Raw genomic sequence first — 230686 nt, 5'->3', positions numbered from 1 at the left:
GTCATCCGGAAGTAGCGGGCGTAGACGTCGGTGGCGATGTAGCCGAGCGGATGGCCGACGTGCAGACCCTCACCCGAGGGGTAGGGGAACATGTCCTGCACGAACATCTTGTCCTCGGGCACGGACGAGCCGTCCGCAGGGGCCAGCGAGCCGACCGGGTTGGGCACGTTGAAGGTGCCCCAGTTCTGCCAGTTGTCCTGCCAGGTCGCCTCGATCCGCCCCGCGAGCTCGGCCGTGTAGCGGTGCCGCGGCACATCGGTGTCGGCGTCAGCGGTCTCCGCGGTCGGCGATTCGGTCACGCAGACAGGGTATAAGGACGCTGATCGGCCCTGCCGACCCGGCAAGCGGCTGTGACCTGGCTCCCACACGTGCCCGAGTGTGACGGTTGCCCCCGGCCCCGCAACAGCTTGATATCGGTTGCGTTGCAGAGCGGTCAGAGGTTGGTTCCAGCTGTGTTCCGGCCCTACCCTCCGGTCTTCGCCTGCGGATACAGTCGGCCCTCTGACAAGGGGTTTGAACAGGCCCAACACTGTCGAAAAGGACATCTGCGATGATCACGAACGCCCGTAATTGGCGGGTACTTGTAGGTGGTGTGGCAGCCGGGACGGCAGCCGTGCTCGGGTTTGCCGGCGCTAACGCCTCGGCCGAACCGGTCCTCCCCGTCCAGCCGGCACCCGCCACCGTCACCCAAACCGTCACCGTCGCCCCGCAGGCCGCATCGGTGGTACCTACGCCCGCCACGGCGGCACCGCTCGAAGTACCCACCACCGTTGCCGCCCCTGCCGCGGTCGCCGCGCCGGAGACCCTCGTACCGGCCACCTCCGGCACCCTCGCCGACTTCTTCAAGGAGAAGGGCGTGGTGATGGAGCCGCAGAAGGCCAGCGGCTTCACCGCACTCAACATCGTGCTGCCGATGCCGCGCGGCTGGAGCGTGGTGCCCGACCCGAACGTTCCCGACGCGTTCACCGTCCTGGCCGACCGCGTCGGCGGCGACGGGCTCTACACCTCCAACGCCCAGCTCAAGGTCTACAAGCTCGTCGGCGAGTTCGATCCGAAAGAGGCGATCACCCACGGCTACGTAGACAGCCAGCAGCTGTTCGCCTGGCAGTCGACCGACGCGTCGCTGGCCGATTTCGGCGGTTTCCCGTCCTCGATCATCGAGGGCACCTACCGCGAGAACGACCTGACGCTGAACACCTCCCGGCGCAACCTGATCGCGCAGTCCGGCGCCGACCGCTACCTGGTCTCGCTGTACGTGACGACCTCGGCCAGCCAGGTCGTGGCCACCGCGGACGCCACCGACGCGATCGTCAACGGCTTCCGGGTGACCTCCCCGACCGCGACGCCGGCCACCCCGGCGGCACCTGCCGCAGCCGATCCTGCGGCCGCCGCATCGGCGGTCGCGGCGCCGAGCACCGCACGCCCCCGGCCAGCCAGGTCGTGGCCCCCGCGGACGCCCCCGACGCGATCGTCACCGGCTTCCGGGTGACCTCCCCGACCGCGACGCCGGCCACCCCGGCGGCACCTGCCGCAGCCGATCCTGCGGCCGCCGCATCGGCGGTCGCGGCGCCGAGCACCGCGCCGGCGGCGGCCCCGTTGACCAACACCGCGGCCACCGCGACCGTGACTGCCACTGTCACCGTTCCGGCGGATCCGACGCAGCAGCGCTGACCCCCGCCTCGTACAGTGGCTCCATGCTGATTGCCGGCGTGGTGTGCCTGATCCTGGCCGTTCTGGTCGGTGGTTCGGGCCTGTGGACGATGAACCGTCCGGCCACTGACCTCACCTCCGAGGTGATGCGAGCGGTGGCTCCGACGCAGCTGGCGGCCGCGCTGATGCTGGCCGCCGGTGGCATCACGGCGCTGGCCGCACCCACCACCACCGGGCTGGTCGTCCTGGTCGTCTGCGTCCTGGGTGCTCTCGGGACCGTCGGCGCCGGCTCGTGGCAGGGTGCCCGCTACGCCGCCCGCCGGGAAGCCACCGCGACGGGATGCGCGGGCAGCTGCACCAGCTGCGTGCGGACCTGCCAGTAATCCATTGATGCGGGGCGCGCTGTCGCGGATACCCGTCGACACGTTCCTTGTGCTGCTGGTCGCCGTCGTCGCACTGGCGACCGTACTGCCCGCCCGCGGAACGGCAGCCGATGTGCTGTCCGTGGCGACCAAGGCCGCGATCGCACTGCTGTTCGTGCTGTACGGCGCGCGGCTGTCACCCCAGCAGGCCTGGCACGGCATCCGGCAGTGGAAGTTGCACCTGCTGGTGTTGGCCACCACCTTCGTGGTGTTCCCGCTGCTCGGCCTGGCGGCCAAAGTCTTGGTGCCCACGGTGCTGACCACCGACCTCTACACGGGCCTGCTGTTCCTGTGCCTGGTGCCTTCGACCGTGCAGTCCTCGATCGCGTTCACCTCGATCGCCCGCGGTCACGTCTCGGCCGCGATCGTCAGTGCGTCGCTGTCGAACATCCTCGGGGTGGTCCTGACGCCGCTGCTGGTGGTCGCGCTGATGCCGTTGAGCGGGGCGCCGCACGTCGACGGCTCGGCGATCGGGGACATCGTGCTGCAGCTGTTGCTGCCGTTCGCCGTCGGGCAGCTGCTGCGGCCGTGGCTGGCGCCCTGGGTGACCCGGCACTCCGCGCTGACCAGTGCGGTGGACCGCGGCTCGATCCTGCTGATCGTCTACGCCGCGTTCTCGGTGGGGATGACCGAGCACATCTGGAGCAGTGTGCAGCCCTGGCGGGTGGTGGCCGTCGCCGTGCTCAGCGCCGTGTTGCTGGCGGTGGTGCTGGGCATCACGGTGCTCACCGGAAAGCTGGCCCGACTGGACCGCGGCGACGCGATCGTATTGATGTTCTGCGGGTCCAAGAAGAGCCTGGCCTCCGGCCTGCCGATGGCCCTGGTCCTGTTCCCGGCGTCCAGCGTGGGCCTGATCATGTTGCCGCTCATGCTGTTTCACCAGATCCAGCTCTTCGTCTGCGCGGTGATCGCCAGCAGGCTGGCGCGCAGTGCGCCGGACTAGTTGCGGCTCACGTCGATGGGGTGGGTCGCCAGCAGCGACAGCGGCAGCGGCTGACGGCGCAGCACCCGGCCCCACAGATCGACCTTCGGTTCGACGAGAACATCAGAAGGCAAGGCGGACAACACGATCCAGTCGTCGCGTTCGATCTCGCCCTCGAGCTGGCCGATGGTCCAGCCGGAGTAGCCGGCGAAGATGCGCACGCCTTCCACAGCGGGCTCGATCAGCTCGGGGTCGGCATCGAGATCCACCATCACCATCCGGCCGGCGATATGGCGCAGACCGGGCATGCCCTGCGGATCGGTGCCGACGCGCAGGGTGCCCAGGCACAGCGCGGCATCGCGTTTCACCGGGCCGCCGATGAACATCGTCTTGGGTTTGGTGGCCAGCTTGGCCCACTGCGGCAGGACGTTGTAGACCGCGGTCTCGCTGGGCCGGTTGAGCACCACCCCGAGGGTGCCGCCGTCGTTGTGCTCGACGACGTAGATGACACTGCGCCGGAACGTCGGCTCCATCAGATCGGTGTTGGCCAACAGCAGAGTTCCCGCCCGCACACGGTTGGCTGCGGGCGCGACGAAGTCCTCGGGATCCTCCGGCTGTGCCACCCCACCATCATGGCATCACCATGCTGTCGAGGTGGTGAACAGGCAGAGCCCTGACAGAGATTTGTACTGTTGGACGGATGGTCGACGCCCGTGCACCCGGCTCGCTGTGGCGTGCGGTGCGCGGCATGCCCGAGTTCTGGCGCCTGCTCGAGCTCCGCACGGCAAGCCAGTTCGCCGACGGTCTCTTTCAGGCCGGGCTGGCCGGCGGACTGCTGTTCAACCCGGAACGCGCCGCTGACCCGTGGGCGGTGGCGGGGGCGTTCGCCGTGCTGTTCCTGCCGTATTCGATCGTCGGCCCGTTCGCGGGAGCCCTGCTGGACCGCTGGGATCGCCGCGCGGTACTGGTCGGCGCGAACGCCGGCCGGCTGCTGCTGGTGATCGCCGTCGGTGTGGTGCTGGCCGCCGGTGCCACCGACCTGGTCGTGCTGTGCGGGGCGCTGATCGTCAACGGCTTCAGCCGGTTCGTGACCTCCGGACTGTCCGCAGCACTGCCCCACGTCGTCCCCCGCGATCAGGTGGTGACGATGAACTCGGTGGCCACCGCCACCGGCGCCACAGCGACTTTCCTCGGCGCCAACTTCATGCTGGTGCCGCGCTGGATCTTCGGTGCCGGCGATACCGGCGCGGCGACGATCATCTTCCTGGTCGCCATCCCCGTCGCGGTGGCCCTGATGCTGTCGCTGCGGTTCCCTTCGCACGAGCTGGGCCCCGACGAGACCGAGCGGGCCGTGCACGGTTCGGCGTTCTACGCCGTGGCCACCGGCTGGATCTACGGGGCGCGCACCGTGCTGAGCACCCCGACCGTGGCGGCCACCCTGTCCGGACTGGCCAGCCACCGCATGGTGTTCGGCATCAACTCACTGCTGGTGCTGGTGATCGTCCGGCACAGCGACACCCCCGCCGTCACCGGCCTGGGACTGGGCACCGCCGTCATCTTCGTCGCCGCCACCGGGCTCGGCTCCTTCCTCGCCAACGTGCTGACCCCCTCGGCGGTGCGACGCTGGGGCCGCTACGCGACGGCCAACGCCGCCCTGCTCAGTGCGTCCGTCATCCAACTGGCCGGGGCCACCCTGGAATTGGTGGTCATGGTGGTGTGCGGTTTCTTCCTCGGCCTGGCCGGTCAGGTGGTCAAGCTCTGCGCCGACACCGCGATGCAGATCGACGTCGACGACGCCCTGCGCGGGCATGTGTTCGCCGTGCAGGATTCGCTGTTCTGGGTGTCGTTCATCCTCGCCACGACGGTATCGGCGGCGGTGATCCCGGCCGACGGGCACGCACCGCTGCTGGCGCTGGTCGGCTCGCTGATCTATCTGGTCGGCCTCGCTGCGCACGCGGCCATCGGCCGACGCGGAACCGCCACGCTCTAGGCTGACGCCCATGGCCGATGCGGGTCCGATCATCGACGATCTCCGTGCCGAGAGCGACGCGCTCGACGCGCTGGTCGCACCGCTGCCCGCCGTCGAATGGGCGCAGCCCACCCCGGCCGCCGGATGGACGATCGCCCACCAGATCGCGCACCTGTGGTGGACCGACATCGCGGCGCTGACGTCGATCACCGACGAGGCGGGTTTCGCTGAGATGCTGGCCGCCGCGAACAAGGACCCGCTCGGGTTCGTCGACAAGGCCACCGAGGAACTCACCGCGGCCACCGCACCCGACGAGCTGCTGGCACGCTGGCGCGAGACCAGGCCGCGGCTGCACGAGGAACTGCGCGATGTGCCCGACGGCCGCAAGCTGAGGTGGTTCGGGCCGCCGATGAGTGCGCCGTCGATGGCCACGGCACGGCTCATGGAGACGTGGGCCCATGGTCTGGACGTGGCCGACGCGCTCGGCGTCGAGGTGGTCGCGACACCGCGGCTGAAGTCGATCGCCCACCTCGGGGTGCGCACCCGGGACTTCGCCTTCACCGTGCACGGATTGACCCCGCCGACCGAACCGTTCCGGGTGGAGCTGACCGCCCCCGGTGGCCAGCTGTGGGAGTGGGGACCCGCGGACGCCGCCCAGCGGGTGACCGGCTCGGCCCTGGATTTCTGCCTGCTGGTGACCCAGCGGCGGCCGCGCGGCGAGCTCGACGTCACGGCGCACGGGGCCGATGCACAGACCTGGCTGACGATCGCGCAGGCCTTCGCCGGGCCGCCCGGAAGCGGCCGCTAGAGCGGGCTGGCGTCATCGGCGGCACCGTCCGCGTCGGCGTCGATGAGCGCCACGTTCCAGCGGCCGTCGCCGTCGGTGTCCACCCACCCGGTGCCGGCGCCGCCGAGTGCCCGGTCGGCCAGGCCGTCCCGGTCGACGTCGAGTAGCCGCTCGGGTTGCCCGTCGCCGTCGATATCGGCGGGGCCGCCGATGTGGTCGACGCCGTCGAGACCGAACCACCGCAGCGGGCCGGGCGGGCCGGTGGCCGTCACCGTCCAGGTGCCCGACCCGTCGTCGGTGTACTGGCTTTCCGGCGTGCCGTCATCGTCGAGGTCGAGGACGGCGTGATCGGCCAGATCGTCTCCGTCGAGATCGGCCAACGCATCGTCGAAGAGGCCGTCGCCGTCGAAATCTATTCGGACAGCGTCGAATTCACCATCACCGTCGATGTCGAGATCCGGCGCGCCGCTGTACATCGCCGCCGTCCCGTCTCCGGGACCCAAGCAATACTCCACACCGGTTAGACGGTGGGCGTGTCCTTCGCGTTCCACCACGCCAGCAGTTCGGCGGTGGCTTCCTCGGGGCTGAGCGGGCCGCGATCCAGCCGCAGCTCCTTGAGGAAGTTCCAGGCCTCACCGACCTGCGGACCCGCCGGGATGCCCAGCAGCTGCATGATCGCGTTGCCATCCAGGTCTGGCCGGACCTTCGCCAGATCCTCCTTGGCCGCCAACTCGGCGATCCGCTCCTCGAGGTCGTCGTAGTTGGCCTGCAGCCTGGCCGCCCGGCGCTTGTTGCGGGTGGTGCAGTCGGCGCGAACCAGCTTGTGCAGCTTGGGCAGCAGCGGGCCGGCGTCGGCGACGTAGCGGCGCACTGCCGAGTCCGTCCACTTGCCGTCGCCGTAGCCGTGGAACCGCAGATGCAGGTAGACCAGCTGGGACACGTCGTCAACCATCTGCTTGGAGTACTTCAGCGCCCGCATTCGCTTGCGGACCATCTTGGCGCCGACCACCTCGTGGTGGTGGAAGCTCACCCCGCCGTCCGACTCGTGCTTGCGGGTGGCCGGCTTGCCGATGTCGTGCAGCAGCGCCGCCCAGCGCAGCACCAGGTCCGGTTCGCCGGGCTCTTCGAGTGCGATCGCCTGCCGCAGCACGGTCAGCGAATGCTGGTAGACGTCCTTGTGCTGGTGGTGTTCGTCGATGGCCATCTGCATGCCGCCGATCTCGGGCAGCACCACATCACCCATCCCGGTCTGCACCATCAGATCGATCCCGGCCAGCGGGTCGGCACCCAGCAGCATCTTGTCCAGTTCGACGGCCACCCGTTCGACGGTGATACGTCCCAGCTGGGGCGCCATGTCCACGATGGCCTCGCGGACCCGGTCGGCGACGTCGAACTGCAGTTGGGAGACGAACCGGGCGGCGCGCAGCATGCGCAGCGGGTCGTCACCGAAGGACACGGCGGGCTCGGCGGGGGTGTCGAGAATACGGCGGCTCAGCGCGCCCAATCCGCCGAGCGGGTCGATGAAGTCACCGGGGCCGTCCGCGGTGATCCGGACCGCCATCGCGTTGACGGTGAAATCGCGGCGGACCAGATCGTCTTCCAGGCTGTCGCCGTAGCGCACCTGCGGGTTGCGGGACACCTGGTCGTAGCTGTCGGCGCGGAAGGTGGTGATCTCCAGCCGCTGACCGGACTTGCCGACACCGACGGTGCCGAACTCGATACCGGTGTCCCACAGCGCGTCGGCCCACGACCGCACCAGACGCTGCACCTCGTCGGGCCGCGCGCTGGTGGTGAAGTCCAGGTCGTTGGTCAGCCGGCCCAGGATCGCGTCGCGCACGCTGCCGCCGACAAGGTAGAGCTCGTGTCCGGCGGTGCTGAACAGCGCACCCAGCTCACGCAGCAGCTCGCCCTGCTCGTTGAGCGCGACGAGGGCGCGGGCGAGGAGCTCGACGTCCTGGGAGGGGTGGGACACGTCGGGTCAGCCTAATCGTGTCCGGCGAGTGCGGGCGGGGCGGCCATCGCGTGCCAGCTACTATCGCTTGGGTGTCGGACGGCGAACAGGCCAAACCACGACGGCGCCGAGGTCGGCGTCGCGGCCGTCGCGCTGCCGGTCCGCCACAGCACATCGCGGCCGACAACAGCGCGCCGCAACCCGGCACCGAACCCTCCCCCGCCACCCAGGCTGACGTCGCAAAACCCCGGCCCGGCAAAGCCAACCGCCCACGCCCCGACCGACGCCGCAACCCGGCACCGAACCCTCCCCCGCCACCCAGGCTGACGTCGCAAAACCCCGGCCCGGCAAAGCCAACCGCCCACGCCCCGACCGACGGGCCCCGGTGCGTCTGCGCACCGTGCACGAGACATCGGCGGGCGGGCTGGTCATCGACGGGATCGACGGCCCGCGGGAAGCTCAGGTCGCCGCGCTGATCGGGCGGATGGACCGGCGCGGGCGGATGCTGTGGTCGCTGCCGAAGGGCCACATCGAGCAGGGTGAGACCGCCGAGCAGACCGCGATCCGCGAAGTGGCCGAGGAGACCGGGATCCAGGGCGACGTGCTGGCCGCGCTCGGCAGTATCGACTACTGGTTCGTCACCGAAGGCCGCCGCGTGCACAAGACCGTGCACCACTATCTGTTGCGGTTCTCCGGTGGGGAACTGTGCGATGAGGACGTCGAGGTGACCGAGGTCGCCTGGGTGCCACTCGACGAACTGCCGCGCCGGCTGGCCTACGCCGACGAACGCCGGCTTGCCGAGGTCGCCGGTGAGCTGATCGAACTCCTGCAGTCCGACGGGCCGGCCGCACTGCCGCCGCTGCCCCGGATGGCGCCGCGGCGGCGCCCCCAGACGCATTCGCACACCCGCAACCGTCGTTCCGACGAGGCCGGGCCGCGCCAGTCCGGCCCGCGGACGAACGGCTGCGGTCCGGGGACGTGAGCATGCCCGCCCGGGTGGCCGGCGTGCTGCGGCTGCTGGCGGCGCTGGTGGTGCTCGCCCTTGTCGTCCTGCCCCACGCCGTCGCCCCGTCCGCCGCGGGCGAGCCCGGCTCGACACCGTTTCTGCGGGTCCGTATCGACACCGTGACACCGGACCTGGTGACCACCACCAGCGAGCCGAGTTTCACCGTCACCGGAACCATCACCAATGTCGGCGACCGCCCGGTGCGCGATGTCGTCGCCCGCCTCGAGCACGCCGCCGCGGTCACCTCGTCGTCGGCGCTGCGCACCAGCCTGGACGGCAGCACCGACCAGTACCAGCCCGTCGGCGAATTCACCACCGTCGCCCCGGAGATCCAGCGCGGCCAGGCCGTCGGGTTCACCTTCACCTACCCGATCCGCGGCGGGCAGGTGCCGACGCTGGGCATCGACCAACCCGGGGTGTACCCGCTGCTGGTCAACGTCAATGGCACCCCCGACTTCGGTGAGCCGGCCCGCCTCGACGACGCCCGCTTCCTGCTGCCGGTGCTCGGCGTACCACCCGACCCGGCTACCGCCGGCGGTGACGCGCTGGCCGATGTCGTCCCACCCGACACCACCAAACCCGTTGCGGTGACGATGCTCTGGCCGCTGGCCGACAAGCCGCGGCTGGCGCCCGGCGTCCCGGGCGGCACCACCCCGGTGCGATTGATGAACGACGATCTGGCGGTGTCGCTGGCCGCGGGCGGCCGGCTCGACACCCTGCTGACGGCCGCCGAATTCGCCACCAGCCCGGCGGTCGATCCCGACGGGCAGACCGGCCGGGCGCTGTGCCTGGCCGTCGATCCCGACCTACTCGTGACGGTCAACGCGATGACCGCCGGCTACGTGGTGGCCGACGCCCCCGACGGGCTGGGTACTGCATCGCACCCCGGCACCGGGCAGCCCGCCGCGGTGGCGTGGCTGGACAAACTGCGCGGGCTGGCCAAGCGGATGTGTGTGACGGCCACCCCGTATGCGCAGGCCGACCTCGCCGCGCTCAAGCGGGTGGGCGACACCGGTCTGCAGGCAGCAGCCACCACGAACGCCGGTGACATCGTCGACCAGATCCTCGGGGTCACCTCGACCCGCGGCGCCACCGTCCTCGGGGACGGCCCGCTGACCGCCCCGGCGGTCGACCTCCTCAACGGTCAGGGACCGACCGTGGCGATCGCCGCGGCCACCATCACCGCGCAGGATTCCGCCACCGGTGAGCCGATGATCGCCGACGTCGCCGCGCAGCGGCTCTCCCCACAGGTGGTGGTGGCACCGTTCGACCCCGCCGTCGGCGCCGCACTGGCCGGGGTGGGCACCGATCCGGACCTGCCGACCTACGTCGACTCCTCGCTGTCGGTTCCGCTCGACCACGATTCGACAGTGGCACGCCGCCAGGACGCCCTCGCCTCGATGCTGTGGCGGGCGCTGCAGCCGTCCGCCGAACCGCGCACCCAGATCCTGCTGCCGCCGCTGAAGTGGAGTCCGCAACCCGACGACGCCCAGGCGATGCTGACCGCCCTGGCCACCACCATCCGGTCCGGGCTGGCGATCCCCCGCCCGCTGCCGGCGGTGATCAGTGAGTCCGCCGGGCTACCGCCCGCCGAGAACCCCGCCCCGGTCGCCTCCGACGACACCCGGGGCCGGTTCGACGACGACGTGGTCTCCACCATCGCCGGTCAGGTCGGCCGGTTGTGGGGCCTGACGGCGTCCTTGACCACGGACCCGCGCACCGGACTGACCGGCCCGCAGTACACCGCCCCGCTGCGCGAGGACATGCTGCGCGCGCTGAGCCAGACCGAGCCGCCGCAGACCCGCAACGATCTGGCCCGTCAGCGGCTGGCCGTGGTGGGCCGGACCATCGACGACTTCTTCCGCGCCGTCACCATCGTCAACCCGGGCGGGTCCTACACCCTGGCCACCGAGCACAGCCCGCTACCACTGGCGGTGCGCAACGATCTGGCGGTGCCGATCCGGGTACGGCTGCAGGTCGACGCCCCGCCGGGGATGACCGTCACCGATATCGGGGAACAGGAGGTGCCGCCCGGCTACCTGCCGCTGCGCATCCCGATCGAGGTGCACTTCACCCAGCGGGTTGCCGTGGACGTCACACTGCGCACCCCGGACGGCCTGGCCCTCGGTGAGCCGGTCCGGTTGTCGGTGCACTCCAACGCCTACGGCAAGGTGCTGTTCGCCATCACGCTGGCCGGTGGCGCGGTGCTGGCCCTGCTCGTCGGCCGCCGGCTCTACCACCGGTTCCGCGGCCAGCCCGACCCCGCCGACCTCGACCGGCCCCGCCGGCCCAGCACTCCGGGCGCAGACGCATGACGCCGCCGTCGCGCAAGCCGGTCCCCTACGTCTCGCCCGGCCCGGGCACCCGCGCGGTACGCGCCGAGTTGTCCGACGCCGCCGTGGTGTCGCGGTCATGGGGGATGGCCTTCGCCACCCTGATCAGCCGGATCACCGGGTTCATCCGGATCGTGCTGCTGGCGGCCATCCTCGGCGCCGCCCTCTCCAGTGCGTTCACGGTGGCCAACCAGCTGCCGAACCTGATTGCGGCGCTGGTCCTCGAGGCCACCTTCACCGCAATCTTCGTGCCGGTGCTGGCCCGCGCCGAGCGCGACGATCCCGACGGCGGCGAAGCGTTTGTGCGACGGCTGGTCACGCTGGCCACCACGCTGCTGCTGGTGGCCACGATCATCTCGGTGGCCGCCGCCCCGCTGCTGGTGCGGTTGATGCTCGGTCGCGATCCGCAGGTCAACCAGCCGCTGACCACCGCGTTCGCCTATCTCCTTCTGCCGCAGGTGATCTTCTACGGATTGTCCTCGGTGTTCATGGCAATCCTGAACAACCGCAACGTGTTTGGGCCACCTGCCTGGGCGCCGGTGGTGAACAACGTGGTGGCCATCGCCACACTCGGGTTGTACCTGATCGTGCCGGGGCCGCTGTCGGTGGACCCGGTCGAGATGGGCAACGCCAAGCTGCTGGTGCTCGGTGTCGGCACCACGCTCGGGGTGTTCGCACAGACCGCGGTGCTGCTGGTCGCGATCCGTGCCGAACGGATCAGCCTGCGCCCGCTGTGGGGTATCGACGATCGGCTCAAGAAGTTCGGCACCATGGCGGCCGCCATGGTGCTCTACGTCCTGATCAGTCAGGTCGGCCTGGTGGTGGGCAACCAGATCGCCAGTACCGCAGCGGCATCCGGGCCGGCGATCTACAACTACACCTGGCTGGTGCTGATGCTGCCGTTCGGCATGATCGGCGTGACGGTGCTGACCGTGGTGATGCCCCGGTTGAGCCGCAATGCGGCGGCCGACGACATTCCCGCCGTGCTCGCCGACCTGTCGCTGGCCACCCGGCTGACCATGGTCACGCTGATCCCGATCGTCGCGTTCATGACCGTCGGCGGACCGGCGATGGGCAGCGCGCTGTTCGCCTACGGCAAGTTCGGTGAGGTCGACGCGAACTACCTCGGCATGGCGATCACGCTGTCGTCGTTTACGCTCATCCCCTACGCGCTGGTGCTGCTGCAGCTGCGGGTCTTCTACGCCCGCGAGCAGCCGTGGACACCGATCCTGATCATCGTGGTGATCACCGCGGTCAAGATCGCCGCCTCGCTGGTGGCACCACACCTGACCGACGACCGCGAACTGGTGGCCGGCTACCTGGGTGCAGCCAACGGGCTTGGTTTTGTGGCCGGTGCCGCACTGGGTTACGTGCTGCTGCGCCGGTCGCTGAACCCGCCGCGCGGCAGGCTGCTGGACCTTGAGGTCATTCGCACGATCCTGGTCACCACCGCCGCCTCGCTGCTGGCCGGGATGGTCGGCTATGTCGTGGACCGACTGCTCGGGCTGCAGGCCCTGACCGTGCACGGCGGCGGTGCAGGCTCGCTGCTGCGCCTGGCCGTGCTCGGCGTGATCATGCTGCCGATCGTGGCGGCCGTCATGATCGCCGCCCGGGTGCCCGACGCGGTCGCCGGCTGGGCGGCGGTCAAGCGCCGGATCACCCGGACCCCACCGGTAGCCGCGACTCCAACGGCAACCGTGGACCCGGCCCCCGCGAATCCCCACGTCACGTACCCTGAGCACAGCAATTCGTCAGGAGCGGGCCGCGCCCCCCTCCGGTACGAAACTCCGGCACCGGTTGCCGGAGCAGGGACGGGGAAAGGACCGATGGTGAGCGACGAACCTTCGGGCACGCCTCCCACCGGTACTCCGGGTGATGCCACCACGAAGATTCCGCGTCAGGCCGCCGACGATTTCCAGCCCGATGTCCCCTCGGACATCCAGGTCGGCACCGTCGCGCCGACGGTCGGGCCCAAGCCGCCGAACGCCGACTTCGCCGGTGATCCCAGCCGCGAACCGATCGCGTTCGACGCCCCCCGCGAGCCCGCGATGGAGCCCTCCGGCGTCGACGACGACACCCCGCTGATTCCTGGCGCGAGCGTCGCCGGCGGACGCTACCGCCTGCTGGTGTCCCACGGCGGCCCGCCCGGGCTGCAGTTCTGGCAGGCCCTGGACACCGCGCTGGACCGTCAGGTGGCGCTGACGTTCGTCGACCCCGACCGGACCCTGCCGCCCGAACAGGTGCAGGAGATCCTGGCGCGCACCCTCAAGCTCAGCCGCATCGAGCGGGCCGGCGTGGCCCGCGTGCTCGACGTGGCTAACACCGGTTCGGGCGGGCTGGTCGTCGCGGAGTGGATCCGCGGCGGCTCCCTCAAAGAGGTCGCCGACACCTCACCGTCCCCCATCGGCGGAGCGCGGGCCGTGCAGTCCCTGGCCGCGGCCGCCGGTGCCGCCCACGAAGCCGGGGTGGCGCTGTCCATCGACCACCCCAGCCGGGTGCGGGTCAGCATCGAGGGCGACGTCGCGCTGGCATTCCCCGCGACGATGCCCGGTGCCACCCCGGAGGACGACATCCGCGGCATCGGTGCGGCGTTGTATGCACTGCTCGTCGACCGGTGGCCGCTGCCGGAATCCGGCACCCCCAGTGGTCTGGCTCCGGCCGAGACCGACCCCGCCGGTGAAGCGCTCGAGCCGCGCGCGATCGACCGGGACATCCCGTTCCAGATCTCCGCGGCGGCTGCCCGCTCGGTCCAGGTGGGCGGCGGAATCCGCAGTGCACCAACGCTTTTGAATCTGCTGCAGCAGGCCACCGCGGTGGCTGACCGCACCGAGCTCATCGAACCGGTCGGCGGCCCCACCACGGCGGCCCGCCCGGACACCGAAGACGACGCCGAGGCCGCGGCGCGGCGCAAGCGCAACCTGCTCATCGGGGTGGGTATCGGCGCCGGTGTGCTGGTGATCGCCCTGATCGTGCTGGCCTCGGTGCTCAGCAGCATCTTCGGTGACGTCGGCGGCGGCCTCAAGGGTGATCAGCTCGGCCTGAACCCGTCGACGTCGGAGAGCGCCACCGCCTCGGGTGACGCCGTGAAGTCCATCAAGGCGACGGTGTTCTCGCCGGCCGGTGGCGCCGACAACCCTGACAAGGCCGGGCTGGCACTGACCGGTGGTCCCGGTTCAGGCTGGGCCACCGACACCTACACCGACCCGGTGCCGTTCCCGAACTTCAAGAACGGCGTCGGCCTGCTGCTGCAACTGCCGGAGCCGACGAAGGTCGCCAGCGTGTCGCTGACCGTGCCCAGCACCGGGACCCAGGTGCAGATCCGCTCGGCCTCGACCGCCAACCCGGCCAGCCTGGACGACACCACCGTGCTCGTCCCGGCCACGACGTTGAAGACCGGTTCCAACACCATCGAGGTCAACGCCTCCTCGCCCACCTCGTACCTGCTGGTGTGGATTTCCACGATGGGCACCACCAACGGCGAGAACCGCACCGAGATCTCCCAGCTGAGCGTGAAGGCCGCTTCCTAACAGGGGTGAAGTGCACCGCCGGCCGGGCGGCCATACCGTCCGGCCGTGACCAGCTTTCCCCGCACCGACGCCGACCTGCTGGCCGCCCACGTCGCCGGTGATCGCTACGCCTTCGCCGAGCTGGTCGGCCGCCACCACCCTCGGCTGTACCGGTTGGCCCGCTCGACGACACGCTGTGCCGAAGACGCCGACGACGCCCTGCAGGATGCGCTGCTGGCCGCCCACCGCGGGGCGGCGTCGTTCCGGCACGACGCTGCCGTCGGCAGCTGGTTGCACCGCATCGTCGTCAACGCCTGCCTGGACCGGATGCGCCGGATTCGGCCGACCGCTGTGGCCAGCGACGAGGTGTGCGGGTCGGTCGGGGATCGCACCGGACAGGTCGACACCGCGATCACTGTGCGCCGGGCGCTGATGCGACTACCGACGGAGCAGCGTGCGGCGGTGCTGGCCGTCGACATGCAGGGCTACTCGGTGGCCGACGCCGCCGCGCTGCTCGGGGTCGCCGAGGGCACCGTCAAGAGCCGATGCGCCCGGGCCCGGGCCCGGCTGGCGGTTCTGCTCGAACCCTGAGACGGCACACTGGTCGGGTGGAGCCCGATCACGCCGACGCCGCGCACACCGTGGCTCCCGGCGACGGCTCAGCCCGCCCGGCCGCCCACGCGGCCCGGCCGACCGGGCAGTACCGCCGGCTGGTGGCCGCAGTGATCGGCGCGGCCGCCGTGCTGGCCGCCGCCGGGGTCGGCACGACCGCGCTGCTACGCTCGGATGACACCGCTCCCAGTGCCCTGACGAGTGCGAACATGATCACCGTCACCCCGACGGTGCCGCTGACGTCACGCGACCTGGTAGCCTTGGTCGGCCGCAGCCCCGACTTCGGGCCGCTAGCCGACGAGAGCAAACGGGCATCCTGTCTGACCGGCCTCGGTTACCCCAGCACGCAGCAGATTCTGGGGGCTGAACCCTTGCAGATCGACGGCAAGCCAACGATTCTGCTGGTGCTGCCCGGCGACCGCCCCGAGGAGCTGGTGGCACTGGCCGTGGCACCGACATGCAGTTCGGTGACCACCGGGCTGGTCGCCGACACGACCGTGCGCCGCCCATAGTTCACGCCCGGGAACACCCCGGCCTACCCTGTTGTTTGACCAGGTGCCCTGGACGTCCCGACGCGCAGGCCACCCCGCCCGCGACGACCGGGACCGGAGCAGAAAGGCTGGAATGACCGCCACCCCTACCGTGCATGACGTCATCGTCATCGGATCAGGCCCCGCTGGCTACACCGCAGCGATCTACACCGCGCGCGCCCAGCTCAAGCCCTTGGTCTTCGAAGGGACCTCCTTCGGCGGCGCACTGATGACCACCACCGAGGTGGAGAACTTCCCCGGCTTCCGGGCCGGGATCACCGGTCCGGAACTGATGGACGAGATGCGGGAGCAGGCCCTGCGCTTCGGCGCCGACCTCCGGATGGAGGACGTCGAGGCGGTGTCCCTGGACGGCCCGATCAAGGAGGTCGTGACCTCCGACGGTGAGAAGCACCTCGCCCGCGCCGTCATCCTGGCGATGGGCGCCGCCGCCCGCTACCTGGGTGTGCCCGGCGAGCAGGAGCTGCTCGGCCGCGGCGTGAGCGCCTGCGCCACCTGTGACGGCTTCTTCTTCAAGGACCAGGACATCGCCGTGATCGGCGGCGGCGACTCGGCCATGGAAGAGGCCACCTTCCTCACCCGTTTCGCGCGCAGCGTCACCCTGGTGCATCGTCGCGACGAATTCCGGGCATCCAAGATCATGCTGGAGCGCGCCCGGGAGAACGAGAAGATCACCTTCCTGACCAACACCGCCGTACTGGCCGTCGAAGGTGACACCACCGTCAGCGGCCTGAAGGTCCGCAACGTCATCACCGGCGAGGAGTCCACCCTGCCGGTGACCGGCGTGTTCGTCGCCATCGGCCACGATCCGCGTTCGGAACTGGTACGCGACGCCGTCGACGTCGACCCGGAGGGCTACGTCCTGGTTCAGGGCCGCACCACCGCCACCACGCTGGACGGCGTCTTCGCCGCCGGCGACCTGGTGGACCGCACCTACCGCCAGGCCATCACCGCCGCCGGGAGCGGCTGTTCGGCCGCGATCGACGCCGAACGCTGGCTGGCCGAGGCACACGAATCCAGTAGCACCGACACGATGATTGGGGCACAACGATGAGCGACGACCACAACACCGTCACCGTCTCCGACGACTCGTTCGCCGAGGATGTGCTGAGCAGCAGTACGCCTGTGCTGGTTGACTTTTGGGCCACCTGGTGCGGACCGTGCCGGATGGTCGCCCCGGTCCTCGAGGAGATCGCCACCGAGAAGGCGGGGTCGCTGACCGTCGCCAAGCTCGACGTCGACGCCAACCCGGCGACCGCGCGCGACTTCCAGGTGGTCTCGATTCCGACCCTGATCCTGTTCAAGGACGGCGAGCCGGTGAAGCGGATCGTCGGGGCCAAGGGCAAGGCTGCCCTGCTCCGGGAGATCGCCGACCTCGTGTAGGTCGAGACGAATCTGTTACGGGCGGCCTCGCCTGCCGTTTTCCGAATTGGACCCGGCTTCTGCGAGAATGCTGCTTAGCCTGATCTGCAATTGTCAGCGCGCTGATGCTGACCACGGTGACCGAAGGGCCGCGGTATGTCGAGTCTGGACCACGGCGCCGGAGACGATGCCTCCTGGCACCGTGCCGGCCCGGGTGACGTGCTGCGCCGCGGAGACCGCAATACCGCGGTCGTCGAGATCAGAGCTGCCCTCGCCGCCCTGGGACTGCTGGAAAACCCGGACGAGAACCTCACCACCGGACGGCACGTTGCCGCCGACCTCTTCGACGCCGATCTCGATGACGCAGTACGCGCGTTTCAGCAGCGTCGGGGTCTGATCGTCGACGGCATCGTCGGCGAGGCCACCTACCGGGCGCTCAAAGAGGCCTCCTACCGCCTCGGCGCCCGCACCCTGCTGCACCAGTTCGGTGCGCCGATGTACGGCGACGACGTGGCGACTCTGCAGTCCCGGCTGCAGGACCTCGGCTTCTACACCGCGCTGGTCGACGGCTACTTCGGTTTGCAGACCCACAACGCGCTGATGTCGTATCAGCGCGAGTACGGACTGTCCGCCGACGGCATCTGCGGCCCAGAAACGTTGCGCTCCTTGTACTTTCTCGGTTCCCGCGTCACGGGTGGTTCGCTGCACGCGATCCGCGAGGAGGAACTGGTCCGCCGGTCCGGGCCGCGCCTGTCGGGCAAGCGGATCATCATCGATCCGGGCCGCGGCGGCAGTGACCACGGGCTGATCACCAACGGTCCGGATGGGCCGATCAGCGAAGCAGACATCTTGTGGGACTTGGCAAGTCGGCTCGAAGGCCGGATGACCGCCATCGGGATGGACACCTTCCTGTCCCGGCCGGCCAACCATAGCCCGTCGGATGGTGAGCGCGCCGCGACCGCCAACACGGTGGGCGCCGATCTGATGATCAGCCTGCGGTGTGAGACCCAGGCCAGCCCGTCGCCCAATGGCGTGGCGTCGTTCTACTTCGGCAGCTCACACGGCTCGGTATCGACGATCGGCCGCAACCTCGCCGACTTCATTCAGCGAGAAGTGGTGGCGCGCACCGGCTTACGTGATTGCCGTACCCACGGGCGCACCTGGGATCTGCTGCGGCTGACCCGGATGCCGACCGTGCAGGTCGACGTCGGCTACATCACCAATCCGCGCGACCGGGGCATGCTGGTCACCCCGCAGACCCGCGATTCCATCGCCGAAGGCATCCTGGCCGCAGTGAAGCGGCTGTATCTGCTCGGCAAGAACGACCGGCCGACGGGTACCTTCACCTTCGCCGAACTACTCGCCCACGAGCGCGCCGTCGAGCAGGCCCGCCCGGCCCTCTAAGGCACCTGGCTTCGCACCTCGGCGCCGGCTCCCACCGGCTGCTGCAGCTGCGCACTCTCGAGGAGTTGCTTGAGCGCGGCTTCCACCTCGGCCTTCCACCCCAGACCCTTGTCGAGTTCCAGGCGCAGCCGCGGAAAGTAGCGGTGCGGCGAGACGACGGTGAACCCCGCGTCGATCAAGAGGTCGGCCGGCATCATGCACTGCTCGAATGAACAGTCCCCCAACGCCTCGACCGCGGCGCGCAGTTCGGGCTCAATGACGTCGGGGTCGAGCTCAAGCAACTCGGCGGCATCGGTGGTGCGGCCGAATGCTTCCAGGGCGCGCACACCGCGGCGCACCAGTTCACTGACCACCTGACTGATCAACGAGTGCGGCAACTCCTCGGCCTGTCCCGGCTCGGTACCCAGGGAGGTGAGCAGTACGGCGTCGGCGCTCACCGGCCCGGTCGGGAAGCGCTGCGCACGGGGCACCGCTCGCGGGGGGGCGTAGAGGATGTAACCGAGGCAGGGTTCGTCGTCCTCGGACTCGGCTCCCTCGGCAGGCGCCTTCGCTGCGACCTGACCGCAGGATCCCCACTCGAGCATGACCATCGACAGCCACGCTTCCTTCTCGAACTCCGGATCGGGAAGGTAGTCACCGCCTTGGACGGCGGCCGGATCGACTTCCCAGAACACACAGCGGCGGGCGTGCTTGGGAAGCTGCTCGAAACCGTCGAGTCGCAGCGGCTTGATGCGAACGGTCACTGGACTCCCCGGCTCTCACGCGGCGTCGTGACGCACGACGGCCCTTCCAGAATAGGAGAGACGGGCCGACCGCGGCCAGTGCTGGGCTGGCAACTTTCGGCGGCCACATACGGCAGCGAAAAGTTTTGCAGCACTGTTGATTTCCCCTGTCGGTCGTGGCTCTAGCGAAGGCTAGGAAGTGTTGGTGTCACTGTGACGTAACTGCCCGGTGTCGTCGTACCTGGATTTTCAGCCTGCAGAGGGGTCCATCATCCCGACAATGCGCTGCAAGTCCTCCACCGAGCCGAACTCGACGACGATCTTGCCCTTGCGCTTGCCGAGGCTCACCGTGACCCGGGTATCGAAGGTGCCCGACAGCCGTTCGGCAACATCCTGCAACCCCGGCATCTGAATCGGCTTGCGCCGCGGCGCCGGCGGCGTCTTGGTGTCGGCCCGGTTGGCCAAAGTGACAGCCTCCTCGGTGGCCCGCACCGAGAGACCCTCGGCCACGATGCGCGCGGCCAGCTCCTCCTGCGCTTCCGGACCGGCCTCCAGCGCCAGCAGTGCCCGGGCATGGCCGGCCGAGAGCACCCCGGCAGCCACCCGGCGCTGGACCGCGATCGGCAGCCGGAGCAGACGGATCATGTTGCTGATGACGGGTCGTGAGCGACCGATGCGAGCCGCAAGTTCGTCGTGGGTGACGTCGAACTCTTCCAGCAGTTGCTGATACGCGGCCGCCTCTTCCAAGGGGTTGAGCTGTGCCCGGTGGATGTTCTCCAGCAGAGCGTCGCGCAGGAGGTTGTCCTCGGCAGTCTCGCGCACGATCGCCGGGATAGTCGTCAGGCCAACCTCTTGGGCTGCGCGCCAGCGCCGCTCCCCCATCACCAATTGGTAGCGCGGTGCTGACCCGGGCTCCGTGCGCGGCACCTCGCGGACCACGATCGGCTGCATCAAACCGAACTCACGAATGGAGTGGACGAGTTCGGCCAGAGCCTCCTCGTCGAACACCTGGCGCGGCTGGCGCGGGTTGGGCTCGATGGTCGACGGATCGATCTCGCGGTACACCGCACCGACGTTGTCGGTGTCGGCCACGGTGGGTGCGGACCCGAACACCGCGTCGGCTGCCGCATCTCCCATCCGTGGACCGCCGTCAGCAGGGCTGGTCGGGATCAGGGATGCCAATCCGCGGCCGAGGCCGCCCTTGCGCCGCGACGGCTGCGTCATGCCTGTGCCTCCACTGATGTGTCGGTGCCCCGGGTCGCGAGTTCTCGACTGGCATCGAGATAGCTCATGGCGCCCCGTGAACCGGGATCGTAATCAATGATCGTCATGCTGTAGCCCGGGGCCTCCGAGACCTTGACGCTACGCGGGATGACGGTCCGCAGGACCTTGTCTCCGAAAAATCGACGGACCTCACTGGCCACCTGGTCGGCCAGTTTGGTGCGGCCGTCGTACATGGTCAGCACGACGGTGGACACCCGGAGTTTCGGGTTCAGATGAGCGCGCACCATCTCGATGTTGTTCATCAGCTGTGACACGCCTTCGAGGGCGTAGTACTCGCACTGGATCGGGATCAGCACCTCGGGTGCGGCAACCAGAGCGTTGATCGTCAGCAGGCCCAGCGACGGCGGGCAATCGATGAAGACGTAGTCGAAGTCGGAGTCGTCCAGGGCGGCCAGCGCGGTGCGCAGGCGGTTCTCCCGGGCGACCATGCTGACGAGTTCGATCTCAGCGCCGGCCAGGTCGATGGTGGCCGGTACGCAGAACAGCCGGTCGCTGTGCGGACTCTGCCGGATCGCGGCCTGCAACGGGATCTCCCCGAGGAGTACCTCGTAGGACGACGGCGTCCCGGATCGGCGCTCGGCGATACCGAGCGCCGTGCTCGCATTGCCCTGCGGATCGAGATCGATGACGAGTGTCTTCAACCCCTGGACAGCGAGCGCGGCGGCAAGATTGACCGCCGTCGTCGTCTTACCGACTCCGCCCTTCTGGTTGGCGACCGTGAAGACGCGGCGGCGCTTGGGTCGCGGAAGTCGGCCTGCTGCGGTGTGCAGCACCTTCATCGCACGCTCTGCCGCGGCGCCAATCGGGGTATCGAACTCGTCGCCCGGTTTCCATGTTTCACGTGAAACATTTCCCGGACGCTCGTTCGGGGGCACTGTCATCGCCTTCTTCTCTCCGCCGCTCGCGTCGGCCGCTTTCGGTCCGGTGTCCGCTCCCCCCGCACCGCGATCACCACGGTGACGGGCGGACTCGAATAGCTCACGCCACATCTCACCACCCTGACATCAGTTGCGCCTAACGACGCCATCGCACGCTCGGCCTCGAGCACTTCCTCCTCGGCCCGCTCCCCCTTCATCGCCATCATCTGGCCACCGGGACGCAGTAGCGGGAAGCTCCAACGGATCAACTTGTCGAGCGATGCCACCGCACGGGACACCACGACATCGGCCCCGCCGACGGTCGCGCGCACGCCCGGCTCCTCGGCGCGGCCGCGGACCACCTCGGTGGCGAGACCGAGCTCGGAGACCACTTCGCTGAGGAACTCGGTGCGCCGCAGCATCGGCTCGATCAACGCGACCCGAAGGTCGGGCCGCGCGATCGCAATGGGAAGACCCGGTAGGCCGGCCCCGCTGCCGATATCGGCGACGCGGGCATCCGGCTCGATCAGTTCAGCGACAGCAGCGCTATTGAGGATGTGGCGGTCCCAGATCCGGTCGACCTCCCGAGGACCGATCAGACCGCGCTCCACACCCGGGCCGGTGAGAAGATTCGCGTACCGCTCTGCGAGGTTCAGCCGGAGACCGAAGACCTCCGCGGCCGCGGCCGGGGGCGGCGGAGCGCCCGTATGTTTCACGTGAAACATCCTCCCGTTCGCCGGGCCCGGCGATGAACTACATCGATGTAACTTCAGTCCTTCAGCACGACGACGCGGCGCGACGGCTCGACGCCCTCGCTCTCGCTGTGCACGCCATCCACCGCCGCCACGGCATCGTGGACGATCTTGCGCTCGAACGGCGTCATCGGCGCAAGCTCCTCGCGGCCGCCGTTCTCCGCCACCCGGCGGGCAACCTTGTCGCCCAGAGCGGTCAGCTCTTCGCGGCGACGCCGGCGCCAGTTGGCGATGTCGAGCATCAGGCGGCTGCGCTCACCGGTCTTCTGGTGCACCGCGAGCCGGGTCAGTTCCTGCAAAGCATCGAGGACCTCGCCCTTGCGGCCGACGAGCTTGCTCAGGTCGTCGCCACCGTCGATGCTCACCACGGCACGGTTGCCTTCAACATCCAGATCGATGTCACCGTCGAAGTCGAGCAGGTCCAGCAGCTCCTCGAGATAGTCGCCGGCGATCTCGCCTTCGGCGACCAAGCGCTCTTCCAGATCCTCGGACTTCGTCGCGCGGGCTTCGGCCTCGGGGGCTTCGGTCAGCTCAGTGGTGTCTGCTTCCGTCATGTCTCTCTCCCTCTTTCGCCGGAATTGAATCCGGTCAACGTCTCTTCTTCTTGGGCCGCGCACCGGGCCGTGGCGTGGAGCCTGGCTTGGTCGCGGCGTCGGTGTCCGTGTCGCCGTCAGTCACCTCGGCCTCGGCGGGCACGGAGTCCTCCGTCTCGCCGCTGGTGCCGCTGGTGCCATTGGTCGTCGCGGCGCCACCCTTCTTGGGCTTGGTGGGCTTGGCGCCGGGCGCCGGAGCGTTGGCCGCGCGCCGCGCCAGAGCCTCTTCCTTCTTGGCCTCTTCTTCTTTCTCGATCCGGCCGAAGACGTAGTGCTGCTGGCCGAAGGTCCAGATGTTGTTGGACACCCAGTAGATGATGATGGCGATCGGCAGGAACGGACCGCCGACGACGACGCCCAGCGGGAAGACGTAGAGCGCGAGCTTGTTCATCATCGCGGTCTGCGGGTTGGCGGCGGCTTCCGGACTCTGGCGGGCCACCGAGGCGCGACTGTTGAAGTAGGTCGCGATGCCCGCAGCGATCATCAGCGGGATACCGACGGCGATCACCGCCGCGCGGTTGAATTCGGTGAAGGCTTCCAGACCGTGCTGCTGGATCATGGTCGCGCCCAGCGGCGCACCGAACAGGTTGGCGTCCAGGAAGTGGCTGACGTCGGTCGCACTGAAGACGTAGTTGGGCAGACTGCGGTTCTCTTCCACCGACAGACCCAGCCGGCCGATGCCGGTCTGGGTGCGGTTGAAGGACATCAGCACGTGATACAGACCGAGGAACACCGGGATCTGCGCGAGCATCGGCAGGCAGCCGAGGATCGGGTTGAAGCCGTGCTCGCGCTGCAGCTTCTGCATCTCCAGCGCCATCCGCTGGCGGTCCTTGCCGTACTTCTTCTGCAGTGCCTTGATCTGGGGCTGCAATTCCTGCATCTGGCGGGTGGTGCGGATCTGGCGGACGAACGGCTTGTAGAGCAGCGCGCGCAGGGTGAACACGAGGAACATCACCGACAGCGCCCAGGCGAAGAAGTTGGTGGGGCCCAGGATGAAGGCGAACAGCTTGTACCAGAGCCACATGATCCCGGAGACCGGGTAGTAGACGAAGTCGAGGCTGAACCAATTAAACATGTGTGCTCCTGGCTTCGTGTTCCACGCAGGTGTGGGCCGGCTGCGGTTGCCGCTCGGGGATTGGATCCCATCCTCCCCGATGCCAGGGACCACACTTCCCCAGCCGGATGACGGTCAGCCAACTGCCCTTGACCAACCCATACTCAGTAAGGGCATCAACGGCGTACTGGCTACAGGTCGGGGTGAACCGGCAGGTCGGTAACCGCAACGGCGAGATGGTGTGCCGGTACAACTCGATGAGGAAGATCAGGCCGCGCACCGGGACCGCCCTGAGGCGGGTAAGCGAGCTCTGCGTGCTCACCGGTTCTTCTCCATCAGTTTGTTTGTGCGCTGAAGTCCGCTGCGCAACTGCTGCTCGAGACGAGCCGAAATCGCGGTCCGGCTGCTGGGCAGGGCGCGGATGACGAGCCGATCGCCAGGATGCAGTTCCGGGATCACGGTGCGCGCCACATGACGGAGGCGACGGGACACTCGATGACGCTGCACCGCGGAGCCCACTGACTTCGAAACCACCAGACCGATCCGAGGTCCGCCGTCGTCGTCCCGACGTGCGTGCACGACAAGATCCGGCTGCACCGCTCGCACCCCGTGCTTGACCGTGGCGCTGAACTCCGCAGACCGTGTCATCCGGAACTGAGCCGGGAGCACGCCGCGTGATCCTGTGGATCAGGCAGTCAGTGAACGACGACCCTTGCGGCGCCGGCCGGACACGATGGCGCGCCCGGCGCGAGTGCGCATGCGCAGCCGGAAACCATGAACGCGCGCCCGGCGCCGGTTGTTCGGCTGGAAGGTCCGCTTGCCCTTGGCCACGGCTGTCTCTCCTCGTTACGTATGGCGGTCGCTGCCCGGGAAACACACCCTTCGTGTACCCGGACGAACGCGACAGCCGTTGATAAGCTCTGGTCTCGCTCGAAACCGGCGCGGTACCGATTACTCGGTCGCAGCCGTATCGCCAACGTTCGGGCGACTGTTCGAGGGTACTGACGTCATTTCGTCTGGTCAAACCGCCTTGTCAGTACCGCCTCCCGACGCACAGATTTACTGGCGTCACAACTGTCACGCGAGAGCGACCTGGGTCACAATCAGCGTGATCGTAATGTTGCAGAACGGTTGGCACCCGCCGGGAAAACTGTTAGCTTCTGCCAGAGCCGTTTCAGATTCGAAGCGGCAGTGGGAGTTACAACCGGGAGGGGACGTCGGTCGGAGTCCAGACAACACTGATTGACCGGATTACCCGCCGACCCGATACCTTCCGCCGATATGCTGCGAGGCGAGGACGACTGTCCTGTCCACACCTGTGGATAACTATGTGGACAGTTTGTCGTCGTCTCGTTTATTTGTTGCCCGACCTCGGACCAGGGGGATCTGTCGTTGACCGATGATCCCGGTTCTGCATTCGCCACCGTGTGGAGTTCCGTCGTCGCCGAACTCAACGGCGACGGCGAGCGTGACGGTCATGGCACGAACGGTTCGGGCCCGGATTCTCCCCTGACTCCGCAACAAAGAGCCTGGTTGAAGCTCGTTCAGCCGCTGACCATCGTCGAGGGCTTCGCGTTGTTGTCGGTGCCGAGCAGCTTTGTCCAGAACGAGATCGAGCGTCATCTGCGCACCCAGATCGTCGAGGCCTTGAGCCGCCGGCTGGGCCAGCGGGTCGAACTCGGCGTTCGGATCGCTCCCCCGGCCGAAGACCAGGACGACGACGTCATTCCGCCGGATCCGATGGCGGCGGAGTCCGATCTGGACGAGGTCGACGAGGATCGCGAGGCCCTGGCCAGTGCCCACGAGACGTGGCCGACCTACTTCACCGAACGTCCGCGCAGCAACACCTCGGCGGACACTCCGGGGACAAGTCTCAACCGCCGGTACACCTTTGACACTTTCGTCATCGGCGCATCGAATCGGTTCGCTCACGCTGCCGCTCTGGCGATTGCTGAGGCGCCTGCCCGGGCCTACAACCCGTTGTTCATCTGGGGTGAGTCAGGTCTGGGCAAAACCCACCTGTTGCACGCCGCCGGTAACTACGCCCAACGGCTGTTCCCCGGCATGCGGGTGAAGTACGTCTCCACCGAAGAGTTCACTAACGACTTCATCAACTCACTGCGCGACGACCGCAAGGTCGCCTTCAAGCGCAGCTATCGCGACATCGACGTCCTGCTCGTCGACGACATCCAGTTCATCGAGGGCAAGGAAGGTATCCAGGAGGAGTTCTTCCATACCTTCAACACCCTGCACAACGCGAACAAGCAGATCGTCATCTCCTCGGACCGGCCGCCCAAACAGCTGGCCACCCTCGAGGACCGGCTGCGGACACGGTTCGAGTGGGGCCTGATCACCGATGTGCAGCCGCCGGAGTTGGAAACCCGGATCGCCATCCTGCGCAAGAAAGCGCAGATGGAACGTCTCGACGTTCCCGATGACGTCCTGGAACTGATCGCCAGCAGTATCGAGCGCAACATCCGTGAACTCGAAGGTGCGTTGATCCGGGTGACGGCGTTCGCCTCACTCAACCGCACCCCGATCGACAAGGCGCTGGCAGAGATCGTTCTGCGTGATCTCATCGCCGATGCCGCCGGCAGCATGCAGATCAGCGCCGCGACCATCATGGCGGCCACCGCCGAGTACTTCGACACCACGGTCGAGGAGCTTCGCGGCCCCGGCAAGACCCGCGCCCTGGCGCAATCGCGTCAGATCGCCATGTACTTATGCCGGGAGCTGACCGACCTGTCGCTGCCCAAGATCGGGCAGGCGTTCGGCCGCGACCACACCACAGTGATGTACGCGCAGAAGAAGATCCTCAACGAGATGGCGTACCGCCGCGAGGTCTTCGACACGGTGAAGGAACTCACCACTCGGATCCGCCAGCGCTCCAAGCGCTGAAAATCCCTGTCATTCCGTCGTTGCGGCCAAAAAACTTTGGACGCAGCCGTCACAGTCGTCACATCTGCTCTTGTGCACACCGCTGTGGACAACATCGGGTAACAACCGCGCCGAACCGGGGATGGTGATGAACAACCCCGCGACTTCCACATCGGGCCGGCCCGGCGCCCCCAGCCATCCACAATCCATCCACACCGCCGAATCACATCCGAGCAGGCGTTGGGCTCCTCGATCCACACGATGCACAGCCCCTATTACTGTTGCCGATATCTCTTCTGAGATTTCTCCTTGAAAGAAGGGGCTGGGGAAGATCGCATGCACAGCCGCCGCGAGGTGACTCACAGCGGTTTTGTCACCGTGATCGATTAGCTTTCAAGATGGCGTCCGACGCTCTACGGTTGTTCTTCTGACTGCCGTTCCGCGGCTGTCGCTCACAGATCACGCTCGCCTGGCGCCGTCGGCGCTGGGTGTGCGCTGGTCGGGGTTGTTGGGCAGATGAAGGGACACTATGGACGTGGCGACGACGACGGTTGGCTCCGACTTGAAGTTCCGCCTGGTGCGGGAAGACTTCGCCGAGGCGGTGGCCTGGGTTGCTCGTAACCTGCCGACGCGGCCGACGGTTCCGGTCCTGGCCGGTGTGCTGCTGACCGGCACCGAGGACGGGCTCACCATCTCCGGATTCGATTACGAAGTCTCCGCCGAGGTGCGTGTTCCGGCTGAAATCGCTTCTCCCGGAAGCGTTTTGGTATCCGGCAGGCTGCTGTCTGACATCACCAAGTCGTTGCCGGCCAAGCCGGTTGACGTCACCGTCGAAGGCACCCGGGTGTCACTGACCTGCGGCAGCGCACGATTCTCGCTGCCGACCATGGCCGTCGAGGACTACCCGGCCCTACCCGCGCTGCCCGAGGAAACCGGTGTGATCTCCGCCGACGTGTTCGGTGAAGCCATCGGCCAGGTCGCCGTCGCGGCCGGTAAGGACGACACCCTGCCGATGCTGACCGGCATCCGGGTGGAGATTTCCGGTGAGACAGTCGTTTTGGCTGCCACCGACCGGTTCCGGCTCGCGGTGCGTGAGCTCACCTGGTCGACATCCTCGCCCAGCCTGGAGGCCGCGGTCCTGGTCCCGGCCAAGACGCTGGCCGAAGCGGCCAAAGCGGGAACCTCCGGTTCGGAAGTTCACCTGGCGCTCGGCGCCGGATCGTCGGTCGGCAAGGAAGGTCTGCTCGGCATCCGCAGCGCCGGCAAGCGCAGCACCACCCGCCTGCTCGATGCCGAGTTCCCCAAGTTCCGTCAGCTGCTGCCCAGCGAGCACACCGCCATCGCGTCGATCGGTGTGGCCGAACTCACCGATGCCATCAAGCGTGTGGCGCTGGTGGCCGACCGCGGCGCTCAGGTGCGGATGGAATTCAGCGATGGAGTGCTGCATCTGTCGGCGGGTGCCGACGATGTCGGTCGCGCCGAGGAGGATTTGCCGGTGGAATTCGCCGGTGAGCCGCTGACGATCGCCTTCAACCCCACCTATCTGACCGACGGGCTCGGCTCGCTGCATTCCGATCGTGTGACATTCGGTTTCACCACACCCAGCCGACCTGCCGTGCTGCGGCCGGCGGGCGATGATGAGCACCTGGATGGCAACGGACCGTTCCCCGCCATTCAGACGGACTACGTATATCTGTTGATGCCGGTGCGCCTGCCCGGCTGACCGCGGCGAGGAAAGAGGCACACATGCAGTTGGGTTTGGTCGGGCTCGGCAAAATGGGCTTCAACATGCGCCAGCGTCTGCGTGACGGTGGGCATGAGGTCATCGGATACGACCCACGCCCCGAAGTCAGCGATGTGCCCAGCCTCGCGGCACTGGCCGAGGCGCTGACCGCGCCGCGCGTCGTGTGGGTGATGGTCCCCTCTGGCCCCATCACCGATGAGACCATCACGTCACTGGCCGAGGTATTGAGCCCCGGTGACCTGGTGGTCGACGGCGGTAACTCGCGCTACACCGAAGACGGCCCGCATGCGGAACTCCTTGGGAAAAAAGGAATTTCGTTCGTCGACGCGGGTGTCTCCGGTGGTGTGTGGGGGTTGACCGAGGGTTATGGCCTGATGGTGGGTGGCAGTGACGAGGATGTGGCCCGGGTGATGCCGATCTTCGACACGCTGCGTCCGGAAGGCCCCCTGGCCGACGGTTTCGTACATGCCGGCCCGGTCGGCGCAGGCCACTACGCCAAGATGGTGCACAACGGTATCGAGTACGGCTTGATGATGGCCTACGCCGAGGGGTACGAACTGCTGGCCGCCGAGCCGCTGATCAAAGACACCCAAGCGGTCATCCAGGCCTGGACCAACGGCACCGTCGTTCGGTCCTGGCTCCAGCAGCTGCTGGCCAAGGCTCTCAAAGAAGATCCGAATTTCGTCGATATCTCCGGCTACACCGAGGATTCCGGTGAGGGCCGGTGGACCGTCGAGGAAGCGATTCATCACCGGGTGCCGATGCCGGTGATCGCGGCGTCGCTGTTCGCCCGCTTCGCGTCTCGCCAGGACGACTCCCCCACGATGAAGGCAGTGTCCGCACTGCGCAACCAGTTCGGCGGCCACGCTGTCAAACGGGTTCCGCTGTCGGGCTAGCACCACGATGTTCGTTCGGCACCTGACGTTGCGCGACTTCCGGTCGTGGGCACACGTCGACCTGGAATTGACTCCGGGCCGCACGGTGTTCGTCGGGTCCAACGGCTTCGGCAAGACGAATCTTGTTGAGGCACTGTGGTATTGCGCAACCCTCGGATCACATCGGGTGGCCACCGACGCACCGCTGATCCGGGCCGGTGCCGAGCGCGCGGTGGTCTCGACAATCGTCGTCAACGAGGGCCGTGAACTGGCGGTCGATATCGAGATCGCGGCGGGTCGCGCCAACAAGGCGCGGCTGAACCGGTCACCGGTGCGCAGTACCCGTGAGGTGCTGGGTGCGGTGCGCGCGGTGCTGTTCGCCCCCGAGGACCTGGCGCTGGTTCGTGGCGATCCGGGTGAACGCCGGCGCTACCTCGACGAACTCGCCGCAGTGCGTCGTCCCCGCATCGCCGGGATCCGCGCCGACTACGACAAAGTGCTCAAGCAGCGCACTGCACTACTGAAATCCGCTGCGGGAGCACGGTTCCGGGGCGACCGCAGTGTGCTGGACACCCTCGATGTCTGGGACGGTCACCTGGCTGCGCACGGCGCGGAGCTGATGGCGGCGCGCATCGAGCTGATCAATCTGCTGGCGCCCGAAGTGGAGAAGGCCTACCAATTGCTGGCACCGGCGTCGCGACCGGCGTCGATCAGCTACCGCAGTAGCGTCGAGCTGTCCGGTGACGACGGCGAGGACCGCGAGTTCCTGGAGGCCGCGCTGCTGGCCGGGCTGGCCCGGCGCCGTGATGCCGAACTGGAACGCGGGATGTGTTTGGTCGGCCCGCACCGCGACGATCTGGAGTTGCGCCTAGGTGACCAGCCGGCCAAGGGTTTCGCCAGCCACGGTGAATCCTGGTCGATGGCATTGGCGTTGCGGTTGGCCGCCTACGAACTGCTCCGGACCGAAGGCAGTGAACCGGTACTGATCCTGGACGACGTCTTTGCCGAACTGGACAACGCCCGCCGTCGCGCGCTGGCCGGGGTGGCCGCCAATGCCGAGCAGGTGCTGGTGACCGCCGCCGTCGGCGAGGACATCCCCGAGGACTGGGATGCCCGCCGGATCGGGATCTCCCTGATCGACGGCGACAACGGCCGGATGTCGGAGGTGGTGTCGTGAGCGATCCCGACGACGAGTCCGAGGCCGTCGGCCCACCGGAGCACCTCAGTGGGCTGGCCGGGATGGATCTGGTGCGGCGCGCTCTGGAAGAGGCGCGCGGCGCTGCGCGCAGTCAGGGTAAAGAGGTGGGTCGCGGGGGACGGTCCCCGTCGCGCCGTCGCGCGACTCCCCGGACTGGAAACCGGCGCAGCTGGTCGGGGCCGGGCCCGGACAAACGGGATCCGCAACTGCTGGGTGCCGCAACCCGCGATCTCGCCAAGAGCCGCGGCTGGTCGCCGCGGGTCGCCGAAGGCGCGGTGTTCGCCCAGTGGGCCACCGTCGTCGGCGAACAGATTGCCGAGCACGCGCAGCCCACCGCATTGCGGGAGGGCGTCCTCAGTGTTTCCGCGGAATCCACGGCCTGGGCCACCCAGCTGCGGATGGTTCAGGCGCAACTGCTGGCCAAGATCGCCGCGGCCGTCGGCGACGGGGTGGTGACCAGCCTGAAAATCACCGGTCCGGTCGCCCCGTCGTGGCGAAAGGGCCCGCTGCACATCTCCGGGCGGGGCCCCCGCGACACGTACGGGTGACGTTCCCTACCACAGTCGGCTGACAGCCGCTTGGAGATGACCGACTGGCGTGTCAAGCGTCATCACGTATGCCGATCCGAGAAATTCCGCGCACGGCGCAACTAGGTGTGCAGAAACGCCGCTACAGAATCAGTGCGGTCAGCCCTTGACGGTAGACTGAGTCAAGACCTGCGCGCGGTGTGCCGATCGCGCGCGTGCGAACCCCAAGGAGAGCGTTCCGCTAGTGGCTGCCAACGAACAGTACGGTGCCGAATCCATCAAAGTCCTCGAAGGGCTCGAGGCGGTCCGCAAGCGACCGGGTATGTATATCGGCTCGACCGGCGAACGAGGCCTGCACCATCTGGTCTGGGAGGTCGTGGACAACTCGGTCGACGAGGCCATGGCCGGTTTCGCGACCAAGGTCGACGTCCGCCTCCTCGCCGACGGAAGCGTTCAGGTCAGCGATGACGGCCGCGGTATCCCGGTCGCCATGCACTCCACCGGTGCCCCCACCATCGACGTCGTCATGACCGTGCTGCACGCCGGCGGCAAGTTCGAAGAGGGCGCCTACCAGGTCTCCGGCGGTCTGCACGGCGTCGGCGTCTCGGTGGTCAACGCCCTGTCCACCCGGCTCGAGGCCGACGTGTGCACCGACGGCTACGAGTGGTTCCAGACCTACGACAAGTCGGTGCCGGGCACGCTGCGCCAGGGCGAGAAGACCAAGAAGACCGGCACCACCATCCGGTTCTGGGCCGACCCGGACATCTTCGAAACCACCACCTACGACTTCGAGACCATCGCCCGCCGGCTGCAGGAGATGGCGTTCCTGAACAAGGGCCTGACCATCGAACTCACCGACGAGCGGGTTACCGCCGACGAGGTGGTCGACGAGGTGGTCAGCGACACCGCCGAGGCACCGAAATCCGCTGAGGAGAAGGCGGCTGAGCAGGCCGCCGCCCCGCAGAAGGTCAAACACCGGGTGTTCCACTACCCCGGCGGTCTCGTCGATTTCGTCAAGCACATCAACCGCACCAAGCAGCCGATCCAGCCGAGCGTCATCGACTTCGACGGCAAGGGTGAGGGCCACGAGGTCGAGATCGCGATGCAGTGGAACGCCGGCTACTCCGAGTCGGTGCACACCTTCGCCAACACCATCAACACCCATGAGGGCGGCACCCACGAAGAGGGCTTCCGTGCGGCGCTGACCACCGTGGTGAACAAGTACGCCAAGGACAAGAAGCTCCTCAAGGAGAAGGACGCCAACCTCACCGGTGACGATATCCGCGAGGGGTTGGCGGCGGTGATCTCGGTGAAGGTGTCCCAGCCGCAGTTCGAGGGTCAGACCAAGACCAAGCTCGGCAACACCGAGGTCAAGTCGTTCGTACAGCGCATCTGCAACGAGCAACTGACGCACTGGTTCGAGGCCAACCCGACCGAAGCCAAGACGGTCGTCAACAAGGCGGTGTCCTCCGCCCAGGCCCGCATCGCCGCCCGCAAGGCGCGAGAGTTGGTGCGGCGCAAGAGCGCAACCGATATCGGTGGTCTGCCCGGCAAGCTGGCCGACTGCCGCTCCACCGATCCGAGCAAATCCGAACTGTATGTGGTGGAGGGCGACTCGGCGGGTGGCTCCGCCAAGAGTGGTCGCGACTCGATGTTCCAGGCGATTCTGCCGCTGCGCGGCAAGATCATCAACGTCGAGAAGGCCCGAATCGACCGGGTGCTGAAGAACACTGAAGTCCAGGCCATCATCACCGCGCTGGGCACCGGCATCCACGACGAGTTCGACATCGAGAAGCTGCGCTACCACAAGATCGTGCTCATGGCCGACGCAGACGTTGACGGACAACACATTTCGACGCTGCTGCTGACCCTGCTGTTCCGCTTCATGAAGCCGCTGATCGAGGCCGGCCACGTGTTCCTGGCCCAGCCGCCGCTCTACAAGCTGAAGTGGCAGCGCTCCGAGCATGAGTTCGCCTATTCCGACCGTGAGCGCGACGGCCTGCTCGAGGCAGGACGCAAGGCGGGCAAGAAGATCAACACCGACGACGGCATCCAGCGCTACAAGGGTCTGGGCGAGATGAACGCCAAGGAACTGTGGGAGACCACGATGGACCCGTCGGTCCGGGTGCTGCGCCAGGTCACCCTCGATGATGCCGCGGCCGCCGACGAACTGTTCTCCATCCTGATGGGCGAGGACGTCGAGGCACGCCGCAGCTTCATCACCCGCAACGCCAAAGACGTTCGCTTCCTGGATGTTTAACCCCCGTATAGGGACAGAAGGATCACATGACTGACACCACGTTGCCGCCGGGCGACGCCGCCGGAGACCGCATCGAACCGGTCGACATCCAGCAGGAGATGCAGCGCAGCTACATCGACTACGCGATGAGCGTGATCGTCGGGCGTGCGCTGCCGGAGGTCCGCGACGGTCTCAAGCCGGTGCACCGCCGCGTCCTGTACGCGATGTACGACTCCGGGTTCCGCCCGGATCGCAGCCACGCGAAATCCGCACGCTCCGTTGCCGAAACGATGGGTAACTACCACCCGCACGGTGACGCCTCGATTTACGACACCCTGGTCCGAATGGCCCAGCCGTGGTCACTGCGCTACCCGCTGGTCGACGGCCAGGGCAACTTCGGCTCGCCGGGTAACGACCCGCCAGCCGCCATGCGGTACACCGAAGCGCGGCTGACCCCGCTCGCGATGGAGATGCTGCGTGAAATCGACGAGGAGACAGTCGATTTCATCCCGAACTACGACGGCCGGGTGCAGGAGCCGACGGTTCTGCCGAGCCGGTTCCCCAACCTGCTGGCCAACGGCTCCGGCGGTATCGCCGTCGGTATGGCCACCAACATTCCGCCGCACAACCTGCGCGAGCTGGCCGAGGCCGTCTACTGGTGCCTGGAGAACCACGACGCCGACGAGGAAGTCACCCTCGAGGCGGTCATGGAGCGGGTCAAGGGCCCGGACTTCCCCACTTCCGGACTCATCGTCGGCAACCAGGGCATCCAGGATGCCTACCGGACCGGGCGCGGCTCGATCCGGATGCGCGGCGTCGTCGAGATCGAAGAGGACGCTCGCGGGCGCACCGGCATCGTCATCACCGAGCTGCCCTACCAGGTCAACCACGACAACTTCATCACCTCGATCGCCGAACAGGTCCGCGACGGCAAGCTCGCCGGCATCTCCAACATCGAGGACCAGTCCAGTGACCGGGTCGGTCTGCGCATCGTCGTGGAGATCAAGCGCGACGCCGTGGCCAAGGTCGTGCTGAACAACCTCTACAAGCACACCCAGCTGCAGACCAGCTTCGGCGCCAACATGCTCTCGATCGTCGACGGGGTGCCGCGCACGCTGCGCATCGACCAGATGATCCGCTACTACGTCAACCACCAGTTGGACGTCATCGTCCGGCGCACCACCTACCGGTTGCGTAAAGCCAATGAGCGGGCCCACATCCTGCGCGGTCTGGTCAAGGCGCTGGATGCCCTCGACGAGGTCATCGCCCTGATCCGGGCCTCGCAGACCGTCGACATCGCCCGTGCCGGCCTGATCGAGTTGCTCGACATCGATGAGATCCAGGCCCAGGCCATCCTCGACATGCAGCTGCGCCGGCTCGCCGCCCTGGAACGTCAGCGGATCATCGACGACCTGGCCAAGATCGAAGCCGAGATCGCCGACCTCGAGGACATCCTGGCCAAGCCGGAGCGCCAGCGCGCCATCGTGCGCGACGAGCTCAAGGAGATCGTCGACAAGCACGGCGATGACCGGCGCACCCGGATCGTCGCCGCCGACGGCGAGGTGTCCGACGAGGACCTGATCGCCCGCGAGGACGTGGTCGTCACGATCACCGAGACCGGGTATGCCAAGCGCACCAAGACCGACCTCTATCGCAGCCAGAAGCGCGGCGGTAAGGGCGTGCAGGGCGCGGCGCTCAAGCAGGACGACATCGTGCGGCACTTCTTCGTGTGCTCGACGCATGACTGGATCCTGTTCTTCACCACGCAGGGCCGGGTGTACCGGGCCAAGGCCTACGACCTGCCCGAGGCACAGCGCAATGCGCGCGGCCAGCACGTGGCCAACCTGCTGGCGTTCCAGCCCGAGGAGCGCATCGCCCAGGTCATCCAGATCAAGAGCTACGCGGATGCCCCGTACCTGGTGCTGGCCACCCGCAATGGCCTGGTGAAGAAGTCCAAGCTGGAGGACTTCGACTCCAACCGTTCCGGCGGCATCGTCGCGATCAACCTGCGCGACGGCGATGAACTGGTCGGCGCGGTGCTGTGCTCGGCCGAAGAGGACCTGCTGCTGGTCAGCGCCAACGGCCAGTCGATCCGGTTCTCGGCCACCGACGAGGCACTGCGGCCGATGGGCCGGGCCACCTCCGGTGTGCAGGGCATGCGGTTCAACGAAGACGACAAGCTGCTGTCACTCAACGTGGTCCGGGAAGGCACCTACCTGCTCGTCGCGACGGCCGGCGGCTACGCCAAGCGCACCGCGATCGAGGAGTACACGGCGCAGGGCCGTGGCGGTAAGGGCATCCTGACGATCCAGTACGACCGGCGCCGCGGCAGCCTCGTCGGCGCACTGGTGGTCGACGAGGACAGCGAGGTCTTCGCCATCACCTCCGGCGGCGGTGTCATCCGCACCGCAGCCAAGCAGGTCCGCAAGGCCGGGCGCCAGACCAAGGGCGTTCGCTTGATGAACCTGGGCGAGGGCGACACACTATTAGCCATTGCCCGCAATGCCGAGGAGCAGGAGGACCAGGACGACACGGCCGACACGGCCGTGGCCCCTGAGACCGAATCCGAGCACGAGACCGACGCGACGTAGCGTGGCGGGGGGCAATACGTGAGGAGCTGGTGGTGAGCGCACCCAACGAGCCGGGTCAGCCCGGACCGGGGGACAACCCGGGCAACGGGAACGGCTCGGCAGACCGGGCGGTGCCCCGGTCGGCGCCGGGCCAGGGCGGCGGGACGGCCGACGTGCCGCCGTGGCAGCGCGGTGCGACCAGGGCCCGCCAGGGTGCGGCCCCGCAACGTCCCGTCGAGGGTGGTCCGCGCCCCGAGCCGCGTCCGGCACCGCCGGCCGGCGCGCCCAGCATCGAGGACCGGGTGACGCGCTTCATCACCGGCACCGCGGCGCCCGACCTGTCCACCATGGGCGGCCCGCCGCCGCCGCGGCCCGAGCCGCGTCCTGAGGCGGAGGCCCCCGCGGTCCGGCCGGAGCCGCCGGCGCCGCGGCCGGAGACGCGCGCCGAGCGCACCGAGGTGGCCCGTCCGGAGGCCTACGGCAGTGAGCTGCCGGACCTGTCCGGCCCGCCGCCCAAGCCGGTTCCGGTCCGTAAGCCCGAGCGGCCCGCCGAGCCGGCCCAGGCTGCGAAGGCGCCGAGCCCGATGCAGCGAATTCAGGTGGCGGCCAACCGTTCTCGCGGTCCGGTGCGCGCCAGTATGCAGATCCGGCACATCGACCCGTGGAGCGCACTGAAGGTATCGCTGCTGTTGTCGGTTGCGTTGTTCTTCGTGTGGATGATCGCCGTGGCGTTCCTCTACCTGGTGCTCGGTGGCATGGGTGTGTGGAGCAAGCTCAATAGCAATGTCGGCGATCTGCTGACCGCCACCAGCGGCGGCGGCGGCGAGCTGGTGTCCAGCGGCACAATCTTCGGCGGTGCCGCGCTGATCGGTTTGGTGAACATCGTGCTGCTGACAGCGATGGCCACCGTCGGTGCATTCATCTACAACCTGAGCACCGACATCGTCGGCGGTATCGAAGTCACCCTGGCGGATCGGGACTAGCCGCGCTCTGCTGCGTCGCGAGCCCCACGCGGTTTGGGTGCAGTGCCGGTGGTGGGGTAATCTCGTCGCTCGGTCGTATGTGAATACGGGCCTATAGCTCAGGCGGTTAGAGCGCTTCGCTGATAACGAAGAGGTCGGAGGTTCGAGTCCTCCTAGGCCCACGATGTCCTGGTCAACGGGAAGGGCGTCCGTGCGGATTGCAGTACTGCTGGCGGTGCTGGTGACGGGCGCGGTGCTGATCCGCAAGCGCCGTGGCGAGATCTGGCACACCCTCGACGACCGTGACTGACCCGGGGCCTTAGCTCAGTTGGTAGAGCGCTGCCTTTGCAAGGCAGATGTCAGGAGTTCGAATCTCCTAGGCTCCACAAATCACACAGTGCCCATGCCGGTGACGGCGTGGATGAACTGATCGACCGCATCCGTGTACGCGCCCTTGGTGCCGAGGCTCTTGTTGATCTGCCCGTGTGACAGGTTCTCCGGCAACAGCGTGACGTCGGTGCCCAGCGCGCGCGCCGCGTCGGCGAACGTCGAGGCCTCATCGCAGGAATGCCGCCGCTGCGTCGAACACACCAGCAGGATCGGTTCGGTCGCCTGATGCAGCGCCGCCAGCGGTGACATGGCCTCCCAATACGCGGGATCGTCGCCGAAGGCGCGGGTGTAGAGCGGCAGCCGGTTGTTCTGCATGAGCGTCACCAGGTCCAGCGCCCCCGAGTCCAGGGAGATGGTGCCCTTCCACGGCTGCAGGTCGGGGTAGCGGTCACTCTGGGCCGACACCAGTGCCGCCAGGTGAGCGCCTGCCGAATGTCCCATCACCACCACGTTGGTCGGATCCCCACCCCACTCGGTGGCGTGGGCCTGGACGTAGGTGATGGCTGCCGCGACCGAATCCGCCTGCACGTCAGGCTTGTTGGCCGGGAGCATCGGATAGTTGATCGAGACGAAGACGTAGCCCTGCGGCAGGTAGTGGTTCACCTTGTTCTGCACGACGCCCAGGTGCGACTTGTCACCGATGGCCCACCCGCCGCCGTGCACCATGACGATCACGGGGGCATCTGCGGCCTGCGGCGGTGCGTACACGTCCAGCTTCTGCGCCGGATCCGAACCGTAGGCGACATCGGTGTACTTCGTGGCGTTCACTCGTGTACCGACCGGAATCTGCTGGGACACCCAGGTCACCAGATCGTTGAGCAGAGAACGCACCGTCACCCGGGACGCCGACGCGCTTGCGGTGGCCGACCGGACCGCGGTGGACGAGGCTGGGGCGGCCACAAGCGCACGGGCCGGACGGGCGGTGGACCGCGTCGCCGATGCTGCCCGGGGGCCGGCAGACGACGGCGCAGTGCGCGCCGAGTGTGCGGTGGTCTTCGGCCCGGCCCCCGTGCCGGTATCGGTGTCCGCCGAAGCAATAGCGGAGCCGGTCATGGCGGAAAGCCCGAGCACCGCGACGCCAGCCGCGGTGCCAATCCAATAGTGCACACCCATGCGATCACTCCCCGTACCCTTCGACATCCGCTGTGTGCCCCATAGAATGCCTGCTCGCCGGCGCCGCGGCGGCCATTTCGCCCGCTACGCGCGTCCTTCTCCCGGCAAATAGGTGACCTTGTACCCCTCCCCCGACGTGTCGCGCTGCATAGCCTGAAACCTGGCGACTGACGGAGTCGTCACATACGAGCGGGGGGCTCGATGCTGTCGGCGGACAACGTTCTCAAGCCGGTCCGTTCCGTCGGCGGCTTCTACGCGATGGCCCTCGACACGCTGGTCGCAGTGTTCAAGCCCCCGTTCGCCTGGCGTGAATTCTTTCTGCAGACCTGGTTCATCGCCCGCGTCGCCCTCGTCCCAACCCTGCTGCTGGCCATCCCCTTCACCGTGCTTGTGGTCTTCACCCTCAATGTGCTGCTGCACGAGTTCGGCGCGGCCGACTTCTCCGGCACCGGTGCGGCCAGCGCATCGGTCACCGAGATCGGGCCCATCGTGACCGTCCTCGTCGTCGCCGGCACCGGTGCCACCGCCATGTGCGCCGACCTCGGCGCCCGCACCATCCGCGACGAACTCGACGCCCTACGGGTCATGGGTGTCGACCCGATCCATCGCCTCGTCGTGCCCCGGGTGCTGGCCGCCACCCTGGTTGCCGTCTCGCTGGTATCCCTGGTGACGTTTGTCGGTCTGGGCGGGTCGTTCGCCTTCGCGGTATTCGTTCAGCACGTCACCCCGGGTGCTTTCGCTGCCGGGCTCACGCTGTTCACCGGGCTGCCGGACATCATCCTCGGCCTGGTGAAAGGAGCCCTGTTCGGCACCGCTGCCGCGCTGATCGCCTGCTATAAGGGCATGTCGGTGCGCCGCGGGCCGCAAGGTGTCGGCAACGCCGTCAACGAAACCGTCGTCTACTCCTTTGTCGCGCTGTTCGTCATCAACGTCGTCGCCACGGCCGTCTACTACACGAGCGCCCGATGACCACCGCGCTCGGCGCCGTCGCCCACGGCTGGAACCGGATCGGCAGCCAACTCAAGTTCAATGCCCGGTCCATCCGAGAGATGGGCATCGCCGTCACCCGCTACCGCACGGAGATCATGCGCCTGATCGCCCAAATGAGTTTGGGTACAGGTGCTTTGGCGCTCATCGGGGGCACGGTCGCGGTCGTCGGCTTCATGACCCTGACGACGGGTGCGGTCGTCGCTGTCCAGGGCTACAACGAACTGTCGGGGATCGGCGTGGAGGCGATGACCGGGTTCATCTCGGCCTACGTCAACGTCCGCATCATCTCCCCGGCGGTCGCGGGGATCGGGCTGGCGGCGACCATCGGGGCGGGCGCCACCGCACAGTTGGGTGCGATGCGGATCGCCGACGAGATCGACGCACTCGAGGTGATGGCCGTGCGCTCGGTGGCCTACCTGGTGTCCACCCGCGTGATTGCCGGTGTCACGGTGGTGATTCCGTTGTACTGCGTGGCGATGGTGTGCGCATTTCTGGCTGCGCGGTTCGGCACCACCGGCTTCTACGGCCAGAGCACGGGCGTCTACGACCACTACTTCAACACGTTCCTGAACTCGACCGACCTGCTCTGGTCGTTCTTCACCGTGGTGCTGATGGGCATCGCGGTCATGCTGGTGCACACCTACTACGGCTATACCGCCACCGGCGGGCCCGCGGGAGTCGGTGAGGCCGTGGGTCATTCGGTGCGGACCTCGCTGATCGTGCTGACCCTGCTGCTGTTGGCGATCGCACTGTCCATCTACGGGCAGTCCGGCAACTTCCACCTGTCCGGATAGCCCGATGACCGACGAGCGCGAAGAGGGTCTGCACCCGGGATGGTGGACATTGATGTTCGTCATCGCCACCGCGGCGGTGATCGCCGCGACGACCACCTTGTTCTCCGGCTCCCTGCGGACTTATGCACCGGTGACGCTGACTGCGGATCGGGCCGGTCTGGTGATGGACCGCGGAGCGAAGGTCAAGTTGCGTGGTGTGCAGATCGGCCGGGTGGCCGACGTCCGCGCCGACGGCACCCGGGTACAGCTGACCCTGGATATCGAACCCGACCAGATGCACTTCCTTCCGGTGAACGTGGGCGCCAAGATTCGAGCCGGAACCTTGTTCAGCGCCAAGTTCGTCGAACTCGTCTACCCCGCCGATCCCAGCCCGCAGCGACTGGCGGCCGGCGATGTCATCGACACCGACAACGTCAGCACCGAGATCAACACCTTGTTCCGCGACCTGTCCGACATCCTCAAGCAGGTCGACCCAGCCAAGTTGCAGGCGGTGCTGGCCGCTCTGGGACAGGGCCTGGGCGGCCACGGCGAGCTGATCGGGCAGACCATCACCGACGCCGACACCGTCCTTGCCGAGGTGAACAAACGCGCCGACACGTTGCGCGCCGATGGGCAGGCCGTGCGGGCGATCAGCGATGCGTATCGCGTTGCCGCACCGCGGATCCTGACCGCACTCGCCGCCGCCACCACCTCCAGTCGCAGCGTCGCCGACAACGCCGCGACGCTCGATAACCTGTTGACCTCCGTCGTCGGCCTCGCCGACGGTGGCATCGAGTTGCTCGCAATGAGCCAGCCGAACATCACCGCAGCGGTCGGCCTGTTCGAGTCGACAGCCCGGTTGTTGGCCGCCTACACCCCGACCTTCACCTGCACCCTGGTGGGCGCCAAGATCGCCCTCGACAAGGGCTACCTCGACGCCACCGGCGGCGCCAACGGTAAGTCTCTGATCCTCGACAGCGCGCTGCTGTTCGGCCCGGACGCCTACCGCTATCCACAGAATCTCCCGGTGATCGGCGCCAAGGGCGGCCCCGGCGGCAGCCCGGGCTGCGGTTCCCTTCCCGACGTCGCCGCGAATTGGCCGGTGCGCCAGCTGATCACGAACACCGGCTGGGGAACCGGCCTCGATATCCGGCCCAATCCGGGCATCGGGTTCCCCGGCTACGCCAACTACTTCCCGGTCACCCGCGGCGTACCTGAACCGCCGAGCGTCCGCTATCCGGGCGGGCCCGCGCCCGGGCCGATCCCCTACCCGGGTGCTCCGCCGTACGGCGCCGCGCTCTACGCACCGGACGGCACGCCACTGTGGCCGGGTCTTCCGCCGGCACCGCCACCCGGTGCCGCCCGCGAGCCGGGCCCTCCCCCGCCGGGCCCGGAGCCGCGCTCTACGCACCGGACGGCACGCCACTGTGGCCGGGTCTTCCGCCGGCACCGCCACCCGGTGCCGCCCGCGAGCCGGGCCCTCCCCCGCCGGGCTCGGAGCCCTTCGTCGTGCCGGCGCCCGCACAATCACAGCCCACCCCGACTCCACCGTTGCCCGACGCGGCAACACCGGCACCGTAGCGAGGCTGACCGTGAAAGAGAATGTGGGCGGGGCGATCTGGCGCGTTGGTGTGTTTCTCACGATTTGCGCGCTGGGGCTGATGGCCATGCTGGCGATCTTCGCCCAACTGCGCTTCGCCGCCGAAAAGGTCTACACCGCAGAGTTCCACACCGTATCCGGGCTGGAGCGTGGCAACTTCGTCAGGATCGCCGGCGTCGAGGTCGGCAAGGTCAAGGACATCAGAATCCGGGACGACGGCGTGGCTTTGGTCGACTTCGGCACCGATGAGACCGTCATCCTGACCGAGGGCAGCAGGGCGGTGATCCGGTTCCGCAACCTGATCGGCGAGCGCTACCTGGCCCTGGAGGAAGGAGCGGGCGGCACCCGTCCGCTTCAACCTGGCGCCACCATCCCCTTGCAGCGCACCGCACCGGCACTCGATCTCGACGCCCTACTCGGCGGCTTCCGCCCACTGTTCCACGCGCTGGATCCCCAACAGGTCAATGCACTCTCAGGCCAACTGGTCGAGGCTCTTCAGGGCGAAGGCTCGACGATCACCACGTTCCTGACCCAGACCGCAGCGCTCACCAACACACTGGCTGACCGGGATGAGCTCGTCGGCAACGTCATCACCAACCTCGAGACCGTTGCCGGCACCCTGGGCAGCCAGAGTAACCAGTTCGCTAACACCGTCGACTCACTGGCATCCGCGCTGGCGACCCTAGCCGACCGCAGGCAGACCCTGCGCAACGGCCTCGCCTACGCCAACGAAGCAGCCGCATCCGTCGCCGACCTGCTGGGTCAGGGCCGCGCTCCGCTGGCCACGATCGTCAATGAGGCGGACCGCACGGCTGCGGCGGTCCTCGCCGACCGGGACTACTTCGATCGTTTCCTCGACACCCTGCCCGACGCCTACCGGATGATCAACCGCCAGGGACTCTACGGGGACTTCTTCAGCTTCTATCTGTGCGACCTCATCCTCAAGATGAATGGAAAAGGCGGACAGCCGGTTTACGTCAAGATCGCGGGCCAGGACACCGGGAGGTGCACGCCGCGATGAAGACCTTCGCCGAACGCAATCCCATCACCGTCGCGGTGGTAGGCATCGTGGCTACCGTCGCGGTTGTCCTCGGTGCGCTCAACTACGGCAAGTTGCCGTTCGTCAACTCCAACCGGCACTACTCGGCCTACTTCGCCGAAGCGGGTGGACTGCTCACCGGTGCTGCCGTGCGCGTCTCGGGCTACGAGTCGGGCAAGGTCGACAGCATCGACCTGGACGGCGCGCGGGTGCGGGTGACCTTCGAGGTCGACAAGAACATCCGGCTCGGGGCGGACACCGAAGCGGCAATCAAGACGAAAAGCATTCTCGGCGCCAAGATCCTCGAACTGACTCCACGCGGCCAGGGATCGCTGTCCGGTCCCATCCCGCTGGAACGCACGACCTCGCCCTATCAACTCCCCGATGCCCTCGGTGACCTGACCACCACCATCAGCGGGTTGGACACCACGCGGCTGGCCGACTCCTGGAAGACCCTGGCCGACGAGTTCGCCCAGACTCCAACAGCTCTCGACGCTGCACTGCAGGGGGTGTCCCGCTTCGTTGCGACCGTGGACGGCCGCGACACCCAACTGCGTCAACTCCTCACCGACGCCCACTCGCTGACGACGGTGCTTGCCGAGCGCAGCGACACCATCGTCACGATGCTCACCGACAGCAACGCACTACTCACCGACCTGCGCACCCAAAGCGATGCCCTCGACCACATCGCCGGCACCATTGCCGCGCTGAGCCGGCAGATCAAAGCCGTCATCGCCGAGAACCGCCAGACTCTGCGACCCGCCCTCGACAAGCTCAACCAGGTCCTGTCGATCCTCGAGGTACGCAGGGACCGGATTGCCCTCGCCATCAAGGGTTTCAACCAGTACGCCCTGTCCCTGGGCGAGTCGATGGCAGCAGGCCCGTTCTTCAAGTTCTACATCGCCAACCTGCTCCCCGGCCAGTTCATCCAACCCTTCGTCGACGCCGCGTTCTCCGACCTCGGAGTGGATCCCACCGTCCTGACGCCCGACCGGCTTACCGACCCGCAGGCCGGGCAGCCCGGCACCCCACCGCTACCCGTACCGTTCCCCCGCACCGGCCAGGGCGGGGAGCCGCGGCTGACTCTGCCCGACGCCATCACCGGGAACCCCGGTGATCCGCGCTACCCCTACCGGGAACCCGAGCCCGTTCCACCACTCGGTGGTCCGCCGCCGGGGCCGCCAGCCATCGACGAAGGTGACCGATGATCACGCGCACCTGGGCTCGCACCGGCCTGGCCGGCATCCTCGCGCTGCTGGTGATGGCCGCCGGCATCCTCCTCGTCCACACTGCAGACACTTCCCATCGGCGAACGGTCGTCGGCTACTTCGCCAACAGCAACGGCATTTTCGTCGGTGACGAGGTGCGCATCCTCGGTGTCCCGGTCGGCAAGATCGACCGCATTGAACCCCAACCGGACCGGGTGAAGATCACCTTCTGGTTCGACGGACAGCATCCGGTCCCCGCTGACGCCAAGGCGGTGATTCTCTCCCCGGCCATCGTCACCGCCCGCGTCATTCAGCTGACCCCCGCCTACACCGGCGGGCCACAGATGCTCAGCGGAGCGGTGATTCCACGGGAGCGCACCGCGGTCCCGGTGGAATGGGACGACCTGCGCACCCAGCTCGAGCGCATCAGTGAGCTCCTGCGACCAGATCAGCCCGACGGGACCAGCGCGCTGGGTTCTGTCGTGCATACCGCCGCCGAGGCGCTGCGCGGGCAGGGACCGACGCTCAGGACAACCATCCTCAAACTCTCCCAGGCGATGTCGATCCTCGGTGACCACAGTGACGACCTGTTCGGCACCGTGGCGAACCTCTCTCTCGTGGTGTCGGCGTTGAAGGACAGCGGTGATGCGATGCGCCAACTCAACACCAACCTCGCTGCCGCTACCGACCTGCTCACCAACGATCCCGACGAAGTGGGCGACGCTGTCGTCGCACTGGATGCTGTCGTCGGTGATATCCGCACGTTCGTGTCCGACAACCGTGACGCGCTGGGCACCACCGCCGACAGCCTCGCCTCGGTGTCAACGACGTTGACCGCCAGCCTGGATGACATCAAGCAAGCCCTGCATGTCGCACCCAACGCGCTGCAGAACCTCATGAACACCTATCAGCCGGCACAGGCCACCATGGGCGGTGCCTACGCGTTCAACAACTTCGCCGACCCGATCACGTTCCTGTGCGGGGCCATTCAAGCCGCGTCGCGGCTGGGCGCTGACCAGTCGGCCAAGTTGTGTGTCCAGTATCTGGCGCCCATCGTCAAGAACCGGCAGTACAACTTCCCGCCGCTGAGCGAGAACCTCATCGTCGGTGCCGCAGCGCGGCCCAACGAGGTGACCTACAGCGAGGACTGGATGCGACCCGACTACGTTCCCCCGCAACCGACCGACCCGGCCACCGGCTTACCCGGCATGATGCTGCCCGCGGAGCAGACGCCATGACGGCCCGTCGGCCGGTGCTCGCCGGCGCACTGACAGTGGTGATCGCCGTCGTCCCGGCCTGCGGATGGCGTGGCCTGAACTCGCTGCCGCTGCCAGGTACTGCCGGGCGCGGCCCGGGCGCGTTCACCATTCAGGCGCAACTGCCGGATGTGCGCACCATCGAACCGAATTCGCGGGTCCAGGTGGGTGATGTCACCGTCGGCACGGTCACCAGGATCGAGCGGCAGGGCTGGCATGCCCTTCTCACCATGAGCATCGACGGTGACGTGTCGCTGCCCGGCAACGCGACGGCCACCGTCGGCCAAAGTGGTCTGCTCGGCTCGCTGCACGTCGAACTGGCACCACCGACCGGGGTGGCCCCGCAAGGCCGATTGCAGGCCGGGGCGGTGATCCCGCTGTCGTCGGCGAGCACCTATCCGTCCAGCGAGCAGGTCCTGGCCGCGGTGTCGTTATTGCTCAACGGCGGTGGGATCGGTCAGGTCCAGGACATCACCCAGTCGTTGAGCACGGCCCTTGCAGGCCGCGAACAGGATCTACGCAATCTGATCACACAGCTCGACACGTTCACCCGCATCGCCAACGAGCAGTCCGCCGACATCATCGCCACCGCCGAGAGCCTCAATGCACTGGCCGGCCAGTTCGCCGACCAGAAGCCGGTATTGGACAAAGCAGTGCACACCATCCCCGACGCGCTGCGGGTGATTGACGAGCAACGCGACGTGCTCGTTGACGCGCTCGACCAGATGGGCAAATTCAGTGCCCTGGTCGCCGACTCCACCCGGCAGACCAAGGACGGACTTCTGGCCGAATTGCGCGAGCTCGGGCCGGTTCTGGAAGCTTTGGCCAATGCCGGACCCGCCTTGACGCGAGCGCTGGGACTGTTCGCCACCTACCCCTTCCCCACCGACACCATCGGCACCTGGCAGCGCGGCGACTTCGCGAACCTGACCGCGGTCATCGACCTGACGCTGAGCCGGCTGGATGCCTCATTCCTGACCGGCACCAGGTGGGAGGGCAACCTGACCGAACTCGAGATGCAGTGGGGACGCACCATCGGTCAGCTGCCGAGCCCCTACACCGCAGGCAATCCCCTGGTGGCGCCGTATCACTGGGACCAGGGGCGCTGATATGCCGCCTCTGAGCCTGCGCATCCGAATTCAGCTGGTGCTGTTCGCCATCGTCACCGCGATCTTCGCCGCGGCGATGGTCTTCGGGTACATCAGACTCCCGGCCATGTTCGGCATCGGCCGCTACCAGGTCACGGTCGAGCTGCCGCGCTCGGCAGGCATCTATCCCGGTGGCAACGTGACCTACCGCGGCGCCGAGGTCGGCCGGATCAGCGATGTCCGTCTGACCGATACCGGGGTGGCGGCCGTGTTGTCGCTGAGATCAGGCATCGACATACCCTCGGACCTCGACGCCCAGGTGCACAGTCAGTCCGCGGTGGGTGAGCAGTACATCGCGTTGCTGCCGCGCCGCGACTCGGCTCCGCTGAGCAACGGTGATGTGGTTCCCGTCGATCGCACCACGGTCCCACCGGATTTCGACTCAGTGCTTGACGCCGTCAACACTGGCCTCAAGGCGATTCCGCACGACGATCTCAAGACGGTCGTCGACGAGTCCTACATCGCCGTCGGTGGCCTGGGCCCGGAACTCTCCCGGATCGTCACCGGCAGCGGCGAACTCGCTGCTGGGGCGCGCAAGAATCTGGACCCCTTGCTCACCCTGATCGACCAGTCCCCACCGATTCTCAACGCCCAGATAGACTCCGCTCCCGCGATCCAGGCCTGGACCGACCACCTGGCCACCATCAGCACGCAGCTTGCTGACAACGATGGTGCCGTGCGGGACCTGCTGATCCAAGGTGGTCCCGCCCTGCAGCAGGCGCGGCTGCTGCTCGATCGGGTGCGCCCCACCGTCCCGGTCATCGCCGCGAACCTCGCCAGTGTGGCGCAGGTGACGGTCACCTATCAGCCGGCCCTCGAACAGCTGCTGGTGCTGCTCCCGCAGGCCGCGGCGACCGCCCAAGCCATCGGGCTGGCCAACCGTGACACCCAGCAGCCCTATCGCGGGGTCTACCTCAGTCTGAACCTGAGTCTCAACCAGCCACCGCCGTGCACGACCGGTTTCCTTCCCGCACAACAACAGCGGGCCGCCGCGGTCGAGGACTACCCAGACCGCCCGGCGGGAGACCTGTACTGCCGGGTGCCGCAGGACTCGCCGCTGGAGGTGCGGGGTGCGCGCAACATCCCGTGTCTGACCCGCCCGGGAAAGCGGGCACCGACGGTCGCGATGTGCGAGAGCGACGAGACCTATGTGCCGCTCAACGACGGCTACAACTGGAAAGGCGACCCTAACGCGACGCTGTCCGGACAGCCGGTGCCACAGCCGCCGATCGCCGCGGCCGAATACGACCCGGCGACCGGCACCTACCTCGGACCCGACGGTCGGCAGTACACCCGAAACGATCTTGCGGGCTCAGCGCCCCACGACCTGGAGTCGATATTGCTGCCGGGCAACTGATCTCAGCACTCCACCACGTTGAGGGCCAGCCCTCCGAGCGCGGTCTCCTTGTACTTGTCGGCCATGTCGGCCCCGGTGTCGCGCATCGTCTTGATCGCGGTGTCGAGGCTGACGAAGTGGGTGCCGTCGCCGTGCAGCGCCATCCGGGCGGCGGTGATCGCCTTGACCGCGGCCACCGCGTTGCGTTCGATGCACGGAATCTGCACCAGACCACCGACTGGGTCGCACGTCAAACCCAGGTTGTGCTCGATACCGATCTCGGCGGCGTTCTCCACCTGAGCCGGGGTGCCACCGAGCACCGCCGTCAGCCCGGCCGCCGCCATCGAGCACGCCGAGCCGACCTCGCCCTGGCAGCCCACCTCGGCCCCCGAGATCGACGCGTTGGCCTTGAACAGCACACCGATCGCGGCCGCGGTCAGCAGGAAGTCGACCACCCCGTCGTCCGACGCGCCTGGCACGAAGCGCGAATAGTAGTGCAGCACAGCGGGAATCACCCCGGCCGCGCCGTTGGTGGGAGCGGTCACCACCCGTCCGCCCGCAGCGTTCTCCTCGTTGACCGCCAGCGCGTACACCGTCGTCCAATCCAGCGCGTACAGCGGATCATCGGGCTTGGCCTCGAGCTGAGCCGCCAGCTGCTCGGCCCGGCGTTTGACCTTCAAGCCGCCCGGCAGCACGCCACTGTGCGCCAGCCCGGCGCTCACGCAGTCGCGCATCGCCGTCCAGATCCGCAGGACACCGCCACGCAGATCGTTGTGCCGGCCCAGGGCGCGTTCGTTGTCGGCCATCAGCTCCGCGATCGTGCATCCGTGGCCTACGGCCAGCGCCACCAATTCCCTGGCGGTGGTGAACGGATAGGGCACGTCGGCGTCACCGGCTACCGGCGCAACCGCCTCGTCCTCGTCGAGAACCGCCCCGCCACCGATCGAGAAATAGATCCGCCGCTCGAGGACCGCGCCGTCGGCACCGAAGGCCTCGAACGTCATCCCGTTGGAGTGAAAGTCCAAGCGGTCCAACCGAAGTGCGATGTCGGAGTCCACATCGAAGTCAATCGTCCGGCCGCCACCGAGGGCTAGCCGGCCGGTGCTGCGCACCGCATCCACCCGGTCGGCAACCTCCGTGGGATCGACGGTCTCCGGGTCAGCACCGCCGAGGCCGAGCACGATCGCGCCGATGGTTCCGTGTCCGGTGCCGGTGGCCCCGAGTGATCCGTACAGCTGCACCCGGATCCGGTCCACCGCACCGAGCAGGCTCCGCTCAGCCAGCCGGCGGGTGAAGCGGGCGGCGGCACGCATCGGCCCCACAGTGTGGGAACTCGACGGGCCGATCCCGATGGAGAAGAGGTCGAAGACGCTGACGGCCACGCGTGCCCGCTACGGCTTCGGGGCGACCTCGACGCTGGGCGGCAGCGCGGACGGCTCGGGCTGCATCGAGCGCCGCACAATGCTGAACGCCACCGCCCCGCCGACCACCGTCGCCAGGCCCAGACCGCCGAACACCAGCAGACGCCGCCGGCGGCGGTGCGGCGCGGTGCGTGCTTCCTGCAGAGCGGCGGGGGGCGCCCTCGCCGCTGGGCGGCAGCGCGGACGGCTCGGGCTGCAGCGAGCGCCGCACAATGCTGAACGCCACCGCCCCGCCGACCACCGTCGCCAGGCCCAGACCGCCGAACACCAGCAGACGCCGCCGGCGGCGGTGCGGCGCGGTGCGTGCTTCCTGCAGAGCGGCGGGCAACTCGGCGACCACCTGCTTCACGGCGGCCGCCTCCTGAGCCAACTGCTCGCGCGCGGCGCGGGTGTTGCGGTAGCGACGCCGGATGCCGGCGGCGGCCGACTCCGCGGAGTGCACCGTCACCCCGACCACGCCGCGCGTGACGTCCACCGGACCCACCGCGGAGTAGTGCAGTCCGCGCCGCAGGCGCTGCTGGGAAGTGAGCTTGGGTTCGTGCTTGCGCGCCATGGTTCAACACTGCCACACCACCGCACCGGGTAGCCGCGAGATGGGGCACAGGGCGCTAGTGGCACACTGTGAATCCGTGACGAGCCCTATTGCAACCGCGACCGCGACCCTGCACACCAACCGCGGCGACATCAAGATCGCCCTGTTCGGTAACCACGCCCCCAAGACCGTCGCCAACTTCGTCGGCCTGGCCCAGGGCACCAAGGAGTACTCGACGCAGAACGCGTCGGGCAGCACCTCCGGACCGTTCTACGACGGCGCGGTGTTCCATCGGGTCATCGAGGGCTTCATGATCCAGGGCGGCGACCCGACCGGCACCGGCCGTGGCGGCCCGGGCTACAAGTTCGCCGACGAGTTCCACGGTGAACTGCAGTTCGACAAGCCCTACCTGCTGGCGATGGCCAACGCCGGGCCGGGCACCAACGGCTCGCAGTTCTTCATCACGGTGGGCAAGACCCCGCACCTGAACCGCCGGCACACCATCTTTGGTGAGGTCGTCGACCCTGAGTCGCAGAAGGTTGTCGACGCCATCGCCACGACGGCCACCGACCGCAACGACCGGCCCACCGAGCCCGTCGTCATCGAGTCCGTCACCATCTCCTGACGGTTGCGACTGCGGTAGACAGCGGCGTACTCACCGCCCGGCATAGCCGGCGTCGGTGAGTGCGTCGAGCACCGTCAACGGTTCGGTCCCCAGGTCCCACCGGCTGAGCACGATCAGCCGGTTGTCCGTGGTGTCGATTTCCAAAAGTCGTACTTTGCGCCCGATCCGGCGGAATTCGGTGATCCGGATCAGCGAGATGTCCGGGTTCCGCAAAGTCTGTGACCTAAACCACCCCCGGTAGACCAGGCCGTCGGGCGTGATTGCCAGCCGGGGCCGGGCGCGCCACGATCCGAGTGCAAACACGATCAGCCCTACCGCGGCAACGCCGGTCAGAATGCGCCCCGGAGGGTCTGTGACCACGGTCACACAGGCGATAGCCATCACAAGCCCGGCAATTCCGAGCCCGATGACACCTCCGGGCCGTGGCGCCCACTCAGTTTGCTGCATGGGGTCCTCGGGTGCCGTCACCGTGGGGAATGCAGTTATCCACAGGTGCTATCAACAATGGGGATGAATCACATCGATGTGATTGGCTTACCAGAAGGTTGCCAGCACAGTAACGGCGCGCACACAGAGTGAGTCCGGAAAGGGTGCCGGGGCCGGTCAGCGCCACCGCATCGTGAGCAACAAACCTGTGATCATGAAAGCAAACGCGATCGCGTAGTTCCACGGCCCCAGATTAGCCATCCACTGCAGGGCGCTCGGGGTATCGAATCCGGACGCGGCGAGCTGGAACACCAGCAGCCAGATCAGCCCGATCAGCATCAGGCCGATGAACAGCACGACGAACCACACGCTCGACGGCCCGGCCTTCACCTTCACCGGGGTACGGCTGACCGGCTTGACGGTGAAGTCGTTCTTCTTGCGAACCTTGGACTTGGGCATGGGTACCTTCGGGACGAATCGGTGCGACGATGGTCGCAGATCGACTATGAGATTAACGCAGCGACGCCGCGACCAGACACACGCGGCACCGGCGACGACCGCGGCCCCACGTTCGGCGTGGCGCTACGGCGTCCCGGTGGTGTGTCTGCTGGCCGGCCTGCTGCTGGCCGCCACCCACGGGGTGTCCGGGGGCGGCGAAATCCGCCGCAGTGACGCTCCCCGGCTCGTTGACCTGGTCCACGATGCCCAGAACTCCGTCGACCGGCTCAGCGCCCAGCGCGACGCCCTGGCTGCCCAGGTGGACACCACCCACGGCGCCTCGGCGGGCACGGCGCTCTCGGCGATGCTGGCCCGCGCCGATCAGCTCGCTGCCGACGCCGGGCTCGACCCCGTGCACGGCCCCGGCCTGGTGGTCACGCTGTCGGATGCCCAGCGCGACGCCAACGGCCGGTTCCCGCGCGACGCCTCCCCCGACGACCTGGTGGTCCATCAGCAGGACATCCAAGCCGTGCTGAATGCCCTGTGGAGTTCCGGCGCCGAGGCGATTCAGATGCAGGACCAGCGGATCATCAACACCTCTGCGCCGCGGTGCGTCGGCAACACCCTGCTGCTCAATGGGCGCACCTACAGCCCGCCCTATGTCGTCACCGCGATCGGTGACGCCAGGGCCATGCAGGCCGCGCTGGCCGCCGCGCCGCTCGTCACGCTCTACAAGCAGTACGTGGTGCGCTTCGGCCTGGGCTACAGCGAGCAGGTCCGCAGCGATCTCCAGGTCGCCGGGTACACCGAGCCGGTGCGAATGCGCTACGCCCAGCCTGCCGGTCCGGTCGGATATTGACTGGATAGTCCCAGGTAACCTTGCACGGTGCAGGTCTTGGTCGTCGACAACTACGACAGCTTCGTGTTCAACCTGGTCCAGTACCTGGGTCAGCTCGGGGTGGACGCGACGGTGTGGCGTAACGACGACGAACGCCTGGCTGACGCCGACGCCGTGGCGGCCGAATTCGACGGCGTGCTGCTGAGCCCCGGACCGGGTACCCCCGAACGTGCCGGCGCCTCAATCCCGCTGGTGCGTGCTTGCGCGGCCGCGACCACGCCACTGCTCGGGGTGTGCCTGGGACACCAGGCCATCGGGGTGGCCTTCGGCGGCACCGTGGACCGCGCCCCCGAACTGCTGCACGGCAAGACCAGCACCGTCTACCACACGAATGTCGGTGTGCTGCATGGACTTCCGAACCCGTTCACGGCCACCCGCTATCACTCGCTGACCATCCTGCCGGAGACCGTGCCGGCTGCCCTCGAGGTCACCGCCCAGACTCGGGGCGGGGTGATCATGGCGGTGCGCCACGTCGAGCTACCGATCCACGGTGTGCAGTTCCACCCCGAGTCGATCCTCACCGAGGGCGGCCACCGCATGCTGGCCAACTGGCTCGGCTACTGCGGTACAGCCCCGGCCGAGACTCTGGTGAGCCGGCTGGAGCAGGAAGTGGCCGACACCGTGCGGCACGCGACCGCCAACGATCCGTTAGCAGCGTCTACGACGCAAAGCTGAGGGTGATCGACGCCCCGAAGCTCACCGGGCTACCGGCCGGCGGGCTCTGGGTCACCACGCCATTGCTGCGGACCCCGCTGTTGTCAGCGTTGGGGCCCTTGATCAGTACACCGGTCCACCCGAGTGCCCGCAGATTGGGTTCGGCGTCGGTCCAGAACTGACCGCGCAGGTCGGGCATCACGAACTGGTTGCCCTTGGACACCTGGATCTGGATCACGGTGTCCTGCGGGACGATCTGCCCGGCCGCCGGGTCGGAGCCGACCACCTGGCCGGTGGGCTCGGTGCTGTCGACGGGGACCTGAATGAACTTCAGGAAGCCCGAGGCGGTGAGGATCTGTCCGGCGACGTCGACGGTCTGGCTCGCGATCACCGGCACCGCCGCGGTCTGCGGCCCGGAGCCCACCACGATGGTGATCTCGTTGGTGATCGCCGAGGTCTGGTTGGCCGGCGGGATCGTCGAGAGGACCTTGTCCTTCTGCTCGGGCGCCGACGGCGAATCACTCTGCTTGAACTTGCCGAACCCGGCGGCCTTGAGCTTCTGCACCGCCTCGGCGTAGCTCAGCGAGGACACGTCGGGCACCTCGCGCTGTTCGGGCCCGGTGGAGACATTGATGACGACCTCGTCGCCCGCCCCGGCTTGCGAGTTGCCCGCCGGGTCGGTGTTGATGACGTGATCGGGCGGGACGGTGTTGTCCGGCTTCTGCTGGGTGCGGATCTTGAAGCCCTTGTTCTGCAGCGCGGCGATCGCGTCGGCCGAGGCCTGGCCCCGCACGTCGGGCACCTGGACGTCCCGCGGGCTTCCGCTGACCATGTTGATCGCGATCGTCACCACGACGGTCAGCACGGCCAGCACCGCGACGGCAATGAGCCAGCGCCCGATCGAGCCGCCGGCCCGGTCACGGTCCACGAACTGGCCCGGGCGCGGGATCTCGTCGGTGGTCTCGGCATGTGACGGCACACCGGGGGTGGCGGCCATCATCGAGGTGCGCTCGGCGGGGGTGAGCACCTTGGGCGCCTCCGGCGCCTCCCCGTTGTGCACCCGAACCAGATCGGCGCGCATGTCGGCCGCGCTCTGGTAGCGGTTGTCGGGGTTCTTGGCCAGCGCCTTGAGGACGACGGCGTCCAGTTCCGGGGTGACACCCGAATGCTTCTGCGATGGCGGCACCGGGTCCTCGCGGACGTGCTGGTAGGCCACGGCCACCGGCGAATCACCGATGAAAGGCGGCTCGCCGGTGAGGATTTCGTAGAGCACGCAGCCCAGCGAGTAGACGTCGGAGCGGGCGTCGACGGACTCGCCGCGGGCCTGCTCGGGTGAGAGGTACTGGGCGGTGCCGATGACCGCGGCGGTCTGGGTGACGCTATTGCCGGCGTCGGCCAGCGCGCGGGCGATGCCGAAGTCCATCACCTTCACCGCGCCGGTCTTGGAGATCATGATGTTGGCCGGCTTGACGTCCCGGTGGATGATGCCGTGCTGGTGGCTGAAGTTCAGCGCCTGGCAGGCATCGGCGATGATCTCGATCGCGCGCCGCGGCGGCATCGGCCCGTCGGTGTGGACGATGTCGCGCAGGGTCACCCCGTCGACGTACTCCATGACGATGTAGGGCAGCGGCCCGGTGGTGGTCTCGGCTTCGCCGGTGTCGTAGACGGCGACGATCGCCGGGTGGTTCAGCGCGGCGGCGTTCTGGGCTTCGCGGCGGAATCTCAGATAGAAACTGGGGTCGCGGGCCAGGTCGGCGCGCAGCACCTTGACCGCCACATCGCGATGCAGGCGGGTGTCGCGGGCCAGGTGCACCTCGGACATGCCGCCGAAGCCGAGGATCTCGCCCAGCTCGTAGCGGTCGGACAGGTGCTGTGGCGTGGTCATGAGGGTGCCTCGCCATCGAGGTCGGCGGGTTCGGCCAGGGCGAACCGGATGACCGGCTCCCTGCCGTCCCATCCGGACGGGGCGGTGCCGGCGCCCGACGGCGGCGGCGTCACCGTCTCGGTTTCGGTGCGCTGGACCGGGGCATTGTCCCGGCGGTCGCGGTCGGCGAGTACGATCAGGATCGCGCTGATGATGGCCAGTGCGCCCAGGACGCCGGCTGCCCACAGCAGGGCGCGCTGACCCGAGGAGAAGGTGCGCCGGGCCGGCTGGGTGCGGTGCCCGCCGGTGGCCGGACGCGGGCGTGCCGCGGTGGCGGGGGCCGCTGCCGGTAGCCGCGGTGAACTACCCGGGATGGCTGCCGGGGTGGCCCGGATGGTCGGTGCGGAGTTCGGCCGCGGCGGGCGACGGCCGGCCCGCACTGCGCCGACCGCGTCGGCGAACTGGCCGCCGTTGCGGTAGCGCATGCCCGGGTTCTTCACCAGGGTGATTTCGATGAGCTCACGCACATTGGGCGGCAGGTCGGCGGGCAACGGCGCCGGGGTCTCCTTGATGTGCTTCATCGCCACGGTCAGCGCGCCATCGCCGACGAACGGGCGCTTGCCCGAAACCGCTTCGTAGCCAACAACTCCCAGTGAGTAGACGTCGCTGGCGGCGGTGGCGTCATGACCCAGGGCCTGCTCGGGCGCGATGTACTGGGCGGTGCCCATCACCATGCCGGTCTGGGTGACCGGCGCCGCGTCGACGGCCTTGGCGATACCGAAGTCGGTGAGCTTCACCTGCCCGGTCGGGGTGATCAGGATGTTGCCCGGCTTGACGTCGCGGTGCACCAGCCCGGCGGCGTGCGCCACCTGCAGCGCGCGGCCGGTCTGCTCCAGCATGTCCAGCGCGTGGCGCAGGGAGAGCCGACCGGTGCGCTTGATCACCGAGTTCAGCGGCTCACCGTTGATCAGCTCCATCACCAGATAGGCGGTCCGGCCCTCGCCGTCCATATCCGTCTCGCCGTAGTCGTGCACGGCGGCGATCCCCGGATGGTTGAGCATCGCGACGGTGCGGGCCTCGGCGCGGAACCGTTCGACGAACTCCGGGTCCGACGAGAATTCCTGCTTGAGCACCTTCACTGCGACGCGCCGGCCCAGCCGGCTGTCGACGGCCTCCCAGACCTGACCCATACCGCCGGTGGCGATGAGCCGCTGCAGCCGGTAGCGGCCCGACAAGGTGACACCTACGCGGGGGCTCACGATGCCCCCTGCAAAGCCGCCGCGATGGTTGCCCGCCCGACCGGGGCGGCCAGCGCTCCGCCGGTCGCCGACAGCCGGTCGCCGCCGTTCTCGATCAGCACCGCGACCGCGACCTTGGGGCTCTGGGCCGGGGCGAACGCGATGTACCAGGCATGTGGGGGTGTGTTCCTCGGGTCGGTGCCGTGTTCGGCGGTACCGGTCTTGGAAGCGATCTGGACGCCCGGAATGGCTCCCTTTTGCTGGGTGAGCTGTTCGGCGCCGATCATCAAATCAGTTAGCTTAGCCGCGACCTGTGGAGAAACCGCACGCCGCTGCTCCTGGGGCGCGGTGGTGGCGATGTTGGACAGGTCAGGTCCGCGCAGGCTGTCCACCAGATACGGCTGCATCAACACCCCTGAGTTGGCGATCGTCGCCGCCACCTCCGCGTTCTGCAGCGGTGTCACAGCCACGTCCTTCTGCCCCATGCTCGACATTCCCAGTGCCGCGGCGTCCGCGATCGGGCCGACCGTGGACTCGGCGACCTCCAACGGGATCGGCGCGGGTGCACTGTCCAACCCGAACGCTTGCGCGGTGTTGCGCAGCGCATCGGCACCTACCCGGATACCCAGTTCCACGAATGCGGTGTTGCAGGACCGGGCGAACGCTTCGCGCAGCGAGGCCGTCGGGGCGTTGCCGCAGGCGGTGCCGCCGTAGTTCTCCAAGGTCGCGGTGCTGTTCGGAAGCTGGATCTGCGGTGCCGCGGTCAGCTGGTCGGTGTCGCTGATTCCGGCCTGCAGGGCGGCGGCGGTGGTGATCACCTTGAACGTCGAGCCGGGCGGGAAGGTCTCGGAGATCGCACGGTTGGTCAGCGGCGAGCCGGGGTCGTCACGCAGCTGCTGCCACGCCTTGCCCTGTTCGTCGGTGTCGTGGGTGGCCAGCAGGTTGGGGTCGTACGACGGGGACGACACCATCGCCAGGATCTTGCCGGTGGACGGCTCCAGCGCGACCACCGAGCCCTTGCACGGCCCGTTGCAGCCCTGCTGCATCGCCTCCCACGCGGCCTGCTGCACCCGCGGGACGATCGTGGTGTCCACGTTGCCGCCGCGCGGATCGCGGCCGGTGAAGAAGTCGGCCAGCCGGCGGCCGAACAGCCGCTGGTCGGAACCGTTGAGGATGCTGTCCTCCGCGCGCTCCAGGCCGGTGCTGGAGTAGCGCAGCGAGTAGAAGCCGGTAACCGGTGCGTAGACAAAGGGATTCGGGTACACCCGCAGGAACCGGTAGTGCCCGTTGGTCGACACCGAGTAGGCCAGCAGCTGGCCGCCGGCAGTGATCTGCCCGCGCTGGCGCGAGTACTCGTCGAGCAGCACCCGCTGGTTGCGCGGGTCGGCGCGCAGCCCGTCGGCCCGGAACACCTGGGTGACCGTCGCGTTGATCAGCAGCAGCACGATCAAAGCCATGATCATGATCGAGATACGGCGCAGTGAGGTGTTCATACCCGCTCGATCACCTCGGTACTGGCCGCCGCGATCGGAGTGTGCGGGCTGGTCATGATCGGCCGGCGGGCGGCATGGGAGATCTTCACCAGGATCGCCAGCAGCAGGTAGTTGGCCACCAGCGACGACCCGCCGTAGGACATCCACGGCGTCGTCAGACCGGTCAGCGGGATCAGCCCGGTGACACCGCCGACCACGATGAACAACTGGATGGCCAGCGTCGAGGCCAGCCCGGCGGCCAGCAGCTTGCCGAAGCTGTCCCGCACCGCGATCGCGGTGCGCAGGCCGCGCACGATCAGGATCGTGTAGAGCATCAGCACGCCGGCCAGGCCCACCAGGCCCAGCTCCTCACCGACGGCCGCGATGATGAAGTCGGTGGAGGCGGCAGGCACCGTACCCGGCTGGCCGTTGCCCAGACCGGTCCCGAAGATGCCGCCGGTGGCAAAGCTGAACTGCGACTGCACCATCTGGTAGCCGGCGCCCTCGGGGTCGGCGAACGGATCCAGCCAGGTCTGCACCCGCACCCGCACGTGGCCGAACAGGTGGTAGGCCACGACACTGCCCGCGGCGAACAGGGTCAGGCCGATGGCTACCCAGCTGAACCGCTCGGTGGCGATATAGACCATCACCAGGAACGACGCGTACAGCAGCAGTGAGGTGCCCAGGTCCTTCTCGAACACCATCACGCCAACCGAGGCGATCCAGGCCACCAGCAGCGGGGCCAGGTCGCGCGGGCGCGGCACGTCCATGCCCAGCACATGCTTGCCCGCGCTGGTGAACAGACTGCGCTTGGCCACCAGCACCGAGGCGAAGAAGATCAGCAGCAGGATCTTGGAGAACTCGGCGGGCTGAATGCTGAAGCCGGGGAACCGGATCCAGATCTTGGCGCCGTTGGTCTCGGAAAACCGGGCAGGCAGCAGGGCGGGGATGACGAGCAGGATCAGACCGGCCAGTCCGCACACGTAACCGTAGCGGGCCAGGATCCGGTGATCCTTGAGGAACACCACCACCAGCGAGAAGCCGACGACGCCGACCAGCGTCCACAACATCTGCTGAGAGTCGCTGGGGCCCTTGGCCGATGCTTCCAGCGCGCCGGGCACCAGATCGAGCCGGTGAATCATCACCAGCCCAAGACCGTTGAGCAGCGCCACAATCGGCAGCAGCACCGGATCGGCGTAGGGCGCGAAACGCCGGATGGCCAGATGCGCGCAGATGAACAGGGTCAGGAAGGCCAGCGTGGAACTGGCCAGATCCCAGCTCATGCCCTGCTCCTGGTTGGCCTCCACGATCATCAACGCGATGACGGTGATCAGCGTCGCGAAGATCAGCAGCGCCAGCTCGGTGTTACGCCGGGTCGGCGTCACCGTCGCCAGCGTCACCGGGGCCTGCGGTTGGGTGCTCATGCTGCCGCCCGGCAGTCGACACCCGGCTTCTGCGGCGGGGCGGGCAGTTGGGTCACGGTCGGCGCCGGGCTGGGCGGAGCCGGAGGTGTTGCGGAATCGGTTGCTGCCGTAGCACTTTCACTTGCCGTGGGGCTCGGCGGCGGTGCCGGAGTGGTGCGCGGTGAGGCCGACGTGGGTGCCGAGGTCGTGGTGCGCGGGGCCGGGCTAGCACTTTCACTTGCCGTGGGGCCCGGCGGCGGTGTCGGTGCGCACGGCGGCAGCAGCGAGCTGCGCGAAAGTTCGCGGAGCTGACCGATCGCATTGTCCAGGCTGCCGGCGGGCAGCCCGGCCGAAACCTGGGTGCGCTCAGACGGCCGCAGATCCTGCAGCCGCATCAGCGAGCAGCCCAGGCTGTCGGTGGCCTGGCCGTAGCTGATCTGGGACAGCTCGCCGCGGTCGTTGAGGCAGCCCAGCAGGTAGGGCTCCTGCAGCGGGTAGCCCAGAATCGAGCCCTGGATACCCCGCATGATCGCGACCGTGCCGTTGTAGGCGCTGACGTAGTAGTTGCTGCGGATGATCTCGCGGCCCACCACCAGGCCGGCGATCGCGAGCAGCACCACCAATGCGGCGGCGATGACAATTCGCTTGCGGGAGCGCGGTTTTGGCGGTGGTGCGGGTTCGGCCACCACCCGCTTGGCCACGTTCGGCCGCGGGTTGATCGCCGAGGCGCGCCCGGCGGCGGTGTTCGGGGGTGCGACGTGATCGTCGTCGCCGGAGACCGCCCCGGCCAGGATCGGCTGGGTCTGGCCGCCGTAGTCGTAGTCGACGACGTCGGCCACCACCACGGTCACGTTGTCCGGTCCCCCGCCGCGCAACGCCAGCTCGATGAGCCGGTCGGCGCTCTCGGCGACGTCGGAGATCTGCAGCGCTTCCTGGATGGTCTCGAAGCTCACCGGGTCGGACAGGCCGTCGGAACACAGCAGGTAGCGGTCACCCTCGCGGGCCTCGCGCATGATCAGCGTCGGCTCGACCTCGTGGCCGGTCAGGGCACGCATGATCAGCGAGCGCTGCGGGTGGCTGTGCGCCTCCTCGGCAGTGATCCGGCCCTCATCGACGAGGGTCTGGACGAAGGTGTCGTCCTTGGTGATCTGGGTGAGCTCACCGTCGCGCAGCAGATAGCCCCGCGAGTCGCCGATGTGGACCAGTCCAAGCCGGTTGCCGGCGAACAGGATTGCGGTGAGCGTGGTGCCCATACCCTCCAGCTCGGGCTCCATCTCGACGTGTGCGGCGATCGCCGAGTTGCCGTCGTGCACGGCGTCGTCGAGCTTGCTCAGCAGGTCGCCGCCGGGCTCGTCGTCATCGAGATGAGCCAGTGCGGCGATCACGAGCTGGGAGGCCACCTCGCCGGCGGCGTGCCCGCCCATACCGTCGGCCAGGGCCAGCAGGCGGGCACCGGCGTAGACCGAGTCTTCGTTGTTGGCGCGAACCAGGCCGCGGTCGCTTCGAGCGGCGTAGCGCAGGACAAGGGTCACGGGCGCAGCTCGATTACCGTCTTGCCGATGTGTACCGGCGTGCCGATCGGAACGCGAACTGCCGTGGTCACCTTCGCCCTGTCGAGGTATGTGCCGTTGGTCGATCCTAGGTCTTCGACGTACCAGTCCGAACCCCGCTGGGACAGCCGGGCGTGCCGGGTCGAGGCGTAGTCGTCGGTCAGCACCAGGGTGGAGTCATCGGCCCGGCCGATCAGCACCGGCTGGCTACCCAGCGTGATGCGAGTGCCGGCCAGGGCGCCCTCGGTGACCACCAGGTAGCGGGCGGTGCTGCGCTGCTGACGCGACGGCAGCAGCGCGCCGCGCAGTGCCAGACCGCGACGAACCATGACCGCGCCGGTGGGCGCGTAGATGTCGTTGCGCAGGATGCGCAGCACCGACCAGATGAACAGCCAGAGCAGCAGCAGGAAACCGGCGCGCGTCAGCTGCAGAACTAGTCCCTGCATCCGGCGTCCTCTCCGTCCTCGCGCCGCTGTCGCAGCACCGCCACGATACTTGGACGCTGCAGGACCCGAGGGTGAAGCCACACAGCTTCGCCCAAGGCGCGGCCCCCCGCCGACCTCAGTGAACGCGGACGATGATCTCGGAGTGGCCGAGCCGGATGACGTCACCGTCGGCCAGCTGCCACTCCTGCACGGGTGCGTTGTTGACCGTCGTCCCGTTGGTCGAGTTGAGGTCGGAGAGCAACGCCACCTGGCCGTCCCAGCGGATCTCCAGGTGCCGCCGCGAAACCCCGGTGTCCGGGAGACGGAACTGGGCGTCCTGGCCGCGGCCGATGACGTTGGCGCCTTCGCGCAGCTGGTAGGTGCGGCCGCTGCCGTCGTCGAGCTGCAGGGTGACGTTGTGTCCGGCGCCGGGGTACTCACCCTGGGCCTGGCCGTAGCCGCCGTAGCCGCCCCCGGCGGGCTGACCGTAGTCGTAGTCGCGGCCCTGCTCGCCATAACCGCCTTGCTCGTAGCGGGGGTAGTCGGGCTGGGCGTAGTCCTGACGGCCGTAGCCGCCGCCGTAACCCTGCTGCTGCTCGTAGCCGCCCTGGTCGGGGTAGGAAGGGCGCGGCTCGGGGCGGCCGTAGCCGGGCTCCTCGTGGCGGCCAGGAGCGCGACCGTAGTCATAGTCACGTGCGCCTGCGGTCGGGTGGGGGCTGGCGTCCGGATTGACGACGCCACGGGCACGGTACTGGCCTGTGTGCAGGTTCGGCGACTGCTCGAACCTGACGACGACATCACCATACGTTTGCCACCCTTGTTCCCGGAGGTATCCCCCCAAGTGTTTGGCAAAAGTGTCCGAGGTGAGATCGCGATCAGCGCTGACCTTCTCGAAGTCGGACTCACTGAGGGTAATGACGTACTCGTTGGGTGCCAACAGACGGCCGCCCTGCAGTGTTTGCACACCATCGGAGGCCTCCCGGCGCAGTAGTGCTTCTACTTCTTGCGGAACGATCGACCCACCGAATACCCGCGCAACGGCGTCACCCACCGTGTTCTCGAGTTTGCGCTCGATGCGTTGAACCAGACCTCTCTGGTTACTCATCTCACCGCCTGCCTCGAGTCCGGCGCGTGTCGCACCGCCGCTTCTTTCTCCTGCATGGTATCGGCCCAGGTTGAGGCATCGTCACCATGAGAACTCTGAGAATCGAATTACACCAGGTCAGGGCCCCGCGCGGGGAAGTGTGACCTGGGTCGTAGAGTGGTGGGACGACGTGGGCGCGAGTTGGGGATCATCCAGCGGACCTGATACGCTCCCCCGGTCGTTTTGGGCGAGTGGCGGAATGGCAGACGCGCTGGCTTCAGGTGCCAGTGTCCTTCGGGACGTGGGGGTTCAAGTCCCCCTTCGCCCACATAGAGGAGTTCTACGAACTCCAGGCATAGAGGTCACGAACTCGAAAGAGGTCGTGACCTTTGTGCTTTGTGGTGATGCTTGGTCTTGGCGGTTACCGGGATGGCGGCGAGGGGATCTACTCGCGTGGGTCCCGGACCGGGTTCTCGGCGGCCGTCCGATCGATTGCAGCGGCGAGGCTGTCGAAACCGACTGGTTGCGCCACCTCACTTTTGATCCGCGCCAACCCGATGCTCCGTTGACCGATTGACTCTACGCGGGACCGAGGCAGGACGTAGAAGGCCCATTGCGAAACGTCGAGCGGATCGTAGGCATCGTGTGACTGCGCCGTCTGAACACAGAAAACGTAGATATCCGCATTGAACGTTCGCTTGCCCGAATACCCGGTTTCCGGGTCCAACTTCTGGGAGCGGAGGCCGCTGAACTTGATAGTCGACAGGTCGTGCTGTGGCCACGCCTGGAGGTAGGCCGAAGACTTGACCTCAACGCGAACGCTTGCGGGAGTGAGAACGTCGAATTCATCCCATTCAGGCCGGGGTTCCGGCGCGCCGACGGCCTTCGCCACGAGCCATTCCGCAAGAACTCCTCGCAGGACATTGGAGCGAAGATCTCTGGCCGCGTATGACCAGAAGTCCTTCACGGTGTGGTCGAGTCCTGTGAAGAGCTCGTCGCCGGTCAGAATCCGGGCGGGCGGTGGTCGAAACTTCATGTAGCCGGTCACGGGCCTGAGTCTGCCTGCCAGCACCGACCATGGACACCGTGTTGCAGTTCTACCCTGTCGGCGTAGGTGCGAAGGTACATCGGGCTGGTGGCCGGGGTCGCGACGAGAACCGCGGCCCGCCGTCCTCGACGTAGGCCTTGCCGTCGTCCCTCTCGAAATTTTGAGTGGATCAGCCCCGACTTCGGGGATTGATGGTCTGTCCCTGGCCGATCACGGCGGATCCGTGCCGTCTGCGCCTTCTCCTCGTTTGAGGATCTGATGGGGATTGAAGTAGTAGTTGCGGGGTGGTCGGCGGCGGGTGGATCGGCGGCTGGGCCGCCATTCGATACCCCTCTTGCCGAGCGTGACCGTGTATCCGCCCTTTTCGAGGATGCGGTTGTCGGGTCCGGACATCAGCGACAGTTCGTCGATATCCGTGCACCCGTTGTGTGGTGCGGCCCATTTGATGTTGTGGTTGACCTCGCAGTGGTCGAACGGGGTCGTCGATCCCGGCCGTGTGCTTCCGCCGTCACGGGCGAAGAGCATCAGCCGCTGGGCGGCGGTGGCCAGACGCTTGGACCGGCCTTCGTTGAGCTGTAACGACTTTGCTCCGTGGAAGATGGCCAGATAGTGGTGCGCCTGCTGGTCGTCGAGCAGTGCGATGACATCGGAGATGGGCATCATTGACCCGCTGGAGGTCAGGGCGTGGCCGGTGCGGGCTTCGAGGTCAGCCAAGTCGGCGCGGATGATGAGCGTGACCGGTAACCCGCGGTGGGTGCCGAGCACGCCAGAGGCCAGGAACGCGGTGAGCAGGGCTTGCAGGCCGTCGTGGTTGCGCTGAGCGGGGGTGCGGGTGTCGGCCTTGATCTGTGCTTCAGTGGGTTCTGAACCCACGACGGTGGGATCCTCGGGAATGCAGTGCCCCGGGGCCGCCTCTTTCTTCAGCGCCGCTTCCCAGGTGGCCCGCATCGCCGGGGTCAGCCAGCCCGTGATGCGGCTCATCCCGTCGGGGCCTTGCTTGCCGATGACAATGCCGCGTTTCTTGGCACGCTCGACGTCGGTGAACTGACCATCTTGGTTCCAGCAGTAGAGCTGTTTAGTGACCAGCGTGCGAAGTTCTTCCGGTGTGAACGCGGCCGCCAACTCGGCGAGGTTGCCCTCAGCCTCGGCGACCTCCTTCGGGTCGACACCGTGCGGAATCCGGGCGGCGAAGTCAGCCATCACCGCGGCGTGGGCTTCGGTGATCAGCCCGTCCGCCTGGGCGGCGGCGGTGGCCGGCAGGTGGGGTCCCAGGGGTTGGCCCGTCACTGAGGCCCGTGGTCCCAGTGCCTTGGCGTGATCGACCCGACGGCGCGCCTCCACCGAGGACAGCAGCAGCTGGTCGCGCAACCACACCGCCCAGGTCGGTGCATCACCGAGCTCAGCAGGCGTCGTCTGGCACTGCAGCGCCGCCAGCAGCTGATGCTCGACAGCGGGCAAGACATTGCGCACCAGCTGTAGGGACTGCAGGGCCGGCACAATCTCGCGCGCAGTCAGAGCCGCCACGTCACAGGCGGACAGCCGGGCCAACGCCTCCACCAGGTCGACAAACACGCCCGGCGCACCGGCATCGACAGCGCACCCCTGGGTCATCACTCGAACATACATTCGACCACCGACAAGTCTCGGCGGCCGTGAGTTGAACCCGGGCTTCGGACGGAGATCGTTCTGTTGTACTGAACCGATGGCTCGCCTCGCCGTGTCGGCTGCCGCGGCTGCGTTGATCCTGGTGTCCTCACCGGCGATCGCCGCGGCTGATCCGGCCGCCTACGACTACGCCTTCACCTGCAACCGGTCCTCGCTGACGTCGGACTTCGCCGAGCGTGATGAGATGCCGCAGACCGACGCCGCTCCGGCGGACTGGTATGTCGAGCGCAACGGCCGCTACCCGAACGGGGGCTGGGGACCAGCAGCGGCAGTCTTTCCGGGTGTCGCAGTCCCGGTCGATTCCGGCTGCGATGCCGGCACGTGGCAGCGGGAGCGCATCGTCGCGACGGCGATGCACTACCTCAACGTGGCGGGCAACCCGCAGGGTTTGCAGTACCGCCATCACCACATTCCCGACTGGGATCCGCCGACGTCCACCGCGCCGGCTGCGGTCGAGAACGCAGACGACGCCGACGGGCAAGCGCCGGAGGCCTGGCCCGGGCGCGGACTGGACTGCTCCAACTTCACCGCCTGGGTGTACAACTACGGCCTGGGCATCAAGTTCGGCGGCGATGTGGGCAAGCAGTATGCGGGCACAGCCGGCCCGATGGGCCAGTGGATTCCGGCGCAGGGACCGTTCGAACCGGGCGACCTGGTGTATCTGCACCCGAACGGGAACACCAACCGCGCCTCGCATGTGGTGGTCTTCCTCGACGACCAGCACGTGATCGACAGCCGGCTCAACGCCCAGGGTGTTTCCGGCGTGCAGGTCCGGGACCGCACCGGCTGGTACCGCACCGCGGTGCTGGGCGCTTGGCGGCCGATCGCGGGCTAGGTTTCGTGCGTCCCCGCTAGGCCTTCCCGCTGACCGGTTCTGCCCCAGATCCCTGCAACAGCGGCAACAAAACCCGGTCCACCACAGCCTCGACAGTTTCGTCGGTCGGCTGCCGGTCAGACATCACGGATCGGAACACCAGGTATCCGGCCATCAGGTCGAAGAGCTCTTCGTGGATCGCCCCTGACGGAATCTCGCCGCGCTTCACCGCATCGGCCAGGACGCTTTCGAAGACCAGGCGACGCTGCAGGACGAACTGTTCCTGCATGACTTCCTCGAGGGCCGGGTTGTGCGACATCTCGTTGAGCACGGCGCGCAGGGTGCGCCGGTGCTCCTGGGTCTGCTGACAGGTGCCTCGACCGATCTCCAGCAGGTCCCCGCGCAGCGATCCGGTGTGCGGCGGCGTCGCGGTCGAGCGAGTTCCCTCGATGAAGGCCGCCAGCACCAGGTCCGCCTTCGACGGCCAGCGCCGGTACATGGTCGCCTTGCTGGCCTTCGCCTTGGCGGCCACCGCGTCGACGGTCAGGCGGTCGTATCCGTGTTCTTGGAGCAGCTCCAGCGTCGTCGCCAGCAGTTGCGCCTCGCGCTCGTTCCACGGACAGCCCATGGCGTCTTCCGAGTGGTCGGACATCACTGCGCCCCTTTCCGCTCTCCGCGCCCCGGGAATACTCCGGTAACGCTACGACGTTGCGATCCGCAGCGGCGAGAGCAGGCTTTTTGTCAGCCGTCAAGCAGTTGCAACCACCCGTACGGTACCGTACCGTTCTCCTTGGCGTGACGATCTCAGCGAGGAGATCAGTGCGGATCGCCTGACGGGGGTAGTCGAAAGGCTTTGGCTTGAGCAAGTTCTCGGTAAGCAAGCTCGCGCGCCGACAGTGGATCGCCATCGTGGCGGTCCTGGTGGTCGCTCTGGTCGCCTTCACCGTCGACCGACTGCACGGCATCTTCGGCTCCAACAACGAGATCTCGCGGTCCGGGTCCGAAGCCCTGGAGAACACCGGATACAACCCGAAGCACGTGCTGTTCGAGGTCTATGGCACCCCCGGTTCAGTGGCCACCATCAACTACCTCGACATCAACGCCCAGCCCCAACGCGTCACCGACGTGCCCTTGCCATGGTCGGTGAATCTGACGACGGATGACCCGACCATGTATGCCGACCTGCGGGCGCAGGGCGACGGCGACGTCATCGGCTGCCGCATCACCGTCAACGGGATCGTCAAGGACGAAAGGTCGTCAGACAACGTGAACGGATACATCGCCTGCTTGGACAAGACGGCATGAGCCTGCACAGCGCCGAAACCCAGGTCGAAGGACCGCGGGTGGCGCGATGGATCCAGAAGCTGGCGTTGCCGATCGTGCTGGCCTGGGTCGCCATCGCGGTGATCAGCAACGCCGCGGTACCCCAGCTCGAAGTCGTCGGCTGGGAACGCTCGGTCGGCATGAATGCCCCCGATGCGCCGGGCATCCAGGCGATGCGCCACATCGGACAGGTCTTCCACGAATTCGACTCCGACAGCGCGGCGATGATCGTGCTCGAAGGTCAGCAGCCGCTGGGCCAGGACGCCCACACGTACTACGACGACCTGGTCAAGAAGCTTCAGGCCGACACCAAGCACGTCGAGCATGTCCAAGACTTCTGGGGTGATCCGCTCACTGCGGGTGGCTCCCAGAGCAAGGACGGCAAGGCCGCCCTGACGCAGGTCTACCTGAGCGGCAACCAGGGTGAGGCGTTGTCCAACGAATCCGTTGACGCCGTGCGAAAAATCGTGAACAGCACGACCCCGCCACCGGGTGTCAAGGTCTATGTCACCGGGGCCTCGCCGTTGGTGACGGACAACTTCGAGGTGGGCAGCGCAGGCACTCACGAGGTCACAGCGATCACCTTCCTCGTCATCGCGATCATGCTGCTGTTCGTCTACCGTTCGTTCCTGACCATGCTCATCGTGCTGGTGACGGTGGCCATCGAGCTGATGGCAGCCCGCGGTATCGTCGCCTTCCTCGCCCATACCGGGGCCATCGGACTGTCCACCTACGCGACGAATCTCCTTACCCTGCTTGCTATTGCGGCGGGCACCGACTACGCGATCTTCGTGGTCGGCCGCTATCAGGAGGCCCGCAGCAACGGAATGGACCGGATCTCGGCCTATCACGATATGTACCGCGGCACCGTTCACGTCATCGTCGGGTCCGGCCTGACCATCGCCGGCGCGGTGGCGTGTATGTCGTTCGCCCGGCTGCCGTACTTCCAAACCCTCGGCATCCCAGCCGCACTCGGGGTGTTGGTGACCCTGGCGGCCGCACTGACGTTGGGACCCGCCGTTCTGCTGATTGCCACCCGATTCGGGTTGATGGAACCCAAGGGACAGTTGCGTGCCCGTGGCTGGCGCCGGATCGGCACCGCCATCGTGCGCTGGCCGGGACCCATCCTGGTGGTCACGTGCGGTCTGGCACTCATCGGGGTCTTCGCCTTGCCGAGCTATCAGACGAGTTACGACAACAGGCCTTATATTCCGACCAGTGCGCCTGGCGTCGTCGGGATGGAGGCTGCCGAACGGCACTTCACCGAGGCCCGCATCAACCCCGAGTTGCTGATGATCGAGACCGATCACGATATGCGCAACCCGGCCGACATGTTGATCCTGGAGCGCGCGGCCAAGGCGGTTCTGCACACCCCCGGTGTGGCGCTGGTGCAGTCCATCACCCGACCCCTCGGAACGCCGATCACGCACAGCTCCATTCCTTTTCAGATCAGCGCGTCCAGTGCCAGCCAGATCATGAACCTCGGCTATCAGAAGGACCGGGCCGAGGATCTGCTCAAGCAGGCCGGCGAGATCGACAACACGATCAACGTTCTCAAGCAGCAGCTGGCGCTGCAGCAGCAGAGTGCCGCGGTTACCCATGAGCAGACGGTGGCGTTCCACGACACGGTGGAGACGATGAACCAGCTGCGGGACAAGCTGGCCAACTTCGACGATCAGTTCCGCCCGCTGCGCAACTACTTCTACTGGGAGCCGCACTGCTTCGACATCCCGATGTGCTCGGCGCTACGTGACGTCTTCGACTCGCTCGACGGTATCTCCGAGCTGTCCGACAAGTTCACCAACATCACGGCGAGCCTGGACAAGCTCGACGCGCTGCAGCCGCAGCTGGTCGCCTTGATCCCGCCGCAGATCGCTATCCAGGAACGCAATCGCGATCTGACACTGTCGAATTACGCGACGACCGGCGGTACCAACGCCCAGAGCGAAGAAGCGCTGCAGAACGCCACGGCCATGGGCAAGGCGTTCGACGACGCCAAGAACGACGACACGTTCTATCTGCCGCCGGAGGCCTTCGACAACGCCGACTTCCAGCGCGGTCTGAAGCTGTTCCTGTCGCCGGACGGTAAGGCGGCACGGTTCATCGTGACCCACCAGGGAAACCCGGCTGACCCCGAGGCGATTCCGCACATCAATGCCATGAAGGACGCGGTGTTCGATGCGCTCAAGGCGACGCCGATGTCCGACGCCAAGATCTACGTCGCGGGTATTGGCTCGACCAACAAGGACATTCAGGAGGGCATGAAGTACGACCTGCTGATCTCCGCCCTGGCCGCGCTCGCGCTGATCCTGCTGATCATGATGTTCGTGACCCGCAGCATCGTCGCCGCGCTGGTGATCGTCGGCACCGTCGCGATATCACTGGGTGCCTCGGTCGGACTGTCAGTGTTGTTGTGGCAGTACATCCTTGGCATCCATCTGTTCTGGATCGTGGTGCCGCTGGCGATCATCCTGCTGCTGGCGGTGGGCGCCGACTACAACCTGCTGCTGGTGTCCCGGTTCAAAGAGGAGATCCACGCCGGGCTGAACACCGGCATCATCCGGTCGATGGCCGGCACTGGGCGGGTGGTTACCGCTGCGGGACTGGTGTTCTCGGCGACCATGGCGTCGTTCATCTTCAGTGATCTGGTGGTCCTCGGGCAGATCGGCACGACGATCGGTCTGGGCCTGTTGTTCGACACCCTGATCGTGCGGTCGTTCATGACACCGTCGATCGCCGCGCTGCTGGGCAAGTGGTTCTGGTGGCCGGTGCCCGTCCGTCAGCGCCCGGTTCCGGCCAAGTGGCCGGCCCCCGTTCAGAAGACACCTGAGGAGGCGTTGGCATGAGGAGGGCCTTACCGGTTCTGATCGCCTGTGCCGCTGTGGGATTCGCAGCACCCGCACATGCAGCTCCCGATGGTGGCGATCCGGACACCAACTTCGCCGCGCAGCTGCACACCGTGGGGATCTACGGGCCGCGCGATTACAACGCGTGGATCGGCAAGATCATGTGCAAGCGGATGTACAACAACCTCGACACCACCGCCGCCCAGACGGCGACGTTCGTCCGCAACCAGCTCGACCGCGACAGCAGCACCGAACAGGTATGGCAATTCGTGGGCTTGGCCGTCGACTACTACTGCCCCGACAAGCGTGCGGTACTCGACCATGCGACCTGACACTGATCGGAGACCCGCCGTGATCCGTACCGCCCTGCGCACCGGACTGGCCACCGTCGCGGTGGCCGCCAGCCTGGCGACCGCCGGCATCGCCTCAGCCGACGCCACCGACGACTACCCCATCCCCAACCGCATCCTGCGCACCCCGTGCACCGCCGAGCAGATCATGGCCGCCGCCCGCGACGTCGAGCCCATCTACTTCGAGCGCTACATGATCGACTACAACAACAAGCCTGCCGCTGACCAGCAGGGCGCCCAGGACCGCATCCACTGGTTCTTCTCGCTGGACTACGCGGGCCGCCGCCAGTACTCCGAAGACACCGCCACCAACGCGTTCTACGAACCGATGTCCTGGCGCTGGCCGAACTGGGCCAAGCTGTTCTTCAACAACAAGGGCGTCGCCGCCCACACCACCGATATCTGTATGAACTACCCGGCCGATGACATGTCCCTGTGGGACTGGCACTAGGGCCGCCGCAGTACCGAGAACCCAGCCTCTAGGCTTCCGACGGTCGTAAACACCGACGGGCAGAATCCGTCGGCGCCGGAGGGAGAAGTGGTTGATCGTCGATCTGTCGCACACTATTCGTGCCGGGCTGGTGACCTATCCGGGATTGCCGGCCCCGTCGATCACCCCACACCTCACCCGTGAGGCCTCCCGCGAGATCTACGCGCCCGGCACCGAGTTCGCCATGGACGTCATCACCATGATCGGCAACACCGGCACCTATCTGGACTCGCCGTTCCACCGGTTCTCCGACGGGGGTGATCTGGCGAGCCTGGACCTGAACACCCTCGTCGACCTCCCGGCAGTCGTGATTCATCACCGCGGTCCGGCCAGGGCGGTCGATACCGATGACCTGCCCGATGACATCGCGCCGGGCTCGGCGGTTCTGATCGACACCGGGTGGGACCGGCATTTCGGCACCGAGACCTACGGTGTCGGCGCCCCGTTTCTCACCGAGAATGCGGCGCATCGCCTCGTCGACGCCCGAGTGGCACTGGTCGGTATCGACTCGGTCAACATCGATGACACCTGTGCTGCGACCGAGGGTGCCCGACCCGTGCACACAGTGCTGCTGGACAACCGAATTCACGTCGTCGAGCACCTCACCAACTTGGCGCAGCTGCCCGATCGGGGCGCTCGGTTCACCGCCGCCCCACCGCGGATCGAAGGCTTCGGGACGTTTCCTGTGCGCGCCTACGCGATCGTCCCCGACTGATCGCGGCCCGAGGCCTTCGTCCGCTGGTAGTGCCGCGCCGCCCGCACTCGGTTGCCACACCCATCCGAACACCACTCACGTCGAGGGTGTGCTTTGACGAAGTACAGCACGCAGCCGGGCGCATAACAGGCGCGTAGTCGGCCGGCTGCCGGCCCGGTGACAAGCTCGACCGCTTCGCGGGCGATGGACGCCAGGGCAGTCCTGATCACTGACCCGCTCGCCACCTCCTCGGCGGCCAAGTGGCCGTCTCGCAGCACAAGGTGCAGCTGGGGCGCTACCGCGGCGGCTGCATTGACGGCCGCCACGGCGGCTTCGAGATCGACGGGCGCCTGGGCTGCCGCGCGCGAGTCCTCGGTGACCAGCGCCGCCACGCGCCGCAGGGCATCCCGCAAGAGAAGGGCGTCGGCGAACTCGGGCGGGTCGGCTGCGCCCAGATCGTCGCCGACGACCGCCGCCAGCCAGAAATCGAGCGCGGCCGGTGATTCCAGCACGTCATGCACACCACTGGTATCGGCCCAGATCGTGTTCATGAAGCGAACCGGCAGTGGTTCGTCAGGGAGCACGAGTGCGGGGACCACGCCGCCAAGATTATCACGGGTGAAATGACTTGCATCCATTAGAAGGCTGTGCTTCACTGCTCTAACGGATAGATGATCTTCTAGCCGTTAGAATTTCGAAAGGATCGGCAATGTCTCCCTTCATCGCCTTAGAACCCGAGCAGGCCACCGGAAAAGTCGCTGAGATGCTCGCCCAGGTCCAGGCTTCGCTCGGCGTCACTCCGAACATGACCAAGGTGATGGCGAACAGCCCTGCCCTGCTGCAGAGCTATCTGGCCCTGTCGGGTTCGGTGGCGCGCGGTGCGCTCTCGGCGGCGGTGCGCGAACGGCTCGCCATCGCTACGGCGCAACTCAACGGGTGTGAGTACTGCCTCTCGGCGCACACCTATGTCGGGTCGACCATCGCCAAGGTCGAGACCGACGAGTTGGACAGCGCGCGCCGCGGCCGGTCGAAGGACGCGCATATCGAGGCGCTGCTGACGCTGTCGAACGCCATCGCGGCCAACGCCGGCGACGTCGACGAGACCGACCTCGCGGCAGCCCGGCTGGCCGGGGTCACCGAGGAAGAGATCGGCGAAGTCGTCGCCAATCTGGCGTTGAACATTCTCACCAACTACTTCAATGTCCTGGCCAAGGTCGACAACGACTGGCCGGTTGTCACCCTCTGAGTGCTAGGAAGACCCATGACCAACACCAGCGCCCTGGTTCCCCCGTTCGATCTGGACTCCGCGATCCGCAAGGTCCAGGCAGCTGAGGACGCCTGGAACACCCGCGATCCGCATCGGGTCAGCCTCGCGTACACACCAGACTCGTTGTGGCGCAACCGCGATCAGTTCGTCACCGGCCGCGAGGAGATCGTGGCATTCCTCACCGCCAAATGGCAGCGCGAACTGGACTACGCCTTGCGCAAGAGTCTGTGGGGCTTTCGCGAGAACCGGATGGCGGTGCGGTTCCAGTACGAATGGCATGACGCCGGCGGACAGTGGTATCGAAGCTATGGCAACGAGCTGTGGGAGTTCGACGACAGCGGACTGATGCGGCGCCGCGAGGCCAGCATCAACGACACGGCGATCTCCGAAGGCGACCGCCGTATCTTCGGTCCGCGCCCCGAAAACGAACGGGGAATCGGTCACGACATCCCGCTGCAGTAGGACGACGCGGCCCCGGCACCCTGCCGGATAGAGTTGAAACCCATGAGCACTCAGGTGCCGGGGGGCGTCGTCCACACACTGCCGCCAGACCTTCGTGAGGCGTTGCTCGCCAACGTCACCGCGCTGGAACTCTGGAAAGACTGCACACCGTTGGGCCGCAACGAGTTCATCTGCTGGGTCGAGGACGCCAAACAGCAGAAGACGCGCGAACGCCGCATCCGGTGCACCCAGGAAGAACTCGAGGAAGGCAAGCGCCGGCCCTGCTGCTGGCCAGGATGTAAGCACCGCGAGCGCACCGGCAAGCCCTGATGGCTCAGGTCGCCGGGCGCGAGCGCCCGCTGGTGCTACGCCGCCGGATCCTCATCACCTACTGCCTGTTCTTCGCCGGTGTCTACTGCTTGGGATTGATCACCTGGTTCCGCGACACCCACCAGACCGACTTTCGCGGCGAACTGTTCGCCGCGAGCCTGGCCGCCATCGGCGTTCTCCTCTGTCTCCGCTCGCCGCTGACGGGGTGGCGCTATGTCGCGGCCCTGACGTGCGTCAGTGCGGCGCCGGTGGTGGCGCTGTTTTTTCACCATCACCTCGAAGCCCAGGTCTGGTCGCTGATCCCGCTGATGTTCCTCGGGATCTTTGTCCAGACCTGGCATCCGCGGGCGGTGACCAGGGCCTACGTGGTGATCATCGGCGTCGCTGCGGCGGTGGGGTTGCTGTGTGCCCCCGAACCGGCCCCACTGCTGTGGCCGGTGCTGTTCATCCTGTCGATCGGCGGGGCGGTCATGGTGTTCGGCATCAGCCAGTCGGCACTGCGCGATGCGGCCGACCGTGACCCGCTCACCGGGGTATGGAACCGCGCCGGCGTGGTCTGGCAGGCCCAGGCGCTGGCCTCGCGCACCCGTACCCGCGGTCAGCCGATGGCGGTCATCATTCTCGACCTCGACGACTTCAAGATCATCAACGACAACGACGGCCACGACGCCGGTGACACCGTCCTCGTCGACCTCGCCCGCCGGTGGCAAGCCCAGATTCCCCGCGATGCCATCATCGGCCGGCTCGGCGGCGATGAATTCGTTGTCCTTCTCAGCGGCTACGACATCGAGAGCGCATCCGAGGTCGCCACGACCTTGGCCAGCGGCCCAGTCCGCGTCACCGCCGGAATCGCCTGCGGGACGTTCGAGGGTTCCGACGATCTGACTCCGCTGCTGGCCGCCGCCGACGAGGATCTCTACCGCCGCAAGCGGGAGCGCAAGACCCCGACGCCCAGCGCCGACGAGAACTGATATTGCACACAGCGGTCTGTGATGTTTTACTGACGTGACGTTCTGCGGTCACGAAGGGGTGCTCGCCCATGGGCTTTGTTCTTCCGGCTCCCGCCGACATGACTCCGGAGCAGCGGGCCTTCTATGACGGGTTTCCGCTGAACCTGAGCCGTGGCCTGGTGCTCACGAAGTCCAGCGCTGCGCCCTACCTGTCCTTCGGCCTGTCCTTTCAGGACGGCTGGCTGCCGCCGGACGTCCGCGAGCTGATCATCCTTCGGGTCGGCGCACTCACCGCGGCCCGCTACGAGGTCTTCCACCACCGGCCGATCGCCCTGGCAGTCGGGGCGGCCGAAGACACCGTCGACCGGGTGCTCGCCGGGTCGACCTCGGTGGGCACGGCGTCATTGGATGCCCTGATGCGATTCGTCGACGACGTGGTCGGGGGCGTATCCGGACCGGCACCCGACACCACCGAGATCAGCCGCCACTACTCCGATGAGCAGGTGGCCGAGATCGTCCTTCTGGTGGGCCACTATGTGATGACCGCCCTGTTCATCAAGACCCTGGGCATCGAGCCCGAGGCGCCTACATCCATGAAAGGCACTGCAGCCCATGGCAACTGAGATCGGATTCGACAAGGGCCTGCACGACATCGGTGGCGGTGCCCACGTGTTCCTCTCCGGCAGCGAGGCCTTCGGCCTGGCCAACGCCGGACTCGTCGTCGGCAAGGGCGAGACCATGGTCATCGACACCCTCTACGATGTGGCGCACGCGCAGGAGATGGTGGACGCCATCGGCTCGGTCACCGCGGGCTCGCCGGTGCGCTACGTGTTCAACACTCACAGCGACGGCGACCACATCTTCGGCAACCAACTGTTCCCCGCCGACGCCGAGGTCGTCGTCACCGAGGCCGCCAGCACGCTGATGACTCAGGAACATGCCGACCTAACCGCCTCGCTGTTCGCCGACAGCCAGCGCCCCGACTCGGTGCTGCATCCGCTCGCGCCGCTGGCGCAGGAGTTCGACTTCCACCCGGTCCGGGTGCGGCCGGCGGACACCACGTTCTGCGGCGAGAAAGAGATCCGCGTCGGCGGCATCGAGGTGCAGTTGCACGAACTCGGGCCCGCACACACCGTCGGCGATGCGATCGCCTACCTCCCCGAGCAGAAGGTGTTGTTCGCGGGCGACCTGCTGACCCGCGACATCGTCAAGGTCACCTGGTCCGGGTCGATCTCGCACTGGATCACCGCGCTGGAGCGGATCAGGGGGTTCGGCGCGGACACCGTCGTCGCGGGCCACGGCCCGGTCCTGCGCGGCACGGCGATCACCTCGGCGATCGACTTCGCGACCGAGTTCTGGTCCTACATCTACGAGCGCGCCTCAGCGCTCTATGACCAGGGCGTTCCCGTCGACGAGGCGGCGGCCCGCATCAACGTCGACAAGTACCCGCTGGCGATCGTGACACTGCCGGTCGTGGTCAGCGCCGTGTATCACGAACGGGATCCCGAGATCCCCTACCGCGACCTCACCCAGGCGCTGGAGTCGATGGCCGGGCAGGTCGCCGCGATGATGGCGCCGCCGGCCGGCCAGCACTGACCGCTAGCGGCACCACCTCGGAGGTGATCACCGAGGGCCACCGCGCCAAGGTGCGCAGTACTCGGTTGTGAGATTGGTCGATGTGGCGGCGCATCAGCTCCGCCGCGGCGTCGGCATCACGCCGGACCATCGCGTCGCGGATCTCGCCAAGGGCCGCCACCCGCTGTCCGGTATCGGCCAATTCAGAGTCGATGACCAACGTCCAGACGCGCAGCACCTCACCGCTGACGCGGCGGTGCGCGTCGATCAGGTAGCGGTTGTCCGAGGCTTCGGCCAACAGGTCGAACAGCTTGCCCGCCGCCTCGACGCCACGCAGCGCCGCGTCCCGGCCGGTTCCGTCCTGGGTGGTGAGTTCTGTGATCTCCCTGCCGAATTCGAAAGTGTGCGCGACGTGGTCGTCGGTCATCGCTGCCACGCCGCGCCGGACGAGTTCGGGGCCGATCAGCGCCCAGAAGTCGAACAACTCGTCGACGGACTTGATGGTCAGCGGCGACACCTGGTAGCCCTTGCGGGGGATCGTCCGGACCAGGCCCTCATGGTCGAGCCGGGTCAGCGCATCGCGGACCGGCGAGACTCCCATCCCCAACTCCGCGGCCAGACCGCGCTCAGTGAGACGCTGTCCTGGAGTCAGACGGCAGGCCACGATGTCGGACCGGATTCGCCGGAACACCGCTTCGCCGAGTGGCAGATCGGCCGCATCACGTTCGGTCACCGGGGGTCCTTGTCCGTAGCGCTAGTGCGCCGCCAGCTTAACGCGTAGGACTCTGTGATATTTCACTGCGCCGAGAGCCCGCGCAGGAGCACGGCAAGTCCGTACTCGAAGGCGTCATCGGCCCGATCCGCCTTACCCATACCGGTAGCCAGCGCCGCCGCGAACTCCGGGCTGACGTCATCGCCGGCGTGCCACGGTTCGTCCGGTGCGGCAACGTCTAATGCGGACCCGAGGACGAAGGAATCCACCAAGGTGATCGTCCGCAGCGTGTCGGTCGGGTCGAACCCGGCTCGCTTCAGCGTCACCGCGAGCGCGTTGTACATCCGGATCGCATCGGTGCTGTTGACCTGGTAGGCCGTCAGCATCGGGATCAGATTCGGATAGCGCGCGAAACTGCGCCGGTAGGACCGCGCAATATCGGCGACCACGTCGGTCCACGGCCGATCCGGCGAGTCCTCCGGGAGCTGCACTTCCGACATCGCCCGCTCGCGCAGCAGCTCGACGATCTGGTCGCGGCCGGTCACGTGGTTGTACAACGATGACGGGCTGACCTGCAGTTTCCGCGCCAGCTCCGGGATGGTGAAGCCCCCCGTCGCGTTGACCAGATCCATGGCGGCCGCCGCGATCCGGTCGGTGGACAACAGCGGTACAGGTGGTCGACCCATGAAATTTCCCCCTTCCTATTGCGCAGAAGTATGAGTCAGTTCACACTAAACGAACTTCATTCGTTTTAGGAGTCTGATGATCACTCTCACCTCCCCGGCGCTGGAGCCGCTGTCCCGGTCGGCGCCATCGCATCGGACCCCGCTGCGGGTCGGCCTCGTCCAGCACCACTGGCGTTCCGATCGCACCGAACTGGTCGCCGCGCTGCGAGCCGGCATCGATCAGGCTGCTGACCACGGCGCCCAGGTGGTGTTCCTGCCCGAGATCACCCTGCTGCGCTACCCCGCCGATACCCCGGCGGGGCCGGATCCGACCGCACTGGCCGAGGACCTGCGCAACGGCCCGACGTTCGAACTCGCAGCCGCGGCCGCGACGGCCAACCGGATTTTCGTGCACGCCTCGCTGTACGAGAAGGCGCCGGAAGCTGACGGCCTCGGCTTCAACACCGCGATCTTGGTCTCCCCCGATGGCGAACTCGTCGGCCGCACCCGCAAGCTGCACATCCCGATCTCGGCCGGCTACTACGAAGACACCTACTTCCGGGCGGGGCCGGCTGTCGATCCCTACCCGGTCTACGCACCCGAGGGTCTCGACGCCCGCATCGGCATGCCGACCTGTTGGGACGAGTGGTTCCCCGAAGTCGCCCGCAGCTATTCACTGGCGGGTGCGGAGATCGTCGTCTACCCCACCGCCATCGGCTCCGAACCGGTGTTCCCGGACTTCGACACCCGGCCGCTGTGGCAGCAGGTCATCGTCGCCAACGGCATCAACAGCGGGCTGTTCATGGTGGTGCCCAACCGCACCGGTAACGAGGGCAAGGTGAGCTTCTACGGATCGTCGTTCATCTCCGACCCGTATGGCCGAATCCTGGTGCAAGCGCCCCGAAACGAGGAAGCTGTGCTGGTGGCTGATCTCGATCTCGACCAGCGTCGCGACTGGCTGGAACTGTTCCCCTTCCTGTTGACCCGCCGCCCCGACACCTACGCGGGTCTGACCCGGCCGGTGGTCGCCGAGGAGCCTTACGGCGTCGGCCATGCCGCGACGGCGGTGGTCAAGTGAGTGCAACCCTGTTCACCGGCGGACTGGTATGGACCGGCACCGGTGCGGAGTCCGATGCCCTTCTGGTGGTCGACGGCGTGGTCCGCGCGCTGGGCGACGAGGCCCGCGAGCAAGCCTCCGGAATAGACTGCCAGACAGTCGATCTCGACGGCGGGTTCCTCATGCCGTCCTTCGGCGACGGGCACGCCCATCCGCTCTACGGTGGGCTCGAGGCCGCCGGCCCGGCGGTGCGGCCCTGCACGTCGGTCGACGAAATCCTCGCCGCGGTCAAGAAGTACGCCGACGAGCATCCCGACGACGAATGGATCGTCGGCGCCTCCTACGACGGGAGCCTGGCTCCGGGTGGGCTCTTCGACGCGCGCTGGCTGGACTCGGTGGTGCCCGACCGCCCGGTGGCACTGCGCGCCTGGGACTACCACACCATGTGGGTCAACACCGAGGCACTCAACCGCGCGGGCATCACCCCGGATACCCCGGACCCGGCTCTCGGCGAGATTCCGCACCGGCCGGATGGCTCTGTGCTGGGCACGCTGCGGGAGTGGGGCGCAACCGATTTGGTGACGGCCGTGATGCCGCCCCGCGACGAAGCGCAGCGCATCGCCGCACTCGGCACTGCGGCTGACTACTACCTGCCGTTCGGCGTGACGTGGGTGCAGGACGCCTGGGTGGAACCGCAGGACGTCGCCACCTATGTCGCGGCGGCGCAGCAGGGCGCCTTGCGGATGCGGTTCAACCTCGCCCTGTATGCCGATCCCCGGCACTTCGACTCCCAGGTCGAGCAGTATGCCGAATCGCGGCGTGCGGTCGAGGCTCTCGGCTCGCCGCTGCTGACGGCCAACACGGTGAAGTTCTTCGCCGACGGTGTGGTGGAGAACGAGACCGGTGCCTTGCTGGCGCCGTACTGCTCGGGTCTGCACAGTCACGGCGGGCAGGAGCGAAGCGACTCGGGGGATAACGTGGGCATGCGGACGTGGGAGGGCGACTCGCTGGCGCAGGCTGCGCAGCGGGTCGACGAACTCGGGTTGCAGATCCACATCCACGCCATCGGTGACGCCGCCGTCCGCCAAGCCCTCGACGCCATCGAATATGTCCAGGAGCGCAACGGATCCCGCGACCGCCGCCCGGTCATCGCGCACGTCCAGTTGGTCGACGAGGCCGACCTCAAGCGCTTCTCGGCACTCGGCGTGATCCCCAACATGCAACCGCTGTGGGCCCAGATGGACGCGCTGATGACGGTGCTCACCATCCCGCGCCTCGGGGTGGAGCGCGCCGACCGGCAGTACCAGATGCGCACCCTGCATGACACCGGGGCGGCGCTGGCGTTCGGCTCGGACTGGCCGGTGTCCTCCGGCGCGCCACTGGACGGTATCGCCGTCGCGGTATCGCGGCGCACCGCCGAAGGCGAGCCCGAAGGCGGCTGGACCCCGCACGAGATCGTCCCGATCGATCTCGCCCTCTCGTCGTACACCGGGGCGGTGGCGTATCAAGCGTTCGCCGAGGGCAATTGGGGACGCATCGTTCCCGGAGCCAGTGCCGATCTGGTCTGGCTCGGCGCCGACCCGCGCAGCACCCCCGCGCTGCAACTCCCCGCACTCCCCGTGCGCGCCACGTACCTGCGTGGCGCCCTCGTCTACACCAGCACCAACTAGAGAAAGCCCGCCCATGACCGTTCCTACCAACTCCTCAGCGGCCAATCCGCTCTTCGAGGAGGAAGGCCACCTGCAGCGCGCACTCGGCCTGCCGTCGCTGGTGCTGTTCGGCCTGGTGTACATGGTCCCGCTGACCGTGTTCACCACCTACGGCATCGTCACCGAAACCTCCGGTGGCCGACTGCCATTGGCCTATGTCGTCACGCTCATCACGATGGTCTTCACCGCACTTTCGTATGCGCGGATGGCAGCAGCCATCCCGGTCGCCGGTTCGGCCTACACCTACACCCAACGCACCTTCGGGGCTCCCGCCGGCTTCTTGGCGGGCTGGTCGCTGCTGCTCGACTACCTGTTTCTGCCGATGCTGAACTACTTGGTCATCGGGCTCTACCTGAACGCTGCGTTGCCCGCTCTCCCGGCGTGGGCCATCGTCCTGGCGTCGATCGCGATCGTCACGGTGCTCAACATCATCGGCATCGTCTCCGTCGCGCGGGCCAACTTCCTCATCATCGCGATCCAGACGATCTTCATCGTGGTGTTCGTCGCGCTGGCCATCGCCAAGACCACCGGCTACGGAACCGTCGATCTGCTGGCGCCGTTCACCGGTGACGGCACCGCCGGCGGTGTGGGCCCGATCCTGGCCGGCGCGGCCATCCTGTGTCTGTCGTTCCTCGGCTTCGACGCTGTCTCCACGCTGTCCGAGGAGGCTCGCGACGCGAGACGCACAGTGCCGCAGGCGATCATGATCGCGACCATCGTCTCGGGGATCATCTTCATCCTGCTGTCCTACGTGTCGCAGCTGGTCTTCCCGTCCAATCAGTTCGCCAGTGTGGACACCGGGTCGACCGACGTGATGCTGGCCGCGGGCGGCTCGTTCGTGAACACGTTCTTCACTGCGGCCTATGTGGCCGGTGCTCTCGGTTCGGCGCTGACCTCGCAGGCGTCGGTGGCCCGCATTCTGTACGCGATGGGCCGCGACGGCATCCTGCCCCGCAAGGTGTTCGGGCATGTGTCGGCCAAGTACAGCACGCCGGTGTATGCCATCCTCGTCGTCAGCGCCATCTCGCTGCTCGCGATCTGGATCGACCTGGCAGTCCTGGCCTCCGTCGTCAGTTTCGGTGCGCTGGTTGCCTTCTCGGTGGTCAACCTGTCGGTGATCAAGCACTACTTCGTCGACATGCGTGAGCGCAACATCCTGCTGAACCTGATCGCGCCGGTGATCGGCTTCCTGCTCACCGCATGGCTGTGGACCAGCCTGTCGGGAACCGCGCTCACCATCGGATTGATCTGGCTGGCAATCGGTTTCGTGTGGCTGCTGGTGGTCACTCGCGGGTTCCGTCGACCCACCCCGGTGTTGGACCTGGACTACGAGTGAGCCTGCCGGGCCCGGACCCGCTCGCCGGTTACCCGGTCACGCCGCCGCCGCTGCCCCGGCCGGTGCTGTTCGATCAGACCTGGTTGGATCTGACGTTCCTGCACTGGCCGGTGCGCTCGGCGGATGTGGCGCATCTGTTCCCGGTGGGCACCCGGCCCGATGTGTTCGCCGACGGGATGACCTACGTCGCGCTGGTGCCGTTCCGGATGGGCTATACCGCCCTGGGCCGTCGGCTGCGGATGCCGTACTTCGGCACCTTCGCCGAGACCAACGTGCGGCTGTACTCGGTCGACGACGCAGGCCGCCACGGCGTGCTGTTCTGTTCGCTGGAGACGGCGCGGCTGGCGGTGGTGCCGACGGTGCGGATCGCCATGGGCATTCCTTACACCTGGGCCAAGATGCGGGTGCGGCTGTCCAAGGAGGAGGTCAGCTACGACAGTGTGCGGCGCTGGCCGAACCACGGGTTGCGCAGTCGGGTGGTGGTGGCTCCCGGCGATCCGGTCGAACCCACCGCGCTGGAGCTGTGGCTGACCGCACGGTGGGGTGCGCACACCCGCAAGGCCGGGCGGACCTGGTGGGTGCCCAACACCCACGGCCCGTGGCCGCTGCGGTCTGCTGAGCTGGTGGAACTCGACGACGAGCTAGTGGGCGCGGCGGGGGTTCGGCTGGCCGGTCCGCGCCTGCGGGCGCTGTACTCACCGGCCATGCGCACCCAGTTCGGCCGGCCGAGTGCAGTTACCTGATCGGGCTGAGGTTCCTGGACGTAGGCTGTGAGGCATGGCAACACGACGACGGGTCGGCAGAGCGCTGATGGCGGCTGCCTGCGGGGCGTTCTTCGTGGGCGTCCCGATGGTCGTCGCCGCCCCGGCCAGCGCCTGCCCGATCGGGCACATGGCCGACCCGATCACCGGCCAGTGCTTCGTGGCCAACAGCGGTGTTCCGACGGTCGGCGGCATCCCCTGCATCCCCGGCAAGTCGCTGGGTACCTGCCTGGGCATCCTGCAGAATCAGTCACCGCCCGGTGGCGGCCCGCCGGTTGGCGGGATCTGGCCCTAGTCGTCGAAGATCGCCACGGCGCGGGTCCAGCCCGCCGAGGCTTTGTGCACCTTGACCGGGAAGCACGACACTTCAAAACCCTTGGCGGGCAGGGACTCCAGGTTGTGCAGCTTCTCGATGTGGGAGTAGCCGATGGTCCGCCCGGCCCGGTGGCCCTCCCAGATGATCGACGGATCGTGGTTCTGCTCGTAGCGCTGCGCGGTGTAGGAGAACGGGGCGTCCCAGCTCCACGCGTCGGTGCCGGTCAGCCGGACCCCGCGTTCCAGCAGGTGCAGGGTGGCATCGCGGCCCATCCCGCAGCCCTTGCCGACGTAATCCGGTTCGCCGTAACGGGTTCCGGCGCTGGTGTTGACCAGCACAATCTCCAGCGGTGACAGCGTGTGCCCGATGCGGTTCAGTTCCTGCTCGACGTCCTCGGCGGTGACGACGTAGCCGTCCGGGAAGTGCCGGAAGTCGAGCTTGATGGCCGGTTGCAGGCACCATTCCAGCGGTACCTCGTCGATGGTGATGGCCCGCTTGCCGCCGTCCATCGTGGAGGCGTAGTGGTACGGGGCGTCGAGGTGGGTGCCGTTGTGGGTGGTGATGCGGACCCGTTCGATCGCCCAGCCCTCCCGGTCGGGCAGGTCCTCGATGGTCGCGCCGGGGAAGAAGGACACCACTTCGGCAGCGGTCTGCTGATGGTCGTAGTAGTCGATCTCCGGCAGATGGCCGGGTGGGTCGGAGGCAATCCCAGCCTGCAGGGGTACCGAGATGTCGACGAATCTGCGCATCACTTCTCCTATCTCATCGCCCCGGGGCGAAAGGCCTCCACCGGGTTGACCAGCGCGACCGCCATCGCATTGCCGATCGGCCCGTATTCGTCGAACACTGCCGCGGTGCCGGAGGCGATCCCGTCGTGGCTGGTGTGCACCACCGCGGCCATGCCGATGTTCGGCCCTTTGGGCAGCCGGGTCAGGCTGAGCGTGTAGTCGAGATTGATGTACTGCAAACCCTTTGTGCCCCAATGGGTGAGCGCGCTGGTGGCATCGGCGGCCATGGTGGCCTCCACGAACGGGCTCAGCGCTTCGCCGGCGACCAAGGGGCGGCGTTGCCGTACCCAGATGTACTTGGGTCCGCCGGAGTGCCATTCGGCGAAGCCGAACTCGCCGCCGGTGGAACCCTCTCCCCCGTATCCCCACACGAACATCGGCAGCTCGTCGGGCAGTGGACCGGGATCCGGGGGCATCGGTGGCATCTGGATATCCGAGGACCAGATGTCACCCAGGTGCTGCTCGCCGGGACGGACGAACACCCCGCTGGCCCGCGACACCACGACGTCGTTCTGCACTACCTCGGCGTCGACGAGCCGGATGCGGCGGCCTTCGCGCTGGACGCAGGTGCGCACCTGCAGGGGTGCGATCGCGGTCGGTCTCAGCAGGTCGACGGTGATCCGGGCGGGCTGGAAGCCGTCACCGTGCCCGGCGTTCTCCAGCGCACGGGCCAGCACCCCGCCGACGACGTGACCGCTGATCGTCGGCCCCCACGGTCCCTGCCCGACCGGGTCGGGCAGCAGGACGTCGCCGTCGAGCGTGAAGTAGGCCAGCTGTGGGCTGGTGTTGCCGGGTTCCGCCACGAGGTCTCACGATAGCGGCGCCGCCCGCCTCAGCCGGGCTGGATGGCCTGGCGCAGGTAGTGCTCGATGTCGTCGGTCACTGGGTCGACGACGTCGTCGTACTCGCGGTGCTTGTCCACAAATGCCGCGACCATCGGGCAGACCGCAACGATGCGCAGCCCGGCGGCGCGCGTCTGAGCCAGCGCGTCGGTGATCAGGATGGTGGCCAGACCGCGGCCCTCGTAGGCGTCGGCGACTTCGGTGTGATGGAAGATCCGCTGGTTGTCGCGGTCGACGAACGCCGCAAGGCCGACCTCGTGCCCGTCGACGGAGATGGTGAACTGGTTGTGCTCGGCGCCGACTGTGGTGGGGGCGCCGGTCTTGTCGGTGGTGGTCATCAGGCTCCTAGGGTTGGCTGCGGCGCGGCCGCAGGCGGATGGCCGGAAGCGGTGGGGCGGGCAATCGGTCGACAGCACCCGAGTACCCACTGACCGAGCCGAACCGCACATCACCGTCCTGCCAGAGCTGGCGGTACTCGACGATCTCGTCATGGCTGCGGGCCACGAAGTTCCACCACATCAACAGGTCTTCCCCGAACGGTGGGCCGCCGAGAAGCAGCACTCGGGCGGTCTGGCCGGCGGGGTTGTGCAACCGCAGCGTGGTGGCGCCGGGCCGCAGGTACGCGAGCTGTCCGGCGTCCAGGCGGCGCCCGGCCACGTCGACGACGCCGAGATCCAGGAGCACGCCGTGTTCGAAAGCCGGGTCGACAGCGAGGTCGATGAGAGCACCGGGCGGCAGGTTCAGCTGCGCACCCAGCAGCGGGGTGAAGGTGTGCACTGGCGATCGCTGACCGGCCAGGGCGCCGAGGAACACCCGGATGGTGACACCGGACTGCGAAACAGGTTCGGGGACAAAGTGTTCGAAGTCCCGACCGGCATGGCGGCCAGCCTCAGGCAGCGCGACCCATAGTTGCGCGCCGTGCAGTACGGCGGTGTCTGCCGTCGACACCTCGGAGTGGCAGATGCCCGCGCCTGCGGTCATCAGGTTCAGCTCCCCCGCCCGCACCACCTGGTGCACACCCGCGCTGTCACGGTGCTCGATCTCGCCGCTGAACAACCAACTGACCGTCTGCAGGCCGGTATGCGGGTGTGGTGGGACGTCCATGCCGGGCCCGTCCCTGAGGTCCTGGGGACCGTAGTGGTCGGCGAAGCACCACGCCCCGATCAGGGAACGCTCTCGCTGCGGCAATGTCCGGCGCACCACGATCGCCCGCGGACCTCCGAGCGGCACATCGCGCGGCTGGAGCACCTCGGCCCCGTCGAAGCCCGTTGCACGGCAAGGAACTTCACGCGGAGCGCTCTCGAGGTTGCTCACCTGCCGCAGCTTACCCGCCGCGGCACCACCTCAAGCGGCCAGCGGCTGGGTCATCGCTGAGCGGATGAGGTCGAAATCGTGCTCCTCGATCCGGAACACCCCGAACCGGAACTTGTAGCCCCACCGCTGCGGGTCGACGATGAAGTCCAATTGCTTCAGCAGCGGCCGGATCGGCGTGGCCGTGCAGGGCAGGAATTCCATGGCCCGCCGCCACGGTTGGAAGGTTGCGGACACCCGCACCTGGAAGGGTTCGTCATCGGCGATGCGCCCGATGGCGGTGAACGCCTGCAGCGGTTCACCGCCCTCGAATGCGGTCTTGGGCGAGTAGAAGATGATCCAGTCGTCGCGGGTCATCTTTCGCAGCGTGTGCGGCTTGCCATGGTTGGCCTGTGTGAAACCGCCGGCGACTCCGCGCTGCACATGGTCGGCGCTGACGGTGTTGATCCAGTACGTCATGGCGCCACGCTAGATGCGGGGTATGACAGGTTCAGTCCGCTCGCGCATCCGACGAGGGGCCGTCGGTGTCGGCAGAGATGTCCGGGGCGAACATGTCGGCGGTCATCCGTGACGACACCGATACCGCGGGCTCGGCCTCGTCGACGGGCGGCGGGTCTCCCCCGGCGTCTCGGTGCCCGCGCCGGTCGGCACGCCAGTCTCGCAGGACGAGCACGATGCCGATGGCGGCCAGCGCGATCGCGGCGATGGCCACCCAGGAACTGTCGGTGAGAATGGCGATCAGCAGCGCCACCAGACCTGCCAGGGCCAGCACCACCACGAGCCTCATTGACCGCCCTCCGTCGACGTTGCCGTCACAGTGTGTACCGCGTACCCGCTTTCGGACCGCGAATCACCTGCGCTCGGCGCGTCATCCGGCGGTGGCGGGCTGACGCTGCGGCGCGGTCAGCATGGCGGCCAGCATGGAGACGATCTCCTCCAGGCTGTCCGGGCCCGCTCCCCCGCTTTCGGCGCGGCGTTCGCGGTCGGCCAGCAGCGCCCACATCGTCGTCGCGACCGCGGCCACCCGCCGAATCCGTGTGCCGCGATCGTCGGCGGGAACCAGTTCTTGCATCGCCCCGGTGACGCGCGGCCAGGCCGATTCGGCCGGGCTCTGGGGTTCGCGGTTCAACCGGATCCGCACCACTTCCAGGAAGCGGGCGTAATGGGTGGCCTCCAGGTTGCCGAACGGCTCGACGAGCACCCGCAACAGGGCATGCGCGTCGCGCAGCTCGTCGTCGGACATGCCGTCGAGCATGGCTTGGCGCTGGGCCTCCATCGGCACCAGGCGGCGGGCCACGACGGCGTCGATGAGGTCCTGCCGGCTGCGGAAGTAGTAGTTCACCGCGGAGTTGTTGCGCTGCCCGGCGGCCTTGGCGATATCGCGGAGCGGCACCTCGAAGCCGTGCTCGGCGATCAGGCGTTCTGCCGCATCGAGCAACTCTTCCCGGGCACGCGCACCACGGTCCACGTCAGGAAGTGTACGAAACGTTGAGCACGTTTAAGCACATGTGCTTAAATTAAGCACGGGTGCTTACTGTTCACACCAGAGCGAAAAGGATGCGCCAGATGACTGAGATCCGGGAGATCGACCCCGGCACGCCCATGACGCGGTTCGCCCGCGGGTGGCATTGCCTGGGCCTGGCGGAGGACTTCCGCGACGGCAAGCCGCATGGCATCCAGGCGTTCGGCGGGAAGCTGGTGGTCTACGCCGACAGCAAGGGTGACATCCACGTGCTGGACGGCTACTGCCGCCACCTGGGCGCCGACCTCGCCAAGGGCTCGGTCAAGGGTGACAACATCGCCTGCCCGTTCCACGACTGGCGCTGGAACGGCGCGACCGGCCGCTGCGCCGAGATCCCCTACGCGCGCCGGGTTCCGAAGCTGGCGCGCACCCGCAAGTGGCAGACCCTGGAGGTCAACGGTCAGCTGCTGGTGTGGCATGACCCCGAGGGTTCCACCCCTGGCCCGGAGCTGACCCCGCCGCAGATCGAGGGCATGGGCACCGACCGCTGGTCGAAGTGGACGTGGAACTCGATCCTCATCGAGGGCGCGCACTGCCGCGAGATCGTCGACAACAACGTCGACATGGCGCACTTCTTCTATATCCACTACGCCTACCCGACGTACTTCAAGAACGTCTTCGAAGGCCACACCGCCAGCCAGTTCATGGAATCCAAAGGGCGACAGGACTTCACCGAGCACCCCGAGCGGCTCTGGGAGGGCACCAAATTGCGTTCGGAGGCCACCTACTTCGGGCCGGCCTACATGATCAACTGGCTGCACAACGACTTGGCGCCGGAGTTCACGATCAACTCGGTTCTCATCAACTGCCACTACCCGGTGTCGCAGAACTCCTTCATGCTGCAGTTCGGCGTCTCGGTGGAGGTTCCGGAAGGGATGACCAAGGAGAAGGCCGACAAGCTCGCGCAGTCCTACTCCAAGGTCTACGAGGTCGGCTTCCTGCAGGATGTCGAGATCTGGAAGCACAAGACCCGCATCGAGAACCCGCTGCTGTGCGAGGAGGACGGTGCGCTCTACCAGTACCGCCGGTGGTACGAGCAGTTCTACGTCGACGCCGCCGATGTCACTACGGACATGACCGACCGCTTCGAACTCGAGGTGGACACCACGCACGCCTACGGGGTGTGGCAGCGCGAGGTTGAGGACAACCTCGAAAAGCGCGCCACAGCAACCGTTTCCGGCTAGGCCGCGGTTCGGGGCATCCGCCCCAACGGCAGGTGGACGACGGTGGCCGTCTGCATGGGCAGCGCTTCGTTGCGGACGAGCAATTCGGCGCTCTCCGGTAGTTCGCGCGGGTTGATCTCACCGTCGGCGATCCGGCGCAGCATCTCGTGGGCGTGGGCGAGCTGCGCGCGCTTGCGGTACTGACCGCCGGGGAGCTTGATGCCGGCCCACACGCCGTACTCCTCGCCGGCCTCGATGGCCCGCCGAGCACAGGCCCGCTGGTGAGCCAGCGGGCAGCGGCGTAGGCAGATGGTGCGCGCGCGGGTCGCGGATTGTTCGTAGACGCGCGCCTTGGCGGCGCCGTCGCTGGCGTCGTCGTCGGAGTAGCCGAACCACAGGTCGGGGTCTGCCGAGCACGGGCGGAAGTTCATCGCGGCCTCCTTGTCGAGATTCGATGACGGAACCGTATACGAGCCCAGCGCTGAACGCAACAAAAACGTAGAACAAAACGTATACACAACGATGGCTGTGTACGATCCGTATATGGCTGGAGCCCGTCGGTGAGCCGAGAGGCGGCGGGTGCGGCCATTCGAGCGCTCAGGGAATCCCGCGGATGGTCACTAGCCGACTTGGCCGGTGAAACCGGGGTCAGCATCATGGGGCTGAGCTTCCTGGAGCGCGGCGCCCGCAAACCCCACAAAGGCACAGTTCAGAAGGTTGAGAATGGCCTCGGCCTGCCGGCGGGTACCTACTCGCGGCTCGTCATGGCCGAGGACGCCGAGGCTGAACTGGCCCAACTTCTCGCGGCTCCGCCGGCCCCGGTGGCCCAGCCGCGGGCGGCGTCCGAGATTGTCGTGAGCCGCCACAGCGACACCGAAGTTCTCGAAGCCCACGCCGAAGCGCACCTCGATTCACTCAACTCGTTGATAGCCCGATTGCCGCCGGAGACATCAAACGAATACGAGACGTATATTCTGTCCGTGATCGCCCAATGCGTGAAGGCCGAGATGCTGGCCGCCAACTCGTGGCGGGTCGCGGTCAATGCCGGCGCCGAATCCGCCGACCGGCTGATGACCCACCTCAAAGCCCTCGAGACCATCCGGACCGGACTTCTGGAACGTATGCCGGCCGCTATCGCGACCCGCTTCGACCAGGCCTGTGCGCGATCGGGTCTGCCGGAGTCCGTCATCGCCGCACTGCTCGGCGTCACCGCCGAGCAACTGTGGGACATCCGCAACCGCGGCGTCATCCCGCCCGGTGCGCTGCCGAGGGTGCGGGCGTTCGTGGCGGGGCAGTCGTGACCGAAGTCGACGTTCTGGCCCGGGCCCACGCCCTGTTCGCCGGAGCGCCCGCTCCTGTAGCCGTGGAGCACGACGCACCTCCCGCCGCCCGGTTCGATGCTGTGCCGCGGGCCTATCGCACCGCCGCCGACGGGCGGTACGCCGAGTTGGTGACATCCCGGCGGGTGGACGCCGAATTGGCGGCGATCCTGGCCGACGCGTCGCGCGACCACCACGAGGCCCAGCGCCGAACCGGCGCCGTTGTCGAGGCTGCCCGCGCCGACGCTACGGTCGCAGACAATCCCGTCGCCCAGCGAGAACTGCTGCGCCGCAGGGCGGCCCGGCTGCGGGCACAACACGCCCACGTGCTTGCCGCGCGGCGGCGGGCCCGGCGCAGGCTCGCCCTGATGCGCGTTCTGCGTTACCGGGCACGGCGCCGTCGGCCGACACTGCCCACCTCGCGGGCCAGCCGCGCGGTGCGCGCGGCGCTCTCCCGGCTCGGCTGCCCCTACGTGTGGGGTGCGACGGGCCCGGACCGCTTCGACTGCTCAGGATTGGTGCAATGGGCCTACGCCCAGGCCGGGTTGCACCTGGATCGCACGACCTACGACCAGATCAACGACGGCCTGCCGGTGGCCCGGTCCCAGGTCCGCCCCGGCGACCTGGTGTTCCCGCATACCGGGCATGTCCAGATGGCCATCGGCAACAATCTCGTCGTCGAGGCGCCGCATGCCGGGGCGACGGTACGGATCAGCCGGCTGGGGGAGTACGTCGCGATCCGCCGGCCGGTATAGGTGAGTTGTTCGGCGAAAATCGCCTGAGTACCGTCGAGCCATGGCAGCGCACAGCGGACAGTCGGGGGAGGCCCTCGAGGCTGCCCGCGCGGCGCTTGCCGCCCGTGACCGCGACCTCGCCGAGGCCGACGCCGAACTGGCCGGGGTGGTCTCGGGTGCCTATGCCGCAGTCACCGAGGCCATCCAGCGCATCGAGGCGATCCAGTCCGAGATCGATGCGGCGGTGGCCCAGTACGACGCCGACACACCTGCACAGGGCCGTGAAGTCGCCCGCCTGCTGCTCGACAAGAACCGTGAGCTGATTGATCTGGTCAGTGCCGTCAAGGCCGATGCACAGGCGAAGACCGCTGCGCTACAAGGACTTCTGCACCGCTACCAAGGGTGAATTGTCACCCCCGTCGGCCCTGGATACAGTCGCCGCCATGAGAGGTCACCGGTGGCGAGTTACCAAGACTTGCTCGACGCGATAGCGCGGGTCCGAGCGGCCACCGGAAACCCTGAGGCCTGGATGGCCGGCCTGTCCGCCGAGGATCTGGCCGTGGCCACCAACCCGCTCGGGGGTCCCGTCGACGCGGTACTGGCCAAGATCCGCGCCCAGCACGGTGCGGTATTCGGCGAACTACCGCAATCTCAGCAGGGCAGCGCGGCGGACGCCATCCGCACGGCGGAAACCTCACTGGCGCAGCAGAATTCGCTGAGCGCGCAGGTGGACCTCCAAGTCATCACCGCGGTGCTCAATGCCCACTCGACCAACACCGCCGGCCGCGAGACCCTCGATGCCCTCCAGGACGAGATCGAGGCGGCCGTCACCACCCGCACCGATCTGGACACCCCGGCCGGGGCTCGGGCGTTCCAGCGCTACCTGATCGACAAGCTCCGCGACATCCGGACGGTCGTCGAAACCGCCGGACTCGACGCCACGTCGAAGGCAGCATTGGCGGCCGCGCTGGCGTCGCTGTACTCGGCGGCCACCCCGGCTACCCCGGCCACCGAGACCGAAAGCCGAACCGCGCCAACGGTCGTGGCGCACGAACCCGACGCCGCACCTGCGGCCGTCCCGGTGCCTTCCGATCCACTCGACGATCCCTTGCTGGATCCGTTGCTCGCCGAGGATCCCGGGCCACCGGCCCCGCAGCCCGCCCCGGCCAGTGCACCAGCGGCCGCGCCAGTGCCCGCAGCGATGCCGACCCTGCCCGGCTTCGGCGGTGGTGGGGGCCTGCCGGCAGGATCTCCCGCGGCCCCGCTGGCGCTACCTGAACCGCTCGCCGCGCCACTGCCCGGCCCGCAGGACGACGTCACCCCCGATGAGCTCCTGCCCGAGGAGCCGGCGGATCCCGAAATCGACCCGGTCGACGAGACTACCGACGAGGCCGACACCGCACCGGCCGCCGCCGAGGACAGCACGCTCGTGCACCTGCCCGACGGGCAGACCATCACCGCGCCCACTCCACAACTGGCAGCGGCCATCACCGCCGTGGTGGCCGGTACCCCGATCCCCGAGGCGTTCAAGGCCCAGGGCATCACCATCCCGCCGGCCGGCACCGCCGTCGCCAACCCGGTCGATTCCACGCGCCTGCTGCCCGGCGACATCGGCATGCTCACCGACCGGCACGCCGTCGCCCTGGGCAACGGCAAGGCCGTCTTCAACAACCGAATCGAACCCATTGCGAGCGTGACCGGCCCGAGCTTTCTAGGGTGGGAGCATCCGCCGGAGCCGGGCATCGCCGCCCCACCCACCACGTCGGACCGTCCGACACCGACCCGGCCCGCGGTGACGGCCGGCCCGTCCTGATAGGAGATCGACATGGCAGAGCGCATCCACGTGGTGCCCGACAAGCTGCGCCGGGCGGCCCGTCACCACCAGGACACCGCCGAACAGCTCAGCCAGGCTCATGCCAGTCACGCCGATATCCTGGCCAGCCTGGAGTCCCTCGGACCGATCTTCGCCGAGCTTCGCGAGGCCGGCCGCGAACTGCTCGATCAGCGGCGCACCTGCTACCAGCAGCAGTCCGAGGCGCACGCCGAGCTGGCCGACACGTTGCGCTATGCGGCGGATACCTGGGAGTTGCAGGACAGCGCGGGCGCCGCGGCGTTCAACCAGGTCATCGAAGGCAGCCCATGACCGAAGCCGATCCGGCGTTCGACGCCGTCCACCCCAGCGGGCACGTGCTGTTCCGGTCCTGCCGGGGCGGCTACCTGCACAGCGTGGCGCTGGCCGAAGCCGCGATGGATGCGGACGCCACGTCGTTGGCCGAGGCGATTGTGCGGACCGCCGACGTGTCCTACCTCAAGGCGTTGATGGAGGTGCGCGGCGAGATCGTCGCTGCCGGGCACACACCGTCGGCGGATGTGCCGACCGAACGTGATCTCCAGGATGCGGTCGAGGCGCTGCACGAGCACCGGTTACAGCCCGACGAGCTGTAGCGCGGGGTCATGCCCCGCCGAAACTGAACTCACGCCGGAAAAGTGCGAGTGGATGTCTGCAGGACGTCAGTCTCGGCGCACGGTGGGGCACTACTCGTCCGGCTCCGGGGTGATCGCCTGGGGCGGCGCTACCGGATGAGCCCCGAAGAGTTCCCGCGTCCGCTGCAGCAGGGCCCGCACCTCGTCGAGTTGCTGTTGCAGCAGCGAATCACCCATGGCCGCAACGGTAGTCCTGGGCACCGAGCGCCACAATTCACCTTTGCCGCGGAATCTCGGCGGTGATCCGGTCCAGCAGGGCGGGGTAGCGGTTGGCTTCCCGGTGCCAGCCGGGCTTTCCGCTGCTGATCACCCCGACCGAGATGCGGCGCTGCGGGTCGGCCCAGATCGCCACGTTGGTCAGGCCGGTATGGCCGAAAGCAGCCGGTGCGTCCCTTCCGAACGGTCCGAACCGCGCCGATCCCAGCATGTAGCCGGTGCCCCAGCGCAGCGGTGTCAATCCGGTGGCGACGTCCGGTCGCAGCCGGCGGGCCTCGGCGACCGCGCCGCGCAGGGTCTCCGGGGACATCACGCGGACCCCGTCGAGCTCCCCGCCGCGCCGCAGGATCTCGGCGAACCGGGACAACTCGTCGGCCGTGGACACGGTGCTCGACGACGGGATCACTCCGGTGAGGAACAACGGTGTGTTGGAAAACGGGATGATCTGCGCCATGGTGCCGCCGACCGCCTTGCGAAACGCCGCGGCCATCGGCGCCGGCAGTGGCTTGCCGGTTACATGGCTCGGCGCGACCAGCGGGACATCCTGTTCGGCTACACCGTAATTGGTCCAGCGGAATCCCAGCGGGTCAAGTATCTCGGTGGCCAGGATCTCGCGGATACCGCGGCCTGTTGCCGCTGAGACGATCTCGCGGACCAGCGGCCCCCAGGTCAGCCCGTGATAGATGTGCATCAACCCGGGTTTGTGGATGGGCTTGAACTCGGCCAGCTTTGCGCGGGTGTACTCGCTGTCGTTCATCCGCTTGAGGCTGGGCCGAGGCCCGGTGGCGAACGGAATGCCCGCACTGTGCGTCATCACGTGCCGGATCGTGGTGCGGTCCTTGCCGTGCCGGCCGTACTCGGGCAGGTAGTCGGCCACGTAGTCGTCGAGCGAAAACTCGCCCCGCTCGACCAGCATGTGCACCACCGTGGTGGTGATCGCCTTGGCGGCGGAGTACACGCAGAACGGGGTCGCGACGGTGACGGGCACTTTCTGCGCCGACGGCGGATCGGCGGGGCCGTTACCCCAGCCGTGCCCGATCGCCCGGTTCAGCACCACCGCGCCGTCGTAGCGCACACAGACCTGGATCGCCGGATGCATCCCGGCGGCATACCAGTGCCGGGCAGCCTGCCAGATCCGCTCGACCGCGGCAGGGGAGAGGCCGGCGTCCTCCTCGGCGCCGATATCGGTGACGGAATCGAGGTCGGCGGGAACCGCGATCCGGCCGTCACCGGTGGGGGAGTCCGTCATCCCCGCTGCCTGTGCAGCGTGGCGGTCAGGTGCTTGACCGGCGGCACGCCGACCGCACCCATCAGCAGGGTGTAGGACAGTTCGTCACCGGCCACGCGGATCGAACGGCTCAGGGCGGTAACCCTTTTCGCCGATCCGGTCAACCCCACCGAGGTGGAGTCGACCTCGATGCCCAGGTCGGACCCGTCAACCGACAGCACACCCTCGTCGATCTCGGTGACGCCCGTGGGGTGCACGATGACGAACTCGATGCGGCCCGGCGAGGGCACCCGGACGTACCCCGTCTCGGCGTGCAGCGGCCGGCCGTCGTCGCTGGCCCGGGTGCGCTGGGAGTAGGTCAGGAACGGTTTGCCGGTGTGGCCGAAGACCACTTCTTCGCGATAGTCGAACGGCTCGATCGTCGGGTACTCCCCGTGGCCGGTACCGGCCCAGGTGCCCAACAGTGGAGCCAGTACGGCGATACCGGGATGCAGATCGGCCACATCCGTCAGCCTACGGCGTCGGGTTACCCCATCGGGCCGACGAGCTCGACCCAGTTGCCGTCCGGATCGGCGACGAACATCCAGCCCATGCCGGGCACCGGGGCGAACTCGGCGAGTTCCTGGGCGACCTCGTAACCGGCGGCCTTGACCTGCTCGGCAGCTGCGGTCACGTTGGCCACCACCACGGTGTAGTAGCGGATGCCGGCCGCGGCCGGTCCACCGCCGGCGACCGCGGGTGCGGCCGGCGGCTCATCGAGGGTGACCAGCTTGAGCACGTTGCTGCCCAGGCCGTAGCGCTTCATCGTGCCGCCCGGAAAGTCGAGATCACCCTGGAACGGCAGCCCGAGGAATTTCTCGTAGAACTCGACCATCGGGCCGAGGTTGGTGGTCACGAGACCGATTTCGACGTTGGGGGCGAGCAGCTCGATGGCCATCGGTGTTCCTCTGCGTTGAGAAGGGCGGACGTCGGTGAGGATAGCGGCCGGTGCGTTGCAGCAAACCCTAGGGTTTGGTGCCGATCGTGATGAGGTCCCAGACCGCCTTGGTCCACAGCGGCCGGTGGACGCGGTGCTGATCGGCCAGGGTGAATCCGGCGTCGGCGAACAACGCCTTCATTTCGTCGGGGGAGGGGTTGTGCGACGGATTCGACAGGCTCACCGACAGTTTCCGCAGCAGGGGCGGCGCCGGTGGGCTGATGGTGGCCACTGCGACCAGGCCGCCGGGGCGCAGCACACGGTGGAACTCGCGCAGGGCGGCCGGCTGGTCGAAGAAGTGGAAGGCCGACGTGGTGACGACGGCGTCGAGTGCGTCGTTGTCGAACGGCAGTGCTTCGGCCGGGCCCTTGAGCCAGGTCACCTTGTCTGACCGGGCCTGCGCCTCGCGCAGCATGCCGTCGGACATGTCTACCCCGTACACCGTGTCGGTGCTGAGCTCCCGCTGAATCCGATCGGCGAGAATCCCTGTGCCACAAGCGATATCAGCAACGGTGCGGACACCGTGGGCACGCAGCTCCGCGATCACCTCGTCTTGGGCGGGCTGGTACACCCACTGCTGCAGTACCGGCAGGTCGTACAGCGGAGCGGCCAGCGTCCAGAAACCGGTGACGACGTCGTTGAGATTGCGACCGCGTGCAGGCATGCCGCCAGTGTAGGAACGCGCCGCTGCGGGCGTCAGGGCAGTGGCGTCAACCGCAGATGGCGGTGCGGACCCCGGGCGAGTGCGGCGACGGCCGAGACGATGTTGCCCGCCGTGGACAACTCCCCCTCGGGGTCGCACACCTGCAGCACGCGGGCGACCGCCGGTCCCGGGACCAGCACCCATTCCACCCCGCGCCGGGCGCAACGCACGTTGACGGTGTGCAGGGCCGAGAACCCGTCGGTGCCGAAGAAATCCAACTGGGACAGGTCCAGTACCAACTGGTCGTAGCCCGCGACCCGGTCTTCGATGAAGCCGAAGAGGTCGGCGGAGTTGGCCGCGTCGACCTCCCCGACCGCAGCGACCAGGACGGTCGTGCGGCTCAACTCGCGGACCCGGAACTGTCCTCGCTCGGCGCGGCGGTTGCCGGGGCGGGGGGCAGCCACCGGGTGTGAAGAAATGGCAGCAGACATGACGCCTCCGTCAGTCGTAATCCCGTGGGGTGCCGGCAGCACGTCATGGCCGGGACCCTTGGACTCAAGATCCCACCGCGAGGGCGAGATTCCCTCGCTCGATGGCGTCATCCGGCGGCTGTGAATTCAACCTGTTCGAAATCTACTACGGATTTCGTGGTGAATCCACAACTAATTACGGATACCTATATTCGCAGATCAGAGACGTGTTTGCCAACACAGAAAAATTCCCCGCGCGTCATTTCTGGCAAATATTAACGCCCTCTGCAATTGATTCCGCATTCATCAAGCGTGGGCGCCGGCGGCCGACCAGGGAAGACAGATTTGAGATTGTGTCTACCCCTTCGGTGTGATCCCGATTACGCTGGCTCTCGACACCGAGGAGGCCTGGATGTATGACCTGACGATCACGGGCGGCACCGTCGTAGACGGCACCGGAGACAAGCCGTTCCGCGCGGATATCGGCATCAAGGACGGCAAGATCGTCGAGATCCGTCGTCGTGAGGGCGACGACCCGGGTCTGCAGGGCGAGGCGGCGCAGACCATCGACGCCACCGGGCGGATCGTCACTCCGGGATTCGTTGACATCCACACCCATTACGACGGGCAGGTCAGCTGGGACGGACTGCTCGAGCCGTCGACGTTGCACGGGGTGACCACGGTGGTCTCCGGCAACTGCGGTGTCGGGTTCGCCCCCGTCCAGCCAGGCAGCGAGCAGTGGCTCATCGAACTCATGGAAGGTGTCGAGGACATCCCCGGCACCGCCCTGACCGAGGGCATCTCCTGGGGCTGGGAGAGCTTCCCGGAGTACCTCGATGTCATCGAAAAGCAAGCGCTGGCAGTCGATTTCGGTACCCAGATCGCCCACGGCGCGGTTCGCGGCTACGCCATGGGGGAGCGCGGCGCGCGCAACGAGCCGGCCACCGCCGACGACATCAAGGTGATGGCACGGATCGTGCAGGAGGGGATCGAGGCCGGTGCCCTCGGGTTCTCGACCTCGCGTACCGAGGCGCACCGTGCCATCGACGGTGAACCGGTGCCCGGCACCTATGCCGCCGAAGACGAGTTGTTCGCACTCGGACGCGCCATGGCTGCCGGCGGCCAGGCCGTCTTCGAGGTCGCCCCCGCGGGCACCGCCGGCGAAAGTCTGGACGGCCCGATGAAGGAGCTGGACTGGATGGTCCGGCTGGCCGCCGAGATCGACCGGCCGCTGTCCTTCCCGGTGATCCAGACGCAGTCCGCCCCGGACCTGTGGCGCAAGCAGCTCGAGATCGCCGGCCGGGCACTGGACGACGGCATCCGGGTGCACCCGCAGTTCGCGGCCCGCCCGTTCGGCATGTTGTTCGGCTTCGCCGGCTACCACGCCTTCACCCACCGGCCGACCTTCCGGAAGCTGAAGGCCGAATTGTCCCCGGCGGACCTCGCGGCCCGGCTGGCGGATCCTGCGGTGCGGGCGGCGATCCTGTCCGAAACCGACCTGCCCCCGCAGCCGCTGCCGTTGTTCGACTCGCTCTTCGCGCTGATCCAGCACAGCGTCGACACCATCTACGCGATCGGCGATCCGCCGGACTACGAGCCCACCCCGGACCAGACCGTCGGTGCGCTGGCCAAGGCGCGCGGCCAGGATCCGCTGGCCACCATGTACGACCTGATGCTGGAGTCCAACGGCACCGCGATGCTGATGCTGCCGTTCTTCAACTACGTCGAGGGCAACCACGATGCCATCCACGAGATGATGTCGCACCGCGCCGCGATCTCGGGACTGTCCGACGGCGGCGCCCACTGCGGCCTGATCTGCGACGCGTCCTACCCGACGTTCATGCTCACCCACTGGGCTCGGGACCGGAAGCGCGGGCCGCGTTTCCCGATCGAGTACGTCGTGCGCAAGCAGACGCTGGACACCGCGACGCTGTTCGGGCTGACCGACCGTGGCGTGCTCAAGGTCGGCAAGAAGGCCGACGTCAATGTCATCAATATGGATGCGCTGACGCTCGAGGTGCCGCTGATGGCCTACGACCTGCCCGCCGGCGGCAACCGGTTGATGCAGGGTGCCCGCGGCTACGAGGCCACCGTGGTCAGCGGTGTCATCACCCGCAGGCACGGCGTGGACACCGGGGCGCGCCCAGGCGCCCTGCTGCGCGGGGTGCGCTGACAGCCCGCACCACCGGCGACACAGTATCTTCGGTGTCAGGACCATGAGCATCCCTTACACACCGGAGACGCCGGCTGCGGCGCCGACCTGCTACCGGCACCCCGACCGCCCGACCTACGTGCGGTGCACCCGCTGCCAACGGCCGATCTGCCCCGAGTGCATGCGCAGCGCCGCCGTCGGCCACCAGTGCATCGACTGCGTGTCCGCCGGTGCGCAGAGCGTGCGGCCGGTGCGGACCACCTTCGGCGGCGTGCAGCGCTCCGGTGCCCCGGTGGTCACCTACGCGCTGATCGCGGCCAATGTGCTGATGTTCGTGCTCGACATCGCCTCCCGCGGGCTCAAGCAGCAGCTGGTGCTGTGGGCTCCCGCGGTCGCGGCCGGCGAGTACTACCGGCTGATCACCTCGGCGTTCATCCACTTCGGTATCGCCCACATCCTGTTCAACATGTGGGCGCTGTACGTGCTGGGCCCGCCACTCGAACAGCATCTGGGCCGGCTGCGATTCGGCGCGCTCTACGGTTTGAGCGCGCTGGGCGGTTCGACTCTGGTGTACCTGGTCGCGCCGATCGGATCGGCGACCGCGGGCGCCTCCGGTGCGGTGTTCGGGTTGTTCGGAGCCACCTTCGTGGTGGCCCGACGGCTCAACCTCGACATCAAGTGGCTGATCATCCTGATTGCCGCCAACCTGGTGATCACGTTCACGGTGCCCGGCATCAGCTGGCAGGGCCACCTGGGCGGGCTGCTCACCGGCGCACTGATCGCCGCCGCGTATGTCTACGCGCCCAAGGACAATCGCACCCTGGTGCAGGCGGCCGTCACGATCACGACGCTGGTGGTCCTCGCTGGCCTGATCGTGTGGCGCACCGCTGATCTACTCGATCACTTCGGCGCGCTCATCGCCCGCTGAGCTAGAGCCGGGTCAGCCAGAACGGGTAGGTGAACGTCCCGCCCGGAGCGCCATCGCAACCGGCATCGAACGAGGACTGCAACGTCCCGGACAACGTGATGGCGTCGAAGGTGTACACGTCGTGGGTGGGGATCACCGGGCCGTAATAGATGTCACCGCAACGCAAGCCGTCCGGGACGTCGACGGTCAGGGTGTACTGGCCGTTGGCCAACACCGCATTGCCGTACCAGGCGTAGGCCTTGGCGATGGGCTGCGCGACCGCCGAGACCCGGGTGCACTCCGGGGTGATCGAGTTCGGCGGATTGCAGGAGGCGATGCTCCAGATCCAGGTGTGGAAGTCACGCCGGTCGGGGATGTTGACGTTGTAGCTGCCGGGCATCAGGTTGGCCGATGCCACCGGGGCAAAGCCCAACGCCGCCACGAACATAAGCACTACGCTGACCGCGAACCTCCGCACGAGCGGACTCCCTTCGTCTGGCCGTACTGCGGAACCAGTCGAATCTATGCTGTGCGCGCGCCCAAATCGAGTGGAATCCCAATGTCCGGTCCCGATCGGCAGCACCGCGGCGGTGTGGTCTTTAACCGGCGGCGGCGAATGCCGATGGCTACCATTCACTGCACGTCGCCGGGACACGACGCCGGGCGGACCCGAGCATGGGGGACTGACCTGTGGGCACTGACTTCGCGATCCCGGTGCATTCGACCGCCCACAAAGCCCGAACCGGGATGATCATCGGCGCGCTCGGTGTGGTGTTCGGTGACATCGGGACCAGCCCGATCTACACGCTGCAGACGCTGTTCAATCCCGGGGATCCGCATCCGGTGCCGATCACCCGCGCCAACGTCTACGGGGTGGTGTCGCTGATCTTCTGGTCGGTGATGATCATCGTCAGCCTCACCTACGTCACGCTGGTGATGCGGGCCGACAACGACGGTGAGGGTGGCGTGATGGCGCTGATCACCCTGGTACGCCGGCTCGGCACCCGGTCCAGCAGGCGCGTGATCGTGCTGCTGTCCGGACTCGGAATCCTCGGTGCCGCACTGTTTTTCGGTGACAGCATGATCACCCCCGCGATCTCGGTGCTGTCCGCGGTCGAGGGCATCAAGGTTGTCGACCCGGGCCTGGCGGAGCTGGTGGTACCGATCACCGCCGTGATCATCATCGGCCTGTTCCTGGTGCAGCGGCACGGCACCGCCACGGTCGGCCGATTCTTCGGCCCGGTGATGATCGTCTGGTTCGTCGTTATCGGCGCCTGCGGGGTGCGCGGCATCCTCGGGCATCCGCAGATCCTGCGGGCGTTGTCACCGACCTATGCACTGGAATTCATGTTCGGCCACTTCCACATCGCCTTCTTCGCGCTGGCCGCGGTGGTCCTCGCGGTCACCGGCGCCGAGGCGCTCTATGCCGATATGGGGCATTTCGGCCGGGCTTCGATCACCTGGGCATGGGCGGGGCTGGTGCTGCCTGCCCTGGTGCTCAACTACCTCGGCCAGGGCGCGCTGCTGCTGGGGGATCAAAGCGTGGTCAACGCCCCGTTCTTCCTGCTGGTGCCCGATGGGTGGGAACTGCCGATGATGGTGCTGGCCACCGCCGCGACGGTGATCGCGTCGCAGGCAGTGATCACCGGCGCCTACTCAGTGGCCTCGCAGGCTGCCCAACTCGGCTACCTTCCGCGGCTGCGGGTGTCGCACACCTCCGAGTCGTCGATCGGCCAGATCTACGTGCCCTGGATCAACGGCATGCTCATGGTCGCGGTGCTGATCCTGGTGTTCGCGTTCCGCAGTTCGGCCGCCCTGGGCTACGCCTACGGCATGGCCGTCACCGGCACCATCACGATCACCACCCTGTTGTTCCTCTACATCGCTCACAAACGCTGGCACTGGCCGCTGTGGCTGGTGGCCACCGGCGGCGGCGCACTGCTGCTGGTGGACCTGATGTTCCTGGCCGCCAACATGACCAAGATCGTCCACGGGGCGTGGCTGCCGCTGCTCATCGGCCTCATCGCATTCACCGTGTTGATCACCTGGCAGCGCGGCCGGGTCATCGTGACCAAGGCCCGCGACGTCGCCGAAGGTCCGCTGCGCGAGTTCGTCGCCGACATCACCCACCGCGAACCGCCCCTGACCCGGATCCCGGGGACGGCGATCTTCCTCAACCGGGGCAGTGAAACCGCGCCGCTGTCCTTCCGCGCCAACGTCGAGCACAACCACGTGTTGCATCAACACATCATCATCATGTCGATCGACACCCCGCCGGTCCCCCGGGTACCGGACAAGGAGCGGATCACCGTCGATGATCTCGGCAGCCACTACGACGGAATCTTCTTCGTCTCAGCACGATTCGGCTACATGGAGCGCCCCAATGTGCCGGCCGCGCTGCGCCTGGTCAACCCTGCCGACACCGAGGGCATCATCGACATCGCCAACGCGTCGTACTTCCTGTCCCGGATCGACCTGTGTGCCGGCGACCAGCCCACCATGGCGCCGTGGCGCAAACGACTGTTCATCGCCACCTCCCACATGACCGCCGACGCCGCCGGCTACTTCGGACTGCCGCTGGACCAGACCGTGATCATCGGCGCGCGCATCGAGGTCTAACGTGAAGGCATGACCGACTCCACCACGTGTGCGATCGTCGGCGGGGGGCCCGCCGGTATGGTGCTCGGACTGCTGCTGGCCCGGGCCGGTATCGAGGTCACGGTGCTGGAGAAGCACGCCGACTTCCTGCGCGACTTCCGCGGCGACACAGTGCATCCCAGCACCTTGCGCCTGCTCGACGAATTGGGCCTGTGGGACAAGTTCGCGGCGCTGCCGCAGAGCAAGGTGGAAGCCGCCACGCTGACCGTCGACGGTAAAGCGCTGACGATGGTCGACTTTCGCCGGCTGCGGCAACCGCATCGCTATGTCGCGATGGTGCCGCAGTGGGACCTGCTCAACCTGCTGGCTGAAGCGGCCGAGGCCGAGCCGACGTTCACGCTGCGGCTGCAGCACGAGGTCACCGGATTGGTGTGCACCGGCGGGCGCACCACCGGGGTGCGCTATACCTCACCTGATGGCGACGGCGAACTCAGTGCCGAGCTGACCGTGGCCTGCGACGGCCGCTGGTCGGTGGTGCGGCAGGGTGCCGGCCTGGTGGCCCGCGAGTTCCCGGTGGGTTTCGACGTGTGGTGGTTCCGGCTACCACGGGACAGCGGGGCGGCCTACTCGCTGATCCCGCGGACCGCACCGGGCCGGGTGCTGATCATGATTCCCCGGGAGGGCTACTTCCAGATCGCCTACCTGATTCCGAAGGGCAGCGACGCCGGATTGCGGGCCGCCGGGCTGGACGCGTTCAGGGCCGAGCTCAACGAGCTGGTTCCGGAGGCTAACGTCGACAGCCTGACCTCGCTGGACGACGTGAAGTTCCTCGACGTCCGGGTGAACCGGCTCAAGCGCTGGCACACCGACGGCTTGCTCTGCATCGGCGATGCGGCGCACGCGATGTCGCCGGTCGGCGGGGTGGGCATCAACGTCGCCGTGCAGGACGCGGTGGGTGCGGCGACTCTGCTGGCCGAGCCGCTGCGTCGCCGCGATGTCACCAACGCCCACCTGGCCGCGGTACGCCGTCGTCGGCTTCCCGCCGCGGTGGTGACGCAGGCGGTGCAGCGGGTGATGCACCGTCAGCTCGTGGAGCCGATCCTGCGTGGCGAAAGCGCAAACCCGCCCGCGGTGATGACGACCTTGATCCAGCGGTTGCCGTGGTTGTCGGCTATCCCGGCCTACATCGTCGGCGTGGGGGTGCGCCCGGAGCGGGCCCCGGCCTTCGCGCGCCGCTGAGGTCCTAGATCTCGGGCGCCGGGATGACGCCCGTCGCGATCGCACCCGCGGCGCCGCCGTCGACCGCGATCGCCTGCCCGTTGACCCACCTCGCGTCGTCGGACACCAGGAAGCCGATCACCGCGGCGATATCGTCGGGCTGGCCGTGCCTGCCCAGCAGCGCCTTGGACCCGTCGAGGGTGTCCTTGCCCATGGTCGCCTCGAAGTCCACCAGGATGGGCGTCTCGACCGGGCCCGGCAGCACGGCGTTGATCCGCAGCCCGCGCTGCCGCATGGCCAGACCGGTCGACAGCGTGTAGACGGTGGCCACCTCTTTGGAGAAGTTGTAGGCGTTGCCGTGCTGCGGGTTCTCCTTGAACCAGGCGGCGCCGTCTTCGAATGTGCTGGTGGCCAGCAGATCCTGGATTGCGGGCAGCCGGGCGGGCCAGCCGAAGCCGGCGATCGAAGACACCACCACCACCGAACCGCCGGGGTTCAGCCGGTCGACGAAGGCGGTGGTCAGGTGCCGCACGGCGAGTGCGTTGACCGCCAGCACCAGGTCCGCCGGCGCCGTACCGGGCACCCCGGCGACGTTCACCAGCGCGTCGAAGCTGCCGTCGAGCTGTTCGAGCGCGGCATCGATGCTGCGGGGGTTGGCCAGATCCACCTCGATGTGCTCGGTGACAGCTGCGGTGGGGCTGTTGCGGTCCAGGCAGTACACCTGCGCACCCTGGGCCAGCAGACGTTCGGCGACGGCGTGCCCGATCCCGGAGGCCGCTCCGGTGACGACGATTCGCAGGGACGACATGGTGGAACTCCTTGCTCGAGAGGGGCTTACCAGCGGGCCGCGATGGCCTGCTGGCGCTGCAGGAAGGACATGTCGATCAGCTGGCCGCCGATGAGCATGTTGTGGGCGTGGCAGAGCTGGTGCAGCGCGAACGACGCCTGCATGGCGTTGACCCGGCCCTGATTGTCCTGCGCGGTGTTGACCGCTTCTTTGGCCAGTCGGAGCGCGAACAGTGGTTGTTCGGCGATGTGTTCGGCCAGTTGCATGGTGAACGTGGCCAATTCGTCCAGCGGGACAACGTGATTGACCATGCCGAGCCGGTGGGCGTCGGCAGCGCTGAGCGCGTCGGAGGTGAACAGCATCTCTTTGGCCTTGCGGACCCCGACCTCCCACGGATGGTTGAAGAACTCCGCGCCGGCGATCCCCATGGCCACCGTGTTGTCGGCGAACACCGCGTTGTCTGCGGCGACCACGATGTCACACGGCCACACCAGCATCAGGCCGCCGGCGATCACCTTGCCCTGAACCTCGGCAATGGTGGGCTTGGGGATGTTGCGCCAGCGCTCGGAGAAGCCGAGATAGATCTCCTTCTCCCGGGCCATCTGGCCCTGTGCCCCTTCGCATTCGAAGCCACACCAGGTGCCGACGGTGTCGTGGCCTGCCATCGCGCCCTGCAGGTTCTCCCGCAAGTCGTGGCCTGAGGAGAAGTGCGGACCGTCGGCCGCGAGGATGATCACCTTGATGTCGTTGTCGTGGGCCGCCTTATCGAAGGCGTCGTTGAGGTCATAGAGCAGTTGGGTGTCCTGCGAGTTGCGGGTCTCCGGGCGGGCCAGCACGATGCGGGCGATACCGGGCCGGGGCGTCTCGTAGCGAATCTTGCTGTTGGTCATGGTCTTCCCGGTGTCAGAAGGTGCAGGGCATGGATTGCACGGCGTGGATGAAGTTGCCGGACAGGTAGGTCGGTTCGCCGGCCTCGATCGTGGGCAGCTGGGTGAGCAACTCCCGGAACAGCGCCCGCAGCTGGGCCTTGGCCAGCTGTGCGCCCAGGCAGTAGTGCGCGCCGCCGCCCCCGAAGGCGACGTGATGGTTCGGGTTGCGGCTCAGGTCGAATCGGTGCGGATCGGGGATCACCGACCCGTCCCGGTTGCCCGAAGAGTAGAACATCACGACCTTGTCCCCGGCGGCGATGTGCTGACCGCCCAGGGTGTAGTCGCTGGCCGCGGTGCGGCTGAACGTCATGACGGGGGTGGACCAGCGGACGAACTCCTCGACCGCGCTGTCGATCCGGTTGTCGAAGTCGGCTGTCAGCCAGGCCCGTTGGTCGGGATTGCGGGTCAGCGCGTAGAGCGAGTGGCTGGTGGTCTGGCGGGTGGTGTCATTGCCGGCCACCGACATCAGCACCATGAAGGCGCCGATCTCGGCGTTGGTCAGCCGCTCGCCGTCCACCTCGGCCTGCACCAGGTTGGTCATGATGTCGTCCTGCGGGCGGCTGCGCCGCTCCTCGGCCATCTCGACGGCCACCTGGTGCAGGAACATCTGGTTGGTCACCATCACCTCGAGGGCGTTGCGGTCCCCGAGGAACAGCGGGTCGCTGACGGACACCATCGCGTCGGCGGCGTCGCGCACGGCGTCACGCTGGGCGTCGGGCACACCGACCATGTCGGCGATGGTCACCAGCGGAAGCTTCACTGCGCAGTTGCGCACGAAGTCCGAGCCGCTGCCGGCCGCGGCCAGTTCACCGACGATGAGCTTCGCGTTGTATTCGATGCTCTCCACCAGTCGCGCGACCGCGCGGGGAGTGAACGCCTGGCGCACCAAACCCCGGATCTTGGCGTGCTTGGCGCCGTCCATTCCGAGGAATGACAGCGTCACCTCGATGATGTCTTCCGGCACCGGCTCCATGTGGACGCCTTTGCTGGAGATGAAGACGTCACTGTGCCGACTGACCTCGACGATGTGTTCGTGAGTGACCGCGGCCCAGAATCCGGGTTCCGGGGCGGCGGGTAACAGGCTCGGGGTGTCCACCGGCGGGTGCCAGGACACCGGACGCTGCTCGCGGAGGATCCGGAAGCTGCGTTCGCGCTCGTCTGCGGTAGTCGACCAGAACGCGCGCGAGGAGATGTCGATCTCGTCGAACGGGGGCTTGTCGGGCATCGGGGCTCCTCGGTCGGTGCGGTATCCGGCGTGAGGCACACCACATCGGCCGGACTCCAGCACCGTAAACACACCGCGCCCGCAAGTCAAGACAGTATGTCTTAGACAGAGCGTCTTGATTTGCTATCCGCGGTGTTAGGATGGCTCGGTGCCGTCGATTACCCGCGGACCGCAAGCACCGGTGCGGACCACTCCGGAGGCTCGCGCGGACCGTCGTCGTGATTTGAGCCGGCGTCTGCTCGCGGCCACCGAAGCGCTGATGCGTGACGGGGCGTCGTTCACCGAGCTGAGCGTGGAACGTCTGGCGGTGGCCGCCGGGACGTCCCGGGCGACCTTCTACGTGTACTTCAAGGACAAGTCACGGCTGCTCGAGGAATTCGCCGAACAGGTTCTCGACGACATCGCCGCAGCGGTGCAGGGGCTGTGGAGCCAGCGCGACGCCGCACCGGCGGACATGAGGCGAGCGATCAGCGACATGATCGCCGCGTATCGCCGCCACCAGGAAGTACTCGGCGCGATCATGGAAGTCGCGCACTACACGCCCGCGATCGACACGGCCTACCGGCAGTTGATCGACCGCAATGCCCGCTACAGCCGGGATTTCCTCGATCGGGAGATCGCCGCCGGTCGGATCCGTGCCGTCGACAGCGATTCCCTCGGCCGGGTAATCACGTGGATGGTCGAGCGCTGCTGCTACCAGATGCTGCGCGACAACGCCCCCGATGCCGAGGACCGGCTGGCCGACGCGCTCACCGAGATGATCTGGAGCGCAATCTATCTCGAAGCTCCGCGCTAGCCGCGGTTGAGTGTGCGGTGAGGGTGGAAAATCGCCGGGAATCCCGCCCTGGGCGCACACTCAATCTGATCGCCCGCGTTAGCCGCCCAGCATCACCAGACCGCCGTCGACGGCGATCAGCTGGCCGGTGATGAAGTGTGACCCCTCGCCGGCCAGGAACACCAGCACCGGCCCGAGGTCGCGATCGGGATCTCCGAGCGCACCACCCAGCGGGATGCTGGCCTGGATCTGCTGATCGATGAAGGGAGCGGCCTCCGGTCCGAGGAAATCCCGCAGCCGCTGGGCGCCGCGGGTCTGCATGGCCGGCGCCAGCGCGTTGACCGTCACCTTGTCGCCCGCCCACGCCTTGGCCGCCGACCGGGTCCACGCCTGGACCGCGCCTTTGGCTGCGGCATACACCGCTGAGATCGGGCTGCCCGTCACCGCTTCCGAGGAGCCGAAGTTGATGATCCGGCCGCCGGTCTTGCGCATCACCGCGTGGGCGGCCTGGTTGGTGAAGACCGTGGTCTTGAGATTCGTGTCGAGCACAAAGTCGATGTCGGCGGCGGTGATGGCACCGGGCACGCCCTGCTGCCAGAGCCCGGCGGCGTTGACCAGCACGTCGAGCCCGCCCAACGAGGAGACCGCGGCGTCGATCATCGTGCCGACCGCGTCCTGGTCGCGGGCGTCGCACTGCAACCAGGTGGCGGTGCCCTCGTCAGTGGGTTCGGTGCGGTGGTAGGTCGCGACGATGTCGGCACCGGCAGCGGTGAGCGCTCGCACCGCGGCGGCGCCGAGGCCGGTGGCCGCCCCGGTGACCACGATCCGCCTGCCCGCCAGCGGCTGGCTCACCGGGATGTCTCGATCGTCGGCATAGCGGCCACGGTAAGCAACCCGGCTACGTGTGTCAACAATCCAGCAGCACGAATTACGTTGTGCTGTTCGAATATTCGACACCGTCAGAGGTGAGGCAACACCTCGCCGGCCAGCAACTCGAGAGTGGCATCGGAGGCGCGATCGTGGGTGAACAGCACCACCTGCCCGAAGCCCATCTGCCGCAGTGCGCCCAATCGGTCGACGATGTCCTGCGGGGTTCCGATCAGCCCACCCTCGTGCAGTCCGAAAGCCGGATTGCCGAAACGCTTTTCGGCCACCTCGCGCACGGCCGGCAGGGCAGCCTCGTCGGGAGCCACCGCCAGCACCGCTTCCACGGACATCACGATCGAGTCGGGGTCGCGGCCGATCTGGTCGCACAGCCCGCGCAGCACATCGAGTTTGTGCTGCATCTCGCCGAGGGCATAGGTCGGCACATTCCACACGTCGGCGTAGTGCGCGACCAGCGGCAGCGTGTACTTCTCGCCGGCGCCGCCGACCACGATGGGTGGTCGGGGAGTGCGCGCCGGTCCGGGCTTGATCGGCATGTCGACGACGGTGAAATGTGCTCCGCGGTAGTCAATCCGCTCGTCGGCGAATGCCTGGGTGAGGATCTCCAGCGTCTCGCGGAGCCGCTCGGAGCGGTCAGCGAACGATCCCCAGCGCAGCCCCAGCCGGTGGTGCTCGTCCTCGATCGAGCCGCTGCCGATGCCGAGTTCGAGGCGCCCACCGCAGATCTGGTCCAGGGTGGTGGCCATCTTCGCCAGCACCGCCGGATGACGAAACTGGTTGCACAGCACCAGGTGTCCGACTCGCAGCCGCTCGGTCCGCGCCAGCAGTGCGGTGGCCAGCGTCCAAGCTTCCAGCGAGTCGATCCCGGGAACACCGGGCCCGTACATGTGGTCGTAGAGCCACAGCGACCCGATGCCGAGCTCGTCACAGCGCTGCGCGCGGTGCAGCATGTCGGCGTAGGAGAACCCCATCTGCGGGACGTACACCCCGACGTCGAGGGTGCTCACTGCTTGATGCCGACCGCGTGCCGTAGTTGGGCCAGGAACTCGTCGGCGTCATCGCTGCGCACCACGTAGTGCGACACGGCCACCCGGATCGCGGTGGCTGCCTTGACTCCGGCGTTCGCACCGGTGAGCAGGCGCTCCAGGCGGGACCGCATGACCGGCAGGATGTTGCCGAGCTGGGCGATCACCACCTCGGGCTCGATGTCGATGAGCCGCACCCCGGAGTAGGACTGCTGGTAGGAGACGATGAACTGCAGTGCGGCGTCGAGCTTGTCGGCGCCCCGCAAGCCCGCCGTCGCGCGGCTGATCCCGTCATCGAACATGTGCCGCTCGTAGACGCTGAACGCGTCCAGCAGCTCCTCCTTGGAGGCGAACCAGCGGTACAGCGTCGGCCGTGAGACACCGGCCTGCAGCGCGACCTCCGACAAGCTGAGTTTGGTCTGTCCGTTTCGGGCCAGTACCTCCGCCGTCGCCTTGAGGATGCGATGCCGCGAGGAGGTGTCGTCCTCGGGGTTCGCGTCGGCGGGCGCATGGCTCACCTGTACAGGATTACAGGTCGAGGCCAATGTGTCACGCGGGTTGGCCCAACCGAGACACATCCCACTGTCTTTACAAATATTGAGTCAAGTGTCACGCTGTGCACGTGCCCAACGGTTCGCGTGAGTACAGCCAGCACGACATCTCGTCGCGCCGATTCTGGAGCCAGCACTTCGACGTGCGCGACCAGACGTTCGCGCAGCTCCGGGCGACCGAAGGGTTGACCTGGCACCCGCCGGTGCCGTCGGTGTTCGACAACGCCGAGCCGGGCTTCTGGGCGTTGACCCGCCGAGCCGACATCGTGCACGCCAGCCTGCACCCGGAAGTGTTCAGCTCGGCCAACGGCATCGCGCTCGATCCGATGCCTGCCGACCTGCAGCGCATCGCCACCTTCTTCCTGATGATGGACCCGCCGCAGCACACCCTGTACCGGCGGCTGATCAGCTCGGCCTTCACCCCGCGCAATGTGGCCCAGATCGACGAGCAGGTCCGCAAGAACGCCGCCACCGTCGTCGACGACCTGGCCGGTGCCGGTGAGGTGGACTTCGTGGCCGCCTGCTCGGCCCGGTTGCCGATGATGACGATCTCCGAAATGCTCGGTGTGCCAACAGATCAGCGCGAAGCGGTGGCCAAGGCCGCCGAGAAGCTGTTCTCGATGAGCGACGACGAGTACAGCAGCCTGGAGGAACGGGCCGAGGCGACCATCAACGAGATGTTCCTGTTGGCCAACACCGGCATCGAGCTGGCCAAATTCCGCCGCAGGCATCCCGCCGACGACCTGATGACCAGCATCGTCAACGCCGAGGTCGACGGGCACCGGCTCACCGACGAGGAGATCGGCGCGTTCCTGATCCTGCTCGCCTCGGCGGGCAACGACACCACCAAACAGACCACATCGCACGCGATGCTGGCCTTGGCGGCCAACCCCGATCAGCGGGACTGGCTGATGGCCGACTTCGACGGCCGCATCGGCCAGGCCGTCGAGGAGTTCATCCGCTTCGCCACGCCCGTGCTGCAGTTCGCGCGCACCGTCACCGAGGACACCGAACTGGCCGGCCAGCAGCTGTCTGCCGGTGACAAGGTCGGTCTGTTCTACTGCTCGGCCAACCGGGACGACGCGGCGTTCGACCAGCCCCAGGACTTCGATCTGCGGCGCTCGCCCAACCCGCACCTGGGCTTCGGCGGCGGTGGCCCGCACTTCTGCCTGGGCAATCAGCTGGCGCGCACCGAACTGCGGAACATCTTCCGCGAGTTGCTCACCCGCGTGCACGTCGAGTTCGGCGAGCCGGAGTTCCTGATGAGCAACTTCGTGCACGGGATCAAACGGCTCCCCGCCTTCGTGCGGTGACGACAGCGGAGGCACACATGCGCATCGAGGTCGACCTCGGCAAGTGCACCGGCCACGGGATCTGCGAGACGATCGCCGACGACGTCTTCGAGGTCGGCGACGACGGCCTGGTGCACCTGCACCATCCGCAGCGCCCCGAATCCGACCGGGTGCGCATGCAGCAGGCCGTCATCCAGTGCCCGGCTGCGGCCCTTCGCCTTGTCGAGGACGACCGATGAAGAAGTACTACAGCCACACCCTGCTCTACCTGCACGAGACGATCGCGCTGGGCGGCGAGCACAGTGACCGCTTCACCGAGCGATTCACCGCCGTCTACCAGCCGATGATGGAATCCCTTGGGGCGCGGCTGTTCTCCATCTGGGAGACCACGCCCTACAACGGCCACTGGCCGCAGGTCACGATCATCTGGGAGATCGACGCGTTCGCCGACTATGCCCGCATCGGCCGGGCGCAGGCCCCGGGCGGTAGTCACCGCGATGCTTTCGTGGCCTGGTCGGACTACCTGGCCGGGGTCGGCGCCAGCGGTGAGGGCCGGATCATGTATGCCGGGCGGCACAATCGCCCGCTGGCTGAACTCACCGAAGCGCAGTTCGGCGCCGGCTTGGTGATCCAGGAGATCATGCAGACCAAGCCCGGGCGCCAGGACGATTACATCCGCGAACTGGAGCGGCTGTACGTGCCGTGGTCGGAGCGCACCGGCAAGCGGTGGCTGGGTTCCTTCATCACTACGTTCCGGTTCAACGAGGTGATCCACTACTGGGCCCTCGACGGTGACTGGGACTGCTTCGAGAACCACTATCCGTCCTGGAAGGACAGCCCTCCGCCGGAGATCGTCACCTGGATGAGCGTGGCGCCTGCCCTGCGCGACGGTTGGGAGGACTCCATCCTGCAGGCCCTGCCCCCATCCCCGCTGCGATAGGGGTTGGGATGCCGGTTGTTTCGTATCATCCATTCGATCCCGATGTGATGGCCGACCCGAGGCCGTTCTACCGGGCCCTGCGCGATCACCACCCGGTGTACTACATCGAGGACCTGGACACCTACGCGCTGTCCCGTTTCGAGGACATCTGGCAGGTGCTGGAGATCAACGACGGCACCTTCGTCGCCTCGGAGGGCACGCTGCCCTCGGCCGCGGTGCTGGCCCATCGCAACGGCGGGCCGGTGCCGGATCCGCCGCTGCACCCCATGCCGTTCCACGCCAACTTCGACGCCCCGATCTATGACGACGTCCGACGCTGCACGGCAGGCCCGTTCCGGCCGAAACCGGCTGCCGGCCTGCAGGACCGGATCCGCGAACTCGCCAACGAACGGCTCGACGACCTGCTGGCGCGTGGTCGATTCGACCTCACCCAGGACTACGGCGGTATCGTGGCAGCATCGATGGTGTGCGAATTGATCGGTCTGCCAACCGATCTGGCCCACGATGTGCTGGCTACCGTGAATGCGGGCAGTCTGGCGCAACCGGGCAGTGGCGTGGAGGTGGCCAATGCCAGGCCCGGGTATCTGGAGTATCTGACCCCTGTGGTGGCGCGGGCTCGCGACCATGGCGGTTCCGCGATCGTCGAGAGCCTGCTGCGCTACCGGTTGCCCGACGGCTCAGCGCTGTCGGACACCGAGGTGGCCACCCAGCTGCTGGGGGTGTTCATCGGCGGCACTGAGACAGTGCCCAAGATCGTCGCGCACGGGCTGTGGGAACTGAGCCGCCACCCCGACCAGCTGGCCGCCGTGCGGTCCGACCCCGCCGCCACCGTGCCGGTGGCCCGCGAAGAGATGATCCGATACTGCGCGCCGGCGCAGTGGTTCGCCCGAACGGTGCGGCGCCCCTTCACCATTCACGACACCACGATCGCACCGGGCCAGCGGATCATCAGCCTGCTGGCTTCGGCCAACCGCGACGAGCGTGAGTATCCCGATCCGGAGGCGTTCGTCTGGGACCGGCCGATCGAGCGGTCACTGGCCTTCGGCCGGGGGCAGCACTTCTGCCTGGGCTACCACCTGGCGCGCCTGGAGATCGCGGTGCTGGTCACCGAATGGCTGCGGCGGGTGCCGGACTACCGTATCGACGAGCAGGCGGCCTGGCGTCCGCCGTCGAGCTTCCAATGGGGCTGGAACTCAGTCCCCGTCGAAGTGCAATAATCGCTCGATGTCGGTCGAGAATCGCGTTACCTACTGCCGCATCTGCGAGCCGATGTGCGGGCTGATCGCCACCGTCGAGAATGAGCGGCTGATCTCGCTGCGTCCCGATCCGGACCACCCGCTATCCCAGGGCCGTGCCTGCCCGAAGGGCATCGCATTCACCGATGTGCAGAACGACCCGGACCGGGTGCTGACCCCGTTGCGCAGGCGCGCCGACGGCTCGTTCGAGGATGTCAGCTGGGACGTCGCCCTCGACGATATCGCCGCACGCCTGTCCGCCATCATCGCCCGGCACGGCGGCACCGCCGTCGGTCAGTACATCGGCAACCCGACCGCCTTCGGCTACGCGGCCGGCCTGTGGGGTGGGCTGCTGATGGCGCGGATCGGCACCAAACACCTGTATTCCGCTGGCTCCCAGGACATCAACAGCCGCTTCGTCGCGAGCAAGCTGCTCTATGGCGCCGTCAGCCAGTTGCCGTTCCCGGACCTGCCGCGCACCGACTTCCTGCTGATGCTCGGTGCCAATCCGCTGGTGTCGCGGGGCAGTGCGGTGCGCGCGCCCCGGATCAAGGACGACTTGAGCGCCATCGTCCGCCGCGGCGGGCGGGTGGTGGTGATCGACCCCCGCCGGACTGAGACCGCGCGCGCCCACGAGCACGTGGCCGTGCGACCCGATTCGGATGCCTGGCTGCTGTTGTCGATGCTCAACGTGATCTTCACCGAGGGGCTCGACGACGCGGCGGCCATCGCCCGGCAGTCCACCGGTGCTGACACGCTTCGGACGCTGTGCGCACCGTTCCCGCCGGAGGCCACCGCGGACCGCACCGGTCTGCCCGCCGACGCGGTTCGCACGCTGGCCCGCGACTTCGCCACCGCACCGACAGCGACCGCTTACGGCCGCACCGGTGCCTGCCTCGGCAACCACGGCACCCTGGTGAGCTTCCTGCTCGATGCGCTGACACTGGTAACCGGTAACCTCGACCGGCCCGGCGGCACCCTGATGTCGCATGCGGTGATTCCGTTGGAGGACATGGGCGAACGCTCCGGCAACCTCAGTTACGGCAAAGAGCACTCGCGGATCGGCAACCTGCCCGACGTCAACGGCACCTTCCCTGCCGCGGTGATGGCCGATGAGATCACCACCCCGGGCGAGGGCCAGCTGCGGGCGCTGTTCGTCCAGGCCGGCAACCCGGTCCTGACGGTGCCCAACAGCGATGCGCTGGAAGCGGCGATCCAGCAGCTGGATCTGCTTGTCTCCCTTGATTTCTACGTCACCGAGACCAACAAGTACGCGCACTACATCCTGCCGGCCACCACCATGCTGGAGCGCGACGATCTGCCGACCACGTTCGCGGCGTGCTGCCCGTCGGTGTTCGTGCAGACCACCGAGGCCGTCCTCAAGCCCTACGGTCAGGCTCGCGCGGAGTGGGAGGTGTACGCCGACATCGCCAAGCGAATGGGGTTGTCGTTGTTCGCCACCGGCCCGTTGCAGCGGCTCAATCCGGTTCTGGCACTGCTGGAACGCAAAGGCCTGATGAACGTCACTCCCCGGGCCTTGATGTCCCTGCTGCTGCGCACCGGGCCGTACGGCGACCGGTTCGGCCTGCGTCGCAGCGGACTGAACCTGAAGAAGCTGCGGGAGAATCCGCACGGCCTGGTGCTGGCCGAACATGTACCCACCGGTGTGCTCGAGAAGGTGGTGCGGCATCCCGGTGGCACGGTGCGCCTGGACCCGCCGGAGATCGTGGCCGAGGTCGGCAGGCTCGGCACCCGCGGTAACGACGACCCCGACTATCCGTTGCTGGCCATCGGCATTCGCGAAGTGCGATCGCAGAACTCCTGGATGCACAACAGTCCCACTCTGATGAAGGGTGACCGCAAGCACCGCACCCGGATCAATCCGGACGATGCGGTGGCCGCCGGGATCGTCGACGGAGGACGGGTGCGCATCACGTCCCGGCAGGGCCAGATCGAAACCGACGTGGTGGTCACCGACGAGGTCGGCATCGGCACCATCGCCGTCCCCCACGGGTGGGGCCACCGCGGCGGCTGGCAGCTGGCCAACAGCATCCCGGGGGCCAACGTCAACGAACTGACCTCCAGCCGGCCGGAGGATCTCGAGACCCTGGCCGGGATGTCGGTGCTCAACGGCGTCGCGGTGCGGATCGAGCCGGTCACTCAGTGACGGTGAAGCCGGCCAGCCAGTCCTCGTGCATCTCGCCGGCGATGGACACCCGCCACTGGTAGCGTTCACCGACTTTGAGGTTCAGCGGCGGGATGGTCGCGATGAACGGAATGGTGACCGGGGTGCCCTCCGGGTGGACCGGATGGCGGCGGGCCTTGATGGTGTTCTCCTCGGTCTGCGCCACCCGTGCCCCGTCACTGTCGACGAGTTCGGCGCGGATCGGAAACGACTGGCCCAGTTCGGACCACTGCACCTCGACGAACACGATCAGGACATGCTGCGCGGTGGGCGTCGGGCTGGTGGTCCAACCCAGTCCCAGGGCGTGCACCGTCCCGTTCTGGTCGAGGTGGCCGCTGGTGGCCAGCAGCACGATGGCTCTCATCGCTGGCTGAACTCGCCGGCCAGCTGCTTCTTGTCGACCTTCTCCCCAGCCACGGTGGGCAGCGGCTCAGCACGGATCACCCAGCGGCTGGGCACCGCGAAGTAGGCCACGATGCCGCGCAGATGCTCGGCCAGTTCCTGCTCGGTCGGCACCGGCCCGCCGGGGCGGTGCACGACGACGGCGGCGAGTTCCTCGCCGAGGTCGGGGTGCGGAAGCCCGATCGCGGCGGCTTCCACGACGTCGGGGTGCGACAGCAGCGCCTCTTCGACGTGCGGGCAGGCGATGTTCTCCCCGCCGCGGATCACCATGTCCTTGCTGCGGCCGTCGATGAACAGATACCCCTCGTCGTTGATATGCCCGAGGTCGCCGGTGTGCAGCCAGCCCTCGGAATCCACGGGGCCGCCGTCGATTCCGATGTACCCGAGCATCACGGTGGGGGAGCGGACCAGGACTTCGCCGATGCCGTCATCGTCGGGATCGGCGATCGCGAGTTCCACTGTCGGATAAGGGCGCCCGACGGAGGAGGGGTACTTGGCCAGGTCGGGTGCGCCCGCGACGGTGAAGAATCCGGCACCTTCGGTCATCCCCCAGGTATTGGCCAGGCCCCGTGCTTGCAGTTGGGGGAGCTTACGGGCCAACCGCTCCAGCAGGACCGGTGACACCGCCGCCCCGCCCAGCGGAAACGCGCGCAGGCTGGACAGGTCGTAGGAGTCGAAGTCCGGATGCTCCAGCAGACGCACCGCCATCGTCGGCACCCCACCCCAGCGCTGCACCCCCTCGGCTTCGATCAGGGCGAGGATCTGGCCCGGGTCGAACCGTCCGGAGTTGAGCACGATCCGTCCGCCGGTGATCATCTGGCTGAGCAACGTCGCCAGCGCGCCGACGTGGAACAGCGGGGTGCAAACCAGGTTGACGTGTTGCGGCGCTTGGGTATTCAGCAACTGCGGCAGCTGCCGGGATCGCACCAGCACATTCTGCTGGTTGCCCGCGATACCGCGGAACGACAGTTCGACCGCCTTGGGCAGGCCAGAGCTGCCGGAGGTGAACAGGACGGCGGCCGGGTCGTCCTCGTCGGCGGGTCCGGGCAGCGACGGGGGTGTCGCGGTGAAACCCCGGAAGCACGAACCGAATTCGCTGACATCGAGTACGGGCAGTGCGGTCGGGACTGCGGGATCGTCGGTGATGACGGCGACAGGGTCGACGAGGGCGATCGAGTGCTCGGCCTCCCGGGGGCTCCACCACCGGTTGCCGAGCACAGGTACCGCGCCCAGCGCCCAGATCCCCCACAGCGCGAGCACCCAGTCGGGGCTGTTGTATCCCAGTAGCACGACACGCCGCCCGGGGGTCACACCGAGGCCGTGCAGCATGTCGCGTGCGGCGTCGACGGCGGCGAAGAACTCACCGAAACTGATCCGGCGCTCGCCCTGGACCAGGAAGGTCCGCTCAGCCCAGCGGTCGCAGCCGAAGAACAGATCGGCGAAGGTGCGGGGCCGCTGCGGATAGACCAGGCCGGGGTGACCGGCGTAGTGCCCTACTTCGACGTCTTCACCCCATGGCGACTGCACAAAACGCGATCCTAGAAGGCTCCTAGGCGCTCGACGCCGCGAGGTCCGCGCCGACTCTCTCGATGCGGGCCGGCACATGCTTGTGCCAGGGGGTTCCGGCGTAGGCGTCCGCCCAGTCGGTCGAGGTCAGGTCGTTGGGAGCAACGCCCGGTACCTGCACGGCACCGTCAGCAGCGACGAAGTCGAGGCCGTAGCCGTTGGGCAGCGAGGCGTGTCCGGCCAGCATCGCGGGGCTGACTTCGACACTGGCCTCGGCACTGCCCGCCGCGGTGACGATCCGTGCCCGCCCACCGTCGACAAGCCCCAGTTCCTCGGCATCCTCGACGCTGACCCGTAGCGCGCCCTCGGTGTCACGTTTGCGCCACGCCGGGTTGCGCAGGATGTCGTTGGCGGTGAAGGCGCGCCGCTCGCCGGCGGACAGCACGATCGGGAACTCGTCGGTGGTCAATCCGGGCCGTGCGTCGCGCAGGGCCCGGATCTCGTCGAGCATCTCGGGCATCTCGAGTTTGATCCTGCGGTCGGCATGGCCCATCAGCGCGAAGTCATCGGCGTACTCGTGCACGGTGAACGTGATGCCCGACGTGCCGGACAGGATGGCGTCGAACAGTGCGTTGCCGTCGGCATGGCCGGCGCGGCGGACGGCCTCGGGATAGGTCAGTGCGGCCTTCTGCGCCAAACCCCACAGTGCGGCAGCACCTTTGAGGTTCTCCGGCAGGGTCGGCCCCAGCGTCTCGTAGAGCACGTAGGGCAGGGCCTTGCCCAGCGCGGGGTTGGCCGCGAGCTCGGTGAAGAACGCCTGGGTGTAGGCATCGCGGCCCTGATGGGCGGCCTCCCGCAGCGGGCGCAGGTCGTCGTCGCTGACGATCCCGAGCGCGCGCACCAGGCGGGCCCAGATCTCCGGCTCGGGCAAGGTCCCCGGCAGCGGTTCGAACAGCGGGTGGCGCAGGTGGAACATGTTGTGCGGGAACTCGAAGTTGAAGAACGTCGCTTCCGGCTTCTCGAACTGACTGGATGCGGGCAGGATGTAGTCGGCCAGCCGGGCCGTCTCGGTCATCACCACGTCGATCACGACGAGCAACTCCAGCGACTCGAACGCCGCCTTGCAGGCTGCCGAGTCGGCGATCGAATGCGCGGGGTTGCTGCTCTCCACGATCATGGCCCGGAATCGGTCGGGGTGATCGGTGAGGATCTCGCGGGGCACCACGTTCGAGGGAACGAGACCGGCGATGATCGGTGAGCCCGTTACCGGGGAGCGACCGACACCACCGGCGCCGAACAGCGGGGCGAACGACGAATGGAGATGTTGCCCACCGCGTTTGGCGAAGTTCCCGGTGAGGATCCACAGCAGCTTGTTGAGGTAGGAGCACAGCGTGCTGTTGGGTGCCTGCTGGACGCCCAGGTCCTCGAACACCGCGACGCTCTGGGCGGTGCCGATGCGGCGTGCCGCGGCGCGCAGCAGCTCCTCGTCGACGCCGCTGCGCTGCGCATAGTCGCCGACCGGAATACCGGCCAGCACCTCGCGGACGGTGTCGACACCGTCGACGTGATCAGTCAAAAAGGTTTCGTCGCAGAGTTTTTCCTGTACCAGAACGGCCGCCAGCGCGGCCAGGCACCACGCGTCGGCGCCCGGCTTGACCCGCAGGTGGAAGTCGGCCATCTTGGCGGTGTCGGTGAGCACCGGGTCGATCACGATCATCGACCGGGCCGGGTCCTTGGCGATCTCGTTGAGCACGGTGCGGGCCCGCGGAAAGCTCTGCGACATCCACGGGTTCTTGCCGACGAAGACCGAGACCTCGGCATGCTCGAACTCACCGCGGGTGTGTCCGCCGTAGAGGTGGGCGTCGACCCAGGCCTCGCCGGTCTTCTCCTGGGCCAGGGCGTTGGATCGGTACCGGGAGCCCAGCGGCTTGAGGAAGGCGCTGCTGTAGGCGCCGCCGAGGTGGTTGCCCTGACCGCCGCCGCCGTAATAGAAGATCTTGTCCCCACCGTGGGTGTCGGCGATCCGCTTGAAGCCCGCCGCGATCTCGGTAATGGCGGTGTCCCAGTCGATTTCCTCGTAGCCGCCGTCGGCCGTGCGGCGCAGCGGCGACGTCAGCCGCATCGGGTTGTTCTGATAGTGGTCGAGGCGCAGCGCCTTGTTGCAGGTGTAGCCCTGTGTGCCGGGATGTTCCTTGTCCCCGCGGATGTGGGACAGCACCCGGGCTCCGTCCTGATCGCTGGTTTGCACCACGATGCCGCAGTTGCACTCGCACAGAACGCAGGCCGTGCTCTTCCAGTCACCGGACATGGGTTGCTCCTGTTCTCAGTTGGCCTCGAGCAGACCGGATAGCTGTCGATGGACGGTGTCGATGGGGGCGACATCGCGCGCCGCGCGGGCCAGCACGATCGCGCCCTCCAGTGCGGACGTCATCAGCACCGCGAGGTCGGCGGCGCGTGTGGCGGGTATGCCGTCAGCGATCATCTGCTGGGCGATCAGTCCGTTCCAGCGCTCGAACGCTGCATGGGCGCGGTCGATCATCGGAGGTGAGGTCTCGGGGTCGCCGGCCTCCACCGCGACGGCCAGCACCGGGCACCCGGCGCGGAAGTCGGTGTCCTGCAGGTTCTTGCGGTAGAAGCGGACCAGCGTGTCGAGCATCTCGGCGCTGCTGGTCGAGCGCTTCATCTTGGCCGCGACGTACTCGGCGGCGTAATCGACTGCCTCGCAGAGCAGTTGGGTCCGACCGCCAGGGAAGTAGTGGTAGGCCGAGCCGCGTGGTGCACCGCTGTGCTGCAGAACGTCGGCGATCGCCGTCGGATGGGCGCCGCGTTCCCGGATCAGCATCGCGGCTGAGGCAACCATGCGTTCACGAGGACCCGCCATGCCTATGTATACAACCATACATAATCCGCTCGCGCCAGTGCCGGGGATCATTGCTGAGCGTCACGCCAGCGCGGCGCTGGCCGCCGACGGTCACTCTGGGGTGACGCTGGGCGAGGGAGCCAGCCCGCGCCTTACCTCCGCTAGTCGCGCAGGGCGAAGATGCGCTGCATGTCGGCGACTGCAGCCGGCTCGCCCCGAAAGTCGATGCGCTTCCACGCGGCTCTCCTGCGCGTTGCTGTTCGCTCCACGCGAAGGGCGAGCAGATCTCGGGCGGCTGCCTTGACTGTGACCGCGACCGGGTTACCCGGCGGTGCAAGTTCACCACGATCGACCGAGAACTCAAAGAGACGTTCGTCGATATAGATCTGGTAGGAGGCCACCACCTCGGCAGCGCTGGTGGGGTCAAAGCCGGCAATGATGCCAGCCAGGAATCCGGTCAACGGTTTGCCGGCAAGATCACCGCCGTCGATCCGACCCATGCCGAAGACGGCGATCGCTTTGATGACCGGGGCGACCTTGCGCCAGCCCTCGTCAGTCAGCTCATAGACGATGCGAGCGGCCGGTGGGGGTAGCTCCTTGCGTTCGACGAGCCCGCCCTCTTCCAACGCGCGCAGTCGATCCGCGAGCAGGTTGGTCGCAATTCCCGGCAGCTCGGCGCGCAGATCGCTGTACCGGCGCGGTCCACCGAACAATTCGCGGAGGATCAACATGGTCCAACGCTCCCCCAGAACATCCATGCCCATCGCTACTGGGCAGTTCTGGCTGTAGGTCTTCTGCACCACCACCACCTGGACTTCGGCAAACGTTACTGTAGGCAGTGTATTAGACGTGCAGATAAAGTTGCCACTTTATTTTCTTGTCTATAGTGTGGGGAAGGCAACCAGGAATGGCCAGGAAGGACAGCCATGACAACCATCGAGTCACCCGAGTCGTCCTACACCCGAACGTGGGCCGGTGATCGGGGAGAAGTCAGGCACTTTGTCCGAGCCGATGGATCACGGCTGCGCTACTACACAACCGGCACCGGCCCTCCCCTGGTTCTGATTCACACCGTGCGGACCCAATTGGACTACTTCCAGAGGGTGATCCCCCGGTTGCTCGATCGCTTCACCGTCTACGCTGTCGACCTGCCCGGCATGGGGTGGTCAGACATCGTCGCGAACCAATCGTTTGAAGAGGCCGATTTCCGCTCGGCGATCGTCGATTTCGTCCAGGGGCTTGATCTCAGAGCGGTGACACTGGCCGGCGAATCGCTTGGCGGCGCCGTCGCCCTGTTGGCATCCATAGATCTCGGAGACCGGGTAAGCCGTGTCGTGGCCCTCAATCCCTACGACTATCCCTCCGGCCTGATACGAGGCAGCTTCCTGGGCCGCCTGATCATCCCCGCTGTGCGACTACCGGTGGTTGGACCGTTGATCGCGGGTCTTGAACCCCGCCCTGTGATGCGCAGAGTGCTCCGCGGCGGTCTCGTCGACGGTGCCGCACTACCGGAGGAGTTGCTCGACGAGTTGCTCCGTAGCGGACGGCGGAAGGGATACGACAAGGTCGCGCGGGGGGTCTATCGAAGCCTGCCGGGGTTCATCAGAGCGCGGTCACGCTATCCCGAAGTCGGCGCGCCGGTGACTCTGGTCTACAGCGACGGCGACTGGTCTCGTCCGGCTGAACGCGACCAGGTCGAAAATGCGCTACGCCGCGTCGAGCGGGTGAACATCCCCTTGAGCGGACACTTCGCTTCCCTCGAGAAGCCCGAAGTCGTGGCAGCGATCCTCAACGAGACAGTGTTGACGGATCTCCTCCGTCGAGGCGACCGCTGAGGACCCGGAACATGGCGAAAATGAACAGGATTGACCGGCACCCTACCGTCGCTGCGGTGCTGCAGCAGACCCCCGCCGAGAGCCGGGGGAGCGCGCCGGTCCTCGACGCTTCATGGTTGCGCGATCTCTGCCTGGCTGCCGGCGCCGACGATGTCGGGTTCGTTGCGATCGATCGTGCCGAGATTGCCGACCAACGCGCAGACCTGACTGCCGCAATGCCACATGTGAAGACTCTGATCAGCTTCGTGTGCAAGATGAACCGCGAGAACATCCGCACTCCAGCCCGCTCGGTAGCCAACCTGGAGTTTCACCACACCGGAGACCATTCCGACGATGTTGGTCGAACGGTGGTGTCCCAACTCGAAGCCGTGGGCATCCGTGCGATCAACCCTGCGATGGGGTTTCCGATGGAGATGGACAAGTTCCCTCGCAAGACGTGGGTCGTCAGCCACAAGCCCGTTGCCGTAGCCGCGGGCCTTGGCCATATGGGGCTGCACCGCAACGTGATCCACCCCAAGTTTGGCAACTTCATTCTTCTTGGCACAGTCCTGATCGATGCCGAGGTCGATGATGACTCGCAGCCCATCACCTTCAACCCGTGTCTGGATTGCAAGCTATGCGTGGCGGCATGCCCAACCGGCGCCATCGCCTCCGACGGACACTTCGACTTCTCGGCGTGCTACACGCACAACTACCGCGAGTTCATGGGCGGCTTCGGGGACTGGGTCGGTCAGGTCGCCGACAGCAAGAATGCCACCGACTATCGGTTGAAGGTGCCTGACAATGAAACCGCGTCTGTATGGCAGAGCCTGTCCTTCGGCGCCAACTACAAAGCGGCATACTGCATGTCCGTCTGCCCAGCCGGCGAAGACGTCATCCGGCCATGGCTCGACGATCGGAAGACCCACCTCGCCGAGGTCGTTCGCCCCCTCCAGCTGAAGGAGGAAACGATCTATGTGATCCCCGGCTCGGATGCGGAGAGCTACGTTGCCAAGCGGTTCCCGCACAAACAGACAAAACAGGTCGGACAGAGTCTGCGGGCCAACAGCATCGATGGTTTTGTGGAGGGACTGCCGATCATCTTTCAACGCGAGCAGGCCAAGGATGTCGCGGCGACCTACCATTTCACTTTCACGGGCGCTGAACCACGCGAGGTCACCGTCGTTATTCGCGAGCGCGAGCTGACGGTCGCCGACGGCCACCTCGGCACAGCTGACCTTCGGATCACCGCCGACTCCACCACCTGGATCAAGTTCCTCAACGGACACGCATCGTTGGTGTGGTCCCTGCTCACCCAGCGCATCAGGCTGCGCGGTGGCTCGCCCAGACTGCTTCTCACCTTCAGCCGGTGCTTTCCGTCTTGACCGAAGAGAAGTAGCCGCTCACATGGCCCACGTCATCACCCAGAACTGTTGCAAGGACGCCAGTTGCGTCGCAGTGTGCCCAGTCGATTGCATCCGTCCCGACCCACGCGATGCCGGCCAGACGCCGATGCTGTACATCGATCCGCAAGCGTGCATCGACTGCGGCGCCTGCATGGACGAATGCCCCGTCGACGCCATCTACCCGGAGAACGAGCTGCCCCCGTCGCAACTGGCGTTCCGCGACCTCAACGCCGAGTACTTCGCGCAGCACCCACTGGTCGTCAACTATCCCACGCCCGAGCCGGTGCATCCCCCGGTGGCAGCGGGATCGTTCCGGGTCGCGATTGTCGGCACGGGTCCGGCCGCGCTATATGCCGCCGGCGAGCTGCTCCGCGTGGACGGCGTCGACGTCTCCCTTTTCGATCGGTTGCCTACGCCGTACGGTCTCATCCGCGCGGGCGTAGCGCCTGACCACCAACGCACGAAGGCGATCACGGACACCTTCGAGGTGTTGTTCAACGACCAGCATGTCCGCAGCTACCTCAATGTCGAGATTGGACGCGATCTGACTCATGACGAGCTCATCGCGCACCATCACGCTGTCGTCTATGCCGTGGGCGCTTCACGCAGCCGCGATCTCGGTATTCCCGGCGAGCACCTACCCGGCAGCCACGCCGCAGCACGCTTTGTTGCCTGGTACAACGGGCATCCCGACCGGACCGGCGATCGTTACGACCTCAAGACGGAGCGCGCGGTTATCGTGGGTAACGGCAATGTCGCTCTCGACGTCGCGCGCATCCTGCTCATGTCACGAGAGCAGCTGCACCACACGGATGTTCCAGACCACGCCGTGGATGTGCTGTCCCACAGCGATATCCGCGAGGTAGTACTCCTCGGTCGCCGGGGAGCGTCGCATGCCGCCTTCTCCGCCGCCGAGCTGATCGCGCTGGGTCACCTCCCGGGGGTGGACGTGATCGTGGACGCTGAAGACCTGACACCGCCCAAGGGCGCCGATCTCGATACCAAGGCCAAACTGCGGGTGCTCGAGGACTTTTCTCGACGTAAGACGTCGCCATCCCACAAACGGATCGTGTTCCGCTTCAATAGCGCACCCGTTGCAGTCGTCGGCGACCACCACGCCGAAGCACTACTCGTTACCGGTGGCGATGTCCTGGTGAGCCGCCTGGTGCTCAGGGCGATCGGCTACCTGGGCAACGCGATCCCGGGCCTTCCCTTTGATTCTGAAGCAGGCATCGTGCCCAACGACGGCGGACGGGTCACTGGTACGGCAGGCCGATTCTCCGGGGTGTACGTGACCGGCTGGATCAAGCGCGGCGCCAACGGGGTGATCGGCACAAACCGAGACTGTGCCCGTGAGACGGTCGGGAAGATCTGGGAGGACTTCGACGCCGGACTGCTCGCCCGCGATGTGAGCGACCTCGACCTGGTGCAGATCCTGAGCGCTCGCGGAGCTCACATCGTCGACAGCAGTGGTTGGCGGACAATCGATGCTGTCGAACGGGCGCGCGGCGCCGAGCGGAACCGACCCCGGGTGAAATTCACGGCGATACAGGACATGCTGGAGGCAATACGAGGATGACCGAGTTCCGGGACGACAGCAGAGCCCCGCACACGGACGTCGCGGTCAGCAGGATCGACCATGCGATGACGCGGCTCAACATCGCCACTGGCATACCATTCGAGCGCTTCCGCGCAGCTTTCGAGAGCGCGGTACCCGCTTTCAACCCCGAGCCCTATCTGGCTGATATCCGAGCAGGGGGGACATGGGACGATGTGAAGTCCAGGGTTGCGGCGTCAGCGCCCTACGATCTGCTGCTGTACGCGAGCATCGATGCCACTCCGATGATGAACGTGGCCGGCCACCGCGGCCAGGCGATCGAATACCTGATGGGCAACCACGTGATCGCCGAAACCATGTTTCGCCGCGACCGAAACGCCCTCCTCTATGCCCCACTGCGGGTCCTGCTCTTCAGCGACGAAGCGGGGGCCGCAGTCTTCGGCATCGACCAACCTTCCACCGTCTTCGCCGGACTGGGCGATTCCGAGATTGCAGCCACCGGAATCCTGCTCGACCGCAAGGTGGCAACAATGCTGCGAGCCATCGGCGTCGGGATCAGTGACGAGCTGACGGCCACAGCTGATCATCGAAACACCGAGCCACGCCGGTCGTAGTAGCCCGCTGCGATGTCATCCCTGCTGCCCGTCTGTGAATCGGGCGCGGATCTCGATATCGCTCGAGGTCGGTTCGTTCACGTCGCCACGGCTGGTGACGCAGACCCGCACCGGCCTACCTGTCCTCGAATCAACGAATCCCAATGGCGCTGAGCCGTTCTGGAGATACTTGTCGCCCCACTGTGTGAGCGCCATCAGGACGGGCAACAGGTCCTCGCCGGCGGTGGTGAGCCGGTACTCATCGCGAACGCGGCTGCCTGGTTCTCGGTATGGCACACGCTCAACGACGCCCGCAGTCTCAAGCTGCTTGAGCGCGCGGGACACCGCCGGCGCCGATGCTCCGATGCGGTCGACGAAGTCTTCGAACCGTGCAGTACCCCAAAAGCATTCGCGTAGTGCGAGAAATGCGGTCTTGGTGCTCAAAAGGTCGAGCACCTTGGCCACCGAGCAGATCTCCGGCTGCCACTGTTCCCGGCGGGCCAGCCGATCTTCGAGTTTCATCGACATGCCCCGATGGTAACTAACGATTGCGTTATCCAGCAATGTGTGATTGTATCTGGATAACGGTGTAGTTACTCAGATGGAGGAGTTCCGATGGTCGCAGTACAAGGTCGAGTCGTGGTCGTCACCGGCGGTCGGCGAGGTCTCGGCGCGGCGCTGGTCGACGAGGTGCTCAATCGCGGTGCCGCGAAGGTTTACGCGACAGCCCGCGAGCCCTACACCGATGCGCGCCCTGCGGTGGTCACCGAGGTGCTCGATGTGCGATCAGAGGCATCTGTCTCGTCGCTCGCTCGTCGTGCGAGCGATGCCGACATCCTCATCAACAACGCCGGCATCCTGATACCTGCGCCGCTTCTCACCGGTGCTGTCGCGGATGTTGCCGAGACGTTCGATGTCAATGCCCTGGGTCCACTGCGCGTCGCAACGGCTTTCGCGCCCATTGTCGGTCGCGGTGGCGGCGGGGCCATAGTCAACGTTCTCTCGGTGTTGTCCTGGCTCAGTGGCAGCGGTGCCTACGGGGCATCGAAGGCAGCCATGTGGTCTCTCACGAACTCGCTTCGTGACGAGTTGGCCGCGCAACAGACCCAGGTTCTCGGCGTCCATGCCGGATTCCTCGACACCGACATGGTCGCGGCGATCAACGTGCCGAAGACACCCCCGGCCGTGGCAGCGGCTCGCATCATCGACGCTTTGGAGAGCGGCGCCGCGGAGGTTCTCATCGATGACGCGAGCGTCGCGGCCAAGGCTGCGTTATCCGGCCCCGTCGAGAACCTCAGCATCAGCTTGCCCGGTTGATCTTGGCTGAGGAGATTTCAATGCCTTTGTGGACTATCTACCACGCCCCGGGTACTTTCACCGGCGCAGACAAACAGGAGTTGGCTGCGGCTGTCACCGAGCGCTACCGGGCGATCGGTCTCCCGCGCTTCTATGTCGTTGTCATCTTCCGCGAGACCTCGGCCGGCGACTTCTTCGTAGGTGGCGAACCGTCCAGTGCTGCAGTCCGGGTCGTCATCGAGCACATCGCTCGACAGCACCCTGACGCTGCCAGCAGACGTCGCGCCGCGCGCTGGATCAGCAACACCCTGGCCCCGTTCATGAGTAAGTACGACGGCGTTCATTGGGAGTTCCACGTCGATGAGACCAGCGAACAGTTGTGGATGGTGAACGGCCTCGTGCCTCCCCCCGGGGGATCGGACGCCGAAAAGAGTTGGGTCGCAGCCAATGCAGCCATCCCCTATGACAGAGTCGAGGAGAGCGTGTGACGCGCAACGACGAAGACGGAAAGCCAGGACTCGGCCGGTTCGGTGTTTTCGGCCGGGTGGTGAGTCCTGGTGAAGCCCAAGAGATCGAATCGCTGGGCTATGGAGCCATCTGGGTCGGCAACTCGCCATCGACCGATCTACGTTGGGCCGAACCGATGCTCGAGGCGACGACCACACTGCACGTGGCATCCGGAATCGTCAACATCTGGACCGGGGCCGCCGAGGAGGTGGCCGAGTCATTCCACCGTATTGATGCGAAGTATCCCGGCCGCTTCCTACTGGGAATCGGGGTAGGTCACCCCGAGGCGAACAAGACCTACAGCAAGCCACTCGACGCGCTCAACCGCTATCTCGATACGCTCGACCGCCACGGCGTACCTCAATATCGGCGTGCGATCGCGGCGATCGGCCCGCGTCTGCTCAAGCTGGCAGCAGACCGCAGCGCCGGCCCGCATCCTTACTTGACGACTCCTCAACACACAGCAGATGCGCGCGCCATCATCGGCGCCGAAGCCCTTCTTGCGCCTGAGCATAAGGTCGTCCGCACTGCTGACACCGGCCTCGCTCGTGCCATTGGGCGCGAAACGCTGGAGCTGTATCTCCAGCTCAAGAACGCGACAACGAACTTCGCTCGGCTGGGGTTCACTACGGACGATATCGCGATCCCGGGCAGCGATCGTCTCGTCGACGCGTTCGTCGCCCACGGTACCGCCGCTGACATTGCGGCAGCAGTGACCAAACATCTGGATGCAGGTGCAGACCATGTGCCGATCCAGGTTCTCGGGCCGCCCGATGGACTGATCCCGGCGCTTACCGACCTAGCCGAACCGCTCGGCCTGAAAGCTGGAGTACCACAATGGATTTCCTGATCACTGCTGACAAACTTGCGGCCGGCGCCGAGGCTTATCGCGCTCAGGAGGATCGCGTCGTAGCCGACTTGCGGGCCGAAGGGGTCATCTCAGCGGCGTATCGTCGTTGCGACGGCGGCGGCGTCGTCGGCATCGCACATGCGGCCGATCTCGCGACCTTGCGGTCGCAGCTCGCTCGCCTACCGTTCGTCTCACACGGACTCATGAAGTTCGAGTTTGTCGAGATTGTGACGCTATGACCCGGGCGTGTCTGGTCCACGGAGTCCCGGAGACGGCAGCGGTCTGGGACCTCCTGGTCGCAGAACTCGTGGCCTTGGGAGTCGAACAGCCGCTTCTTCTATCGCCGCCCGGTTTCGGTGCTCCGACACCCGACAATTGGGGTGGGACAGTCGACGAATACACGACGTGGCTAATCACCGAACTCGAATCGGTCGGCGGGCCCGTAGATCTTGTGGGACATGACTGGGGTGGCGGCCACGTTCTGAATGTGGCGATGACAAGGCCGGATCTCGTGCGTAGCTGGGCCTCAGATGTCGTGGGGGTCTTCGCCGCCGACTACGAATGGACTGGGCTCGCCCAACAGTGGCAGACACCGATAGTGGGCGAAGCGACCATCGAAGCCATGCTGGCCCAGACCGCCGATGAGCGGGTCGCGACCTTTGTCGCAGGTGGAATGAATCCGGGTATCGCTGCTCGCGTCGCCCCTGGCTTGGACGCCGTGATGGGCGACTGCATCCTCCAGTTGTACCGCTCGGCCGCACAGCCGAAGACCAGCGAGCTAGGTCGCAGGCTGGACGCTGCTGCTGCACGACCCGGCCTCGCTCTGATGCCCTCAGAGGACCACGGCGTCGGGACCGACGAGCAACGGGACCAGACAGCGGCACGAGCCGGTGCCCGCAGCCAGATTCTCGAGGGGCTGGGCCATTGGTGGATGACAGAGGATCCCCGTCGCGCGGCATCGATTCTGGTGGCGTTCTGGAAGTCGTTGGCGTGAAGCCACTCACGAAGACCTACCGCGGGCCGGTCACGGCACCGCTCCACCTGTACGCATCAACCGGAAGGCACGACAATGACCGCTAACACGAAACCCGGCCGCTTCTTGGCGTTGAACCTCTTCGACGTCGTAGACGAGGAGAAGTATGCCGCTTACTTCAGTCGTCTCGCGGCGGCAGCGCAGCCCTACGGCGGTTCCTGGGTTGCCTTCGGGCGGTTCCGTGAGAATGTCACCGGCGACCTCGTGCCACGCCAGGTCTTGCTCGTTGTGGAGTGGGAATCAGAAGAATCGTTCAACGCATTCCGTCAGGACCCCGCTCTGGCGGATCTGCACCCGCTGCGCGAGGACGGCACGTCGGCGTACATCTGGCAGACGTTCGACGGCCTGGATCTCTTTGACCCAGCTCTATCGTTCGATTCGATCCGCTCCGTCCTCAAGCCATGATCCGATCGGTGCCTGACCCGGCCAGGTGTCAGCCGACGGGAGCCAACATGACCGTCGGCTCGAGGCGCCCGCGCAGCACCTCGGAGCCGCACTCGCTCCACTGCGCGCGTTCGGCCGCGGTGGCACCGATCAGCGCCACCGCCGAGCACAACGCGCGAGCCGGCGTGAGCTTGGCCCGGTCGGCCAGCCGCGCCGCCTCGTTCACGGCGTCCCCGATCACGGTGTACTCGTAGCGGTGCTCGGCGCCGATATTGCCCGCGAACACCGGCCCGGCCGACACCCCGATGCCGAAGTCCACCACCGGAAGCCTGCGCAGCGTGACCGCCAGTGCGCGGGCGGTCGCCAACGCATCCGAGGCCGCTGCGGCGCTCGGCAGCGGCGCACCGAACACGGCCAGCACCGCATCACCCTGGAATTTGTTGATCAGTCCGCCGTGCTCGTCGACTGCGGCGACCACGATCTCGAAGAAGTGGTTGAGCACTTCGGCGACCTCGGATGGTGAGCGCGACTGCGCCAGCTGGGTGGATCCCACGAGGTCGACGAACAGGACCGCGGACTCGCGTACCTCACCGGTCAGCGTGCCGGTCTCGCTGACCGCGCGACTGACCACGTCGGGACCGACGTGCCTGCCGAACAGATCACGCAACCGGTCCCGTTCGGCCACGCCGGCGACCATCCGGTTGAACCCGCTCTGCAGCCGGCCGATCTCGGAGCGCTCGTACACCTCGACCCGGGCGTCGATCTCGCCGTGCTCGACCTTGGCCATGGCGTCGACGACATCACGCACCGGATCGGAGATCGACAAGGCGGCGATCGACATACCGCGGAACCCCACCAGAACCGAGATGAGGGCAAGCACGACGACGGGGAGCTCGATCGAGGCGGTCTTCTCGATGATCCAGCCGTGCGAGTGCATCACCACCACGACGGCGATACCGACCGTGGGCAGCGCGCTGGACATCAGCCACATCAGCAGCAGCCGGGCCAGCACGCCGGGGGTTCGGTCGCGCCCGGGTGTCGTGGTGTGTGCGGCCGCGGTGATGGGCCGCAGTGTGCGCTGGATGAGCAGAAGGGCGGCACCGGCCGAGGTGGTGGCGCCGAACATCATCGCCATCGCGATCAGCCAGGCCGCGGGCGCACCACCGTCCCGGTTGACGATCATGAACACCACACCGCTGACGGTCCACACACCGGCCAGCACGGCTGACTGGTTGCGCAGCAGCCGGCGCACGAAGGCCCGGTCGGCGGGGCGGGGTGGCTCGCCGGCGGTGAACCACTGCAGCTTCACGTCGACGACGTAGATGGCGTAGGCGATAACGGCGCCGATGCCGAGCACCGACAGGATGATCCCGGCGATCAGGGTGTCCCTGGCGAAGACGGTCTGCGCTTCGGGCACCACTTCGTTGCGCAGCGGCATGATCAGGACGGTGAGTTCGGCAGCGGCCAGCAGCTGACCGAATGCCAGGGCTCTGGCGTAGCGGACCCTCAGCCTGCTCGCCGTCATAGCCGTAGACGCTACTGCGGGGCGACGGCAGAATCACGCTCTCAGAAAATGAGAGCAGAACTATCCAGCCGCTCCGGTGATGCGTAACATCCGCGACGTGAGATTCGGAATCCCGCTCGGCGGGGTGCATCCCGGGCTGTGGCCGGAACTGACGGTCCGGGCCGAGGAGCTGGGCTACGAATCGGTGTGGCTGCCCGAGCACCTGGTCCTGCCGGCCACCATGTCCGGTAGCCCGCACCAGGGGGACAGCCATCCGCCCATTCCGCCGCAGACGCCGATGTATGACGCCATCGCCTATCTGGCGTTTCTGGCCGGGCAGACCAGCACGATCCGGTTCGGCACCTACGTCTACAACATCGGACTGCGCCACCCGTTCGTCAGCGCGCGGGCCGCCGCCACCCTCGACATCGTCTCGGGCGGCCGGTTCGAGTTCGGGATCGGGGCCAGCTGGTTGCGTGAGGAGTGGGACGCCGTCGGGCTGGACTTCGCCACCCGCGGTGCCCGCGTCGACGAGGCGCTGCAGGTGTGCCGGGCGCTGTGGACCGAACCGACCGTCGAGCACCACGGGCGCTTCTTCGACTTCGACGCCGTGGCGTTCGAGCCCAAGCCTGTCCAGGCCGGTGGCCCGCCGATCCACGTGGGCGGGGATGGACCGCCCGCCCTGCGACGGGTGGCGAAGTTCGGGGCGGGCTGGATCCCGATGAACCACACGCTCGAGCAGATTCCGGCATCGCTGACCAGTCTCACCGCGCTGTGGGAGGAGCACGGCCGCGCCGGGCGCCCGGAGGTGACCACCTCGGCACCCGCGGGATCGGCCGACGACGTCGCGCGAGCGGCGGAGGCGGGTGTCGACCGGTTGATCGTCATGCCCTGGACGCGGACCCGCGAAGCCCTCGACGGGATCGCCCGCTTCGCCGAGGACGTGCTGGCCGCGGTCCGGTGATGGTGCGATGACCATCCGTCCGGCCGACATCCTGCTCACCGATCGGGTGGCCGTCGTCACCGGTGGCGGGGCCGGTATCGGACGCGGAATCGCTTCGGGGATGGCGCAATTCGGTGCCAGGGTCGCGATCTGGGAGCGCGACCCGCAATCCTGTGCGGCCACTGCCGACGAGCTCGGGATCCTGGGTGTGGTTGCCGACGTGCGCGAGGCGGCCGCCGTCGATGAGGCCCTGGAGCGCACCCGTGCCGAGTTGGGGCCGGTGGACATCCTGATCAACAATGCCGGGGGAGTGTTCGCCTCACCGCTGCTGGATACCGGCGAAAAAGGTTGGGACGCTTTGTACCGGGCCAATCTTCGGCATGTGCTGCTGTGCACGCAACGCGTCGCTCGGCAGATGGTGGCCGAGGGCCGGGGCGGTAGCGTCATCTCGCTCACCTCGATCGAAGGAGCGCGGGCAGCACCGGGTTACGCCGCGTACGCCGCCGCCAAGGCGGGCGTGATCAACTACACCAGGACGGCCGCGTTCGAACTCGCCCCGCACGGGATCCGGGTCAACGCCATCGCGCCGGACATCACCGTGACCGAGGGGCTGCAACGGCTGTCACCGGATGGCATCCGACCCGAGCTCAGCCGCGCGGTGCCGCTCGGCAGGCTCGGCGACGTCGATGACATCGCCTCGGCGGCAGTCTTTCTCGCTTCCGATATGGCCCGCTACATCACCGGCCAGACGCTGCACGTCGACGGTGGTACCCAGGCCGCCGGCGGGTGGTATCACGACGACGCAACCGGCTCCGCGCGCTTCGGCCCGACCTGAAGCAGGACCGCGGCGGCCAGCACGCAGAGCGCGACGGCACCGATGGTCGCCGGTACCGACACCGCGACCAGGAGAGCCCCGCCTGCGGCGCCGGCGAGCATGGCGCTGATCGAGGCGATCCGGCGCCCCGGATGAGCGCCCGGTCCGCCCGCGATACGGCTGTCGGCGGCCAGTCCCGTCACGGTCAGTGTCAGCACCGTGGTGGTCAGGTCGGGCACCGCCATCCGCCGGGCGGTGCTGTTCTGCAGTCCGAACGCGAACGCCAGGACCGCCACGATCGGTGCCCGCCCCACCGCGGAGGTGCCCAGCACCGCCAGAGTAGCCGCACCTGCTGCGAGCAGCAGTGCCTGCACACCCAGGACGCTGGACGGCCAGGCCCGGGTGGTGCCGATGCGGTGACCGACCGCGCCGCCGGTCAGCGCGCCGAACATGAACGCCCCCAGTGCAATCAGGGCCAGCGTCGCGGACAGTCCGGAACTGCGGTTGGCGGCGAAGCCCAGGAAGACGACGTTGCCGGTCATGTTGGCGACGAACACATGCCCGAGTCCCAGATAGGACACCGCGTCGACGAGTCCGGTTCCCACGGTCAGGAGCAGCAGGGCAGCCTGGGTAGTACGCATACGGTGCCCAACCGCCGGCGCGGCGATTTGTTCCCCGCCGCCGATTTGTCCCACATTCCCGACCATCCAGGCCGGACTCGAACGTATGGTGTGGCCGTGACCGACACCACCAAACCCCTGGCAGGCAGAGTCGCCTATGTCACCGGCGGGGCACGCGGCCAGGGCCGCGCGCACTGCATCCGGCTGGCGCAGGCAGGCGCGAACATCGTCACCATCGACGCCTGCGGTCCTGTGGGCAAGCACATCGGCTACGAGCCGGCCACCCCCGAGGACCTCGCCGGCACCGTGCGCCTCGTCGAGGACGAGGGTGTCAAGATCAGCGCTGAGCGGGTCGACGTCCGTGACCTCGACGGTCAGAAACGCGTAATCGCCAGTGCTGTCGAGCAATTCGGCCGCCTGGATATCGTCGTCGCCAACGCCGGAGTGATGAGCTGGGGCCGGGTCTGGGAGATCCCGCCGGAGATGTACCAGGAGATCGTCGACATCAACCTCACCGGCTTCTTCAACACCGTGCAGGCGACGGTGCCGGTGATGATCGAGGCCGGCAACGGCGGGTCCATCATCGCGATCAGCTCGTCGGCCGGCGTCAAGGCCGTGCCGGGCGCCGGGCACTACTGCGCCGCCAAGTTCGGCGTTGTCGGGATGGCCAATTCGCTGGCGCTGGAAGTCGGCGAGTACGGGATCCGGGTGAACTCGGTGCACACCTATGGCGTCGACACCGCGCTGGGCAATGACCTGTCGATGTACGAGATGTTCCAGAAGCATCCGCACTTCGTGTACAGCTTCTCGCCCGGCGCGCTGCCCACCGAGTCGCTCATCGCGCCCAAGGACGTCAGCGAGGTGGTGCTGTTCCTGGCCAGCGACGCGTCGTCACTGCTGACCGCGGCGCAGATCCCCGCCGACAAGGGCTACATGAAGGTGTAGTCGCTAGGCTTGCGCGCCAAGGCTTTCCACGGCGATGGACTTGGCCCAGCGGTAGTCGGCCTTGCCCGCAGGCGAGCGCACCACCTTGTCGGTGCGGATGAAGGCCTTCGGCAGCTTGTAGTGCGCGATGTGGGCCGAGCAGGCTTGTGCGAGTTCCTCGTCGGTGGCCGACTTGCCTTCGGCGAACTGCACGATGGCCACCACTTCGTTGCCCCAGCGCTCCGAAGGCCGGCCCGCCACCACCACGTCGTACACCGCCGGATGACTGGCGACCGCGCGCTCGACCTCCTCGGCGAAGATCTTCTCGCCACCGGAGTTGATGGTTACCGAATCGCGGCCGAGCAACTCGATCTGGCCGTCGGCCAGGAGGTTCGCTCGGTCGCCGGGAATCGACCAGCGCACCCCGTCGATGGTCGGGAAGGTGCGTGCCGTCTTCTCGGCGTCACCGAGGTAGCCCAGCGGCACATAGCCGCGGCGGGCCAGCCAACCCTCGCCCTCACCGGGCTGCAGGACCCGGGTGAAGTCGGCAGACACCACCGTGGTGTCGGCCAGTGCGGTGAAGGTCGCCGCCTTGGCGTCCGCGCCTTTGGTGGAAACCGTCGTCATCTGTGCGCCGGACTCCGAGGAGCCCACCGCATCCATCACCATGATGTTGGGCAGTGCCTCCAGGAGTTGGTCGCGGACCGTCGGCGACAGCGGTGCGCCGCCGTTGGTCATCACGAACAGCCCGGACAGGTCGTAGGAACCCGTGACGATCTCGTCGAGCAACGGGCGGGCCATCGCGTCACCCACCAGCGGGATGCTCAGCACTCGTTCCTTCTCGGCCAGCCGCAGCACGCCCTTGGCGTCGAGGTGTTTGACGTTGTCGGGCAACGCCACCCAGCCGCCGGTGCTGATGGTGTTGTAGACACCCCACTGGGCGGCGCCGTGCATGAGCGGGGGGAGCAGCAACAACGATCGAATGCCGGCGTTGGTACGGGCCTGCTCGGCAAGGTCCTCGTAGCTATTCAGGTCCCCGCCGCCCGTGAAGGGCCGCCCGCCCATCGCGGACATGAAGATGTCGTGCTGACGCCACAGCACACCCTTGGGCATTCCGGTGGTGCCGCCGGTGTAGAGGATGTACAGGTCGTCCCCGGTGGGGGTGGGCATGCCGCTGGCCGGTGCGGGGGTGTCGATGATGGATTCGTAGTCCACGGCCCCGGGCAGCAGGTCGTTGCCGGAGTCGTCGGCCACCTGGATCAGCAGCTGTAGCTCGGGTAGCTGATCGCGGATGGCCGCGACGCAGGGTGCGAACTCGGCGGCGTAGACCAGCGCCTTGGCCGCCGAGTCGGTGAGCAGGTAGAGCAGCTCTTCCTCGACGTAGCGGTAGTTGATGTTGAACGGCGCCACCCGGGCCCGGTACCCGGCCACCATCGCTTCGAGGTATTCGTTGCCGTTGCGCAGGTACAGGCCGATGTGGTCCTGGCCGGACTCGTGGCCTTGCAGTTTGTCCCGTTCGGTGTGGCAGCCCAGGCCCTGGGCGACCAGGTAGTGCGCGATGCCGTCGATGCGGGCGTCCATCTGGGCGTACGTCAGATCCAGGTCGCGCCAGACCAGCACCCGGTGGTCGGGGAGCGTGGTGGCGACGGTGTGGAAGACCGTTGACAGGTCGAAACTGGCGTCGCTGCTGCCCATGGACTCTCCTGCGCTGTGTGGCCGGTACTAGAACACGTTCTAGTGTGCCAGAGGCCACATGTCGACTTGGCGTCCCAGGGTCAGTGCATGGCGACGCCGGTCCCGGAATTCTCGCCGCGCTGGACGAACAGACTCAGCACCGCACCTACGGCCGCGGCGGCCGCACCGACCCACAGCGAGATCTGCAAACCGGCGATAAAGGCCTCGTGGCTGCCGCTGGCGATGGCGGCGGTGAGCTGGGGCGGTGCGCCCGGGATCGACGGAGCCAAGCCCTTGGTCACCAGTTCTTCTGCGGGAGCGAGCTTTTCGGCCACGGGCAGGGGGGTGCCCGCGGCGGTCAGCTTCTCGGTGAGGACCGAGCCGACCTTGCTCGACAACACCGAGCCCAGGATGGTGGTGCCCAGCACCGCACCAAGTTGCACCGAGGTGCTCTGCAGGCCACCGGCCACCCCGGCGTCCTCGACCGGGGCGTTGCCCACGATCGCGTCCGAGCTGGCCGTCAGCACCAGGCCGATGCCCAGACCCAGCAGGACGAAGGCCGGCCAGATCGCACTGTAGGCGGAGTCCGCCTGCAGCTGGCTGAGCAGGGCCAGCCCGCCCGCGGCGCCCAGCAGACCGGCCACCATCGCCGGACGCGGGCCGAACCGCTGGGTGAGGGCGCCCGACGCCGGGGCGGCGACCATCATCGCCGCCGATAGGGGCAGGGTCCGTACGCCGGTCTCCAGCGGGCTCCAGCCCTGCAGGTTCTGCAGGTAGAGCGTCATGAAGAACAGCGCACCGAAGAGCGCGAAGAAGTTGATCATGGTCGCGGCGACGCCGATCGACAACGAGCGGTTGGCGAACAGCCGCAGCGGCAGCATCGGATCGGCGGCATTGCGTTCGGCGATGATGAACCCGCCCATCAGCACCGCGCCACCGATCATGAAGGCGATCGTCTTCGGGTCCAGCCAGCCCCACGTGGGCGCCTCGATCAGGCCGTAGACGACGAGGAACAAGCTGCCGGACAGGGTCAGGATGCCTGCCACATCCAACCTGCCGCCGCTCTCACCGCGACTCTCCACGATCGCCGCGGCGCCGATGACGACGGCCACGATCGCGATGGGCACATTGATATAGAACACCGACTCCCAGTTGAAGTGCTCGATGAGCAGTCCGCCCAGGACCGGGCCGGCGGCCACTGACACGCCCGAGGCCGCGCCCCAGATGCCGATGGCGGCGTTCAGCTTGTGCGGCGGGAACGCACTACGGATGATCGCCAGCGTGCTGGGCATGAGCAGCGCGCCGAACACGCCTTGCAGCGCGCGCATGGTGATGACTCCGCCGACGGAACCGATCAGCCCGATGCCGACCGAGGTCACCGCGAAGCCGACCACGCCGACCAGGAACATCAGGCGCCGTCCGAACAGGTCGCCGAGCTTGCCGCCGAAGATCAGCAGCGAGGCCAGGCTGAGCAGGTAGGCGTCGGTGATCCACTGCAGGTCCGACAGGGAGGCGTTGAGGTCGGCGGCGATCCTGGGATTGGCGATCGCGACGACAGAGGCGTCCAGGCCGACCATGATGACGCCGACCGATACCGCCGCCAGAATCCACCAGGGATTGCCTCGCGGGCCCGGCGTGGGCCGCGCGTGCCGGCCACCCTGGGGCCGTTGGAGTGTAGTGATAGCCACGTTAAGCTTCCTCTCAGTAAGTGGAGGTTATCCACCACTTCTTGGAAACGACGATAGGCACAAGTGGTGGTACGCCTCCACTTGTAGGCGTACTCTGACGTGGTGATTCCTCACGCATCACCGAGTGAAGAGCGATCCAGGCCACTTCGGGCCGACGCCGAACGCAATCGCGAACGGATCGTCAACGCGGCTGCCCGACTGTTTGCTGAGCAGGGTCTGTCGGTACCTCTTGAAGACATCGCGCGCAGCGCCGGGGTCGGCGTCGCGACCCTCTACCGGCGATTTCCCACCCGCACCGATCTCGCTACTGCCGCCTTCGAATGCAATATGTCGTCCTACGTGGAGGCGGTGGAGAGGGCGCTTGCCAACCCCGACCCGTGGGATGGCTTCTGTGCGCTGGTGTTCGACCTCTGCGCCATGCAGGCCTCTGATCCGGGTCTGCGGGCGCTGCTGACCACCGCGTTCCCGGCCAGTTCGGTCATCGAGGTCCGGGTCGCGGAGACCGTGGCGAAAGTCGAGGAACTCATCGACCGCGCTCAGCGGCAGGGGGCGCTGCGGCCCGACATCGAAGTGGGTGACGTCGTCGTGATGCTGCTGGCCAACGCCGGGGTGCTGGAGGCCACCCGCGAGCATGCGCCGGACGCCTGGCGCCGTTTCGCCGCCCTGATGGTGGATTCCTTCCGGGTCGGCGCGCACGGACCGTTGCCGCCACCGACCCCGGCTGAAGAGCTCCGAAGCTCGATCGCCATGCTGACGGGTGACACCTTGCGGATCCCCGCCGACAGTTGAGCTAAGGAGCAGCCGTGACCGATCGTGCGCGCATCGACTTCCCGTCCCGCATCGGAGTGTGGTGGGGTGGCACCGCCTGGCCCATGCCCGCCGCCCAGGAGGTGGCGCGCGAGATCGAATCGCTGGGCTACGGTTCGCTGTTCATCCCCGAGATCGGACTCAAGGACTGCCTGGTCGAGTCGGCCGCTCTGCTCGAAGCCACCGACAAGCTGGTGATCGGCACCGGCATCGCCAACATTCACGCCCGGCTGCCGATGGTGGCCGAAGGCGGTGGGCGCACTCTGGCGGCGCTTCATCCCGGCCGGTTTGTGCTCGGCCTCGGCGTCAGTCACGGCCCGCTGGTGGAGAACGCCTTCGGTCTGACCTATGACAAGCCGCTGGCCACCATGCGGACCTACCTCGAGCGGATGGCCGCGCTACCCGACTTCATCGAAGGCGGTGTGCGGCCGCCGCGATTGCTGGCGGCGTTGGGCCCCAAGATGATCGAGCTGTCCGGCACGATGGCCGACGGCGCGCATCCCTATCTGGTGAACCCCGAGCAGACCGCCACCACCCGCGAGATCCTCGGCCCGGACAAGTGGATCGTGTCCGAACAGGCCGCCGTCGTCGAAGGTGACGCCGACGAACAGCTTCGCCGGGCACACCTGCACCTCGAGGTGTATTCGGGCCTGCCGAACTACCGGAACTCGTGGCTGCGTCAGGGATTCGACGAGTCCGACTTGGTCAAGGGCGGCTCCGACCGGCTGGCTCGGGGCATCGTCGGCATGGGTTCGGTGGAGCAGGCCGCCGCCTCGGTGACCGCCCACCTGGATGCCGGCGCCGACCATGTCGTGGTGCAGGTACTCGGTGACGGCAACCCGATGTGGGATCCGCGCCCGTCGCTGCGCGAGCTGGCAGCCGCCTTCGGGCTCTGAGTGGGTCTACGGGTTGATGGTGTTCTCGCCCACCTGACGTCCCCACACATACTCGGTGAGGATCGGCTGGCCCAGTTCGAAGTGGTTGTAGGGCGCCAGTGAGGCACCGTAGTCGGCCACCAGGAACGGCGCCGGCCAGAAGTCGTGGGTGATCTCCTGCCAGCAACCCGGTGCGCCACCCGGCCCGCCCCTGGCATTCACCCGCGGCAGGTTGTCGGGATACACGTACGGGTTCGGCGCGCCGGTGAGCCCGATGTGGAAGTCGATGGAGTAGCCATTGCCGCCGGCGCTTTCCTTGGCCTTCGAGGTCGCGTAGTTGCGGATCATGCAGAACAGCTCAGGGCTGTAGGTGTCCAGCAGCCGGGTGGTGGTCACCAGATCACGTTGGCCCACAATGAAATACGGTGCACCGCGCTCGAAGACGTCGGCTCCGGTGTTGCCGAAGCCGGTCGAGGCCAGCAGCGCCGCGTCCAGATCGCCCTGCTGCTGATTGAGCGTGCCCGCCGTGGTCACGGCGTGATCGAGGAACGCCCAGAAGTCGGGCGAGGCCTGGGTGTAGACATCGGCAAGGTTGGCCAACTGCCGGATGTTGGAGCGGATCTGCGGCATCTGCGGATTGATGTCGTCGAGCACCGCGTTGCCGTTGCGGACCGACTGCCCGAACTTGGTGCCCAGTCCGTTGAGCGCCTCGGCGGCCGCGGACAGCGTGAGGTTGAGCTTCACCGGATCGACCTTCTCCGAGATCGACGTCAGCGTCTCGAACAGGGTGTTGAACTCGGTGGTCACGTGGGTGACGTCGATGACGTCGGCGCTCGAGATCCGCTGTGGGGTGGGGTTGTCGGGGCTGCGGAAGGACACGTACTTGTTGCCGAAGACGGTGGTGGCCTTGATCTCGGCGATCGCGTTGGCCGGGATCAGGTGGATGTACTTCGGGTTGACGTCCAGCGACAGCTTGGCCTGGGTGGCGCCGTCGCGGTTGATGGCGTCCACACCGGTGACCCGGCCGATCTCCACCCCGTTGTAGGTGACCTTGGAGCCGGGGTCCATGACCAGGCCGGCCCGGTCGGAGATCATGGTCAGCCGCGTCTTGGGGGTGAACTCGCCCCGGAACTGCATGTAGACCAGCACGAGGAGGATGGTCAGCAGGATCGCGGCGACGGTGAACGCCGTCTTGATCGGCGGGTGGAACTGCCAATGCCGGGTGTGTTCCTGCCACCAGCCCGTGGTCGGGCTCTTCGAGGCACTCACCGGCGGCCGCTATGGCTCTGGTCGCCCGGGTGGACCGGGGCGACGGGTCGGACAAGCACTGGCGATCCCCTCCGCCTAGCCGTTCAGTGCACCTTGTCCTCACTATGGCACGGCACGAGCACCGTTCCGGACTTTCAGCAAAACGATTGACGTGACGATCCCCGGCGGTGGCGTAAAGTGTGATGCCGGTCACACCAGGACGGGTCAGGCGGTCTGGACGGCCTGCCGGGCGCGCTCAGAAACGGGTTGCAGCGCAGGGTATTTCGGTTCCCGGCCGTCCCCCGACGAGCGTCCGCGCGCGTGGCGCCACACCCACGGGATCAGCAGCCCGCGCGTCCACTGGGCCTGGGCGTACATCCGCAGCCAGAATCCGGTGCGCTCCACGTCGGCACTCGGTCGGGCCCAGTCGCCGTTGCTGCCCGGCAGATTGAGCGCCTCGGCGGCGGCCTCGGCGAACAACCTGTGGCCTAGCGCTGAGGCGTGCATGCGGTCGTGGCTCCAGATGCGGGTCTCCGCCATCGACGGGGCGCTGTAGAGATCGACCAGCCCGAAACCGTGGTGGCGCGAGGCGGCGACGATGACGTCGTTGATCTGGCGGACTCGGGCGTCGATCAGCCGCCCCACCGGGAGCATCCGGGCGACCTCGGGGAACGTGGTGGTGACCACCGTCGCACTGGAGGCCGCCAGTCGCGAGTAAACCTCGTCGAGGTCGGTCAGCGCGGCAGTGAACGCCTTTCCGGGCCTGGTCACGTCGTTCATCCCGATGCAGACGGTGATCAGGTCGGGCTCCATGGCCAGGGCGCGCGGCAGCTGGTCGTGCAGAACGTCGCCGATGCGTCGCCCGCGAACGGCGAGGTTGGCGTACAGCAGTCCGGGCCACTGGGCGTCGACGAGCGCGGCCAGGCGGTCGGCGAACCCGATCAGTCCGGTGGTGTCGTCGCCGTCCCACAGACCCTCGGTTTGGCTGTCGCCGATCGCGACATAGCGGGCGAACCCGATGTCCGACATGATGTCGGACTCTAGTGGCCGCGCCGGACGTACGATCGGCACGCAGCGGAAAGGTGGTGTGTACAGACGGTGAAGTTGAAGTCTGCGACGCCACCTGTTGCGGCCGAGGTCACCCCGCGCCAGCGCCTCATCGATGCGCTGGCGGCGTCGATCGCCGAGGTCGGCTATTCGGCGACCACCGTGGCCGACATCGTGCGCCGGGCCCGGACCTCGCGCCGAACCTTCTACGAGCACTTCTCCGACCGGGAAGCCTGCCTGGTCGCACTCCTCGGTGACACCAACCGGGCCGCGACCGAGGTCATTTCCGCGGCCGTCGATCCGGCGGCGCCGTGGGAGACCCAGATCCGCCAGGCGCTGGCGGCCTGGATTGCCAACGCGGAATCGCACCCTGCGGTGATGCTCAGCTGGATCCGCGACCTGCCCGCGCTCGGCATGGCGGCCCGCGAGTTGCAGCAACAGGCCACCGAGGCGTTCATCACGCTCATCCAAACCCTCAGCGACACCGAGGAATTGCGTGCCGCCGGCATCAACACGGTTTCCCGTCAGCGGGCCATCATGCTGATCGGCGGCCTGCGTGAACTCACCGCGATGACCGTCGAGAGCGGCGGCCGGATGCGCGACGTCACCGAGGAGGCGGTCGCCGCGGCGATCGCGCTGCTGGGCCCTACCGGGTGAGCCAGGCGCGAACCTTGTCCAGTTCGCGGGTGTACATCTCGTACATCTCGTCATCGAAGAACGACGCCCCGCTGATGGCCTGATCGCCCTGCCAGATCACCCTGATCCGGTGCTTGTCACGGGTGTAGACGTCGGCACGGTCCGCCTCGCGGGTGTTCCAGCCGTGCCCCTCGCCGAACTCGCGCAGAGCCTGCCGCTCGCCGCTGACAGCCATCTGTCCATCTCCTCGTCGAAGGTCTAGTGCCGTGACCAAGGGTACGGGGGTGGACTGAGAGCAGATGGGTTGTGCCCCTCGGTACAGCGGCGTACCGTGACTGGTACAGCGATGTACCGACGTGAGGGGTGACCGGATGGCTCAGGCGACGACGGATCCGATCCGGCTCCCGCCCGGGCCACGCACGCCCAAGGCGGTCCAGGGCTTCCAGTTCCTCGCCTCGCGGCGCGCGTCGGTCGGCGCGCTGGCCCGCCGCTACGGTCCCAGCCTCACCCTGAACCTGCCGATCTTCGGCAAGACGGTCCTGATCAGCGAACCCGACCTCATCAAGGAGCTGTTCACCGCGAGCACCGACCTAGTGGAGCGGGCCACCAACCTCGGCGAGGTGCTGGGCCCCGGCTCGACGTTCAGTCTCGACGGCGACGAGCACCGGGCCCGGCGCAAGCTGCTGGTGCCGCCCTTCCACGGCAAGCGGATGCACAGCTACGAGGCGGTGGTCGAAGAAGAGGTGATGCGCGAGGTCGCTACCTGGCCCGAAGGTGTCGAGTTCGAGACCCTGCCGTCGATGATGCGGATCACCCTCAACGCGATCCTGCGCACGGTCTTCGGTGCCGAGGGCGCGGCGTTCGACGAACTGCGTGACCTGCTGCCGCGCACCGTCGAGGTGGGATCGCGAATGGTGGTGCTGCCGAGATTCTTCCGCCGCGACTTCGGTTCGCGCAGCCCGGGCGGGACGATGCGCCGGTTCCGGCGCCGCTACGACGAGATCATCGACTCGCTGATCGCCGACGCGCTGGCCGACCCGAACTTCGAGGACCGCACCGATGTGCTGTCCCTGATGCTGCGGGCGCGCTATGACGACGGCTCCCGGATCTCCAACAGCCACATCGCCGACGAACTCCTCACCCTGCTGACCGCCGGTCACGAGACGACCGCCACCACCCTGGCCTGGCTCATCGAGCGGGTGCGCCGGCATCCGGAATTGCTTGAGCGGCTCACCTGGGAAGCCGACGCCGGCGGATCCGAGCTGCAGCAGGCCACCATCTGGGAAGTCCAGCGGGTGCGGCCGGTCATCGACGGCACCTCGCGGCGCACGGTGACCAGAATGCGACTGGGCGAGTGGGTGATCCCGGAGAACCACGTGGTCATGGTCAGCATCGCGCTGGCGCACGCCTCGCGGTCCCGGTTCCCCGAGCCCTCGGCATTCGATCCGGATCGGTTCGTGGGCAATCCCCCCGACAACTACGCGTGGATCCCGTTCGGCGGCGGTATCCGCCGCTGCATCGGGGCGGCGTTCGCCAACATGGAGATGAACGTGACGTTGCGAACCTTGTTGCGCGAGTTCACGTTCGAGCCCACGGACGATCCCGGGGAATCCCTGCACTACCGCGGGGTCGCCAACGCCCCGGCTGCCGGTGGTCTGGCGGTCGTGCGTCGGCGTAGCGACGTTTACCGGCCGAACGGCCCGGCCAGTGCGCTGGCCACCAGTTCGTAGGCGACGTTCTCCTGCTGGTGTACCCCGGGAAAGAAGTAGTACCCGTGCGGCATGCCCTCGGGGTAGTAGTCGACGACCTCGGTGCCTGCCTCGCGCAGTGCGGTGGCGAAGGCCTTGGCGGAGTCCACAATCGGATCGTGGGTGCCGGCGGTGACGAACGTCAGCGGATACCCGCGCAGGTCGCCCTCGATAGGGCTGACCCAGGGGTGGTTCCACGGCGTTGAGGACACGTAGGCACCGCGGATGAACCCGGCGAACGCCATGTCGTAGACGATGCCGCGTGGTGCCTGGCGCAGGAACGAGTCCCAGCGTTCGAACTGGAAGTCCGGCATGGCACCCAGCATCACCACCGCATCGGGGAGTCGGACGCCCTCGTCGCGCGCCCGCAACGGGATCGCGGCCGCGAGATTGGAGCCCGCCGAGTCCCCCGCGACGGCGATGCGTGCGGGGTCCCCGCCGAGTTGGTCGCCGTTGTCGCAGACCCATCGGTAGACGTCGAAGACGTCGTCGAACGGTGTCGGGAATGGAAATTCCGGGGCGCAGCGATAATTCACGGACACGACCAGCGCGCCGTTGGTGATCGCAAGCTTGCGGGTCAGGAAGTCGCAGTCCTCCGATGATCCCACCGTGAACCCGCCACCGTGCAGGTAGACGATGATCGGCAGGGCCTGCTGCGAGGAGCCCTCCGGCCGGAACAGCTGGCAGCGGGCCACCCCGTCGCGCACCGGTAGATACACCTGGTCGACGTCCACTCCCGGCACCGCCTCGGCTCCTGTCGGGGGAACCAGCGACGGGTCCGGCTGGTGGCCGTCGCCGATGTATCCGCTGCGCACCGGCGCAATCATCAAGTCCCGCAATGCGACCGGCTTCCTGTTGTTGGCGATCACCCGGTACATCGGCATCGCCGGATCGTCCGGGGCGACGTAGCTGAGTCCGTCGATGGCGACCGGCGCGGTCACATCGGTCAGACCGGCTGGCACAGAACGCAACGCTGCGGGGATCACGTGGCCCATAGTAGGGACACGGCCGGGCGCCGGGCCGGCGGCGAGCAAGGAGTGAGCCATGGCAACTTCACCGGAGGACATCCGCATCCCGTCGCACGGCGAGGAGCTGGCGGCCTACCTGTACCGGCCGGATTCGTCGGGTCCGCGGGTGCCCTGCGTGGTGATGGCGCACGGCTTCTCCGCGACCCGCGATGACGGTTTGCCCGGCTATGCCGAGGCTTTCCGCGACGCGGGATTTGCGGTTGTGCTCTTCGACTATCGGCACTTCGGCGCGTCGAGCGGGCAGCCCCGACAGCTTCTGGACATCGGCAGGCAGCACGACGACTATCGGGCCGTCGTGCACTGGGCACGGCAACGCGATGACATCGACTCGAATGGCATCGTGCTGTGGGGGTCGTCGTTCAGCGGTGGACATGTGTTGGCTGTGGCGGCCACGGATCCGGGTATCGCCGCGGTGGTGTCGCAGGCGCCGTTCACCGACAGCCTGCCAACCGTGCGTGAGATGCCGGTGTCCAACCTGCTCAGAGCGACTGCAGCCGCGATACGGGACCGCGTCGGTGCGGCCCGTGGCCGCGACCCGATCCTGATCCCGGCCGTTGCGGCCCCCGGCAGCTTCGCGGTGATGACGGCGCCCGATGCACTGCCCGGGTTCGAGGCGATCGTGGCTGCCCGCTCACTGTGGCGCAACGAGGTCGCCGCCCGGTTCGTGCTGACCCTGCCGTTCTACCGGCCGGTGCGCGCGGCCGCGCGGTTGTCGATGCCGGTGCTGGTCTGTGTCTGCGACGAGGACACCACCACACCTCCGGGCTCCAGCATCAAGGCCGCCCACGCCGCACCGCGCGGAGAACTCAGGCGCTATCCCTACGGCCACTTCGCGATCTATCACGATCCGCAGGTCAAGGCCGACCAGGTCGAGTTCCTGCGCCGCGTGGTCAAGTCCGCGCAGCAGGCGTAGATCCGGGCCGCGATGGGCATAGCTAGGGGCATGAGCGACGATCTCGACCGCGCACCCCGGGAGAATCCCACCAAGGACCAGTCGGAATGGGTCACCGGCGACGAACCCATGACGGGACCGCAACGCAGCTATCTGGGCACGCTGGCCCAGGAGGCCGGAATCGAGGTACCGGCACATATGACCAAGGCGCAGGCCTCTGAACTCATCGACGAATTGCAGCAGAGCACCGGACGCGGTGCGTGATCGCCTCAGCCCTGGCGGGCACGGGCGGTGAGTTCGACTGCCGCCGATCGCAATTCGTCGGCGGAGTTCAGGGGTTTGCCGAACCCGACCCGGGTGTAGGCCGCCGCAGGGCCGCGCGGAGTGCTGACCCGCAAGTCCATGCCGTAGCGGTCGATGCTGGTGCACACCGCCGCGGTGGCGTCGGGATAGCCGCCCAGTGTGCGGGCCATCGCCGCCAGCGAATCGGCGTGATCGGTGTTCAGATGGGCGATCGCACCGGCGGCGTGCGGTCGAACCGGGTCCGGCGCGGCGGCGGTGTAGTCCTGCGCCGTCGCGGAATCCATCCGGCCGTAACCGCCCACCCAGCGGACCCGGTGCACACGCAGCACCCACAGCGAGAAGTCGGAATAGTCGATGTAGTACTTCGCCGCCTCCACGGCGGCGAGGTGCGCGTCGCGCGCCGCCGCCAACTCGTCGCCCGCCGGGTGTTCGACCACCCCGGCCAGCGTGATGCGCCCACTGGCCAACGGATCGGTCTCCGTCGTGGGCGCCACGATCGCCAGGCTCGCGCGGTGGTCGTGGGCGAGGTTGCGACCGTGCTCGGCCATGTGCGAAACGCACAGCACCGGCGCGCCCTCCAGCAGTCCGTAGGTGACGAACGAGGCCCACGGATCACCGGAGGTGGTGAGGCTTGCCAGCACCCCGGTGTTGGTGGACGCGGCGATGGTGCGGGCTTCTTCGGCGGCCGACGGCCGCGTCTCGTCGACGACCGGGATGAGCGGCGGCGGTACCGACGGGGCATCGCCCGGGTCGCCATGATCACGGGAGGCCACGTCGGCACCATACCGCGACTGTCGGATCGAACTCCGGGCCCGCGTCGGCAATGGCGCCAAAGCGCCACCCGGCAGCGCGATGGGGGAGCACGATCGTGACGATCGCGTTCACCTTCGCGACCCGCTGTGGACGTCCCGGCGCCACCGGATCGCCACCTGCTCACAAGAAGGTTCAGTCATGAAGACCGCACGTCTGATCGCCGTCCTTGCCTCCACCGCAGTCGTCGCCTCCGCCGTCGCCTGCGCACCGCCCGAGAAGAAGAGTGGGGGCGAGCAGACCAACTCCGGTGTCGCCGCAGCCCAGGCGACCTCGGCTGCCGACTTCGGGGGCATGGACGGTCTGGTCGCCGCGGCCAAGAAGGAAGGCGAACTCAACGTCATCGCGCTTCCGCCGGACTGGGCCAACTACGGCGCCATCATCAAGGCCTTCGGCGACAAGTACGGCATCAAGGTGAACTCGGCGCAGCCCGACGCCGCCAGCCAGGACGAGATCAACGCCGCCAACCAGCAGAAGGGCCGCAGCACCGCCCCGGACGTGTTCGACCTCGGCCAGTCGGTGGCGCTGGCCAACACCGCGCTGTTCGCGCCCTACAAGGTGGCCACCTTCGACAGCATCCCGGCGGGGATGAAGGACCCGAACGGCACCTGGGTCAACGACTACGGCGGCTACATGTCGATCGGCTACGACTCGGCGAAGGTGCCCGACATGAGCTCGGTCAACGATCTGCTCAAGGCCGATTACAAGGGCAAGGTCGCGCTCAACGGCGACCCCACCCAGGCCGGTGCGGCGTTCTCCGGCGTGGCGATGGTGGCACTGTCGCAGGGTGGTTCGGCTGATGACATCGCCCCCGGAGTCGGGTTCTTCGGCAAGCTCAAGCAGGCCGGCAACTTCCTGCCCGTCGACCCGACCCCGGCGACCATCGAATCCGGCCAGACCCCGGTGGTCATCGACTGGGACTACCTCAATGCCGCCGAGACCAAGAAGCTGCCCAGCTGGAAGGTGTTCGTCCCGCAGGGCGCGGTCCTGGGCGGGTACTACTTCCAGGCGATCAACAAGGATGCGCCGCATCCGGCCGCCGCGCGGTTGTGGCAGGAGTTCCTCTACAGCGACGAGGGTCAGAACCTGTTCCTCGGTGGCGGTGCGCGGCCGGTGCGCGCCGATGCGATGGTGAAGGCCGGAACCATCGACGCCGCCGCCTACGAGAAGCTGCCCGCCGTCAGCGGCACCCCGGTGATCCTGACCCAGGAGCAGACCGACAAGGCCACGAAGTACCTGGCCGACAACTGGGCCAAGGCGATCGGCTGACCCGGATGGCAGGCGGTATCGCGGGTCGGCGGCTGCGCGAAGCGATCCCGCTACTGCCGTTCGGGTTGTTCGTCGGGATCTTCCTGATCGTTCCGACGGTCACCGTCGTCGTCTCGGCGTTCTACCTCGACGGGCAGTTCTCGCTGGATCGCATCGCCCTGCTGTTCTCCGGCACGGCGCTGTCCGCACTGGGCAAGAGCGTGCTGCTCTCGGCCAGCACGGCCGCGCTCGGTGCGGTCCTGGGTGCCCTGCTGTCCTGGCTGGTGGTCAGCAGCCCGCCCACCTCCCTGCTGCGGCGGGTGGTGCTGTCGCTATGCAGCGTGCTCGCCCAATTCGGCGGGGTGGCATTGGCTTTCGCGTTCCTGGCCACTATCGGACTCAATGGTGTTCTGACGGTCTGGGTGTTCGACCGGTTCGGTTTCAACCTGGCCGGTGACGGCTGGCTGTACTCGTTGCGCGGCCTGATCCTGGTGTACACCTACTTTCAGATCCCGCTCATGGTCATCGTGTTCACCCCCGCGCTGGAAGGCCTGCGGGCCGAGTGGCGCGAAGCCGCGGTGAGCTTGGGGGCGTCGCGCTGGGACTACTGGCGTGAGGTGGGCTTCCCGTTGCTGACGCCCGCATTCCTCGGTTCGGCACTGTTGTTGTTCGCCAACGCTTTTGCCGCCTATGCCACCGCCGCCGCCCTGGTGAGCCAGGGCAGCCCGATCGTGCCGCTGCTCATTCGCACCGCGCTGACTTCGGAGGTGGTCTTGGGCCAGTCCGGGTTCGCCTACGCGCTGGCTCTGGAGATGGTGGTGGTGGTCGCGGCGGTGATGGCCGCCTACAACCTGCTGGTGCGCCGCACCGCGAGGTGGCTGCAGTGAGCCGGGTGGGGCGCGCGATCCTGTTGGGCGCCTTCGCCGTGTTCTTCCTGTTCCCGCTGTACGCGATGGCGGACTTCAGCACCCGCAATCTCATCGCGGGTGGCCGCACCCTGGCGGCGTGGAAGAACCTGGTGCAGAACGAGATGCTGTATCAGGCGATCATCGTCTCGCTGCTGCTGGCGGTGTTCACCGTGGTGCTCATGCTGCTGATCCTGGTGCCGACGATGATCTGGGTCCGGTTGCGCGCACCCTGGGGACGGCGGCTGGTGGAGTTCCTGTGCCTGCTGCCGCTGACCATCCCGGCGTTGGTGATCGTGGTCGGGTTGCGCAATGTCTACCTGTGGGTGGTGTACATCTTCGGCGAGTCGGCGCTGACGCTGACGTTCGTCTATGTGGTGCTGGTGCTGCCGTTCGCCTACCGTTCCATCGATGCCGCGCTGTCGTCGATCGACCTGAAAACCCTTGCTGAAGCCGCTCGTTCACTCGGGGCCGGCTGGACCACCACGATCCTGCGGGTCATCGTGCCCAACATCTGGTCGGGCGTGCTGTCGGCGGCGTTCATCTCGATCGCCGTGGTTCTCGGCGAGTACACCATCGCCTCGCTGAGCGGCTACCAGAACCTGCAGGTCGTCATCGTCGCGATCGGCAAGAGTGACGGACCCACGTCGGTGGCGGCTTCGCTCGCCACGCTGCTGTTCGGATTCGCGCTGCTGCTGATCCTGTCGCTGGTGACCCGCGGTCGACATCAGGACGCCACCGTCGGTGCGCCGACCCCGGCGACCACTCGGAAGGGACAGGAATGACCCGCAACGGCGTTGCCGTCGACTTCATCGATGTGACAAGGGTTTACGGCGCGGTGCGGGCCCTCGACGGGCTGACGCTGCACCTGGAGCCGGGGGAGATGGTGGCGCTGCTCGGGCCGTCGGGATGCGGCAAGACCACCGCGCTGCGCATCCTGGCAGGCCTGGACGAGCCCACCTCCGGATCGGTGGCCGTCGACGCCCGCGACATCACCGACGTGCCGCCCAACAAGCGCGATATGGGGATGGTGTTCCAGGCCTACAGCCTGTTCCCGCATCTCACGGTTCTGGACAACGTCGCCTTCGGGCTCAAACTGCGCGGCCGGGACAAGCGGGAGCGCACCGAGCGCGCCGCCGACATGCTGGATCTGGTCGGCCTCGGTGAGCACAAGCAGAAGTACGCCAATCAGCTGTCCGGCGGCCAGCAGCAGCGCGTGGCGCTCGCCCGGGCACTGGCGATCCAACCGCGGGTGCTGCTGCTCGACGAGCCGCTCTCGGCGCTGGACGCCAAGGTCCGTGCCCAACTGCGCGACGAGATCCGCCGCGTGCAACTCGAGGTCGGGACGACGACGTTGTTCGTCACCCACGACCAGGAGGAGGCGCTGGCGGTGGCCGACCGGGTCGGGGTGATGAGCCGCGGCCGCCTGGAGCAGATCGCCGCACCCGCCGAGGTCTACGCCCAGCCCGCGACACCGTTCGTGGCCGAATTCGTCGGCCTCAACAACAGACTCGACACCGAGGTCTCCGGCGACCGCGCCCAGGTGTTGGGCGCCGCGCTGCCCGTCGCGCCGGGCTCGCTGACCGCCGGCCGCGGCGTCGCGCTCGTGCGCCCGGAGTCGGTCACGGTGGTCGCCGACCCGACGGGCAGCGCCCGGGTGACGTCGGTGTCGTTCCTGGGCCCGATCTCACTGGTGCACTGCACGCTGGCTGACGGCACCCGGCTGATCTCGCAGACGGCCAGTGCACTGACCCGGGAGCTGAGTCCCGGCGCACCGATCACGGTCACCGTCGAGCAGTCGGCGGTGCTGGTGGTCGAGTAGCCCGCCCAAAACGAGGTATCCCGGGTGCAGCCCGGAGGTAGCTTGTCGGCATGAGCGAGACGAACTTTGCCGGGGAGGAACGCAGCCGCCTGGAGGCCGAATTGGCCGATCTACGGCGGCGGCGCGATCAGATGCGAGCCGAACTCGAAGGTGACGCCGGCACCGTGGGTGACCGCGGTGACGCCGCCGACGCGCTGCAGCGTGCCGAGGATCTCGCCGGTATCGATGAGCAGATCAGCAGGCTGGCCTGGCTGCTGGCCGGTGGCAATGCCGATGTTCCGGGTCAGCTGCCCAATGGCACCGAGGTCACGCTGCGCTTTCCCGGCGACGAGCCGCTGCGCATGCGGGTGATCAACTACCTGGAAGAGACCCCGGCCGGCCAGGAGGACAGCACGCTGACCGCCGACAGCCCACTCGGTCTGGCCCTGTTCGGGCGGAGCGCCGGGGAGACCATCACCTACTCGACCCCGCGTGGCGAGCTGCAGGTCGAACTGCTCGCCATCGACTTGCCGAAGTAGCCCACCAGCCGTTGCGCCGCCCGTGACACACTCACGACACAACAGTGTCGTGAGTGGAGGTGTGATGCGGGCGATCAGAGTGACCGAGCTGGGCGGTCCGGAGTCGGTGCAGGTGGCAGACGTCGACGAACCGGCTGCTGACGGCGGGATCGTGGTCGACGTGCACGCGGCCGGGGTGGCCTTTCCCGACGCGCTGCTGACCCGCGGCCTCTACCAGTACAAGCCCGAACTGCCCTTCACCCTGGGCGCCGAGATCGCCGGTGTGGTGCGCTCCGCTCCTGACGGTGCCTCGGTGAAGGCCGGTGACCGGGTGGTCGGCCTGACACTGATCACCGGCGCGATGGCCGAGACGGCGGTGCTCACCCCCGAGCGGGCCTTCCCGTTGCCCGACAACGTCAGCTTCGAAGCGGGCGCGGGCCTGCTGTTCAACGACCTGACGGTGTACTTCGCGCTGACCGAGCGGGGCCGGCTGGCCAAGGGCGAGTCGGTGCTCGTGCACGGTGCGGCCGGCGGTATCGGCACCTCCACCCTGCGGCTGGCCCCGGCACTGGGCGCCAGCCGGGTCATCGCCGTCGTGAGCACCGAGGACAAGGCTGAGGTGGCCCGGGCCGCCGGAGCCACCGACGTCGTGCTGGCCGACGGGTTCAAGGACGCCGTCGCCGAACTGACCGGCGGCAAGGGCGTCGACATCGTCATGGACCCGGTCGGCGGCGACCGCTTCACCGACTCGCTGCGCTCCCTGGCGCCCGGTGGACGCCTGCTGGTCGTCGGCTTCACCGGCGGTGAGATCCCGACCGTCAAGGTCAACCGGCTGCTGCTGAACAACATCGACGTCGTCGGCGTCGGCTGGGGCGCCTGGACCATGACGCACCCGGGCGCGCTCGCCGAGCAGTGGGAGGGGCTGGCCGCCCTGCTCACCTCCGGTCAACTGGCCGTCCCCCAACCCGAGGTCTACCCTTTCGAAGAGGCCGCCGCCGCGGTGGCGTCGCTGGAGAACCGCACCGCCAAAGGCAAAGTCGTAGTGCGCGTGCGGGATTGAGGCGCGACCGTGCGTGTCGGTACGCCGACACGCCGCTGTGACGACCGGTTCGCGCACGCTCGGGCGGCTGGGTGATTCGGTTCGGCCAGTGTGGGGTAGTGAAACGTAGATGGAGCTGACGAGCGACCCGGCAGGGGGCAGCCACGTCGAGGACGGCGTGGTGGAACACCCGAGCGCCGAAGACTTCGGCCACGCGCAGGCCTTGCCCGAAGACCGCACCTGGTTCAAGCGCGCGGTGTTCTACGAGGTGCTGGTGCGGGCGTTCTACGACTCCAACGCCGACGGGGTCGGTGACCTGCGCGGGCTGATCGAACAGCTGGACTATCTGCAGTGGCTCGGCGTGGACTGCCTGTGGCTGCCGCCGTTCTACGACTCACCACTGCGCGACGGCGGCTACGACATCCGCGACTTCTACAAGGTGCTGCCCGAGTTCGGCACCGTCGACGATTTCGTCGCGCTACTCGACGCCGCCCACAAGCGCGGCATCCGGATCATCACCGACCTGGTGATGAACCACACCTCCGACTCCCATCCGTGGTTCCAGGAGTCCCGGCGTGACCCCGACGGCCCGTACGGCGATTTCTACGTGTGGAGCGACACCAGCCAGCGCTACACCGACGCCCGCATCATCTTCGTCGACACCGAGGAATCGAACTGGACGTTCGACCCGGTTCGCAAGCAGTTCTACTGGCACCGGTTCTTCTCCCACCAGCCCGACCTGAACTACGACAACCCCGCCGTACAAGAGGCGATGATCGACGTCCTGCGGTTCTGGCTGGACCTCGGCATCGACGGCTTCCGGCTCGACGCGGTGCCCTACCTGTTCGAGCGGGAAGGCACCAACTGCGAGAACCTGCCCGAGACGCACGCCTTTCTCAAGCACTGCCGCAAGGTGATCGACGACGAGTTCCCCGGCCGGGTGCTGCTGGCCGAGGCCAACCAGTGGCCCGCCGACGTCGTCGAGTACTTCGGCGACCCCGCCATGGGCGGCGATGAATGCCATATGGCGTTCCACTTCCCGCTGATGCCGCGCATCTTCATGGCGGTGCGCCGGGAATCCCGCTTCCCGATCTCGGAGATCCTGGCCCAGACCCCCGAGATCCCGGATATGGCCCAGTGGGGCATCTTCCTGCGCAACCACGACGAGCTGACCCTGGAGATGGTCACCGACGACGAGCGCGACTACATGTACGCCGAGTACGCCAAGGACCCCCGGATGAAGGCCAACGTGGGGATCCGGCGACGGTTGGCTCCGCTGCTGGAGAACGACCGCAACCAGACCGAACTGTTCACCGCCCTGCTGCTTTCGCTGCCCGGATCCCCGGTGCTCTACTACGGCGACGAGATCGGGATGGGTGACATCATCTGGCTCGGCGACCGCGACGGCGTGCGCACCCCGATGCAGTGGACCCCGGACCGCAATGCCGGCTTCTCCACCGCCAACCCGGGCCGGCTCTACCTGCCGCCGAACCAGGACCCGATCTACGGGTATCAGTCGGTGAATGTCGAAGCGCAGCGCGACAGTTCGACCTCACTACTGAACTGGACGCGGACCATGCTGGCGGTCCGGCGCCGCTACGACGCCTTCGCCATCGGCACCTTCCGGGAACTGAGCGGCTCCAATCCGTCGGTGCTGACCTACGTTCGTGAACTCGACGGCGGCGACACCGTGCTGTGCGTGAACAACCTGTCCCGCTTCCCCCAGCCGATCGAATTGAATCTGCAGCACTGGAATTCGTACACACCGGTGGAACTGACCGGGCATGTGCCCTTCCCCCGGATCGGTCAGCTGCCCTATCTGCTCACCCTGCCGGGGCACGGTTTCTACTGGTTCCGCCTGTGCCCGCCGGAGGAGAAGCAATGAGTTCGCCGCACGACCTGCCGTGGGCCGACTGGCTGCCCACCCAGCGCTGGTATGCCGGGCGCGGCCGCGAGATCGCCACGGTGCAGCCCGCGGTGGTGGTGGGCCTGCGCGACGCACTCGACCTGATACTGCTCGACGTCTCCTATACCAACGGTAGCTCGGAGCGCTACCAGGTTCTGGTGCAATGGGATTCGGCTCCGGTGTCCGAGTACGGGACGGTCGCGACCATCGGTGCAGCCGGTGACCATACCGGCTATGACGCGCTCTACGACCCGTCGGCGGCCGGCTTCCTGCTTTCGCTGATCGACTCCTCGGCCACCATCGGCACCGTCACCTTCACCCGCGAGCCCGGTGTCGAATTGCCGGTGGATGCCGCACCCCGGGTCTCCGATGCCGAGCAGAGCAACACCAGCGTGGTGTTCGAAGATCAGGCGATCCTCAAGGTGTTCCGGCGGGTGGCCTGCGGGATCAACCCAGACATCGAACTCAACCGCGTGCTGGGTCGAGCCGGAAATGCCCATGTGGCAAGACTTCTCGGCACGATGGACACAGAGGACGACGGGCAGCCCTGCCCGCTGGGGATGGTCGCCGCCTACGCCGCGAACTCCGCGGAAGGCTGGGACATGGCCACGGCCAGCACCCGCGACCTGTACGCCGAGGGCGACCTGTACGCCTACGAGGTCGGCGGGGACTTCGCGGGCGAGGCCTACCGGCTGGGCGAGGCGGTGGCCTCCGTGCACGCCACTCTGGCCGCGGAGCTAGGGACGTCGACCACGGTGTTGCCGATCGAGGTGATGCGCGAACGGCTTTCGACGGCCGCGGCGGCGGTTGCCGAACTGGCCGACTTTGTTCCGGCAATCGAGGAGCGCTACGCCAAACTCGCCGACGAGCCGATCACCGTCCAGCGGGTGCACGGCGACCTGCACCTGGGGCAGGTGCTGCGCACCCCGGAACGCTGGCTGCTGATCGACTTCGAAGGCGAGCCCGGGCAACCGCTTGACGAGCGGCGCAAGCCGGACTCGCCGCTGCGTGACGTCGCGGGGATGCTGCGATCATTCGAGTACGCGGCGTATCAGCAGTTGGTGGACCAGACCGCCGACAGGCAGCTGGCGGCCCGCGCGAAGGAATGGGTCGACCGCAACTGCGCCTCGTTCTGCGATGGATACGCCGCGGAATCCGCAAGCGATCCGCGGGATCAGTCGGCGGTGCTGTCGGCCTACGAACTCGACAAAGCGGTGTACGAGGCGGCCTACGAGGCCCGGCACCGGCCGAGCTGGTTGCACATTCCGCTGCGCTCGATCGCCCGCCTGGTCGGCTAGTTCGGCAGCAGGCGCAGCGCCAGTCGCGGGCAGCGTTTCACCGCGGCCTTGGCGTACTTCAGCGACTCGTCGGGTATCGACGGCTCGCGGGCGGCCTTGCGCGCCAGGGGATATCCCCAGTCATCGCGGGTCAGCACGTCCGGTAGCAGTTCGGTGCACAGCCCCCGGCCGTCGCACCGGGTCCAGTCAATATGCAGTCGCTGTGTCACTGCGGCCACCCTCCTAGCGTTCGTACCTCGCCGTCTCTGTCGACGAGCCGAGCCGGAACCTTGAGGCTCGCAATCCATTCCGGGGCACGGTGTCCGCGGATGACCGCCGCGGTGCTGATCGTGTTCGCCGCCAGACATGTACCCGCCACGACGCTGACGGTGCGCCACACCGGCTCGGCGGAGCGGCCGGTGCGCGGATCGACGATGTGGTGGACCAGATCGCCGTCGCGCCACCACCGCCGGCGCTGGGTGCTCGAGGTTGCCAGGCCGGTGTCGCTACCCAGCGACACCTGCGCGACCGGATCGTCGTCGGTGTCGGACACCAGCACCTGCCAGCCCCCTTCGGGCGCTGGCCCGGCGGTGGCGATGTCACCCCCGAGGTTGACCAGAACACCGCTTCCGGTGTGCTCGAGCACCGCCTGCGCGCAGCGGTCCGCGGCCACGGCCTTCGCGGTGGCGCCCAGGTCCAGCACCACTCCGGCCGGCAGCGTGACGGTGTGGCCGTCGAACTGCACCATCGACCAGGTCGCCGGCCGCGCGATCGACGTCACGCGGGGCTCCCCGATGTCGTCGATGTCGCGGTCATAGCCCAGCGCGATCAGTGCCGACCCGACGGTCGGGTCCACGTCGCCGTCAGTGCAGCGCGCCGCGTCCAGGGCAGCGCTGATCAACTCCGCACACAGCGGGCTCACCTCGGTCGGGGCGCCGCCCGCGGCGGCCAGCAGGCTGATCTCCGAGTCCGGTCGGAACCGGGAGGCCGCCAGTTCGACGGCATCCAATTCGGCGTCGACCAGCGCCCGGGCCTGCGGCAAGGCGGCAGCGTCGGCGACCAGCAGATGCATCTCCGTGCTCCACCGCTGCCACTGCGACTGGCCGGGTCCGGCCAGCGTCCACGCCGTCATGGTCCCAGCGTGCGGGGTCGTTCTTTGAGCGCTGTAAGAATCGCCATTGCGGGCGGTATGCCCCGCTGGCGTGGCACTCTCGACAGCGTGTCAGAGCACGGGCCCAGACTGCTGGTCGTCGAGGACGACCGCGTGCTCAGCGCCATGCTCGCCGACCTGTTCACCGACGAGGGCTACCGCGTCGAGACCGCCTACGACGGGCAGCAGGGTATGCACCGCGGCTTGTCCGGGGACTTCGACGCCCTGATCGTCGACCGCGGTCTGCCCGTCATGGACGGCGCCGATCTGGTCGCCCTGCTGCGCTCTCGTGGGATCACCACACCGGCGCTGATCCTCACCGCACGCGGAGCGGTCGACGACCGGGTCGAAGGCCTCGACGCTGGCGCACAGGACTACCTGGTCAAGCCGTTCGAGATCCCCGAACTGCTGGCGCGGGTGCGGGCGCTGCTGCGGCGAACCGACACCACCGCCACGATCAGCGCCGGTGGCCTGCTGCTCGACCGGGTCACCCGCCGGGTCACCGGCGCGACCCCCGACGGCTTCGACGTCGAACTCTCCGAGCGGGAGGCCTCGCTGCTGGCCACCCTGATGGCCGCCCCCAAGCGGGTGTTCAGCCGCACCCAACTGCTCGACACGGTCTTCGACGGCGCCGAGTCCGGCGGTGCCGTCGACCTCTATGTGCACTATGTGCGCCGCAAGCTGGGCAAACAGGTGATCCGCACCGTGCACGGCACCGGCTATCGATTCGGGCTGGGGTGATCGTGCGCGCCAAGGACACCAGCGCACCGCCCAGCGATCTGGCGGTGGTCAAACGCGCGGGACGGCTGGCCGCCTTCCAGGCTTCGGCCGCGCTGGCTCTGGTTCTGCTTCTGGTCGGCGGCGTGGTGTTCGCGGTGTACGTCCGAACCCAGCGGCGTGAGATTGACGAGCGGTTGCAGACCGTCGCGATGGCGGCCGACGACACCGACGACCCGCCACCGGACATGGAACTGGCCATGCGCCCCGTGAACGGCGCCGAGTCGTTCAGCGATGGCGGCCAGCCCGGTGTGGCGCTGCTGACCGGCCCGGCGGGGTTCCGCGACCTGCATGCCGAAGGCCGGCACTTCCGGGCCCTGGCAGTGGATCGCCCGCAGGGCCGGGTGGTCGCGATGATCGACCTGGCGCCGTATCAGGCCGGGCGCGGCCGGCTGCTCATCTCCCTGGCGTTCGCGGAACTGGTCGGCATCCTGGCCTCGATCGCGGTAGTCGCCCTGTTCACCCGACGCTCGGTACAACCGCTGGCACAGGCCCTGGCGCTGCAGCGCCGGTTCGTTGCCGACGCCTCCCACGAGCTGCGCGCACCGCTGACCGTCCTGCACACCAGAGCCCAGCTGCTGGCGCACCGGGTGGGCACCGCCGACCCGCAGACCGTGCAGAAGGACGCCGACGCGCTGGTTGCCGACACCCGGGTGCTCGGCGATATCGTCGAGGACCTGCTCGCGTCAGCCACCATGACAGCCGGGCCCCCACTGCGCGACCGGGTGGACATCGCCGCCGTCGCCGCCGCGGTCAGCGACAGCATGGCGCCGTACGCGGATTCACTGGGCGTCACGCTGAACTGCGAAAAGGGCGGCACCGCAGGAACATTCGAGGTGCTCGGCTCGGAGGCCGCGCTGCGCCGGGCGGTGACCGCGCTGGTCGACAACGCGTTGGGGCATCAGCACCGGGGCGGGACGGTGCAGATCCGGGTGGGCCGGGACGGCGAGACGGTGACGGCCGCGGTGGCCGACGACGGTGTGGGTATCAGCACCGGGGCGGGACGGTGCAGATCCGGGTGGGCCGGGACGGCGAGACGGTGACGGCCGCGGTGGCCGACGACGGTGTGGGTATCGACGCCGAAACCATGGCGACCCTGTTCACCCGGTTCTCGCACGGCGCCGAGCACACCACCAGGGAGGGGCGGGAGTCCTACGGGATCGGGCTGGCCCTGGTGCGCGAGATCGCCCACGCCCATGGCGGGGAGGTCACCGTGGCGTCGACGCCCGGGCAGGGAGCGACGTTCACGCTGACGCTGCCGGCCGCGCGCTGACGGCTTCTGAGCCAACGCCGCGCCACGCTGTCGGTCCCGCGGTTTACGGTGGTGTCGATGGCCCTGCACGTACACCGCGCCGAACGCACCGATGTGCTCGCCGACGGCCTCGGCGCGCTGCTGGCCACCCCGCAACCCGACCCGTTCGCCGAGGAACTGGTGGTGGTCCCCGCCCGCGGGGTGGAACGGTGGCTGTCGCAGCGTTTGTCGCATGTGCTGGGTCGCGGCGCGGGCGCCGACGGCATCTGCGCGGGGGTGTCGTTCCGCACCCCCGGGTCGCTCATCGCCGAGATCACCGGCACCCGCGACGAGGATCCCTGGTCCCCGGATGCCCTGGCGTGGCCGCTGCTCGAGATCGTCGACACCCATCTCGACGAACCCTGGTGCCGCACCCTGGCCACCCACCTCGGCCACTTCGACACCGGCGAAGAGAAGGAACTGCGGCAGGGTCGCCGCTACGCGGTCGCCCGCCGGTTGGCCGGCCTGTTCGCGTCCTATGCCCGCCAGCGCCCCCGCCTGCTCGCCGGCTGGCTCGACGGCACGGTGGTCGACCTGGACTCCGACCTGCAGTGGCAGCCCCACCTGTGGCGTGCGCTGGTCGACGCACTGGCCATCGACCCTCCTCACGTGCGGCATGCGAAAACTGTTGTGCAGCTCCAAGAGTCAGGCGCCGAACTGCCTGCGCGGTTGTCATTGTTCGGCTACACGCGGCTGGCGAGCACCGACATCGAGCTCATCGAAGCGCTGGCCACCCACCATGAGGTGCACCTGTGGCTTCCGCACCCGAGCGCGGACCTGTGGACCGCGCTGGCCGGGGTGCACGGCACCATCCCGCGCGCCGAGGATCTGACCCACCGACGCGTCAACCACCCCCTGCTGGCCACGCTCGGCCGGGATCTTCGTGAGCTCCAGCGCAGCCTGCCCACCACCGTCGCCTCCGACGAATTCCTCGGCAGCGCCGGATATCCGGACACCCTGCTCGGCTGGTTGCAGTCCGACATCGCCGCCAATCAGGTTCGCCCGCAGGGCAGGTCGCTGTCCGAGGGGGACCGGTCGGTGCAGGTGCACAGCTGCCACGGCCCGGCCCGGCAGATCGACGTGCTGCGCGAAGTGCTGCTCGGACTGCTGGCCGACGACCCGACCCTGGAGCCGCGCGACATCCTGGTGATGTGCCCCGATATCGAGACCTACGCGGCGCTCATCATCGCCGACTTCGGCCTCGGTGAGGTGGTACCCGGCGCGCATCCGGCCCACCGGCTGCGGGTGCGGTTGGCCGATCGTTCGCTGGTGCAGACCAATCCGCTGCTGGCGGTGGCCGCCCAATTGCTCGCACTGGCCGCAGGCCGCGTCACCGCCACCGAGGTGCTCAACATCGCCCAGGCCGCGCCGGTGCGGGCCCGATTCGGGTTCACCGACGATGACCTGGAGAACATCACCCGCTGGGTGCAACAGGCCAATATCCGCTGGGGTCTGGACAAGGACCACCGTGCCCCCTACGGCATCCCGTTCATCCAGAACACCTGGCGGTTCGGCATCGACCGGGTGCTGGCCGGGGTGGCGATGTCGCAGGATTCGCAGGCCTGGCTCGACGTCACGCTGCCCCTCGACGACGTCGGCAGCAACAGCGTGGAGCTGGCCGGGCGGCTGGCCGAGTTCGTCACCCGACTGCAGCGAGTGCTCGAGTCACTCAGCGGCACAAGGCCATTGGCGGACTGGCTCGCCGCACTGGACCAGGGAATCGGGTGGCTCACCCGCACGTCCGGTGACGACGCCTGGCAGAGCAGCCAGCTGCAACGCGAGTTCGGTGACGTAATCGCCACCGCAGGCCCCCGGGCGGCCACACCGATGCGGCTGCCGGATATCACCGCCTTGCTGCGCCGGCACCTCGCCGGGCGCCCCACCCGGGCCAACTTCCGCACCGGCACCCTCACGGTGTGCACCATGGTCCCGATGCGCTCGGTTCCGCATCGCGTGGTGTGCCTGGTGGGTCTCGACGACACCGTGTTCCCGCGCATCGGGGTGCGCGACGGGGACGACGCCCTGGCCCGTAACCCGATGACCGGTGAGCGCGATGTCCGCTCCGAAGACCGCCAACTGCTGCTCGATGCGATCTGCTCGGCCACCGAGAAACTGGTGGTCACCTACACCGGGGCCAACGAATACTCCGGCCACCCGCGCCCGCCTGCCGTCCCGCTCGCCGAACTGCTCGACGCCCTCGATCGCACTACCGAGGCGCCGGTAGGTAACGACATCATCGTGCACCATCCGTTGCAGCCCTTTGATATCCGCAACGTCACGCCCGGCGCGCTGGGCGTACCCGACAAGCCGTTTACCTTCGACACCACCGCGATGAACGCCGCGACCGTGACCGCGCAACCGCGGCCCGAACAACCCGACCTGCTGGCCGAGCCCTTGCCGCCACCGGCGCCTGACGACGTGACTCTGCCCGAGCTGATGAGGTTCTTCGCCAACCCCGTCAAGGGTTTCTTCACCGCGCTGGACTTCACCCTGCCGTGGGAGGTCGAGGGCGTCGAGGATGCCATGCCGGTCGAAATCGACAACCTGCAGGAGTGGACGGTGGGCCAGCGACTGCTCACCGACATGCTCAGCGGAATGGATCCGGAACGGGCCGGTCAAGCCGAATGGCGCCGGGGGTCCCTTCCGCCCGGCCGGCTCGGCTGGCGCAAGGCCAACGAATTGCGCGACCAGGCAACCGAACTCGCCAGAGCTGCGCTGTCGCAGCGCACCGGGGCGCCGCAGGCCTACGACGTCGATATCGACCTCGGCGGCGGCCGTCGCCTCACCGGCACCGTCTCCCCGGTCTACGGCAGCCAGCTGGTCGAGGTCACCTATTCCAAGCTCGACGCCCAGCACCTGCTGCGGGCGTGGATCCCGCTGCTCGCCCTGTCGGCGGCACGGCCCGGCACGTGGTCAGCGATCTGCATCGGCAGGCAGCGCCGGCGCATCGGTGCCGCACAACGGGTGCTCGGGGCTCCGCAGCAGGATCCCGTCGCCGTGCTGCGCGACCTCGTCGCCATCTACGACGCCGGGCGACGCGAGCCGATTCCCCTGCCCATCAAGACATCTCACGCCTGGGCAGCCGCCCGCCTCAGCCGGCAGGATCCGCGCGGCGAGGCGATGGGCAAGTGGCGCTACGAGCGCGAGGATCCCGCCGTCGAACGGATCTGGGGCCGCGAGCCCGATCTCGAGGTGCTGCTGAGCCCGCCCGGCCCGGGGGAGGACGCCGAGGGGGAGACCACCCGGCTCGGCGCCTTCGCCGCCCGCCTGTGGGGTCCGCTGCTGGCCGCCGAGGACGGTGCCTGATGCGGGAATTCGACCTGCTCGGCCCGCTGCCCGAGCAGCGATCCACCACGGTGCTGGAAGCCAGCGCCGGAACCGGAAAGACCTTCACCCTGGCCGGTCTGGTTACCCGCTATATCGCCGAGGGGCACGCCACCCTGGACCAGATGCTGCTCATCACGTTCGGCCGGGCAGCCACCCAGGAACTGCGGGAGCGGGTCCGCCGCGCCCTGCACGACGCCTTGGGCGCCTTCGACGATCCGGCCACCGCGACCGGCAAGCCGCTCCTGGAGGCGCTGATCGCGGGAGACCCGGCCGACCTCGCCGCCCGCCGGGATCGGCTGCGTGACGCGCTGGCGTCTTTCGACGCCGCGACCATCGCCACCACCCACCAGTTCTGCAACCTGGTGCTCAAATCACTGGGTGTGGCCGGGGACAGCGACAGCGGAGTAACGCTGGCCGAGAGCCTGGACGAGCTGGTCTCGGAGATCGTCGATGACCTCTACCTGCGCCACTTCGGGCAGGAACGCGAGGACCCGCCCCTGACCAGAGCCGAGGCGCTGACCTTGGCCCGCGAAGTCGTCGCCAACCCGGAAACCGAACTGCGCCCGCTCAATCCGCCACCGGGGTCCGAGCCCGCCATCCGGGTGGGCTTCGGCAAGGACGTGCTGGCCGAGTTGGAGCGGCGCAAACGCCGACGCGGCGTCCTCAGCTACGACGATCTGCTCAGCAGACTCGCCGACGCCCTGGACACCCCCGACTCGCCCGCGGCAACCAGGATGCACCAACGCTGGTCGGTGGTCATGGTCGACGAATTCCAGGACACCGACCCCGTGCAGTGGCAGGTCATCGAGCGGGCCTTCAGCGGCCGCTCCACCCTCATCCTGATCGGCGACCCGAAGCAGGCCATCTACGCCTTCCGCGGCGGCGACATCTTCACCTACCTGCACGCGGCCAAGACGGCGGGTGACCGGCTCACCCTCGGGAAGAACTACCGCAGCGACGCCGCACTGGTCGAGCGGCTACAGCGGGTGCTGCGCGGCGCCGAACTCGGCGACCCCGACATCAAGGTTCTCGAGGTCACCCCGCACCACCACGGTCATCGGCTCGCCGGCGCACCGTTCAACGATCCGGTCCGGCTACGGGTGGTGTCGCGAGAGACCTTCAGGCTCAGCGGAACCCGCACGATCAAGATGGATGCACTGCGCTCGCACATCGCCCGCGACCTGGCTGCCGACGTCAGCGGCCTGCTGGGCAGCCGAGCCACGTTCGACGGCGAACGGCTGCAGGCCCATCAGATCGCAGTGATCACCGAGAGCCACCTGGATGCCCGCGCATGTTTCGATGCGCTGGTCGAGGCTGGTGTGCCCGCGGTGTACACCGGTGACACCGATGTGTTGCGCTCGCCGGCCGCCGACGACTGGCTGTGCCTGCTGGAGGCGTTCGACCAGCTGCACCGGCCCGGCCTGGTGCGGGCGGCCGCAGCCACCATGTTCTTCGGAAAGACTGCCGAAGACCTTGCCGCGGGCGGCGATACGCTCACCGACGAGGTCTCCGACACCCTGCGCCAGTGGGCCGACCACGCCAGGGAAGCGGGCGTGGCGGCGGTGTTCGAGGCCGCCCAACGAGCCGGGATGGGCAAGCGCGTGCTGTCCTGGGCCGGCGGTGAACGCAATATGACCGACCTCGCCCACGTGACCGAGGTGCTGCACGATGTCGCCCACCGCGAACACCTGAGCCTGACCGCCCTGCGGGACTGGCTACGCACCCAGCGCGACGAACGCAGCAGCGCACCGGAGCGCAACCGGCGGCTGGACAGTGACTCCGCGGCCGTGCAGATCATGACCGTCTGGGTCAGCAAGGGTCTGCAATTCCCGGTGGTCTACCTGCCTTTCACGTTCAATCGCCATGTCCGCAAACACGATGTCGTCCGCTTCCACGACGCCGAGCGGCGCTGCCTGCACATCGGTGGCGAAACCAGTCCGGACCTGGCCGCCGCCCAGGCGCAGGGCCGTCGCGAGGCGGCCGGTGAGGAGACCCGGCTGACCTACGTCGCGATGACGCGCGCCCAGTCTCAGGTGGTGGCCTGGTGGGCACCGTCCTGGGATGAGCCCAACGGCGGACTGTCGCGACTGTTGCGAGGCCGCCGGCCGGGCCAGGCGGCCGTTCCGGACCGCTGTGATCCGGAAAAGATCGACGACGCCGACGCGATGGCGCTGCTGCGGCAGTGGGAGGAGGTCGGCGGGCTGGTGATCGAGGAGTCCCGGATCGCCCCGGTGGTGGAGCTGACCGCGAATCAACCACGAGATGACCTGGGCGTCCGGCACTTTCACCGCGCCATCGACACCACCTGGCGCCGCACGTCGTATTCCGGGTTGATCCGTGCGGCCGAGACGCCCGGGGTGAGCAGCGAACCGGAGGTGGTCGGTCTCGACGACGAATCGGTCGATGTCACCGTCACCACCCCAGCGGCTGGGCTCGACGTTCCCTCGCCGATGGCTGACCTCCCGACCGGCGCCACCTTCGGCAGCCTGGTGCATGCGGTCCTGGAGACCGCCGACCCGCTGGCCACCGACCTCGCCGCCGAACTGCAGCGCCAGATCGAGCGGCACGCGGTGTGGTGGCCGGTGGAGGTCCCCACTGCCAACCTGGCCGAGGCGCTGGTGCCGATGCACGACACCCCGCTCGGACCGCTGGCCGACAACCTCACGCTGCGCCAGATCGGCCTGCGGGACCGGTTGTGCGAGATGGACTTTGAGTTCCCGCTCGCCGGTGGCGACCTTCGCGAGGCGGTACCCGATATCCGGTTGTCCGCCGTCGGCGACCTGCTACGCCGGCATCTGCCGGCCGATGATCCCCTGGTGACCTATGCCGATCGACTGTCCGGTGACGGGCTGGGTAACCAGTCGCTGCGGGGTTACCTGTCGGGATCGGTCGACGCCGTGCTGCGCATCCCGGACGGCGGTGGGCACCGCTATCTGGTGGTGGACTACAAGACCAACTGGCTCGGTGACGGCAACCTGCCGCTGACGGCGGCCGACTACGGCCGGGCCCGGATGGCCGAAGCCATGATGCATTCCGACTATCCCTTGCAGGCGCTGCTGTACAGCGTTGTGCTGCATCGGTTTCTGCGCTGGCGCCAGCCCGGTTACGACCCGCGGCGCCATCTGGGTGGCGTGCTGTACCTGTTCGTCCGCGGAATGTGCGGTGCCGATACGCCGGTGACCGACGGTCACCCCGCCGGGGTGTTCAGCTGGCAACCGCCCGCGGCGCTGGTGGTCGCTCTGTCCGATCTGCTCGACGGCGGGCAGGTGGCGGCATGACGATCGACGATATCGACACCGCGAATTGGCGGTACGCCGCCGGCGCCACCGGGACGCTGCAGGCCTTCAACGCCGTCGATGTGATCGAGGCCGCCGATGTGCTTGTCGCCCAGCGGTTGACAACGCTGGCCGGTGAGACCGACGAGACCGTGGCGCTGGCCGTCGCGTTTGTGGTCCGCGCGGTAAGGGCCGGTTCGGTGTGTGTCGACCTCCACGCGATACAGGCTCAGGTGGACCGTCCCGACCTGGACTGGCCTGAGCCGGCGCAGTGGCTGGCCGCCGTCGCGGCCAGCCCGCTGCTCGGAAGTCCGCCGGTAATGCACCTCGAGGACGGACTGCTGTACTTCGACCGCTATTGGCTCGAGGAACGCCAGGTCGCTGCCGACATCGTGACGCTGGCCACCACCGAACACGGCGCCGACAAGCCAGATACCACAAGGCTTTTCCCGGCACCGTTCGCCGAGCAGCGGGTGGCGGCCGAGATCGCGCTATCGCGGGGCCTGACCGTGCTGACCGGTGGCCCGGGAACCGGCAAGACCACTACGGTCGCCCGCCTCCTCGCCCTGCTGGCTGAACAGGCCGACGACGGCAGCCGGCGACTGCGGATCGCGCTGGCCGCGCCCACCGGTAAGGCGGCCGCCCGCCTGCAGGAGGCCGTCCAGATCGAGGTCGACAAACTCGATGAGGTGGACCGGGCCCGGCTGCCGGACCTGCGGGCGACCACGCTGCACCGGCTGCTGGGCTCGCGGCCGGACACCTCGTCGCGGTTCCGCCACCACCGCGACAACCGGCTACCGCACGACGTCATCGTGGTCGACGAGACATCGATGGTGTCGCTGACCATGATGGCCAGGCTCGTGGAGGCGGTGCGCCCCGACTCCCGGCTGGTGCTCGTGGGCGATCCCGACCAGTTGGCGTCGGTCGACGCCGGTGCGGTGTTGGCCGATCTGGTCGACGGGCTCAGCGCACGCGGTGACACCCCGGTGGCCACCCTCGTCACCTCGCACCGCTTCGGTGCGTCGATCGGTGCACTGGCGCAGGCCATCCGCGAGGGCGACGCCGACCAGGCGGTGGCCGTGCTGCGCGCCGGGGGCGAGCACATCGAGTGGGTGGACACCGAGGAGCCCACCGCCGCGCTGCGCTCGGTGCTGGTGCCCCACGCGCTGCGGCTGCGGGAGGCCGCGGTGCTCGGCAACGGGCAGGTGGCGCTGGCCACCGTCGACGAACACCGACTGTTGTGCGCACACCGGCGCGGCCCGTTCGGGGTGGCCTACTGGAACCGGCAGGTCGAACGCTGGCTGGCTGAGGTGACCGACACCCCGCCGTGGGCCACCTGGTATGCGGGTCGCCCGCTCCTGGTCACCGCCAACGACTACGGCCTCGGTCTCTACAACGGGGACACCGGGGTGACGGTGCTACGTGACGGTGTGCTGCGCGCGGTGCTGCCGGGCGGCCCGGTGCCGCTCGAATTCGCCACCAGCCGCCTCGCCGACGTCGAGACCATGCATGCGATGACCATCCACAAGAGCCAGGGCAGCCAGGCCGCTGAGGTGACCGTGCTGCTGCCCGAGGAGGATTCGCGGCTGCTGACCCGTGAGCTGCTCTACACGGCGATCACCCGGGCCCGAACCAAGGTGCGGGTGGTCGGCACCGCCGCACAGCTGCGCGCCGCGATCGAGCGCCGCGCCGTGCGCGCCAGCGGGCTGAGCCGGCGATTGCGCGGGCCGGGTACGCCTAGCTAGCCGGTTCCAGAATCGGGGCGGCGGGCCGGCTGAAACGCTCCAGCTGCACCGGGGGGCCGTCGGCCGGCGGCGGTGGCATCACCAGGGTCAGCCCGTCGATCACCCGCAGCACGTTATGGGTCTGCCGGTCGAAGTTCAATGTGCCGTGCTGGAAGTTCTGCACGATCCATTCCGGTTCCTGGATCTCGCCGCTGGTGGGCAGCCCCAGTGCGCCGCGCTCGTAGCCCAGGGAAGCCCATGCCTCGTAGATCGCCCCGGTGAGCGGCTGGGCGTCACTGGCCGGTGACCAGTAGATCGCGCCGTGCTCGAAGGTCGCGTAACGCGCGTCGCCGTCGCCGGCGGCCTCCGGACTGGTCGGGGCGCCGAGCGGACCGTCCTTGCCGCCCATGGCTTCCCAGCGCGCGAAGATCGCGCCGCCGCGTAGCGAGTCGACCAGATCGGGCGGCCGGTTGAACCGGGCGGCGATATCGCGGATCGCTGGCAGCGCGGCATAGCCGGCGTTGCCGGGACATTCGGTGTTGCCGACGTCGCGGTGGGCGAAGATCGTCGGCAAGGTGGGGGTGGCTCCGGCCGGGAAGTAGGTGTACTCACCACCGGCCGACGTCAATTGCACCGTGCCCAAGGGGTTTACCCGGTCCAGGCCCATCCGCCAGCCGAGCAGACGGCCGACGGTGCGAACCATGATGTCGTCGGGTGGGGTGTCCTCGAAGTCGCCGATCATCGACACGCCCCAGACGTCCCGGTTGAAACCGCCGGTGTGCGAACCCAGGACGTCCTTGGTGATTCCGCCCGCCCGGCCCTCGAACACCTGGCCGTACTTGTCCACCAGGGCGTTGTAGGCGATGTCGCACCAGCCCAGCGTGCGGGTGTGGTAGGCGTAGATCGATCGTACGATCGCGGCCGAATCCTCCGGTGCGTAGTCGTTGCTGCCTGCGGTGTGGTGCACCACCGCGGCGCGGATGCCACCGCCGTATGACGGTGCGCCGCAGCGCATGTGGTCATCGGCACCCCATTGGGCGCGGCTGATGATGTTGGGCGGCTGACCCGGACCCAATGCCGCGGTCGGCGGGTTCCACTGGGCATCGACGGGCGCCTTCGGCGGGGTGATCAGAACGGCCGAGATGTTCTGTGAGAAAGGCTGTTCCACGTTGGCCGGGATATAGCCGAGTTCCTTGCCGGCATCCAGGCCGTGCTCAGGGGGAGCGGTGGTGACCGGTGCGCCCTTGGGCCTGCTGACCGCGATCTGGACCGCGGTGGTGGTGCCGACGAATACCGGATCGGTACCGCGCGGTCCGCCGCCCTGGGAGTCGTCGGCGTTGGACTCCAGCGTGTCGGCCTTGTACCAGGGTCCCCAGCTGCCGTCGGTGCGCTTGGCCCGGATCTCGGCCGTCGTTCCGGTCAGGTCGGTGCCGGTGAGCGCCACCATCGAGAAGGGGGTGGACTGGCTGATCTCACGGATCGTCTGCCCGCCGCCGAGTCCGGTCAACGGCTGCTGGTTGAGCAGGGTGTCAGCCGCGCTGGGCCCGTCCTTGTGTTCGGTGCCGGGTACCCCGGTGATCGCCCACGGCAGTATGACGACGGTCGCCGCCAGCGCGGTGAACAGAATCGTCGGCCTGGGTCGTCGGGACGGCACACAGCGATGTTACGTATGTGCTATCTGATGCCAGTGTTCCGACACGGACCAGTGTGAAGAAAGTGATGATTGAGTCCTGCAACGGCACCGCAGGGGCCTCTCCGGGTGCACAGACCTTCCGGTCGGCCCCACCCTGCGGTGCCGTTCCGATGCAGGCTTCTTATCCGGCCGGAGCCGCTGCTGCAGGTGCCGCTGCCGCTCCCGCCGAGGCGCTTTGAATCGCCTGCGTGATCGACGGCATTACGACACCTTTGAGCAGGTCAACGGCCTGCCCCACACCAAGCTGGTTGGCTGCACTGCTCAGATCGCTGATGATCCCGCCCGAACTCGTCGGCGTGGTCGGCACCGCCAGCGACGGGTCCCCGAGGATCGGGTAGGTGCCGGCGACCGGGCCCAGCGGGGCGCTGATCGGCTGCTCGGTGGGCAGGCCGATGCCGGTGGCCGACGGGCTGGTGAGCGACGGGGTTCCCAGCTGCGGGGTGGTCAGCCCCGGCGTGGTGAGCGCGGGATTGGTCAGACCCGGATCGGTCAGCGACGGCGTCGTCGCGGCCGCCGCACCCGGCAGTGTGGCGCTGGGCGTGGTCAGACCGGGGGTGGTCAGACTCGGCGTGGTGAGTGCCGGGGTCCCGACGCTGGGAGTCGTCAGACCGGGCGTGGTCAGGCTCGGCGTCGTGAGGCCCGGGGTGGTCAGGCTCGGCGTGGTCAGACCGGGCGTGGTCAGGCTCGGCGTGGTCAGACCGGGCGTGGTCAGGCTCGGCGTCGTCAGACCGGGGGTGGTCAGGCTCGGCGTGGTGAGTCCCGGGGTGCCCAGGCTCGGGGTGGTCAGCGCCGGTCCGGCCTGCACGGGCTGCGCACCTGCCGGGCTCAGGCCGGTCGGCAGCGGTGGGATGTTGATCCCGAACTGCGACAGACCCTGCTGCAGGGCGGACAGCAACTCGTTGGGCAGGTCAGTGACGACAGCGGCCTGGACGAAATCACGGTGTTCGGGTGTCTTGGTGCTGGCGGTCAGCTCCATGACACCGACGGCTGCAAACGGACTTGCGACGGCCAAGGCGGCGACTGCGCTCATGGCTGTCGAGAGCTTGCGTCGACGACGGTTCGGCACGGAAGTCTCCTCAATCTGGATCTGAACTTCTGCGTGAGCCCCGAAATTTCGGCCGTGCGCCGAGACCGAAGCCAACGTGTTCGATGGTACGGCTGTGACTGGTGTGCTTAGAGTGACGATGCGGAATCGTGAGCTAATCGCGACCTTGATTCACTAGGAACGCCAACACATCTGCCGATGGCACCCCGGCTTGAGATGCGGATCACACCCGTGCGGTCGGATACCCTAGGCGCCGATGACGTCTCCTGATTCCCCGGGCCAGCAAGCCCCCTACGACCTCTTCGTCGTCGGCTCCGGCTTCTTCGGTCTGACGATCGCCGAGCGCGTGGCCACCCAGTTGGGCAAGCGCGTCCTCGTCGTCGAACGACGCAGCCACATCGGTGGCAACGCCTACTCCGAACCGGAGCCGCAAACCGGGATCGAGATCCACAAGTACGGCGCGCACCTGTTCCACACCTCCAACACCAGGGTGTGGGACTACGTCCGCCAGTTCACCGACTTCACCGGGTATCAGCATCGGGTGTTCGCGATGCACAACGGCCAGGCCTACCAGTTCCCGATGGGCCTGGGCCTGGTGGCGCAGTTCTTCGGCCGGTACTACAGCCCTGATGAGGCGCGCGCGCTGATCGCCGAGCAGGCGGCCGAGATCGACACCGCCGACGCGCAGAACCTCGAGGAGAAGGCCATCTCGCTGATCGGCCGGCCGCTCTACGAGGCGTTCGTCCGCGACTACACCGCCAAACAGTGGCAGACCGACCCCAAGGAACTGCCCGCCGCCAACATCACCCGGCTGCCGGTGCGCTACACCTTCGACAACCGCTACTTCAACGACACCTACGAGGGTCTGCCGGTCGACGGTTACACGGCATGGCTGGAGAACATGGCCGCCGACGAGCGCATCGAGGTCCGCACCGACACCGACTGGTTCGACGTGCGCGACGAGTTGCGGGCCCAGAGCCCGGACGCCCCGGTGATCTACACCGGACCGCTGGACCGCTACTTCGACTACGCCGAGGGCCGGCTGGGCTGGCGCACCCTGGACTTCGAGGTCGAAGTCCTGCCGACCGGGGACTTCCAGGGCACCCCGGTGATGAACTACAACGACATCGACGTCCCCTTCACCCGGATCCACGAGTTCCGGCACTTCCACCCCGAGCGGGACTACCCGACCGACAAGACTGTGATCATGCGGGAGTACTCGCGCTTCGCCGACGATGACGATGAGCCGTACTACCCGATCAACACCGAATCCGACCGCGCACTGCTGGCCGCCTACCGGGCCAGGGCCAAGGAGGAGACCGCCTCGGCGAAAGTCCTCTTTGGTGGCAGGCTGGGCACGTATCAGTACTTGGACATGCACATGGCCATCGCCAGCGCGCTGAGCATGTACGACAACGTCCTGGCGCCCCACCTGCGCGATGGGACTCCGCTGACCGAAAGCAGCACAGCATGAGCGACATCCCGTCCGGGCCCATTGCGCCCGGCGAGACCAAAGCGGTGAGCCTGCTCGCCCGCGTGATCCTGCCACGTCCCGGCGAACCGCTGGACGTCCGCAAGCTCTACATCGAGGAGTCGGAGACCAACTCCCGCCGGGCCCACGCCCCCACCCGCACCACGCTGGAGATCGGCTCGGAGTCGGAGGTGTCGTTCGCCACCTACTTCAACGCCTTCCCGGCCAGCTACTGGCGCCGGTGGTCGACGCTGGATTCGGTGGTGCTGCGGGTGGAGTTGACCGGGTCGGCCCGGGTGGACGTCTACCGGTCCAAGGCCACCGGAGCCCGGATCACCGTCGGCGGCACCCAGGTCACCAGCCCGGACGCCGACACCCCGACCGCCGCCGAGTTCGAGATCGGGCTGGACCCGTTCGAGGACGGCGGCTGGATCTGGTTCGACATCACCACCGACACGAAGGTGGTCCTGCACAAGGCCGCCTGGTACGCGCCGGTGCCGGCACCCGGCCGGGCCAACATCACCGTCGGCATCCCGACGTTCAACCGGCCCGCTGATTGCGTCAACGCCCTGAAGGCCCTGACCTCCGACCCGCTGGTCGACGAGGTCATCGGCGCGGTGATCGTCGCCGACCAGGGCACCAACAAGGCCGTCGCGCATCCCGATTTCCCTTCTGCCGCAGCACTTCTCGGTGACCGGCTGTCGATTCACAACCAGCCCAACCTCGGCGGGTCCGGCGGTTACAGCCGGGTGATGTACGAGGCGCTGAAGAACACCGACTGCGAACAGATCCTGTTCATGGACGACGACATCCGGATCGAGCCCGATTCGGTGCTGCGGGCGTTGGCGCTCAACCGATTCGCCAAGACGCCCACCCTGATCGGCGGGCAGATGCTCAACCTGCAGGAGCCGTCGCACCTGCACGTGATGGGCGAGGTCGTGGACCGCTCCAACTTTATGTGGACCAACGCCCCGCACACCGAGTACGACCACAACTTCGCCAAGTACCCGCTGGCCGATGACGAGGAGCGCAGCCTGGCGCTGCACCGCCGCATCGACGTCGACTACAACGGCTGGTGGATGTGCATGATCCCGCGCCAGGTCGCCGAGGAACTGGGCCAGCCGCTGCCGCTGTTCATCAAGTGGGACGACGCCGATTACGGCCTGCGCGCCGGGGAGCACGGCTACGGCACGGTCACCATGCCGGGCACCGCGATCTGGCACATGGCCTGGAGCGACAAGGACGACGCCATCGACTGGCAGGCCTACTTCCACCTGCGCAACCGGCTGGTGGTCTCGGCTCTGCACTGGGACGGTCAGGTGCGCGGGCTGCTCGCCAGCTCGCTGAAGGCCACCTTCAAACACCTGCTCTGCCTTGAGTATTCGACCGTGGCGATCCAGAACAAGGCGATCGCCGACTTCCTGGCAGGCCCCGAACACATCTTCTCCATCCTGGAGTCGGCGCTGCCCGAGGTCCGCAAGATGCGCGAGCAGTATCCGGACGCGGTCGTGCTGCCGGGCGCCACCTCACTGCCCAAGCCCAGCGGCCGCACCAAGGTCCACCGGCCGCCGGTCGCCTTGCCCGCCATCGGTTTTCGGCTCGCGCGCGGCGTGCTCCACCAGCTGCGCAAGGAGGATCCGGCCCACCACGAGCGTCCGCAGCTCAACGTGCCCACCCAGGACGCCCGCTGGTTCCTGCTGTGCAAGGTCGACGGCGTCACCGTCACCACCGCAGACGGCCGCGGTGTGGTTTTCCGTCAGCGTGACCGGGCCAAGATGTTCGCGCTGCTGCGCGCCTCGATGCGCCAGCACATCGCGCTGGCGCGCAAGTACAACCGGATGCGCAAGGTCTACCGCCAGGCGCTGCCGGTGCTCTCCAGCAAGGAGAAGTGGGAGACGGTGCTGTTCGATCAAGCTTCGATCAATGCCTGACGGTCGCGAGCCCGTCGCGCCGCCGCCCACCGGTGAGGTCGCGGCGCTGGTGGCCGTCCAGTCGCGGCTGGCCACCCCGCCGGTCCTGACCGTCGCCCGGGGGATGTCGCACTTCGGTGAGCATGCCGCGGGCTGGGTGGCGCTGTCCGCGCTCGGCGCACTGCTGTCGCGCACACGCCGCCGGGACTGGCTTCTCGTCGGGGTCGGAGCCGTCGCCGCCCACGCCGCCGCGATCGCGATCAAGCTCGTGGTGCGCCGCAAGCGTCCGCATCATCCGGCGATCGCCGTCAACGTCGGCACGCCGAGTGCCCTGAGTTTCCCCTCTGCACACGCCACCTCCTCCACCGCCGCGGCTATGCTGCTGTGCCGGGCCACCCGCTCACCGCTTCCGCTGGTTGTGGTGCCCGCGATGGCCCTGTCGCGGCTGGTGCTGGGCGTGCACTACCCGACCGATGTGCTCGCCGGGACAGCGGTCGGCGCGGTGGTCGCGCGTACGGCCGCACACCTCGCCTCACGACAGGCCTCACCGCAGAAGGAGACGCACACGTGAGTGAGGAAGCACCGCCGGTCGCCGGGCCACCGAGCAATCTGGCCTCGGGCATCATCAAGGCCATCCGTCCGCGCCAGTGGGTGAAGAACCTCCTGGTGCTGGCCGCTCCGCTGGCAGCCCTGGGTCGCGACGTCCACTACGACTACGGCGACGTGCTGTTCAAGGTGTCGATCGCGTTCGTCGTCTTCTGCCTGGCCGCGTCGTCGATCTATCTGGTCAACGACGCGCGTGACGTCGAGGCCGACCGTGCCCATCCGACCAAGAGGTTCCGGCCCATCGCCGCCGGTGTGCTGCCGGTCGGGCTGGCCTACGGAATCGCCGCCGGGCTCGGGGTGGCCTCACTGGCGCTGTCCTGGTGGCTCACCCCGCATCTGGCGCTGGTGATGGCGATCTACATCGCCATCCAGCTGGCCTACTGCTTCGGGCTCAAACATCAAGCGGTGCTGGACATTTGCATCGTCTCCTCGGGCTTCCTCATCCGGGCGATCGCGGGCGGTGTGGCCGCGGGCATCCCCCTGTCCCAGTGGTTCCTGCTGGTGATGGCGTTCGGATCGCTGTTCATGGCGGCCGGGAAGCGTTACGCCGAACTGCAGCTCGCCGAGCGCACCGGAGCCAAGATCCGCAAGTCGCTGGAGAGCTACACCAGCACCTACCTGCGTTTCGTGTGGACGCTGTCGGCCACCGCCGTGGTGCTGTGTTACGGCCTGTTCGCCTTCGAGCGCGACGGCACCACCGGCTCCTGGTGGGCGGTCTCGATCGTCCCGTTCACCATCGCGATTCTGCGCTACGCCGTCGACGTCGACGGCGGCCTGGCCGGGGAACCGGAGGAGATCGCCTTGCGCGACCGGGTGCTGCAGATGCTGGGGCTCTTGTGGATCGGAACAGTCGTTGCAGCGATCGTCTTCAGTTGAGCTGCTGCCGCCTGCTGAACCGGCCGGGGTAGCGCCCGCCGGGCCGAAACCGCTGTGGCGTCCGGCCTTTCCGTTCACCGTCACCACCCGGATCAGCGTGTGGGTGAGCGTCGTGGTGGTCGCGGCATTGTTCGGCTGGGGCGCCTGGCAGCGCCGCTGGATCGCCGACGACGGCTTGATCGTGTTGCGCACGGTGCGCAACCTGTTGGCCGGCAACGGCCCGGTCTTCAACGCCGGCGAGCGGGTGGAGTCCAACACCTCCACTCTGTGGACCTACCTGAACTACCTGGGCGCGGTGATCGGCGGGCCGATCCGCCTGGAGTACGTCGCCCTCACCTTGGCGCTGACGCTGTCGGTGGCCGGGGTGGTGCTGGTGATGCTCGGCACCGCCCGGCTCTACGCCCCTCGCCTGCAGGGCCGGCGCGCCCTGCTGGTGCCCGCCGGTGCCCTGGTCTACATCGCGATCCCGCCGGCTCGTGACTTCGCCACCTCCGGCCTGGAGAACGGTCTGGTGCTGGCCTGGATCGGCCTGTTGTGGTGGATGCTCGTGTGCTGGTCCCAGCAGGTGCGCGGCCGGGCCTGGTTCACCGCCGCCCTGGCCGTCGTCGCCGGGCTCAGCGTGCTGGTGCGCCCCGAACTGGCGCTGATCGGTGGTGTGGCACTGGTGATGATGGTGGTGGCCGCCCGCGACTGGCGCACCCGCGCGCTGATCGTGGTCGCCGGTGGTCTGCTTCCGGTCGCCTATCAGATCTTCCGGATGGGCTATTACGCCCTGCTGGTGCCGCAGACCGCGCTGGCCAAGGACGCCACCGGCGACAAGTGGGGCCAGGGCTTGATCTATCTGGCCAACTTCAACAAGCCGTACGCGCTGTGGATCCCGGCGCTGCTGCTGATCGCGCTGGGCGCGGTACTCGTCGTCACTCGCAGCACGCCGTGGTGGATTCCCCCGGCCGAGGCGCCGGGTGGGTACGGCCGCTGGGCCCGCCGGATTCAGAGCCCGGCCGCGGTGGTGATCTTCATCGTCGTCAGCGGTGTGCTGCAGGGCTTGTACTGGATCCGTCAGGGCGGCGACTTCATGCACGGCCGGGTTTTGCTGACTCCGGTGTTCTGCCTGCTGGCCCCGGTATCGGTGATTCCTCTCACGATGCCCGACACCACCCGGTTCGCCCGCGACAAGGCCAACCTGCTTGCCGGTGGCGCCGCGGTGCTGTGGCTCGCGGTGGCCGGGTGGTCGCTGTGGGCGGCCAACTCGCCGGGGATGGGGGCCGACGCCACCCGGGTGACCTATTCGGGCATCGTCGACGAGCGTCGCTTCTATTCGCAGGCCACCGGCCATGCCCACCCGCTGACCGCTGCGGACTACCTGGACTATCCGCGGATGCGCGCGGTCGTGGTGGCCATCAACAACACCCCCGACGGCGCGCTGCTGCTGCCGTCGGGAAACTACGACCAGTGGGACGTCGTCCCCGCGTTCCCGCCGCCGCCACCGCCACCGGGCGTGTCGATGGACACCTGGCGTCGTGAAATCGCGCCTCACACAGTCTTTTTCACCAACCTCGGCATGGTCGGCATGAACGTCGGGCTCAACACCAGGGTGATCGACCAGATCGGTCTGGCCAACCCGCTGGCCGCGCACACCGCCCGGCTCGAGGACGGCCGCATCGGGCACGACAAGAATCTTTTCCCGGACTGGGCGGTCGCCGAGGGGCCGTGGCTCAAGGAACACCCCTACGTTCCGCCCTACCTCGACGAGGGCTGGATCAAGGAGGCCGGGGTGGCCCTGCAGTGCCCCGAGACCGCCCGGAAACTGGAATCCATCCGGGCTCCGCTGGGCATCCGCCGCTTCCTGTCCAACGTGGTGCACTCGCTGGACTACACCGGTTACCGCATCAATCGGGTGCCCCAGTACGAGCTGCTGCGCTGCGGTCTCGATGAGCCCGAATTGGACGGCACCCCGTACACTGGCTTACCGGCCACTGGGCCCTAGCCGTCGGAGGACGTTAGCTGGGAGGGCCCCGGCCGGTAACGCTGCGGTCAGATCGCGGCGATACACAGACCAAGTCGGGTAATGCGGCACACGTATGCCGTGGAATGGATGACAGAGCTACCGATGCTTCGTGCAGTGCGTAGGTCGGGCGTGCGCGCCCTCGGCCACCGACTGACTGTCGCGGTCGCCGCCGTCCTGATGATGTCGGGCGTTGCGGTCGTGACAGGGGGCGCACCCAGCGCCAACGCCTTCTCCCGGGACGGCCTGCCGGTGGAGTACCTGGACGTGTACTCCCCGTCGATGGGCCGCAACATCCGTGTGCAGTTCCAAAACGGGGCTGCCATGACGCCCCCGGCTCCCGATGCGCCTGCGGCGCCGGCGGCGCCCACCAAGGCGGTCTATCTGCTCGACGGCCTGCGCGCTCAGGACGACTACAGCGGCTGGGATATCAACACCCCCGCCTTCGAGTGGTTCTACGGCTCCGGGGTCTCGGTGGTGATGCCGGTCGGCGGCCAGTCCAGTTTCTACTCGGACTGGTATTCGCCGTCGAGTTTCAACAAGCAGCCCTACACCTATAAGTGGGAGACATTTCTCACCAGTGAGCTGCCCGAGTTCCTGGCGGCCACCAAGCAGGTGTCGCGCACCGGCAACGGTGTGGTGGGGCTGTCGATGTCCGGCGGTGCAGCTCTGATCCTGGCCGCCTACCACCCGCAGCAGTTCATCTACGCGGCGTCACTGTCCGGCTTCCTCAACCCGTCCTCGGTGCTGATGCAGCAGGCCATCCGGGTGGCGATGCTCGATGCCGGCGGCTACAACGTCGACAACATGTGGGGTGCCCCGTGGGATCCCGCGTGGAAGCGCAATGACCCGGTCAAACAGGCCGCCACCCTGGCCCGCAACGGCACCCGGCTGTGGATCTACTGCGCGCCCGGCGGGCAGACCGACCTCGATCAGGGTGCCGACCCCGGCCTGGCGCTGAGCGCCAACAGTCTCGAGTCCCTGGCGATCAACAGCAACAAGAATTTCCAGGCCGCCTACACCCAGGCCGGTGGCGCCAACGCGACGTTCAACTTCCCCCCGTCGGGCAATCATTCATGGCCGTATTGGGGAGCTCAGCTGACCGCTCTGAAACCCGATCTGATCAGCACAATCAACCGATGAAAGGCGATCACGGGCAGATCTCTGAAGAGGAACGATCACATCACATGTGGTTGACTACCAAGGCACTGCTGCGCGGATCGCATGCGGTGCGGCACACACAAAAAGGATGGGAATAGTTGCATGAAGTTCGTTGAGAAGTTGCGTGGCGCATGGCTGCGCCGGCTGACGGTGGCCACCGCGGCCGCCGCCGTGCTGCCCGGCCTGATCGGCGTCGTCGGCGGCTCCGCAACGGCCGGGGCGTTCTCCAAGCCGGGCCTTCCGGTGGAGTACCTCGATGTTCCGTCGGCCGGTATGGGCCGCGACATCCGGGTCCAGTTCCAAAGCGGTGGCGCCAACTCGCCGGCGGTCTACCTGCTCGACGGTCTGCGCGCCCAGGACGACTTCAACGGCTGGGACATCAACACCCCCGCCTTCGAGTGGTACTACGGCTCGGGCCTGTCGGTGATCATGCCCGTCGGTGGCCAGTCCAGCTTCTACAGCGACTGGTACAAGCCGGCCTGCGGCAAGAACGGCTGCCAGACCTACAAGTGGGAAACCTTCCTGACGAGCGAGCTGCCGACCTGGCTGGCCGCCAACCGTCAGGTCAAGCCGACCGGTAGCGCCGCCGTCGGTCTGTCGATGGCCGGTTCGGCCGCGCTGACCCTGGCCATCTGGCACCCGGAGCAGTTCCCCTACGCGGCCTCGCTGTCGGGCTTCCTGAACCTGTCCGAAGGGTGGTGGCCCGCGCTGGTCAACATCTCGATGGGCGACGCCGGCGGTTTCAAGGCCAACGACATGTGGGGACCCACCGAGGACCCGAACAGCGCCTGGAAGCGCAACGACCCGATGGTCAACATCCAGCGCCTGATCGACAACAACACCCGCATCTGGATCTACTGCGGTGACGGCAAGCCGTCGGACCTCGACGCCGGCACCAGCAGCGGCAACCTGTTCAACGCGAAGTTCCTCGAAGGGTTCACCCTGCGGACGAACAAGACCTTCCGTGACACCTACCTCGCGGACGGTGGCACCAACGGTGTGTTCAACTTCCCGGCCAACGGCACCCACCAGTGGGGCTACTGGGGCCAGCAGCTGCAGCAGATGAAGCCCGACATCCAGCGCGTCCTCGGGGCCACCCCGACCGCCTGATCCGTCGGCATCGACAACCGCTCAACGGCGACGACCTGAAAACGGTCGTCGCCGTTGGCGTATCAGGGATCGATCCCCCCGCGGCGTCGGCGTGTGATTCACTACGTGCGGGTGGACGGGGCTTTCTGTTGCGACGAGTCGACGTGAGGTGACCATGAAGATGTTGTCGAGCCTGTTCCGCGGTGTCTGTGCGGCGGCCCTGACATTCGGCCTGTGGGGTGCCACGGCCCCGACCGGCCACGCCGCCGACGTCGAGTACCTGATGGTGCCCTCGCCGGCGATGGGCCGCGACATCCCGGTGGCCTTCCAGGGCGGCGGCCCGCACGCCGTGGTCCTGCTCGATGCCTACAACGCCGGCGACCCGGTGAGCAACTGGGTGACCGCGGGCAATGCGATGAACACCTTCGCCGGTAAGGGCGTCTCGGTGGTGGCCCCGGCCAGCGGTGCCTTCACCCTCTACACCAACTGGGAGCAGGACGGCACCCGGCAGTGGGAGACGTTCCTGTCCGACGAGCTGCCCAACTGGCTGGCGGCCAACAAGGGCCTGGCGCCCAACGGGCACGCGATCGTCGGCGCGGCCCAGGGCGGCACCGGCGCCATGATGGAAGCCACCTTCCACCCCGACCGCTACAGCTACGCCGGCTCGATGTCGGCCATCCTGACCCCGTCGCGGACCTTCGAGAACGGCGCGATCACCGCCGGGATGAACGAGTTCGGCGGCGTCAACACCCAGGCCATGTGGGGCGCCGCCCAGCTGGGCCGGTGGAAGTGGCACGACCCTGACGTGCACCTCAACCTGCTGGTCGCCAACAACACCCGGTTGTGGGTGTTCAGCCCGCAGACCATGACCTGCGCTGACCCGGCGGCCATGATCGGCGTCTGCGATCAGGCGCAGGGCAGCAGCCGGATGTTCTACTCGCACTACCGCTCGCAGGGCGGACGCAACGGGCACTTCGATTTCCCGACCGCCGGCGAGCACGACTGGGGCAACTGGTCTGCGCAGCTGGCCGCGATGTCCAACGACGTTGTGGCGGCCATCAAATAGGTCACAGTCGCTCGCGAACTGTTAGCCATCCGCAACCAGTCGTCGATCCTGAGTGCATCTATTGACCCGGTACCGTGGAGACGTGCAGCCCTCGGATGCCCGCATGCCCGGCAACGCTGCCGCCTGGCTGGCGGCCGGCATGCTGGTCCCGGCGGCCTGGCTGCTGGTCGGCTGCAGCACCGGGGAGGATCTGGTGACCACCGCGGCCCCCGCGGAGCAGGTTCTCGGTCCGGTGCACGGCCAGGGCGCCCCGCTGTCACCTGACAGTGAGATGCAGTCGGCCAAACTCGACGTCACCCCGGTCCAGCGCTCGTTCCTCGACGCGCTGTCCGCGGCGGGCGTGCACCCGTCCAGCGAGTTGCAGGCGCTGTCCATCGGCTCCTCGGTGTGCCAGGCCCACGCGGCCGGCCAGAGCGATCAGGCGGTGTGGGATTACATCGCCCCGATGGTGCGCAGCGACGTCGCTGATGCCCCTTCGCCGTCAGCGCAGACGGCGTCCGATACGCAGGTCGACACGGTGACGGCGGATTACATCCGGATCGCCACCCAGCGGCTCTGCTAGCAGAAAGACTCCACCGGATTGGCTCGGAAAACCCGGACGAATGCCCGGCGTCGTCGGCATCGCATCCTCGGCCTGGTCGCCGCGGGTGCGATGGCGATCGCCGTGGCCCTGATCGTCGCCATCATCGTGATCGTCGTGCGCAAGCCGGAGTCACCGCCCACGGCGGTGCCGCCGACGGCTGTCCCGCCGACCGAAACCACCCCCGGCAAGAAGCCACGCCCGGAGTTCCAGGACGCCAGTTGCCCGGATGTCCAGATGATCGCCATCCCCGGCACCTGGGAGTCCTCGCCGACCGACGATCCGCTGAACCCGGTCCAGTTCCCGATCGCGCTGCTGCGCAATGTCACCGGGCCGCTGACCGAGCAGTTCGGCCGGGACCGCGTTGAGGTGTACACCGTTCCCTACACCGCGCAGTTCCACAATCCGCTGTCGGCGGACAAGCAGATGTCCTACAACGACAGCCGCGCCGAAGGCACCCGGGCGGCGGTCAAGGCGATGACCGAGATGAACGACCGCTGCCCGCTGACCTCGTACGTGATCGTCGGGTTCTCCCAGGGCGCGGTGATCGGCGGCGATCTGGCCAGCGATATCGGCAACGGCCGCGGTCCGGTCGACGAAGACCTGGTGCTGGGTGTGACGTTGATCGCCGACGGGCGGCGCCAGGTCGGCGTCGGCCAGGACATCGGGCCCAACCCGCCGGGCCAGGGCGCGGAGATCACGCTGCACGAGGTCCCGGTGCTTTCGGCGATGGGTCTGACCATGAGTGGCGAGCGCCCCGGCGGGTTCGGCGCGCTGAACAACCGCACCAACCAGATCTGCGCCCCGGGTGACCTGATCTGCGCGGCACCGGAGCAGGCGTTCAACATCACCAACCTGCCGGAGACTCTCGACGTCCTCGCCGGGGGCGCCGGTCAGCCGGTGCACGCGATGTACAACACGCCGCAGTTCTGGAACCTCGACGGCCAAACCGCGACGTCGTGGACACTGAACTGGGCGCGCGACCTGATCCAGAACGCGCCCCAACCGAAACACGGATGATGCGGTAACGACACGCGATCCGATTTGGCCGCCGCCGCTACTGCGCCTAACATTAAGAAGAAAATAAGAGCTATGGCGTCGGTCGTCGGCGAGGACGAGATCAGGAGTCCGGACTGGCGGGGGCATCCCTGATCTCGGTTCAGCCGGGACTTAGGTGTTCTCTGTACCATCTGTGAGGTTTGGGGCCCGCGACGCAGGGTGACCGGTGGCGCGACCGACGCGCGGCCGCCGCAGAGCCCGACACAGATGTGTGCTGACAGGAGAGTGGTATGCCGTTCCATAACCCGTTCATCAAGAACGGCCGGATCACCTTCCCTGAGGGCGCCAGCGTGGTCAAGCACGTCGAGCGCTGGGCCAAGGTCCGCGGCGACAAGCTGGCCTACCGCTTCCTCGACTTCTCCACCGAACGCGACGGCGTGGTCCGCGAACTGCACTGGGCGGACTTCAGCGTCCGCAACCGCGCGGTGGCCGCCCGCCTGCAGCAGGTGACCCAGCCCGGTGACCGGGTGGCCATCCTCTGCCCGCAGAACCTCGAGTACCTGATCGCGATGTTCGGCACCATGTACTCCGGCCGCGTCGCGGTCCCGCTGTTCGACCCGTCGGAGCCCGGCCACGTCGGCCGCCTGCACGCGGTGCTCGACGACTGCACGCCCTCGGCGATCCTGACCACCACCGATGCCGCCGAAGGTGTCCGGAAGTTCTTCCGCACCCGCCCGGCCAAGGACCGTCCGCGCGTCATCGCCGTCGATGCGGTGCCCGACGAGGTCGGTGCCACCTGGGAGCACTACGACGACATCGACGAGAGCACCGTCGCCTACCTGCAGTACACCTCCGGATCCACCCGGATCCCGACCGGTGTGCAGATCACCCATCTCAACCTGGCCACCAACATCGTCCAGGTCATCGAGGCGCTCGAGGGCGAGGAGGGCGACCGCGGTGTCTCGTGGCTGCCGTTCTTCCACGACATGGGTCTGATCACCGCGCTGCTCTCGCCCATGATCGGCCACTACTTCACCTTCATGACGCCGGCCGCCTTCGTGCGCCGCCCCGGCCGCTGGATCCGCGAGCTCGCGCGCAAGCCCGGAGACACCGGCGGCACCATCTCGGTGGCCCCGAACTTCGCCTTCGACCACGCCGCCGCGCGCGGGGTGCCCAAGGACGACGAGGAGCCGCTGGACCTGTCCAACGTCAAGGCGATCCTCAACGGCAGCGAGCCGATCTCGGCGGCCACCGTGCGGCGGTTCAACGAGGCGTTCGGCCCGTTCGGTTTCCAGCCCAAGGCCATCAAGCCGTCCTACGGCCTGGCCGAGGCCACGCTGTTCGTCTCGACCACCCCGTCCTCGGATGAGCCGACGATCATCTCCGTCGACCGTGATGAGCTGAATGCGGGCCGCTTCGTCGCCGTTCCGGACGACTCGCCGAAGGCGGTGGCCCAGGCCGGCGCCGGCAAGATCGGTGTCGACGAGTGGGCCGTGATCGTCGACAACGATTCGGCCACCGAGCTCCCCGACGGGCAGATCGGCGAGATCTGGATCAGCGGCCAGAACATGGGCACCGGGTACTGGAACAAGCCCGAAGAGACCATCGCCACCTTCCAGAACATCCTCAAGTCGCGGACCAGCCCGTCGCACGCCGAGGGTGCGGCCGACGACGCGATGTGGGTGCGCACCGGTGACCTCGGCGCCTACCACGACGGCGAGTTGTACATCACCGGCCGTACCAAGGACCTGGTGATCATCGACGGCCGCAACCACTATCCGCAGGATCTGGAGTACTCCGCGCAGGAGGCCACCAAGGCGGTCCGCACCGGCTTCGTCGCCGCCTTCTCGGTGCCGGCCAACCGGCTGCCCGACGAGGTGTTCGAGAACGCCCACTCGGGTCTCAAGCGCGACGCCGACGACACCTCCGAGCAGCTGGTGATCGTCGCCGAGCGCGCCCCCGGCTCGCACAAGCTGGAGCTGGGCCCGGTCATCGACGATATCCGCGCTGCGGTCGCGGTGCGCCACGGTGTCACAGTGCGCGACGTGCTGTTGACGCCGGCCGGCGCGATCCCGCGGACCTCCAGCGGCAAGATCGGCCGGCGCGCCTGCCGCTCGGCCTACCTGGACGGCAGCCTGCGCAGCGGGAAGGTGGCCAACGCCTTCCCGGACGAGACGGAATGACGACCGAAAGAAGTTCCTAAGTGGACGACGGAGCGGACGGCACGAGACCGTGGTCGAACGCTCCCTCGCACGAGGTGAGGCCTCATCATGTCTGAACCAAACACGCCTGAAACCCCCGAAACCCCAGAAGATTTCACGATCGCCGGCCCGGAGGGCAGGAGCGAAGCGACCGGGGAATTGGCCCAGCCGCACGACGTGCCAACCCCGGCCCGCACCGACATGACCGTCGCGGAGATGCGGGAGTGGCTGCGTAACTGGGTGGCCAACGCCACCTCGCAGTCGCCGGACAAGATCGACGAGTCCACCCCGATGGTGGAGCTGGGGCTGTCCTCGCGCGACGCGGTCGCGATGGCCTCCGATATCGAGGACCTCACCGGTGTCACGCTGACCGCCACGGTCGCGTTCCGGCATCCGACCATCGAGTCCCTGGCCACCGTGATCATCGAGGGCGAGCCGGAGGCCGAGTACAGCGACGACGGCCAGGACTGGGCGCGCACCGTCGACGAGGGTGTGTACAACATCGCGATCGTCGGCCTGGCCACCCGGTTCCCCGGCGATATGAACACCCCCGACGAGATGTGGCAGGCGCTGCTGGAGGGTCGCGACGCGATCACCGACCTGCCCGACGGCCGGTGGGCCGAGTTCATGACCGAACCGCGGCTGGCCGAGCGCATCGCCAAGGCCCGCACCCGGGGCGGTTATCTGAAGGACCTCAAGGGGTTTGACGCCGAATTCTTCGCCCTGTCGAAGATGGAAGCCGACAACATGGATCCGCAGCAGCGGATGGCTTTGGAGCTCACCTGGGAGGCGTTGGAGAACGCCCGCATCCCGGCATCCAGCCTGCGCGGCGAGAGCGTCGGCGTCTTCGTCGGCAGCTCCACCAATGACTACAGCTATCTGGCGATGATGGATCCGCGCACTGCGCATCCCTACGCCATCACCGGCACGGCGAGCTCGATCATCGCCAACCGGGTGTCCTACTTCTACGACTTCCGCGGCCCGTCGGTGGCGGTCGACACCGCGTGCTCGAGCTCGCTGGTCGCCGTCCACCAGGGTGTGCAGGCGCTGCGCGACGGCTCGGCCGACGTGGTGGTCGCCGGCGGCGTCAATGCGCTGGTGACCCCGGCGGTCACGCTGGGCTTCGACGAGGTCGGCGGTGTGCTGGCCGAAGACGGCCGGATCAAGTCGTTCTCGTCGGACGCCGACGGTTACGCCCGTTCCGAGGGCGGCGGCATGCTGGTGCTCAAGCGGCTGGCCGATGCCCGCCGCGACGGTGACGAGATCCTGGCGGTCATCGCCGGCGGCGCGATCAACCACGACGGCCGGTCCAACGGCATGCTCGCCCCGAACCCCGATGCGCAGGCCGAGGTGCTGCGCAAGGCCTACAAGGACGCCGGCATCAACCCGCGTTCGGTCGACTACATCGAGGCCCACGGCACCGGGACGATCCTCGGTGACCCGATCGAGGCTGACGCGCTGGGCCGGGTGGTCGGCCGCGGCCGTGCCGCCGACCAGCCCGCGCTGCTCGGTGCGGTCAAGTCCAACGTGGGCCACCTGGAGTCGGCGGCCGGCGCGGCCAGCCTGGCCAAGGTCGCACTGTCGTTGAGCCGCAACAAGGTTCCGCCGTCCATCAACTACGCCGGGCCCAACCCCTACATCGACTTCGACGGCATCCACTTGAAGGTGGCCGACGCCGTCACCGAGTGGCCGCGTTACAGCGGCCATGCCGTGGCCGGTGTGTCGGGCTTCGGCTTCGGTGGAGCCAACGCGCACCTGGTGCTGCGCGAGGTGCTGCCCACCGATCTCGTTGAACCCGAACCGCAGACGGCTCCGGACGAGCAGCCGGACACCTCCGATGCCAACGCCGTGTATGTCGGCGGGGTGCGGATGGACGAGTACGGCGAGTTCATCGACGATGACGACGACGAGTACAGCGCGGCGGCCACGGCATTCGCCGACGACGCCGAGCCCGAGCTGCCCGGCCTCACCGAGGAGGCTCTCGAGCTGATCGAGGCCGCCCGCGCGGAGCTGGAAGCCGCCGAGGACAAGCCGGTTCCTGTTGTCCCGCTTGCTATTTCCGGGTTCCTGACCTCGCGTAAGCGCACCGCCGCCGCCGAGCTGGCGGACTGGATCGACAGTCCGGAGGGCCGGGCGCAGTCGCTGGAGTCCATCGGCCGTTCGCTGTCGCGCCGCAACCACGGCCGCTCGCGCGCGGTGGTGATGGCCCATGACCACGATGAGGCCGTCAAGGGTCTGCGTGCGATCGCCGACGGCAAGCAGAGCCCGCTGGTCTACAGCGCCGACGGTCCGGTGACCAACGGGCCGGTCTGGGTGTTCGCCGGATTCGGCGCCCAGCACCGCAAGATGGGCAAGGAGCTCTACCTGCGCGACGAGGTGTTCGCGGAGTGGATCAACAAGGTCGACGCCCTGATCCAGGACGAGCGCGGCTACTCGATCGTCGAGCTGATCCTCGACGACGCGATCGACTACACCAACGACACTTGCGAATACCCCATCGAAGTCGTGCAGACGGTGATCTTCGCCCTGCAGATCGCGCTCGGTGAGCTGTTGCGCCATCACGGCGCCACCCCGGGCGCGGTGATCGGCCAGTCGCTCGGTGAGGCCGCCGCGGCCTACTTCTCCGGTGGCCTGTCGCTGGCCGATGCCACCCGCACCATCTGCTCGCGCGCCCATCTGATGGGTGAGGGCGAGGCGATGCTGTTCGGCGAGTACATCCGGCTGATGGCGTTGGTGGAGTACTCCTCCGACGAGATCAAGACGGTGTTCTCCGACTACCCGGATCTGGAGGTGTGCGTCTACGCCGCACCCACCCAGACCGTGATCGGCGGCCCGCCGGACCAGATTGACGCGATCGTCGCCCGCGCCGAGGCCGAGGGCAAGTTCGCCCGCAAGCTGCAGACCAAGGGCGCCAGCCACACTCAGCAGATGGACCCGCTGCTGGGCGAGCTGTCCGCGGAGATCACCGGGATCGAAGCGCACCCGCTGAAGGTGCCCTACTACTCGACGGTGCACGAGGGCAGCCTGATCCGCCCCGGCGGCGAGCCGATCCACGATGTGGAGTACTGGAAGAAGGGGCTGCGGCACAGCGTCTACTTCACCCAGGGCATCCGCAACGCGGTCGACAACGGGCACACCACGTTCCTGGAGCTGGCCCCGAATCCGGTGGCGCTCATGCAGGTTGGGCTGACCACCGCCTCAGCCGGGCTGCACGACGCGCAGCTGATCGCGACCCTGGCCCGCAAGCAGGACGAGGTGGAGTCGATGGTCGCGGCCATGGCCCAGCTCTACGTGCACGGCCATGACCTGGACTTCCGCACCCTGTTCGGCGCAGGCGAGTACGCCCCCGTCCCGCCGACCCGCTTCAAGCGCAAGGAACACTGGCTCAACGCCCAGTTCTCCGCCGACGGCGCGACGATGATCCCGGGCACCCATGTGGCCACCCCGGACGGCAGGCACGTCTGGGAGTACGCGGCGCAGGGTCAGACCGATCTCGCTGCGCTGGTGAAAGCCGCTGCGGTGCAGGTGCTTCCGGATGCCACGCTGACCGCATCCGAGCAGCGTGCGGTGCCCGGCGAGGGTTCGCGGCTGGTCACCACGCTGACCCGTCATCCCGGCGGGGCGTCGGTTCAGGTGCATGCCCGTATCGACGAGTCCTTCACCCTGGTCTACGACGCCATCGTCACTCGCGCAGGTGCTGCTTCGGCGCTGCCCGCCGCAGTCGCCACCGGTGTGGCCGTCAGCGAGCCGGTCGCCACCCCCGCCGTCGTGGAGCCCGAGGAAGACGCCTCGATCCTGCATGACAACCTGGCTGCCGGCGCGGGAGTTGCTGCGACACTGGGCAAGTGGTCGCCGGACACCGGTGAGACCGTGCACGACCGGTTGTCGCTGATCGTCGGCAGTGCCATGGGGTATGAGCCCGAGGACCTGCCGTGGGAGGTGCCGCTGATCGAGCTGGGCCTGGATTCCCTGATGGCGGTGCGGATCAAGAACCGCGTCGAGTACGACTTCGACCTGCCGCCGATCCAGCTGACCGCGGTGCGTGATGCCAACCTCTACGCCGTCGAGAAGCTCATCGAGTACGCCATCGAGCATCGCGACGAGGTCGAGGATCTGGCCGAGGCGCAGAAGGGTAAGACGGCCGAGGAGATCGCCGCCGAGCAGGCCGAGCTGATGGGCGGGGCCACCACGGTCGCCGAACTCGAGGCCAAGCTGGCCGAGGCCGGTCATCCGATCGCCACCGAGGAGGCCGCAGCGACGGACGCCGCGCCGAACATCCCGCCGCCGCCGACCAACCCGGCCGGACCGAACATCCCGCCGCCCCCGACCGATCCGTCGGGTCCGGGCAAGCCGGAGGCCAAGTCGACGGCTGCCGCGGCGGCTGCCAGGGTGCTCACCCAGGAGGCTGTGACCGAGGCGCTGGGCGCCGACGTACCCCCGCGTGAAGCCGCCGAGCGCGTGACGTTCGCGACGTGGGCCATCGTGACGGGCAAGTCGCCGGGCGGCATCTTCAACGAGCTGCCCGCCGTGGACGACGAGACCGCAGCCAAGCTGGCTCAGCGGCTCTCCGAACGTGCCGAGGGCACCATCACCGTCGAGGACGTCCGCGCCGCCAGGACCATCGAGGAATTGGCCACCACGGTGCGTGAGTTCCTCGAGGCCGGTGAGCTCGAAGGCTTCGTGCGCACGATTCGGGCGAGGCCGGAAGGTTCGACGCGGGTTCCTGTGTTCGTGTTCCACCCGGCGGGTGGCTCGACCGTGGTCTACGAGCCGCTGCTCAAGCGGTTGCCCGCGGACACCCCGATGTACGGGCTGGAGCGGGTCGAAGGCACCGTCGAGGAGAGGGCTGCTGCGTACCTGCCCAAGCTGAGGGAGATCCAGGGCGATGGTCCCTACATCCTGGTCGGTTGGTCGCTGGGCGGTGCCCTGGCGTACGCCTGCGCGATTGGACTGAAGCAGGCAGGCGCCGACGTGCGATTCGTGGGTCTGATCGACATGGTGCGTCCCGGTGAGGAGATCCCGCAGACCAAGGAAGAGATGCGGGCACGGTGGGATCGCTATGCCCTGTTCGCCCAGCGCACGTTCAACGTCGAGATCCCGGCGATCCCGTATGAGGAACTCGAGGAACTCGATGACGAGGGTCAGGTGAAGTTCGTTCTCGACGCGATTCAGGAGAGCGGCGTCAGCATCCCTGGCGGCGTGATCGAGCACCAGCGCACGTCGTACCTGGACAACCGTCTGCTGGAAACCGCGGAGATCCGCCCCTACGACGGACACGTCACGCTCTACATGGCCGACCGCTACCACGATGACGCGATCTTCTTCGAGCCGCGCTACGCCATCCGTCAGCCCGACGGCGGCTGGGGCGAGTTCGTCTCCGACCTCGAGATCGTTCCCATCGGGGGCGAGCACATCCAGGTGATCGATGAGCCGTACATTGCGAAGGTCGGCGCTCACATGAGCGAAGCGATCAACCGCATTGATGCTGAGGAGAACCAGTGACCGCCAGCACGACCGCCGAGAAACTTGCCGAACTCCGCGAAAAGCTGGAGCTGGCCAAGGAACCCGGCGGTGAGAAGGCGATCGCCAAGCGTGAGCGCAAGGGCATTCCCAGTGCCCGGGCGCGCATCCACTCGCTGCTGGATCCGGGAAGCTTCCTGGAGATCGGCGCCCTGTGCAAGACGCCGGGTGATCCGAACGCCCTGTACGGCGATGGCGTGGTCACCGGTCATGGCCGGATCGACGGCCGGCCGGTCGCGGTATTCAGTCACGACCAGACCGTTTTTCAGGGCTCGGTGGGCGAGATGTTCGGCCGCAAGGTCGCGAAGCTGATGGAGTGGGTTGCCATGGTCGGCTGCCCGATCATCGGCATCAACGACTCGGCGGGGGCCCGAATCCAGGACGCCGTCACCTCGCTGGCCTGGTACGCCGAACTTGGGCGACGTCACGAGATGCTGCGCGGCGTGGTGCCGGAAATCTCGCTGATCTTCGGCGCCTGCGCCGGCGGGGCGGTCTACTCGCCGATCCAGACGGACCTCGTTGTCGCGGTGCGCGACCAGGGCTACATGTTCATCACCGGGCCCGACGTCATCAAGGACGTCACGGGTGAAGACGTCACCTTGGACGAGCTCGGCGGTGCCGACAATCAGGCGAAGTACGGAAACATCCATCAGGTCGTCGAGTCCGAGGCGGCGGCGTTCCAGTACGTCCGCGACTACCTGAGTTTCTTGCCGTCCAACGGATTCGACGATCCGCCGATCGTCAACCCCGGGATGGAACCGGAGCTGACCCCGCACGACTACGAGCTCGATGCGCTGGTTCCGGACGCCGACAATCAGGCTTACGACATGATGGAGATCCTGGTGCGGATCTTCGATGATGGCGACGTCTTCGAGGTCGGCCAGCAGCGTGGTCAGGCGATGATCACGGCGTTCGCCCGCGTCGACGGCAGACCGGTCGGGGTCATCGCCAACCAGCCGATGTTCTTGTCCGGCTCCATCGATACCGAAGCTTCCGACAAGGCAACCTCCTTTATCCGGTTCTGCGACGCGTACAACACCCCGTTGGTGTTCGTCGTCGATACCCCGGGCGCCCTGCCCGGCGTTGAGCAGGAGAAGAGCGGCATCATCAAGCGCGGCGGCCGGTTCTTCAATGCCCTCGTGGAGGCCGACGTCCCGAAGGTGACGATCGTCATCCGTAAGGCCTACGGCGGCGGTTACGCGGTGATGGGTTCCAAGCAGTTGGCCGCCGACCTGAACTTCGCCTGGCCGACCGCGCGGATTGCGGTGATCGGCGCCGAAGGTGCGGCCCAGCTTCTGGTCAAGCGGTTCCCGGATCCGAAGGCACCGGAGGTGCAGAAGATCCGCGAGGATTTCATCAAGGGCTACAACGAGAACATGGCCACCCCGTGGATCGCCGCCGAGCGCGGGTACATCGACGGCGTGATACAGCCGCACGAGACCCGGCTGCTGCTGCGCAAATCGTTGAAGCTGTTGCGCGACAAGCAGATCAACCGGGTGCTGCGTAAGCACGGGCTGACGCCGATCTAAACCGATGGGCAGGCTGGCGGTCGGCGCGCTCATCGAGCCGGTGGCGCTCACGGCGCTGGACGGTTCGGCGATCGCGGTGCCCGGACCCGGGCGGGTGCACCTGCAGTTCCGCCGGTTCGCAGGCTGCCCGATCTGCAGCCTGCATCTGCGCGGGTTCGCCGACCGGCACGCCGAGATCGCGGCGGCCGGCATCACCGAGGTGGCGTTCTTCCACTCGGCTGCCGAGAACCTCCGCGGCTACCAGGCCGACCTGCCGTTCGCCGTCATCGCCGACCCGGAGCGGGTGTACTACCGCAGGTTCGGCGTCGAGAAGGGGCTGCGATCGCTGGCCAACCCGCGGGCGCTGGCCGCCGCCGTCCGCGGTGGCAGGCAGTGGATGGCCCACCGCGACAACCCGGATTGGGCCGGTGTCGGGGAAAATGATGGCACCACCCATCTGGGGCTGCCCGCGGACTTTCTGATCGACGCCGACGGCACGTTGGTGGCCGTGCACTACGGCAGCCATGCCGACGATCAATGGTCGGTCGACGAGCTGCTGGAGATCAGCGCGAACAGCTGATCTCCGGCTATCCACAGAAGTTACTCACACCTGTGTAATTCGAAGTAACTTAGGGTAGCTGTCAATTTTGACAAAACCCCAGCCCGGTTCCCGGAGCCGACTTACCGTGACAAGGTGACTACCGAGCCGCTTGCCCCCACCGGCCGGGACGGCCGCCACCTCTACACCTGTCCGCTGTGTGAAGCCATGTGCGGCTTGGAGATTCAGGTCGAGGACGGCCGGGTTGCCAGTATCCGCGGTAACCCCGACGACGTCTGGAGCCGGGGCCACCTCTGCCCCAAGGGCACCTCCCTGGGAGCCATCCACCACGACCCCGACCGCATCCGCCGGCCCATGATCAAAGTGGATGGGCAGTGGCGCGAGGTCGGCTGGGACGAGGCGTTCCGGCGCTGCACCGAACTGCTGGCCCCGGTGATCGCCGAGCACGGCATCGGTGCGGTCACCTGCTACACCGGCAACCCGCTGGCGCATTCTTTCTCGCTGGGCCGCTACACCGGGGTGCTGCTCGGAATGTCCGGCATCCCGGTCAGCTACTCGCCGGGCACGGTGGACCAGTGGCCGAAAAACCTGTCGTCGCATCTGATGTACGGCAACTGGTGGGGCTTCCCGGTGCCCGACATCGAGCGCACCGACCTGTTGGTGATCATGGGAGCGAACCCGGCCGCCTCGCAGGGCTCGCTGCTGGCCGCACCTGACGTGATGGGCATCATCGGCGGTATCGACACGGTGATCGTCATCGACCCGGTGCGCACCCCCACTGCGGCCAAGGCCGATGAGTGGCTGCCGATCACCCCGGGCACCGACGCCGCGCTGCTGCTGGCGGTGGTGCACACCCTGTTCGAGGAGAACCTGGTCAACCTCGGCGCCCTCGCCGAACATGTCGACGGCGTCGACGCTCTGCGGGCGGCGGCCCACGACTGGTCACCCGAGCGGGTGGCAGGTGTTACCGGCATTTCCGCCGAACGGACGCGCGAACTGGCCCGCCAGCTCGCCGGGACGGACCGCGCCGTGGTCTACGGCCGAATCGGCTTGTGCAATCAGGAGTTCGGCAGCCTGGCCAGCTGGCTGGTCGACGTCGTCAACATCCTGACCGGGCACTTCGACACCCCGGGCGGTGCGATGTTCCCGCGCCCGGCGGTGTGGACCGTCACCTCCCAGCCGCAGCCCGGCCTGGAGGGCGGGCTGGCCGAATTCGGCCGCTGGCAGACCCGGGTGCGCGGTGCCAAAGAGGTGCTCGGCCAGGTGCCGGTGTCGTGTCTGGCCGAGGAAATCGAGACGCCGGGCAAGGGACAGATCAAGGCACTGATCACTGTCGCGGGCAACCCGGTGCTGTCCACCCCGGCCGGGCACCACCTCGACGAGGTGCTGCCCCAACTCGACGCGATGATCGCGGTGGACCTGTGGCTCAACGAGACCACCCGGCACGCCGACGTGATCCTGCCCGGATTGTCACCGTTGGAGCAGCCGCATCACGACGACCTGATCCTGGCGTTCGCGATCGGCAGCATCGCCAACTACTCCGCGCCGGTGTTCACCCCCGAGGACGCCGAGCGGCCGCAGGAGTGGGAGATCCTGATCCGGCTCACCGGCCTGTGCGCGGGTACCCCGGCTGAGGAGGTCGACGTCGCCGCGATCGACGACGGGTTCTTCGACTACCTGTGCTTCACCCAGGGACTCGACGGCGCCGAGATCCGCCGCCACTACGACAGTGGCGGTCCGGAAAGGATTCTCGACCTCACACTGCGCACCGGCCCGTTCGGCGACCAGTACGGCAAGAACCCCGGCGGGCTGAGCCTGCAGAAGCTCAAGGACAACCCGAACGGCATCAGTTTCGGCCCGATGGTGCCGCAGGTTCCCGAGATCCTGAGCACCACCGACAAGAAGATCCGGCTGGCGCCGCAATACCTGCTCGACGATCTGCCCCGGCTGACCCGTCGCCTGGACCGCGAGCCCGATGATCTGGTGCTCGTCAGCCGCAGGCACCTGCGCTCGAACAACTCGTGGCTGCACAATGTTTCGGCTCTGATGAAGGGCCGCGACCGGTGCACCCTGCTGATGCACCCGGTCGACGCCGCCCGCCGCGGTGTGGCTGACGGCGCCACCGTCAGCGTCCGGTCCTCGGCGGGCCGCATCGAGGTCCCGGTGGAGGTGACCGAGTCCATCAAGCCCGGCGTGGTTTCGATGCCGCACGGCTGGGGGCACGGCCTGCCCGGCACCCGGCTGTCGGTGGCCAACGATTCGCCGGGGGTGAACACCAACATCCTTTCGCCGCCAACCTTTCTCGACGAGCCGTCGGGCAACGGCGCGCTCAATGGCATCCCGGTGACGGTGGGCCCGGCCGGCGCAGGTTAGCGTCGGATCCGACATGACGCGAGGAGACGCAGATGAGCACTGTTGACATGGACGCGGTCCGCGAGGCCGGTGCAGCGATCGGCGAAGCGGTCAGCATTTTCATGCTCAGCCCGGAAACCGTCCAGAAGAGCCTGGCCGCCGGCTACCCCGATCCGTTTGCCGCCTACTTCGCCGGACGCGGTGGTGTGCTGGGCCGCGCCACCGGCACCACCGTCAACGCGGTGTTCGCCGTGTTCGAACCGAACGTCGTGCGCGCGTGCTGGGAGGCCGGCGTCGCCGTTCGGGACGCCCCGGAGAGCGCACAGCTGTATTGGGAGCAGGCCGCCGAGTACGGCCGCGAGCACCTGACCGGGGCAGACGGCCTGGACCGGATCGCTGAACTGGGGGAGAAGGTGATCGCCTCAGCCCCCGAGCCCGGTCTGCCGCTGTACGCGGGCTGGCGTTCGATGCCCCTGGCCGATGACGCCCCCGCGCGGGCCTTCCAGGTGATGTTCATCCTGCGTGAACTGCGGGCCGCCGTGCACTTCAACGCGCTGACCATCTCCGGCCTCACCCCGGTGGAGGCCCACCTGCTCAACAAGGGGCCGGAGTACGCCGCGTTCATGGGCTGGCAACCGCCCTATGCCGACGTCGACGAGTCCGCGAAGGATCGCTACGCCGAGGTCGAGGAGCTGACCAACCGGCGGATGGCCGAGATCATCGGTGCCGCGCTGACTCCGGTCGAAGCCGAGGAGCTGGCCCGGCTCAGCAGTGCCGCCCTGCTCAGCTTGAAGAAACCTGAGAACGGTTAGATCTGCTCGTGCGGATTCTTTGGCCTACATGTGCGTAATACTTTTTTCAGCGCCGTGCTGAGAGGTTGCTTCTGCGGTGTAACACCAGTTGAAACACCTTCGATAAGGTTGCCAGTCACCTCGGTCGGTAGGTCGCCCTGCGGGTCATGGAGTGGCGAAGCGGTTGCTGTTGTGACACCCTCCGGGTACTCATTGCTCAGTCAACTGCCAGGAATCGCTCGAACTTAAGGGAGAACATGAAGGTAATCGGCCGACTTCTGGTAGCGATGATCGCCGCGGTAGCGGGTTTGTTCGTGGGCACCGGGACCTCGCACGCAGGTTTGGACAATCAGCTGAGTCTGGTGGACGGCGGTGGCCGGACCCTGACGATTCAGCAGTGGGACACCTTCCTGGACGGCGTGTTCCCCCTGGACCGCAACCGGCTGACCCGTGAGTGGTTCCACTCCGGCAAGGCTGTCTACAGCGTCGTGGGCCCCGGTGCCGACGAGTTCGCGGGCACCTTGGAGCTGGGCTACCAGGTCGGCTTCCCGTGGTCGCTGGGCGTGGGTATCAACTTCAGCTACACCACCCCGAACATCCTGCTCGATGACGCCGACATCTCCCCGACGGGTTTCAACCCGCTGGGCTCGGTCATCACCCCGAACCTGTTCCCGGGTGTGTCGATCAGCGCTGACCTGGGCAACGGCCCCGGTATCCAGGAAGTCGCCACCTTCTCGGTGGACGTCGAAGGCCCCAACGGCTCGGTGGCCGTGGCCAACGCCCACGGCACCGTGACCGGTGCGGCCGGCGGTGTGCTGCTGCGTCCGTTCGCCCGCCTGATCTCCAAGGCCGGTGACAGCGTCACCACCTACGGCGAACCCTGGAACATGAACTGATCCCACTCGGTTGGCTCCTGGCTACGATGCCGGGGTGCCCTGGGAACAACTGCCTGTGATTGGTGGGTGGCTTCGCACCGCGCGTGTCGAAGCCACCCGCCTTTCTGTTGGGGCGGTCACCAGGATCACCGAACTGGTGCTTGACCAGATCGACCTGACCGCGCTGGTACGTGAGCGCGTCGACATCGATGCGATCGTGGCCGATGTCGACATCGACGCCATCATCGCGCGGATCGATCTGATCGGGCTGGCCGATCAGATCATCGACGGGGTGGATCTGCCTGCGATCATCCGGGATTCCACCGGAACGGTCACCGCCGAGGTGATGACCGATGTGCGCACCCAGACCGCCCGTGCCGACGACGTCGTCTCCGGTTTCGTCGATCGGGTGCTCGGCCGCACCACCGAACCGCGAGAGCCCCAGTGACCAACGCGGGCATCGTCTCGCGCGGCCTGGCGGCTCTGGTGGACATGGTGGTGGTCATCGTGACGATGGGGCTGCTCTATCTCGGCCTGACGCTGACCACACTCATCGTCAATCCCACGTCGTTCCGGTTCCCGGCCCCCAACCTGATCTTCTCCAGCGCGGTGACGTTCGCGGTGTCTGTGCTCTACCTGACCGTCTGCTGGACGCTGTCCGGGCGGACAGTGGGCGCGGTCCTGCTGGGCGTGCGGGTGGTCGGCAGGCGCGCTGAGCGGCTCGCACTGCCCGTCGCCGCGCTGCGGGCGTTCGCCTGCGTGCTCTTTCCCATCGGCCTGCTGTGGGTGGCCGTCGACCGCGGTCGACGGTCGGTTCAGGACATCCTGCTGGGCAGCCGCGTCGTCTACGACCGTCCGACTCAGTAGGATGCCCCAATGCCGTTAGCGGACGGCCAGATTGTTGCTGGTTACACCATCCTGCGGACGCTGGGCGCAGGAGGCATGGGCGAGGTCTACCTGGTCCAGCACCCCCGTCTGCCACGCCGCGACGCACTGAAGGTGCTCGGCTCGGCGGTCAGCCGCGACGACGAGTACCGGCAGCGGTTCAACCTGGAGGCCGATATGGTCGCCACGCTGTCCCATCCGCACATCGTCACCATCTACGACCGCGGCGAGTTCGACGACAAGCTGTGGATCGCGATGGAGTTCATCGACGGCACCGACGCGTCGCATCTGCTCGCCGATAGGTACCCCTATGGGATGCCGCCCGAGGACGTGGTGCGGATCGTCACCGCGGTGGCCGAGGCTCTCGATTACGCCCACAGCCGCGGCTTGCTGCACCGCGACATCAAGCCGGCCAACATCCTGCTCGGTCGCCCCGAGTCCGGCGACCCGCGGGTGGCGCTGGCCGACTTCGGCATCGCCCGCTGGATGGGCCAGGCGAGCAATCTGACCGGGACCAACATGACGGTCGGGACGGTCGCCTATGCCGCACCGGAACAGCTCAAGGGTGAGGAGATCGACGGCCACGCCGACCAGTACGCACTGGCGGCCACGGCCTACCACCTGCTGACCGGCATGCCGCCCTTCCAGCACACCAACCCGGCGATCGTCATCAGCGCGCACCTGAGCTCGGATCCGCCGTCGATCGGGGCGAAGCGCCCGGAGTTGGCCGGGTTGGGTCCGGTGTTCGCCAAGGCGCTGGCCAAGGATGCCGACGCCCGCTATGCCCGCTGCGTCGACTTCGCCCGCGATCTGCGTGTCGGGCTCGGGTCGACCGCGCTGTCGGCGGCGGAAGGCCAGACGAAGAAGGCGGGTGCGCCGCGCGCCCGGCACGCCAAACCGGAGTCGGGCCGGTCCCGGCGCCGGCTGTTGGTCCCGGCGATCCTGGGTGCGGCCATCATCGTCGCCGGTGCCGCCGCGGGGATCAGCCTGCTGTTCGGCGATCGCGGCGTGCACACCGCTGCCACAACGCACTCACCGCCGTCAACGCCGCCCCCACCGCCTGCGGTGGCCGGCCGGATGGACCTGCCGATCGTGGTGATCGGCGCCAACTGTGCAGTGCTGGGGGCGGCCGCCGTCAGCGAGGTCGGCGCGCCCGCCTACTGCGCGCACGCCTCGCCGGGCGCCACCGCGACGGTGTGGTCACTGCAACCGGAGAAGTTGCTCAGCGACCCGCAGTCGTCCGGCAGTTGATCACAGCGGAATCCACTGCCCCAGGAACCAGAAGCCCCAGCCGTGGCCGTCGCCGGCCGGCATCGGCTGCACCCACTGACCGTTCCAGTTGAACGGCTGATGATCCTGGCGGCCCTGATCGACACCGCGCTGCTGCCAGTCGGCCGGGCCGTTGTTGGGGCCGTTGTTGGGCCCGTTGTTCGGGCCCGGGTTGTTCTGGCACGCGCCGGGATTGGGGCCGCAGGGCTGGCCGGGATTCGCGCTGGCGGTGCCCGCGCCGATTCCGAACAGCGCGGCCGCTCCGATTCCCGCTGCCGCCGTCGTGGTGTACATCACGCGCTTGAGGTTCATGGTCATCTCCGTTTCGTGTCCTCCTACTTGCCTGCGCAACGTTATGGAGGGCCGATGGGCGACCACTGTGCCGATGATGGGCCTGGGCTAGGTGTTCGGTAACGGAACGAAAACAGCTATTTATCAACGGCTTTGACAATTTCACAGCGCTATGCGCGCTGTCACACAGCGAACGGCTAGGTTCGGACTGTCCTCAGGTGCGTTCCTTCGGCAGCGTCTCGCCGCGGAAGAAGCTCGGCGACTTGATGTTCCACAGGATCATCAGCACCACGCCGAAGGCCAGGCTGAGCACTCCGACAATGAACACTGTGCCTATCCCGGCCACCGATCCGCCGGAACCGTACTCCGGGTCGATCATGTGGTAGGCCTCGGTGATGCCGACCGGGATGAGGATCAGCGCGCCGATTCCAGGCAGGATCACTTGTTCCAGAGCGGTTTTCACCGATCGGAATGCGGTCCGCCAGAAGTAGACCACCGAGGACACCGCGACCACCGAGTAGTAGGTCATGATCGCGATGCCGACGCTGTAGACCGAGTCCTCGACGATGCTCTCGCTGACCAGCGTGAGACCGCCGTAGATGACCAGGCTGGTCAGTCCGATCACCCAGGTGGCGAACTTCGGGGTCTGGCTCACCTGGTCGACGGAATCGAACCGCTTCGGCAGCGCCTTGTACGTCGCCATCGACAGCACACCGCGCGCCGTCGGCATCACCGTCGACATGGTTGCGGAGAACGCCGAGATTCCCACGATCAGGGCCGCGACGACGGCGCCCCGTGTGCCGATCGCCTCACCGGCCAGCGTGGTGAAGACGTCGTCGATGTTGCTCTCGTTGGTCAGGCTGGTCGGGCTGGTCTCGTCGATACCCGCGAAAGCCAGTGCGGCCACGCTGAAGATCACGTAGGTGACCACGGTGATGATGATCGCCGTCACGCCGCTGCGGCCGGCCTGCTCCGGAGTGCCCGTCGTCTCCTCGGACATAGCCAGTGAGGCGTCGAAACCCCAGAAGATGAAGATGGCGACCAGGAAGCCGCCCAGCAGGGCACCGGGACTCTCGATGGCGAACGGGTTGAACCAGTTCAGCGAAAACGGTTCGGCGCTGGGATCCTGCTGGCCGCGGAATGCGGCGATGATCATGATCACCGCGAACAGTGCCAGTCCGCCGTACTGGACGATGGTCAGGATCAGGGTGGTCCGGGAGGATTCCTCGGCGCCGCGGGCCACCAGCCAGGTGGTGATCAGGATGAAGGCCGCCGCCACCAGCACGTTGAACCAGGTCGGCGGATCGTCGAGACCCAGCACCACCGCCGTCGCGTTGACCAGGATGCCGGCCGCGCCCACCCCGGCCAGGATGCTCGACAGGATCAGCGCGTAGCCGCCGATCCAGCCGATGTGCGGGGAGATGGCCTTGGAGCCCCAGGTGAACACGGTGCCGGCGTCCGGGGCGGCGTCGGTGAGGTGCTTGTAGGCCAGCGCCACGAAGTACATCGGGATCACCGCGAGGATGAACACGATCGGCAACTGATAACCGGATTCGGCCGCCCCGTGGCCCAGCGCGCCGGTCAGGGAGTAGGCCGGCGCGGTGGCGGCCAGGCCGATGGCCACCGCCCCGATCAGCGACACCGATCCCTTCTTGAGGCCCTTGGAGCGAAGGCCGTGCATCAAGGGGTCGATGGTTGCCGCGTCGTCCGCCATGTGCGGATTCTGTCACCGGCGTGGCGCGGATGTGCGATCTAGCCGATAATCACCGACCCGAGCGGGCGCCCTTCGCCGAGCCGCCGGTGCTGCGAGCGTGGCCGGTTGTTTGTCGGGTCGGCGTCGAATGCTGTTGCGGCGCTGCGAATACACTGGTCCGCGAGGCGGCCGGCTTCGCGCTGACGCGCTGTGGCGCTGCGGTCGCCCGGTGTGCTCGGTGCTGCCGGCCGACTGACGTTGTGGTCACGTCCGCGGGGCGTGCGCCGGCTCGCCCTTTCGTCACGGACACGCGGGTGGCTGCTGCCGGCGCGGCCGGTGAGAAGATCTCGGACACCGCACTAGCGACGAAGACGATCGGGCCCAACACCGCGCCGATCGGGGCGCCGATGACCGCTCCGATGACGGCTGTGGCCTGGATGATCGGCGTGACGAGCGGGTACAAGGGCTCAGGAACCCAGCCCAGTAGATTCCCGGCCAGGATCCCGCCGCCGATGAAGCCGAAGAAGAGTCCCGCAGCGGCGCCCGACACCGGCGACGCCAGCAACGCCCCTACGACGTCGACGACGCTGTTCGCGCCCGCCGACACCGCGGCGGCCCGGGCGTCCCGGGCATCCCGCAGGGGTCCGGAGAGTGTCGTGAGCTGAACGGCCTGGACGGAGATCGTTGGCGCGGTCAAGGCCATGGGCGGCTTCGGCGGCTCGATTGTCATCGGGGCCAGGACAACGGCACTCGCGGCGATGACGGCGATCGCGGCGGACAGTGGTGAACGGGTGGCGGAGTGAACCATGATTTCGGCCCCTGACGATGCGTGGATTCGTTGACGAGTTCCACGCTGTGGGAAGCGGACCACCGCGGTGTCAGTAGCCGGCTACTGCACTACGGCTTGATCCGGCTAGGGCTTGATCCGGATACGGCCCGGCTTCCACAACCCGCTGTGGGTGGCGGTGCCCAGCTCGATCTGCGCCGGTTCGGCATCGACGATGGTGTCGAACTTGCGCAGCGAGCCCCAGTCCCGGCCCCAGTCGTGGGACAGGTAGGTGGCCATCACGTTCTGGCGCAGCAGCAGGTCGCTGATCCCCAGCAGGCCGCCGTTGCGGCCGTCCTCCCAGGTATCGGTGTCCTGCTTCTTGGCGGTGTAGTCCGGGGTGATGCGGAACTTCGGCACCTCGGTGACACCGTTGGCGTGCAGCATCGGCTGTTGGCACGGGAAGGCCAAGCCCACCGCCCAGTCCATCAGCACCGGCTGCGTCGAGCCCACGTACTCCTGGACCGACCGCAGCTCCGGCACCCGCGGCGGGGTGACGGCGATCCAATCGCCCTGTGACAGTGAGCGATCCTGGGCCACGATGCGCACCGCGGTGGCGTCGGTGGGGATCTCGGATCGGGCGAACCGCAGGTTGCGCCACGACGGTGCGGGGCCGAGGTCGTAGGGAACGACGCGGCCTTCGGGCACCGGTGCGCCGTCGGGACCGAGGCGGCCGTACTCCAATTGCACGGTCTGACCGTCGGTGAGACCGTTGAGCACGCTGCGGCCGGCGATGGTGCCCGCGGCGGTTACCACCACCAACGGATGTCCGCCGTCGTTGGGCGGCAGGGTGTACCACGCCGAGTTCAGGGTGGCTTCCTGCTGCGGGCCCTCGACGTAGCTGCCGGCCAGTGCCACCCGCGCCGGGTCCAGGCCGTAGGGCAGCGGCACCGTCGACCCGTTGACGCCAGGGCTGCTCAGCTTGATCGGCTGATCCCAGTCGTAGTCGGTGCCGGGTTGCGGGTTCGTCATCCGAATCGCTTCGGCGACAATGCGTTCCGGCACACCGTTCGGGGTGAAGCCGACGGGCTTGGTGCCGCCCAGCGGCCCGAGGGGCCCGTAATCGCCGGGGAGCGGGCTCAGGAAGCCGGCATTGGGATCGGGTTCGACGAGCACGTCGTCGGCCAGCCCGCAGCCGCCGGAGAACGACCGAAGGTTGGCCCAGGCGTTGGAGTACGTCGGGTACTGGCGCACGATCCCGGCCGTCATCGAGCCGATGAAGACCAGCACCATGAATCCTGCGGCCAGCGGAATGGGGGCGGCGGTGACGGCGCGCGCCAACCGGCCCTCGCCCCGGTCGCGGGAACTGAAGTGCAGCCACACCGTATAGAGCGCCGACACCACGAACAGGAAGAAGAAGATGGTGCTGACGGTGATGCCGGCGATCCGCGGCATCGCGTTGTTGAACGGCACCCCGTAGCTCGAGACGTACCACCAGCCGTTGGTGGTGGCGAAGCACAGCGACAGCACGAACAGCACGGCGGTGACGACGGTCATCCGGTTACGCGACCAGCGCAGCACCTTCGGTGACACCAGCACGGTGGCCAGTGCCGCCATCGCCGCACCCACCGCGGCGAACAGCCCGAAGTGATGCACCCACTTGGTCGGGGTGAACATCAGGAAGAACACGGTGGCGAAGATGACGCCCATCAGACGCCAGGCCGGTCCGCGGGCCACCCCGGGAACCCGCTTGCGGCGCAACATGATGAACATCGAGACGAACAGCGACAGCGCAGTGATCAGGAAGCCGAACCGCCGCGACAGCGAACCGTCGACAGTCGGCAGGATCAGGTAGTAGTAGCGCAGATTCTCGGTGTACCAGGCCTGGCTGGGGCCGATGTCGGTGCGAATCCTGGTGGCTTCCAACACCGTTGCCAGGGTTTGGTCGGCGAACACCACGACGAGAACGATGGTGCCCGCCGCCAGCAGGGGGGCGATCAGCGGCCAGGTGCCGACGATGCCGCGGCGGCGGACCAGGATGCGCAGGATCGGCCGGCCACCGGCGATCAGCGCAGCCACCGCGATCAGGCCGGTGGGTTGGATACCGAGAGTGAAGGCGGCGCTGATGATCGCCAGCGCGAACGGTGTGAGCCGGCCGGAGATGATCGCGCGCTCGATGAGCACATAGGTGATCAGCGCGCCGGTGGCGATCTGGCCCTCCGGGCGCAGGCCGTTGTTGAACGGCATCCACGCGGCCATCAGCACCAGGCCGGCCGCCCACAGCGCGGGCCTGCTGGCCTCCACGGCAGGGCCCAACCGCGGCAACACTTCCCGGGACAGCAGCAGCCAGCACAACAGCGCGCAGAACAGGTCCGGCAGCCGCATCCAGATGCTGGCGTCGCTGACGTGGGTCATCAGGGCCAGCACGTTGTAGAACCAGCCGAACGGATCTTCGGGGCTGCCGAACCAGCGGAAGTAGTTCGACATGTAGCCGGCATGGTCGGCCACCCGCGCCATGCCCAGGATGTAGCCGTCGTCCGAGGAGTTGGCGCCGATGACATGCCACACCAGGAACCCGGTGATCACCGACGCGTCGACAGCGGTGAAGGTGCGCCAGCGCTGCGGGATCCAGGAGTGCATGCGATGGCCGTCGAGCCGGTCCAGCCGCCACAGTGCCGTCAGCGCAACGATTGTCGCGGCGATCGCCAGCAGCATCGCGGCCAGTTTCAGCGCGGTCGGCTTGGTGGAGAACCGGGTGTCGATGGTCGCCGAGAAGCTCAGGCCGGGGGGAGCCGGACCGGTCAGGTCGGTGAACACCCCGACGATCGCCGGACGCAGGTTCGGGTCGGGGAACCCGCTGCGCATCTCCTTACCGGTGGTCGGATCTGAGCCATTCCCCGTGTCGCTTCGCTCCTGCCCGCCGGTCAGGCCGACGAACGTCGCGAACGTCCCCGACTCGTCGGAGGTGATCTCGATCCGCGAGCAGCCGGCCACCTTCGAGCGCGGCACACTGGCGATCACCACATTGCGGTCGGTGATGTCGACGCGCTGAGTGCTGACGTTGACGAACAGCGAATTCAGCGCTGCCTCTTTGCCTTTCTTCGGCGCCAGGCCCAGCACCAGCCCGCCCTGCGGGGGCATGGCCCGGATGACGTCGCACGGGATGGTCGCCTTGAGCGACACCGGCGCCTGCGAGATCAGCGGCGCGGTCACATTGCTGAACTGCCCACCCTGGGGCCAGTTCAGCGTCGCGGTGGTCTGCACCACCGGCAGCAGCGGGGTCAGCACCGACAGCACGAAGCCGAGCAGGCCCGAGATCGTCGCCACCCACCGGGTGACCTTCACGTCGTGCGCGGCGTCGCGCGCATTGGCAGCGAGAGTCTGTGTCATGGCGCCCCTATCACGGCAAGGCCCTGATCGGTCCGTTGCGGCTCCAGCCGAACACCTTCACCGAACCCTGGTCGATCACGGCGTTCGGCGCCTGGTCGGCGGGCACCAGGCGGATGTAGCGCTCCAGCGCACCCCAGTCGCGGTACCAGTCGTCGCGCAGGTAGGTCGGGATGGTCGCGGTGGTCAGCAGGGCCTGGATGAACAGGAACGGACCACCGGCCCGGGCCGACTGCCACATATTCGACGACACCACAACCTGTTTCAGGTTCGGCAGGATCCGGTACTCGGGCAGCTCGGCCACCCCGAGGTGCTCGGAGAACGGCCGCTGGCAGGGGAAGTTCGCGGCGGTGGCGATGTCCATCAGGATCGGGGTCTGCGTGCCCAGGAACTGCTGCGCGGTCTGCAGCACCGGCACCCGCGGCGGGGTGAAGCCGAACCACTGGTCATCGCTGAGGTTCGGGTCATCGGCCACGATGCGCGCCACATTGGCCTCCGGCGGTGCCCACGCCAGCGGGAAACGCAGGTTGCGCCAAGCCTTTTGGGCGATCACGTCGATGGGCTGCACGGAGTTCAGGGCCTGGAAGCTGCCGTCGGGCTTGCGCACACCCCACTGCAGTTTCAGCGACTGGCCGTAATTGAACTGGCCTTCTTCGTCGTAGAACCAAATGGCGCCGGCCGCGGCGACAGTCACCAGCGGGCGGTCCGGGGTGCGCGGCGGTAACTGGTACCAGGCCGAGGTGGCCTTGGCGGCGACGGTGTTCTCCTTGTAGGAGCCCATCACCGGGGTGGTCTTGGGATCCAGGCCGAACGGCAGGAACACCCGCGAGCCGTTCACCCCGACCGGGCCGTACCCGCCGCCGGTGCCCGCCGCATAGGCGATGCCGACGTTCGGCTTGTTCGGAGAGCCGTCGGAGTTCACCGTGCCGGGGTTGGCGACGAACGGTTCGGCGGGCTCGAGGGTGTCGCTGATGCCGTTGGGGGTGAAGCCGATGGGGTTCTCCCCGCCCAGCGGGCCGTACTCGCCCCACTTCTGGCCCGGAACCGGTTGCAGCATCCCGGCATTGGTGTCCGGCTCGACCAGCACGTCATCGGCCATCGCGCAGCTGTTCTTCGACAGCCCCGAGCTCAGCGCCGACACGTTGGCCTTCGCGGTGGTGTACACGGGGTAGCGCTGGACGAAGGCCTTGGTCATCGAGCCGACTTCGAGCAGCACCATGATGATCGCGACCACCAGCAGCGGGGTGGAGGCCAGCACCCGGTTGCGGCGGGTGTCCTTGACCTCGGTGTGCCCGGCGTAGTCCATCCGGAAGTGCAACCAACCGGCGAGCAGGCCGGTGACGACGGCCAGCCCGAGGAACATGCTCGTCACCGGCTGGTGGGCGATCACCGGCTGGCGGTCGAACCACGGCACCCCGTAGTTACCGACGTAGAACCAGCCGTTGATGCCCGAGGTGGCCCACGCCAGAACGAACAGCAGTGCGGTGACCCACAGCGCCAGGTTGCGTCGGCTGTGCAGGCCCACCCGGGCGAACGCGAAGGCGGCGACCCCGCCGAGTGCTCCGGCCAGCCCGGCGAACGCACCGAACTGGACCGCCCACTTGGTCGGGGTGAACGTCAGCAGCAGCAGCCCGATCGCCGTGCTGCCGACGAGCCGCCACACCGGGCCGTTGGCCACCCCGGGCACGCTGCCGCGCCGCAGCAGCACCGCCAGCAGGCCGAACAGGCACAGCACCATGACCAGCACGGCGAACCGGCGGGTCAGAGAGCTCTCCACGTTGTCTTCGACGGTCAGGAAGTAGTAGCGCAGGAAGTCCTGGTACCAGGCGATGGTCGGGCCTACCACGTACTTGATGCGGGCCGACTCGGCGACGGTGGCCAGTGTCTGGTCGCGGAACACCACCACGAAGATGACCGATAGCGACGCGGCCAGCGCGGCCGCCGGCGCCAGCACACCGTCGGTGGCGCGGCGGCTGCCGATGACCCGCAGCACCGCCCGGGACCCGACCAGGATCGGCGCCAGCGCGATCAGACCCTGCGGGGCCAGCGTCACGCTGAACACGGCCACGAGGAGGGCGATGGCCGCCGGAACCAGCCGGCGGGTGGCGATCGAGTTCTCCACCAGAATCCAGGCGGCCAGTGCGCCGAAGGCGATCAGCGGTTCGGGACGCAGGCCGTTGTTGAACGGCAGCCACGCGGCCAGGAACACCGCACCCGCGGTCCACACCGCGACCCGGTTGAGGGACAGCCGCCTGCCCAGCCGGGGCAGCACACAGCGGCTCAGGATCAGCCAGGTGCCGATACCGGCCAGCGTGGCGGGCAGCCGCATCCACACCCCGGCGGTGCTCACCGATGCCAGCTGCGCGAGCACCGACTGGTACCAGTCGAACGGGGCCTCGGTGGCGCCGAAGAAACGGAAGTAGTTGGCGGTGTAGCCAGCCTCGCCGGACACCCGCGCAATGGTCAGGTTGTAGCCGTCATCCGAGGAGATGGCGCCGACCACATGCCACAGCAGCAGGGTGCCGATGACGGCGACGTCGGCCAGCCAGGTCGCCCAGCCCACCCGCACCAGCCGCCGCCAGGCGCCGGCCACCCGCCGGCCCGACCGGGCGTCGAGCACCCCCAACGCAATGATCGAGGCCACCACGCACAGGACGCCCAACACCATGACCGCCAGCTTCAGCGGCGTCGGGTGGGTGATGAAGCGGGTGTCGATGTCGATGCGGGCCGACAAGCCGGCCTGTGGCGGCACCTTCATATCGGTGAAGATGCCGGCGATCTGAGGCTTCTTCTCCGGTGACAACGTGCCCGTCGCACCCGGGATACCGACGAAGTCGGCGCCCACGCCGCCCGGGCCGGCCCACAGGTGCAGGGTGCTGCACGCCGGGGTGGCGATCGCGGTGCGCGGCGCCACGGCGGCCACCGTGTCCCGGAAGGCGACGACGACGGTCTCGGCGTTGGCACGCACGAACAGTCCGTTGCGGGTGGCGTCGATCCCGGCCGGCGGAATGGTGGAGAACACCAGGCCGCCCTGGGCGGGCAGCGACGCGATCGCCGCGCAGGGGATCGACACGTCCATCGACCGCGGCGCACCGGACACCAGCGGCGCGGTGACGTCGGTGATGGTGCCGTCCGGTCCCGGTGCCTGCGGCCACTGGATGGCTGCGGTGGTCTGGGTGACGGGCAGCAGAGGGGTCAGTCCGCAGAGCAGAATCCCGAGAACGCCGGCGACGACGGCGACGAGCTTCGCGATCCGGGCGGAGTCGGAACTGTCGCTGGGCACGAGGCTCGATGGTAGGCGACGCGGCTTAGCAGATTCCGAAGGCCTGCGGGCGCGCTGGAGATTTGAGATCGGATTGCAGCCCGATCGGCTACGTCGGGCGCAGTGGTGCCGGACTCCACAACCCGCTGCGGGTGGCGGTGCCGAGGTCGAGGCGGGCCGGCTGGGCGTTCGGATAGAACGGGTCGAGGCGCTGCAGCGCACCCCAGTCCCGGAACCAGTCGTCCTTCAGATAGGTCGGCACGGTGACCGCGCGGTACAGCAGCTCGCTGATACCCAGCGGGCCGCCGCCGATGTTGTCCATCACCGGCGAGTTGGCCTCGGCACCGAAGCGGTCCGGCAGGATCCGCCACTTGGGTGGTTCGATCACGCCGTTCTGGTGGCCGAACGGCCGCTGGCACGGGAACGCCAGACCGACAAGCCAGTCCAGCAGCACCGGGTCCTGGGAGCCGACGACCTCCTGCAGGCTGCGCAGTTTCGGGATGCGCGGCGGGGTCAGAGCGATCCAATGCTGCGGTGCCAGGTCGTCGTCGGAGGCGACGATCCGGATCTGGGTGGCGTCGCGCGGGATCGCCGCCAGGGGGGCGCGCAGGTTGCGCCAGGCGGGTGCGGGACCGATGTCGGCGAATCCGAGGCTGCCGCCGGGCTTGTTGGCGGCGGCACCGGCATCGGTGGCCCACTGCACCTGGACCTCGTCCTGGTCGAAGCGGCCGGCGGCGGAAACCACCAGCAGCGGAGACGACTGCCAGTCGTCGGGTAGCCGGTACCACGCCGAGCGCAGCTTCGCGGGCTGCTGGATGCCGGAGCGCCAGCTGCCCAGCACCGGGGTGCGGGCCGGGTCGAGTCCGTAGGGCAGCCGGGCCCGGGAGCCGTTGACCCCGGCGGCCGCGGTGGTGCCGCCTTCGGTACCGGCCTCGCTGCTGGTCACCACACCGTCGGTGTCGCCGAGGCTGCCGCCGCCGGGCGGCTCCATGACCGGGTCGGCCGACACGTCGGCGGGCACTCCGCCGGGGGTGAATCCTTCGGTGGTGGCGCCGAGCCCGTCGCCGACCGGGACCCCGATCGGGGTCAGGGTTCCGGCGTTCGGGTCGAGCTCGACCATCACGTCGTCGGCCAGCCCGCAGGTCTTGCCGGTCAGCGCTTGCAGGTTGGACCGTCCCACCGACCAGGCCGGCCACTGCTCGGTCATTCCGAGCGTCAGCGACAGCACCTCGAAGACCACCAGCAGCCAGGCCACGATGGCCAGCGGCGAGCCGACGATGCCCGACCACCAGCGGCGCGGGCCGGCGTCACCGCTGTCGCGTCCGGAGAAGTGGAACCAGGCGGCCAACAGCAGGGCCAGCACGGTCAGCCCGAGCAGCATGGTGGTGAAGCCGAAGTGCCATTCCGGGAACTGGTTGGACCACGGCACCCCGAAGTTGGAGACGTACCACCAGCCGTTGACGCTGGCGAACGACAGCGCGGTGATGAACAGCACCGCCGCGGCGAACACCGCACGGTTGCGTCTGGACCGCAGCACGTGGGCGGTCACCGCGACTGCCGCCAGTGCGCCCAGCGAGCCGGCCAGACCGGCGAACACCCCGAAGTGGTGGGTCCACTTGGTCGGGGTGAACATCATCGCCAGGAACGAGATGATCGTGATGCCGATGATGCGGCGGCTCGGACCGGCGGCGGTGCCGGGGATGTGGCCGCGACGCAGCATCATCGCCACCGACACCGCCAGCGCGACGAGCAGCGCGAGCACCGCGAACCGTCGCGCGACTGAGCCGTCCGGGCTGGCCATGAACAGCCGCTCGTAGCGGATGTGTTCGTCGAACCAGCTCAGGCTCGGCCCGACGGCCGACTTGAGCATGTTCGCCTGCACCTCGCCGACCAGGGTCTGGTCGCGGAAGATCAGGATGATCGTCACCGTCGCCGCGGCCAGGATCGGGGCCAGCAGCGGCAGCAGACCGAACTGCCGGGAGCGCCGGTGCAGGATCGTGCGCAGCGGCCCGATGGCCACCAGCAGCGCGCCGATCGAGGCGATGCCGGTCGGTCCGGAGAACAGCGTCAGCGCGCCGACGATGCAGGCGAAGGCGACCGGCAGCAGGCGGCTGGTCGCGACCCCGCGCTCGACGCAGATCCAGGTCAGCAGGATGCCGATCGCGATGATCGGCTCGGGGCGCAGGCCGTTGTTCAGCGGCAGCCAGAACGCCAGGAACAGCCCCGCCGCGGTCCACGACGCCGCCCGGGTGGTCTTGACGGCGTGGCCCAGCCGGGGGATGACCTCGCGGCTGATGATCCACCAGCACGCCAGCGCCATCACCAGGGTCGGCAGCCGCATCCAGACGCTGGCCGTCGACACATGCGCCCACAGCGCCAGCAGGTCGTAGTACCAGCCGAACGGCGCCTCGGGGGTGCCGAACCAGCGGTAGTAGTTGGCCATGTAGCCGGCGTGCTCGGAGACCCGGGCCATGGTCAGGATGTAGCCGTCGTCGGAGGTGTTGGCGCCGACGAAGTGCCACCAGACCAGGACGGCGATCACCAGCCCGTCCAGCGGGCGCAACGACCACCAGCGCGGCGGCAGGAAGCGCCGGTGCCGCATGCCGTCGGCGGTGTCCAGGATGTGCAGGGCGACCAGGGCGACGATGGTCAGCAGCACGCCGAGGACCATCGCGGCCATCTTCAGCGCGCTCGGTGCGCTGCTGTAGCGGGTGTCGATGGTGGCCGACAGGCTCAGGCCGGGGGGTGCCGCTCCGGACAGATCGGTGAAAACTCCGACGATCTGCGGCCGGAAGTCGTAGCCGCCGCGTTCACCCTTCAGCGGGGCGCCGGGGTCGTCGCTGTCGGGGCCTTTCGTGAGGCCGACGAACTCGGCGGTCACCTTGTCGGCGTGGGCGGTGAAAGTCAGCTTCTGGCAGGCCGGGCTCAGCACCTGGGACAGCGGTGCGACCACCACCGGGGTGTTGCGGACGACGACCACCAGGCTGTCGTTGGCGCGCTGGATCAGCAAGCCGCGGTCGACGGCCTTGGGGGCCTGCTTGGGGACGGTGGACAGCAGCACGGTCTTGCCCGTGGGCTGCAGGCCGGCTGCCGCCTGGCAGGGCACCTCGATGTTCAGATCGGTGGCGACGTAGCTGATGAGCGGTGCGGTGACGCTGTCCAGCACACCGTTCTGCGGCCAGTTGAGCTGCGCGGTGGTCTGCTTGACCGGCAGCAACGGTGTCAGGATCGCCAACAGGGCGCCCAGTAGCCCGGCGATCACGGCGACGAGGCGCGCGGTTCGATAGTTCGCCCGCGTCTGCTCCACGGAGCTAGATGGTAATTGCCGGGTTGCACCGACCGTCTGTCGCCGGCCCGGCGGCTCCGTTCCCATGACTACGGATTCCTGATGGCCAGGATGAACGGGCCGATGTCCTTGACGGTGAACTGCGGTCCCGTGAACAGATCGGCGCTGAATTCCACGGTGTAGCGGCGCACGTTGGGCTGGTTGGGGTAGACGTCCTGGGCCAGCCGCAGGGTGTAGGTGTCATTGGCGCCGCGGCGCATCAGGAACACCGTCGGCGGTGTCCAGGGCAGCGCGTCGAGTGCCTTGACCAGCTGTTCGGGCTTCTTCAGGTCGGTCCACGACTCGATGGCCGCCGCACGTCTGTCGAACTCGGCAAGCGGGTTGGCGTAGTGCGACGTCAGGCCCTGGAACCCGTAGTAGGGGTAGTAGGACAGGAAGCTGTAGTCCGCCGTGAGCACCACGGTGTCCTCGCGCGGGCGGCCGGTGACCTGCCGGATGGCTTCGTCGACCTGGGGGTAGTACTTCTCGGCGCCGGGCGGTCTGCGGTCACCGCGCTGGCCGTTGCCGTCGGTGTCGGTGTAGGCCACGGTCAGGTCGGGGCGCAGCACGTCGGGGATGTCCTGGCTGAAGCCGATCGCCCCGATCAGCCCGATCGCCGCGGCGACCGGGATGGCCTTGCGGCTGGAGCGGGCCGCGATCGCCAGGCTCACCTCGATGAAACCGAAGGCGCCTGCCGCCGACAGCAGCACTGTCAGGGTGGGCTGCAACCGGAAGGACAGCAGCGTGGTGCCGACCAGGGTGGTCAGCATCGATAGCAGCGACCACGCGTACAGCGAGAGCACCCCGATGCCGAGTGCGGCAGCGCGGGTCGAGGTGCGCGCCCGCCAGACCAGCCACAGCGTGCCCAGCATGCACAGCGCGCCGAGTAGCGAGAACTGCAGCATCGGGAAGGTCAGCACCGCGCCGTCGGCGGGCAGGTAGTGCTGGGCGCTGCCGGTGTCGCTCATCGGGCCCTTGGCGGCGCGCAGCAGGAACGGCAGCCAGGTGATCAGCGCGATGGCGGCGGCGATCGCGCCGGCGACGATCAGCCGGAGCAGGGGTTCGGCGCTGCGCCGCGCGACCGCCACGATCAGGGCCATCACGACGACGGTGAACGCGGTGTAGCCCAGCAGCAGGGTGTAGAAGGTGGCGGCTACGCCGAGGAAGACGCCGACGCCGACGACGGCCGCCCACCCGCCCTGTCGCGTCTTACCCCTGAGCCCGGACCACGCCAGGACCAACACCGGCGGGATCAGCACGGTGATCATCGCCGCATACGGCTCGGGTGAGCTGTAGGCGAGCATCACCGCGGTCGTCGCGGTGGTGACCACCAGGGCGTACTCGAAGCGGATCAGCGTCGACCACAGCACCATGGCCAGCACCACCGCCACGGCGATCGAGGTGATAGCCCACGGCTTGAACATCTCCCAGGCCGGGGTACCGGTCAGCGCGGCGGCCCGCCCGCCCAGCCAGAACCAGCCCGGCGGATAGAACGGCGGAAGCCCCGAGTAGGTCATGTCGCGCAGCGCGGGGCTCTCGGTGAGCCGGGTCAGGTACTCGGTGCGGAACTGCTGGTCCACCGAGATGCCGAACAGGTAGAGCTTGGTGGCGCCCAGCGGCATGCCGAGGGTGACGACGGTGAACGCCGCGAGGAAGACCGCGGCGGCGATGCGGGCCAGCCACTGATGGCCGCGGCGCCACACGAAGCCGGTGCCGAGCAGCAACACCAGGCAGCCGACCTGACCCACCGTCGTCAAGGCGTGCAGTTGATTGGACGACGGGAAGGCCGGCCATTCGACGGTCGAGATCGCGGTCAGCGCGACCACCGACACCACCACGGCAAGGGCAGCTGCCAGAGCCAGATGGCCGACGGTGGCCAGTGCTTTACGCATGCTCAGAGCGGCAGCTTGCGGAAGATCGGGCGCGGGATATGCCGCAGCACCGACATCAGCACCCGCACCTGGCCGGGCGCCCAGACCAGGGTCTTACCGGCCGCCGCGGACGTCACCGCCAGTTCGGCGACGTCGTCGGCGTCGACCGTGAACGGTGCCTCTTTGGCACCGGTGGCCTTCCAGTGTTCCAGCGTGGTGGTGGTGCGCACCTGGCCGGGGCGGATAACCAGAACACGAACACCGAACTCGCGCAACGCTTCTCCGAGGCCGAGGTAGAAACCGTCCAGACCGGCCTTGGTGGAGCCGTAGACGAAGTTGGACCGGCGTACCCGCTCGCCGGCGACCGAACTCATGGCGATGATCTGGCCGGACCCCTGGTCCTTCATCTTCTGGCCGATCAGGACGCCGACCGACACCGCGGCGGTGTAATTGATCTGGGCGCTCAGCACGGCCTTGGCCTGGTTCTGCCACAGTTCCTCGGCATCGCCGAGGATGCCGAAGGCGACGATCGCGACGTCGACATCGCCTGCAGCCCAGGCCTTGTCGATGACTCCCGGGTGGCTGGCGGTGTCCAGTGCGTCGAACTCGAGGTACTCGACGGACTTGGCACCCGCGGCCTCGAGCTGCGCGATGGCGGCATCCCGCTTAGGGGCGTTCGGCAGGTCGGCCAGGATGACGCGGGCTTTGGTGTCGCGCAGGTAGCGCGCGCAGATGGCCAGGCCGATCTCGGAGGTACCGCCCAGCAGCAGGATGGTTTGCGGGTTGCCGGTGGCGTCGAAGACCATTTAGTGCAGCTCCAAGCGTCGGGCCATGTCGGACATGAACACCCCGTCGGGATCGACCTTGCGGCGCACCGCAATCCACTCGTCGATGCGCGGATACATGGCGTGGAAGGTTTCCGCGGACGTGCGGGAATCCTTGGCGGTGTAGAGGCGGCCGCCGAACTGCAGCACTCGGCGATCCAGTTCGTTGACGAACTCGTTGAGGCCGGCCTTGATCGGGAAATCCACGCAGACGTTCCAGCCGGGGATCGGAAAGCTCAGCGGCGCTTGGTTTCCCGGGCCGAAGAGCTTGAACACGTTGAGGAACGAGTAGTGCCCCGAGCGCTGGATGTCGACGATGATGGCCTTGAACTCCTCGACCGCTTCCGTCGGCACCACGAACTGGTACTGCAGGAACCCGGCCGGACCGTAGGCGCGGTTCCACTCACCGAACATGTCCAGCGGGTGATAGAACTGCGTCAGGTTCTGGACCTTGCCGCGGTAAGTACCTGATTTGCGGTACCAGAGCTCGCCGATCGGCCCGAAGGTGTATTTGTTGGCCAGCCCGTTGGGGAAGATGTCAGGGAACGTAAGTAGCTGGGGCGCATCGAATTTCAACGGATTGCGCTGCAGCTTCTTGGGTAGCTGGTCCAACCGGGCCAGCGAGCCGCGGGAGATCGCGGCGCGGCCCAGTTTCGGCGGCGCGCTGATCGCGTCGAACCAGGCGCTGGAGTAGGTGTAGTTGGCTTCGCTGCCGTCGCTGTGGAAGGCGATGGTCTCGTCGAGGCTGGCGGTGACGTCGCCGTCGGCAATGAAATAGGCCGTCTCGGTAGGCGTCATCTCGAGGGTGACGCGCAGGATGATGCCGGTCAGCCCGTTGCCGCCGACGGTGGCCCAGAACAGGTCGGCGTTCTCGCCATCCGGGGTGAGGGTGCGGACCTGGCCGTCGGCGGTCAGCAGGTCCATCGAGCGCACGTGGTTGCCGAAGCTGCCGGCGCTGTGGTGGTTCTTGCCGTGGATATCGCAGGCGATGGCGCCGCCGACGGTGACCTGCCGGGTGCCGGGCAGCACCGGGACCCACAGGCCGAACGGCAGCGCGGCCTTCATCAACTGGTCGAGGTTCACCCCGGCGTCGATGTCGACGAGGCGGCTGTCGGAGTCGATCGAGTGGATGCGGTCGAGCTCGCTCATGTCGACGACCAGACCGCCGCCGTTCTGGGCGTTGTCGCCGTAGGAACGGCCGAGTCCGCGGGCGATCACGCCGCGCTGGTTGTCATCGGCGGCGCGGGCCACCGCCTTGATGATTTCCTCGGGATCCGGGGTCGACAACACCTCGGCGACGGTGGGCGCAGTGCGTCCCCAGCCGCTCAGGCGTCGGGTTGTCGTGGTTGTGGACATCGTGACGAGGGTACCGTGCGGGGCCTCTCAGCTACCGCAGCCGGAATATCCAGACCCTCTGCACGATGAAGTTGATCACCGTCGCCGTGCCCTGCGCGACCACGAATGCGACGGGCAATGCCCAGGTGCGGTAGTCCAGCAGATGCAGGGTCACGTGGTTCAGTCCGACCTGGACGGCGAAGGTCAGCGCGTAGAGCACCATCACCGCGAGGAATCGGGCGCGGCTGGGTGGAGCCTGGAACGTCCAGCGCCGGTTGATCAGGTAGGCCGTGATGGTGCCGACGATGAAGCTCAGCGCCTTGGCCAGGTCCACTTGGACGCCGCCGGCCTTGTAGAGCAGGACGTAGAGGCCGAAGTCGACGATCGCGGACAGCACACCGGTGACAAGGAAGCGCACGACCTGGGTTTTGAGGCTCGGCGCCGTCGTCGGGGTGGTGTCGGACACGCGTGAAGCTTAGTTACTACCCGGGTCGCTGCGCGCCAGCGCCGTGGCCTGTGCACCATGGAGGTGTGCAGGATCTGCTCGACACGTGGGCGGCGCTACTCGCCCGGCACACCGCGGACCCCGCCGCGGAGGCGGTCGGTCGCGAGTTGCTGGCGGCGTGGTCCGAGCCGCACCGTCGCTACCACTCGGTGGAACATCTGCGCGACATCCTGCGTCACGTCGAGGAACTGGCGGTGCTGGCCGACGATGCCGACGCGGTGCGGCTGGCGGCGTGGTACCACGACTCGGTGTACGCGGGCCGCCCGGATGACGAGGAACTCAGCGCCCGCCGGGCCGAGGACGAGCTGTCCGGTTTGGGTGTGGAGCCGCAACTGGTGGACGAGGTCGCGCGGTTGGTGCGGATGACGGTCACGCATGATCCGGCACCCGGCGATCACAACGGCGAGGTGCTCTCCGATGCAGACCTGGCTTCGCTGGCGGTGTCGCGGGAGCGGTATGTGGCCAACACCGCGGCCATCCGTGCCGAGTACGGCCACATCTCTGATGACGTGTTCCGCAAAGGTCGGCTGCAGGTCCTGGCCAATCTGCTCGGTGGGCCCGGTGTGTTCCGCACCGCGGAGGGCCGGCAACGCTGGGAGGGGCCGGCGCAGGAGAACCTGCGCGCCGAGTTGTCCGCGCTCGGCGATTGAGCCGGCGTCGGACGCAGGGCTTTTGACCCTATTCGCGCCGTTGGTTGCCGCGGCAAAATCTGGTCATGACAGTCGAACAGGGTCCGATCACGGTCCTCAGCGCTGACGAGAGTTGGGATCTGCTGAACAGCGTCGCGCTGGGTCGGCTGGTCACCCACATCGGCGATCAGCTGGAGATCTTCCCCGTCAACTTCGTCACGCAGAACGGCACACTGCTGTTCCGCACCGCCGAGGGCACCAAGCTGTTCAGCACGGTGATGAACGACAAGGTGCTCTTCGAGGTGGACGACCACACCGTGGCCGACGGTTGGAGTGTCATCGTGCGGGGCACTGCCCAGGTGCTCACCGCGGCCGAGGACGTCCATGAGGCCGACCGCGCGCAGCTCCTGCCGTGGGTGGCCACCGAGAAGCTGCGCTACGTGCGGGTCACGCCGTCGGAGATCTCCGGTCGCCGTTTCCAGTTCGGCCCAGAACCCGACCACGGTTCGTATCCGGGTTAGAAGGGTGCCGGTGCGTTGCGGTCCGTGACGTAGGCGGCATTCATTGCGCGTTCGCGCGTGATACGTGCGGCGCGTTGAGCAGCCCGGGTCCGTCGTCGCGTCGGCATGGTCAGGCCCGTTGCCCGTGGCGGGGTGCCCGACGGCGCCGGTAGGTCAGCAGTCGTCGTCCGCCATTGCGGAATGAGCAGGCGACTACCCGGCCGCGTCACGTACGTGCGGCCCGCCGGCGACGTCCAGATCAGGGTGCCGTCCGGCAATTGCCGGTCGGACCAGCCGTCCCAGAATGTCTTGAGCAGGTGATGTTTTCGGCACTTGCAGGACAGGTTCGACGGATGAGTCGGGCCGTATGGCCACGGCACCGTGTGGTCGATATCGCAGAACTCCGCTGGCACATCGCAATTCGGGAACCGGCAGGTCATATCGCGCAGGCGGACGAACTCCGCCAGAGCCGCCGAGGGGCGGTAGCCCGGCTCCGGCTTATCGCTGGGCCGACGCACGTTCCGCACCGTGGCGCCGGACCGGATGAGCTGTGCCAGGTGCGCCGGGGTGACGATCCCGCCGCGACCGGTCAGCACCGCGGTGGCCGGCGTGCTGGTGGGTTCAGGTTCGGGACGGGGAGCCAGCGCCTCGGCCAGCGGAGTGTCGCGGGTGACCCGGCGGCGCTCTGGTTCACCGGACATGGCCGGATCCGGCTCTCCGGCCAGCGCTTCGGCTTCGGTGAGGACATGGATCACGATGCTGGATGCACGGCCGTCGTCGGCACCTGACGGGCATTCGGGTGAACCGCACGTGCAGGTCAGTCGGTCGGATCCAGCGGCCAGCGCGCCAAGGGCATCGGCGCGACGCTGGCCGATGGTCCGCGGATCGTCGTCACACACCGTGTGCGCCATCTGGGTGAGCCGCCGGTCCAGCAGGGCAGCATCCGTCGAGAACAACCGGCCCGTCAGCGCGGTGGTGCCGGCCTCTACGTCCTTGGAACCGAGTCGCACGTCGCGACTGCGCGCGGTCGCGCGCGTGCGCCGCAGCGCCGCAGGGTCATACCGATCGATCCACACATCGATGGCCTGGGCCAGCTTGTAATCCGACATCGGGCCCCACATCACCGCGGCCTGCGCGAGAGCGGTATCGATGAGGGCCAGCGCCTCGTCGTCCTCGACGTGCATGGTGCGCCAGGAGATCGCGCGACACACCGCGTAGCTCAATCGACCCGCCATGAACAGCGCGCCGACTTGCGGGAGCCGATAGCGCATGGCTTGGCTCAGATGCATCTCCCCGGAGGCGCGGCCGTGCGGAATACCCAGCGCTGCCGAGACCTCAGCAGCCGCGGCATCCCAGGAATCACACGCCCAGTGGTCCCGCTCGTCCTCGCTGCAGCGCCGCCGCACCAGCTCACCGATCGCGGCCACCCGGTGCGCGGCGGCCTTCGCCTCCGTGACGGCCCACTCCTCGATGGCGGCGACCACAGCGCCGTCATCAGCGGAAACAAGGCCATTATCGAACATATGTTCGAGTATAACCGCGACCCCGCTAAGATGCTCAGCGCCAGTTTCCGGCCCCGCCCCGGGCCAGTTCCAAGCGCTCGCTGATCTGGGCGTGCGGCTCGCCGCGATCGATCTGGCTGACGGCCTCGAGACGGTTGTACACCTCCGGTGGTAGCTCGGTGTCGAGGGCGCTGAGGTAGGCGGTGAGATGCTCGACGGTGCGTGGTCCGATGATCGGGACCACCCCCGTCGTCGATCGGGCGGCCCGTTCGATCAACCAGGCCACAGCCACGACGGCAGGACTCAGACCGGTGTCGGTCGCGGCCTGTAGCACTGCGTCGACGATCGCCGTCTTCTGCGGACCACTTTCGGTCTGGATCAACGTCTGCAACCCCTGCAACCGCCCGGCCTCGCCGGCCCGGTACTTGCCCGTGAGAAGTCCGCCCCCGAGTGGCCCCCACAATGCCGCGCCCATCCCGATGGTCTCGACCATCGGGAACAGTTCTCGGTCGGCATCGCGCTGGGCCAGGCTGTACTCGAACTGGGCTGCGGCGATCGGGATGCTGGCTCGCAGGTCGGCAAGCGTCGCCGCCCTGCTGACCATCCAGGCCGGAAAGTTCGATAACCCGGCATAGAGCACCTTGCCGGACCTCGCCAGGTGGTCGAAGGTCGCCACGATCTCGTCGAGTGGTGTTGCGAGGTCGGGGAAATGGACCCACAGCAGGTCGACGTAGTCGGTCCCGAGCCGGGTGAGGCTGGCTTCGACCGAGCGGACCATGGCCCGGCGTCCGTTACCCGTGTGCAGAGGCCCGCTTCCTTCCCGGCCGCCGATGGCGAACTTGGTGGCGATGCTGAAGTCGTCCCGCCGTCCGGTCAGGATGGTGCCCAGTGCTTCCTCGGCCTCACCGCCCTGATAACTCTGCGCGGTGTCGATGAACGTGCCGCCCGCAGCGGCGAACGCTTCGAAGATCTCTCGGGATGACTCGATGTCCGCGCCGTGCCCCCAGCCCGTCCCGAAGTTGCCCGTACCGAGGGCAAGCTGGGAGACCCGCATACCGTTGTTGCGGCCAAAGGTGAAGTGCTTCATGGTGATCAGCCCATCCTCGCGTGTTCGAGTGCCCACTCGAGCGCATGGTCGGCGACCGCCTCCCAGCCGGGCGCAGCGCAGGTCCAGTGGTCCCGGCCCTCGAACTCGTAGTACTCGGTGACCGCCGGTGACTTGCGGTAGTGCTTGGCATTCGACTTGTTCACCGCCGGCGGCATGATGTGGTCTTTCTCGCCCCCGATGAACAGCAGAGGGGCCCGGTCGGCCTTGTAGTCGACCCAGGTTTCCTGATGACCCGGCTGGTAGTTCGCGATCAAGCCGTAGTGCCACACCCAACTCCCCGGTGCGGCAATCGCGTAGCGCTCCCACACCTCGTCCGACTCCTCGCGGCTCAGCGTGTTGGTGAACGCGTAGTGGAACTCTTCCTTGGTGAAGCCGACCGCTTTGTGAATATTGGTGGGGTTCTTCAACGCTGGGAAGAGCGATTTCACCTGCGAGAGCGGACTGACCCGCACCCCCTCGGTCGGTGCGGAGTCGATGACCACTCCGGCAGCGCCCAAACCCCGTGCCAGCAGGAGTTGGGTCAGCGTCCCGCCGAACGAATGGCCGATGATGATCGGCGGTGCGCCGACGGACTCGACGACGCCGGCGAGATGGTCGACGGTCTCGGGCACGGTGAGTCTCGCGATCACCTCGGGGTTCTTGCGGAGCTCCTCGACCTCGACCTCGAAGCCGGGGTACGCCGGTGTGAGAACGCGAAAGCCTTTGTCTTCGTAGTGGGTCCGCCAATGATCCCAACTGCGGGGAGTCATCCAGAGTCCGTGTACCAGGACAATGGTGTCGGGCCGGTTGGTGGTCATGTTGGTCTACCTTTCCGTCGATGCGATGAACGTGAGCAGGTCTGTGTGCAGCCGGTCGCGGTCGGTGTCCGGCAGTCCGTGCGGCCGGCCGGCATAGACGATCAGCCGGGCCTGGTTGATCAACTCCGCGCTGCGCGCGCCGCCGACCTCCAGTGGGACGATCTGGTCGTCGCTGCCGTGGATCACCAGCGTCGGCACGTCAACCCGAGCCAGGTCGGCACGAAAGTCAGTGGCGGAGAACGCAGAAATGCACTCGTAGGCGGCCCGATGGCCGCAGGACATGCTCTGTGCCCAGAATCCATCCCGAATGCCCTGGGAGACCGCTCCGCTGCGATTGTGGCCGAAGAACGGGCCATCGGCGAGATCGCGGTAGAGCTGCGCCCGGTCGGCTCTTTCACCAGCGCGTAACGCGTTGAACGCCGCAGCGGGAAGCCCTTCCGGGTTGTCGGGTCCACTGAGCATCAGTGGTGGCACAGCGGCCACCAGAACCAGTCTGGCCACCCTCACCGTGCCGTGGCGGCCGATGTATCGGACGAGCTCGCCGCCTCCTGTTGAGTGGCCCACGAGCGTGACGTCGGTCAGTCCGAGGGTGTCGATGAGCGCGGCGAGATCATCGGCGTAGGTATTCATCTCATTGCCGTGCCAGGTCTGCGTGGAGCGGCCGTGGCCGCGCCGATCGTGGGCGATGGCCCGAAAACCGTGCTCCGCGAGGAACATGGCGGCAGCCGCCCAGGAGTCGGAGTTGAGTGGCCAGCCGTGACTGAGGACGACCGGCGGCCCCTCGATGCCCCAGTCGCGGTAGAAGATTTGCGCACCGTCTTCGACGGTCACGAACGGCATACCGGAATTCTTGGGCGATGCCAGCCAGACCGGACCACGCGCGACGCGTAGTCGTGAGGGTCAGCGCTCGGCGCGGAACCGTTCGGTCAGCTGACGGCGCGATGACACACCGAGCTTGGCGAACACCTTGCGTAGGTGGTAGTCGACGGTATTCGCGCTGATGAACAGCGCGGCCCCGATCTCGGCGTTGGTGTGGCCGTCGGCAGCCATCCGGGCGACGGCGGCCTCCTGCGGTGACATCTCCACCCCGCCGATCACATGACGATCACTGTTCCGCTCCCCGGTCGCGGCCAACTCTGCGCGGGCCCTGTCGCCGAAGGGCGTCGCATCGATCCGGTCGAAGATGCCGACTGCGGTCCGGAGATGTTCGCGTGCGTCGCGTCGGCGTTTCTCGCGACGCAGCCATTCCCCGAAGACGAGGTGCGCGCGTGCCAGCTCAGCAGGGACGTGGGCGCCATCGAGGAAGTCGATGGCCCGCAGGTAGTGGAATTCGGCGGCTTGATCGCTGGCCATCAGGGCCTGACAGCGTTGGTCCAGACCGCGGAGGAGCGCAGTCCCGTTTGCCGCAGCCATTGCGCTGAGCGAAGCACTGATTCGCTCGGCGTCGTCGAGGTGGCCGCTGCGAACCGCCGCTTCCACGAAGTCGGCGAATCGGATGTAGGCAACTTGCAACAGCGGCGCGTCGACGACCGCGAGTAGCGCGGAATACGCCTCCGCGTAGCGGCCCTGAGCCAGGTCGCGGATGGCAAGCGCGCTGAGAGCGGAAGTGTGGACGCCCCCGAAACCCATCGCCCGGACGACCTCTGCGAGCGCAGTCAGTTCGTCGCGGGCCGTGCCCGTCCAGGCCAGCAGCCCGGCATTGACAACGTTCTCCGCGTCGTAGCCGATCGCCTGACGAAGTTCGCGTACCTGCCGGACGAAGGCCGCGCAGGTTGCCGGGTCGCCATGCTCGAGTTCGAAGATGGAGCGCACCCACAACACAGTGTCCAGCGCCCGCAGCGCCCCGTTGTCGCGTGCGATGCCGGCTAGCCGCTCCAGATACTCCGAACCGGCGCGCTTGTCGAAAAGCGCTGTGATGAGGGTGATCCCCACAAAGCCGAACTCGGTGATCGAGGCATCGTCGAGTCCGTTGAGCGTGTCCACGGCGGCGCGCATCAGCGGGACGGCCTGCGGGTAGGGATCCAGGATGTGAGCGGCCAGGGCCTGCAGCACAATCGATCTCGGGCCCGTCTGCACGGTGGCGCCTATCCGGATCCGACGACCCAGTTCGTCGAGGCTCAGGTCGACCATCACGAGTTCTGTAACCGACCGCAGTTCGAATGCCCTTAGCAACGCGGCCTGTTCCAGATCCGGCTCGCGACCGTGAAACAGGTTGGCCGCGGCGACGAGATCGGCCGGGCCGCGCACTATCAACGCCGAATCGACGGTAAAGAGGGCTAACTCCGTGCGGATCATGATCAGCCGGCCGTGCTGAACGGGATCGAGGTCCTGGGGATCAAGGCGCCCGACAAGATCTTTGGCCAACTGCGCGGCGCCGGCATCAGCCGCGGCCCTCGCCGCCGACAGCAAGCGATCGGAACGGCTCGGGCCGGGGGGAGTGAGGTCGGCGGCACGCATCAGCAGGCGAGCCTGGGAGATCAGACCCCCGCGTCGGGCGGCTCGTTCGGCCGCGGCCGCCAGGCGATCGGCGACCTGCGGATCGGCTCCGTCGGCGGCCTCCGCGGCATGCCAGGCCTCGAGATCCTGCTCGCCGAGCCCGGCGGCAGCGTGACTCAGGGCCGAGTGCATTCGTCTGCGGTCGGCGCCGCTCGCGGCGCCGTAGACCGCCGACCGCACCAGCGGATGGCGGAACGCCACCGTGTCGCCGACAGTGACCAAGCGGGTCCGCTCCGCGTCATGACCGGATTCCGGGGCGAGGTTCAGCATCATGGCAGCCGCCGCGATCATGGCGCTGCGCGCAGACGGTTCGGCAGCCGCGAGCAGTAACCACAGCTGGACGTTCTCGGGCAATGTCCGGACCTGGTCGATGTAGTGCGCCTGGAGCTGAATGCTGATGGGGGCGGGCTTGAAGGAAAGGGAAAGCCGACCCAACTGATCGGCACTGAGATCGCGGGTCAGGTCGAGCAGCGCCAAGGGATGGCCGCCGGTGATGTTGGCGATGCGGGCAGCCGCGTACGGGTCGACGGCGCGGCCGGTGGCCGTCGATAGCAGCTGAACCGACGAGGCGGTATCGAGCCCGCCTAACTCCAGCACCGGAATTCCGGCCAGCTGGACCCTGCTCTCCTCGGTGTCGCGAGCGCCGAACAGCAGGACGGTCGACTCGGCTTGCAGGCGCCTGGCCACGAACGCCAACACATCTCGGGACTCCGCATCGAGCCACTGGACGTCATCGACGGCGCAGACCACCGGGCATTGACTGCTCGCCGCCGCGAACAGGCCCAGCATTCCCAGACCGACCAGGAAACAGTCCGGCGCGGGACCATCCTCGACGCCCCAGGCAATGAGCAGGGCCCGCCGCTGCCGTTGGGGCAGAGCGTCGATGTGATCCTCGAGCGACAGCCCTATCCGCTGTAGGGCCGCATAGGGGAGCGCCAACTCGGCCTCGAACCCGTCTGATCTGAGCAGTCGTACGCCGCTCAGATCTGCGGTGGCCGCGTCGATGAGCGCGGTCTTACCGATGCCCGGCTCGCCGCGAATCACCAGTGAGCCACTGACGCCGTTGCGGGCACGAGTCACCAGCGACCGGAGGGAGTCGAGCTCGTCGGTGCGGCCGATGAAGGTCGAAGGAATGGTCACTGCACCCTTGCTTACCACCGATCCGTGGTTCGCGGGGACCTCGCGACGACGGTCTACACCCAGTACGGAACCCGCGCCCGGTACTGCCGCAGCGCGAACGCCGCCACCAACCAGCCCACGAGGGTCAGCACCACCACGACGATCCAGTGCCGCAGTTCCTGATGCGCACCGAGCAGGGGCGCCCGCAGGATGTCCAGGTAGTGCAGCAGCGGGTTGAGTTCGATGATCTTGGCCCACTTGCCCGCACCCTGCTGCTCCAAGGTGTTGGCGTTCCAGATGATCGGCGTCATGAAGAACAGCAACTGCACCACCGAGAACAGCAGCGGCCCGATGTCGCGGTAGCGCGTGGCCAGGATGCCGAAGCAGAACGACACCCAGACGCAGTTCAGCATGATCAGGATCAGCGCCGGGATCACCGACAAGTCGGCCAGCGACCACGGTTTGGGAAAGATGATCGCGATCACGACGTAGATGACGATGTTGTGCCCGAACAGGATCATCTGCCGCCACACCAGCCGGTAGACATGCACGCTGAGCGGGGTGGGCAGCTGTTTGATCAGACCCTCGTTCGCGATGAACACGTCGGCGCCCTCGAGGATCGCCGCGTTGATCATGTTCCAGATGATCAGGCCCAGCGTCACATACGGAAGATGCTCGGCCAGCGGCAGATGGAACAGTTGCGAATACAGCGCGCCCATCGCCACGGCGGTGGTGCCGGTGGCGATGGTGATCCAGAACGGCCCGAGCACCGAGCGGCGGTACTTCTGCTTGATGTCCTGCCAGCCCAGATGTAGCCACAGCTCACGCTTGTGGAATCCGTCGATCAGGTCGCCCCAGGCCCGGCTGAACGTCTTGGACTGGGTGGCGGCGTCGGTGAAGGTCACGCTGAAGGCCTCCCGAACCTCTCCTTACGGCCCATGCGCCGCAATCGAATCCACTCGCGCAGTCCGGCCGGATCGCGACGGGTGATCAAGAAGTACCACCCGAAGCGCAGCCATTCCTGCGGCAGGAGTTTGCGCAGACCGGGCTGCGACAGCAGGTAGCCGCGGTTGCGGTAGGTGAAGAACCGCTTGGTGGCGTCGTCGGGGTACTGGGTATGCATCCGGCCACCGAGAATCGGCTTGAACTCATCGGTGCCGTAGGGATGCAGGTACACCGCGTCCAGGCAGGTGCCGAACGGCAGCCCGCTGCGCACCAGTCGCCGATGCAGCTCGACCTCGTCACCGCGGACGAACAAGCGCAGATCCGGAACACCCACGGCGGTCAGCGTTTCGGCGCGAAACAGCGCCCCGTTGAACAGTGAGGCATAGCCCCGCAGAAGATCTCCGCCGCCGAGCTGCTGTGGACTGCGAAGCCATTTTAGGCCCTGGCGGACGGGAAACGCGAACCGGTCGGGGTCGTCCAGATCGCACACCATCGGCGACACTTCGGCCAGCCCGTGCCGGGTGGCACAGGCCAGCAGGGTGGCCAGCACTTCGGCGTCCTTGGGCCGGCCGTCGTCGTCGGCCAGCCACACCCAGTCCGCCCCCAGCGCGAGGGCGTGCAACATGCCCAGTGCGAAACCGCCTGCGCCACCGAGGTTTCGGCGCGAACCGAGATACGTCGTCGGCACCGGCTGGCCGGCCACCAGATCCTGCACCCGAGAATCGTTGTCGTTGTCCACCACGATCAGGTGGTCGACCATCCGGCTCTGGGTGGTCAGCACATCCAGCGATTTGGCCAGTTCGTCGGGACGGCGGTGGGTGACGACGACCGCGCACACCAACTCGGTCATGCCGAAGCCCAATCACCTCTGTGCTCGTCGAGCACCTCGCGCACATGTCGCGCGGCGTCCTCGCCCTCGTAGGCGCGCACCACGTCCTCGATCCCGCCGCTCATCTTGACGGTGCCGTGGTCGATCCACATCGCCGTCTTGCACAGCCGCGCCAGGAATTCGTTGGAATGGCTTGCGAAGACCAGGATTCCGGATCTCTCGACCAGAGCCTGCAGCCGGTGCTGGGCCTTCTTCAGGAAGTCGGCGTCGACCGCGCCGATCCCTTCGTCGAGCAACAGGATCTCGGGGTCGATGCTGGTGACCACCCCCATCGCCAGCCGCACCCGCATACCGGTGGAGTAGGTGCGCAGCGGCATCGACAGGTACTCGCCGAGTTCGGTGAACTCGGCGATCTCGTCGACCTTGGCGGCCATCTGCTTGCGCGTCTGGCCCAGGAACAACCCGCGGATGATGATGTTCTCGTAACCGGAGATCTCCGGGTCCATGCCGACGCCGAGGTCGAAAACCGGTGCCACGCGGCCACGTACGGTCGCCGACCCGCGGGTCGGTTCGTAGATGCCGGATAGCAGACGCAACAGCGTGGACTTGCCGGCCCCGTTGTGGCCGACGAGGCCGACCCGGTCACCCATCTTCAGGGTCATCGTGATGTCGCGCAGCGCCTCGATGACGACGACGTTCTCGGTGTTGCGGCCGATGGCGCCGCCGGCCTTACCGAGGAAGGCTTTCTTCAGCGATCTCGTCTTGGCGTCGAAAATCGGGAACTCGACCCAGGCGTCGCGGGTCTCGATGAAGGGATCGGTTGCGGACACTGGGCTACAGATACTGCCCGGTTCCGTGGCCCGGTCCACCCGGCACACCCGGCTGACCCATACCGGGCGGCAACGCGCCCTGCCGCATGTGCTCCAGCTGAGCGCGGGCCGCCATCTGCTGGGCGAACAGCGCGGTCTGGATGCCGTGGAAGAGTCCTTCCAGCCAGCCGACCAGCTGTGCCTGTGCGATCCGCAACTCGGCGTCCGACGGCACGGTGTCCTCGGAGAAGGGCAGCGCCAGCCGTTCGAGCTCGTCGCGCAGTTCGGGGGCCAGGCCGTCTTCGAGTTCCCGGATGGAGGTGGCATGGATCTCGCGCAGCCGGGTCCGGCTCGCGTCGTCGAGCGGAGCGGCCCGGACCTCTTCGAGCAGCTGCTTGATCATCGTGCCGATCCGCATCACCTTGGCCGGCTGCTCCACCAGTTCGGTGATCGAGCGCTGATCGTCGTCATCGCCGCCCGCTACCGCCTCCGGGTTGCTGATGATCTCGATGTTGTCGTCGTCGGTGTTGGCTGTCATGCGCTGAGCATTCCCTCTGCTCTCGATTTCATCGGGTGTCCGCCGGCGCCGACCCGCGCCATTCGTAGATGCGGGCCTCGCCGTTGTCGTAGATCTTGGCCCACGACGTGGACTTGTCTAGTGACACTAGACCGTCGGGCATGACGAACCCGCGGACTATCCGGCTGCCGGTCAGCACGTAGCGGATGTTCAGCGCCTTCACCGCCTCGGCGATCCGCGGATCGTGATCGGCATCGTCGGCGTAGGCCCAGAAGATGAACCGGTGGTAGCCGGGCCCCTGCTGCACCGGATAGTCGTAGTGCGTCCACAGCGGATGCAGGCCGGCCACCGCGTACATCCACGCGGTGCCGTCGGTGTTGGCGTTGCCGATCAAGGTGTCGCGCGCCCCCGGCAGGGTGGCCAGGTAGGCCATCGCTTCCAGGTCCTTGTTGTCCACCATCACCTGGTCGTACTTCTCACCCATGAGATAGCGGTGCCGCGGGAAGTAATGCCAGCTCAGGCCGAGCACCACCGCGATCAGCAGGGTGGCCGTCGCCCCGATCCACACACCCCGGCCGGGATCGGCTGCGCCCAGCCGCCGGATCAAGCGGCGCGCTCCGGCCACGACGAGTAGGGCCAGCGACCACAGCGCCACCCCGGCCATCGGCGCCAGCAGCATCGTCACCACCGCCGACAGCCGCCGCGGGTCGCTGTAGAACAGGTCGCTGTACTTGCCGGTGATGACTCCGATGGGTCCGCCGAACGGTGCCGAGGAGTGCACGATCGACACCACCAGCAGACCCCATACCGCGGCCGGCCACCAGATCCGCCGGACCAGCAGCAGGATGAACCCCGCGGCGGCGAGCACGATCAGCAGGTTCTGGATCGGGAAGTCGTTGAGATGCCGGGTGTGCTGCACGATGGCGTCGAACAGCGCCTTCTTGCGGCCCTCATGGGTGAGGAACGCGTGCCCGGTGATGATCTCGGCCTGCTGCAGCACTCCCAGGAACTGCGGCAGCAGCACCGCCAGCGTGGGTACCGCGATGCAGACCAACGTCACGAAGTCGCGCAGCCGCCCCAGCACCGGATGCCAGAGGGCGTCGAGCAGCCACCAGGCGATCACGAACGTGACCACCACCACACCGCCGGTGATGTGGACCGAGAACACCCCGATCAGCGCCAGCACCGCCAGCGGGATTCGCTCCCGGTAGCGCAGCGACGAGGTGATCAGGACGAACGCCGGTACGGCGATGCCGTAGGCGGCCATATTGGGCATCGAGGCGGTGTCGAACTCGACGTAAGGCACCGAGGTGAACGACGCCGACAGCGCGGCCGCGGTGGCCGCCGCACCCGCAGTCCGCCATTCCGTCGTGCGGCTCCGAAGTAACTGCCAGGTCAGCAGCGCCGCACTGAGCGGGAACAGCCAGGTCGCCGCGGCCAGCGAACTCAACGTGTACGCGGTGGTCGGGGCGGCCCCGGTGAGTTGGGCCAGCACCGCGCCGAGCGCGTGGAAGGCCGACGGGTAGTACAGGGCCGCGTGGGTCTCGACGTTGCGCAGCTCACCCATATGGGTCGGCGACGCCTGGCCGGTGTCGAGGATCCAGCGGATGGTGTTGGCATGCCACACCGAGTCCCAGTTACTCGGGATGGACTGCCAGTGCGGGGTGCCTTTCCAGGCCGCGACGCCGATCACCAGCGCGCCCAGCACCACCCCGGCGCCGGCCGTCAGGGCCGGGCCCAGCGACACGGCGGTGGGCTGTGCGCCCGAGTCGCGCAAGCGGGTGAGCAGAATCCGCAAACCCAGCACGATTGCGCTGACAACGATCAGGGCTGCCAGCGCGGTCAGCGCGTTCCAGGGAATCCCGACCGCCCCGAACGGGATGATGGCCAGGCTCACAACGCCGTACGTCAGCGCAGGGCCGACGGCGATCGCGACCGGCCAGCTCAGGCGTCCGGCCATCGCCACCACAGCGCCTGGCAGGGTCAGCAACAAGACCGCGATCAGGACTCCGAACCCGAAGCTCACTGGACTAGTATGGCTGCCCAGGTGATCCCGCCCTCAGCGCCGTCGGCGGGGCCGGGGGCGCCCTCGCTGTCTGGATAGCGAAATCTCTGACGCTTTAAGGTGGGCTTCATGCCGTACGACGTTGCCCGGGTGCGCGGTCTGCACCCCGCGCTGGGCGACGGTTGGATGCGCTTCGATGCCCAGGCCGGAATGCTCATCCCCGACTCGGTGTCCACGACGGTGTCGACGGCGTTTCGCGGGTCGGCCACCAACCTCGCGAGCCCGCATCCGGCGGCCCGGCGCAGTGTCGCGGTGCTGGAGGCGGCCCGCCAGGCCGTCGCTGACTTGGTCAACGGCGATCCCGGCGGTGTGGTGCTGGGTGCGGACCGCTCGATTCTGCTGACGTCGCTGGCCGACGCCTCGTCTTCGCGGGCCGGGATCGGCTACGAGGTGGTGGTCAGCCGGCTCGACGACGAAGCCAACATCGCCCCCTGGCTGCGGGCGGCCAACCGCTACGGCGCCAAGGTCAAGTGGGCCGAGGTCGACATCGAGACCGGTGAGCTGCCCAGCTGGCAGTGGGAAAACCTGATCACCCCGCCCACCCGGCTGGTGGCGCTCACGACAGCGTCCTCGACCTTGGGCACGATGACCGATGTCGGTGCCGTCACCAAACTGGTGCACGACGTCGGCGGTCTGGTCGTGGTGGACCACTCGGCGGCAGCGCCCTACCAACTCCTGGACATCAACGAACTCGAGGCCGACGTCGTCGCACTCAACGCCCCGGCCTGGGGCGGGCCGCCGATCGGCGCGCTGGTGTTCCGCAACCCGTCGCTGATCGACTCCTTCGGTTCGGTCTCGATGAACCCGTACGCCAGCGGGCCGGCCCGTCTCGAACTCGGCGGTCACCAGTACGGCATGCTGGCCGGAGTCGTCGCCAGCATCGAATACCTTGCCGGTCTGGACGAGTCGGCTCACGGCACACGGCGCGAAAGACTAGCTGTCTCAATGCAATCCGCGAGCGGATACCTGAGTCAGCTGTTCGACTACCTGATGACCTCACTGAAGTCACTGCCGCTGGTGATGGTGATCGGCCACCCCGAGGTTCACATTCCGGTGGTGAGCTTCGCGGTCAACGGCGTGCCCGCCGAGCGGGTGGTGCAGCGGCTGGCCGACAACGGGATCCTGGCCATCTGCAACGCGAATTCCCGCGTCCTCGACCTCATCGGCGTCAACGACATCGGTGGTGCGGTCACCATCGGGCTGGCGCACTACTCGACGATGGGCGAGGTAGACCAGCTGGTCCGCGCCCTGGCGTCGCTGGGCTGAGCCTCACTCGCTGACGGTCAGCAGGACCTTCCCGTACGTCTGGCCGCTGGCCAGGGCCCGGTGTGCCTCCGCGGCGTCGGTGATCGGGTAGCGGCCGCCGACGACCGGCTTCACGCGGCCGTCAGCGATCATCGGCCAGACCGAGGCCACCACGTCGTCCACGATCGCGCTCTTGCCGTGTGCGCCACCGACCGGCCGGGCTCGCAGGGTGGTGCCGATGACGCGCAGGCGCTTGGCCATCAGCTTGCCGATGTTCAGGTCTGCCTTGACGCCGCCCTGCATGCCGATGATCACCAGCCGGCCGTCCGGTGCGAGGGCGTCGAGGTTTCGGTCCAGATACGCCGCGCCCATGATGTCGAGAATGACGTCGGCGCCTGCGCCATCGGTGGCCTCATGAATGCGATTCACGAAATCGTCGTCCCGGTAAGAAATCCCGATATCCGCACCCAATTCACGGCATAAGTCGAGTTTCGCCGACGACCCCGCCGTGATCGCCACCCGGCTGCCCAATGCGTGGGCGACCTGGATGGCATGGGTGCCGATGCCGCTGGCACCGCCGTGCACCAACAGCACCTCGCCGGGTTGCAGCGCCGCCGCTGTGATGACGTTCGACCACACCGTGCACGCCACCTCCGGCAGTGCTGCGGCGTCGTGCAGGCTCACCCCCGCCGGGATCGGCATCACCTGACCGGCGGGCACCGCAACGTATTCTGCGTAGCCGCCGCCTGCCAGCAAAGCGCAAACCTCTTGTCCCACGCTCCATTCCGTGACACCGCCGCCGACGGCGGCGACAATTCCGGAGACCTCGAGTCCGAGGGTCGCGCTGGCGCCCGGTGGCGGCGGGTACTTGCCGGCCGCCTGCAGCAGATCGGCGCGGTTGACGCCCGCAGCGCTGACCTTGACCAGCACTTCGCCCTGCTCCGGTGCTACGTCGGGCACTTCTTGCCAGAGCAGTTGGTCGGCGGACTCGGCGACAATGGCGTACATGCCATAAACGTACTACCGGTACGTTTCGCCTCGAACCGAGGCTTTTCCCCTCGAACTCGGTAGCGTCGCTTACGATTGCGCTATGGGAGGGATTATTGCGGGGCGGACTGCATCTGAAATGCCGGGGCTAGATATTGCTGAGCAAAGATCTTGGCAAAACTTTCTGGACGCGGCGCTGCGACTCTACGGAACGTTGAATCGCGGCTTGGTGGACAAACACAAGCTGACGCTGGTGGATGTCCGTTTGTTGGAGATCTTGGACAACTCCGAGACCGGTGCTGCGCGGATGGGGGATCTTGCCGAGCAGCTGATGTCGTTGCCCAGCAGGGTGACACGTCAGATCCGGCGGTTGGAGACGGCCGGATTGGTACGCCGGGAGGCGAGTCCGGACGACGGGCGCGGAGTCTTGGCGAGCATCACCGACCGCGGTCGCGAGGTGGTCGAGGAAGCGATGATGACGTACGCCCGTGGCGTGCGTGACAACTTCCTCGGTCCGCTGTCGCGTCCGCAGATGTCGGCGATGGGGGAGAACTGCCGGAGGATCAGCGCTTCGCTGAAAACCGGCGGCTCTTCGGCCAAATTCGGTCGGGTCTAGGTCTCCCGACGGTCGCTTCGCCACCGCACACCGCTACGCTGGTGCGCGGTGGCGTGGCAGAGCGGCCTAATGCACTCGCCTTGAAAGCGAGAGACGGCTAACACCGTCCGGGGGTTCAAATCCCTCCGCCACCGCTTTGTGGTGGCCAGGAGTTGCTTCCTGGCAGGGGGATGGCACCTTTCTGGTGGTTCGGTGCGTGGCCACTGTGCGCCTGCGGCGGAGTTTCTGTGGGTCGGCTTGAGGGGCGTGCTTTGGTGCCCGGGCCGGGCGTACAACGGAGTTACCGGCGACAAACTCGTTGCCCGGACAGTCGATCGGGGCTGCTCGGGCTGGTTGACGCCACCCTCCGCCCGCTCGAAAGGTGTTGTCCCACATGAACTCACATGCGAACCTGCACAACGGCTCGGATTCCCGTAAGAGGTTGCTGGCAGCGACG

Annotated in this window: 214 protein-coding genes, 4 tRNA genes and 4 pseudogenes (2 of these 222 cut by a window edge); 129 read left to right on the top strand and 93 right to left on the bottom strand. The window is 67.6% G+C overall.

What is annotated here, in order from left to right; all coding sequences use genetic code 11:
- Positions 1–299: the 5' end (the start) of a leucine--tRNA ligase gene (gene leuS, locus BN3385_RS01985; protein WP_059014580.1), read on the bottom strand. It extends 2566 nt beyond the left edge of the window; only the first 299 of its 2865 coding nucleotides appear in the window; its start codon is at positions 297–299; its stop codon lies beyond the left edge, outside the window.
- Between the two features lie 251 nt (positions 300–550).
- On the opposite strand from leuS, the gene BN3385_RS01980 reads away from it, so the two are divergent.
- Genes BN3385_RS01980 through BN3385_RS01965 form a run of 4 tightly spaced genes read left to right on the top strand, consistent with a single transcriptional unit; the run spans position 551 to position 3015 of the window.
- Positions 551–1489 (top strand): LpqN/LpqT family lipoprotein, encoded by a 939-nt coding sequence (locus BN3385_RS01980; RefSeq protein WP_082690236.1) that lies wholly within the window; start codon positions 551–553, stop codon positions 1487–1489.
- The gene (locus BN3385_RS01975; protein WP_197415103.1) at positions 1486–1671 is read left to right on the top strand and encodes a hypothetical protein; all 186 of its coding nucleotides are present in this window, start codon (positions 1486–1488) and stop codon (positions 1669–1671) included. The genes BN3385_RS01980 and BN3385_RS01975 overlap by 4 nt, the downstream gene beginning before the upstream one ends.
- 23 nt (positions 1672–1694) lie before the next feature.
- On the top strand, positions 1695–2033 hold the full coding sequence (locus BN3385_RS01970; RefSeq protein ID WP_059014576.1) for a hypothetical protein: 339 nt from the start codon (positions 1695–1697) through the stop codon (positions 2031–2033).
- A 7-nt stretch (positions 2034–2040) separates the two neighbouring features.
- On the top strand, positions 2041–3015 hold the full coding sequence (locus BN3385_RS01965) for a bile acid:sodium symporter family protein (protein WP_059014574.1): 975 nt from the start codon (positions 2041–2043) through the stop codon (positions 3013–3015).
- On the opposite strand, the gene BN3385_RS01960 is transcribed toward BN3385_RS01965, so the two are convergent.
- The gene (locus tag BN3385_RS01960) at positions 3012–3617 is read right to left on the bottom strand and encodes a YqgE/AlgH family protein (protein WP_059014572.1); all 606 of its coding nucleotides are present in this window, start codon (positions 3615–3617) and stop codon (positions 3012–3014) included. The genes BN3385_RS01965 and BN3385_RS01960 overlap by 4 nt on opposite strands.
- A gap of 77 nt (positions 3618–3694) precedes the next feature.
- Between BN3385_RS01960 and BN3385_RS01955 the strand changes: the two genes are divergently transcribed.
- The gene (locus BN3385_RS01955) at positions 3695–4984 is read left to right on the top strand and encodes an MFS transporter (RefSeq protein ID WP_059014571.1); all 1290 of its coding nucleotides are present in this window, start codon (positions 3695–3697) and stop codon (positions 4982–4984) included.
- Between the two features lie 10 nt (positions 4985–4994).
- The gene (locus BN3385_RS01950) at positions 4995–5771 is read left to right on the top strand and encodes a TIGR03084 family metal-binding protein (protein ID WP_059014569.1); all 777 of its coding nucleotides are present in this window, start codon (positions 4995–4997) and stop codon (positions 5769–5771) included.
- On the opposite strand, the gene BN3385_RS01945 is transcribed toward BN3385_RS01950, so the two are convergent.
- Both BN3385_RS01945 and BN3385_RS01940 read right to left on the bottom strand, forming a co-directional pair.
- Positions 5768–6265: a hypothetical protein gene (locus tag BN3385_RS01945; RefSeq protein WP_059014568.1), complete on the bottom strand. Its 498-nt coding sequence runs from the start codon at positions 6263–6265 to the stop codon at positions 5768–5770. The genes BN3385_RS01950 and BN3385_RS01945 overlap by 4 nt on opposite strands.
- Before the next feature lie 5 nt (positions 6266–6270).
- Positions 6271–7722 (bottom strand): CCA tRNA nucleotidyltransferase, encoded by a 1452-nt coding sequence (locus BN3385_RS01940; RefSeq protein WP_059014566.1) that lies wholly within the window; start codon positions 7720–7722, stop codon positions 6271–6273.
- Between the two features lie 71 nt (positions 7723–7793).
- Here BN3385_RS01940 and BN3385_RS27935 point away from each other — a divergent pair.
- From BN3385_RS27935 to BN3385_RS01900, 8 genes and pseudogenes are all read left to right on the top strand, one after another.
- Positions 7794–8683: pseudogene (locus BN3385_RS27935) on the top strand (NUDIX hydrolase).
- A 2-nt stretch (positions 8684–8685) separates the two neighbouring features.
- Positions 8686–11022: a DUF6049 family protein gene (locus tag BN3385_RS01930; RefSeq protein WP_059014564.1), complete on the top strand. Its 2337-nt coding sequence runs from the start codon at positions 8686–8688 to the stop codon at positions 11020–11022.
- Positions 11019–14567 carry a murein biosynthesis integral membrane protein MurJ gene (gene murJ / locus BN3385_RS01925; RefSeq protein WP_059014561.1) on the top strand — a complete coding sequence of 1183 codons (3549 nt, stop codon included), beginning with the start codon at positions 11019–11021 and terminating at the stop codon, positions 14565–14567. The genes BN3385_RS01930 and murJ overlap by 4 nt, the downstream gene beginning before the upstream one ends.
- Before the next feature lie 45 nt (positions 14568–14612).
- Positions 14613–15137 carry an RNA polymerase sigma factor SigM gene (sigM, locus tag BN3385_RS01920; protein WP_059014559.1) on the top strand — a complete coding sequence of 175 codons (525 nt, stop codon included), beginning with the start codon at positions 14613–14615 and terminating at the stop codon, positions 15135–15137.
- Between the two features lie 17 nt (positions 15138–15154).
- On the top strand, positions 15155–15670 hold the full coding sequence (locus BN3385_RS01915) for an RsmA family anti-sigma factor (protein ID WP_059014557.1): 516 nt from the start codon (positions 15155–15157) through the stop codon (positions 15668–15670).
- Positions 15671–15782: 112 nt separating this feature from the next.
- A complete protein-coding gene (gene trxB / locus BN3385_RS01910) occupies positions 15783–16760 on the top strand; it encodes a thioredoxin-disulfide reductase (protein ID WP_059014555.1) in 978 nt (325 codons plus the stop codon).
- On the top strand, positions 16757–17089 hold the full coding sequence (trxA, locus tag BN3385_RS01905) for a thioredoxin (RefSeq protein WP_059014553.1): 333 nt from the start codon (positions 16757–16759) through the stop codon (positions 17087–17089). The genes trxB and trxA overlap by 4 nt, the downstream gene beginning before the upstream one ends.
- A 135-nt stretch (positions 17090–17224) precedes the next feature.
- The gene (locus tag BN3385_RS01900) at positions 17225–18472 is read left to right on the top strand and encodes an N-acetylmuramoyl-L-alanine amidase (RefSeq protein WP_197415102.1); all 1248 of its coding nucleotides are present in this window, start codon (positions 17225–17227) and stop codon (positions 18470–18472) included.
- On the opposite strand, the gene BN3385_RS01895 is transcribed toward BN3385_RS01900, so the two are convergent.
- The 9 genes from BN3385_RS01895 to rpmH form a co-directional block, all read right to left on the bottom strand.
- Complete coding sequence (locus BN3385_RS01895) at positions 18469–19215, bottom strand: hypothetical protein (protein WP_059014552.1); 747 nt, start codon at positions 19213–19215, stop codon at positions 18469–18471. The two genes, BN3385_RS01900 and BN3385_RS01895, sit on opposite strands and share 4 nt — an antisense overlap.
- 228 nt (positions 19216–19443) lie before the next feature.
- Positions 19444–20418, bottom strand: a complete 975-nt coding sequence (locus tag BN3385_RS01890) for a ParB/RepB/Spo0J family partition protein (protein WP_059014549.1) — start codon at positions 20416–20418, stop codon at positions 19444–19446.
- Entirely contained in the window at positions 20415–21467 is a 1053-nt protein-coding gene (locus BN3385_RS01885) for a ParA family protein (protein ID WP_502688032.1), read from the bottom strand. Before BN3385_RS01885 ends, BN3385_RS01890 begins: the two co-directional genes overlap by 4 nt.
- Positions 21356–22060 (bottom strand): 16S rRNA (guanine(527)-N(7))-methyltransferase RsmG, encoded by a 705-nt coding sequence (gene rsmG / locus BN3385_RS01880; RefSeq protein WP_059014544.1) that lies wholly within the window; start codon positions 22058–22060, stop codon positions 21356–21358. Before rsmG ends, BN3385_RS01885 begins: the two co-directional genes overlap by 112 nt.
- A 44-nt stretch (positions 22061–22104) precedes the next feature.
- Entirely contained in the window at positions 22105–22641 is a 537-nt protein-coding gene (locus tag BN3385_RS01875; protein WP_059014542.1) for a Jag family protein, read from the bottom strand.
- Between the two features lie 34 nt (positions 22642–22675).
- Positions 22676–23755, bottom strand: coding sequence for a membrane protein insertase YidC (gene yidC, locus BN3385_RS01870; protein WP_059014541.1), 1080 nt, complete (start codon positions 23753–23755; stop codon positions 22676–22678).
- Positions 23748–24056: a membrane protein insertion efficiency factor YidD gene (yidD, locus tag BN3385_RS01865; RefSeq protein ID WP_059014539.1), complete on the bottom strand. Its 309-nt coding sequence runs from the start codon at positions 24054–24056 to the stop codon at positions 23748–23750. The genes yidC and yidD overlap by 8 nt, the downstream gene beginning before the upstream one ends.
- The gene (gene rnpA / locus BN3385_RS01860; protein ID WP_059014537.1) at positions 24053–24403 is read right to left on the bottom strand and encodes a ribonuclease P protein component; all 351 of its coding nucleotides are present in this window, start codon (positions 24401–24403) and stop codon (positions 24053–24055) included. Before rnpA ends, yidD begins: the two co-directional genes overlap by 4 nt.
- Positions 24404–24421: 18 nt before the next feature.
- Entirely contained in the window at positions 24422–24565 is a 144-nt protein-coding gene (rpmH, locus tag BN3385_RS27415) for a 50S ribosomal protein L34 (protein WP_019735309.1), read from the bottom strand.
- A 561-nt stretch (positions 24566–25126) separates the two neighbouring features.
- On the opposite strand from rpmH, the gene dnaA reads away from it, so the two are divergent.
- From dnaA to BN3385_RS01810, 10 genes are all read left to right on the top strand, one after another.
- Positions 25127–26632 carry a chromosomal replication initiator protein DnaA gene (gene dnaA / locus BN3385_RS01855; RefSeq protein ID WP_059014535.1) on the top strand — a complete coding sequence of 502 codons (1506 nt, stop codon included), beginning with the start codon at positions 25127–25129 and terminating at the stop codon, positions 26630–26632.
- 508 nt (positions 26633–27140) lie between these two features.
- The gene (gene dnaN / locus BN3385_RS01850; protein ID WP_059014533.1) at positions 27141–28334 is read left to right on the top strand and encodes a DNA polymerase III subunit beta; all 1194 of its coding nucleotides are present in this window, start codon (positions 27141–27143) and stop codon (positions 28332–28334) included.
- The gene (gnd, locus tag BN3385_RS01845) at positions 28331–29251 is read left to right on the top strand and encodes a phosphogluconate dehydrogenase (NAD(+)-dependent, decarboxylating) (protein ID WP_502688048.1); all 921 of its coding nucleotides are present in this window, start codon (positions 28331–28333) and stop codon (positions 29249–29251) included. The genes dnaN and gnd overlap by 4 nt, the downstream gene beginning before the upstream one ends.
- A 7-nt stretch (positions 29252–29258) precedes the next feature.
- Entirely contained in the window at positions 29259–30407 is a 1149-nt protein-coding gene (gene recF, locus BN3385_RS01840; protein ID WP_059014530.1) for a DNA replication/repair protein RecF, read from the top strand.
- On the top strand, positions 30404–30976 hold the full coding sequence (locus tag BN3385_RS01835) for a DUF721 family protein (RefSeq protein WP_059014528.1): 573 nt from the start codon (positions 30404–30406) through the stop codon (positions 30974–30976). The genes recF and BN3385_RS01835 overlap by 4 nt, the downstream gene beginning before the upstream one ends.
- Before the next feature lie 223 nt (positions 30977–31199).
- Positions 31200–33215, top strand: a complete 2016-nt coding sequence (gene gyrB, locus BN3385_RS01830; RefSeq protein ID WP_059014526.1) for a DNA topoisomerase (ATP-hydrolyzing) subunit B — start codon at positions 31200–31202, stop codon at positions 33213–33215.
- 26 nt (positions 33216–33241) lie between these two features.
- Positions 33242–35785, top strand: coding sequence for a DNA gyrase subunit A (gene gyrA / locus BN3385_RS01825; RefSeq protein ID WP_059014524.1), 2544 nt, complete (start codon positions 33242–33244; stop codon positions 35783–35785).
- 32 nt (positions 35786–35817) lie between these two features.
- Positions 35818–36747: a DUF3566 domain-containing protein gene (locus tag BN3385_RS01820; protein ID WP_059016277.1), complete on the top strand. Its 930-nt coding sequence runs from the start codon at positions 35818–35820 to the stop codon at positions 36745–36747.
- An 87-nt stretch (positions 36748–36834) separates the two neighbouring features.
- Positions 36835–36908 (top strand) — tRNA-Ile (locus BN3385_RS01815).
- A 131-nt stretch (positions 36909–37039) separates the two neighbouring features.
- Positions 37040–37112, top strand: a tRNA-Ala gene (locus tag BN3385_RS01810).
- 4 nt (positions 37113–37116) lie between these two features.
- On the opposite strand, the gene BN3385_RS01805 is transcribed toward BN3385_RS01810, so the two are convergent.
- A complete protein-coding gene (locus tag BN3385_RS01805; RefSeq protein ID WP_059014522.1) occupies positions 37117–38229 on the bottom strand; it encodes an alpha/beta hydrolase fold domain-containing protein in 1113 nt (370 codons plus the stop codon).
- 201 nt (positions 38230–38430) lie between these two features.
- Between BN3385_RS01805 and BN3385_RS01800 the strand changes: the two genes are divergently transcribed.
- The 8 genes and pseudogenes from BN3385_RS01800 to BN3385_RS01765 all read left to right on the top strand — a co-directional run bounded on the left by BN3385_RS01800 (position 38431) and on the right by BN3385_RS01765 (position 47600).
- The gene (locus BN3385_RS01800) at positions 38431–39198 is read left to right on the top strand and encodes an MlaE family ABC transporter permease (RefSeq protein WP_059014520.1); all 768 of its coding nucleotides are present in this window, start codon (positions 38431–38433) and stop codon (positions 39196–39198) included.
- On the top strand, positions 39195–40013 hold the full coding sequence (locus BN3385_RS01795) for an ABC transporter permease (protein ID WP_059014517.1): 819 nt from the start codon (positions 39195–39197) through the stop codon (positions 40011–40013). Before BN3385_RS01800 ends, BN3385_RS01795 begins: the two co-directional genes overlap by 4 nt.
- 4 nt (positions 40014–40017) lie before the next feature.
- Positions 40018–40983, top strand: a pseudogene (locus BN3385_RS29285) (MCE family protein); the annotation flags it as partial.
- Positions 40984–41584: 601 nt separating this feature from the next.
- On the top strand, positions 41585–42613 hold the full coding sequence (locus tag BN3385_RS01785) for an MCE family protein (RefSeq protein WP_059014515.1): 1029 nt from the start codon (positions 41585–41587) through the stop codon (positions 42611–42613).
- Positions 42610–43839: an MCE family protein gene (locus BN3385_RS01780; protein ID WP_082690358.1), complete on the top strand. Its 1230-nt coding sequence runs from the start codon at positions 42610–42612 to the stop codon at positions 43837–43839. The genes BN3385_RS01785 and BN3385_RS01780 overlap by 4 nt, the downstream gene beginning before the upstream one ends.
- Positions 43836–45077, top strand: coding sequence for an MCE family protein (locus BN3385_RS01775; RefSeq protein ID WP_059014511.1), 1242 nt, complete (start codon positions 43836–43838; stop codon positions 45075–45077). Before BN3385_RS01780 ends, BN3385_RS01775 begins: the two co-directional genes overlap by 4 nt.
- Positions 45074–46204, top strand: coding sequence for an MCE family protein (locus BN3385_RS01770; RefSeq protein WP_059014509.1), 1131 nt, complete (start codon positions 45074–45076; stop codon positions 46202–46204). The genes BN3385_RS01775 and BN3385_RS01770 overlap by 4 nt, the downstream gene beginning before the upstream one ends.
- Position 46205: 1 nt before the next feature.
- A complete protein-coding gene (locus BN3385_RS01765) occupies positions 46206–47600 on the top strand; it encodes an MCE family protein (protein WP_059014507.1) in 1395 nt (464 codons plus the stop codon).
- Between the two features lie 2 nt (positions 47601–47602).
- On the opposite strand, the gene BN3385_RS01760 is transcribed toward BN3385_RS01765, so the two are convergent.
- The 3 genes and pseudogenes from BN3385_RS01760 to cwsA (BN3385_RS28820) form a co-directional block, all read right to left on the bottom strand.
- Positions 47603–48961, bottom strand: coding sequence for an L-serine ammonia-lyase (locus tag BN3385_RS01760; RefSeq protein ID WP_059014506.1), 1359 nt, complete (start codon positions 48959–48961; stop codon positions 47603–47605).
- Positions 48962–48970: 9 nt separating this feature from the next.
- Positions 48971–49153 (bottom strand): annotated as a pseudogene (cwsA, locus tag BN3385_RS29280) (cell wall synthesis protein CwsA); the annotation flags it as partial.
- Positions 49149–49553: pseudogene (gene cwsA, locus BN3385_RS28820) on the bottom strand (cell wall synthesis protein CwsA); the annotation flags it as partial. The pseudogenes cwsA (BN3385_RS29280) and cwsA (BN3385_RS28820), both read right to left, overlap by 5 nt.
- 58 nt (positions 49554–49611) lie before the next feature.
- On the opposite strand from cwsA (BN3385_RS28820), the gene BN3385_RS01750 reads away from it, so the two are divergent.
- On the top strand, positions 49612–50157 hold the full coding sequence (locus tag BN3385_RS01750) for a peptidylprolyl isomerase (protein WP_156432493.1): 546 nt from the start codon (positions 49612–49614) through the stop codon (positions 50155–50157).
- Positions 50158–50187: 30 nt separating this feature from the next.
- Here the strand turns inward: BN3385_RS01750 and BN3385_RS01745 are convergent, their stop codons facing one another.
- Both BN3385_RS01745 and crgA read right to left on the bottom strand, forming a co-directional pair.
- Positions 50188–50604 (bottom strand): PH domain-containing protein, encoded by a 417-nt coding sequence (locus tag BN3385_RS01745; protein ID WP_059016276.1) that lies wholly within the window; start codon positions 50602–50604, stop codon positions 50188–50190.
- Between the two features lie 156 nt (positions 50605–50760).
- Positions 50761–51042: a cell division protein CrgA gene (gene crgA / locus BN3385_RS01740; protein ID WP_059014501.1), complete on the bottom strand. Its 282-nt coding sequence runs from the start codon at positions 51040–51042 to the stop codon at positions 50761–50763.
- A gap of 46 nt (positions 51043–51088) precedes the next feature.
- Here crgA and BN3385_RS01735 point away from each other — a divergent pair, with 46 nt between their 5' ends.
- Both BN3385_RS01735 and BN3385_RS01730 read left to right on the top strand, forming a co-directional pair.
- Positions 51089–51880 carry a DUF881 domain-containing protein gene (locus BN3385_RS01735; RefSeq protein ID WP_082690231.1) on the top strand — a complete coding sequence of 264 codons (792 nt, stop codon included), beginning with the start codon at positions 51089–51091 and terminating at the stop codon, positions 51878–51880.
- 27 nt (positions 51881–51907) lie between these two features.
- Positions 51908–52594: an aminodeoxychorismate/anthranilate synthase component II gene (locus tag BN3385_RS01730; RefSeq protein ID WP_059014497.1), complete on the top strand. Its 687-nt coding sequence runs from the start codon at positions 51908–51910 to the stop codon at positions 52592–52594.
- On the opposite strand, the gene pknB is transcribed toward BN3385_RS01730, so the two are convergent.
- The 7 genes from pknB to BN3385_RS29390 all read right to left on the bottom strand — a co-directional run bounded on the left by pknB (position 52578) and on the right by BN3385_RS29390 (position 61630).
- On the bottom strand, positions 52578–54458 hold the full coding sequence (gene pknB / locus BN3385_RS01725) for a Stk1 family PASTA domain-containing Ser/Thr kinase (protein ID WP_059014495.1): 1881 nt from the start codon (positions 54456–54458) through the stop codon (positions 52578–52580). The two genes, BN3385_RS01730 and pknB, sit on opposite strands and share 17 nt — an antisense overlap.
- Positions 54455–55696 (bottom strand): serine/threonine-protein kinase, encoded by a 1242-nt coding sequence (locus tag BN3385_RS01720; protein ID WP_059014494.1) that lies wholly within the window; start codon positions 55694–55696, stop codon positions 54455–54457. Before BN3385_RS01720 ends, pknB begins: the two co-directional genes overlap by 4 nt.
- A complete protein-coding gene (pbpA, locus tag BN3385_RS01715) occupies positions 55693–57168 on the bottom strand; it encodes a D,D-transpeptidase PbpA (RefSeq protein WP_059014492.1) in 1476 nt (491 codons plus the stop codon). The genes BN3385_RS01720 and pbpA overlap by 4 nt, the downstream gene beginning before the upstream one ends.
- Positions 57165–58571 carry an FtsW/RodA/SpoVE family cell cycle protein gene (locus BN3385_RS01710; protein ID WP_059014490.1) on the bottom strand — a complete coding sequence of 469 codons (1407 nt, stop codon included), beginning with the start codon at positions 58569–58571 and terminating at the stop codon, positions 57165–57167. The genes pbpA and BN3385_RS01710 overlap by 4 nt, the downstream gene beginning before the upstream one ends.
- Positions 58568–60082 (bottom strand): PP2C family protein-serine/threonine phosphatase, encoded by a 1515-nt coding sequence (locus tag BN3385_RS01705; protein WP_059014488.1) that lies wholly within the window; start codon positions 60080–60082, stop codon positions 58568–58570. Before BN3385_RS01705 ends, BN3385_RS01710 begins: the two co-directional genes overlap by 4 nt.
- Positions 60079–60546: an FHA domain-containing protein FhaB/FipA gene (locus tag BN3385_RS01700; protein ID WP_059014486.1), complete on the bottom strand. Its 468-nt coding sequence runs from the start codon at positions 60544–60546 to the stop codon at positions 60079–60081. Before BN3385_RS01700 ends, BN3385_RS01705 begins: the two co-directional genes overlap by 4 nt.
- 115 nt (positions 60547–60661) lie before the next feature.
- A complete protein-coding gene (locus BN3385_RS29390) occupies positions 60662–61630 on the bottom strand; it encodes an FHA domain-containing protein (protein WP_059014484.1) in 969 nt (322 codons plus the stop codon).
- Positions 61631–61854: 224 nt separating this feature from the next.
- On the opposite strand from BN3385_RS29390, the gene BN3385_RS01690 reads away from it, so the two are divergent.
- Positions 61855–61937: transfer RNA gene (locus tag BN3385_RS01690), tRNA-Leu, on the top strand.
- Between the two features lie 117 nt (positions 61938–62054).
- Here the strand turns inward: BN3385_RS01690 and BN3385_RS01685 are convergent.
- Both BN3385_RS01685 and BN3385_RS01680 read right to left on the bottom strand, forming a co-directional pair.
- Positions 62055–62657 (bottom strand): hypothetical protein, encoded by a 603-nt coding sequence (locus tag BN3385_RS01685; RefSeq protein WP_059014481.1) that lies wholly within the window; start codon positions 62655–62657, stop codon positions 62055–62057.
- A gap of 210 nt (positions 62658–62867) precedes the next feature.
- Complete coding sequence (locus BN3385_RS01680; RefSeq protein WP_059014479.1) at positions 62868–64268, bottom strand: 13E12 repeat family protein; 1401 nt, start codon at positions 64266–64268, stop codon at positions 62868–62870.
- Positions 64269–64359: 91 nt separating this feature from the next.
- Between BN3385_RS01680 and BN3385_RS01675 the strand changes: the two genes are divergently transcribed.
- Entirely contained in the window at positions 64360–65157 is a 798-nt protein-coding gene (locus tag BN3385_RS01675; protein WP_059014477.1) for an NlpC/P60 family protein, read from the top strand.
- A gap of 16 nt (positions 65158–65173) precedes the next feature.
- On the opposite strand, the gene BN3385_RS01670 is transcribed toward BN3385_RS01675, so the two are convergent.
- Positions 65174–65788, bottom strand: coding sequence for a TetR/AcrR family transcriptional regulator (locus BN3385_RS01670; protein WP_059014476.1), 615 nt, complete (start codon positions 65786–65788; stop codon positions 65174–65176).
- 206 nt (positions 65789–65994) lie between these two features.
- Between BN3385_RS01670 and BN3385_RS01665 the strand changes: the two genes are divergently transcribed.
- The 5 genes from BN3385_RS01665 to BN3385_RS01645 all read left to right on the top strand — a co-directional run bounded on the left by BN3385_RS01665 (position 65995) and on the right by BN3385_RS01645 (position 70860).
- Complete coding sequence (locus BN3385_RS01665; protein ID WP_059014474.1) at positions 65995–66441, top strand: MmpS family transport accessory protein; 447 nt, start codon at positions 65995–65997, stop codon at positions 66439–66441.
- Positions 66438–69305 (top strand): MMPL/RND family transporter, encoded by a 2868-nt coding sequence (locus tag BN3385_RS01660; RefSeq protein ID WP_059014472.1) that lies wholly within the window; start codon positions 66438–66440, stop codon positions 69303–69305. Before BN3385_RS01665 ends, BN3385_RS01660 begins: the two co-directional genes overlap by 4 nt.
- Positions 69302–69637 (top strand): DUF732 domain-containing protein, encoded by a 336-nt coding sequence (locus BN3385_RS01655; RefSeq protein WP_059014470.1) that lies wholly within the window; start codon positions 69302–69304, stop codon positions 69635–69637. The genes BN3385_RS01660 and BN3385_RS01655 overlap by 4 nt, the downstream gene beginning before the upstream one ends.
- Before the next feature lie 19 nt (positions 69638–69656).
- Positions 69657–70106, top strand: a complete 450-nt coding sequence (locus BN3385_RS01650) for a DUF5078 domain-containing protein (protein WP_502688031.1) — start codon at positions 69657–69659, stop codon at positions 70104–70106.
- Between the two features lie 91 nt (positions 70107–70197).
- A complete protein-coding gene (locus tag BN3385_RS01645; RefSeq protein WP_059014467.1) occupies positions 70198–70860 on the top strand; it encodes a cyclase family protein in 663 nt (220 codons plus the stop codon).
- Here the strand turns inward: BN3385_RS01645 and BN3385_RS01640 are convergent.
- Positions 70839–71477: a CGNR zinc finger domain-containing protein gene (locus BN3385_RS01640; protein ID WP_082690229.1), complete on the bottom strand. Its 639-nt coding sequence runs from the start codon at positions 71475–71477 to the stop codon at positions 70839–70841. The two genes, BN3385_RS01645 and BN3385_RS01640, sit on opposite strands and share 22 nt — an antisense overlap.
- 71 nt (positions 71478–71548) lie before the next feature.
- On the opposite strand from BN3385_RS01640, the gene BN3385_RS01635 reads away from it, so the two are divergent.
- The 6 genes from BN3385_RS01635 to BN3385_RS01610 all read left to right on the top strand — a co-directional run bounded on the left by BN3385_RS01635 (position 71549) and on the right by BN3385_RS01610 (position 75423).
- Positions 71549–72085 (top strand): carboxymuconolactone decarboxylase family protein, encoded by a 537-nt coding sequence (locus BN3385_RS01635; protein WP_059014465.1) that lies wholly within the window; start codon positions 71549–71551, stop codon positions 72083–72085.
- Between the two features lie 15 nt (positions 72086–72100).
- Entirely contained in the window at positions 72101–72568 is a 468-nt protein-coding gene (locus tag BN3385_RS01630; protein ID WP_059014463.1) for a nuclear transport factor 2 family protein, read from the top strand.
- Positions 72569–72610: 42 nt separating this feature from the next.
- Entirely contained in the window at positions 72611–72877 is a 267-nt protein-coding gene (locus BN3385_RS01625) for a YdeI/OmpD-associated family protein (RefSeq protein ID WP_059014461.1), read from the top strand.
- The gene (locus BN3385_RS01620) at positions 72877–73848 is read left to right on the top strand and encodes a GGDEF domain-containing protein (RefSeq protein WP_059014459.1); all 972 of its coding nucleotides are present in this window, start codon (positions 72877–72879) and stop codon (positions 73846–73848) included. Before BN3385_RS01625 ends, BN3385_RS01620 begins: the two co-directional genes overlap by 1 nt.
- 68 nt (positions 73849–73916) lie before the next feature.
- The gene (locus BN3385_RS01615; RefSeq protein WP_059014456.1) at positions 73917–74450 is read left to right on the top strand and encodes a carboxymuconolactone decarboxylase family protein; all 534 of its coding nucleotides are present in this window, start codon (positions 73917–73919) and stop codon (positions 74448–74450) included.
- Entirely contained in the window at positions 74440–75423 is a 984-nt protein-coding gene (locus tag BN3385_RS01610; RefSeq protein WP_059014453.1) for an MBL fold metallo-hydrolase, read from the top strand. Before BN3385_RS01615 ends, BN3385_RS01610 begins: the two co-directional genes overlap by 11 nt.
- On the opposite strand, the gene BN3385_RS01605 is transcribed toward BN3385_RS01610, so the two are convergent.
- A complete protein-coding gene (locus tag BN3385_RS01605) occupies positions 75353–76135 on the bottom strand; it encodes a GntR family transcriptional regulator (RefSeq protein WP_059014451.1) in 783 nt (260 codons plus the stop codon). The two genes, BN3385_RS01610 and BN3385_RS01605, sit on opposite strands and share 71 nt — an antisense overlap.
- 62 nt (positions 76136–76197) lie before the next feature.
- The gene (locus tag BN3385_RS01600) at positions 76198–76800 is read right to left on the bottom strand and encodes a TetR/AcrR family transcriptional regulator (RefSeq protein ID WP_059014449.1); all 603 of its coding nucleotides are present in this window, start codon (positions 76798–76800) and stop codon (positions 76198–76200) included.
- A 76-nt stretch (positions 76801–76876) separates the two neighbouring features.
- Between BN3385_RS01600 and BN3385_RS01595 the strand changes: the two genes are divergently transcribed.
- Genes BN3385_RS01595 through BN3385_RS01575 form a run of 5 tightly spaced genes read left to right on the top strand, consistent with a single transcriptional unit; the run spans position 76877 to position 81937 of the window.
- Positions 76877–77857: a nitrilase-related carbon-nitrogen hydrolase gene (locus tag BN3385_RS01595; protein ID WP_059014447.1), complete on the top strand. Its 981-nt coding sequence runs from the start codon at positions 76877–76879 to the stop codon at positions 77855–77857.
- Complete coding sequence (locus tag BN3385_RS01590) at positions 77854–79506, top strand: amidohydrolase (RefSeq protein WP_059014445.1); 1653 nt, start codon at positions 77854–77856, stop codon at positions 79504–79506. The genes BN3385_RS01595 and BN3385_RS01590 overlap by 4 nt, the downstream gene beginning before the upstream one ends.
- Before the next feature lie 13 nt (positions 79507–79519).
- Positions 79520–80881, top strand: a complete 1362-nt coding sequence (locus tag BN3385_RS01585; RefSeq protein ID WP_059014443.1) for an APC family permease — start codon at positions 79520–79522, stop codon at positions 80879–80881.
- A complete protein-coding gene (locus tag BN3385_RS01580) occupies positions 80878–81624 on the top strand; it encodes a YqjF family protein (RefSeq protein ID WP_082690228.1) in 747 nt (248 codons plus the stop codon). Before BN3385_RS01585 ends, BN3385_RS01580 begins: the two co-directional genes overlap by 4 nt.
- Positions 81625–81658: 34 nt before the next feature.
- On the top strand, positions 81659–81937 hold the full coding sequence (locus BN3385_RS01575; RefSeq protein WP_156432491.1) for a hypothetical protein: 279 nt from the start codon (positions 81659–81661) through the stop codon (positions 81935–81937).
- Here the strand turns inward: BN3385_RS01575 and BN3385_RS01570 are convergent.
- The 7 genes from BN3385_RS01570 to BN3385_RS01540 all read right to left on the bottom strand — a co-directional run bounded on the left by BN3385_RS01570 (position 81934) and on the right by BN3385_RS01540 (position 86367).
- Entirely contained in the window at positions 81934–82707 is a 774-nt protein-coding gene (locus BN3385_RS01570; protein ID WP_059014440.1) for a cyclase family protein, read from the bottom strand. The two genes, BN3385_RS01575 and BN3385_RS01570, sit on opposite strands and share 4 nt — an antisense overlap.
- A gap of 8 nt (positions 82708–82715) precedes the next feature.
- Positions 82716–83549, bottom strand: a complete 834-nt coding sequence (locus BN3385_RS01565; protein ID WP_059014438.1) for an acyl-CoA thioesterase domain-containing protein — start codon at positions 83547–83549, stop codon at positions 82716–82718.
- Between the two features lie 29 nt (positions 83550–83578).
- Complete coding sequence (locus BN3385_RS01560; protein WP_059014436.1) at positions 83579–83926, bottom strand: GNAT family N-acetyltransferase; 348 nt, start codon at positions 83924–83926, stop codon at positions 83579–83581.
- A 7-nt stretch (positions 83927–83933) separates the two neighbouring features.
- Positions 83934–84902: a pirin family protein gene (locus BN3385_RS01555; protein ID WP_059014434.1), complete on the bottom strand. Its 969-nt coding sequence runs from the start codon at positions 84900–84902 to the stop codon at positions 83934–83936.
- A gap of 30 nt (positions 84903–84932) precedes the next feature.
- The gene (locus BN3385_RS01550) at positions 84933–85358 is read right to left on the bottom strand and encodes an EVE domain-containing protein (protein WP_059014432.1); all 426 of its coding nucleotides are present in this window, start codon (positions 85356–85358) and stop codon (positions 84933–84935) included.
- 31 nt (positions 85359–85389) lie between these two features.
- Positions 85390–85686, bottom strand: a complete 297-nt coding sequence (locus BN3385_RS01545; RefSeq protein WP_156432489.1) for a hypothetical protein — start codon at positions 85684–85686, stop codon at positions 85390–85392.
- Positions 85687–85767: 81 nt separating this feature from the next.
- A complete protein-coding gene (locus BN3385_RS01540; RefSeq protein WP_059014427.1) occupies positions 85768–86367 on the bottom strand; it encodes a TetR/AcrR family transcriptional regulator in 600 nt (199 codons plus the stop codon).
- Positions 86368–86465: 98 nt separating this feature from the next.
- Between BN3385_RS01540 and BN3385_RS01535 the strand changes: the two genes are divergently transcribed.
- Positions 86466–87605: a 3-ketosteroid-9-alpha-monooxygenase, oxygenase component gene (locus BN3385_RS01535; protein WP_059016273.1), complete on the top strand. Its 1140-nt coding sequence runs from the start codon at positions 86466–86468 to the stop codon at positions 87603–87605.
- Here BN3385_RS01535 and BN3385_RS01530 read toward each other — a convergent pair.
- Complete coding sequence (locus tag BN3385_RS01530) at positions 87602–88015, bottom strand: WhiB family transcriptional regulator (protein ID WP_059014425.1); 414 nt, start codon at positions 88013–88015, stop codon at positions 87602–87604. The genes BN3385_RS01535 and BN3385_RS01530 overlap by 4 nt on opposite strands.
- Before the next feature lie 129 nt (positions 88016–88144).
- Here BN3385_RS01530 and BN3385_RS01525 point away from each other — a divergent pair, with 129 nt between their 5' ends.
- Genes BN3385_RS01525 through BN3385_RS01500 form a run of 6 tightly spaced genes read left to right on the top strand, consistent with a single transcriptional unit; the run spans position 88145 to position 92082 of the window.
- The gene (locus tag BN3385_RS01525; RefSeq protein ID WP_059014422.1) at positions 88145–88885 is read left to right on the top strand and encodes a helix-turn-helix domain-containing protein; all 741 of its coding nucleotides are present in this window, start codon (positions 88145–88147) and stop codon (positions 88883–88885) included.
- A complete protein-coding gene (locus tag BN3385_RS01520) occupies positions 88882–89658 on the top strand; it encodes a C40 family peptidase (protein ID WP_059014419.1) in 777 nt (258 codons plus the stop codon). Before BN3385_RS01525 ends, BN3385_RS01520 begins: the two co-directional genes overlap by 4 nt.
- 40 nt (positions 89659–89698) lie before the next feature.
- On the top strand, positions 89699–90043 hold the full coding sequence (locus BN3385_RS01515; RefSeq protein WP_059014418.1) for a DUF4226 domain-containing protein: 345 nt from the start codon (positions 89699–89701) through the stop codon (positions 90041–90043).
- 51 nt (positions 90044–90094) lie between these two features.
- On the top strand, positions 90095–91450 hold the full coding sequence (locus BN3385_RS01510) for a DUF4226 domain-containing protein (protein ID WP_082690227.1): 1356 nt from the start codon (positions 90095–90097) through the stop codon (positions 91448–91450).
- Positions 91451–91462: 12 nt separating this feature from the next.
- The gene (locus BN3385_RS01505; protein WP_059014416.1) at positions 91463–91780 is read left to right on the top strand and encodes an ESX-1 secretion-associated protein; all 318 of its coding nucleotides are present in this window, start codon (positions 91463–91465) and stop codon (positions 91778–91780) included.
- Entirely contained in the window at positions 91777–92082 is a 306-nt protein-coding gene (locus tag BN3385_RS01500; protein ID WP_059014414.1) for a DUF2694 family protein, read from the top strand. The genes BN3385_RS01505 and BN3385_RS01500 overlap by 4 nt, the downstream gene beginning before the upstream one ends.
- A gap of 90 nt (positions 92083–92172) precedes the next feature.
- On the opposite strand, the gene BN3385_RS29160 is transcribed toward BN3385_RS01500, so the two are convergent.
- The 6 genes from BN3385_RS29160 to BN3385_RS01475 form a co-directional block, all read right to left on the bottom strand.
- Positions 92173–92298, bottom strand: a complete 126-nt coding sequence (locus tag BN3385_RS29160; protein WP_286141593.1) for a hypothetical protein — start codon at positions 92296–92298, stop codon at positions 92173–92175.
- A gap of 37 nt (positions 92299–92335) precedes the next feature.
- Positions 92336–93586, bottom strand: coding sequence for a lipase LipE (gene lipE, locus BN3385_RS01495; RefSeq protein ID WP_059014412.1), 1251 nt, complete (start codon positions 93584–93586; stop codon positions 92336–92338).
- Complete coding sequence (locus tag BN3385_RS01490) at positions 93583–94068, bottom strand: peroxynitrite isomerase (protein ID WP_059014410.1); 486 nt, start codon at positions 94066–94068, stop codon at positions 93583–93585. Before BN3385_RS01490 ends, lipE begins: the two co-directional genes overlap by 4 nt.
- A 23-nt stretch (positions 94069–94091) precedes the next feature.
- Positions 94092–94502: a VOC family protein gene (locus BN3385_RS01485; RefSeq protein WP_059014409.1), complete on the bottom strand. Its 411-nt coding sequence runs from the start codon at positions 94500–94502 to the stop codon at positions 94092–94094.
- A gap of 67 nt (positions 94503–94569) precedes the next feature.
- Complete coding sequence (locus BN3385_RS01480) at positions 94570–95205, bottom strand: class I SAM-dependent methyltransferase (RefSeq protein WP_059014407.1); 636 nt, start codon at positions 95203–95205, stop codon at positions 94570–94572.
- Between the two features lie 32 nt (positions 95206–95237).
- Positions 95238–95675 (bottom strand): STAS domain-containing protein, encoded by a 438-nt coding sequence (locus BN3385_RS01475; RefSeq protein WP_082690226.1) that lies wholly within the window; start codon positions 95673–95675, stop codon positions 95238–95240.
- 391 nt (positions 95676–96066) lie between these two features.
- On the opposite strand from BN3385_RS01475, the gene BN3385_RS01470 reads away from it, so the two are divergent.
- Positions 96067–97827 (top strand): N-acyl-D-amino-acid deacylase family protein, encoded by a 1761-nt coding sequence (locus BN3385_RS01470; protein WP_059016271.1) that lies wholly within the window; start codon positions 96067–96069, stop codon positions 97825–97827.
- A gap of 43 nt (positions 97828–97870) precedes the next feature.
- The gene (locus BN3385_RS01465; RefSeq protein WP_082690225.1) at positions 97871–98734 is read left to right on the top strand and encodes a rhomboid family intramembrane serine protease; all 864 of its coding nucleotides are present in this window, start codon (positions 97871–97873) and stop codon (positions 98732–98734) included.
- A gap of 1 nt (position 98735) precedes the next feature.
- Here the strand turns inward: BN3385_RS01465 and BN3385_RS01460 are convergent, their stop codons facing one another.
- Positions 98736–99161, bottom strand: a complete 426-nt coding sequence (locus BN3385_RS01460; RefSeq protein ID WP_059014402.1) for a hypothetical protein — start codon at positions 99159–99161, stop codon at positions 98736–98738.
- Between the two features lie 299 nt (positions 99162–99460).
- Between BN3385_RS01460 and BN3385_RS01455 the strand changes: the two genes are divergently transcribed.
- Positions 99461–101332 carry a potassium transporter Kup gene (locus BN3385_RS01455; RefSeq protein ID WP_082690356.1) on the top strand — a complete coding sequence of 624 codons (1872 nt, stop codon included), beginning with the start codon at positions 99461–99463 and terminating at the stop codon, positions 101330–101332.
- 9 nt (positions 101333–101341) lie between these two features.
- The gene (locus BN3385_RS01450) at positions 101342–102550 is read left to right on the top strand and encodes an FAD-dependent oxidoreductase (RefSeq protein ID WP_059014398.1); all 1209 of its coding nucleotides are present in this window, start codon (positions 101342–101344) and stop codon (positions 102548–102550) included.
- Between the two features lie 4 nt (positions 102551–102554).
- Here the strand turns inward: BN3385_RS01450 and BN3385_RS01445 are convergent, their stop codons facing one another.
- Genes BN3385_RS01445 through BN3385_RS01435 form a run of 3 tightly spaced genes read right to left on the bottom strand, consistent with a single transcriptional unit; the run spans position 102555 to position 105470 of the window.
- Positions 102555–103337, bottom strand: coding sequence for a coniferyl-alcohol dehydrogenase (locus BN3385_RS01445; RefSeq protein WP_059014395.1), 783 nt, complete (start codon positions 103335–103337; stop codon positions 102555–102557).
- Between the two features lie 26 nt (positions 103338–103363).
- Positions 103364–104206: an enoyl-CoA hydratase gene (locus tag BN3385_RS01440; RefSeq protein ID WP_059014393.1), complete on the bottom strand. Its 843-nt coding sequence runs from the start codon at positions 104204–104206 to the stop codon at positions 103364–103366.
- A 13-nt stretch (positions 104207–104219) separates the two neighbouring features.
- On the bottom strand, positions 104220–105470 hold the full coding sequence (locus tag BN3385_RS01435; protein WP_059014390.1) for a cytochrome P450: 1251 nt from the start codon (positions 105468–105470) through the stop codon (positions 104220–104222).
- A gap of 148 nt (positions 105471–105618) precedes the next feature.
- On the opposite strand from BN3385_RS01435, the gene BN3385_RS01430 reads away from it, so the two are divergent.
- Complete coding sequence (locus tag BN3385_RS01430; protein WP_059014388.1) at positions 105619–106266, top strand: TetR/AcrR family transcriptional regulator; 648 nt, start codon at positions 105619–105621, stop codon at positions 106264–106266.
- A 78-nt stretch (positions 106267–106344) separates the two neighbouring features.
- Here the strand turns inward: BN3385_RS01430 and BN3385_RS01425 are convergent, their stop codons facing one another.
- From BN3385_RS01425 to BN3385_RS01415, 3 genes are all read right to left on the bottom strand, one after another.
- Positions 106345–107097, bottom strand: a complete 753-nt coding sequence (locus BN3385_RS01425) for an SDR family NAD(P)-dependent oxidoreductase (protein ID WP_059014386.1) — start codon at positions 107095–107097, stop codon at positions 106345–106347.
- 107 nt (positions 107098–107204) lie between these two features.
- On the bottom strand, positions 107205–108101 hold the full coding sequence (locus BN3385_RS01420) for an LLM class flavin-dependent oxidoreductase (protein ID WP_059016270.1): 897 nt from the start codon (positions 108099–108101) through the stop codon (positions 107205–107207).
- A gap of 32 nt (positions 108102–108133) precedes the next feature.
- A complete protein-coding gene (locus tag BN3385_RS01415) occupies positions 108134–108673 on the bottom strand; it encodes a TetR/AcrR family transcriptional regulator (protein ID WP_059014384.1) in 540 nt (179 codons plus the stop codon).
- 104 nt (positions 108674–108777) lie between these two features.
- On the opposite strand from BN3385_RS01415, the gene BN3385_RS01410 reads away from it, so the two are divergent.
- Genes BN3385_RS01410 through BN3385_RS01390 form a run of 5 tightly spaced genes read left to right on the top strand, consistent with a single transcriptional unit; the run spans position 108778 to position 114340 of the window.
- The gene (locus tag BN3385_RS01410) at positions 108778–110019 is read left to right on the top strand and encodes a cytochrome P450 (RefSeq protein ID WP_231748613.1); all 1242 of its coding nucleotides are present in this window, start codon (positions 108778–108780) and stop codon (positions 110017–110019) included.
- A gap of 17 nt (positions 110020–110036) precedes the next feature.
- A complete protein-coding gene (locus BN3385_RS01405; RefSeq protein ID WP_059014380.1) occupies positions 110037–110237 on the top strand; it encodes a ferredoxin in 201 nt (66 codons plus the stop codon).
- A complete protein-coding gene (locus tag BN3385_RS01400; protein ID WP_059014378.1) occupies positions 110234–110938 on the top strand; it encodes a hypothetical protein in 705 nt (234 codons plus the stop codon). The genes BN3385_RS01405 and BN3385_RS01400 overlap by 4 nt, the downstream gene beginning before the upstream one ends.
- A 47-nt stretch (positions 110939–110985) precedes the next feature.
- On the top strand, positions 110986–112155 hold the full coding sequence (locus tag BN3385_RS01395) for a cytochrome P450 (RefSeq protein ID WP_231748612.1): 1170 nt from the start codon (positions 110986–110988) through the stop codon (positions 112153–112155).
- A 7-nt stretch (positions 112156–112162) separates the two neighbouring features.
- Positions 112163–114340: a molybdopterin-dependent oxidoreductase gene (locus BN3385_RS01390; RefSeq protein WP_059014374.1), complete on the top strand. Its 2178-nt coding sequence runs from the start codon at positions 112163–112165 to the stop codon at positions 114338–114340.
- Here BN3385_RS01390 and BN3385_RS01385 read toward each other — a convergent pair.
- The 5 genes from BN3385_RS01385 to BN3385_RS01365 form a co-directional block, all read right to left on the bottom strand.
- Positions 114330–114722: a DUF6941 family protein gene (locus tag BN3385_RS01385; protein WP_059014373.1), complete on the bottom strand. Its 393-nt coding sequence runs from the start codon at positions 114720–114722 to the stop codon at positions 114330–114332. The two genes, BN3385_RS01390 and BN3385_RS01385, sit on opposite strands and share 11 nt — an antisense overlap.
- Positions 114719–116287: a class I adenylate-forming enzyme family protein gene (locus BN3385_RS01380; RefSeq protein WP_059014371.1), complete on the bottom strand. Its 1569-nt coding sequence runs from the start codon at positions 116285–116287 to the stop codon at positions 114719–114721. Before BN3385_RS01380 ends, BN3385_RS01385 begins: the two co-directional genes overlap by 4 nt.
- Before the next feature lie 22 nt (positions 116288–116309).
- Positions 116310–118574: a molybdopterin-dependent oxidoreductase gene (locus tag BN3385_RS01375; RefSeq protein ID WP_059014369.1), complete on the bottom strand. Its 2265-nt coding sequence runs from the start codon at positions 118572–118574 to the stop codon at positions 116310–116312.
- Positions 118575–118589: 15 nt separating this feature from the next.
- A complete protein-coding gene (locus BN3385_RS01370) occupies positions 118590–119147 on the bottom strand; it encodes a TetR/AcrR family transcriptional regulator (protein WP_059014367.1) in 558 nt (185 codons plus the stop codon).
- A gap of 140 nt (positions 119148–119287) precedes the next feature.
- Positions 119288–119929, bottom strand: coding sequence for a winged helix-turn-helix transcriptional regulator (locus BN3385_RS01365; RefSeq protein ID WP_502688030.1), 642 nt, complete (start codon positions 119927–119929; stop codon positions 119288–119290).
- Positions 119930–120052: 123 nt separating this feature from the next.
- Here BN3385_RS01365 and BN3385_RS01360 point away from each other — a divergent pair, with 123 nt between their 5' ends.
- Genes BN3385_RS01360 through BN3385_RS01345 form a run of 4 tightly spaced genes read left to right on the top strand, consistent with a single transcriptional unit; the run spans position 120053 to position 124518 of the window.
- A complete protein-coding gene (locus tag BN3385_RS01360) occupies positions 120053–120961 on the top strand; it encodes an alpha/beta fold hydrolase (protein WP_059014365.1) in 909 nt (302 codons plus the stop codon).
- Between the two features lie 56 nt (positions 120962–121017).
- Positions 121018–122325 (top strand): SCP2 sterol-binding domain-containing protein, encoded by a 1308-nt coding sequence (locus tag BN3385_RS01355; RefSeq protein ID WP_231748611.1) that lies wholly within the window; start codon positions 121018–121020, stop codon positions 122323–122325.
- 22 nt (positions 122326–122347) lie between these two features.
- Complete coding sequence (locus tag BN3385_RS01350) at positions 122348–123925, top strand: FAD-dependent oxidoreductase (protein ID WP_059014362.1); 1578 nt, start codon at positions 122348–122350, stop codon at positions 123923–123925.
- A complete protein-coding gene (locus BN3385_RS01345) occupies positions 123922–124518 on the top strand; it encodes a DUF302 domain-containing protein (RefSeq protein ID WP_059014360.1) in 597 nt (198 codons plus the stop codon). The genes BN3385_RS01350 and BN3385_RS01345 overlap by 4 nt, the downstream gene beginning before the upstream one ends.
- A gap of 15 nt (positions 124519–124533) precedes the next feature.
- Here the strand turns inward: BN3385_RS01345 and BN3385_RS01340 are convergent, their stop codons facing one another.
- Complete coding sequence (locus BN3385_RS01340) at positions 124534–125019, bottom strand: winged helix-turn-helix transcriptional regulator (protein ID WP_059016268.1); 486 nt, start codon at positions 125017–125019, stop codon at positions 124534–124536.
- 93 nt (positions 125020–125112) lie between these two features.
- On the opposite strand from BN3385_RS01340, the gene BN3385_RS01335 reads away from it, so the two are divergent.
- From BN3385_RS01335 to BN3385_RS01310, 6 genes are all read left to right on the top strand, one after another.
- Positions 125113–125814 carry an SDR family oxidoreductase gene (locus BN3385_RS01335; protein WP_059014358.1) on the top strand — a complete coding sequence of 234 codons (702 nt, stop codon included), beginning with the start codon at positions 125113–125115 and terminating at the stop codon, positions 125812–125814.
- Positions 125815–125834: 20 nt separating this feature from the next.
- Entirely contained in the window at positions 125835–126281 is a 447-nt protein-coding gene (locus BN3385_RS01330) for a tautomerase family protein (protein ID WP_059016267.1), read from the top strand.
- Positions 126278–127150: an LLM class F420-dependent oxidoreductase gene (locus BN3385_RS01325; RefSeq protein ID WP_059014356.1), complete on the top strand. Its 873-nt coding sequence runs from the start codon at positions 126278–126280 to the stop codon at positions 127148–127150. The genes BN3385_RS01330 and BN3385_RS01325 overlap by 4 nt, the downstream gene beginning before the upstream one ends.
- Positions 127138–127389, top strand: coding sequence for a hypothetical protein (locus tag BN3385_RS01320; protein ID WP_059014354.1), 252 nt, complete (start codon positions 127138–127140; stop codon positions 127387–127389). The genes BN3385_RS01325 and BN3385_RS01320 overlap by 13 nt, the downstream gene beginning before the upstream one ends.
- Entirely contained in the window at positions 127386–128144 is a 759-nt protein-coding gene (locus BN3385_RS01315; RefSeq protein ID WP_059014352.1) for an alpha/beta fold hydrolase, read from the top strand. Before BN3385_RS01320 ends, BN3385_RS01315 begins: the two co-directional genes overlap by 4 nt.
- A gap of 75 nt (positions 128145–128219) precedes the next feature.
- Complete coding sequence (locus tag BN3385_RS01310) at positions 128220–128588, top strand: DUF1330 domain-containing protein (RefSeq protein ID WP_059014350.1); 369 nt, start codon at positions 128220–128222, stop codon at positions 128586–128588.
- Between the two features lie 28 nt (positions 128589–128616).
- Here the strand turns inward: BN3385_RS01310 and BN3385_RS01305 are convergent, their stop codons facing one another.
- Positions 128617–130092: an adenylate/guanylate cyclase domain-containing protein gene (locus tag BN3385_RS01305; protein ID WP_059014348.1), complete on the bottom strand. Its 1476-nt coding sequence runs from the start codon at positions 130090–130092 to the stop codon at positions 128617–128619.
- 97 nt (positions 130093–130189) lie between these two features.
- On the opposite strand from BN3385_RS01305, the gene BN3385_RS01300 reads away from it, so the two are divergent.
- Together BN3385_RS01300 and BN3385_RS01295 are read left to right on the top strand one after the other, a co-directional pair.
- On the top strand, positions 130190–131035 hold the full coding sequence (locus tag BN3385_RS01300; RefSeq protein ID WP_059016266.1) for an LLM class F420-dependent oxidoreductase: 846 nt from the start codon (positions 130190–130192) through the stop codon (positions 131033–131035).
- Positions 131036–131042: 7 nt separating this feature from the next.
- Complete coding sequence (locus BN3385_RS01295; RefSeq protein WP_059014345.1) at positions 131043–131849, top strand: SDR family NAD(P)-dependent oxidoreductase; 807 nt, start codon at positions 131043–131045, stop codon at positions 131847–131849.
- Here BN3385_RS01295 and BN3385_RS01290 read toward each other — a convergent pair.
- Complete coding sequence (locus tag BN3385_RS01290; RefSeq protein WP_059014343.1) at positions 131807–132469, bottom strand: YoaK family protein; 663 nt, start codon at positions 132467–132469, stop codon at positions 131807–131809. The genes BN3385_RS01295 and BN3385_RS01290 overlap by 43 nt on opposite strands.
- Before the next feature lie 96 nt (positions 132470–132565).
- Between BN3385_RS01290 and BN3385_RS01285 the strand changes: the two genes are divergently transcribed.
- Positions 132566–133393: a mycofactocin-coupled SDR family oxidoreductase gene (locus BN3385_RS01285; RefSeq protein WP_502688029.1), complete on the top strand. Its 828-nt coding sequence runs from the start codon at positions 132566–132568 to the stop codon at positions 133391–133393.
- 3 nt (positions 133394–133396) lie between these two features.
- On the opposite strand, the gene BN3385_RS01280 is transcribed toward BN3385_RS01285, so the two are convergent.
- Both BN3385_RS01280 and BN3385_RS01275 read right to left on the bottom strand, forming a co-directional pair.
- Complete coding sequence (locus BN3385_RS01280) at positions 133397–135067, bottom strand: acyl-CoA synthetase (RefSeq protein ID WP_059014339.1); 1671 nt, start codon at positions 135065–135067, stop codon at positions 133397–133399.
- Positions 135068–135147: 80 nt separating this feature from the next.
- A complete protein-coding gene (locus tag BN3385_RS01275; protein ID WP_059014337.1) occupies positions 135148–136734 on the bottom strand; it encodes an MFS transporter in 1587 nt (528 codons plus the stop codon).
- A 102-nt stretch (positions 136735–136836) separates the two neighbouring features.
- On the opposite strand from BN3385_RS01275, the gene BN3385_RS01270 reads away from it, so the two are divergent.
- Together BN3385_RS01270 and BN3385_RS01265 are read left to right on the top strand one after the other, a co-directional pair.
- A complete protein-coding gene (locus BN3385_RS01270) occupies positions 136837–137523 on the top strand; it encodes a TetR/AcrR family transcriptional regulator (protein ID WP_231748610.1) in 687 nt (228 codons plus the stop codon).
- Positions 137524–137537: 14 nt separating this feature from the next.
- Positions 137538–138437, top strand: a complete 900-nt coding sequence (locus BN3385_RS01265; protein ID WP_059014333.1) for an LLM class F420-dependent oxidoreductase — start codon at positions 137538–137540, stop codon at positions 138435–138437.
- A gap of 6 nt (positions 138438–138443) precedes the next feature.
- Here the strand turns inward: BN3385_RS01265 and BN3385_RS01260 are convergent, their stop codons facing one another.
- Positions 138444–139685 (bottom strand): MCE family protein, encoded by a 1242-nt coding sequence (locus BN3385_RS01260; RefSeq protein ID WP_082690220.1) that lies wholly within the window; start codon positions 139683–139685, stop codon positions 138444–138446.
- Between the two features lie 204 nt (positions 139686–139889).
- On the bottom strand, positions 139890–140693 hold the full coding sequence (locus tag BN3385_RS01255; RefSeq protein ID WP_059014330.1) for an SGNH/GDSL hydrolase family protein: 804 nt from the start codon (positions 140691–140693) through the stop codon (positions 139890–139892).
- A 69-nt stretch (positions 140694–140762) separates the two neighbouring features.
- On the opposite strand from BN3385_RS01255, the gene BN3385_RS01250 reads away from it, so the two are divergent.
- Positions 140763–141368 (top strand): TetR/AcrR family transcriptional regulator, encoded by a 606-nt coding sequence (locus BN3385_RS01250; RefSeq protein WP_156432481.1) that lies wholly within the window; start codon positions 140763–140765, stop codon positions 141366–141368.
- Here BN3385_RS01250 and BN3385_RS01245 read toward each other — a convergent pair.
- On the bottom strand, positions 141358–141582 hold the full coding sequence (locus tag BN3385_RS01245) for a hypothetical protein (RefSeq protein WP_059014328.1): 225 nt from the start codon (positions 141580–141582) through the stop codon (positions 141358–141360). The genes BN3385_RS01250 and BN3385_RS01245 overlap by 11 nt on opposite strands.
- Positions 141583–141718: 136 nt before the next feature.
- Between BN3385_RS01245 and BN3385_RS01240 the strand changes: the two genes are divergently transcribed.
- Entirely contained in the window at positions 141719–143077 is a 1359-nt protein-coding gene (locus BN3385_RS01240; protein ID WP_059014326.1) for a cytochrome P450, read from the top strand.
- On the opposite strand, the gene BN3385_RS01235 is transcribed toward BN3385_RS01240, so the two are convergent.
- Complete coding sequence (locus BN3385_RS01235; RefSeq protein ID WP_231748609.1) at positions 143032–144090, bottom strand: alpha/beta hydrolase; 1059 nt, start codon at positions 144088–144090, stop codon at positions 143032–143034. The two genes, BN3385_RS01240 and BN3385_RS01235, sit on opposite strands and share 46 nt — an antisense overlap.
- Before the next feature lie 49 nt (positions 144091–144139).
- Between BN3385_RS01235 and BN3385_RS01230 the strand changes: the two genes are divergently transcribed.
- Both BN3385_RS01230 and BN3385_RS01225 read left to right on the top strand, forming a co-directional pair.
- A complete protein-coding gene (locus BN3385_RS01230) occupies positions 144140–145036 on the top strand; it encodes an alpha/beta hydrolase (protein WP_059014324.1) in 897 nt (298 codons plus the stop codon).
- A gap of 30 nt (positions 145037–145066) precedes the next feature.
- Positions 145067–145279, top strand: coding sequence for a DUF3072 domain-containing protein (locus BN3385_RS01225; protein WP_059014323.1), 213 nt, complete (start codon positions 145067–145069; stop codon positions 145277–145279).
- 5 nt (positions 145280–145284) lie between these two features.
- On the opposite strand, the gene BN3385_RS01220 is transcribed toward BN3385_RS01225, so the two are convergent.
- The gene (locus tag BN3385_RS01220; protein WP_059014320.1) at positions 145285–146091 is read right to left on the bottom strand and encodes a HugZ family pyridoxamine 5'-phosphate oxidase; all 807 of its coding nucleotides are present in this window, start codon (positions 146089–146091) and stop codon (positions 145285–145287) included.
- Between the two features lie 178 nt (positions 146092–146269).
- Here BN3385_RS01220 and BN3385_RS01215 point away from each other — a divergent pair, with 178 nt between their 5' ends.
- The 8 genes from BN3385_RS01215 (at position 146270) to BN3385_RS01180 (ending at position 154843) form a co-directional block, all read left to right on the top strand.
- On the top strand, positions 146270–147397 hold the full coding sequence (locus tag BN3385_RS01215) for an ABC transporter substrate-binding protein (RefSeq protein ID WP_059014318.1): 1128 nt from the start codon (positions 146270–146272) through the stop codon (positions 147395–147397).
- A gap of 5 nt (positions 147398–147402) precedes the next feature.
- On the top strand, positions 147403–148263 hold the full coding sequence (locus BN3385_RS01210) for an ABC transporter permease (protein WP_059014316.1): 861 nt from the start codon (positions 147403–147405) through the stop codon (positions 148261–148263).
- Positions 148264–148328: 65 nt separating this feature from the next.
- A complete protein-coding gene (locus BN3385_RS01205; RefSeq protein ID WP_502688047.1) occupies positions 148329–149066 on the top strand; it encodes an ABC transporter permease in 738 nt (245 codons plus the stop codon).
- The gene (locus BN3385_RS01200) at positions 149063–150103 is read left to right on the top strand and encodes an ABC transporter ATP-binding protein (RefSeq protein WP_059014312.1); all 1041 of its coding nucleotides are present in this window, start codon (positions 149063–149065) and stop codon (positions 150101–150103) included. Before BN3385_RS01205 ends, BN3385_RS01200 begins: the two co-directional genes overlap by 4 nt.
- Positions 150104–150153: 50 nt before the next feature.
- The gene (locus tag BN3385_RS01195) at positions 150154–150621 is read left to right on the top strand and encodes a GreA/GreB family elongation factor (protein WP_059014310.1); all 468 of its coding nucleotides are present in this window, start codon (positions 150154–150156) and stop codon (positions 150619–150621) included.
- Between the two features lie 64 nt (positions 150622–150685).
- Positions 150686–151660, top strand: a complete 975-nt coding sequence (locus BN3385_RS01190; RefSeq protein WP_059014309.1) for an NADPH:quinone oxidoreductase family protein — start codon at positions 150686–150688, stop codon at positions 151658–151660.
- A gap of 109 nt (positions 151661–151769) precedes the next feature.
- Entirely contained in the window at positions 151770–153524 is a 1755-nt protein-coding gene (gene treS / locus BN3385_RS01185) for a maltose alpha-D-glucosyltransferase (RefSeq protein WP_059014307.1), read from the top strand.
- The gene (locus BN3385_RS01180; protein ID WP_059014304.1) at positions 153521–154843 is read left to right on the top strand and encodes a maltokinase N-terminal cap-like domain-containing protein; all 1323 of its coding nucleotides are present in this window, start codon (positions 153521–153523) and stop codon (positions 154841–154843) included. Before treS ends, BN3385_RS01180 begins: the two co-directional genes overlap by 4 nt.
- Here BN3385_RS01180 and BN3385_RS01175 read toward each other — a convergent pair.
- Together BN3385_RS01175 and BN3385_RS01170 are read right to left on the bottom strand one after the other, a co-directional pair.
- Positions 154840–155052 carry a ferredoxin gene (locus tag BN3385_RS01175; RefSeq protein WP_059016262.1) on the bottom strand — a complete coding sequence of 71 codons (213 nt, stop codon included), beginning with the start codon at positions 155050–155052 and terminating at the stop codon, positions 154840–154842. The two genes, BN3385_RS01180 and BN3385_RS01175, sit on opposite strands and share 4 nt — an antisense overlap.
- Positions 155049–155954 carry an FAD:protein FMN transferase gene (locus tag BN3385_RS01170; protein ID WP_059014302.1) on the bottom strand — a complete coding sequence of 302 codons (906 nt, stop codon included), beginning with the start codon at positions 155952–155954 and terminating at the stop codon, positions 155049–155051. Before BN3385_RS01170 ends, BN3385_RS01175 begins: the two co-directional genes overlap by 4 nt.
- 87 nt (positions 155955–156041) lie before the next feature.
- Here BN3385_RS01170 and BN3385_RS01165 point away from each other — a divergent pair, with 87 nt between their 5' ends.
- From BN3385_RS01165 to recD, 6 genes are read left to right on the top strand one after another with little or no spacing between them, the layout of a single operon-like run.
- Positions 156042–156713 (top strand): response regulator transcription factor, encoded by a 672-nt coding sequence (locus tag BN3385_RS01165; RefSeq protein ID WP_231748608.1) that lies wholly within the window; start codon positions 156042–156044, stop codon positions 156711–156713.
- 2 nt (positions 156714–156715) lie between these two features.
- Complete coding sequence (locus BN3385_RS01160) at positions 156716–157792, top strand: sensor histidine kinase (protein ID WP_231748607.1); 1077 nt, start codon at positions 156716–156718, stop codon at positions 157790–157792.
- Positions 157756–158022, top strand: coding sequence for a sensor histidine kinase (locus tag BN3385_RS28805; RefSeq protein ID WP_231748606.1), 267 nt, complete (start codon positions 157756–157758; stop codon positions 158020–158022). Before BN3385_RS01160 ends, BN3385_RS28805 begins: the two co-directional genes overlap by 37 nt.
- 57 nt (positions 158023–158079) lie before the next feature.
- A complete protein-coding gene (gene recC / locus BN3385_RS01155) occupies positions 158080–161346 on the top strand; it encodes an exodeoxyribonuclease V subunit gamma (RefSeq protein WP_059016261.1) in 3267 nt (1088 codons plus the stop codon).
- Positions 161346–164645: an exodeoxyribonuclease V subunit beta gene (recB, locus tag BN3385_RS01150; RefSeq protein WP_059014298.1), complete on the top strand. Its 3300-nt coding sequence runs from the start codon at positions 161346–161348 to the stop codon at positions 164643–164645. The genes recC and recB overlap by 1 nt, the downstream gene beginning before the upstream one ends.
- Positions 164642–166387: an exodeoxyribonuclease V subunit alpha gene (gene recD, locus BN3385_RS01145; protein WP_059014296.1), complete on the top strand. Its 1746-nt coding sequence runs from the start codon at positions 164642–164644 to the stop codon at positions 166385–166387. The genes recB and recD overlap by 4 nt, the downstream gene beginning before the upstream one ends.
- Here the strand turns inward: recD and BN3385_RS01140 are convergent.
- Together BN3385_RS01140 and BN3385_RS01135 are read right to left on the bottom strand one after the other, a co-directional pair.
- The gene (locus tag BN3385_RS01140; RefSeq protein ID WP_059014295.1) at positions 166380–168020 is read right to left on the bottom strand and encodes an N-acetylmuramoyl-L-alanine amidase; all 1641 of its coding nucleotides are present in this window, start codon (positions 168018–168020) and stop codon (positions 166380–166382) included. The two genes, recD and BN3385_RS01140, sit on opposite strands and share 8 nt — an antisense overlap.
- Positions 168021–168180: 160 nt before the next feature.
- Positions 168181–169125, bottom strand: coding sequence for a hypothetical protein (locus tag BN3385_RS01135; RefSeq protein ID WP_059014293.1), 945 nt, complete (start codon positions 169123–169125; stop codon positions 168181–168183).
- 235 nt (positions 169126–169360) lie between these two features.
- On the opposite strand from BN3385_RS01135, the gene glf reads away from it, so the two are divergent.
- The 20 genes from glf (at position 169361) to BN3385_RS01035 (ending at position 196809) form a co-directional block, all read left to right on the top strand.
- A complete protein-coding gene (gene glf, locus BN3385_RS01130) occupies positions 169361–170578 on the top strand; it encodes a UDP-galactopyranose mutase (protein ID WP_059014291.1) in 1218 nt (405 codons plus the stop codon).
- On the top strand, positions 170575–172506 hold the full coding sequence (locus tag BN3385_RS01125) for a glycosyltransferase (protein ID WP_059014289.1): 1932 nt from the start codon (positions 170575–170577) through the stop codon (positions 172504–172506). Before glf ends, BN3385_RS01125 begins: the two co-directional genes overlap by 4 nt.
- Positions 172499–173056: a phosphatase PAP2 family protein gene (locus BN3385_RS01120; protein ID WP_059014286.1), complete on the top strand. Its 558-nt coding sequence runs from the start codon at positions 172499–172501 to the stop codon at positions 173054–173056. The genes BN3385_RS01125 and BN3385_RS01120 overlap by 8 nt, the downstream gene beginning before the upstream one ends.
- Positions 173053–173967: a decaprenyl-phosphate phosphoribosyltransferase gene (locus BN3385_RS01115; RefSeq protein ID WP_059014284.1), complete on the top strand. Its 915-nt coding sequence runs from the start codon at positions 173053–173055 to the stop codon at positions 173965–173967. The genes BN3385_RS01120 and BN3385_RS01115 overlap by 4 nt, the downstream gene beginning before the upstream one ends.
- 1 nt (position 173968) lies before the next feature.
- Positions 173969–175954: a terminal beta-(1->2)-arabinofuranosyltransferase gene (gene aftB / locus BN3385_RS01110; RefSeq protein ID WP_502688046.1), complete on the top strand. Its 1986-nt coding sequence runs from the start codon at positions 173969–173971 to the stop codon at positions 175952–175954.
- A gap of 108 nt (positions 175955–176062) precedes the next feature.
- A complete protein-coding gene (locus BN3385_RS01105; protein ID WP_059016260.1) occupies positions 176063–177115 on the top strand; it encodes an alpha/beta hydrolase in 1053 nt (350 codons plus the stop codon).
- 120 nt (positions 177116–177235) lie between these two features.
- On the top strand, positions 177236–178243 hold the full coding sequence (locus BN3385_RS01100) for an esterase family protein (protein ID WP_059014280.1): 1008 nt from the start codon (positions 177236–177238) through the stop codon (positions 178241–178243).
- A 160-nt stretch (positions 178244–178403) separates the two neighbouring features.
- On the top strand, positions 178404–179288 hold the full coding sequence (locus BN3385_RS01095) for an alpha/beta hydrolase-fold protein (RefSeq protein ID WP_059016259.1): 885 nt from the start codon (positions 178404–178406) through the stop codon (positions 179286–179288).
- An 82-nt stretch (positions 179289–179370) separates the two neighbouring features.
- Complete coding sequence (locus BN3385_RS01090; protein ID WP_231748605.1) at positions 179371–179850, top strand: DUF732 domain-containing protein; 480 nt, start codon at positions 179371–179373, stop codon at positions 179848–179850.
- 90 nt (positions 179851–179940) lie between these two features.
- Positions 179941–180888 carry a carboxylesterase Culp6 gene (gene culp6 / locus BN3385_RS01085; protein WP_082690219.1) on the top strand — a complete coding sequence of 316 codons (948 nt, stop codon included), beginning with the start codon at positions 179941–179943 and terminating at the stop codon, positions 180886–180888.
- Positions 180889–181157: 269 nt separating this feature from the next.
- Positions 181158–183050: a long-chain-fatty-acid--AMP ligase FadD32 gene (fadD32, locus tag BN3385_RS01080; RefSeq protein WP_059014276.1), complete on the top strand. Its 1893-nt coding sequence runs from the start codon at positions 181158–181160 to the stop codon at positions 183048–183050.
- A 219-nt stretch (positions 183051–183269) separates the two neighbouring features.
- Positions 183270–188570, top strand: a complete 5301-nt coding sequence (gene pks13, locus BN3385_RS01075; protein ID WP_059014274.1) for a polyketide synthase Pks13 — start codon at positions 183270–183272, stop codon at positions 188568–188570.
- Positions 188567–190117, top strand: coding sequence for an acyl-CoA carboxylase subunit beta (locus BN3385_RS01070; protein ID WP_059014272.1), 1551 nt, complete (start codon positions 188567–188569; stop codon positions 190115–190117). Before pks13 ends, BN3385_RS01070 begins: the two co-directional genes overlap by 4 nt.
- 4 nt (positions 190118–190121) lie before the next feature.
- Entirely contained in the window at positions 190122–190676 is a 555-nt protein-coding gene (locus tag BN3385_RS01065) for a peroxiredoxin-like family protein (protein ID WP_059014270.1), read from the top strand.
- A 186-nt stretch (positions 190677–190862) separates the two neighbouring features.
- A complete protein-coding gene (locus BN3385_RS01060) occupies positions 190863–193028 on the top strand; it encodes a molybdopterin-dependent oxidoreductase (protein ID WP_059016257.1) in 2166 nt (721 codons plus the stop codon).
- Positions 193029–193060: 32 nt separating this feature from the next.
- Positions 193061–193819, top strand: coding sequence for an SCO6745 family protein (locus BN3385_RS01055; RefSeq protein ID WP_059014268.1), 759 nt, complete (start codon positions 193061–193063; stop codon positions 193817–193819).
- Positions 193820–194055: 236 nt separating this feature from the next.
- Positions 194056–194694, top strand: coding sequence for a porin MspA (mspA, locus tag BN3385_RS01050; RefSeq protein ID WP_059014266.1), 639 nt, complete (start codon positions 194056–194058; stop codon positions 194692–194694).
- Positions 194695–194830: 136 nt separating this feature from the next.
- Positions 194831–195121 carry a hypothetical protein gene (locus tag BN3385_RS01045; protein WP_231748604.1) on the top strand — a complete coding sequence of 97 codons (291 nt, stop codon included), beginning with the start codon at positions 194831–194833 and terminating at the stop codon, positions 195119–195121.
- Positions 195118–195540 (top strand): RDD family protein, encoded by a 423-nt coding sequence (locus tag BN3385_RS01040; RefSeq protein ID WP_059014262.1) that lies wholly within the window; start codon positions 195118–195120, stop codon positions 195538–195540. Before BN3385_RS01045 ends, BN3385_RS01040 begins: the two co-directional genes overlap by 4 nt.
- Before the next feature lie 9 nt (positions 195541–195549).
- On the top strand, positions 195550–196809 hold the full coding sequence (locus tag BN3385_RS01035; protein WP_059014260.1) for a serine/threonine-protein kinase: 1260 nt from the start codon (positions 195550–195552) through the stop codon (positions 196807–196809).
- Here BN3385_RS01035 and BN3385_RS01030 read toward each other — a convergent pair whose 3' ends face one another.
- The 10 genes from BN3385_RS01030 to BN3385_RS00985 form a co-directional block, all read right to left on the bottom strand.
- Positions 196810–197139 carry a hypothetical protein gene (locus BN3385_RS01030; protein ID WP_059016256.1) on the bottom strand — a complete coding sequence of 110 codons (330 nt, stop codon included), beginning with the start codon at positions 197137–197139 and terminating at the stop codon, positions 196810–196812.
- 193 nt (positions 197140–197332) lie between these two features.
- Positions 197333–198832, bottom strand: coding sequence for an APC family permease (locus tag BN3385_RS01025; protein ID WP_059014258.1), 1500 nt, complete (start codon positions 198830–198832; stop codon positions 197333–197335).
- A gap of 49 nt (positions 198833–198881) precedes the next feature.
- Positions 198882–199619, bottom strand: a complete 738-nt coding sequence (locus tag BN3385_RS01020) for a hypothetical protein (RefSeq protein ID WP_059014256.1) — start codon at positions 199617–199619, stop codon at positions 198882–198884.
- Between the two features lie 105 nt (positions 199620–199724).
- A complete protein-coding gene (locus tag BN3385_RS01015; RefSeq protein WP_059014253.1) occupies positions 199725–202967 on the bottom strand; it encodes an arabinosyltransferase domain-containing protein in 3243 nt (1080 codons plus the stop codon).
- A 10-nt stretch (positions 202968–202977) separates the two neighbouring features.
- Positions 202978–206247: an arabinosyltransferase domain-containing protein gene (locus BN3385_RS01010; RefSeq protein ID WP_059014251.1), complete on the bottom strand. Its 3270-nt coding sequence runs from the start codon at positions 206245–206247 to the stop codon at positions 202978–202980.
- An 88-nt stretch (positions 206248–206335) separates the two neighbouring features.
- Positions 206336–209599 carry an arabinosyltransferase domain-containing protein gene (locus tag BN3385_RS01005; protein WP_082690215.1) on the bottom strand — a complete coding sequence of 1088 codons (3264 nt, stop codon included), beginning with the start codon at positions 209597–209599 and terminating at the stop codon, positions 206336–206338.
- A 2-nt stretch (positions 209600–209601) separates the two neighbouring features.
- Positions 209602–211443, bottom strand: a complete 1842-nt coding sequence (locus tag BN3385_RS01000; protein ID WP_059014248.1) for a galactan 5-O-arabinofuranosyltransferase — start codon at positions 211441–211443, stop codon at positions 209602–209604.
- A 2-nt stretch (positions 211444–211445) separates the two neighbouring features.
- The gene (dprE2, locus tag BN3385_RS00995) at positions 211446–212228 is read right to left on the bottom strand and encodes a decaprenylphospho-beta-D-erythro-pentofuranosid-2-ulose 2-reductase (RefSeq protein ID WP_059014246.1); all 783 of its coding nucleotides are present in this window, start codon (positions 212226–212228) and stop codon (positions 211446–211448) included.
- On the bottom strand, positions 212229–213602 hold the full coding sequence (dprE1, locus tag BN3385_RS00990) for a decaprenylphosphoryl-beta-D-ribose oxidase (RefSeq protein ID WP_059014244.1): 1374 nt from the start codon (positions 213600–213602) through the stop codon (positions 212229–212231).
- Positions 213603–213633: 31 nt separating this feature from the next.
- Complete coding sequence (locus BN3385_RS00985) at positions 213634–213999, bottom strand: GtrA family protein (protein WP_197415154.1); 366 nt, start codon at positions 213997–213999, stop codon at positions 213634–213636.
- A gap of 113 nt (positions 214000–214112) precedes the next feature.
- Here BN3385_RS00985 and BN3385_RS00980 point away from each other — a divergent pair, with 113 nt between their 5' ends.
- Both BN3385_RS00980 and BN3385_RS00975 read left to right on the top strand, forming a co-directional pair.
- Positions 214113–214736, top strand: coding sequence for an HD domain-containing protein (locus tag BN3385_RS00980; protein WP_059014240.1), 624 nt, complete (start codon positions 214113–214115; stop codon positions 214734–214736).
- A gap of 65 nt (positions 214737–214801) precedes the next feature.
- Positions 214802–215236: a pyridoxamine 5'-phosphate oxidase family protein gene (locus BN3385_RS00975; RefSeq protein WP_059014237.1), complete on the top strand. Its 435-nt coding sequence runs from the start codon at positions 214802–214804 to the stop codon at positions 215234–215236.
- Here the strand turns inward: BN3385_RS00975 and BN3385_RS00970 are convergent.
- Genes BN3385_RS00970 through BN3385_RS00925 form a run of 10 tightly spaced genes read right to left on the bottom strand, consistent with a single transcriptional unit; the run spans position 215233 to position 227363 of the window.
- Positions 215233–216738, bottom strand: coding sequence for an HNH endonuclease signature motif containing protein (locus BN3385_RS00970; protein ID WP_059014235.1), 1506 nt, complete (start codon positions 216736–216738; stop codon positions 215233–215235). The genes BN3385_RS00975 and BN3385_RS00970 overlap by 4 nt on opposite strands.
- Positions 216739–216772: 34 nt before the next feature.
- Positions 216773–217804: an aldo/keto reductase gene (locus BN3385_RS00965; RefSeq protein ID WP_059014234.1), complete on the bottom strand. Its 1032-nt coding sequence runs from the start codon at positions 217802–217804 to the stop codon at positions 216773–216775.
- A 5-nt stretch (positions 217805–217809) separates the two neighbouring features.
- Positions 217810–218622 carry an alpha/beta hydrolase gene (locus BN3385_RS00960; RefSeq protein WP_059014232.1) on the bottom strand — a complete coding sequence of 271 codons (813 nt, stop codon included), beginning with the start codon at positions 218620–218622 and terminating at the stop codon, positions 217810–217812.
- A gap of 6 nt (positions 218623–218628) precedes the next feature.
- A complete protein-coding gene (locus BN3385_RS00955) occupies positions 218629–219462 on the bottom strand; it encodes an alpha/beta fold hydrolase (protein ID WP_059014230.1) in 834 nt (277 codons plus the stop codon).
- Positions 219463–219522: 60 nt separating this feature from the next.
- Positions 219523–222258 carry a helix-turn-helix transcriptional regulator gene (locus BN3385_RS00950; RefSeq protein ID WP_059014228.1) on the bottom strand — a complete coding sequence of 912 codons (2736 nt, stop codon included), beginning with the start codon at positions 222256–222258 and terminating at the stop codon, positions 219523–219525.
- A 53-nt stretch (positions 222259–222311) separates the two neighbouring features.
- A complete protein-coding gene (gene wzm / locus BN3385_RS00945; protein ID WP_059014225.1) occupies positions 222312–223142 on the bottom strand; it encodes a galactan export ABC transporter permease subunit Wzm/RfbD in 831 nt (276 codons plus the stop codon).
- Complete coding sequence (gene glfT1, locus BN3385_RS00940) at positions 223139–224032, bottom strand: galactofuranosyltransferase GlfT1 (RefSeq protein WP_059014223.1); 894 nt, start codon at positions 224030–224032, stop codon at positions 223139–223141. Before glfT1 ends, wzm begins: the two co-directional genes overlap by 4 nt.
- Positions 224029–224841, bottom strand: coding sequence for a galactan export ABC transporter ATP-binding subunit Wzt/RfbE (gene wzt / locus BN3385_RS00935; RefSeq protein WP_059014221.1), 813 nt, complete (start codon positions 224839–224841; stop codon positions 224029–224031). Before wzt ends, glfT1 begins: the two co-directional genes overlap by 4 nt.
- 4 nt (positions 224842–224845) lie before the next feature.
- A complete protein-coding gene (locus tag BN3385_RS00930) occupies positions 224846–225358 on the bottom strand; it encodes a bacterial proteasome activator family protein (protein WP_059014218.1) in 513 nt (170 codons plus the stop codon).
- Positions 225359–225386: 28 nt separating this feature from the next.
- A complete protein-coding gene (locus BN3385_RS00925; RefSeq protein WP_059014216.1) occupies positions 225387–227363 on the bottom strand; it encodes a DUF6541 family protein in 1977 nt (658 codons plus the stop codon).
- A gap of 108 nt (positions 227364–227471) precedes the next feature.
- Here BN3385_RS00925 and BN3385_RS00920 point away from each other — a divergent pair, with 108 nt between their 5' ends.
- The gene (locus BN3385_RS00920; protein WP_059016255.1) at positions 227472–228668 is read left to right on the top strand and encodes a cysteine desulfurase-like protein; all 1197 of its coding nucleotides are present in this window, start codon (positions 227472–227474) and stop codon (positions 228666–228668) included.
- 3 nt (positions 228669–228671) lie between these two features.
- Here the strand turns inward: BN3385_RS00920 and BN3385_RS00915 are convergent, their stop codons facing one another.
- Complete coding sequence (locus tag BN3385_RS00915) at positions 228672–229655, bottom strand: NAD(P)H-quinone oxidoreductase (RefSeq protein WP_059014214.1); 984 nt, start codon at positions 229653–229655, stop codon at positions 228672–228674.
- 82 nt (positions 229656–229737) lie between these two features.
- Between BN3385_RS00915 and BN3385_RS00910 the strand changes: the two genes are divergently transcribed.
- The 3 genes from BN3385_RS00910 to BN3385_RS00900 all read left to right on the top strand — a co-directional run.
- Positions 229738–230250 carry a MarR family winged helix-turn-helix transcriptional regulator gene (locus BN3385_RS00910; protein WP_059014212.1) on the top strand — a complete coding sequence of 171 codons (513 nt, stop codon included), beginning with the start codon at positions 229738–229740 and terminating at the stop codon, positions 230248–230250.
- Between the two features lie 47 nt (positions 230251–230297).
- Positions 230298–230384 (top strand) — tRNA-Ser (locus BN3385_RS00905).
- Between the two features lie 239 nt (positions 230385–230623).
- Positions 230624–230686 carry the 5' portion of a hypothetical protein gene (locus BN3385_RS00900; RefSeq protein WP_059014210.1) on the top strand. The gene runs 225 nt beyond the window's last position, so 63 of the gene's 288 nt are visible here — the first part of the coding sequence; the start codon lies at positions 230624–230626; the stop codon falls past the right edge of the window.

Origin of the sequence: Mycobacterium sp. M26 (assembly GCF_001494595.1) — a bacterium.
GTDB lineage: Bacteria > Actinomycetota > Actinomycetes > Mycobacteriales > Mycobacteriaceae > Mycobacterium.
This window is presented reverse-complemented; position numbering and strand designations above follow the sequence as displayed.

Bases quoted from the DNA above. Each gene is read 5' to 3' on its own strand.
- lipE (WP_059014412.1), bottom strand. From the start codon at position 93,586: ATGACGGACTCCCCCACCGGTGACGGCCGGATCGCGGTTCCCGCCGAC.
- BN3385_RS00970 (WP_059014235.1), bottom strand. From the start codon at position 216,738: ATGTTCGATAATGGCCTTGTTTCCGCTGATGACGGCGCTGTGGTCGCC.
- BN3385_RS01105 (WP_059016260.1), top strand. From the start codon at position 176,063: ATGACAGAGCTACCGATGCTTCGTGCAGTGCGTAGGTCGGGCGTGCGC.
- BN3385_RS01570 (WP_059014440.1), bottom strand. From the start codon at position 82,707: ATGCGCAGATTCGTCGACATCTCGGTACCCCTGCAGGCTGGGATTGCC.
- dprE2 (WP_059014246.1), bottom strand. From the start codon at position 212,228: ATGGTCTTCGACGCCACCGGCAACCCGCAAACCATCCTGCTGCTGGGC.
- recD (WP_059014296.1), top strand. From the start codon at position 164,642: ATGACGATCGACGATATCGACACCGCGAATTGGCGGTACGCCGCCGGC.
- BN3385_RS01585 (WP_059014443.1), top strand. From the start codon at position 79,520: ATGACCGTTCCTACCAACTCCTCAGCGGCCAATCCGCTCTTCGAGGAG.
- BN3385_RS00960 (WP_059014232.1), bottom strand. From the start codon at position 218,622: ATGACCACCAACCGGCCCGACACCATTGTCCTGGTACACGGACTCTGG.
- BN3385_RS01060 (WP_059016257.1), top strand. From the start codon at position 190,863: ATGTGCGGCTTGGAGATTCAGGTCGAGGACGGCCGGGTTGCCAGTATC.
- BN3385_RS01575 (WP_156432491.1), top strand. From the start codon at position 81,659: ATGGCAACACGACGACGGGTCGGCAGAGCGCTGATGGCGGCTGCCTGC.
- BN3385_RS01465 (WP_082690225.1), top strand. From the start codon at position 97,871: ATGAGCATCCCTTACACACCGGAGACGCCGGCTGCGGCGCCGACCTGC.
- recF (WP_059014530.1), top strand. From the start codon at position 29,259: ATGTTCGTTCGGCACCTGACGTTGCGCGACTTCCGGTCGTGGGCACAC.
- BN3385_RS00915 (WP_059014214.1), bottom strand. From the start codon at position 229,655: ATGTACGCCATTGTCGCCGAGTCCGCCGACCAACTGCTCTGGCAAGAA.
- culp6 (WP_082690219.1), top strand. From the start codon at position 179,941: ATGGCGATCGCCGTGGCCCTGATCGTCGCCATCATCGTGATCGTCGTG.
- BN3385_RS01420 (WP_059016270.1), bottom strand. From the start codon at position 108,101: ATGGGGTTCTCCTACGCCGACATGCTGCACCGCGCGCAGCGCTGTGAC.
- BN3385_RS01675 (WP_059014477.1), top strand. From the start codon at position 64,360: ATGGCTCGCCTCGCCGTGTCGGCTGCCGCGGCTGCGTTGATCCTGGTG.
- BN3385_RS01215 (WP_059014318.1), top strand. From the start codon at position 146,270: ATGAAGACCGCACGTCTGATCGCCGTCCTTGCCTCCACCGCAGTCGTC.
- BN3385_RS01385 (WP_059014373.1), bottom strand. From the start codon at position 114,722: ATGAGAGCCATCGTGCTGCTGGCCACCAGCGGCCACCTCGACCAGAAC.
- BN3385_RS01405 (WP_059014380.1), top strand. From the start codon at position 110,037: ATGCGCATCGAGGTCGACCTCGGCAAGTGCACCGGCCACGGGATCTGC.
- BN3385_RS01890 (WP_059014549.1), bottom strand. From the start codon at position 20,418: ATGACGCAGCCGTCGCGGCGCAAGGGCGGCCTCGGCCGCGGATTGGCA.
- BN3385_RS01805 (WP_059014522.1), bottom strand. From the start codon at position 38,229: ATGGGTGTGCACTATTGGATTGGCACCGCGGCTGGCGTCGCGGTGCTC.
- BN3385_RS01290 (WP_059014343.1), bottom strand. From the start codon at position 132,469: ATGCGTACTACCCAGGCTGCCCTGCTGCTCCTGACCGTGGGAACCGGA.
- BN3385_RS01680 (WP_059014479.1), bottom strand. From the start codon at position 64,268: ATGACCCAGGGGTGCGCTGTCGATGCCGGTGCGCCGGGCGTGTTTGTC.
- BN3385_RS01120 (WP_059014286.1), top strand. From the start codon at position 172,499: ATGCCTGACGGTCGCGAGCCCGTCGCGCCGCCGCCCACCGGTGAGGTC.
- murJ (WP_059014561.1), top strand. From the start codon at position 11,019: ATGACGCCGCCGTCGCGCAAGCCGGTCCCCTACGTCTCGCCCGGCCCG.
- BN3385_RS01395 (WP_231748612.1), top strand. From the start codon at position 110,986: ATGGCCGACCCGAGGCCGTTCTACCGGGCCCTGCGCGATCACCACCCG.
- dnaN (WP_059014533.1), top strand. From the start codon at position 27,141: ATGGACGTGGCGACGACGACGGTTGGCTCCGACTTGAAGTTCCGCCTG.
- BN3385_RS01955 (WP_059014571.1), top strand. From the start codon at position 3,695: ATGGTCGACGCCCGTGCACCCGGCTCGCTGTGGCGTGCGGTGCGCGGC.
- glf (WP_059014291.1), top strand. From the start codon at position 169,361: ATGACGTCTCCTGATTCCCCGGGCCAGCAAGCCCCCTACGACCTCTTC.
- BN3385_RS01770 (WP_059014509.1), top strand. From the start codon at position 45,074: ATGACGGCCCGTCGGCCGGTGCTCGCCGGCGCACTGACAGTGGTGATC.
- BN3385_RS01500 (WP_059014414.1), top strand. From the start codon at position 91,777: ATGACCGAAGCCGATCCGGCGTTCGACGCCGTCCACCCCAGCGGGCAC.
- BN3385_RS01305 (WP_059014348.1), bottom strand. From the start codon at position 130,092: ATGACGGCGAGCAGGCTGAGGGTCCGCTACGCCAGAGCCCTGGCATTC.
- BN3385_RS01615 (WP_059014456.1), top strand. From the start codon at position 73,917: ATGGGCTTTGTTCTTCCGGCTCCCGCCGACATGACTCCGGAGCAGCGG.
- BN3385_RS01310 (WP_059014350.1), top strand. From the start codon at position 128,220: ATGACCGCTAACACGAAACCCGGCCGCTTCTTGGCGTTGAACCTCTTC.
- BN3385_RS01335 (WP_059014358.1), top strand. From the start codon at position 125,113: ATGGTCGCAGTACAAGGTCGAGTCGTGGTCGTCACCGGCGGTCGGCGA.
- BN3385_RS01025 (WP_059014258.1), bottom strand. From the start codon at position 198,832: ATGGCGGACGACGCGGCAACCATCGACCCCTTGATGCACGGCCTTCGC.
- BN3385_RS01535 (WP_059016273.1), top strand. From the start codon at position 86,466: ATGACTGAGATCCGGGAGATCGACCCCGGCACGCCCATGACGCGGTTC.
- BN3385_RS01980 (WP_082690236.1), top strand. From the start codon at position 551: ATGATCACGAACGCCCGTAATTGGCGGGTACTTGTAGGTGGTGTGGCA.
- BN3385_RS01095 (WP_059016259.1), top strand. From the start codon at position 178,404: ATGTTGTCGAGCCTGTTCCGCGGTGTCTGTGCGGCGGCCCTGACATTC.
- BN3385_RS01180 (WP_059014304.1), top strand. From the start codon at position 153,521: ATGAGTTCGCCGCACGACCTGCCGTGGGCCGACTGGCTGCCCACCCAG.
- BN3385_RS01780 (WP_082690358.1), top strand. From the start codon at position 42,610: ATGAAGACCTTCGCCGAACGCAATCCCATCACCGTCGCGGTGGTAGGC.
- BN3385_RS01455 (WP_082690356.1), top strand. From the start codon at position 99,461: ATGATCATCGGCGCGCTCGGTGTGGTGTTCGGTGACATCGGGACCAGC.
- gyrA (WP_059014524.1), top strand. From the start codon at position 33,242: ATGACTGACACCACGTTGCCGCCGGGCGACGCCGCCGGAGACCGCATC.
- BN3385_RS00965 (WP_059014234.1), bottom strand. From the start codon at position 217,804: ATGAAGCACTTCACCTTTGGCCGCAACAACGGTATGCGGGTCTCCCAG.
- BN3385_RS01170 (WP_059014302.1), bottom strand. From the start codon at position 155,954: ATGACGGCGTGGACGCTGGCCGGACCCGGCCAGTCGCAGTGGCAGCGG.
- BN3385_RS01230 (WP_059014324.1), top strand. From the start codon at position 144,140: ATGGCAACTTCACCGGAGGACATCCGCATCCCGTCGCACGGCGAGGAG.
- BN3385_RS01100 (WP_059014280.1), top strand. From the start codon at position 177,236: ATGAAGTTCGTTGAGAAGTTGCGTGGCGCATGGCTGCGCCGGCTGACG.
- BN3385_RS01485 (WP_059014409.1), bottom strand. From the start codon at position 94,502: ATGGCCATCGAGCTGCTCGCCCCCAACGTCGAAATCGGTCTCGTGACC.
- glfT1 (WP_059014223.1), bottom strand. From the start codon at position 224,032: ATGACCGAGTTGGTGTGCGCGGTCGTCGTCACCCACCGCCGTCCCGAC.
- recB (WP_059014298.1), top strand. From the start codon at position 161,346: ATGCGGGAATTCGACCTGCTCGGCCCGCTGCCCGAGCAGCGATCCACC.
- BN3385_RS01030 (WP_059016256.1), bottom strand. From the start codon at position 197,139: ATGAACCTCAAGCGCGTGATGTACACCACGACGGCGGCAGCGGGAATC.
- BN3385_RS01370 (WP_059014367.1), bottom strand. From the start codon at position 119,147: ATGGCGGGTCCTCGTGAACGCATGGTTGCCTCAGCCGCGATGCTGATC.
- dprE1 (WP_059014244.1), bottom strand. From the start codon at position 213,602: ATGTCCACAACCACGACAACCCGACGCCTGAGCGGCTGGGGACGCACT.
- BN3385_RS01055 (WP_059014268.1), top strand. From the start codon at position 193,061: ATGAGCACTGTTGACATGGACGCGGTCCGCGAGGCCGGTGCAGCGATC.
- trxB (WP_059014555.1), top strand. From the start codon at position 15,783: ATGACCGCCACCCCTACCGTGCATGACGTCATCGTCATCGGATCAGGC.
- BN3385_RS01670 (WP_059014476.1), bottom strand. From the start codon at position 65,788: ATGTCCGACCACTCGGAAGACGCCATGGGCTGTCCGTGGAACGAGCGC.
- trxA (WP_059014553.1), top strand. From the start codon at position 16,757: ATGAGCGACGACCACAACACCGTCACCGTCTCCGACGACTCGTTCGCC.
- BN3385_RS01360 (WP_059014365.1), top strand. From the start codon at position 120,053: ATGACAACCATCGAGTCACCCGAGTCGTCCTACACCCGAACGTGGGCC.
- BN3385_RS01545 (WP_156432489.1), bottom strand. From the start codon at position 85,686: ATGAGGCTCGTGGTGGTGCTGGCCCTGGCAGGTCTGGTGGCGCTGCTG.
- BN3385_RS01480 (WP_059014407.1), bottom strand. From the start codon at position 95,205: ATGCCTGCACGCGGTCGCAATCTCAACGACGTCGTCACCGGTTTCTGG.
- BN3385_RS01950 (WP_059014569.1), top strand. From the start codon at position 4,995: ATGGCCGATGCGGGTCCGATCATCGACGATCTCCGTGCCGAGAGCGAC.
- BN3385_RS01930 (WP_059014564.1), top strand. From the start codon at position 8,686: ATGCCCGCCCGGGTGGCCGGCGTGCTGCGGCTGCTGGCGGCGCTGGTG.
- BN3385_RS01710 (WP_059014490.1), bottom strand. From the start codon at position 58,571: ATGAGCACCCAACCGCAGGCCCCGGTGACGCTGGCGACGGTGACGCCG.
- BN3385_RS01620 (WP_059014459.1), top strand. From the start codon at position 72,877: ATGGCTCAGGTCGCCGGGCGCGAGCGCCCGCTGGTGCTACGCCGCCGG.
- BN3385_RS01350 (WP_059014362.1), top strand. From the start codon at position 122,348: ATGGCCCACGTCATCACCCAGAACTGTTGCAAGGACGCCAGTTGCGTC.
- BN3385_RS00910 (WP_059014212.1), top strand. From the start codon at position 229,738: ATGGGAGGGATTATTGCGGGGCGGACTGCATCTGAAATGCCGGGGCTA.
- BN3385_RS01515 (WP_059014418.1), top strand. From the start codon at position 89,699: ATGGCAGCGCACAGCGGACAGTCGGGGGAGGCCCTCGAGGCTGCCCGC.
- BN3385_RS01560 (WP_059014436.1), bottom strand. From the start codon at position 83,926: ATGACCACCACCGACAAGACCGGCGCCCCCACCACAGTCGGCGCCGAG.
- BN3385_RS01445 (WP_059014395.1), bottom strand. From the start codon at position 103,337: ATGTCGTCCCTGCGAATCGTCGTCACCGGAGCGGCCTCCGGGATCGGG.
- BN3385_RS01390 (WP_059014374.1), top strand. From the start codon at position 112,163: ATGTCGGTCGAGAATCGCGTTACCTACTGCCGCATCTGCGAGCCGATG.
- yidC (WP_059014541.1), bottom strand. From the start codon at position 23,755: ATGTTTAATTGGTTCAGCCTCGACTTCGTCTACTACCCGGTCTCCGGG.
- BN3385_RS01240 (WP_059014326.1), top strand. From the start codon at position 141,719: ATGGCTCAGGCGACGACGGATCCGATCCGGCTCCCGCCCGGGCCACGC.
- BN3385_RS01530 (WP_059014425.1), bottom strand. From the start codon at position 88,015: ATGAACTTCCGCCCGTGCTCGGCAGACCCCGACCTGTGGTTCGGCTAC.
- BN3385_RS01625 (WP_059014461.1), top strand. From the start codon at position 72,611: ATGAGCACTCAGGTGCCGGGGGGCGTCGTCCACACACTGCCGCCAGAC.
- BN3385_RS01195 (WP_059014310.1), top strand. From the start codon at position 150,154: ATGAGCGAGACGAACTTTGCCGGGGAGGAACGCAGCCGCCTGGAGGCC.
- BN3385_RS01315 (WP_059014352.1), top strand. From the start codon at position 127,386: ATGACCCGGGCGTGTCTGGTCCACGGAGTCCCGGAGACGGCAGCGGTC.
- BN3385_RS01610 (WP_059014453.1), top strand. From the start codon at position 74,440: ATGGCAACTGAGATCGGATTCGACAAGGGCCTGCACGACATCGGTGGC.
- BN3385_RS01065 (WP_059014270.1), top strand. From the start codon at position 190,122: ATGGGCAGGCTGGCGGTCGGCGCGCTCATCGAGCCGGTGGCGCTCACG.
- pks13 (WP_059014274.1), top strand. From the start codon at position 183,270: ATGACCGTCGCGGAGATGCGGGAGTGGCTGCGTAACTGGGTGGCCAAC.
- BN3385_RS00975 (WP_059014237.1), top strand. From the start codon at position 214,802: ATGACAGTCGAACAGGGTCCGATCACGGTCCTCAGCGCTGACGAGAGT.
- BN3385_RS00920 (WP_059016255.1), top strand. From the start codon at position 227,472: ATGCCGTACGACGTTGCCCGGGTGCGCGGTCTGCACCCCGCGCTGGGC.
- BN3385_RS01640 (WP_082690229.1), bottom strand. From the start codon at position 71,477: ATGGATGCAAGTCATTTCACCCGTGATAATCTTGGCGGCGTGGTCCCC.
- BN3385_RS01375 (WP_059014369.1), bottom strand. From the start codon at position 118,574: ATGTCCGGTGACTGGAAGAGCACGGCCTGCGTTCTGTGCGAGTGCAAC.
- BN3385_RS01280 (WP_059014339.1), bottom strand. From the start codon at position 135,067: ATGGGCAGCAGCGACGCCAGTTTCGACCTGTCAACGGTCTTCCACACC.
- BN3385_RS01295 (WP_059014345.1), top strand. From the start codon at position 131,043: ATGACCATCCGTCCGGCCGACATCCTGCTCACCGATCGGGTGGCCGTC.
- BN3385_RS29160 (WP_286141593.1), bottom strand. From the start codon at position 92,298: ATGGGTGATTCGCTGCTGCAACAGCAACTCGACGAGGTGCGGGCCCTG.
- pbpA (WP_059014492.1), bottom strand. From the start codon at position 57,168: ATGAACACCTCACTGCGCCGTATCTCGATCATGATCATGGCTTTGATC.
- BN3385_RS01450 (WP_059014398.1), top strand. From the start codon at position 101,342: ATGACCGACTCCACCACGTGTGCGATCGTCGGCGGGGGGCCCGCCGGT.
- BN3385_RS01765 (WP_059014507.1), top strand. From the start codon at position 46,206: ATGCCGCCTCTGAGCCTGCGCATCCGAATTCAGCTGGTGCTGTTCGCC.
- fadD32 (WP_059014276.1), top strand. From the start codon at position 181,158: ATGCCGTTCCATAACCCGTTCATCAAGAACGGCCGGATCACCTTCCCT.
- BN3385_RS01000 (WP_059014248.1), bottom strand. From the start codon at position 211,443: ATGCGTAAAGCACTGGCCACCGTCGGCCATCTGGCTCTGGCAGCTGCC.
- BN3385_RS01320 (WP_059014354.1), top strand. From the start codon at position 127,138: ATGGATTTCCTGATCACTGCTGACAAACTTGCGGCCGGCGCCGAGGCT.
- BN3385_RS01635 (WP_059014465.1), top strand. From the start codon at position 71,549: ATGTCTCCCTTCATCGCCTTAGAACCCGAGCAGGCCACCGGAAAAGTC.
- BN3385_RS01125 (WP_059014289.1), top strand. From the start codon at position 170,575: ATGAGCGACATCCCGTCCGGGCCCATTGCGCCCGGCGAGACCAAAGCG.
- BN3385_RS01900 (WP_197415102.1), top strand. From the start codon at position 17,225: ATGTCGAGTCTGGACCACGGCGCCGGAGACGATGCCTCCTGGCACCGT.
- BN3385_RS01965 (WP_059014574.1), top strand. From the start codon at position 2,041: ATGCGGGGCGCGCTGTCGCGGATACCCGTCGACACGTTCCTTGTGCTG.
- BN3385_RS01795 (WP_059014517.1), top strand. From the start codon at position 39,195: ATGACCACCGCGCTCGGCGCCGTCGCCCACGGCTGGAACCGGATCGGC.
- BN3385_RS01440 (WP_059014393.1), bottom strand. From the start codon at position 104,206: ATGACCAACAGCAAGATTCGCTACGAGACGCCCCGGCCCGGTATCGCC.
- BN3385_RS01345 (WP_059014360.1), top strand. From the start codon at position 123,922: ATGACCGAGTTCCGGGACGACAGCAGAGCCCCGCACACGGACGTCGCG.
- BN3385_RS01470 (WP_059016271.1), top strand. From the start codon at position 96,067: ATGTATGACCTGACGATCACGGGCGGCACCGTCGTAGACGGCACCGGA.
- BN3385_RS01745 (WP_059016276.1), bottom strand. From the start codon at position 50,604: ATGCAGCAAACTGAGTGGGCGCCACGGCCCGGAGGTGTCATCGGGCTC.
- recC (WP_059016261.1), top strand. From the start codon at position 158,080: ATGGCCCTGCACGTACACCGCGCCGAACGCACCGATGTGCTCGCCGAC.
- BN3385_RS01400 (WP_059014378.1), top strand. From the start codon at position 110,234: ATGAAGAAGTACTACAGCCACACCCTGCTCTACCTGCACGAGACGATC.
- BN3385_RS01475 (WP_082690226.1), bottom strand. From the start codon at position 95,675: ATGTCTGCTGCCATTTCTTCACACCCGGTGGCTGCCCCCCGCCCCGGC.
- BN3385_RS01235 (WP_231748609.1), bottom strand. From the start codon at position 144,090: ATGGGCCACGTGATCCCCGCAGCGTTGCGTTCTGTGCCAGCCGGTCTG.
- BN3385_RS01970 (WP_059014576.1), top strand. From the start codon at position 1,695: ATGCTGATTGCCGGCGTGGTGTGCCTGATCCTGGCCGTTCTGGTCGGT.
- BN3385_RS00930 (WP_059014218.1), bottom strand. From the start codon at position 225,358: ATGACAGCCAACACCGACGACGACAACATCGAGATCATCAGCAACCCG.
- BN3385_RS01630 (WP_059014463.1), top strand. From the start codon at position 72,101: ATGACCAACACCAGCGCCCTGGTTCCCCCGTTCGATCTGGACTCCGCG.
- pknB (WP_059014495.1), bottom strand. From the start codon at position 54,458: ATGACCACGCCACAGCACCTGTCCGACCGCTACGAGCTGGGCGAGATC.
- BN3385_RS01775 (WP_059014511.1), top strand. From the start codon at position 43,836: ATGATCACGCGCACCTGGGCTCGCACCGGCCTGGCCGGCATCCTCGCG.
- BN3385_RS01255 (WP_059014330.1), bottom strand. From the start codon at position 140,693: ATGTCGGACATCGGGTTCGCCCGCTATGTCGCGATCGGCGACAGCCAA.
- BN3385_RS01885 (WP_502688032.1), bottom strand. From the start codon at position 21,467: ATGTGGCGTGAGCTATTCGAGTCCGCCCGTCACCGTGGTGATCGCGGT.
- BN3385_RS01035 (WP_059014260.1), top strand. From the start codon at position 195,550: ATGCCGTTAGCGGACGGCCAGATTGTTGCTGGTTACACCATCCTGCGG.
- BN3385_RS01205 (WP_502688047.1), top strand. From the start codon at position 148,329: ATGGCGGACTTCAGCACCCGCAATCTCATCGCGGGTGGCCGCACCCTG.
- BN3385_RS01245 (WP_059014328.1), bottom strand. From the start codon at position 141,582: ATGGCTGTCAGCGGCGAGCGGCAGGCTCTGCGCGAGTTCGGCGAGGGG.
- BN3385_RS01210 (WP_059014316.1), top strand. From the start codon at position 147,403: ATGGCAGGCGGTATCGCGGGTCGGCGGCTGCGCGAAGCGATCCCGCTA.
- BN3385_RS01735 (WP_082690231.1), top strand. From the start codon at position 51,089: ATGAGATTAACGCAGCGACGCCGCGACCAGACACACGCGGCACCGGCG.
- BN3385_RS01020 (WP_059014256.1), bottom strand. From the start codon at position 199,619: ATGGTTCACTCCGCCACCCGTTCACCACTGTCCGCCGCGATCGCCGTC.
- BN3385_RS01800 (WP_059014520.1), top strand. From the start codon at position 38,431: ATGCTGTCGGCGGACAACGTTCTCAAGCCGGTCCGTTCCGTCGGCGGC.
- rsmG (WP_059014544.1), bottom strand. From the start codon at position 22,060: ATGTTTCACGTGAAACATACGGGCGCTCCGCCGCCCCCGGCCGCGGCC.
- BN3385_RS01700 (WP_059014486.1), bottom strand. From the start codon at position 60,546: ATGCAGGGACTAGTTCTGCAGCTGACGCGCGCCGGTTTCCTGCTGCTG.
- BN3385_RS01225 (WP_059014323.1), top strand. From the start codon at position 145,067: ATGAGCGACGATCTCGACCGCGCACCCCGGGAGAATCCCACCAAGGAC.
- BN3385_RS01655 (WP_059014470.1), top strand. From the start codon at position 69,302: ATGAGGAGGGCCTTACCGGTTCTGATCGCCTGTGCCGCTGTGGGATTC.
- BN3385_RS01015 (WP_059014253.1), bottom strand. From the start codon at position 202,967: ATGACACAGACTCTCGCTGCCAATGCGCGCGACGCCGCGCACGACGTG.
- BN3385_RS01460 (WP_059014402.1), bottom strand. From the start codon at position 99,161: ATGTTCGTGGCGGCGTTGGGCTTTGCCCCGGTGGCATCGGCCAACCTG.
- crgA (WP_059014501.1), bottom strand. From the start codon at position 51,042: ATGCCCAAGTCCAAGGTTCGCAAGAAGAACGACTTCACCGTCAAGCCG.
- BN3385_RS29390 (WP_059014484.1), bottom strand. From the start codon at position 61,630: ATGAGTAACCAGAGAGGTCTGGTTCAACGCATCGAGCGCAAACTCGAG.
- mspA (WP_059014266.1), top strand. From the start codon at position 194,056: ATGAAGGTAATCGGCCGACTTCTGGTAGCGATGATCGCCGCGGTAGCG.
- BN3385_RS01505 (WP_059014416.1), top strand. From the start codon at position 91,463: ATGGCAGAGCGCATCCACGTGGTGCCCGACAAGCTGCGCCGGGCGGCC.
- BN3385_RS01340 (WP_059016268.1), bottom strand. From the start codon at position 125,019: ATGAAACTCGAAGATCGGCTGGCCCGCCGGGAACAGTGGCAGCCGGAG.
- treS (WP_059014307.1), top strand. From the start codon at position 151,770: ATGGAGCTGACGAGCGACCCGGCAGGGGGCAGCCACGTCGAGGACGGC.
- BN3385_RS01595 (WP_059014447.1), top strand. From the start codon at position 76,877: ATGATCACTCTCACCTCCCCGGCGCTGGAGCCGCTGTCCCGGTCGGCG.
- BN3385_RS01550 (WP_059014432.1), bottom strand. From the start codon at position 85,358: ATGACGTACTGGATCAACACCGTCAGCGCCGACCATGTGCAGCGCGGA.
- BN3385_RS01200 (WP_059014312.1), top strand. From the start codon at position 149,063: ATGACCCGCAACGGCGTTGCCGTCGACTTCATCGATGTGACAAGGGTT.
- BN3385_RS00955 (WP_059014230.1), bottom strand. From the start codon at position 219,462: ATGCCGTTCGTGACCGTCGAAGACGGTGCGCAAATCTTCTACCGCGAC.
- BN3385_RS01600 (WP_059014449.1), bottom strand. From the start codon at position 76,800: ATGGGTCGACCACCTGTACCGCTGTTGTCCACCGACCGGATCGCGGCG.
- BN3385_RS01190 (WP_059014309.1), top strand. From the start codon at position 150,686: ATGCGGGCGATCAGAGTGACCGAGCTGGGCGGTCCGGAGTCGGTGCAG.
- BN3385_RS01660 (WP_059014472.1), top strand. From the start codon at position 66,438: ATGAGCCTGCACAGCGCCGAAACCCAGGTCGAAGGACCGCGGGTGGCG.
- BN3385_RS01005 (WP_082690215.1), bottom strand. From the start codon at position 209,599: ATGGGAACGGAGCCGCCGGGCCGGCGACAGACGGTCGGTGCAACCCGG.
- BN3385_RS01435 (WP_059014390.1), bottom strand. From the start codon at position 105,470: ATGCCCGACAAGCCCCCGTTCGACGAGATCGACATCTCCTCGCGCGCG.
- BN3385_RS01875 (WP_059014542.1), bottom strand. From the start codon at position 22,641: ATGACGGAAGCAGACACCACTGAGCTGACCGAAGCCCCCGAGGCCGAA.
- BN3385_RS01330 (WP_059016267.1), top strand. From the start codon at position 125,835: ATGCCTTTGTGGACTATCTACCACGCCCCGGGTACTTTCACCGGCGCA.